191 protein-coding genes, 5 tRNA genes and 5 pseudogenes (2 of these 201 running past the window's edge) are annotated in these 230,686 nt (G+C 70.6%); 80 read left to right on the top strand and 121 right to left on the bottom strand.

The window, feature by feature from the left end; genetic code table 11:
• From ACZ5CR_RS07595 to ACZ5CR_RS07560, 8 genes and pseudogenes are all read left to right on the top strand, one after another.
• Positions 1–674 carry the 3' portion of a class I SAM-dependent methyltransferase gene (locus ACZ5CR_RS07595; protein ID WP_468854561.1) on the top strand. The gene continues 46 nt to the left of window position 1, outside the view, so 674 of the gene's 720 nt are visible here — the last part of the coding sequence; the start codon falls outside the window, past its left edge; the stop codon is at positions 672–674.
• Positions 671–5,245, top strand: a complete 4,575-nt coding sequence (locus ACZ5CR_RS07590; protein ID WP_468854831.1) for an alpha-(1->3)-arabinofuranosyltransferase — start codon at positions 671–673, stop codon at positions 5,243–5,245. Before ACZ5CR_RS07595 ends, ACZ5CR_RS07590 begins: the two co-directional genes overlap by 4 nt.
• Positions 5,242–6,990, top strand: coding sequence for a condensation protein (locus ACZ5CR_RS07585; RefSeq protein WP_468854560.1), 1,749 nt, complete (start codon positions 5,242–5,244; stop codon positions 6,988–6,990). The genes ACZ5CR_RS07590 and ACZ5CR_RS07585 overlap by 4 nt, the downstream gene beginning before the upstream one ends.
• Positions 6,987–7,742 carry a class I SAM-dependent methyltransferase gene (locus tag ACZ5CR_RS07580; RefSeq protein WP_468854557.1) on the top strand — a complete coding sequence of 252 codons (756 nt, stop codon included), beginning with the start codon at positions 6,987–6,989 and terminating at the stop codon, positions 7,740–7,742. The genes ACZ5CR_RS07585 and ACZ5CR_RS07580 overlap by 4 nt, the downstream gene beginning before the upstream one ends.
• Before the next feature lie 16 nt (positions 7,743–7,758).
• On the top strand, positions 7,759–8,664 hold the full coding sequence (locus ACZ5CR_RS07575; protein ID WP_468854829.1) for a hypothetical protein: 906 nt from the start codon (positions 7,759–7,761) through the stop codon (positions 8,662–8,664).
• On the top strand, positions 8,664–8,891 hold the full coding sequence (locus ACZ5CR_RS07570) for a Trm112 family protein (RefSeq protein ID WP_468854555.1): 228 nt from the start codon (positions 8,664–8,666) through the stop codon (positions 8,889–8,891). Before ACZ5CR_RS07575 ends, ACZ5CR_RS07570 begins: the two co-directional genes overlap by 1 nt.
• On the top strand, positions 8,888–9,727 hold the full coding sequence (locus ACZ5CR_RS07565; protein WP_468854551.1) for an FkbM family methyltransferase: 840 nt from the start codon (positions 8,888–8,890) through the stop codon (positions 9,725–9,727). Before ACZ5CR_RS07570 ends, ACZ5CR_RS07565 begins: the two co-directional genes overlap by 4 nt.
• Positions 9,708–10,310: pseudogene (locus tag ACZ5CR_RS07560) on the top strand (hypothetical protein); the annotation flags it as partial. The gene ACZ5CR_RS07565 and the pseudogene ACZ5CR_RS07560, both read left to right, overlap by 20 nt.
• Here ACZ5CR_RS07560 and ACZ5CR_RS07555 read toward each other — a convergent pair.
• The 3 genes from ACZ5CR_RS07555 to ACZ5CR_RS07545 form a co-directional block, all read right to left on the bottom strand.
• Positions 10,253–11,509: a Cmx/CmrA family chloramphenicol efflux MFS transporter gene (locus ACZ5CR_RS07555; RefSeq protein WP_468854550.1), complete on the bottom strand. Its 1,257-nt coding sequence runs from the start codon at positions 11,507–11,509 to the stop codon at positions 10,253–10,255. The pseudogene ACZ5CR_RS07560 and the gene ACZ5CR_RS07555 sit on opposite strands and share 58 nt — an antisense overlap.
• Positions 11,510–11,726: 217 nt before the next feature.
• Complete coding sequence (locus ACZ5CR_RS07550) at positions 11,727–12,611, bottom strand: ATP-grasp domain-containing protein (protein ID WP_468854549.1); 885 nt, start codon at positions 12,609–12,611, stop codon at positions 11,727–11,729.
• Positions 12,612–12,797: 186 nt separating this feature from the next.
• A complete protein-coding gene (locus ACZ5CR_RS07545; protein ID WP_468854547.1) occupies positions 12,798–13,094 on the bottom strand; it encodes a hypothetical protein in 297 nt (98 codons plus the stop codon).
• Between the two features lie 261 nt (positions 13,095–13,355).
• Here ACZ5CR_RS07545 and ACZ5CR_RS07540 point away from each other — a divergent pair, with 261 nt between their 5' ends.
• Positions 13,356–15,053, top strand: a complete 1,698-nt coding sequence (locus ACZ5CR_RS07540) for a serine/threonine-protein kinase (RefSeq protein WP_468854544.1) — start codon at positions 13,356–13,358, stop codon at positions 15,051–15,053.
• A gap of 462 nt (positions 15,054–15,515) precedes the next feature.
• Here ACZ5CR_RS07540 and ACZ5CR_RS07535 read toward each other — a convergent pair whose 3' ends face one another.
• The 3 genes from ACZ5CR_RS07535 to ACZ5CR_RS07525 form a co-directional block, all read right to left on the bottom strand.
• The gene (locus tag ACZ5CR_RS07535) at positions 15,516–16,742 is read right to left on the bottom strand and encodes an acyltransferase family protein (protein WP_468854542.1); all 1,227 of its coding nucleotides are present in this window, start codon (positions 16,740–16,742) and stop codon (positions 15,516–15,518) included.
• The gene (locus ACZ5CR_RS07530; protein WP_468854539.1) at positions 16,739–19,159 is read right to left on the bottom strand and encodes a glycosyltransferase; all 2,421 of its coding nucleotides are present in this window, start codon (positions 19,157–19,159) and stop codon (positions 16,739–16,741) included. The genes ACZ5CR_RS07535 and ACZ5CR_RS07530 overlap by 4 nt, the downstream gene beginning before the upstream one ends.
• A gap of 285 nt (positions 19,160–19,444) precedes the next feature.
• Positions 19,445–23,233, bottom strand: coding sequence for a S8 family serine peptidase (locus ACZ5CR_RS07525; protein WP_468854536.1), 3,789 nt, complete (start codon positions 23,231–23,233; stop codon positions 19,445–19,447).
• Between the two features lie 301 nt (positions 23,234–23,534).
• Between ACZ5CR_RS07525 and ACZ5CR_RS07520 the strand changes: the two genes are divergently transcribed.
• A complete protein-coding gene (locus tag ACZ5CR_RS07520; RefSeq protein WP_468854535.1) occupies positions 23,535–23,942 on the top strand; it encodes a CU044_2847 family protein in 408 nt (135 codons plus the stop codon).
• 282 nt (positions 23,943–24,224) lie between these two features.
• Here ACZ5CR_RS07520 and ACZ5CR_RS07515 read toward each other — a convergent pair whose 3' ends face one another.
• Complete coding sequence (locus ACZ5CR_RS07515) at positions 24,225–25,502, bottom strand: MFS transporter (protein ID WP_468854827.1); 1,278 nt, start codon at positions 25,500–25,502, stop codon at positions 24,225–24,227.
• A gap of 235 nt (positions 25,503–25,737) precedes the next feature.
• On the opposite strand from ACZ5CR_RS07515, the gene mreB reads away from it, so the two are divergent.
• The 3 genes from mreB (at position 25,738) to ACZ5CR_RS07500 (ending at position 28,737) form a co-directional block, all read left to right on the top strand.
• Positions 25,738–26,775 carry a rod shape-determining protein gene (gene mreB / locus ACZ5CR_RS07510; protein ID WP_389914091.1) on the top strand — a complete coding sequence of 346 codons (1,038 nt, stop codon included), beginning with the start codon at positions 25,738–25,740 and terminating at the stop codon, positions 26,773–26,775.
• An 85-nt stretch (positions 26,776–26,860) separates the two neighbouring features.
• Positions 26,861–27,133 carry a CBU_0592 family membrane protein gene (locus ACZ5CR_RS07505; protein WP_468854532.1) on the top strand — a complete coding sequence of 91 codons (273 nt, stop codon included), beginning with the start codon at positions 26,861–26,863 and terminating at the stop codon, positions 27,131–27,133.
• Positions 27,130–28,737 (top strand): GAF domain-containing protein, encoded by a 1,608-nt coding sequence (locus ACZ5CR_RS07500; protein ID WP_468854530.1) that lies wholly within the window; start codon positions 27,130–27,132, stop codon positions 28,735–28,737. The genes ACZ5CR_RS07505 and ACZ5CR_RS07500 overlap by 4 nt, the downstream gene beginning before the upstream one ends.
• A 12-nt stretch (positions 28,738–28,749) precedes the next feature.
• On the opposite strand, the gene ACZ5CR_RS07495 is transcribed toward ACZ5CR_RS07500, so the two are convergent.
• A complete protein-coding gene (locus tag ACZ5CR_RS07495; protein WP_468854825.1) occupies positions 28,750–28,962 on the bottom strand; it encodes a hypothetical protein in 213 nt (70 codons plus the stop codon).
• Positions 28,963–29,205: 243 nt separating this feature from the next.
• Here ACZ5CR_RS07495 and ACZ5CR_RS07490 point away from each other — a divergent pair, with 243 nt between their 5' ends.
• Positions 29,206–29,607 carry a nitroreductase family deazaflavin-dependent oxidoreductase gene (locus ACZ5CR_RS07490; RefSeq protein ID WP_468854528.1) on the top strand — a complete coding sequence of 134 codons (402 nt, stop codon included), beginning with the start codon at positions 29,206–29,208 and terminating at the stop codon, positions 29,605–29,607.
• Positions 29,608–29,876: 269 nt separating this feature from the next.
• On the opposite strand, the gene ACZ5CR_RS07485 is transcribed toward ACZ5CR_RS07490, so the two are convergent.
• The 5 genes from ACZ5CR_RS07485 to ACZ5CR_RS07465 all read right to left on the bottom strand — a co-directional run bounded on the left by ACZ5CR_RS07485 (position 29,877) and on the right by ACZ5CR_RS07465 (position 32,781).
• Complete coding sequence (locus ACZ5CR_RS07485) at positions 29,877–30,317, bottom strand: hypothetical protein (RefSeq protein ID WP_468854527.1); 441 nt, start codon at positions 30,315–30,317, stop codon at positions 29,877–29,879.
• Positions 30,318–30,783: 466 nt separating this feature from the next.
• Complete coding sequence (locus ACZ5CR_RS07480; RefSeq protein WP_468854524.1) at positions 30,784–31,056, bottom strand: hypothetical protein; 273 nt, start codon at positions 31,054–31,056, stop codon at positions 30,784–30,786.
• An 18-nt stretch (positions 31,057–31,074) separates the two neighbouring features.
• Positions 31,075–31,701: an SMI1/KNR4 family protein gene (locus ACZ5CR_RS07475; RefSeq protein WP_468854522.1), complete on the bottom strand. Its 627-nt coding sequence runs from the start codon at positions 31,699–31,701 to the stop codon at positions 31,075–31,077.
• Between the two features lie 106 nt (positions 31,702–31,807).
• Entirely contained in the window at positions 31,808–32,050 is a 243-nt protein-coding gene (locus ACZ5CR_RS07470; protein WP_468854520.1) for a hypothetical protein, read from the bottom strand.
• Between the two features lie 113 nt (positions 32,051–32,163).
• A complete protein-coding gene (locus ACZ5CR_RS07465; protein ID WP_468854823.1) occupies positions 32,164–32,781 on the bottom strand; it encodes a TetR/AcrR family transcriptional regulator C-terminal domain-containing protein in 618 nt (205 codons plus the stop codon).
• A 78-nt stretch (positions 32,782–32,859) separates the two neighbouring features.
• On the opposite strand from ACZ5CR_RS07465, the gene ACZ5CR_RS07460 reads away from it, so the two are divergent.
• A complete protein-coding gene (locus ACZ5CR_RS07460; protein WP_468854518.1) occupies positions 32,860–34,110 on the top strand; it encodes an FAD-dependent monooxygenase in 1,251 nt (416 codons plus the stop codon).
• Between the two features lie 174 nt (positions 34,111–34,284).
• Here the strand turns inward: ACZ5CR_RS07460 and ACZ5CR_RS07455 are convergent.
• From ACZ5CR_RS07455 to ACZ5CR_RS07440, 4 genes and pseudogenes are all read right to left on the bottom strand, one after another.
• Positions 34,285–34,620 (bottom strand): annotated as a pseudogene (locus tag ACZ5CR_RS07455) (PIN domain-containing protein); the annotation flags it as partial.
• 324 nt (positions 34,621–34,944) lie between these two features.
• Positions 34,945–35,018 (bottom strand) — tRNA-Ile (locus ACZ5CR_RS07450).
• A 176-nt stretch (positions 35,019–35,194) separates the two neighbouring features.
• Positions 35,195–35,267, bottom strand: a tRNA-Asn gene (locus ACZ5CR_RS07445).
• A gap of 5 nt (positions 35,268–35,272) precedes the next feature.
• Positions 35,273–35,345, bottom strand: a tRNA-Asn gene (locus ACZ5CR_RS07440).
• A 180-nt stretch (positions 35,346–35,525) separates the two neighbouring features.
• On the opposite strand from ACZ5CR_RS07440, the gene ACZ5CR_RS07435 reads away from it, so the two are divergent.
• The 4 genes from ACZ5CR_RS07435 to ACZ5CR_RS07420 all read left to right on the top strand — a co-directional run bounded on the left by ACZ5CR_RS07435 (position 35,526) and on the right by ACZ5CR_RS07420 (position 41,158).
• Positions 35,526–35,828 carry a YtxH domain-containing protein gene (locus ACZ5CR_RS07435; RefSeq protein WP_468854516.1) on the top strand — a complete coding sequence of 101 codons (303 nt, stop codon included), beginning with the start codon at positions 35,526–35,528 and terminating at the stop codon, positions 35,826–35,828.
• 90 nt (positions 35,829–35,918) lie between these two features.
• Positions 35,919–37,349: a xylulokinase gene (locus ACZ5CR_RS07430; protein WP_468854514.1), complete on the top strand. Its 1,431-nt coding sequence runs from the start codon at positions 35,919–35,921 to the stop codon at positions 37,347–37,349.
• Positions 37,350–37,499: 150 nt separating this feature from the next.
• A complete protein-coding gene (locus tag ACZ5CR_RS07425) occupies positions 37,500–39,233 on the top strand; it encodes an ABC transporter ATP-binding protein (RefSeq protein WP_468854513.1) in 1,734 nt (577 codons plus the stop codon).
• 14 nt (positions 39,234–39,247) lie between these two features.
• On the top strand, positions 39,248–41,158 hold the full coding sequence (locus tag ACZ5CR_RS07420) for an ABC transporter ATP-binding protein (RefSeq protein ID WP_468854511.1): 1,911 nt from the start codon (positions 39,248–39,250) through the stop codon (positions 41,156–41,158).
• A gap of 100 nt (positions 41,159–41,258) precedes the next feature.
• Here ACZ5CR_RS07420 and ACZ5CR_RS07415 read toward each other — a convergent pair whose 3' ends face one another.
• From ACZ5CR_RS07415 to ACZ5CR_RS07395, 5 genes are all read right to left on the bottom strand, one after another.
• Positions 41,259–42,596, bottom strand: a complete 1,338-nt coding sequence (locus tag ACZ5CR_RS07415) for an RNA polymerase sigma factor (protein WP_468854508.1) — start codon at positions 42,594–42,596, stop codon at positions 41,259–41,261.
• Positions 42,597–42,714: 118 nt separating this feature from the next.
• Entirely contained in the window at positions 42,715–44,622 is a 1,908-nt protein-coding gene (dnaG, locus tag ACZ5CR_RS07410; protein WP_468854506.1) for a DNA primase, read from the bottom strand.
• Between the two features lie 44 nt (positions 44,623–44,666).
• A complete protein-coding gene (locus ACZ5CR_RS07405; RefSeq protein ID WP_468854505.1) occupies positions 44,667–45,929 on the bottom strand; it encodes an NAD(P)/FAD-dependent oxidoreductase in 1,263 nt (420 codons plus the stop codon).
• A gap of 128 nt (positions 45,930–46,057) precedes the next feature.
• A complete protein-coding gene (locus ACZ5CR_RS07400) occupies positions 46,058–47,371 on the bottom strand; it encodes a deoxyguanosinetriphosphate triphosphohydrolase (RefSeq protein ID WP_468854502.1) in 1,314 nt (437 codons plus the stop codon).
• A 23-nt stretch (positions 47,372–47,394) separates the two neighbouring features.
• Positions 47,395–48,372: a sirohydrochlorin chelatase gene (locus tag ACZ5CR_RS07395; protein WP_468854501.1), complete on the bottom strand. Its 978-nt coding sequence runs from the start codon at positions 48,370–48,372 to the stop codon at positions 47,395–47,397.
• Positions 48,373–48,552: 180 nt separating this feature from the next.
• Between ACZ5CR_RS07395 and ACZ5CR_RS07390 the strand changes: the two genes are divergently transcribed.
• Positions 48,553–49,317, top strand: coding sequence for a SanA/YdcF family protein (locus tag ACZ5CR_RS07390; protein WP_468854499.1), 765 nt, complete (start codon positions 48,553–48,555; stop codon positions 49,315–49,317).
• 171 nt (positions 49,318–49,488) lie between these two features.
• Complete coding sequence (locus ACZ5CR_RS07385; RefSeq protein ID WP_468854497.1) at positions 49,489–51,585, top strand: molybdopterin oxidoreductase family protein; 2,097 nt, start codon at positions 49,489–49,491, stop codon at positions 51,583–51,585.
• Between the two features lie 59 nt (positions 51,586–51,644).
• Here the strand turns inward: ACZ5CR_RS07385 and ACZ5CR_RS07380 are convergent, their stop codons facing one another.
• From ACZ5CR_RS07380 to ACZ5CR_RS07370, 3 genes are all read right to left on the bottom strand, one after another.
• Positions 51,645–51,941, bottom strand: coding sequence for a DUF6355 family natural product biosynthesis protein (locus tag ACZ5CR_RS07380; protein WP_468854495.1), 297 nt, complete (start codon positions 51,939–51,941; stop codon positions 51,645–51,647).
• Between the two features lie 168 nt (positions 51,942–52,109).
• Entirely contained in the window at positions 52,110–52,550 is a 441-nt protein-coding gene (locus tag ACZ5CR_RS07375; RefSeq protein WP_468854492.1) for a gamma-glutamylcyclotransferase family protein, read from the bottom strand.
• Between the two features lie 85 nt (positions 52,551–52,635).
• Entirely contained in the window at positions 52,636–53,268 is a 633-nt protein-coding gene (locus ACZ5CR_RS07370; RefSeq protein ID WP_468854489.1) for an NADPH-dependent FMN reductase, read from the bottom strand.
• A gap of 233 nt (positions 53,269–53,501) precedes the next feature.
• On the opposite strand from ACZ5CR_RS07370, the gene ACZ5CR_RS07365 reads away from it, so the two are divergent.
• The 3 genes from ACZ5CR_RS07365 to ACZ5CR_RS07355 all read left to right on the top strand — a co-directional run bounded on the left by ACZ5CR_RS07365 (position 53,502) and on the right by ACZ5CR_RS07355 (position 55,935).
• The gene (locus ACZ5CR_RS07365) at positions 53,502–54,287 is read left to right on the top strand and encodes an aminotransferase class IV family protein (RefSeq protein WP_468854487.1); all 786 of its coding nucleotides are present in this window, start codon (positions 53,502–53,504) and stop codon (positions 54,285–54,287) included.
• A 340-nt stretch (positions 54,288–54,627) separates the two neighbouring features.
• Entirely contained in the window at positions 54,628–55,179 is a 552-nt protein-coding gene (locus ACZ5CR_RS07360; RefSeq protein WP_468854485.1) for a hypothetical protein, read from the top strand.
• A gap of 126 nt (positions 55,180–55,305) precedes the next feature.
• Entirely contained in the window at positions 55,306–55,935 is a 630-nt protein-coding gene (locus ACZ5CR_RS07355; protein ID WP_468854482.1) for a class F sortase, read from the top strand.
• 24 nt (positions 55,936–55,959) lie between these two features.
• Here ACZ5CR_RS07355 and ACZ5CR_RS07350 read toward each other — a convergent pair whose 3' ends face one another.
• The 3 genes from ACZ5CR_RS07350 to ACZ5CR_RS07340 all read right to left on the bottom strand — a co-directional run bounded on the left by ACZ5CR_RS07350 (position 55,960) and on the right by ACZ5CR_RS07340 (position 58,508).
• Positions 55,960–56,742 (bottom strand): sulfite exporter TauE/SafE family protein, encoded by a 783-nt coding sequence (locus ACZ5CR_RS07350; protein ID WP_468854480.1) that lies wholly within the window; start codon positions 56,740–56,742, stop codon positions 55,960–55,962.
• 121 nt (positions 56,743–56,863) lie between these two features.
• Positions 56,864–57,055: a hypothetical protein gene (locus ACZ5CR_RS07345; protein ID WP_453526126.1), complete on the bottom strand. Its 192-nt coding sequence runs from the start codon at positions 57,053–57,055 to the stop codon at positions 56,864–56,866.
• 16 nt (positions 57,056–57,071) lie between these two features.
• Positions 57,072–58,508, bottom strand: a complete 1,437-nt coding sequence (locus tag ACZ5CR_RS07340; RefSeq protein ID WP_468854478.1) for a ferredoxin reductase family protein — start codon at positions 58,506–58,508, stop codon at positions 57,072–57,074.
• Between the two features lie 304 nt (positions 58,509–58,812).
• Between ACZ5CR_RS07340 and ACZ5CR_RS07335 the strand changes: the two genes are divergently transcribed.
• The 10 genes from ACZ5CR_RS07335 to ACZ5CR_RS07290 all read left to right on the top strand — a co-directional run bounded on the left by ACZ5CR_RS07335 (position 58,813) and on the right by ACZ5CR_RS07290 (position 70,156).
• Positions 58,813–60,111: an NAD(P)/FAD-dependent oxidoreductase gene (locus ACZ5CR_RS07335; protein WP_468854475.1), complete on the top strand. Its 1,299-nt coding sequence runs from the start codon at positions 58,813–58,815 to the stop codon at positions 60,109–60,111.
• A gap of 1 nt (position 60,112) precedes the next feature.
• Positions 60,113–62,722, top strand: coding sequence for a nitrite reductase large subunit NirB (gene nirB / locus ACZ5CR_RS07330; protein ID WP_468854472.1), 2,610 nt, complete (start codon positions 60,113–60,115; stop codon positions 62,720–62,722).
• A complete protein-coding gene (gene nirD, locus ACZ5CR_RS07325) occupies positions 62,719–63,042 on the top strand; it encodes a nitrite reductase small subunit NirD (RefSeq protein WP_468854470.1) in 324 nt (107 codons plus the stop codon). Before nirB ends, nirD begins: the two co-directional genes overlap by 4 nt.
• A gap of 124 nt (positions 63,043–63,166) precedes the next feature.
• Positions 63,167–63,751 carry a TetR/AcrR family transcriptional regulator gene (locus ACZ5CR_RS07320; RefSeq protein ID WP_468854468.1) on the top strand — a complete coding sequence of 195 codons (585 nt, stop codon included), beginning with the start codon at positions 63,167–63,169 and terminating at the stop codon, positions 63,749–63,751.
• 144 nt (positions 63,752–63,895) lie between these two features.
• Positions 63,896–64,690, top strand: coding sequence for an SDR family NAD(P)-dependent oxidoreductase (locus ACZ5CR_RS07315; protein WP_468854466.1), 795 nt, complete (start codon positions 63,896–63,898; stop codon positions 64,688–64,690).
• A gap of 76 nt (positions 64,691–64,766) precedes the next feature.
• Entirely contained in the window at positions 64,767–65,720 is a 954-nt protein-coding gene (locus ACZ5CR_RS07310) for an oxidoreductase (protein ID WP_468854463.1), read from the top strand.
• Between the two features lie 585 nt (positions 65,721–66,305).
• On the top strand, positions 66,306–68,192 hold the full coding sequence (locus tag ACZ5CR_RS07305) for an APC family permease (protein WP_468854461.1): 1,887 nt from the start codon (positions 66,306–66,308) through the stop codon (positions 68,190–68,192).
• Between the two features lie 95 nt (positions 68,193–68,287).
• Positions 68,288–68,503: a hypothetical protein gene (locus ACZ5CR_RS07300; protein ID WP_468854460.1), complete on the top strand. Its 216-nt coding sequence runs from the start codon at positions 68,288–68,290 to the stop codon at positions 68,501–68,503.
• Between the two features lie 174 nt (positions 68,504–68,677).
• The gene (locus ACZ5CR_RS07295; protein ID WP_468854458.1) at positions 68,678–69,523 is read left to right on the top strand and encodes an endonuclease/exonuclease/phosphatase family protein; all 846 of its coding nucleotides are present in this window, start codon (positions 68,678–68,680) and stop codon (positions 69,521–69,523) included.
• A 75-nt stretch (positions 69,524–69,598) separates the two neighbouring features.
• A complete protein-coding gene (locus tag ACZ5CR_RS07290; protein ID WP_468854456.1) occupies positions 69,599–70,156 on the top strand; it encodes a hypothetical protein in 558 nt (185 codons plus the stop codon).
• A 203-nt stretch (positions 70,157–70,359) separates the two neighbouring features.
• On the opposite strand, the gene ppdK is transcribed toward ACZ5CR_RS07290, so the two are convergent.
• Both ppdK and ACZ5CR_RS07280 read right to left on the bottom strand, forming a co-directional pair.
• Positions 70,360–73,146, bottom strand: coding sequence for a pyruvate, phosphate dikinase (gene ppdK, locus ACZ5CR_RS07285; RefSeq protein WP_468854454.1), 2,787 nt, complete (start codon positions 73,144–73,146; stop codon positions 70,360–70,362).
• Positions 73,147–73,552: 406 nt separating this feature from the next.
• Complete coding sequence (locus tag ACZ5CR_RS07280) at positions 73,553–74,878, bottom strand: ROK family protein (RefSeq protein WP_468854821.1); 1,326 nt, start codon at positions 74,876–74,878, stop codon at positions 73,553–73,555.
• A 185-nt stretch (positions 74,879–75,063) separates the two neighbouring features.
• Here ACZ5CR_RS07280 and ACZ5CR_RS07275 point away from each other — a divergent pair, with 185 nt between their 5' ends.
• Complete coding sequence (locus ACZ5CR_RS07275; RefSeq protein WP_468854451.1) at positions 75,064–76,584, top strand: MGH1-like glycoside hydrolase domain-containing protein; 1,521 nt, start codon at positions 75,064–75,066, stop codon at positions 76,582–76,584.
• On the top strand, positions 76,577–78,541 hold the full coding sequence (locus tag ACZ5CR_RS07270; RefSeq protein ID WP_468854449.1) for an amylo-alpha-1,6-glucosidase: 1,965 nt from the start codon (positions 76,577–76,579) through the stop codon (positions 78,539–78,541). Before ACZ5CR_RS07275 ends, ACZ5CR_RS07270 begins: the two co-directional genes overlap by 8 nt.
• 179 nt (positions 78,542–78,720) lie before the next feature.
• On the opposite strand, the gene ACZ5CR_RS07265 is transcribed toward ACZ5CR_RS07270, so the two are convergent.
• The 5 genes from ACZ5CR_RS07265 to ACZ5CR_RS07245 form a co-directional block, all read right to left on the bottom strand.
• The gene (locus ACZ5CR_RS07265; RefSeq protein WP_468854818.1) at positions 78,721–79,947 is read right to left on the bottom strand and encodes an NAD(P)/FAD-dependent oxidoreductase; all 1,227 of its coding nucleotides are present in this window, start codon (positions 79,945–79,947) and stop codon (positions 78,721–78,723) included.
• 84 nt (positions 79,948–80,031) lie between these two features.
• On the bottom strand, positions 80,032–80,223 hold the full coding sequence (locus ACZ5CR_RS07260; RefSeq protein WP_468854447.1) for a ferredoxin: 192 nt from the start codon (positions 80,221–80,223) through the stop codon (positions 80,032–80,034).
• Between the two features lie 26 nt (positions 80,224–80,249).
• Positions 80,250–81,104 (bottom strand): fumarylacetoacetate hydrolase family protein, encoded by an 855-nt coding sequence (locus ACZ5CR_RS07255; RefSeq protein WP_468854445.1) that lies wholly within the window; start codon positions 81,102–81,104, stop codon positions 80,250–80,252.
• The gene (locus ACZ5CR_RS07250; RefSeq protein WP_468854442.1) at positions 81,101–82,072 is read right to left on the bottom strand and encodes a 3,4-dihydroxyphenylacetate 2,3-dioxygenase; all 972 of its coding nucleotides are present in this window, start codon (positions 82,070–82,072) and stop codon (positions 81,101–81,103) included. The genes ACZ5CR_RS07255 and ACZ5CR_RS07250 overlap by 4 nt, the downstream gene beginning before the upstream one ends.
• Positions 82,065–83,747: an aldehyde dehydrogenase gene (locus ACZ5CR_RS07245; RefSeq protein ID WP_468854439.1), complete on the bottom strand. Its 1,683-nt coding sequence runs from the start codon at positions 83,745–83,747 to the stop codon at positions 82,065–82,067. Before ACZ5CR_RS07245 ends, ACZ5CR_RS07250 begins: the two co-directional genes overlap by 8 nt.
• 126 nt (positions 83,748–83,873) lie before the next feature.
• Here ACZ5CR_RS07245 and ACZ5CR_RS07240 point away from each other — a divergent pair, with 126 nt between their 5' ends.
• The 3 genes from ACZ5CR_RS07240 to ACZ5CR_RS07230 all read left to right on the top strand — a co-directional run bounded on the left by ACZ5CR_RS07240 (position 83,874) and on the right by ACZ5CR_RS07230 (position 87,707).
• Entirely contained in the window at positions 83,874–85,379 is a 1,506-nt protein-coding gene (locus ACZ5CR_RS07240) for an aldehyde dehydrogenase (protein WP_468854437.1), read from the top strand.
• On the top strand, positions 85,376–86,263 hold the full coding sequence (locus tag ACZ5CR_RS07235) for a gamma-glutamyl-gamma-aminobutyrate hydrolase family protein (protein ID WP_468854434.1): 888 nt from the start codon (positions 85,376–85,378) through the stop codon (positions 86,261–86,263). The genes ACZ5CR_RS07240 and ACZ5CR_RS07235 overlap by 4 nt, the downstream gene beginning before the upstream one ends.
• A gap of 103 nt (positions 86,264–86,366) precedes the next feature.
• Complete coding sequence (locus tag ACZ5CR_RS07230) at positions 86,367–87,707, top strand: hypothetical protein (RefSeq protein WP_468854432.1); 1,341 nt, start codon at positions 86,367–86,369, stop codon at positions 87,705–87,707.
• Positions 87,708–87,916: 209 nt separating this feature from the next.
• Here the strand turns inward: ACZ5CR_RS07230 and ACZ5CR_RS07225 are convergent, their stop codons facing one another.
• Positions 87,917–88,489: a MarR family winged helix-turn-helix transcriptional regulator gene (locus ACZ5CR_RS07225; RefSeq protein WP_468854429.1), complete on the bottom strand. Its 573-nt coding sequence runs from the start codon at positions 88,487–88,489 to the stop codon at positions 87,917–87,919.
• A gap of 184 nt (positions 88,490–88,673) precedes the next feature.
• On the opposite strand from ACZ5CR_RS07225, the gene ACZ5CR_RS07220 reads away from it, so the two are divergent.
• On the top strand, positions 88,674–90,149 hold the full coding sequence (locus ACZ5CR_RS07220) for an APC family permease (RefSeq protein ID WP_468854426.1): 1,476 nt from the start codon (positions 88,674–88,676) through the stop codon (positions 90,147–90,149).
• Positions 90,150–90,188: 39 nt separating this feature from the next.
• Here ACZ5CR_RS07220 and ACZ5CR_RS07215 read toward each other — a convergent pair whose 3' ends face one another.
• A complete protein-coding gene (locus ACZ5CR_RS07215; protein WP_468854425.1) occupies positions 90,189–90,980 on the bottom strand; it encodes an acetoacetate decarboxylase family protein in 792 nt (263 codons plus the stop codon).
• A gap of 362 nt (positions 90,981–91,342) precedes the next feature.
• Between ACZ5CR_RS07215 and ACZ5CR_RS07210 the strand changes: the two genes are divergently transcribed.
• Both ACZ5CR_RS07210 and ACZ5CR_RS07205 read left to right on the top strand, forming a co-directional pair.
• Positions 91,343–92,671: a glutamine synthetase family protein gene (locus ACZ5CR_RS07210; protein ID WP_468854423.1), complete on the top strand. Its 1,329-nt coding sequence runs from the start codon at positions 91,343–91,345 to the stop codon at positions 92,669–92,671.
• A gap of 34 nt (positions 92,672–92,705) precedes the next feature.
• On the top strand, positions 92,706–93,980 hold the full coding sequence (locus tag ACZ5CR_RS07205; RefSeq protein ID WP_468854420.1) for a cytochrome P450: 1,275 nt from the start codon (positions 92,706–92,708) through the stop codon (positions 93,978–93,980).
• 75 nt (positions 93,981–94,055) lie between these two features.
• On the opposite strand, the gene dusB is transcribed toward ACZ5CR_RS07205, so the two are convergent.
• Both dusB and ACZ5CR_RS07195 read right to left on the bottom strand, forming a co-directional pair.
• A complete protein-coding gene (gene dusB, locus ACZ5CR_RS07200; RefSeq protein ID WP_468854418.1) occupies positions 94,056–95,186 on the bottom strand; it encodes a tRNA dihydrouridine synthase DusB in 1,131 nt (376 codons plus the stop codon).
• A gap of 48 nt (positions 95,187–95,234) precedes the next feature.
• Entirely contained in the window at positions 95,235–96,197 is a 963-nt protein-coding gene (locus ACZ5CR_RS07195) for a helix-turn-helix transcriptional regulator (protein WP_468854416.1), read from the bottom strand.
• A 101-nt stretch (positions 96,198–96,298) separates the two neighbouring features.
• Between ACZ5CR_RS07195 and ACZ5CR_RS07190 the strand changes: the two genes are divergently transcribed.
• From ACZ5CR_RS07190 to ACZ5CR_RS07175, 4 genes are all read left to right on the top strand, one after another.
• Positions 96,299–97,795: an MFS transporter gene (locus tag ACZ5CR_RS07190; RefSeq protein ID WP_468854415.1), complete on the top strand. Its 1,497-nt coding sequence runs from the start codon at positions 96,299–96,301 to the stop codon at positions 97,793–97,795.
• A gap of 110 nt (positions 97,796–97,905) precedes the next feature.
• The gene (locus ACZ5CR_RS07185; protein ID WP_468854412.1) at positions 97,906–99,387 is read left to right on the top strand and encodes an MFS transporter; all 1,482 of its coding nucleotides are present in this window, start codon (positions 97,906–97,908) and stop codon (positions 99,385–99,387) included.
• 26 nt (positions 99,388–99,413) lie between these two features.
• Positions 99,414–99,866, top strand: a complete 453-nt coding sequence (locus ACZ5CR_RS07180) for a protein-tyrosine phosphatase family protein (RefSeq protein ID WP_468854411.1) — start codon at positions 99,414–99,416, stop codon at positions 99,864–99,866.
• Positions 99,867–99,948: 82 nt separating this feature from the next.
• Positions 99,949–100,554: an AAA family ATPase gene (locus tag ACZ5CR_RS07175; protein WP_468854410.1), complete on the top strand. Its 606-nt coding sequence runs from the start codon at positions 99,949–99,951 to the stop codon at positions 100,552–100,554.
• On the opposite strand, the gene ACZ5CR_RS07170 is transcribed toward ACZ5CR_RS07175, so the two are convergent.
• Positions 100,493–100,699, bottom strand: a complete 207-nt coding sequence (locus ACZ5CR_RS07170; RefSeq protein ID WP_468854409.1) for a hypothetical protein — start codon at positions 100,697–100,699, stop codon at positions 100,493–100,495. The genes ACZ5CR_RS07175 and ACZ5CR_RS07170 overlap by 62 nt on opposite strands.
• 105 nt (positions 100,700–100,804) lie before the next feature.
• Positions 100,805–102,184, bottom strand: coding sequence for a glycine--tRNA ligase (locus tag ACZ5CR_RS07165; RefSeq protein WP_389907347.1), 1,380 nt, complete (start codon positions 102,182–102,184; stop codon positions 100,805–100,807).
• Between the two features lie 219 nt (positions 102,185–102,403).
• Between ACZ5CR_RS07165 and ACZ5CR_RS07160 the strand changes: the two genes are divergently transcribed.
• Genes ACZ5CR_RS07160 through ACZ5CR_RS07145 form a run of 4 tightly spaced genes read left to right on the top strand, consistent with a single transcriptional unit; the run spans position 102,404 to position 105,671 of the window.
• The gene (locus tag ACZ5CR_RS07160; RefSeq protein WP_468854406.1) at positions 102,404–103,399 is read left to right on the top strand and encodes a metal ABC transporter substrate-binding protein; all 996 of its coding nucleotides are present in this window, start codon (positions 102,404–102,406) and stop codon (positions 103,397–103,399) included.
• Positions 103,400–103,445: 46 nt separating this feature from the next.
• Positions 103,446–104,255: a metal ABC transporter ATP-binding protein gene (locus ACZ5CR_RS07155; protein ID WP_468854403.1), complete on the top strand. Its 810-nt coding sequence runs from the start codon at positions 103,446–103,448 to the stop codon at positions 104,253–104,255.
• Between the two features lie 2 nt (positions 104,256–104,257).
• A complete protein-coding gene (locus ACZ5CR_RS07150) occupies positions 104,258–105,163 on the top strand; it encodes a metal ABC transporter permease (protein ID WP_468854816.1) in 906 nt (301 codons plus the stop codon).
• A gap of 37 nt (positions 105,164–105,200) precedes the next feature.
• Positions 105,201–105,671, top strand: coding sequence for a Fur family transcriptional regulator (locus tag ACZ5CR_RS07145; protein WP_468854400.1), 471 nt, complete (start codon positions 105,201–105,203; stop codon positions 105,669–105,671).
• A 56-nt stretch (positions 105,672–105,727) separates the two neighbouring features.
• Here the strand turns inward: ACZ5CR_RS07145 and ACZ5CR_RS07140 are convergent, their stop codons facing one another.
• Positions 105,728–106,549 carry an isoprenyl transferase gene (locus ACZ5CR_RS07140; RefSeq protein WP_389907337.1) on the bottom strand — a complete coding sequence of 274 codons (822 nt, stop codon included), beginning with the start codon at positions 106,547–106,549 and terminating at the stop codon, positions 105,728–105,730.
• Positions 106,550–106,592: 43 nt separating this feature from the next.
• On the bottom strand, positions 106,593–107,345 hold the full coding sequence (recO, locus tag ACZ5CR_RS07135; RefSeq protein ID WP_389907335.1) for a DNA repair protein RecO: 753 nt from the start codon (positions 107,343–107,345) through the stop codon (positions 106,593–106,595).
• A 178-nt stretch (positions 107,346–107,523) separates the two neighbouring features.
• On the opposite strand from recO, the gene ACZ5CR_RS07130 reads away from it, so the two are divergent.
• Positions 107,524–108,201, top strand: a complete 678-nt coding sequence (locus ACZ5CR_RS07130) for an AIM24 family protein (protein WP_468854396.1) — start codon at positions 107,524–107,526, stop codon at positions 108,199–108,201.
• 9 nt (positions 108,202–108,210) lie between these two features.
• On the opposite strand, the gene ACZ5CR_RS07125 is transcribed toward ACZ5CR_RS07130, so the two are convergent.
• Genes ACZ5CR_RS07125 through ACZ5CR_RS07115 form a run of 3 tightly spaced genes read right to left on the bottom strand, consistent with a single transcriptional unit; the run spans position 108,211 to position 109,349 of the window.
• Positions 108,211–108,834, bottom strand: a complete 624-nt coding sequence (locus tag ACZ5CR_RS07125) for a DUF1266 domain-containing protein (RefSeq protein ID WP_468854393.1) — start codon at positions 108,832–108,834, stop codon at positions 108,211–108,213.
• Between the two features lie 36 nt (positions 108,835–108,870).
• Positions 108,871–109,107: a hypothetical protein gene (locus ACZ5CR_RS07120; protein WP_468854391.1), complete on the bottom strand. Its 237-nt coding sequence runs from the start codon at positions 109,105–109,107 to the stop codon at positions 108,871–108,873.
• Complete coding sequence (locus ACZ5CR_RS07115) at positions 109,107–109,349, bottom strand: hypothetical protein (RefSeq protein WP_468854389.1); 243 nt, start codon at positions 109,347–109,349, stop codon at positions 109,107–109,109. Before ACZ5CR_RS07115 ends, ACZ5CR_RS07120 begins: the two co-directional genes overlap by 1 nt.
• Before the next feature lie 118 nt (positions 109,350–109,467).
• Between ACZ5CR_RS07115 and ACZ5CR_RS07110 the strand changes: the two are divergent.
• Positions 109,468–109,779: pseudogene (locus tag ACZ5CR_RS07110) on the top strand (transcriptional regulator); the annotation flags it as partial.
• A gap of 44 nt (positions 109,780–109,823) precedes the next feature.
• Here ACZ5CR_RS07110 and ACZ5CR_RS07105 read toward each other — a convergent pair.
• A pseudogene (locus ACZ5CR_RS07105) lies at positions 109,824–110,003 on the bottom strand (MmyB family transcriptional regulator); the annotation flags it as partial.
• Positions 110,004–110,071: 68 nt separating this feature from the next.
• Here ACZ5CR_RS07105 and ACZ5CR_RS07100 point away from each other — a divergent pair.
• Entirely contained in the window at positions 110,072–110,275 is a 204-nt protein-coding gene (locus tag ACZ5CR_RS07100; RefSeq protein WP_468854388.1) for a hypothetical protein, read from the top strand.
• A 32-nt stretch (positions 110,276–110,307) separates the two neighbouring features.
• On the opposite strand, the gene ACZ5CR_RS07095 is transcribed toward ACZ5CR_RS07100, so the two are convergent.
• The 7 genes and pseudogenes from ACZ5CR_RS07095 to ACZ5CR_RS07065 all read right to left on the bottom strand — a co-directional run bounded on the left by ACZ5CR_RS07095 (position 110,308) and on the right by ACZ5CR_RS07065 (position 116,847).
• Complete coding sequence (locus tag ACZ5CR_RS07095) at positions 110,308–111,363, bottom strand: cobalamin-dependent protein (RefSeq protein WP_468854386.1); 1,056 nt, start codon at positions 111,361–111,363, stop codon at positions 110,308–110,310.
• Positions 111,364–111,397: 34 nt separating this feature from the next.
• Positions 111,398–112,942 (bottom strand): PP2C family protein-serine/threonine phosphatase, encoded by a 1,545-nt coding sequence (locus tag ACZ5CR_RS07090; RefSeq protein ID WP_468854385.1) that lies wholly within the window; start codon positions 112,940–112,942, stop codon positions 111,398–111,400.
• A gap of 340 nt (positions 112,943–113,282) precedes the next feature.
• Positions 113,283–113,765: a GNAT family N-acetyltransferase gene (locus ACZ5CR_RS07085; protein WP_468854814.1), complete on the bottom strand. Its 483-nt coding sequence runs from the start codon at positions 113,763–113,765 to the stop codon at positions 113,283–113,285.
• 15 nt (positions 113,766–113,780) lie between these two features.
• Entirely contained in the window at positions 113,781–113,951 is a 171-nt protein-coding gene (locus ACZ5CR_RS07080; protein WP_468854383.1) for a helix-turn-helix domain-containing protein, read from the bottom strand.
• A gap of 8 nt (positions 113,952–113,959) precedes the next feature.
• Positions 113,960–114,070 (bottom strand): annotated as a pseudogene (locus ACZ5CR_RS07075) (type II toxin-antitoxin system RelE/ParE family toxin); the annotation flags it as partial.
• A gap of 40 nt (positions 114,071–114,110) precedes the next feature.
• A complete protein-coding gene (locus ACZ5CR_RS07070; RefSeq protein ID WP_468854381.1) occupies positions 114,111–116,108 on the bottom strand; it encodes a beta-galactosidase in 1,998 nt (665 codons plus the stop codon).
• A gap of 10 nt (positions 116,109–116,118) precedes the next feature.
• Positions 116,119–116,847 carry a FadR/GntR family transcriptional regulator gene (locus ACZ5CR_RS07065; RefSeq protein ID WP_468854812.1) on the bottom strand — a complete coding sequence of 243 codons (729 nt, stop codon included), beginning with the start codon at positions 116,845–116,847 and terminating at the stop codon, positions 116,119–116,121.
• A 217-nt stretch (positions 116,848–117,064) separates the two neighbouring features.
• On the opposite strand from ACZ5CR_RS07065, the gene ACZ5CR_RS07060 reads away from it, so the two are divergent.
• From ACZ5CR_RS07060 to ACZ5CR_RS07040, 5 genes are all read left to right on the top strand, one after another.
• Positions 117,065–118,723 (top strand): ABC transporter substrate-binding protein, encoded by a 1,659-nt coding sequence (locus ACZ5CR_RS07060; RefSeq protein ID WP_468854810.1) that lies wholly within the window; start codon positions 117,065–117,067, stop codon positions 118,721–118,723.
• An 87-nt stretch (positions 118,724–118,810) separates the two neighbouring features.
• Positions 118,811–119,773: an ABC transporter permease gene (locus ACZ5CR_RS07055; RefSeq protein ID WP_468854379.1), complete on the top strand. Its 963-nt coding sequence runs from the start codon at positions 118,811–118,813 to the stop codon at positions 119,771–119,773.
• Positions 119,770–121,770 carry a dipeptide/oligopeptide/nickel ABC transporter permease/ATP-binding protein gene (locus tag ACZ5CR_RS07050; RefSeq protein ID WP_468854376.1) on the top strand — a complete coding sequence of 667 codons (2,001 nt, stop codon included), beginning with the start codon at positions 119,770–119,772 and terminating at the stop codon, positions 121,768–121,770. Before ACZ5CR_RS07055 ends, ACZ5CR_RS07050 begins: the two co-directional genes overlap by 4 nt.
• A gap of 5 nt (positions 121,771–121,775) precedes the next feature.
• Positions 121,776–122,825 (top strand): oligopeptide/dipeptide ABC transporter ATP-binding protein, encoded by a 1,050-nt coding sequence (locus ACZ5CR_RS07045; RefSeq protein ID WP_468854374.1) that lies wholly within the window; start codon positions 121,776–121,778, stop codon positions 122,823–122,825.
• Positions 122,822–123,757 (top strand): dihydrodipicolinate synthase family protein, encoded by a 936-nt coding sequence (locus ACZ5CR_RS07040; RefSeq protein WP_468854371.1) that lies wholly within the window; start codon positions 122,822–122,824, stop codon positions 123,755–123,757. Before ACZ5CR_RS07045 ends, ACZ5CR_RS07040 begins: the two co-directional genes overlap by 4 nt.
• Before the next feature lie 222 nt (positions 123,758–123,979).
• On the opposite strand, the gene ACZ5CR_RS07035 is transcribed toward ACZ5CR_RS07040, so the two are convergent.
• Complete coding sequence (locus ACZ5CR_RS07035) at positions 123,980–124,714, bottom strand: TerB family tellurite resistance protein (protein WP_468854807.1); 735 nt, start codon at positions 124,712–124,714, stop codon at positions 123,980–123,982.
• A gap of 196 nt (positions 124,715–124,910) precedes the next feature.
• On the bottom strand, positions 124,911–126,638 hold the full coding sequence (gene leuA, locus ACZ5CR_RS07030) for a 2-isopropylmalate synthase (protein ID WP_468854369.1): 1,728 nt from the start codon (positions 126,636–126,638) through the stop codon (positions 124,911–124,913).
• Between the two features lie 293 nt (positions 126,639–126,931).
• Here leuA and ACZ5CR_RS07025 point away from each other — a divergent pair, with 293 nt between their 5' ends.
• From ACZ5CR_RS07025 to ACZ5CR_RS07010, 4 genes are all read left to right on the top strand, one after another.
• Positions 126,932–128,002 (top strand): M4 family metallopeptidase, encoded by a 1,071-nt coding sequence (locus ACZ5CR_RS07025; RefSeq protein WP_468854366.1) that lies wholly within the window; start codon positions 126,932–126,934, stop codon positions 128,000–128,002.
• Between the two features lie 55 nt (positions 128,003–128,057).
• Positions 128,058–128,324: a protealysin inhibitor emfourin gene (locus tag ACZ5CR_RS07020; RefSeq protein WP_468854363.1), complete on the top strand. Its 267-nt coding sequence runs from the start codon at positions 128,058–128,060 to the stop codon at positions 128,322–128,324.
• A gap of 130 nt (positions 128,325–128,454) precedes the next feature.
• On the top strand, positions 128,455–129,876 hold the full coding sequence (locus ACZ5CR_RS07015; RefSeq protein ID WP_468854362.1) for a GH1 family beta-glucosidase: 1,422 nt from the start codon (positions 128,455–128,457) through the stop codon (positions 129,874–129,876).
• Entirely contained in the window at positions 129,873–131,126 is a 1,254-nt protein-coding gene (locus ACZ5CR_RS07010) for an MFS transporter (protein WP_468854359.1), read from the top strand. The genes ACZ5CR_RS07015 and ACZ5CR_RS07010 overlap by 4 nt, the downstream gene beginning before the upstream one ends.
• A 39-nt stretch (positions 131,127–131,165) precedes the next feature.
• On the opposite strand, the gene era is transcribed toward ACZ5CR_RS07010, so the two are convergent.
• A complete protein-coding gene (gene era, locus ACZ5CR_RS07005) occupies positions 131,166–132,125 on the bottom strand; it encodes a GTPase Era (RefSeq protein WP_389907297.1) in 960 nt (319 codons plus the stop codon).
• A gap of 275 nt (positions 132,126–132,400) precedes the next feature.
• Between era and ACZ5CR_RS07000 the strand changes: the two genes are divergently transcribed.
• Entirely contained in the window at positions 132,401–133,705 is a 1,305-nt protein-coding gene (locus ACZ5CR_RS07000; RefSeq protein ID WP_468854805.1) for an ammonium transporter, read from the top strand.
• Complete coding sequence (locus tag ACZ5CR_RS06995) at positions 133,702–134,040, top strand: P-II family nitrogen regulator (protein ID WP_389907295.1); 339 nt, start codon at positions 133,702–133,704, stop codon at positions 134,038–134,040. Before ACZ5CR_RS07000 ends, ACZ5CR_RS06995 begins: the two co-directional genes overlap by 4 nt.
• A gap of 138 nt (positions 134,041–134,178) precedes the next feature.
• Here the strand turns inward: ACZ5CR_RS06995 and ACZ5CR_RS06990 are convergent, their stop codons facing one another.
• On the bottom strand, positions 134,179–134,532 hold the full coding sequence (locus ACZ5CR_RS06990; RefSeq protein WP_468854356.1) for a cytidine deaminase: 354 nt from the start codon (positions 134,530–134,532) through the stop codon (positions 134,179–134,181).
• A 26-nt stretch (positions 134,533–134,558) separates the two neighbouring features.
• Positions 134,559–135,467: a helix-turn-helix transcriptional regulator gene (locus tag ACZ5CR_RS06985; RefSeq protein WP_468854354.1), complete on the bottom strand. Its 909-nt coding sequence runs from the start codon at positions 135,465–135,467 to the stop codon at positions 134,559–134,561.
• Between the two features lie 85 nt (positions 135,468–135,552).
• Here ACZ5CR_RS06985 and ACZ5CR_RS06980 point away from each other — a divergent pair, with 85 nt between their 5' ends.
• On the top strand, positions 135,553–136,989 hold the full coding sequence (locus ACZ5CR_RS06980; RefSeq protein ID WP_468854351.1) for an MFS transporter: 1,437 nt from the start codon (positions 135,553–135,555) through the stop codon (positions 136,987–136,989).
• Between the two features lie 10 nt (positions 136,990–136,999).
• On the opposite strand, the gene ACZ5CR_RS06975 is transcribed toward ACZ5CR_RS06980, so the two are convergent.
• The 11 genes from ACZ5CR_RS06975 to ACZ5CR_RS06925 all read right to left on the bottom strand — a co-directional run bounded on the left by ACZ5CR_RS06975 (position 137,000) and on the right by ACZ5CR_RS06925 (position 150,815).
• The gene (locus tag ACZ5CR_RS06975; RefSeq protein ID WP_468854349.1) at positions 137,000–137,356 is read right to left on the bottom strand and encodes an MmcQ/YjbR family DNA-binding protein; all 357 of its coding nucleotides are present in this window, start codon (positions 137,354–137,356) and stop codon (positions 137,000–137,002) included.
• Positions 137,353–138,654 carry a hemolysin family protein gene (locus ACZ5CR_RS06970; RefSeq protein WP_468854347.1) on the bottom strand — a complete coding sequence of 434 codons (1,302 nt, stop codon included), beginning with the start codon at positions 138,652–138,654 and terminating at the stop codon, positions 137,353–137,355. Before ACZ5CR_RS06970 ends, ACZ5CR_RS06975 begins: the two co-directional genes overlap by 4 nt.
• A gap of 4 nt (positions 138,655–138,658) precedes the next feature.
• Positions 138,659–139,156 carry an rRNA maturation RNase YbeY gene (ybeY, locus tag ACZ5CR_RS06965; RefSeq protein ID WP_453525924.1) on the bottom strand — a complete coding sequence of 166 codons (498 nt, stop codon included), beginning with the start codon at positions 139,154–139,156 and terminating at the stop codon, positions 138,659–138,661.
• Positions 139,157–139,169: 13 nt separating this feature from the next.
• A complete protein-coding gene (locus ACZ5CR_RS06960) occupies positions 139,170–141,275 on the bottom strand; it encodes a PhoH family protein (protein ID WP_468854346.1) in 2,106 nt (701 codons plus the stop codon).
• 216 nt (positions 141,276–141,491) lie between these two features.
• Complete coding sequence (locus ACZ5CR_RS06955) at positions 141,492–142,595, bottom strand: carbohydrate kinase family protein (protein ID WP_468854343.1); 1,104 nt, start codon at positions 142,593–142,595, stop codon at positions 141,492–141,494.
• A 91-nt stretch (positions 142,596–142,686) separates the two neighbouring features.
• Complete coding sequence (locus tag ACZ5CR_RS06950) at positions 142,687–143,889, bottom strand: macrolide family glycosyltransferase (RefSeq protein ID WP_468854341.1); 1,203 nt, start codon at positions 143,887–143,889, stop codon at positions 142,687–142,689.
• Between the two features lie 156 nt (positions 143,890–144,045).
• A complete protein-coding gene (locus ACZ5CR_RS06945) occupies positions 144,046–145,047 on the bottom strand; it encodes an adenosine deaminase (RefSeq protein WP_468854339.1) in 1,002 nt (333 codons plus the stop codon).
• Positions 145,048–145,060: 13 nt separating this feature from the next.
• Positions 145,061–145,969, bottom strand: coding sequence for a ribonuclease Z (locus tag ACZ5CR_RS06940; protein WP_468854336.1), 909 nt, complete (start codon positions 145,967–145,969; stop codon positions 145,061–145,063).
• 6 nt (positions 145,970–145,975) lie between these two features.
• Positions 145,976–146,329, bottom strand: a complete 354-nt coding sequence (locus ACZ5CR_RS06935) for a histidine triad nucleotide-binding protein (RefSeq protein ID WP_468854334.1) — start codon at positions 146,327–146,329, stop codon at positions 145,976–145,978.
• A gap of 484 nt (positions 146,330–146,813) precedes the next feature.
• Positions 146,814–150,038 (bottom strand): S41 family peptidase, encoded by a 3,225-nt coding sequence (locus ACZ5CR_RS06930; RefSeq protein WP_468854802.1) that lies wholly within the window; start codon positions 150,036–150,038, stop codon positions 146,814–146,816.
• Positions 150,039–150,134: 96 nt separating this feature from the next.
• The gene (locus ACZ5CR_RS06925) at positions 150,135–150,815 is read right to left on the bottom strand and encodes a hypothetical protein (protein ID WP_468854332.1); all 681 of its coding nucleotides are present in this window, start codon (positions 150,813–150,815) and stop codon (positions 150,135–150,137) included.
• Between the two features lie 128 nt (positions 150,816–150,943).
• Between ACZ5CR_RS06925 and ACZ5CR_RS06920 the strand changes: the two genes are divergently transcribed.
• Positions 150,944–151,387 (top strand): hypothetical protein, encoded by a 444-nt coding sequence (locus ACZ5CR_RS06920; protein ID WP_468854330.1) that lies wholly within the window; start codon positions 150,944–150,946, stop codon positions 151,385–151,387.
• On the opposite strand, the gene ACZ5CR_RS06915 is transcribed toward ACZ5CR_RS06920, so the two are convergent.
• The 5 genes from ACZ5CR_RS06915 to hrcA all read right to left on the bottom strand — a co-directional run bounded on the left by ACZ5CR_RS06915 (position 151,329) and on the right by hrcA (position 155,929).
• Complete coding sequence (locus ACZ5CR_RS06915; RefSeq protein ID WP_468854328.1) at positions 151,329–151,721, bottom strand: VOC family protein; 393 nt, start codon at positions 151,719–151,721, stop codon at positions 151,329–151,331. The two genes, ACZ5CR_RS06920 and ACZ5CR_RS06915, sit on opposite strands and share 59 nt — an antisense overlap.
• Before the next feature lie 27 nt (positions 151,722–151,748).
• Entirely contained in the window at positions 151,749–152,498 is a 750-nt protein-coding gene (locus ACZ5CR_RS06910; RefSeq protein ID WP_468854327.1) for a 16S rRNA (uracil(1498)-N(3))-methyltransferase, read from the bottom strand.
• The gene (locus ACZ5CR_RS06905; protein WP_468854325.1) at positions 152,495–153,592 is read right to left on the bottom strand and encodes a nitronate monooxygenase; all 1,098 of its coding nucleotides are present in this window, start codon (positions 153,590–153,592) and stop codon (positions 152,495–152,497) included. Before ACZ5CR_RS06905 ends, ACZ5CR_RS06910 begins: the two co-directional genes overlap by 4 nt.
• Positions 153,593–153,775: 183 nt before the next feature.
• Positions 153,776–154,912 (bottom strand): molecular chaperone DnaJ, encoded by a 1,137-nt coding sequence (gene dnaJ / locus ACZ5CR_RS06900; RefSeq protein ID WP_389907261.1) that lies wholly within the window; start codon positions 154,910–154,912, stop codon positions 153,776–153,778.
• A complete protein-coding gene (gene hrcA / locus ACZ5CR_RS06895) occupies positions 154,913–155,929 on the bottom strand; it encodes a heat-inducible transcriptional repressor HrcA (RefSeq protein WP_249589973.1) in 1,017 nt (338 codons plus the stop codon).
• Positions 155,930–156,130: 201 nt separating this feature from the next.
• Here hrcA and ACZ5CR_RS06890 point away from each other — a divergent pair, with 201 nt between their 5' ends.
• Positions 156,131–156,874, top strand: a complete 744-nt coding sequence (locus ACZ5CR_RS06890) for an MBL fold metallo-hydrolase (RefSeq protein ID WP_468854324.1) — start codon at positions 156,131–156,133, stop codon at positions 156,872–156,874.
• Between the two features lie 34 nt (positions 156,875–156,908).
• On the top strand, positions 156,909–157,790 hold the full coding sequence (locus tag ACZ5CR_RS06885; protein ID WP_468854321.1) for a DUF3097 domain-containing protein: 882 nt from the start codon (positions 156,909–156,911) through the stop codon (positions 157,788–157,790).
• A 204-nt stretch (positions 157,791–157,994) separates the two neighbouring features.
• Here the strand turns inward: ACZ5CR_RS06885 and hemW are convergent, their stop codons facing one another.
• Both hemW and ACZ5CR_RS06875 read right to left on the bottom strand, forming a co-directional pair.
• Positions 157,995–159,227 (bottom strand): radical SAM family heme chaperone HemW, encoded by a 1,233-nt coding sequence (gene hemW / locus ACZ5CR_RS06880; protein ID WP_468854319.1) that lies wholly within the window; start codon positions 159,225–159,227, stop codon positions 157,995–157,997.
• 223 nt (positions 159,228–159,450) lie between these two features.
• Complete coding sequence (locus tag ACZ5CR_RS06875; RefSeq protein WP_468854316.1) at positions 159,451–161,388, bottom strand: SpoIIE family protein phosphatase; 1,938 nt, start codon at positions 161,386–161,388, stop codon at positions 159,451–159,453.
• A 261-nt stretch (positions 161,389–161,649) separates the two neighbouring features.
• Here ACZ5CR_RS06875 and ACZ5CR_RS06870 point away from each other — a divergent pair, with 261 nt between their 5' ends.
• Together ACZ5CR_RS06870 and ACZ5CR_RS06865 are read left to right on the top strand one after the other, a co-directional pair.
• On the top strand, positions 161,650–165,741 hold the full coding sequence (locus ACZ5CR_RS06870; protein WP_468854800.1) for a HAMP domain-containing protein: 4,092 nt from the start codon (positions 161,650–161,652) through the stop codon (positions 165,739–165,741).
• A gap of 12 nt (positions 165,742–165,753) precedes the next feature.
• Positions 165,754–166,338, top strand: a complete 585-nt coding sequence (locus tag ACZ5CR_RS06865) for a response regulator (RefSeq protein ID WP_468854314.1) — start codon at positions 165,754–165,756, stop codon at positions 166,336–166,338.
• A 50-nt stretch (positions 166,339–166,388) separates the two neighbouring features.
• Here the strand turns inward: ACZ5CR_RS06865 and ACZ5CR_RS06860 are convergent, their stop codons facing one another.
• Complete coding sequence (locus ACZ5CR_RS06860) at positions 166,389–168,278, bottom strand: AMP-dependent synthetase/ligase (RefSeq protein ID WP_468854312.1); 1,890 nt, start codon at positions 168,276–168,278, stop codon at positions 166,389–166,391.
• Positions 168,279–168,496: 218 nt separating this feature from the next.
• Positions 168,497–170,368 carry a translation elongation factor 4 gene (gene lepA, locus ACZ5CR_RS06855; RefSeq protein ID WP_468854310.1) on the bottom strand — a complete coding sequence of 624 codons (1,872 nt, stop codon included), beginning with the start codon at positions 170,366–170,368 and terminating at the stop codon, positions 168,497–168,499.
• 348 nt (positions 170,369–170,716) lie between these two features.
• Here lepA and rpsT point away from each other — a divergent pair, with 348 nt between their 5' ends.
• The gene (gene rpsT / locus ACZ5CR_RS06850; protein WP_389907245.1) at positions 170,717–170,983 is read left to right on the top strand and encodes a 30S ribosomal protein S20; all 267 of its coding nucleotides are present in this window, start codon (positions 170,717–170,719) and stop codon (positions 170,981–170,983) included.
• A 345-nt stretch (positions 170,984–171,328) separates the two neighbouring features.
• Here the strand turns inward: rpsT and holA are convergent, their stop codons facing one another.
• On the bottom strand, positions 171,329–172,312 hold the full coding sequence (holA, locus tag ACZ5CR_RS06845; protein WP_468854307.1) for a DNA polymerase III subunit delta: 984 nt from the start codon (positions 172,310–172,312) through the stop codon (positions 171,329–171,331).
• Between the two features lie 116 nt (positions 172,313–172,428).
• Here holA and ACZ5CR_RS06840 point away from each other — a divergent pair, with 116 nt between their 5' ends.
• A complete protein-coding gene (locus ACZ5CR_RS06840; RefSeq protein ID WP_453525868.1) occupies positions 172,429–172,674 on the top strand; it encodes a hypothetical protein in 246 nt (81 codons plus the stop codon).
• A gap of 54 nt (positions 172,675–172,728) precedes the next feature.
• On the opposite strand, the gene ACZ5CR_RS06835 is transcribed toward ACZ5CR_RS06840, so the two are convergent.
• From ACZ5CR_RS06835 to leuS, 6 genes are all read right to left on the bottom strand, one after another.
• Positions 172,729–173,676, bottom strand: coding sequence for a YceI family protein (locus tag ACZ5CR_RS06835; RefSeq protein WP_468854797.1), 948 nt, complete (start codon positions 173,674–173,676; stop codon positions 172,729–172,731).
• Positions 173,677–173,852: 176 nt separating this feature from the next.
• Positions 173,853–176,519 (bottom strand): ComEC/Rec2 family competence protein, encoded by a 2,667-nt coding sequence (locus ACZ5CR_RS06830; RefSeq protein ID WP_468854304.1) that lies wholly within the window; start codon positions 176,517–176,519, stop codon positions 173,853–173,855.
• A gap of 44 nt (positions 176,520–176,563) precedes the next feature.
• Positions 176,564–177,451, bottom strand: coding sequence for a ComEA family DNA-binding protein (locus ACZ5CR_RS06825; RefSeq protein WP_468854795.1), 888 nt, complete (start codon positions 177,449–177,451; stop codon positions 176,564–176,566).
• A gap of 877 nt (positions 177,452–178,328) precedes the next feature.
• Positions 178,329–179,174 (bottom strand): DegV family protein, encoded by an 846-nt coding sequence (locus tag ACZ5CR_RS06820; RefSeq protein WP_468854302.1) that lies wholly within the window; start codon positions 179,172–179,174, stop codon positions 178,329–178,331.
• Positions 179,175–179,273: 99 nt separating this feature from the next.
• Positions 179,274–180,035: a hypothetical protein gene (locus ACZ5CR_RS06815; protein ID WP_468854299.1), complete on the bottom strand. Its 762-nt coding sequence runs from the start codon at positions 180,033–180,035 to the stop codon at positions 179,274–179,276.
• Positions 180,036–180,174: 139 nt separating this feature from the next.
• Positions 180,175–183,075, bottom strand: coding sequence for a leucine--tRNA ligase (leuS, locus tag ACZ5CR_RS06810; RefSeq protein ID WP_468854296.1), 2,901 nt, complete (start codon positions 183,073–183,075; stop codon positions 180,175–180,177).
• Positions 183,076–183,489: 414 nt separating this feature from the next.
• Here leuS and ACZ5CR_RS06805 point away from each other — a divergent pair, with 414 nt between their 5' ends.
• Positions 183,490–184,707: a cytochrome b/b6 domain-containing protein gene (locus tag ACZ5CR_RS06805; protein WP_468854294.1), complete on the top strand. Its 1,218-nt coding sequence runs from the start codon at positions 183,490–183,492 to the stop codon at positions 184,705–184,707.
• Positions 184,704–186,299, top strand: a complete 1,596-nt coding sequence (locus ACZ5CR_RS06800) for a ferredoxin (protein ID WP_468854292.1) — start codon at positions 184,704–184,706, stop codon at positions 186,297–186,299. Before ACZ5CR_RS06805 ends, ACZ5CR_RS06800 begins: the two co-directional genes overlap by 4 nt.
• A gap of 90 nt (positions 186,300–186,389) precedes the next feature.
• On the opposite strand, the gene ACZ5CR_RS06795 is transcribed toward ACZ5CR_RS06800, so the two are convergent.
• Positions 186,390–186,462 (bottom strand) — tRNA-Ala (locus ACZ5CR_RS06795).
• Positions 186,463–186,573: 111 nt separating this feature from the next.
• Here ACZ5CR_RS06795 and ACZ5CR_RS06790 point away from each other — a divergent pair.
• Entirely contained in the window at positions 186,574–187,821 is a 1,248-nt protein-coding gene (locus ACZ5CR_RS06790; RefSeq protein WP_468854289.1) for a glycosyltransferase 87 family protein, read from the top strand.
• On the opposite strand, the gene ACZ5CR_RS06785 is transcribed toward ACZ5CR_RS06790, so the two are convergent.
• From ACZ5CR_RS06785 to ACZ5CR_RS06775, 3 genes are all read right to left on the bottom strand, one after another.
• A complete protein-coding gene (locus ACZ5CR_RS06785; protein ID WP_016643127.1) occupies positions 187,800–188,033 on the bottom strand; it encodes a hypothetical protein in 234 nt (77 codons plus the stop codon). The genes ACZ5CR_RS06790 and ACZ5CR_RS06785 overlap by 22 nt on opposite strands.
• 3 nt (positions 188,034–188,036) lie before the next feature.
• Positions 188,037–188,231 (bottom strand): hypothetical protein, encoded by a 195-nt coding sequence (locus tag ACZ5CR_RS06780; RefSeq protein ID WP_468854286.1) that lies wholly within the window; start codon positions 188,229–188,231, stop codon positions 188,037–188,039.
• Between the two features lie 86 nt (positions 188,232–188,317).
• Positions 188,318–189,721 (bottom strand): MFS transporter, encoded by a 1,404-nt coding sequence (locus ACZ5CR_RS06775; protein ID WP_468854792.1) that lies wholly within the window; start codon positions 189,719–189,721, stop codon positions 188,318–188,320.
• Between the two features lie 259 nt (positions 189,722–189,980).
• Here ACZ5CR_RS06775 and ACZ5CR_RS06770 point away from each other — a divergent pair, with 259 nt between their 5' ends.
• Complete coding sequence (locus ACZ5CR_RS06770; protein ID WP_468854284.1) at positions 189,981–190,892, top strand: helix-turn-helix transcriptional regulator; 912 nt, start codon at positions 189,981–189,983, stop codon at positions 190,890–190,892.
• On the opposite strand, the gene ACZ5CR_RS06765 is transcribed toward ACZ5CR_RS06770, so the two are convergent.
• The 7 genes from ACZ5CR_RS06765 to ACZ5CR_RS06735 form a co-directional block, all read right to left on the bottom strand.
• Positions 190,884–190,956 (bottom strand) — tRNA-Ala (locus ACZ5CR_RS06765). The two genes, ACZ5CR_RS06770 and ACZ5CR_RS06765, sit on opposite strands and share 9 nt — an antisense overlap.
• 188 nt (positions 190,957–191,144) lie before the next feature.
• Complete coding sequence (locus tag ACZ5CR_RS06760; RefSeq protein ID WP_468854281.1) at positions 191,145–191,786, bottom strand: histidine phosphatase family protein; 642 nt, start codon at positions 191,784–191,786, stop codon at positions 191,145–191,147.
• Positions 191,783–192,229 (bottom strand): ribosome silencing factor, encoded by a 447-nt coding sequence (gene rsfS, locus ACZ5CR_RS06755; RefSeq protein WP_468854278.1) that lies wholly within the window; start codon positions 192,227–192,229, stop codon positions 191,783–191,785. Before rsfS ends, ACZ5CR_RS06760 begins: the two co-directional genes overlap by 4 nt.
• A gap of 137 nt (positions 192,230–192,366) precedes the next feature.
• Positions 192,367–194,148, bottom strand: coding sequence for an LCP family protein (locus ACZ5CR_RS06750; protein ID WP_468854275.1), 1,782 nt, complete (start codon positions 194,146–194,148; stop codon positions 192,367–192,369).
• 16 nt (positions 194,149–194,164) lie between these two features.
• Positions 194,165–194,803: a nicotinate-nucleotide adenylyltransferase gene (gene nadD / locus ACZ5CR_RS06745; protein WP_383281987.1), complete on the bottom strand. Its 639-nt coding sequence runs from the start codon at positions 194,801–194,803 to the stop codon at positions 194,165–194,167.
• A 63-nt stretch (positions 194,804–194,866) separates the two neighbouring features.
• Positions 194,867–195,028 carry a hypothetical protein gene (locus ACZ5CR_RS06740; RefSeq protein ID WP_468854271.1) on the bottom strand — a complete coding sequence of 54 codons (162 nt, stop codon included), beginning with the start codon at positions 195,026–195,028 and terminating at the stop codon, positions 194,867–194,869.
• 84 nt (positions 195,029–195,112) lie between these two features.
• Positions 195,113–195,400 carry a hypothetical protein gene (locus ACZ5CR_RS06735; protein WP_468854852.1) on the bottom strand — a complete coding sequence of 96 codons (288 nt, stop codon included), beginning with the start codon at positions 195,398–195,400 and terminating at the stop codon, positions 195,113–195,115.
• A 99-nt stretch (positions 195,401–195,499) separates the two neighbouring features.
• On the opposite strand from ACZ5CR_RS06735, the gene ACZ5CR_RS06730 reads away from it, so the two are divergent.
• Complete coding sequence (locus ACZ5CR_RS06730; protein WP_468854268.1) at positions 195,500–196,588, top strand: M48 family metallopeptidase; 1,089 nt, start codon at positions 195,500–195,502, stop codon at positions 196,586–196,588.
• 3 nt (positions 196,589–196,591) lie between these two features.
• Here ACZ5CR_RS06730 and ACZ5CR_RS06725 read toward each other — a convergent pair whose 3' ends face one another.
• The 5 genes from ACZ5CR_RS06725 to proB form a co-directional block, all read right to left on the bottom strand.
• On the bottom strand, positions 196,592–197,659 hold the full coding sequence (locus ACZ5CR_RS06725; protein WP_468854265.1) for an SCO2583 family membrane protein: 1,068 nt from the start codon (positions 197,657–197,659) through the stop codon (positions 196,592–196,594).
• A gap of 66 nt (positions 197,660–197,725) precedes the next feature.
• Positions 197,726–198,307 carry an SCO2584 family spore wall biosynthesis protein gene (locus tag ACZ5CR_RS06720; RefSeq protein ID WP_468854262.1) on the bottom strand — a complete coding sequence of 194 codons (582 nt, stop codon included), beginning with the start codon at positions 198,305–198,307 and terminating at the stop codon, positions 197,726–197,728.
• A 66-nt stretch (positions 198,308–198,373) separates the two neighbouring features.
• Positions 198,374–199,675, bottom strand: coding sequence for a glutamate-5-semialdehyde dehydrogenase (locus tag ACZ5CR_RS06715; RefSeq protein ID WP_468854261.1), 1,302 nt, complete (start codon positions 199,673–199,675; stop codon positions 198,374–198,376).
• 95 nt (positions 199,676–199,770) lie between these two features.
• Positions 199,771–200,253 carry a hypothetical protein gene (locus tag ACZ5CR_RS06710; protein ID WP_468854258.1) on the bottom strand — a complete coding sequence of 161 codons (483 nt, stop codon included), beginning with the start codon at positions 200,251–200,253 and terminating at the stop codon, positions 199,771–199,773.
• A 217-nt stretch (positions 200,254–200,470) separates the two neighbouring features.
• Complete coding sequence (gene proB, locus ACZ5CR_RS06705) at positions 200,471–201,598, bottom strand: glutamate 5-kinase (protein WP_468854255.1); 1,128 nt, start codon at positions 201,596–201,598, stop codon at positions 200,471–200,473.
• 274 nt (positions 201,599–201,872) lie between these two features.
• Between proB and ACZ5CR_RS06700 the strand changes: the two genes are divergently transcribed.
• Entirely contained in the window at positions 201,873–203,963 is a 2,091-nt protein-coding gene (locus ACZ5CR_RS06700; protein ID WP_468854252.1) for a hypothetical protein, read from the top strand.
• Between the two features lie 143 nt (positions 203,964–204,106).
• Here ACZ5CR_RS06700 and obgE read toward each other — a convergent pair whose 3' ends face one another.
• The 18 genes from obgE to folC all read right to left on the bottom strand — a co-directional run bounded on the left by obgE (position 204,107) and on the right by folC (position 227,878).
• Positions 204,107–205,546, bottom strand: coding sequence for a GTPase ObgE (gene obgE, locus ACZ5CR_RS06695; protein WP_468854250.1), 1,440 nt, complete (start codon positions 205,544–205,546; stop codon positions 204,107–204,109).
• A 119-nt stretch (positions 205,547–205,665) separates the two neighbouring features.
• On the bottom strand, positions 205,666–205,920 hold the full coding sequence (gene rpmA / locus ACZ5CR_RS06690; RefSeq protein ID WP_160505003.1) for a 50S ribosomal protein L27: 255 nt from the start codon (positions 205,918–205,920) through the stop codon (positions 205,666–205,668).
• Between the two features lie 11 nt (positions 205,921–205,931).
• Complete coding sequence (gene rplU, locus ACZ5CR_RS06685) at positions 205,932–206,252, bottom strand: 50S ribosomal protein L21 (RefSeq protein WP_160505004.1); 321 nt, start codon at positions 206,250–206,252, stop codon at positions 205,932–205,934.
• Between the two features lie 163 nt (positions 206,253–206,415).
• A complete protein-coding gene (locus ACZ5CR_RS06680) occupies positions 206,416–207,768 on the bottom strand; it encodes a phospholipase D-like domain-containing protein (protein WP_468854247.1) in 1,353 nt (450 codons plus the stop codon).
• Between the two features lie 189 nt (positions 207,769–207,957).
• Entirely contained in the window at positions 207,958–211,863 is a 3,906-nt protein-coding gene (locus ACZ5CR_RS06675; protein WP_468854245.1) for an Rne/Rng family ribonuclease, read from the bottom strand.
• A 236-nt stretch (positions 211,864–212,099) separates the two neighbouring features.
• Positions 212,100–212,903: a TIGR03936 family radical SAM-associated protein gene (locus tag ACZ5CR_RS06670; RefSeq protein ID WP_468854242.1), complete on the bottom strand. Its 804-nt coding sequence runs from the start codon at positions 212,901–212,903 to the stop codon at positions 212,100–212,102.
• A 46-nt stretch (positions 212,904–212,949) separates the two neighbouring features.
• On the bottom strand, positions 212,950–214,404 hold the full coding sequence (locus ACZ5CR_RS06665) for a hypothetical protein (protein ID WP_468854240.1): 1,455 nt from the start codon (positions 214,402–214,404) through the stop codon (positions 212,950–212,952).
• A gap of 36 nt (positions 214,405–214,440) precedes the next feature.
• Positions 214,441–215,010, bottom strand: coding sequence for a GNAT family N-acetyltransferase (locus ACZ5CR_RS06660; RefSeq protein WP_468854238.1), 570 nt, complete (start codon positions 215,008–215,010; stop codon positions 214,441–214,443).
• Positions 215,011–216,933 carry a TIGR03960 family B12-binding radical SAM protein gene (locus tag ACZ5CR_RS06655; RefSeq protein WP_468854235.1) on the bottom strand — a complete coding sequence of 641 codons (1,923 nt, stop codon included), beginning with the start codon at positions 216,931–216,933 and terminating at the stop codon, positions 215,011–215,013.
• 64 nt (positions 216,934–216,997) lie between these two features.
• Positions 216,998–218,632: a CYTH and CHAD domain-containing protein gene (locus ACZ5CR_RS06650; protein ID WP_468854232.1), complete on the bottom strand. Its 1,635-nt coding sequence runs from the start codon at positions 218,630–218,632 to the stop codon at positions 216,998–217,000.
• Between the two features lie 49 nt (positions 218,633–218,681).
• Positions 218,682–219,884, bottom strand: coding sequence for a rod shape-determining protein RodA (gene rodA / locus ACZ5CR_RS06645; protein ID WP_468854230.1), 1,203 nt, complete (start codon positions 219,882–219,884; stop codon positions 218,682–218,684).
• Positions 219,884–222,058: a penicillin-binding protein 2 gene (gene mrdA / locus ACZ5CR_RS06640; RefSeq protein ID WP_468854228.1), complete on the bottom strand. Its 2,175-nt coding sequence runs from the start codon at positions 222,056–222,058 to the stop codon at positions 219,884–219,886. Before mrdA ends, rodA begins: the two co-directional genes overlap by 1 nt.
• Positions 222,059–222,212: 154 nt before the next feature.
• Positions 222,213–222,884 (bottom strand): rod shape-determining protein MreD, encoded by a 672-nt coding sequence (mreD, locus tag ACZ5CR_RS06635; RefSeq protein ID WP_468854226.1) that lies wholly within the window; start codon positions 222,882–222,884, stop codon positions 222,213–222,215.
• Between the two features lie 13 nt (positions 222,885–222,897).
• Positions 222,898–223,851: a rod shape-determining protein MreC gene (mreC, locus tag ACZ5CR_RS06630; protein ID WP_468854223.1), complete on the bottom strand. Its 954-nt coding sequence runs from the start codon at positions 223,849–223,851 to the stop codon at positions 222,898–222,900.
• A gap of 159 nt (positions 223,852–224,010) precedes the next feature.
• Positions 224,011–225,030: a rod shape-determining protein gene (locus ACZ5CR_RS06625; RefSeq protein ID WP_160505014.1), complete on the bottom strand. Its 1,020-nt coding sequence runs from the start codon at positions 225,028–225,030 to the stop codon at positions 224,011–224,013.
• 365 nt (positions 225,031–225,395) lie between these two features.
• Positions 225,396–225,809, bottom strand: a complete 414-nt coding sequence (ndk, locus tag ACZ5CR_RS06620; protein WP_468854221.1) for a nucleoside-diphosphate kinase — start codon at positions 225,807–225,809, stop codon at positions 225,396–225,398.
• 174 nt (positions 225,810–225,983) lie between these two features.
• Positions 225,984–226,346, bottom strand: a complete 363-nt coding sequence (locus ACZ5CR_RS06615; protein WP_389907166.1) for a DUF4233 domain-containing protein — start codon at positions 226,344–226,346, stop codon at positions 225,984–225,986.
• A 5-nt stretch (positions 226,347–226,351) separates the two neighbouring features.
• Positions 226,352–227,878, bottom strand: a complete 1,527-nt coding sequence (gene folC, locus ACZ5CR_RS06610) for a bifunctional tetrahydrofolate synthase/dihydrofolate synthase (RefSeq protein WP_468854218.1) — start codon at positions 227,876–227,878, stop codon at positions 226,352–226,354.
• Positions 227,879–227,999: 121 nt separating this feature from the next.
• On the opposite strand from folC, the gene ACZ5CR_RS06605 reads away from it, so the two are divergent.
• Positions 228,000–229,007, top strand: a complete 1,008-nt coding sequence (locus ACZ5CR_RS06605; RefSeq protein ID WP_468854216.1) for a rod shape-determining protein — start codon at positions 228,000–228,002, stop codon at positions 229,005–229,007.
• Between the two features lie 78 nt (positions 229,008–229,085).
• Here the strand turns inward: ACZ5CR_RS06605 and ACZ5CR_RS06600 are convergent, their stop codons facing one another.
• Positions 229,086–230,246, bottom strand: coding sequence for a sensor histidine kinase (locus ACZ5CR_RS06600; RefSeq protein WP_468854215.1), 1,161 nt, complete (start codon positions 230,244–230,246; stop codon positions 229,086–229,088).
• A 130-nt stretch (positions 230,247–230,376) separates the two neighbouring features.
• Here ACZ5CR_RS06600 and ACZ5CR_RS06595 point away from each other — a divergent pair, with 130 nt between their 5' ends.
• Positions 230,377–230,686 carry the 5' portion of a hypothetical protein gene (locus tag ACZ5CR_RS06595; protein ID WP_468854213.1) on the top strand. Its footprint extends 374 nt past the window's final position, so 310 of the gene's 684 nt are visible here — the first part of the coding sequence; its start codon is at positions 230,377–230,379; its stop codon lies beyond the right edge, outside the window.

The raw sequence follows: 230,686 nt of genomic DNA, 5'->3' as shown, positions 1-230,686 counted from the left end.
TCCTGCGCGAGCAGCAAGAGCCCGAGCGGTGTTACACCCTGCTCGCCCGTGACGCCGCCGACCAGGTCGAGGCCTATGGACCGGTCAGGGACCGCGTCGTCGTCGATGTCGGCGGCGGCGGCGGTTACTTCACCGAGGAGTTCCGGCGGCGCGGCGCCCAGAGTTTCCTCTTCGAGCCGGACCCGGCCGAGCTGGGCGCCAAGCCCCCGGAGGGCGCCGTCGTCGCCGACGGATACCTGCTCCCCTTGGGGGACGGCGTCGCCGACGTCACCTTCTCCTCCAACGTCCTTGAACACGTGGACGATCCGCAGACGTTCCTCAGCGAGATGGTGCGGGTGACGCGGCCCGGTGGTCTGATCTACGTCTCCTTCACCAACTGGTACTCGCCGTGGGGCGGCCACGAGTGGGCGCCCTGGCACTACTTGGGCGGCGCCCGCGCGCGGGCCCGCTATGAACGGCGTACCGGCAAGGCAGCCAAGCACACCCTCGGCGAGAACCTCTTCGCCCACCACATCGGACCGACCCTGCGCCAAGTCCGGGCCAGGGACGACGTGTCCGTCGTGTCCGCGCGGTCCCGCTACTGGCCGTTCCTGGCCGGTGGCATCACCAAAGTGCCGGGTGTACGCGAGTTCGCCACCTGGAATCTCCTCCTCATCCTCAGGCGGTGTCCATGACCACGGTCCAGGCCCCACCCCCGGCGGCAGTCCGGCCCACGGCTGACGCCCCCGAACCCGGCGGAGGCCCGCGCTCGCGGCGCTGGCTGCTCGGGTTCTGGGCCGTGGTGTTCGTCCTCCTCCTGACCGTGAAGCCGGGGCGGATGACGTTCGACACCAAGCTGGGTGTGGCCGTCGACCCCTGGCAGTTCCTCTCCGACCTGGGCCAGCTCTGGCACGACCGGGGCGGGTTCGGCGGGATCCAGGACCAGTACGTCGGATACGCGTGGCCGATGCTGCCGTTCTACGGCCTGGCCAAGCTCGTCCACCTCCCGGTGTGGCTCGCGGAGCGGCTCTGGATCTCGCTGATCGTGGCCGCCGCGTTCTGGGGCGTCCTCCGGCTCGCCGAGAGGATGCGGATCGGCAGCGGCGCGAGCAGGCTGCTCGGCGCGGTGGCGTTCGCCCTGTGGCCGACGTTCACGATCGTCGTCGGCTCGACCTCGGCGGCGGCGCTGCCCGGCGCCCTGCTGCCGTGGGTGCTGCTCCCGCTGACGAACGACCGGATCAGCGCGCGCTCCGCCGCTCTGCGGTCCGCGCTCGTCATCCCCTTCATGGGCGGTGTGAACGCGGCGGCGACGCTGGCGTCCTTGCTGCCGGTGGGTCTGTATCTCCTTTCGAGACCGAACGGTCCGCGCAAGCGGAAGCTGATCACCTGGTGGGTGCCCGGCGTCATCCTCGCCACCGCCTGGTGGGTGGTGCCGTTGTTGATGCTGGGCATCTACGGCGAGAACTTCCTTCCCTACGTGGAGACTTCGGCCACGACCACCGGCACGATGTCGGCCACGGAGGCGCTGCGCGGCGCGGGCAACTGGGTCGCGTATCTGCACTTCGGCGAGGCGTGGCTGCCCGCCGGGTGGTCGGTCGCGACGTCCGTGCTCGTCGTGGTCTGCTCGGCGCTCGCCGCCGCCCTCGGCCTGGCCGGGCTCGCGCGGCGCGACATGCCCGAGCGGCGCTGGCTGGTCCTGACCGTGCTCTCGGTCGTCCTGGTCACGCTGGCCGGGTACGGCGGCGCGTTCGGGGCGCCCTTCCACGAGACCATGCAGTCGTGGCTGAACGGCTGGCTCGTGCCCTTCCGCAACATCTACAAGTTCCAGACGGGCCTCGCGCTCGCCCTCGTCCTCGGCCTGACGCATCTCGTGGGCGTGGCCGCGCAGACGCGCGGGGCGCGGCCGGTGCGCGGGCGGCGCTACGCCCCGCTGATCGCCGCCGTGCTGGTCCTTCCGGGGCTCGCCCTCCCCTACCTGAGCGGCTCGATCCTTCAGCCCGGTTCGTTCAAGAAGCTGCCGACCTACTGGCAGACGACGTCCGACTGGCTGAAGAAGTACTCCCCCGACTCGCGCGCGCTCGTGGTGCCCGCCACCGCGCACGGCATCTACACCTGGGGCTCCCCCATCGACCAGCCCCTCGACGTGCTCGCCGACTCCCGCTGGGCGCAGCGGGACTACGTGCCGTTCGGCACGCCCGGCAACCGGCGCGCGATGGACGCGGTGGAGCAGGCGCTCGCGACGGGCGGCGACGTCCCGGGCCTGCGCGACTACTTGTCGCGCGCGGGCATGTACTACGTCGTCGTACGCAATGACCTCGACCCCGACCAGATCGGCAACGTACCGACCGCGACCGTCAAGCGGACGCTGGAGGAGTCGGGATACAAGCGGGTCACCGGCTTCGGTCCGACGGAGACCGGCGGCATCATCCCGAACGACACGCCCCTCCAGGTCGAGGGCCTCTACCCGCGCCAGCGCGCGGTGGAGATCTACGCCCCGGGAGCGGGCGGTCAGCGGCCGGGACAGGCCGGGATCAAGCCGGTCTCGAACACGGCCGTGGTGAGCGGCGGCCCCGAGTCGCTGCTCCAGCTGTCCGCCGACCCCTCGATGCGGGACCGTCCCTCTGTCCTGACGGGCGACAACCACCCGGGCGTCGGAACTCCCGCCCTGCAGGCGGTCGGTGACGGTCTGCGCCGCGCCGACACACGCTTCGGCCTGGTCAACTCCAACACCTCCTATACGTACACACCCGGCGAACGCAACGCGAGCGGGGCCCTCCAGGACGCGGGCAAGAAGCCGCACCAGATCCTGCCCACCGAGGGGATCGAGCACCAGACGACGGCCGAGCTGCGCGGCGCGAAGTCCGTGACGGCGTCGAGCTACGGCAACTGGCTCTTCCACCTGCCGCAGTACGACCCCGTGAACGCCTTCGACGGCAACCCGGACACCGCGTGGGCCGAGGGCAGTCCCGGAAAGCCGAAGGGCGCCTGGATCAAGGCGGAGTTCCGCTCCAAGGAGTCGATCCCCTCCTCGATCCGGGTCACTCCGCTGCCGCAGGACGGCGTACGGGCCGCGCCCACGCGGGTGCGGGTGGAGACGGAGCAGGGCAGCCGCACGAGTCCGCTGCAGCCCAACGGCATGCGGCAGCGCATCAAGGCGCCCGCAGGTGAGTCGAGTTGGCTGAAGGTCACCGTCCTGGACGCGCAGATCGGCCGCGAGGGCCTGACGGGCGCCGGGTTCTCGGAGATCACCGTTCCGGGTGTACGGGTGACGAAGCTGCTGCGGCTGCCCCAGGACACCGGGTCCTCCGCCAGGGTGCCCGCCGAGGGCGCCGAAGCGACGACGTACTCGATGCACCGTTCCTCGGACCCGAGCGCGCTGTCGCCGGTGAACGCCGAGTCGGGCCTGCACCGCCGCTTCTCGACTCCGGCCGAGGCCGAGTACGAGGTGAAGGCGAGCGCGGTCGCCGTGCAGGGGGACGAGCTCGACAAGCTGCTCTACAAGGTGGCGCCGGAGCAGAAGGACCAGATCATCGCGAGCGCGAAGTCCACGTCGAAGCTCGGCGGCAGTCTATCTCCGCGCAATCTCACGGACGGCGACCTGACGACGGCCTGGATCGCGGGCGACAATCCGGAGATCAAGCTGAAGTGGAAGGGCAAGCAGGAGATCGACGAGATCGTCCTGCCTGCGGCGGGCGGACTCTCGACCCGCCCCGAGAAGATCGAGATCAGCTCGCCGGACGGCGCGGCGGTCGCCGGTGTCGACGAGAACGGCAACGCGCGGTTCGCCCCGATCACCACGGACGAGCTGACCATCACCATCACGCAGACCGCGCCGCTGACGGTCCACAACCCGGTGGCAGACGCCCAGTTGCAGCTTCCGGTCGGGCTCACCGAGGTCTACGTCCCGGCTCTGGACAAGTACCGCACGGAGCAACCCCCGGCCTCGGACACCTTCGAACTCGCCTGCGGTGAGGGGCCGATGCTCGCCGTCGACGGCAAGCTGCACGCGACGAGCGCGAAGGGTTCGGTACGGGATCTGGTCGAGCGGCGGCCCATCGAGGTGACGCTCTGCTCGCGGGGCTCGGAGAACACGACCGTGTCACTCGGCTCCGGCGAGCACACCGTCGAGGCCGGGGACGCGGGCCCGCTCGCCCTCATGGACGTCTCGCTGACGCAGGGGACGCCGGGTGAGGTCGACAAGGAGTCCCGCTCCCTGAACATCAAGGACTGGCTCGGCGACCGCCGCGAGCTGTCGGTGGGCGCGGGCGCGTCCTCGTACCTCTCGACGTACGAGAACATCAACGACGGCTGGAAGGCCACGCTGAACGGCAAGGAGCTGTCGTCCGTACGCCTCGACGGCTGGCAGCAGGGCTTCCTGATCCCGAAGGGTGAGGGCGGCACGGTCAAGCTGTCGTACGAGCCGTCGCGGATCTACGAGATCGGCCTGATCGGCGGCGGTGTCGGCATCCTCGCCCTGATCGCCCTGGTCCTGATCCGGCGCCGCGAGCCGAACCCGGACGGGCCTGACGTGGCACCGCCCGCGCCGGGGCTGATTCTCGGCACGGTGGCGCTGACCCTGGTGGCCGTGGTCGTCGCGGGCTGGTTCGCGCTGCTCGTGCCCGCGCTCGCCCTGCTCGCGTGGCGCCGTCACGGGCTGCTCGTCCCGCTCGCGTTCGCGGCCATGGCCGGGGCGGGGATCGTGGCGGCGGTGGGGGCGGGTGAGCCGACCACGTCGGACGCGGGTGCGTTCAGCCCGGCCGCTCAACTCCTCGCTCTCATCGCCCTGTTCGCGGCGCTGGTGAGTGTGCGGGGGGCTGCCGCGGGGGCGTCGGCGGCATCCGGGGACGCCGGTGGCGAAGGGGGCGAGGCCGCTGTGTGGGGGCCGCCGCCCCATACTCCCCCGGCGACGCCGAACCCGGAGAGCGGCCGCACTCCACCGCTGGGGTCGCCGCTTGGGCCCGACCCGGACCTGGGCACGAGGCCGCTGCCGCGCCGGAAGCGCGGGGCGAGCGGGCCGGGTGCGGGCGGCGACGGCGGCAGCGGGGACGGGAGCGGCGGCCAGGACGCCGGTGGCGCGCCGCAGGCCACCAGCTCGACCATCTCCGCGCGGGGCCCCGCGTCCGCACAGGCGGAGCTTCCGCCGCCGGGCGCGCGCACCCCGCGGACCGCGCGGACCACGCGCTTCAGGCGGCACAGGCCAAGGCCGTCGGACGGGCTCACGGGAGCCACGGCACCGACCGCCTCCCAGGAGGAAACGGACCGATGACCGCACTCGATCACCCGGCACGTCACGCGGACGGACCCGAACGGCCCCCGGAGCGCGTGCCGTTCCCCGTCGTCGACGAGGTCTCGCGGCACTGCCTCCAGGAGGAGGAGCCGGAGACGGTACACATCGAGGTCCACCTGCCCGGCAGCCCGGACCCGGCCCGCCTGAAGGCCGCGTTCACGGAGGCCCTGCGCCGCCACCCGCGCATCCTGATGCGGGAGGCGCGGGGGCCTTGGTACCGGCGCCGCTACGAGTGGGAACTGACGCCGGGTCCCGACGTGGAGGTGGTGACGTTCCCCGCGCCGGAACGGGACGCCCTGAAGAAGGCCCGCACCCGCTCCCTCTCCCAGGCCCCACCCTTGTCGGCGTCTCCGCCGATCCGCCTGGAGGTGATCGCCTCGGACAGGGAGGGCGACACGGTTGCCTCCGGCAGGGGCGGCGGTTCGAGTGGCGCCCCTGCCTCTGCCCCTGCCCCGGGCGGGGCGCGGGGCGCCGCGGGCGGAGAAGGCGTCGGGGCGAACGGCGTGGCCGCCGCGAGTGGCGAGGCGGGTGCGAACGGCCCCGGAGATGCGGCTCACGCCACCGGCACCGAGACCCCCGGCACGGGCGGCGCGCCGGTCGGCCCCGCCCGTACCGGCACCCCCGGCGCTCCGGGAAGCACCCATCCCGGAGCCGCTCCTTCCGCCCCGTCCGCCCCGTCCGCCCCGTCCGCCCCGGGCGACGTCAGCACCCCCGGCACGGGCGGCGCGCCCACCAGCCAGGGGCGCCCCGCCGGTGAGAAGCGACCCGCAGGCAAAGGCAGCGTCCTCTTCCTCACCATCAATCACACCGCCCTCGACGGCCCCGCCTGCCTCCGCGTTCTCGCCACAGCCGCCGAGCTGTACGGCGGGCAGGACAACTCCCCCGCCGCGCCTCCCCTGCGCGCGGCACCCTCCTCCGCCGCCGTGCCCGAGAGCGCGGAGGCGGTCGGTGACGCGGGATCCGGCTGGGCTCCCCCCGCCCGTGTCTCCCGTGGCACCCCCGAGCCCTCGCCCGGCAACGGCATGCTCGTCGTCGAGTTGCCCGTGCCGCGGCGACCCAAGGGGGCGCCGTTCACCGTGAACGATCAGCTCATGGTGGCGACCGCGCTGATGATCGCGCACTGGAACCGGGAGCACGGGGCACGGCCCAGGCCCTTCCGGATCACCATGCCCGTCGACGACCGGCCCCGCAGTATGGAGATGCCCATCGGCAACGGCACCCGGCTCGTCGAAGTGCCGTTCACCGCAGCCGAGTTGACCTCCGAGGACTGGGGCCCGCAGGACATCGGGGCACTGCTGCGGCGCACCGCCGACCGCACCCGGGCCCTCAAGGCGCTCCCCCGGCCCCAACTCGGCCGCGGCGCCGCTCTCCTGACCTCGCCCGTCCTGCCCGTCACCCTCAGAGCCGCCGTCACGCGGGGCCTGCGCAGGGCCGCCGCGCCCTGGACCTCCACCACGCTGCTCAGCAACATCGGGCGCGTTCCGTACTCCCTCGACTTCGGTGACGCCGGACGCGCGCACGCCGTCTGGTTCTCCGCGCCCGCACGCCTGCCCCGCGGCCTGACCGTGACCACGGCGTCCACCGCGGGCCGTCTGCACGTCGCCCTGCGCTGGTCGAAGGCCCTGCTCAGCAGCGGCGACGGCACCCATCTGCGCGACCTCTTCGAGCACTACCTCCACGCCACGGAGCACACGGAGTACACGCAGGAGGGGACGACACCATGACGACGAGTACGAGTACGAGCACTGGCACCCGCACCGCCCCCCGCGACCTGAGGGACTTCTACGAGGACCCCTCCGTCCCCGTCGCGTCCGGCGACGCCCGCAGCCTCCGCCAGGCCCGGATGCTCGCCGACGCCATCGGCCCCGCCACCGCACGTACCGCCGTCGTCCTGGACATCGGCTGCGGCGACGGCACCGCGGCGGCGACCGCGGCACCGCTCCTCGCGGGGCATCGCGTGATCGGCGTCGACTGGTCGCAGGACGCCCTCAAGCGGGCGCACGCGCATCTGCCGTACGTCGTACGCGGTGAACTCACCGACGGTGGCCTTCCGTTCGCCGACGGAGCCGCCGACGCCGTCCTCTTCAGCGAGGTCATCGAGCATCTCGTCGACCCCGACAGCGCGCTCGACGAGCTGCGGAGAGTGCTCAGGCCAGGAGGGCATCTGATGCTGTCCACACCCAACCTCGCCGCCTGGTACAACCGCGGGCTCCTGCTCGCGGGGGTGCAGCCCGTCTTCTCGGAGGTCAGCCTGCGCGGCATCCACGGACGCCCGGGGAGCGAGGTCGTCGGGCATCTGCGGCTCTACACCGCCCGCGCGCTGCGGGAGTTCGTCGCCGCGTCCGGCTTCGACGTCGTACGTGTCGCCGGTGCGCCCTTCCACGGCGTACCGCGTCCGCTGCGCGCCCTGGACCGACTCGCCTGCGCCGTGCCGAGCGCCTCGTCGATCCTGCTGCTGCACGCCCGAAGGAAGTAGCGCCATGTGGTGGGGTGTGACCGCCGCCCTGCTGGCGAACGTCCTCTACAGCACCGGGTTCGTCCTGGAGAAACGTGCCCTCACCGCCATGCCGTCCGTCAGCGTGCGCAGCCCGGCACGGCTGCTCCGGCAGGTGATATCGAGCCCCCTGTGGATCGGCGGATCACTGGCGCTCGCCGCCGGGTTCGGCGCGCAGCTCGCCGTCTACCGGACGCTGCCCATCGCCGCGGCGCAGGGCATCTTCGTCTCCGGGCTCGTGCTCCTGCTGCTGCTCTCCTCCGTGCTGCTCGGGGAGCAGACGTCGGGGCGCGAGCGGTACGCCGTCGGGGCCATCCTCCTCGCGCTGCTCATGGTCGTCCTCTCGCTCAGCGAGGAGTCGGACACCGTGAGCCGCAGCGCGCCCGTGCCGCTCGTCCTCACGGTCTGCCTGCCCTCGCTCGCCGCGGGCGTCCTGCTCTACGGATCCGCCGAGCGCCGCTCGAAGCACCGGCACCGTCTTCCGACGACGGGTGTCGAGTACGGGGTCGCCGTCGGGCTCCTCTACGGAGTCAGCTCACTCGCCATCAAGGGCGTGTCCAGCTATCTGACCACGCAGGGCCTGGGCTCGGCGCTGCTCCACCTGCTCGCGTCGCCGTACCCGTATCTCCTGCTGTTCACCGGCGCGTTCGGCCTGGTCATGTCCCAGGCGGCCCTGCAGCGCTGCCGGGCCTCGCTCATCGTTCCCGTGTGCACGACGGTTACCGCGCTCTTCACCGCGGTACTCGGGACGCTGGCGTTCGGCGAGCCGCTGCCCGACGAACCGCTGCGGCTCGCCCTGCGGATCGCGGGCACGGCACTGGCGGTGTCCGTGCTCCTCGCCATGCCCAAGCACGACGCGCCGCCACCTCAACCAACGCCCCCCACCAAGGAGTTGACGAGCTGATGAACCCCGATGATCCCTTGCTGAAGATCCTCGCCTGCCCGCTGGACAAGGGGCCGCTGCATCTCCTGGAATCCACGGACCCGCTCGTACCGCAGGAGGTCCTCTACAACCCGCGCCTGCGCCGCCGCTACCCCGTCATCGACGGCATACCGCAGCTCCTGCCCTCCTCCGGCGAGCAGTTGTCGGAGGACGAGCACGAGCAGCTCCTGAAGCGGATATCCACGTGACGGGCCCCCATGAGACCGAGGCGGGCCCCCACAAGACCGTGGCCGCCCGCCTCGCCCCGCACCTCCCCGTCCGCCTGGTCGGCGCCCTGGCCCGGCTCGTCTATCCCCGCTTCGAGCCGGAGCTCGCCCGCCTCGCCGACCTCTGCCCGCCCGGCTGCGGCACGGCGGTGGACGTCGGCGGCTGGTACGGCCCCTGGTCGCGCCGCCTTGCCTCGCGTGCGCGCCGTGTGGTGGCCGTGGAGCCCGTCCCGCATCTGGCACGGCTCCTGGAGACCTCCACGCCCGGCAACGTCCGGGTGATCCAGGCCGCGGCCACGGACCGTCCGGGCACGGCACGGCTCTGGCTGCCGCAGGGCGACCGCGGTGACCGCGGGGTCTCCTCGCTCATCCGCAGGGACATCCACGCCGAGGCGGTCGACGTGCCCTGCCTCACCCTGGACGGGCTCGGCCTGCGCGACGTCGACTTCATCAAGATCGACGTGGACGGCAACGAACTGCCGGTCCTGCACGGCGCCCACGAGCTGCTCACCCGTGACCGGCCCGCGCTCTTCATCGAGCTGGAGTCCCGCATCCAGCCGATCGAGCCGATCATCGAGCTGCTCACCCGTCACCACGGCTACCAGGGCTGGGTCCTGCCCCACCGCACCTGGCTGCCGCTCGCGGACTTCGACCTGGAGGCGCACCAGAACGACACGTCGTACGTCGTGTCGCAGGGGCTGCTGCGCAGAGTGCTGACACCGCGCAGGCCCCGGTACGTCAATTCGGTCCTCTTCCTTCCCGGCGGGCGCCGCCCGGGAGCGGCGGCGATGCGCGACCATGGAGCACATGTCCGCTAGCTCCGCCCCCGGCCCCAAGCCTTCCGGGCCTTTCACCCCGCTGGACTTCCAGCTGGTCCTGCTGCGCCGCATGGCCGACCACAACCCGGACCTGGTGGAGGCGGCCCGCCACGAGCTCGGCGTCTCCATCGCGGACATGCGCGAGGCCAACCGCCGCTGGCAGGCGATGACCCGTTCCGCCCGCTCGCGCGGCGCGGTCTCCCGTTACCGCTCGGTGCTCGGCGCGCCCGAAGCCACCGTGGCCCGGCAGATCGGCGACCTGGAGTGCGAGGCCCTGCTGTGGCCGGTGCCGCTCTGGCCGACCCTGCGCTTCGAGGTCCTGCGCGCGCCGAACGGCGCGGTGTGGAACGAGTGGCTGATCCGCACGCCCGGCGCCCCGGGCCCCGCGCTCCATACGCTGGACGACCTCACACCCTGGTCGTGCACGGTCGACGAGGCCGCCCGCGCGTTCGCCCCGGCCCGCCCCATGGAGGGCACGGCGCCCACGCGCTGGCGGCTCGCCTTCACGGCACCGGACGGGGCGGGTCAGCCGCGGCGCTGCGTCGCGGAGTTCACCTGGGGGCTGCTCCAGAGACTGTCGTTGCCGGACTCCCCCAGCTCGCCCGGCTCTCCCGGCTCCCCCGGCTCCCCCGGCTCCCCCGGCTGACGCCGGCACAGTGCCACGGCCCCGACCACCAGGGCCAGCGCCACGAGCAGCGCGCTGACCCACAGGGGCGAGCGGTGGCCGAGACCCGCTGAGAGGGCGAGGCCACCGCCCACGGGTCCGATCGCGGCGCCCACGTTCAGCGCGGCCGTGGCGAAGCCGCCCGCGAGCGTGGGGGCGCCGGTCGCCGCGTACAGCGCCTGGGTGATCAGCGCGGAGCCGACGCCGAAGGACAGCGCGCCCTGGACGAGGACGAGCACGACCGCCGCCACCGGATTCCCCACGGTCAGCGCGGAGAGCACCCACCCGGCGAGCAGCGCCACCGCCCCCGCGAGGAGGAACGGCACGGGCCGCGCGTCCGCGTACCGCCCGGCGACCGTGACCCCGATGAACGATCCCGCGCCGAAGAGCGCGAGCAGCGCGGGCACCCAGCTCTCCGAGAAGCCGGTGACCTCGGTGATCACCGGGGAGAGGTAGGTGAACGTACAGAAGGTCGCGCCGTTCACCAGCGATCCGAGGAGCAGCGTCACGAGGAGCCGCGGGGCGCGCAGCGACCGCAGCTCACGGCGCGCGCCCATCCCCTTCCCGGCGGGCGCACCGGCGGGCACGGACCGCAGAATCGCGAGGACGGCGGGCACCGAGACCAGCGCCACCGCCCAGAACGCGGACCGCCACCCCCAGAACTGCCCGAGCAGCGCGCCGCCGGGAACGCCCGCGACACAGGCGAGGGTGACACCGCCGAGCAGCACCGACGTGGCCCGCCCCTTAGCGTTCGGCTCGACCATGCCGACGGCGGCGACCAGGGCCACCGCGAGGAACCCGGCGTTGGCGAGCGCACCGACGACGCGGGTCGCGAGCAGCACGGCGAAGCTGCTGGTCAGCGCGCCGACGACATGGACGAGCAGGAAGGTGACAAGGAAGGCGAGCAGCGCGGTCCTGCGCGGCCAGCGACGGCTGAGGAGGGCCATCACCGGGGCACCGATGATCATCCCCACGGCGAAGGCCGAGGTCAGCGTGCCCGCTGTCGAGAGGGATACGTCGAGGTCGGCGGCGATGTCGGGGCCGAGACCGGAGAGCATGAACTCGGAGGTGCCTTGCGCGAAAACGGCAAGTCCGAGCATGTAGAGGGAAAAGGGCATGAGGGAACTCCGCAAAGGAAAAGTCAGTCCGCACGACAGCGCCCGAAGGGGCGCGGGGAACTGCGCGACCAGCCACGACGCACCCGCGGTCGTGGCACGCTGCAATTCCGCATACCTGCTTGGCCACCGGACATGCCGGGCCGGTGACTAAGGTCTGTCGGACTCGGGACTGGACATGGCGGCAGAGTATTCAGGCCCCTGGCGCCACGTCCACCCCTTACCCGGCGGCGGCGAGGATCTCCTCGGTCACCGCGGGCAGCGAGTCGGGGTGCAGGGCGAGGAAGAGATTCGGTTCGACGAGTTCGAGCTCCATGACGCAGGGCGCGCCGCCCTCCGCTCCGTCGACGAGGTCGACCCGCGCGTACAGCAGCTCGGGCGATCCCGGCACGGCTGCCAATGCCCGCTCGGCGAGGCCGAGTTCGGTGGAGGTCGGCTGCCAGGACCGGAGGTCGGGGTGCGGCATCTTCTCGTCGTCGTACGCCGCCCCCGGCGCAAGCACCGCGCCCTTCTGTATGGCGTGCAGGAACCGACCGCCGACGTAGACGAGCGCGCGCTCCCCGGTCTCCTCGATGCACGGCACATACGGCTGCACCATCGCGGTCAGCCCCTCGCCGTGCATCCGCTCGATGTGCCGTACGGCGTCGTCGTACGCACCCTTCTCGTACCGCGCCGCGAAGCGCGCGCCCGCACCGGACGCGGGCTTGACGACGAACTCGCCGTCGTCCGGGATCTCAAGCGCGTCACCGGGCGCCAGATAGCGGGTCGGTACGACGGGCACTCCCGCCGCGGCCAGTTCCTCCAGATACCGCTTGTCGGTGTTCCACCGCACCACGGACGCGGGATTGGCCAGGACGGTGAGCCGCGCGACGCGCCCCGCCCAGGCCACGAACTCGGCGACGCGCTCGCTGTAGTCCCAGGCAGAACGGATGACGACGAGGTCGAACCGCTCCCAGTCGACCCTCGGGTCGTCCCAGGACACGGTGGCGACTTCGGCACCCGCCGCGCCGAGCGAGCGTGCCAGCTCGGGGAGGTCGCGGTCGAGGCCGGTCGCCAGCTGAGGCCTGCTGGTGACCAGGGCGATCGTGGGGCTGTCTGGTGACACTGAGGCCTCCTGGGTTCGGTGATCCGCCCCGCAGGCTAACAACTTGTTCGACGTGTCCCCGACAAGGCCCTCGCCCCGGATCCCCGCACCCGCGGAGGGGCGCGCGGCTCTGCGCACACGGCGCCTCGGGGGAGCGAGGCGCCGGTGCCGCGTCCGCCCGGAACAACTCCCGGGACGGCGGCGGACTCAGAGGATGAAGACGCTCTGAGCCGTCTCCGTGTAGTACGTCTCGCCCGGGTACACGAGCCACTCGACCGGGCCGCCGCAGCCGGGCCCCGAGTGGACCTCGGCGATGGCGTCGGTGTCGTTGGTCACCGAGGACGGGTACCGGTCGACGGCGTAGCAACCGCTCGGGTCGACATGCTCGTTGCCGTTGACGGTCAGGACACCTTCCGCCGCGTACGCCGATCCCGGCACCGCGACCGTCAGGGTCGCGGCGGCCGCGAGCACCCCCAGGGTCACGGCAATGCGTCGTCGCATCATGATGAGATCCCCTCCACCCTGCGGACCGCTCCCGGCGCGACCCGCCCTGAAGTCACCCACCGTAGGCGATCAGGCACGCCACGTATCCGGCGCACGGAGGCGCTTGCCGCCAGCATGTGCGCCGTTCACTTCCCCTCACTTCCCCTCGCTTCCCCCGACTCGCCTTCACGTCCGTTCACCGCTCGGTCACGCCACTCACGCACCACGGTCACCAATCACCTCAACTGCGCCTTTTGCAACGTGAGTTCGTATGATGCGGCCATGGCGAGCAACGGGGATCACATAGCGGGGCGCTACCGCATCACGACGCCGCTCGGGCGCGGCGGCATGGGCACGGTCTGGCGGGCACAGGACGATCTCCTGGGCCGGGCCGTCGCGGTGAAGGAGCTGCATGTCGACGCGGGACAGTCGGCCGCCGACGCCGCGGGCCGACGCGAACGCACGCTGCGCGAGGCACGCACGGTCGCGCAGGTGAAGCACCCCGGCATCCTGGTCCTGCACGACGTCGTCCAGCACGACGGGCAGCCCTGGCTCGTGATGGAGCTGATCGACGGCCGCTCGCTCGCCGACCGGATGGCCCTGGAGGGACCGGTCCCGCCCGCCGAAGCGGCCCGGATCGGCCTCTCCCTGCTCGCCGCGCTGCGCGCCGCGCACACGGCCGGGGTCCTGCACCGTGACCTCAAGCCCGCGAACGTGCTCCTGGAGGCGGGTACGGAGCGCGTGGTGCTCTCCGACTTCGGGATCGCGCAGGTAGACGGCCAGACGACGCTCACGGAGACGGGCGCGTTCGTCGGCTCTCCCGAGTACACCGCCCCGGAGCGCATGTCGGGCAAGCGCACGGGCCCGGAGTCCGATCTGTGGTCGCTCGGGGTGCTGCTCTGCGCCGCCGTCGAGGGCGAGTCGCCGTTCCGCCGCGACTCGGTGGCGGGGGTCCTGCACGCCGTGGTCATGGACGAGATCAGGATCCCGGATTCGGCAGGGCAGCTGACTCCCGTGCTGCGCGGCCTTCTTGAGCGGGATCCCGAGCGGCGGCTCGGCGCGGACGAGGCCGAGCAGGCGCTGCGCGGCTTCCTGGTGGAGGAGCGAATGCCGACCGTGCCCCGCACGCCGGTGCCCTCCAACCCCGCGCAGCCGCCACCCCCGTCCGACGACGCGATCGTGCTCGGCTCCGCCCCGGCGCCGGCCGCGCGGCCCCGGATCCGTACGGCACTCCTGGCGGGCGCCCTGGTGGCCGCCCTCGCGGCGGGTGGCACCGGCGCCTGGCTGATGACGCGGGAGGACTCCGGTACGAAGTCGGAGGCGACGGGCAGCGGCGGCCCCGCTAACGAGGTGCGCGAGAAGCGGGAGCCGACCGAGGAACCGTCCAAGTCCCCGTCCAAGAGCGCCGACAAGCCGAAGAATCCCGGCAAGAAGATCCCCGACGCCCCCAAGCCGTCACCCGAAGGCACCGGCGAAAAGACCCCGGCCGGGACGAAGGCCCCCGACAAACCCGGCGACGGGTCCGCCGACGACCCGGCCCCCGCGGGTTACCGCACGGTCTCCGACCCGACCGGCTTCACGATGGCGACGCCCACCGGCTTCGTCCGCTCGTCCGAACCGCCCCGCGTCTTCTACAACTCGGCGGACAACCGCTTCCGCATCGGCGTCCACCCTCAGCCACTGGACCCCGACGGCCCCCTCGCGGTGATGCGGCAGGCGCACAAGGACGGCCCCTCGGACTACCCGGGCTACCGAGACGGGTCGGTGCGTCGGACCACGCACAACGGCCACCCCGCCGCGGTCTGGGAGTTCACCTGGGACGGCGGCTCCGGCGACGGCGGGCCGCGCCGCACCTTCGACCTGAGCTGGGACGAGGGCGGCAAGATGTACGACCTGTGGGTCTCCGCCCCCGCCGGTCAGGCCGCCGCGGGCGAACGCCACTTCATCGAGGCCCACCGCTCCTTCACGCGGGCGGGCTGACGGCAGGGCTGACGGCAGAGGGATGCGCGGAACCAGGCGCGCGGCTCCCTGGAGGGCGTGCCCCGCCAGACCCAACCCCTTGACCAAAGCCATAGGGCCCCCGCATCTCGAAAATACGAACACGGGAGCAGGTGTTCCCTGGAACAGGTGATCGTTACGCCAGGGATTGCATGTGACGCATGTGATTGACGATGATTACGGAACGCAAGCAACGGGCTGCAGACCGTAGTTGCCGCGTTCCCGGTCCATGTCCCATACGAGGGCCGGGAGTTGGAAGAGATCCTGAGTAGTCCCACAAGGAGAAGCACCACGATGAACATCATCACTGACGTCGTCGCCGGTATCGCCCACTTCCTCGGCTGGCTGATCTGACGTCACCCGGCAGTTCTCGCAGCGACGCCGCCTCCCCGTCCCACGGGAGGCGGCGTCGCCGCGTCTGTGCAGGCCACAGGGGGCGGGGCGTCAGCGTGTCGGGTCCGGATAGAAGTCCCGCGCCGCGCCCTTGGCGTCCTTCGCCCTGCCGAGCAGGCTCGCCGGATACTCCACGAGCCAGTAGCTCGCCGTCCCGACCGCGAGGGCGACCGCGAAGACGACCAGCGCGGCGAACGGGAACCCCGCCTGACCGGTCGGCACGAGACCGGACTTGATGAGTTGCAGCATCACCGGCTCGTGCCAGATGTAGACGCTGTAACTGATCAGCCCCACCGCCGTCACCCATCGCGCCCTCAACAGGCCGTGCCAGCCCACCTGTTCACGCGGGCGGACGTGCAGCGTCGCGTAGAGCAGCGCGCACCAGAGCAGGGCCGCGAGCGGGTGGTAGAAGGTGTGGGCGAAGTTCTCCGCCTCGGAGAGGTACGACAGGGCGTAGAGCCCCGCGAGCGCCGCCACCGAGAGCGGAACCGTCGCCCGCGCACTCATCCTGCCCCGCTCGCCGAGCGCCACGAGCAGCACCGCGAGCGCCATCCCCGCGGCGAAGCCCCCGAAGCGGGCCTGCGGGCCGAAGTACACCGGCCAGTTGGTGTGCGGCACCCCGACGGCGTAGTGCGCGACGGAGATCCAGACCAGCGGCAGCGCGAAGAGCACCGCGCACCCCGACAGGCACACGGCGACCCGCGCCCGCCGCGTCTCCAGCCCCCGGCAGACCCGTACCGCGAGCGGTCCCAGTGCCACGAGGGCCAGGTAGAAGGCGATCTCCAGGGACAGCGACCAGGTGGGCCCCAAGGTGTAGAAGATCCGCTCCTGGTCGAAGACGTGCGTGAACGTGAGGTGCCCGACCAGGTCGCGCCAGTCCCCCGGCAGCGTCGGATTGCGGCCGGCCCAGACGACGAGCACCGCCAGGAAGTACAGCGGCAGAATGCGGATCGCCCGCCGGAAGAGGAAGGTCCGCCCCGTACGGATCGCGCCTCCGTCGATGGCGGCGCGCGCGTACGACAGCGTGAGCAGGTACGCGGACATCACGAAGAAGAGGTCGATCACCTCCAGCGAGATCAGCGCGCCGAGCCAGGGGCTCTCGACCGGCGGGTGCGAACCGGCCGCGTCGTACGTGTAGTACTCCTGCCACACGTGGAAGAGGATCGTGCTCAGGGCGGCGAGGCCGCGGTAGCCCTGGAGTTCGATGGCGCGCCCTCGGGAGGCGGGAGGAGCGGGGGCCGACGCCTCGGTGGGCCGCGGGGCGGTCAGCGTGCTCATGTACGCACCGCCGGTTCCGCGACCGCCGTCGCAGTCGCAGCCGCCTCAGGAACAGCCACCTCGGGAACGGCCGCACGCGGCGTGACCCGCCACTGCCGGTCGCCGAGCGCCTCCTTCAGATGTGCCTGGCGCGCCACCATGTTCTTGAAGTGGGTGTAGAAGAACGTCGACACGAACAGGTAGTGCCAGAACCACGCCTTGCGGCGCCGCAGTTCGGGCACCGCGAGCCGCCACGCGAAGGCCGCCTGCACCACCCCGGCCGACATGGTGAACGCCGCCGCCATCAGGCAGACGGGCACCGCCCAGTCGAGGCGGTCGGCGCCGCCCGCGCGCCAGGCCGCGTGCAGCAGGATCGGCAGGATCTGGAGCGTCAGCCACGGCTGGACCTCACGCCAGCCGAGCAGCACGAACAGGCCCGCCTTCTGCCGCCGCGCGTACGCCGGTGAACGCAGCGCGCCCCACAGGTGCCGCAGCGAGACCTGGAGCCAGCCCTGCGCCCAGCGCGAGCGCTGGTTCCACAGCGGGCGCAGCATCGTGGGCGCGAGCTCGCGCGAGATGAGCGTCCGGTCCATGGCGATGCGCGCGCCCTCGTTCAGGGCGCGCAGCGTGGAGTCGATGTCCTCGGTCAGCATCGAGCCGTGCATCCGGGTCCTGGCGAGCAGATCCGTACGCCAGAAGCCGTTCGAACCGCCGAAGACCCCGAAGCCGTACATCCTGGTCCGTCCGGGATGGCTGACCGCGTAGATCGTCTCGAACTCGACGCCGACCGTCCTCGCGACCCAGGAGCTGTCGCCGTTACGGACCACGCAGTGGCCCTGGACGACGTCGTATCCGTTGGACAGCCAGTCCCACGCGTGCCGGAAGGCGTTCGGGGCGGGGTGGTGGTCGGCGTCGAAGATGCCGACGAACTCGCCGTGCACCCGCGTCACCGCCGCGTTGATGTTCTGCGCCTTGGACGTGCTCCCGGCCACCGCGAGCAGCACGAGGCGCGGATCGCGGGCCGCCATCTCGCGCAGGGTGTCCTCGACGGGCAGCGGGTGCGGGGTGTTGTACGCGAGGACGATCTCCAGGTCGCCGGGGTAGTCGAGGCGCAGGAACGACTCGACGGTGTCGACGATGGTCGCGGCCTCGTTCGGCAGGTATGCGGCGATGACGGCGCTCGCGTACGGGTAGGGCTGGCCGGGGCGTTCGGGCCGGGACGTCGCGTCGAGCGAGAACAGGCACTCCAGCATGATGAGCAGGGCGGAGAGCACGAGCCCGGCCACCACCACCCAGTACGCGACCCCGGCCGCGTCCCAGCCCAGTCCGTACGCCTGCTGGTAGAGCAGGAACGGCACGCCCACGCCGAGTATCAGCGGAAGCACCGGGGACAGCAGCCTGGTGGCCCAGGTGAGCAGCAGCCGGAGTCCGGCGCGGGCCCGGCGGTGCGGGTGCGGGGCGCTCGTCCGCATCCAGGGTTCGTAGCGGACCGGGCGCAGGTCCCGGTGGCGTACGGCCTCGGACACGGCGTCCCGCGCGTGCTCGGCCGCCCCGGTGTGGGAGGCGTGATCGGCGAGCGGGGTCCAGCCGACGGCCGGGGTGAGCCGGACGTTCTCGTCGGCGACGACGAAGCGCGTCCCGGCCACGGAGACGGCGAACTCGCGCAGGCTCCGTGTCGCCGTCTCCTCGTCGACCCCGGGCATGAGCACGAGAAGCTGCCCGTCCTCGTCCCAGCCGAGCCGGTCGCAGACACCGCCGAGGCGTTCCGCCACACCGGCGAGCCGCTCGGCGACCTCCCGCCGTACGCGCGGTCCGAGGCGTGTCTCCAGGGCCGCCATCTCGGCGACCCCGACCACGGCGAGAACGCCGCCGCGTCGGGCGGCGGACGGGCGGCTGAGCTCCCGGTCGAGCTCGTCCATGAAGTGCGGCCCCGAGTAGAGGCCGGTGCGCGGATCGCGCAGCAGGTTCTCGACCGGGACCGGGACGCGGTGCAGCTTGGCCGCTATCCGCGCCGAGAGCTCGCGCGGGTCACAGGCCTCCGGCAGGCAGTCGTCGGCGCCGTGCCGCAGCAGGTCGACGACGGTGGCGGGGGCGTGGGTCCGGGCCGTGGTGACCATGAGCAGCGGGAGCGCCTGCCCGGCGGGGTCGGCCCGGACCTCGCGTATGACGTCGAGGCCCTGGCGCCGTCCGTCGGGGCCGTCGTCGAGGGCCACGATCGCGTCCGGTGGCGCCTGCCTGACCTGGCGGTGTACGTCGCCGGGGACGGCGTGGGTGACTTCGTACCCGGTGAGTCGCAGGGTCCGGGTGAGCAGTTCACGGCTCGGGCCCGGTGCGCCGACGGCCAGGATGTGGCCTCCGGCGGCGTGAGCGGGCGCGGGCAGGGGGGAATGACTTTTCGGGCGCGCGCGAACACGCCCGGCGGGCGGTGAAAGAGACATCTGTGCGGTCCCATCCTGTTCGGATTGTGGGGGGAGGACCCTTGGTTGTCGTCAAGCCGCCAACTGGCCTTGAAATCGGGCCAATCGGCCCCACCAGCCTCAACGATCACTGTGACACCGCACCTGCGGTGACGTAACGCTCGCATTACGTCCCTGTGCAGGGAGTAGGCAGACTTCGTTCCTGTGCGGGGAGCGGGCAGGCCCCGTCCCTGCGCGGGAAGCAGGCAGGCCGGGCTGGATGTCCAGCCCGGCCTGCGTCTCAGGTGAGTGCCCTCTATCGCACCCCTACTTCACCCCCACCGCCCGCACGATCTCCTGCGTCACGGAACCGCCCCGGTCGTCCTTGGCCGAAGCCCGCAGCGATATGAACTCCGCGGAGCCGGGCACCTTCAGCTTCCCCTCCCACGCGGCCTTGCTGCCGTCCCGGTCCAGGTCGACGCCCTTCCAGTTCTTCCCGTCGTCATAGGAAACCTCCAGCTTTCCGCCCCCGATGGCGCCGGTGTCCACAGCCCCCTTCACGTACTCGGAGGAGATCCCGACCTCCACGGAGCGCCCGCCCCGGACGTTCCCCGAGAGATCCGTGTCCACGTCGAAGCCGAGGTTCAGCAGGGGCAGGAAGCTCCTCCGGTCACCCGCCGCCTCCTTCGACTTGAAGGTCCACTCCGAGTGGCCCTTCGTGGCAAGCCGCCACTTCTCGGGGTCCAGCGTCGTGTCCGTCACGACTCTGTACGTCGTCAGCGCCGGATTCGCGTCCCACACGTACACACCCGAGCTCCGGCGCCGGTCGACCAGCTCCCCGTCCGCGTAGACCTCGCTGGTCTGCGTCATCGAGTCGTCGTTCCACACGTCACCGAATCCCGTGTGATCGGGACCGGAATCACCCCACCCGGGCACATTGAACTCCAGCGTGTTCCCGTACCGCTGCTGCCCCCAGCCCAGGCCGGTGCCCAGCCACGGGTGCCACACGGGCTTGAACCAGTTCAGCTCGCCGTGCTTGCCGCCCCGGTAGCCGACCAGGCCGCTCCGCTCCTCCAGCGCGCCGGGCCCGACCGACACCGACTCGTGCCACAGCTGCCCTGCCCCCGTGGACGCGTAGTCCGTCCGCTCGACCGGATAGTCGATCTTCTCCTGGAAGCCGATCCCGACGGCGAAGGTGTCCGTGAGCGAGTACCGGAACTCTCCGCCCGCCACCGGCTTCACCGCGTGGAACTTCGTGTCCAGGACCGCCAGTTCACGCTTGGACGGCTCGTACGTCAGATCCCGGGGCACCGCCCCCTTGTGGCCCTCCGACACGTCGTAGACATAGGGCGTGCGGGACGTCGCCGTCGTCTCCACGGTCCGGCCCGCCTTCGCCGCCGCGACCAGCCGCGCCCCGTCCGCCGCGTCGACCGTGCCGATCTGCAACGGCCGGTCCGCGTTGTCGTCCGTACCGAACCACGCGTTGAGCCGCCCGGGTACGTCGTCCGTCACGAACAGCGCGTTCACGCCCGCTTCCTGGGCGACCTGCGCGATCTGAGCAGGCGTCACATCCGAACCGGCGTCGCGCCGCACGATGACGGCCTTGCCCTTCACGTTCTTGCCCGCGTAATCGGCGGCCGCACCGCCGCCCACATCCACGATCCGCAGCTTGCTCCGGCCGTCGGTCACCGTGCCGCCGGGCTGCGCGACCACCTGGCCGAGGCCCTTCACGTCCAGGGTCGGCTTGCCCAGGCGCCAGACGGTGCGGTACTCGAAGCTGCCGTCGGCGACCTTGGCGGTGGGCGCCGCGAAGATGCTGTCGTACATGACCGGCACCTGGACCGCACCCTGCAGCGCGGCGCCGTTCGCCCGGCGGTCGTACTCCATCAGGAGCTGACGCGTCTCGGTCCGCTTGCCGACGCCCACGCCGATCTCGCGCAACTTCCGTCCGTCGAGGGTGACTTCACGGTCCTTGTCGAGGACGATCTCGGGCGCCGCGAGGAAGCCGAGGCCGAGGGAGTCCTTGCCCTTGCTGCCGCGTACGTCGAGGAACGAGGAGAGGGCGTACGTTCCCGGCTTCAGACGCAGTTCGAGGGTGCCGGAGTCGCCGACCTCCGTCTGGACGGGGTCGACCTGCTCGACGAGCTGCTGGAGCACCAGACCCGCGCCGGTCGCGGCGCCGTCACGGTCCTTGACGTGGACGGTGAGCGTGTACCGCTCCTCCTCCTTGACCAGGCCGAACGCGGTGTTCGCGACCGGCTTCCCGGCGGCGCTCGCGACGATGCGGCCACTGGTTTTTCCGACGGGTGCCTTCGTGCCGTCGCCGGTCACCGTGGTCGACGCCGTGCCGTGCGCGGGGACGGTGAGCTTCTTGTCGGCGAGGGTCGCGACGCCCTCCGCCGCACCCTCGGCGGTGAGGGTCAACTCGACCGCCGCATCGGACGAGTTGGTGTACGTCACTGTCTTCGTGACGGGCTTGTTGCCCCCGTACGGCCAGGAGTAGAAGCCGAGATCGGCGCTCCCGCTCGCGGTGATCTGCGCGTCGACGGCGTGGGGCACGCTGACGCGACCTGCCCCCAACTCATAGACGGACGCGTCGAGTTGCGTGGACGTCGACATCAGCGCGTCCTTGAGGCGCGCGCCGCTCCAGTCCGGGTGCTTCTCGGCGAGCAGGGCGGCCACGCCCGCGATGTGCGGGGTCGCCATCGACGTACCGCTCATCTCGGTGTAGTAACCCTCACCGCTGGTGAGTTGCGAGCGGGCGGCGAGGATGTCGACGCCCGGTGCCGACAGATCGGGCTTGAGGGCGTTGTCGCCGTAGCGGGGGCCCTGGCTCGTGAAGTACGCGGCCTTGTCCGCGGAGTCGACCGCGCCGATGGTCAGCGCGGAGTCGGCGGCGCCGGGCGAACCGATCGAGGAGGGAGCGCCGGTGTTGCCCGCGGCGATGACGAAGAGGGCTCCGGTGTCCTTGGAGAGGGTGTTGACGGCGGCGGCCATCGGGTCGGTGCCGTCGCTCGCCTCCTGCGAACCCAGGCTCATCGAGACGACCTTGGCGCCGACGTCCTTGGCCGCCCACTCCATTCCGGCGATGATCTGCGACTCGCTGCCCGAGCCCTCGTCACTGAGCACCTTGCCGACGGAGAGGTCGGCGCCCGGCGCCACGCCCTTCTCCTTGTTGCCGTCGGACTCGGCTCCGCTGCCGCCGACGGTCGAGGTCACATGGGTGCCGTGGCCGTTGCGGTCGGCGACCTCCTCGCCCGGGATGAAGCTCTTGGTGGCGTCCACGCGGTCCTTGAGACCGGGGTGGCCGACGTCGACACCCGTGTCGAGTACGGCAACCTTCACACCCTTGCCGGTGAGCCCGGCCTCCCAGGCCTTGGGGGTGCCGATCTGCTCGTTGCTCTGCGCCATGTCGGCCTCGACCCGGCCGTCGAGCCAGATCTTGTCGATGCCGTCGGCGAATGCGCCATCTTCTGAACCGGCCTTCTCGTGGGCCGACTTGGTGCCCTTGGCCGTCTTGACGTCCTTGGTCGCCTTGGTGTCCTTGGTCGCCTTGGTGTCCTTGGGCACGACGTCCCGCCAGAACGTGCCGGGCTTGTCCGCCTTCACCGCCATGCCGCCCACGCTCGGCAGCGCGCGCACCTTGTCGGCGCCCCGCGGTGTCGCCGGGCCCGCGTCGCGGTGCGCGCTCTTCTCCTGCGCGTCGTACGTGACGATGAGCGGCAGCGCGCCGCCCTTCTCGTCCCCGAGCCCCTGCCGTATCAGCTCCGTCACGTCGAAGAGCCGCTCGTCGAGGGTGCCCGCGCGCAGATAGGGCCGCGCCTCGTCCGGTACGACGGTGATGCGGTCGCCCGCTATCTCGCTCCGGACGGCGCCGGTGGCCCCGGCGGGCCGGTCGACGGTGACGGTCTTCTTGCCGCCGCCGAGCTCCGTGACGGTGACCTTGTCGCCGGTCACCAGGGTGACCGTGTGGGCGGCGCGGGCGGCGGAGGTGGCCCGTGTCTGCGGCGCGTCCGCGGGGGCGGCGGTGGCGCTCTGCCCTGCCGGGAGCAGCGCGAACGCCAGGCCGACGGCCGGCAGCAGCCTCGCTCTTCGCCGGGCGGGTGATCGGGTCATGGGTGCCCTCTCTTCGTCGGACCCGGGCGGGGGTGGTTCCCGGGTGCTGCGACGAGTGTCAGGGGGCTTGTGTTGCGGGGGTGTTGACCGAGGCTGGCGGGAAGCCGCCAGGGCACCTTCCCGCCAGCCTCGCCCGTGTGCGGCAGACGGCCATGCCTGTCCGGATACGTCGCTCGTGACGTATCCGGTGAGGTTGCTCGTGACATGTCCCGCGACATGGCCCATGACGTGGGTGGCAGCCGCAACCGCCTTCCGCGACAATGCAGTTGGCAGGTGCGTCGAGGTTCCGGCGGGGGCGTTGATGGACGATCTGGTGGAGTTCGCGACCGCCGACGGCACGCCCGTCGTCATGGCCGACGTGGACGACATGCACGGCTCGCACCTCGTCTCCCGTGGCGACGGTCCTTCCCGCGCGGTCCACACCTTCGAGCAGTCGCTCGCCGGGGCACGCGCGGCGGCGGAGTCCGCGCTGCGGGTGTTCCGTGACGGCACGTTGCGCCCGGACTCGGTGGAGATCGAGTTCGGGGTGCGGATGTCTGCGGAGGCGGGCGCGGTCATCGTGAAGGGCACGGCGGAGGGCCACCTGGTGGTTCGCCTCGCGTGGACACCGGAAGGGCCCGCTGCGACGCGGAGTGCGGTGACGACTCCGGAAGCAGCCGCGGCCCCGGCCGTACCCGCGAACCCCCCGGAGGCCACCCCCGCCCCATGAGCAGCGCATCGTGGCATGCCCGCATCGTGCGCGGGGGCGAGATCGGGTCCGGCTTCCCCGTGTCCGAGCGGCACGTACTGACCTGCGCGCACGCCGTCCGAAGCAGCGGCGACAAGCCCGTCCCCGTCCCTCTCCCCCGCACCCCGATTGGGCGGCACACATCTTCCGCACGGCGGAACCGCACACTGCGCCACTGGGCGGCCCAGCTGCCGACGGCGGTGATTCAGCCACTCCCGGAACGCCTCTGGCACACCACGGCTCTGCCCACGACCCGCCTCCGCCTCACGCCTCCGGCGCCCGCGCGTCGTACCGGGCGAACCCCCGCCACTTGAGCCCCAGCAACCCCACGGCGACCACGCACGCGATCCCCCCTCCCACCAGCGCCACCCCGGGCGCCGCCACATCCCCCACCGACCCCGCGACGAAGTCACCGAGGCGGGGCCCGCCCGCGACCACCACGATGAAGACCCCCTGCAACCGCCCCCGCATCTCGTCCGGCACGGCCGCCTGGAGCATCGTGTTCCTGAGCACCATCGAGATGGTGTCCGTACAGCCCGCCACCGCGAGGAAGAACAGTCCGAGCCACAGATTGCGCGTGAGGCCGAAGACGGCGATCGCCGTGCCCCACCCGGCCACCGCGAGCAGAATCGCCAGACCATGCCGCCGGACCCGCCCGAGCCACCCGGAGAACACCCCGCCGAGCAGCGCTCCCACCGCGGGCGCCGCGATCAGCAGGCCCACCGTCTTCGCGTCGCCCCCGAACCACACCACCGCCACCGCGGGGAACAGGGCCCGTGGATGCGCGAGCACCATGGCGCACATGTCCGTGAAGAAGGTCATCCGCAGGTTCGGCCGCGTGGCGAGGAACCGCAGCCCTTGGAGCACCGACGCCCGCTTCCTGGGCACCCCCTCCTCAGCTCCCTGTGGCCGCATCGCGGGCAGCCGCCACATCGCGTACAGCGCCGCGCTGAACGCCACCGCGTCGATCGCGTACGCCGCCTGATAGCCCCACAGGCCGACGATGAGCCCGCCCAGCATGGGGCCGAGCATCGTGCCCGACGTCACCGTCATCGACGAGAGCGCGTTCGCCGCGGGCAACTGCTCGGGCGGCAGGAGACGCGGAATCATCGACGAGCGCGCCGGAGAGTTCAGCGCCGCGCAGACCGCCTGCAGCGCGACCACGGCGTACAGGAACCACACGTGGTGGAAGCCCACGAAGGCGCCCGCCGCCAGGGCGACCGAGAGGCCGCACGAGCCGAGCGAGGAGTAGAGGCCCAGCTTCCGCCGGTCCACCGTGTCCGCGATCGCGCCCCCGTACAGGCCGAACACCACGAGGGGGACGAGCGAGAAGAGGCCCACGAGGCCGACCGAGAAGCTGGAGTGCGTGATGTCGTAGACCTGGAGGGAGACCGCGAGGGCGGTCATCGCCTGGCCGATCCAGGAGATCGTGTTGCCGACCCAGAGACGGCGGTAGTCGACGGACGTACGCAAAGGCGTCAGATCGGCGAGTATCCGCCTTTTCGTGACGGGCCCGTGGGGCTCCACTGGTAGCGGGGACAGCGGGGGGTTGTGGTCGGCTCCGGATATGGGGGAGCCGTCGGCTTCGTCTTCTTCCGGAGGCGTATGCGTCACACGGGATGCTAACTGTGCCGCCCGCGACGCGATCAAGACCACCCGTGCGGCGGCACCCCGCCCGGCTCAGCCCAACGCGCGCGCCGCCCGCGGCCATCGCACGATGCGAGACAGGACCGCCGTCCGACGGTCCGTACGGTCTGCGCTCTCGGGAGGATCTGCCATGACCGTCAGTCTGGAGCAGTTGCGCCGCTGCCACATCGCCGTCGACCTGGGTGCCGCGAGGACCCGGGTGTTCGTGAAGGGCGCGGGTCTCGTCGTGGACGAACCGAGCGCCGCCGCCGTGAACACACGGACGGGCGCGCTCATCGCGGTCGGCCGGTTCGCCGAGCAGATGACGGGACGTACGCCGGGGTACATCCGGGTCGTACGGCCGGTCTCCGGCGGCACCGTCGTCGACATCGAGATGGCCCAGCGCATGCTGCGGCACCTCATCGGCGAGAAGCTCCGGCGCGCCCTGCGCCGCAAGCCGCGGCTGCGCGCCGCCGCCTGCACACCCCACGACGCGGACCCGCTCGCGCGGCGCGCCGCCGTGGAGACCATGGTCGGGCTCGGGGCACGCAGGGTCGAGCTCGTGGACACGCTCATCGCTGCCGCGGTCGGCTGCGGGCTGCCCGTCGAGCGGCCGGAAGCGACCATGATCCTGGTCTGCGGGGCCGCGACCACGCAGGTCGCGGTGTTGTCGATGGGTTCGATCGTCACCGCGCAGCGGATCCCCGTCGGTGGTGAGGTGATCGACGAGGCGATCGTCCAGCACCTGCGCCACCACCACGAGTTGATGCTGCCCAGTCAGTCGGTACGTCCCTTGCAACTCGCCCTGCGCGGCAACGGCCTCACCTCGCAGGGGCCCGAGTCGACCGAGATCCACGGCCGCGACGTCGCCACGGGGCTCGCCCGCTCGGTGCACGTCGACACCGCGGCCGTACGCAACGCGATCCACGCCCCGCTCACCGCCGTGCTCGACGGCATCGGCAAGGTGCTGCGGGACTGCCCGCCGGACCTGGTGGCCGACCTGGCCGATCGCGGGATCATGATGGTCGGCGGCAGCGCGCTGCTCCCGGGGCTCGACCAGATGCTGCGGGACGCGACGGGGATGCCGGTGGCGATCGCCGAGCGGCCCGACGTGTGTGCCGTGATGGGGCTCGGGGCGATGCTGGAGGGCAAGATCCAGCCGCTGGTCCTCAGCCCGCTCTCCGGCTGATCCCGGAGACTCCCCGGCTGGTCCCGGCGCCCCCGCTGATCTCGGCACCCCAGCTGACCTCGGCACCCCGCGGAAGAGTGCTCGTATGCCGATTTCGATGACCGTGCAGCTGATCGGCTCCGCGCTGATCCTGCTCGCCTTCGTCCTGGCCCAGGCGGGCAGGCTCGGCACGGGCACCTGGTCCTACCTCTGGCTGAACTTCGTCGGATCGGGGCTCACGGCGGGCGACGCTCTCTACGAACGTCAGTGGGGATTTCTGCTTCTGGAGGGTGCGTGGATGGTGGTCTCGTCGCTGAGCCTGGTCAAGAAGGCGCGGGGCGGCGAGACCGGCGGGGACTCAGCGGGCGCCGCGCGATGAGCGGCGACGACCTGCCCCTGCCCCTGGTGCCCCTCCTGGACGCGGTGCTCGGCGTCGGCACGGACCTCGAACTGCACACCACCCTCCAGCGCATCGTGGAGAGCGCGGCCGAGCTCACCGGCGCCAGGTACGGCGCGCTCGGCGTCATCGACCCCGGGCACGGCAAGCTGACCGAGCTGTTCACGGCGGGCCTGACCTCGGCCGAGCGGGACCGTATCGGCCACCTCCCCGACGGTCACTCGGGCCTCATCGGCACCCTGCTCCGCGAGCCGCGGCCGCTGCTCATCGACGACCTGACGGCGGACCCGCGCTCGTGCGGCGTACCGCCGGGGCATCCGGAGATGCACAGCTTCCTGGGCGTTCCCGTGCACGTCCACGACGAGGCGTTCGGCAATCTCTACCTCACCGAGAAGCACGAGAAGCACGGCGGCCGCTTCACGGACGAGGACCTGCAACTGCTCCGCGTCCTCGCGAGCCAGGCGGGCATCGCGATCGGCAACGCACGCCTGTACGAGGCGGCCAGGCAGCGCGAGCGGTGGATCGACGGGGCGGCCGCGGTCACCACGGCGCTGCTCACCGGCGAACCGGCGGCCGACGCCCTGATGACGGTCGCCGAGCGGGCCAGGATCCTCGCGAACGCCTCCGCGGGGGTGATCCTGCAGCCCACGGACCAGGGCGGCATGCGGATCGTCGCGGCGGCGACGGCACAGGACGCCACCGAGCCCCCGAACGAGGCCCGGGCCCACCCCCACGACCTCCAGAACGACCTCATCGGCACGACCATCGAGCCGGGCAGCGCGGTCCTCGAACAACTGCTCGGGGGTGAGCCGGTGTTCATCGAGGACTCCGCGACCGACCCCCGGATGACCACCCACGTGCGGACGAACTTCGGGCCCAGCCTGATGCTGCCGCTCCAGGCGGGCGGGCGGCTCATCGGGACGCTCGCGCTGCCCCGCCGCAGGGGCGAGCGCGCCTACACCTCCGTGGAGCGGCTCCTTGCCACCCAGTTCGCCTCCCAGGCCGCCCTTGCCCTAGTCCTGGCGGACGCCCAGCAGAGCCGGCAGCGCCTCGCGGTGTTCGAGGACCGCGACCGTATCGCCCGCGACCTGCACGACCTCGTCGTCCAGCGGCTCTTCGCGACGGGAATGATGCTGGAGTCGACCCGCCGCAGGGACACGTCCCCGCAGGTCGAGTCCACCCTCGACCAGGCCGTGGACGAGCTGGAGTCCACCATCCAGGAGGTCCGTACGGCGATCTTCGCGCTCCAGCAGCCGCCCGCCGACGCCCCGACCACGTTCCGCGGCAAGGTGCTCCGCGAGACGGCGGGCGCGGCAGCGGTCGTCGGCGTACAGCCGTCCGTGCACTTCACCGGCGCCGTCGACACCCGCATCACGGACCCGGCGGCGGGCCACCTCCTCGCCGCCCTGCGCCGCGCCCTGGCCACCGCGTCACGCCGCCCCGACGTCACCCGTATCGAGGTGGCGGTGGATGCCCGGGCGACGCTGGCGGACGGGCGGACGGGGGTGCGCCTGACGGTGCATGACGACGGCACGACGGACGACATGGGCCCGGGCACGACGGTCACGTGGCAGGCGCCTCTGTGAGCGGCGCCCGGCTCATGCCGCTTCGTAGTGGTGCGCGCTCCCGCCGCGCCATTTCACCCAGGCCAGATCGTCGAGCAGCGCCTCAGCGTCCGAGAGACCGGCCTGCCGCAGGAACTCGACGACGTCGGCGTCCGAGTGCGCGAGGCCGAGGATCTCCCCGCGCACCGTCACCCGTCGGCCGCCCGTGCCGAGCGGCGGATGCACGACCACCGGCGCTGTGTCCATGCCACCGTCGCGGGCGCTCACGGGCGCTTCCGCGATTGCAGGTACCAGGCCGCGGCAAGGCCGATCACCACCAGGACGATCAATATCTTCATGAAGCCCTGCTGCCCCGGATCCCGGGGCTGAAGCTCACTCCACGATCGGGCGCGTCGATTCGGCGCCGGGCAGGGAGGAAGACGCAGGGTGGCCATGACATCGGGTCGGCACGTCGCGCGAACGCGCGAGGACACGAAGGAGAGACGGCAGATGCTGTTCGGCAAAGAGCATGTGAAGCGTTACGTGGAGACGGACGGCGAGGAGGGCCACGACTGGCAGGGCACCACGGTGTTGATCCTCACCACGACCGGCCGCAAGAGCGGTGAGCAGCGCAGCACCCCGCTGATCTACCGGCCGCACGGTGACGCGGTGCTCGTGGTGGCCTCGAACGGCGGCGCCGACACGCCGCCCCTCTGGTTCCGCAACCTGGAGGCGGACCCCGAGGTCCAGGTACAGGTGAAGGGCGATCGCTACACCGCCCGCGCGCGCGTCGCGACCGCGGAGGAGAAGCCGGGCATGTGGCGGACGATGGCCGCGACGTGGCCCGCGTACGACGAGTACCAGCAGAAGACCGACCGGGCGATCCCGGTCGTGGTGCTGGAGCGCGTCTGAGGTCCGGAGAAGGAACCGCTCGCCGGGGCGCACCTTCCGTACGGCGTCGAGTCGCCGGTGGCGCGGTGGACTCGCCGTGACGTCGAGCGGCGAACCCCGCCGCCGCGTGATGTGGAAGGCCCTGACCGGGGCCGGTTGAAGGGTGAGGTCCATCGGCCCGCGCCGGTGTGACGGTGCCGGGCCGGGCGGTTCGTCCCGCCCGGCAATCCCGCCCGGCCCGGCAATCCCGTCAGGCCGTCCCGTCGTCCCGCCGTCAGGCCGTCCCGCCGTCAGGCCGTACGAGGCACCGACGCGCCAGGGGCCAGCGGCTTGGCCCGTACGGCGATGCCCGCGGTACGCACCAGGAGCATCACCCCGAAGGAGATCACCAGATACCCGAAGCTGGTCGGGGCGTCGAAGTGGTGACCGGCCTTCTCGAACACGGTCCTGGTGGCGATCAGCAGGAGCCACACGGGCACCGCGATCCAGCCCGCCTTGAACAGGACGGCTCCTGCGGAGTCGCAATGTACGGAGATCTGCGCCCCGTACGCCGCGCCGAGCACGACACCCGCCGCCACCACGCCGAGACCGAGGCCGATCGAGACGCCCGGCTCGTCCCGGTCGCGCAGAACCAGCTGAAGGACACCGACGACCACAGGGAGAACGGGAAGCAGCCAGGTGGCGACGCTCAACCTCTTCTCACGGAACTGCCGGACAAGTACCAGCGCCATGACCACGAATGTCAACGCTTGGATCTTTTGGCTGTCGTTCATCGGGGCTCCGATTTCACATGCGGTTCCGTACGGCAGACCGACTGAGCGGTGCCGGATTCTACCGGTATCCGTTTCGTCATACACCCACTTCTCGGCGCAGCCCCGTCGGCGTGCGTGGCGCAACTGATGCTTGCCTGGCTGGACTTCATCCGGTCCACCCCAAAGGACCGAGGCCGCGGCGCCCGCGTCGAAGCGGAGGTGCCCCGGGCAGCGAGGGAGGCGAACGCGAGGAGCAGGAGCAGGAGGGCGAGTGTCAACGTCAGCGGTCGCTCGAGCTCTCCTGCGGCGGCGGCCGTGCAGGTCCACCAGGAAGTAGGAGATAGCGCCCGCGACCTGAGCCGGGTACCCCCGCTCAGGCCCAGCAGCTCCAGGGCGCGGGCCCATACCGGCACGTTCCCCCCCGGGCGGGCGCGTCCGATGAGCTTCAGAGGCGCTTCAGCGGCTCGCCGGCTTCCGCGCGCCGCTCGGGCTGGATGCGTCGAACACGCCACCAGTTCCACACCGTATGCCCCACGAGAACCATGGCGACCACCACCGAGATGACGCGAATCACATTCCAGGTCACTTCGACAACCAGGCCTTCCGAGTCCGCCTCGGTGCCCAGCCGTTGAGATGTCTCGAAGAACGCGATCAGCCGGAGCAGTGGCCGATTTCTAACGCTCGACTCAGGAGGAGAGATGACTCCTGATGTGGGCATGAAGGCTGACGAACCAACTCAGTCCTCGTCCTCCTCCATGCTCTCGTACCCGGAGCGGATCAACGCGGAGAAGCTGGGGTACTTCGTCGGGTTGCCGTACTTCGGTGCGAACTCGTAGGCGGCCCACTCGCCGTCCGGCCCGACGTCGGTCGGATCGAGCAACCAGAAGTCCTCTCCCTGGGCGACCTCGATGGACCGGCGAAACAACTGAACATCGTCCTCGTTGCCGGGTATCGAGTCGTAGGTATCGGTCACACGTCTGCCGGCCTCGCTGTCCCGCATCCACAAGACGCGGCCGCAGGAATGGACACCGTCCACGTAGTCATCGAGGTGCGTCCACCCGTCGCTTGCCAGGAAGAATCCCCGCAGGCTGGGTGGGAGCCGCACTCCGAGCCGCTCCTCGGATGCCGCCAGAGCTTCCTCCCGAGCAGGGGCTTCACCCAACCACAGCTCAACCCGCCCCCCTCGATCCAGAACCTCCAGCTGATCGTCATCCAGCAGATCGACCAACTCTTCGTCGTCGGCACGGACCTTCACGTACAGCTCGCCGTAGCGCTTCAAAAAGACACGCCACTCTTCCGGCGTGGTCAGAACACCGGCAACTTCATTCTCTTCAGGCTCAGTTGTCTCACTCATGCCGATCATGGTGCCAGGTGGCTATGACAATGCCGCTGGCTGCCGGCCGTAACGCGTGCGAGGACCAGCTCGCAGTTGCTGCCTCTGATGCGGACGTGGCATTTGACGACACCACCTAGGTCGAGCGTGGCGCGCTCGGCGGACGCCAGGTCGGCGGTGCGGAGGAAGTCGGCGACCTGGCCCGGCCTGTCGAGGACGACCCGCAGTTCCGGGGTCGGGCGTCGGGGTCGGCGGCCGTGTACTCGGGCAGGAGGTCCGCGACGACGGTACGGATGGCGCCGCAGCTGACACCGTGGTCGCGGGCGATGACGGCGATGGAGCGGCCTTCCAGGTCGCGCTTGTAGACCAGGTTCGCCACCGAGGGCCCCTTCCGTACGGAGGATCGGACCCAATCCGTCGCCAAACCCTGCCAGCAATCACTATCGGATCTGATGGGATTCGAGCCGCCGCGAACCCCCGGATTCCACGGGTTCATTGGACGCGTCGGCTGCTTGTCGGCAAACGATCGTTTGCCGACAGAGAGGCCCCGCGCCCCTGTGCGGTGCGTTGCTCCAGGCCGTCCAGGATGAGGGCTAGGCCCGCCTCGAATGCGGACTCATGATCGATCGCCGGCACATCGGCCGGTAGCGCGGTGGTGCCGGGGCTCGGTTCCGCCTGTTCCTCCAGGACGCTGCCGACCGTGAAGCGGCCAGCAGCCAGCATCGCCATCTGGGCGTCACGCTCGGGCACACCGGAGGTGACGAGGAAGTCCATCTTGCGGCGGATCCGGTCGAGGTCGCTGGTGGGTGTGGTGCCGGCGTGGAGGCGTGCGCCGTCCCGGCGCATCAGCAGGGTGTGCCTGAAGCTGCGCGTGTTCTCCCGGAGCCAGTCACGCCAGTCGTCGCCGGGTGTCGGCAGTGGTTGCGCCGCGTGGGGTGCCATCGCCGCTTCCGCCATGGCGGCCAAGAGGTCTTTCTTGGTGCGGAAGTACCAGTAGAGCGACGGCTGCTCGACGCCCAGGCGCTTCGCCAGCCGCCTCGTGCTGACGGCGTCCAGTCCGACTTCGTCGAGCAGGCCGAGCGCCTCGGTGATGACGGTCTCGCGGTTCATCTTGGTCACGTTGACAATCTATCGCTGATAGATGACGCTGGAAAGGAATCACTCACTGATAGATTCTGGAGTGGGGTCATGATCACGCGATCAGGAACACAATCCTTGCGGGTCCTCGTCGCCGGCGGCGGGGTCGCAGGTCAGGCCCTGGCGTTCTGGCTCACCCGGGGCGGCCACCGGGTGACCGTCGCTGAACGCTTCCCGGCACTGCGGGCCACCGGCGCTCAGGTCGACCTGCGGGGGCAGGGGATCGAGGCCGTCAACCGGATGGGCCTCCTCGACGCCGTTCGCGACGCGCTCGTGGACGAGGCGGGTGTCGCCTTCGTAGACGCCCGTGGCAAAGCCAAGGCGACGATCATGGCCAATACGTCTGGAAAGGGCCGGCAGACCCTCACCTCCGAGTACGAGATCATGCGCGGCGACCTGGTGCGCATCCTGCACGACGCGACGAAGAACGACACCGAGTACGTCTTCGGCAAGAGTGTGGACGGCTTCGAGCAGGACGAGCACAAGGTCATCGCGCACTTCTCCGACAGCTCATCCGGAGAATTCGACCTTCTGATCGGCTCGGACGGGCAGGGGTCACGCATCCGGCGGGCGCTCCTGCCGCAGGGCTTCGACCCGTACTGGCGCGTCGGCATTCACATGGCCTACTGGTTCGTCCCGCGCATCGCCTCCGACAGCAACATCCGGGACACCTACATGGTCCCGAAAGGCCGCCAGGTCATGCGCCGCAGCCACAACCCGACTGAGACCCAGGTGTACTTCGTCATGCGGGAGGAATCTAAGGAAGCCTCCGCGATCCACCGCGCGCCCGTCGAGCGCCAGCAGTCATTCTGGGCCGACCGGTTCCGCGACGCCGGCTGGCAGACCGAGCGCTTCATTGAGGGCATGAGGACCAGCCCGTTCTTCTACTCCCAGGAGATCGCCCAGGTGCGCACCGACACCTGGTCCAAGGGCCGCGTGGTCCTGGCCGGCGACGCCGCGCACTGTGCCTCCCCCTACAGCGGCATGGGCATTTCCGGCGGCCTGGTCGGCGCCCATGTCTTGGCCGGCGAGATCAACCGCCACCCCGGCGACCTGCCGACCGCCCTGGCGAACTACGACAGAACGCTGCGACCCTTCGTCGACGAGATCCAGGGCGAAGTCAACCCGCGCCTGCTGCGCTTGGGCATGCCGATGACTCAGCGCGCGATCGACGTCTTCCAGGCCACCACCGCACTTGCCTGCTTCCTCCGCGTCCCGGAACTCACCGCACGCTTTTCCAGGGAAGACCGCGGCGGCGACTGGCAGCTTCCCGCCAATCCGGCACCGAGCAGCACCGCGTAGAAACCCTCAGGGGCAGCAGGAACCCGGCGGAGTCACGACCAGGACGCAGAACTGGCCGCCCAGACGAAACGGGCAGGTCACCGCGACATCGACCGCGGCAACTGGGGTGCTCCTGGCGAGGTCTGCCAGATGTCCACCTCACGCGGCTCCAAGAAGCAGCCCACATGGGCACCATCAAGCGCGTACGTCCCGCTGCTGCACTTCCTTGAGTACCGCTGACACCGTGGCGAAGTCGTTGTCCACGTGCAGCACCGTGTGACCGTGATGGGCCGCCGCCGCACACACCAGGAGATCGATGGCTCCGGCGGCTCGGTGCCGCCCTTGCTGGGTGAGCTTGTACTGCGCCGTATCGACCCAGCTCCACGCGTTCTTGGGAACCGGAGAGAACTGGCAGAGAGCATCCAGCTCGTCAGCCAACTCATCCCGGTGGGCCGGACTGGTGGCCGAGTAGAGGAACTGCGCCCTGGTGAGCTCGCAGACATGGAACACACCTGCGGCGATATGCCCCTCTCAGGGCCGCAACGCCCCCGACATAACCACGGGCCATCACACCCCTGACCCGACGCCCGCAACCCGAAGAGGCGGGACTGCTTCGCCAAAGAGCCAAGGGGACGGATGCTCGATGCAGGGGCCCGACTGGAGGGGTCGCGGAAGCATTCCTCGACGCTCCCACGGACGCTTCACCGCAAAAGCCCAGGTCACAGCCGTTCACAGCTCGGCTTCGATGCGCGAAGGCTCACGTCGCCGCACCCCGCGAGGCGTCCGCTGCACGCAAAACACCCCGGGAAAAGAGCGTTTCCCCAGGTCAGAACGATTCTGCCTGGGCCAGCTCGGTGGGGCGGGTGGGACTCGAACCCACGGCCGACGGATTATGAGTCCGCTGCTCTAACCGGCTGAGCTACCGCCCCTAACGGCGCGTCGCGCACATTTGTGCGCGCCGTCTGCCGCAGCATAGCCGCTCATACGATCTCCTGCTTCGGATGGTCGGCATCGCTCGACCATGAGGACCGCAGGGCTGCCCACATGGTTCCACCAGGCATGAAAATGGACCCCTGAGTGGAATCTCAAGGGTCCTTCTCACTTGCTCTCCCGACTGGACTCGAACCAGTAACCTGCCGGTTAACAGCCGGCTGCTCTGCCAATTGAGCTACAGGAGACCGAGCTCCCCCGACTGGACTCGAACCAGTAACCTGCCGGTTAACAGCCGGCTGCTCTGCCAATTGAGCTACAGGGGATCGTCTCGTTGCATCGAACGCACGGAGCTGGGAACTCTCCAGGCGGCGGGCGGTCGCTGCGACACATACATTAGCGCAAGCAGGGGGGTGCTCCGCCAATCGGTATCCCCCCACCGCCGACACAGAGCAGCAGACGAGCGAACACACGCTCGACGCCGACGCAAGGGAAGGGTGGCAGTCATGCGCTACCGGCTCACATTCGTGGCGGGACTGGCTCTCGGGTACGTGCTCGGTACCCGGGCCGGTCGCGAGCGCTACGAGAAGCTGAAGAAGTCAGCCCGCGAGTTCTCGCAGAACCCGGCCGTGCGCAACACGGTCGAGTCCGCGACGCAGCAGGGCCGCGAGGTGGCGGGCAAGGCCTTCCACTCCGTGTCCGAGAAGGTCGGGGACCGGGTCCCCGACTCGGTGACCGACCGCGTCCGGTCGCTGCGCGATCGCGGGCAGGGCGGCGGCGAGGACGACTGGGGCACCACCAATACGTGACCAGCGCTGATAGGTGACCAGTACGTGACGGTGGCTGTTCCTGGGAGCTGAGGTACGGGACACGTCGCGCGGTGCGGCAGAATTCCAGGCATGGGGATAGTCGCAGGGTTGGACAGTTCGCCCGATTTCACGCGCATCGTGGTCTGTGACGCGGACACGGGCGCCGTACTCAAGCAGGGCTATGCCCCGCATCCGACGGAGAGCCCCGATGGAGGCGGCCGTCCCTCGGACGTGGATCCGCAGGCCTGGCTGCTCTCGCTCGGCGAGGCGGCGGGCGGTGGGCTGCTCGAAGGCGTGCAGGCCATCGGCGTCTCCGCGCAGCAGAACGCGCTCGTCCCCCTGGACCAGCACGGCAACACCGTGCGGCCCGCGCTCGTCGGCAACGACCGGCGGGCGCAGGTCGCCGCCGCCGACCTGACCGACGGACTCGGCAGCCGCGAGGCCTGGGCGCAGGCCGTGGGCTGCGTCCCGCAGGCGGCCCACCCCGTGACGAAGCTGCGCTGGCTGGCCAAGACCGAGCCGGAGGCCGCCCAGCGCGTCGCCTCCCTCATGCAGGCCCACGACTGGCTGGTGTGGCAGCTGCTCGGGCGGCCCGCGCGGCGCACGACGGACCGCGGCGGCGCCTCGGGTACCGGCTACTGGTCGGCGGCGACGGGTACGTACCGCCCCGATCTCGTGGAACTCGCGCTCGGGCACCAGGCGATGCTGCCCGAGGTGATCGGTCCCGCCGAGGCCGCGGGGACGACGCCCGAGGGGCTGCTGATCTCGGCGGGTACCGGTGAGACGATGGCGGCGGCGTTCGGGCTCGGGGTCCAACAGGGCGACGCGGTCGTCTCGTTGGGGGCTTCGGGGTCCGTGATGGCCGTCCACCACGAGGCGCTCGTCGATCCGAGCGGGACGATCACTTCGCTGGCGGACGCCACCGGCCTGCATCTGCCGGTGGTGCACACGCTGAACGCGGTGCGCGTGTTGCGCGGCGCCGCCGAGATGCTCGGGGTGTCCGACCTCGACGCGCTCTCCGATCTGGCCATGAAGTCGACGCCGGGTGCGCACGGGCTGGTACTCCTGCCGTATCTGGAGGGTGAGAAGACGCCGAATCTGCCGCACGCGGCGGGCACCCTGACGGGGCTGCGGCGGGAGTCGATGCGGCCCGAGCACCTGGCGCGGGCGGCCTTCGAGGGCATGCTGTGCGGGCTCGGGGACGCGCTCGACGTGCTGCGCTCGCGAGGTGTGGAGGTGCGCCGGATCTTCCTGCTCGGCGGGGCCGCCGAGCTGCCGGCCGTGCAGGCCGCGGCGCCGATGCTGTTCGGCACGCAGGTCGTGGTGCCGCAGCCCGCGGACTACGCGGCGATCGGTGCGGCGCGGCAGGCGGCCTGGGCGCTGAACGGGCAACTGCCGTACTGGCAGGGGGCGTCGGCGCAGGTCTTCGAGCCGGGCGACGAGCTCCCCGTGGGTCAGGCGGTGCGTCAGCAGTACCGGACCGTACGGGAACAGACGCACCCCGGGGCACTTGACGGCTGACCTTCGGTGTGGCGACTTATGTACCCAGGCTAATGTTTTACCGGGTCATGGGTTAATCGGTTGCGCGCGGGTGGGTGCGGTGTCGGAGTATGGGGGCGACCTCGCCACGATCGCCGACCCCCGCCGCCACTTCCTCCCGAGAGACCGAGCGTGCTCATACGACTCCTACGGGCCCATCTTGGTCCGTACAAGAAACCCATCGCCCTGCTGGTGCTCCTGCAGCTCCTGCAGACCTGCGCCTCGCTCTATCTGCCCACGCTCAACGCCGACATCATCGACGAGGGTGTCGTGAAGGGCGACACGGGCTACATCCTCTCGTTCGGCGGCGTCATGATCGCCGTCACCGTCGCCCAGGTGATCTGCAACGTGGGGGCCGTCTACTACGGCGCCCGCACCGCGTCCGCCCTCGGCCGCGACGTCCGGGCCGCCGTCTTCGACCGCGTGCAGTCTTTCTCCGCACGGGAGTTGGGGCAGTTCGGCGCGCCGTCCCTGATCACCAGGACCACGAACGACGTCCAGCAGGTCCAGATGCTGGTCCTGATGACGTTCACCCTGATGGTCTCGGCACCGATCATGTGCGTCGGCGGCATCATCATGGCCCTCGGCCTCGACGTACCGCTCTCGGGCGTCCTGATCGCCGTCGTGCCCGTCCTCGCGATCTGCGTGAGCCTGATCGTGAAGCGCCTTCGCCCGCTCTTCCGCAGCATGCAGGTGCGCCTGGACACCGTGAACCGCGTGCTGCGCGAGCAGATCACCGGCAACCGCGTCATCCGCGCCTTCGTCCGCGACGAGTACGAGAAGGACCGCTTCCGGCAGGCCAACAGCGAGCTGACCGAGGTGTCGCTCGGCACCGGCAAGCTGCTCGCACTGATGTTCCCGATCGTCATGACCGTCGTGAACATCTCGTCGATCGCCGTGGTGTGGTTCGGCGCCCACCGCATCGACAGCGGCGGCATGCAGATCGGGGCGCTCACCGCGTTCCTGGCGTATCTGATGCAGATCGTGATGTCGGTGATGATGGCCACCTTCATGTTCATGATGGTGCCGCGCGCCGAGGTCTGCGCCGAGCGCATCGAGGAGGTCCTGGACACCGAGAGCAGCGTGGTGCCCCCGTCCTCCCCCGTGACCGAGCTGCGGCGCCACGGCCACCTGGAGATCCGCGAGGCGGGCTTCCGCTACCCCGGCGCCGAGGAGCCCGTCATCAAGGCCGTCGACCTGGTCGCACGGCCCGGTGAGACGACCGCCGTGATCGGGTCGACCGGCAGCGGCAAGTCGACGCTGCTCAGCCTCGTGCCGCGGCTCATCGACAGCACCGAGGGCGAGGTCCTGGTGGACGGCGTGCCCGTGCACACCATCGAGCCCGGGCTGCTGGCGAGGACGGTGGGCCTCGTACCGCAGAAGCCGTACCTCTTCGCCGGCACGGTCGCCACCAATCTCCGCTACGGAAACCCGGACGCGACGGACGAGGAGCTCTGGCACGCCCTGGAGGTCGCCCAGGCCAAGGGCTTCGTCGAGAGCCTGGAGGAGGGCCTGAACGCGCCCATCTCGCAGGGCGGCACCAACGTCTCCGGCGGTCAGCGCCAGCGGCTCGCGATCGCGCGGACCCTGGTGCAGCGGCCCGAGATCTACCTCTTCGACGATTCCTTCTCGGCCCTGGACTACGCGACCGACGCCGCCCTGCGCGCCGCGCTCGGCCGCGAGACCGCCGAGGCGACCGTCGTGATCGTCGCCCAGCGCGTGGCGACGATCCGGGACGCCGACCGCATCATCGTCCTCGACGAGGGCCGGGTCGTGGGGACGGGGAGCCACCGCGAGCTCATGGCCGGCAATGAGACCTACCGGGAGATCGTGCTCTCCCAGCTGACGGAAGCGGAGGCCGCGTAATGCCCCCTGGTGGCATGGGTGGACCGATGATGGGGCCGGACTCCAAGTCCATGGACTTCAAGGGGTCCGGCAGACGGCTCCTCTCGCAGTTCAAGCCGGAACGCACCACGATGTACGGGATGATCGGCGCCGGAGTGCTCAGCGTGGCGCTCAGCGTGCTCGGCCCCAAGATCCTCGGCAAGGCGACCGACCTGCTCTTCGCGGGCATCGTCGGCCGTGACATGCCGGACGGCGTCACCAAGGACCAGGCCATCGAGGGTCTGCGCGACAAGGGCGACGGCGGCATGGCCGACATGCTCTCGGGGGTCGACTTCACGCCGGGCAAGGGCATCGACTTCGGCGCCGTGGGCGAGGTGCTCCTGCTCGCTCTCGGCGTGTTCCTGATCGCGGGACTGCTGATGATGATCTCGACGCGGCTCTCGAACCGCGCCATCAACAAGACCGTCTTCAACATGCGCGGCGACGTGCAGGAGAAGCTGTCGCGGCTTCCGCTGTCGTACTTCGACAAGCGGCAGCGCGGTGAGGTGCTCAGCCGCGCGACGAACGACCTCGACAACATCGGCCAGACCCTCCAGCAGACCATGGGCCAGCTGGTGAACTCACTGCTCACCATCGTCGGCGTACTGGTGATGATGTTCTACGTCTCGCCGCTGCTCGCCCTGGTGGCCCTGGTCACCGTGCCGCTGTCGTTCCTCGTGGCGACGAAGGTCGGCAAGCGGTCGCAGCCGCAGTTCGTGCAGCAGTGGAAGACCACCGGCAAGCTCAACGCGCACATCGAGGAGATGTACACCGGGCACAACCTGGTGAAGGTCTTCGGGCGCCAGGAGGAGTCGGCGAAGGCCTTCGCCGAGCAGAACGACGCACTGTACGAGGCCGGGTTCAAGGCGCAGTTCAACAGCGGGGCCATGCAGCCGCTGATGTTCTTCATGTCGAACCTGAACTACGTGCTCGTGGCCGTGGTCGGTGGCCTGCGGGTCGCGTCGGGCGCACTGTCGATCGGTGACGTACAGGCCTTCATCCAGTACTCGCGGCAGTTCTCGATGCCGCTCACGCAGGTCGCGTCGATGGCGAACCTGGTGCAGTCCGGTGTCGCGTCCGCCGAGCGGATCTTCGAGCTGCTCGACGCCGAGGAGCAGCAGGCCGACCCGGTGCCTGGCGAGCGCCCCGACCAGCTGCGCGGCCGGGTCGAGATGGACAAGGTGTCCTTCCGCTACGAGAAGGACAAGCCCCTCATCGAGGACCTGTCCCTCAAGGTCGATCCCGGTCACACGGTGGCGATCGTCGGACCGACCGGCGCGGGCAAGACCACGCTGGTCAACCTGCTGATGCGGTTCTACGAAGTCACCGGCGGGCGCATCACTCTCGACGGGGTCGACATCGCGAAGATGTCGCGCGACGAGCTGCGCTCCGGCATCGGCATGGTCCTCCAGGACACCTGGCTGTTCGGCGGCACCATCGCGGAGAACATCGCGTACGGAGCGGCCAAGGACGTCACCCGCGAGGAGATCGAGGAGGCGGCGCGGGCGGCCCACGCCGACCGTTTCTGCCGCACGCTGCCCGACGGCTACGACACGGTGATCGACGACGACGGCACGGGGGTGAGCGCGGGCGAGAAGCAGCTGATCACGATCGCGCGGGCGTTCCTGTCCGACCCGGTGATCCTGGTCCTCGACGAGGCGACGAGCTCGGTCGACACCCGTACCGAAGTGCTGATCCAGAAGGCGATGGCGCGGCTCGCCCACGGGCGGACCTCGTTCGTCATCGCCCACCGGCTCTCCACGATCCGGGACGCGGACACGATCCTGGTGATGGAGAACGGGGCGATCGTGGAGCAGGGCACGCATGACGCGTTGCTGGCGCAGGACGGGGCTTATGCCCGTCTGTATGCCGCTCAGTTCGCGCAGGCCGTGGCCGAGGTCGACTAGGGCCTCTCGTTTGGATCAGGCCGGATCAGGGAGCGGGGTTCCGCGCGTGCCCGTCGAGTGTGGCTGAGCGCGCGGTTCCCCGCGCCCCTTCGGGCGCTCCTCAGTCCAGATAGCCCCGCAGCTGGTCCGCGAAGGCGTGGTCCCGCAGTTTGTTGAGGGTCTTGGACTCGATCTGGCGGATGCGTTCGCGTGTCACGCCGAAGATCCGGCCTATCTCCTCCAGAGTGCGGGGCCTGCCGTCCGCGAGGCCGTAGCGCAGCTGGACCACCTTGCGTTCGCGCTCGCCGAGCGTGGAGAGCACCGCCTCCAGGTGTTCGCGCAGGAGCAGGAAGGCCGCCGATTCGACGGGGCTCGTCGCGTCGCCGTCCTCGATGAGGTCGCCGAGCGCGACGTCGTCCTCCTCGCCCACGGGCGCGTGCAGCGACACCGGCTCCTGGGCCAGGCGCAGGACTTCGCTGACCCGCTCGTGCGGCAGGTCCAGTTGGGCCCCCACTTCTTCGGGGGTCGGTTCGTAGCCCCGCTCCTGGAGCATGCGGCGCTGGACGCGGACGACGCGGTTGATCAGCTCCACGACGTGCACGGGTACGCGGATGGTGCGGGCCTGGTCGGCGAGGGCCCGCGACATCGCCTGGCGGATCCACCAGGTCGCGTACGTGGAGAATTTGTAGCCGCGCGCGTAGTCGAACTTCTCGACTGCCCTGATCAGGCCCAGGTTCCCCTCCTGGACGAGGTCGAGCATGGTCAGCCCGCGCCCTACGTACCGCTTCGCGACGGAGACGACCAGGCGGAGGTTGGCCTCGATCAGGCGGCGCTTGGCCATCCGGCCCACGACGACCAGCTTGTCCAGGTCGAGGGCGAGTTGCGAGTCCAGGTCGGTGGCCAGGCGCAGCTTCTCCTCGGCGAAGAGACCGGCCTCGACACCGCGTGCGAGCTCCACTTCGTCCGCCGCCGTGAGCAGGGGGATCCGGCCGATCTCGCGCAGATACTGGCGGAACAGGTCGGACGACGGGCCGCCGGTGTCGGCGCGGCTGCGGGGAACGGGCGGCTGGGGCAGGTCGGCGCTGTCCGGTTCGAGGGCCTCCGGGGCCTCCCCGGGGTCGGGGGGCTCCTCCGCTTCGGGGCCTTCGGGTCCTGCTTCCGGGCTCTCGGGTCCCGCTTCCGGGTGCCGTGCGGCTCGGCTCTGCGACGGCACACTCGCGATGACGTCCGTATCCGCCTCCGCCTCCGCTTCCGCGGCAACGGCGGTCTCGGTCTGGGTGAGGGTCTGGGTCTGCACGGGGGCGACCTCCATGATGATCGCTGCTGAGGCGTGCGGCAGCGGTACAGCGGGATCGGCTTCCACGGCCTCGCCGCTGTCCGTCCCGAACACGATGTGTGGAATCGCGGGTATGTCGGATCCGCTGTGTGCGGGCCGGCCGCGCTCCGAGGACTCAGGCACCGCAACCCAGTGTGGGGTACGACACACGGCCGCCACGAGGGGCGTGCGGTGACTTTCTGAGTCCGGTCCGTAACCGCGTGGTTACCCGACGGGTAACCAGCCTCGTGCTACCTGAACCTCAGAGCGCGTCCGCGCCGCGCTCGCGCAGCGCCCTGCCGTACTGCTGGAGGACCCACAACTCGTTCTGTACGGCTGCGAGTTGGGCGGGGTCGCCCTGGCCGCTCAGGCGGGTCAGACTGCCCTGGACATCGCGGATGCGGCGGTCGACGGCGCGCAGCCGGACCTGGACGAGCTGATCGCCCGCATAGATCTCGTCCACCGATCTGCGCAGGATCGCCTCGACGGCCAGCTCGGTGACCATGGCGCGGACCGTGTCGTCCGGCGCGGCGTCCAGGACGCGGGCGAGGTAGGACTGCGACTCGGGGATGCCCGCCTCGGCGCCGCCGGCCTCCTCGACGCACTGGCGCACCGCGGCGTACGGCGGGGCCGTGAACTCGTCCACGCCGTACGCGTCGAAGGCCGGGGAGACCAACTCGGGTCGTTGCAGAGCCAGTTTGAGCAGCTCGCGCTCGGTGCGGTGAGCGGGGCTGCGGAGCGTGAGCGCCGGTCCGGAGGGCGCGGAGGGCGCGGATTCCTCGTACTGCCGGCCCTGCTGCGTGCGCTGCTGCTGCGGGGCCGGGCCCCTGCCTCCCCGGTCGCGGGCCCAACGCGCCAGCTGGGCCACGCGCTTGACCACGAACTGGGTGTCCATGATGCCGAGCATCCCGGCGAGCTGGACGGCCACTTCGTGCTGTGCGCCGCTGTTCTTGATGCGGGCCACCACCGGCGCCGACTCGTCGAGGGCGGCGGCGCGGCCCGCGGGGGTCTCCAGGTCGTACCGCCCGACGATCTGGCGCAGCGCGAACTCGAAGAGCGGCGTGCGGGGTTCGACGAGGTCGGCGACCGCCGCGTCCCCCTTGGCCAGGCGCAGCTCGCAGGGGTCCATGCCGTCGGGGGCGATGGCGATGTACGTCTCGGCGGCGAACTTCTGGTCGTCCTCGAAGGCGCGCAGGGCGGCCTTCTGGCCTGCCGCGTCGCCGTCGAAGGTGAAGATCACCCGAGCCGAGCCGTTGTCCATCAGGAGGCGGCGCAGGATCTTGATGTGGTCGCCGCCGAAGGCGGTGCCACAGGTCGCGATGGCGGTGGTGACACCGGCGAGGTGGCAGGCCATGACGTCCGTGTACCCCTCGACGACGACCGCGCGGGAGGTCTTGGCGATCTCCTTCTTGGCCAGGTCCACGCCGTAGAGCACCTGGCCCTTCTTGTAGATCGGCGTCTCGGGGGTGTTGAGGTACTTCGGGCCGTTGTCGTCGTCGCGCAGCTTGCGGGCGCCGAAGCCGACGACCTCGCCGCTGATGTCGCGGATGGGCCACATCAGACGGCCGCGGAAGCGGTCGATGGGGCCGCGGCGGCCGTCCTGGGAGATGCCGGAGAGGATGAGCTCCTTGTCGGTGAAGCCCTTGCCGCGCAGGAACCGGGTGAGGTGGTCCCAGCCCGCCGGGCTGTAACCGACACCGAAGTGCGCGGCGGCGGCCTGGTCGAAGCCGCGCTCGGCGAGGAACTTGCGGCCGATCTCGGCCTCGGGGCTCTCCAGCTGGTCGATGTAGAACTGCGCGGCGATCTTGTGGGCCTCGACGAGGCGGATGCGCTCGCCGCGCTGGTTGGTGGGGTTGTACCCACCTTCCTCGTACCGCAGGGTGATGCCCGCCTGGGCGGCGAGACGCTCGACCGTCTCCGAGAAGGTGAGGTGGTCGATCTTCATCACGAAGGCGATCGTGTCGCCGCCTTCCTGGCAGCCGAAGCAGTGGAAGAGACCCTTGCTGGGGCTGACCTGGAAGGACGGTGACTTCTCGTCGTGGAAGGGGCACAGGCCCTTGAGGTTGCCTCCGCCCGCGCTCCGGAGCTGGAGGTAGTCGGAGACCACGGCGTCGATCGGGACCGCGTCCCGAACCGCCTTCACGTCCTCGTCATTGATCCTGCCAGCCACGTAGGAATACTACGGCCCACGTGTGACACTCCCGCCAGGACCCGTCACCCGAGCAGCGACTCCAGGGGGACGGACGGGTCGGAGAGGGATTCGGCGGGCGGTCGCGCACCCGTGCGGATCAGCTTCTGGATGGTGTCCGTGACGTCCCACACATTGACGTTCATCCCGGCGAGGACGCGTCCCTCGCTCAGCCAGAAGGCGACGAACTCCCGCTTGCCGGCGTCACCTCTGACCACGACCTGGTCGTACGACCCCGGGGGCGCCCATCCCGAGTACTCCAGGCCCACGTCGTACTGGTCGGAGAAGAAGTAGGGCACGCGGTCGTACGTCACGTCCTTGCCGAGCATCGCGCGCGCCGCGGCCGGGCCGCCGTTCAGCGCGTTCGCCCAGTGCTCCACGCGCAGCCTCGTACCGAAGAGCGGGTGGTGGACGGCGGCCACGTCGCCCGCCGCGAAGATGTCCGGGTCCGAGGTCCGCAGGGAGGCGTCGACCACGACACCGCCGCCGTGCGCGCGGTCGGCGATTTCAAGCCCTGCCGACTCGGCGAGCGCGGTGCGCGGGGCGGCGCCGATCGCGGCGAGCACGTCGTGCGCCGGGTGCTCCTCGCCGTCGTCCGTGCGGGCGGCCAGGACCATGCCGTCCTGGCCCGCGATCTCGGTGAGTCTGGCGCCGAAGTGGAAGCGGACGCCGTGCTCGGCGTGCAGGTCGGCGAACATCTGGCCGAGCTCGGGGCCGAGGACCGCGTGCAACGGTGTGGGCTCGGACTCGACGACGGTGACCTCCGCGCCGTACGTCCGCGCGGCGGCCGCGACCTCAAGACCGATCCAGCCCGCTCCGGCGATCACCAGATGGCCGTTGTCCCGGCCGAGACTGGCCAGAACCTGACGCAGCCGGTCGGCGTGCGCGAGGCGGCGCAGGTGGTGCACGCCCACCAGACCGGTGCCGGGGACGTCCAGGCGGCGCGGCTCGGCACCGGTGGCGAGGAGGAGTCTGTCGTAGTGGATGACGGCGCGGTCGCCGAGGTGGACGGTCTTGGTCGTGCGGTCGATGGAGACGACGGTCTGGCCTAGATGCAGCTCGACGTCCGACTGTGCGTACCAGGAGGGTTCGTGGACGTAGACGCTGTCGCGCTCCTCCTTGCCCAGGAGGTACCCCTTCGACAAGGGTGGGCGCTCGTACGGGTGGTCGCGTTCGTCGCCGATGAGGATCACCCGGCCGGTGAAGCCCTCGGACCGGAGTGTCTCGGCCGCTTTCGCGCCCGCGAGACCTCCTCCGACAATGACGAACGTCTGATCCGCGTCGACCACTTGATGCCTCCTCAAAGCCTTGCCGTCAGGGGGAGCGTCCCGCACGGAGCGTGATGGGGGAAGGGGTTGCGACCCGATCCGGCCAGTTTTCGTCACGCCCCGTGGTCGATCGGCTCATTTCGCATATGTCAGGGGTGTTTTGCGGTGAGCCGAGCGTGCAGGGAACGCGCGGCGGCGTCCGTGAGCGACGCGATTTGGTCGATGACCACGCGCAGCGCCGCGCGGTCGTCGGGCGCCGTGTCGTACAGCGCGCGGAACTGCGGGTCGAGTCCTTCGGGGGCGCGGGCCGTGAGCGCGTCGGCCAGCTCGGCGACGACGATCCGCTGATCGGCGCGGAGCCGCTCCTGGGCGGGGCGCTGCATCACGTAACGGTCGGCGACGGCCTTGAGGACCGCGCACTCGTGGCGGGCCTCGCGCGGGACGACGAGCTCGGCGGCGTACCGGGTGAGGGGGCCCTTGCCGTACCGCGCGCGGGTGGCGCTCTCCGCGGCGAGGCAGAAGTGGCCGATGAGCTGGCTCGTGGCGTCCTTCAGACGGCCCTGGGCGATGGCGGAGCCGTCGTACCCGTGCGGCCACCACTCCTGCTCCAGGAGGCGGTCGAGGGCCTCGGAGAGCTCTTCGGGGTCGGTGTCCGCGGGTACGTAGCGGCCGATGGCGACAGCGAAGACGTCCTGGCGCTCGGGCTCGGCGTGCAGCAGGTTCGGGTCGAGGTGTCCGGCGTGCAGGCCGTCCTCCACGTCGTGCACCGAGTACGCGACGTCGTCCGACCAGTCCATGACCTGGGCCTCGAAGCAGGTGCGGCGGCCCGGTGCCTCCTTGCGGACCCAGTCGAAGACCGGCCGGTCGTCCTCGTAGACCCCGAACTTGGGGGACGCCGGGTCGGTGGGGTGGGCGCCGCGCGGCCAGGGGTACTTGGTGGCGGCGTCCAGGGCGGCCCGGGTCAGGTTGAGCCCCACGCTGACGAGGTCGCCCGTCTCGTCGTTCGTGACGAAGCGCTTCGGTTCGATGCGGGTGAGGAGCCGCAGGGACTGGGCGTTGCCCTCGAAACCGCCGCAGCTCTCGGCGACTTCGTTCAGCGCCTGCTCGCCGTTGTGCCCGAAGGGCGGGTGCCCCAGGTCGTGGGAGAGGCAGGCGGTCTCCACCAGGTCCGGGTCGCAGCCGAGGGCGGCGCCGAGCTCGCGGCCGACCTGGGCGCACTCCAGGGAGTGCGTCAGGCGGGTCCGTGCGCTGGCGTCCCACGCCTCGTTGCTGCGCGTACCAGGGGTGACCACCTGGGTCTTTCCGGCGAGGCGGCGCAGCGCGGAGGAGTGCAGAACGCGCGCGCGGTCCCGCTGGAAGGCGGTGCGCCCCGGCCGTTTGTCCGGCTCGGTGGCCCATCGCTCGACTGCGGCCTTGTCATAGGCCGCCTCAGCGTCGTACACGTTCGGTGCGGTGCCTTCCATGCACCGACAGTAAACGAAGGTGTTCAGGCGGGGGTCAGCTGACGGGGCGGCACCTGCCCGGCGGCCGGGGCCGCCGTGGCGCCCGTACGGGCCTGGTCGTAGCGGTGCAGGAGGAGGCGGGCCATCGCCCGGTGGGCGCCGAGCGGGGCCGACGCGATCCAGGGGGCGGCATCGGCGCACTGCGTGGCGAAGCGGCCGGGCGCAGTGAAGTACGAGGCCACGGCGGTGTGGTGGCGGCCACGTGCGGCGAGGGCCCGCACCGCGGCGGGCACGCTGAGCGCACAGGCCGCGGTGGGCGACGCGTACGCGGGCACCACCGGTACGCCGATCCGCTCGGCGAGGAGGTCCGCCGTGCGCCGGGTGTCCGTGGCCGATTCCGGGTCGCGCGAGCCTGCGGCGGCGAGGATCACTCCGCCGGTGCGCCGCCCCGCCTTGCCGAACCGGGCCGGCAGGCCCGCGTCGACGAGCCGGTCGTGGAGCGCGTCGACGAGCAGCGGGTGCGGGCCGAGCGGCGCGGCGACCCGTGTGGTGAGGTGCGTCGCGCCCGCGGCGACCTCGGGGATGTCGTGCTTGACGTGGTGGCCGCGGCCGAGAAGCAGCGGTACGAGGACGGCGGATCCTGTCGCCGCGGCGAGGGTGTCGGTGAGCAGCGGCTCGTTCAGCTCGATGTGGCCCAGGCGCACGGTGAGCCCTGGCCGCAGCTCACGGATCCGTTCCATGAGCGCCGTGACGGTGGCCAGGGCACGGGGATCACGGCTGCCGTGGCCGACCACGACGAGGGCGGGCGCCGGTGCGGTGCGGGATGCCGTGCCAGGTGCGGCGCGATCTGCCGTGCCGGGCGCGGTGCGATCTGCCTGGCCAGGCGCGGTGCGGCGCGTGCCGTCGAGCGACACGCGGTTGAGCTGGCTGCCGAGCTGGCTGGTGATCCGGTCCATGAGTTGCGCCGTACTTTCGAGAGGGGTGCTGCCGGACTCGTCGCGAAGAGGGTTCGACGGCGTCATGGACCGAGGATGGACGGGCCGTATTGCCGTCGCGTTGCGCGCCGGTGACGGGTCCTTTCGGCCTGGCTCACCGATGGTGCCGCGGCATTGTCAGTGCGGTCGCTTACCGTTGTCCACAGTGATCGGATCGGGGGATCCGGCTTCGGGGCACGGGGGATCGGGATGAAACGGCCGGGATGGATGCGGCGATCGGGACCGCCAGGGGCGACGGGACCGCCGGGGGCGTCGGGGGCGTCCGCGGTGCGGGGCTGGGCCCGTGGACGCGTGGCCCGGCTGCGCCGCCTGCGGCTGCCGCGGACGCGGCGGGGACAGCGGCGGGCCGTGCAGGCCTTCATGGCCGTCTGCGTGGTGGCGCTGCTGCCCGCGACCTGGCTCTTCGTGACGGCGGACGGGCGGCTGCGCACGACGGCCGACGTGCCGCGCACACGGGTCGCGGTCGTCTTCGGCGCCGGGCTGTGGAAGGGCGAGCCCTCGCCCTATCTCGCGCACCGCCTCGACGCGGCGGCCGAGCTGTACGAGGCGGGACGGATAGAGGTCGTGCTCGTCACGGGCGACAACAGCCGCGAGGAGTACGACGAACCGGACGCCATGCGCACCTATCTGACCGAACGCGGCGTGCCGAGCCGCCGGATCGTCAGCGACTACGCGGGCTTCGACACCTGGGACTCCTGTGTGCGCGCCAAGAAGGTGTTCGGCGTCGACCGGGCGGTGCTGATCAGCCAGGGCTTCCACATACGCAGGGCCGTCGCGCTCTGCCGCGCGGCGGGCGTCTCGTCGTACGGCGTCGGGGTCGACGCCAAACACGACGTGACCTGGTACTACGGCGGCGCGCGGGAGGTATTCGCGGCCGGCAAGGCGGCGCTCGACGCGACGCTGCGGCCCGATCCGCACTTCCTGGGTCCCAAGGAGCCGGGCGTGCGCAACGCTCTCGCGGCGCGGCGCTGAGGGACGCCGCAGTACAGGCCATCGGGCTCTCGGGGCCTCAGGCCCACAAGACCTCAGGTCCTCAGGTCCTCAAGGCCTCACAACGGGGCGGGGCGTCGGCTGAGGGGGGCGTACCGGCGGCGTAACGCGGCGGGGCGGGCCGTGTAACACGGGCGTCGGACTCTGGTCGCCATGCACACCGACGCGACACCGACCCACTGTCCGTACTGCGCGCTGCAATGCGGAATGGGCCTGGCCACCGGCCCCGGTGGCGGGGTGGAGGTCGTGGAGCGTCCCGGGTTCCCCGTGAACAGGGGCGCACTGTGCGGCAAGGGCCGTACGGCGCCCGCGGTGCTCTCCTCCCGGGTGCGCCTGACCGAGCCACTCATCCGATCCCACGCCACGGGCCGGCTCGAACCGGCCACCTGGGAGGAGGCGATCGGCCGCGTCGCCGAAGGTCTTGCCCGTACGCGCGATGACCACGGCGCGGACGCGTGCGGGGTGTTCGGCGGCGGGGGTCTGACCAACGAGAAGGCGTACTCCCTGGGGAAGTTCGCGCGGGTGGCGCTCGGCACGTCGCAGATCGACTACAACGGCCGGTTCTGCATGTCGTCGGCGGCAGCGGCGGGGCAGCGGGCCTTCGGGCTCGACCGCGGCCTGCCGTTCCCGCTGGAGGACATCCCGCGCACCGGCTGTGTGATCCTCGTCGGCTCGAACCTCGCCGAGACGATGCCGCCCGCGCTGCGGTATCTGACGGAGCTGAGGGCGAACGGCGGAAAGCTGATCGTCATCGACCCGCGCAGGACCCGCACCGCCGAGCAGGCCGACCTCCATCTGGCGCCGCGTCCCGGCACCGACCTCGCTCTCGCGCTCGGCCTGCTGCACCTGGTGGTGGCCGAAGGGCGGACGGACGAGGCATTCATCGAGGAGCGCACCAGCGGCTGGCAGGAGGCACGGGCGGCGGCGATGGCGCACTGGCCGGAGTACGTGGAGCGGATCAGCGGCGTTTCCGTGCCCGAGCTCCGGGACGCGGCGGCGATGTTCTGCGACGCCGATGCCGCGATGGTGCTCACCGCACGCGGGCCCGAGCAGCAGTCCAAGGGCACGGACACGGTGGGCGCGTGGATCAACCTCTGCCTCGCGACGGGCAACGCGGGCCGCCCGCTCGCCGGGTACGGCTGCCTGACCGGGCAGGGCAACGGGCAGGGCGGGCGCGAACACGGCCAGAAGGCCGACCAGTTGCCCGGCTACCGCAAGCTGACGGATCCGGCGGCGCGGGCGCACGTCGCGGAGGTGTGGGGCGTCGACCCCGACTCGCTCCCGGGCCCGGGACGGTCCGCGTACGAGCTGCTCGACGCGCTCGGCGGGGACATCAAGTCCCTGCTCCTGATGGGTTCCAACCCGGTCGTATCGGCGCCGCGCGCCGCGCACGTGGAGGAGCGGCTGCGATCGCTCGACTTCCTCGCGGTGGCCGATGTCGTGCTCTCCGAGACGGCCCAACTGGCGGACGTCGTCCTGCCGGTGACGCAGTGGGCCGAGGAGACGGGGACGGTGACGAACCTGGAGGGGCGGGTGCTGCTGCGGCGCCGGGCGGTGAGCGCGCCCGACGGCGTACGGAGCGACCTGGACGTCCTCCACGGTCTCGCCGCCCTCCTCGGCCATGAGAAGGGCTTCCCGACGGACCCGGAGGAGGTCTTCGAGGAACTGCGCAGGGCGAGCGCGGGCGGCGTCGCGGACTACTCGGGGATCTCGTACGCGCGACTGAAGGAGGGGGACGGGGAGGGGGTGTTCTGGCCCTGCCCCGAGGTGGGGGGCGAGAGCGATGACGGGCACCCCGGAACCCCCCGTCTCTTCCTCGACCGGTTCGCCACCGAGGACGGGCGGGCGCGCTTCGTGCCGGTGGCGCATCGGAGCGCCGCCGAGGAGACGGACACGGAGTATCCGGTGCTCCTGACCACCGGGCGGGTCCTCGCCCAGTACCAGTCGGGGGCCCAGACGCGCCGCGTCGACGAGCTCAACTCCGCCGCTCCCGGCCCCTTCGTGGAACTGCATCCGCGACTCGCCGCGCGCCTTGAGGTCGGCGACGGCGAACCGGTGACGGTCGTGTCGCGGCGGGGGCGGGCCGTGGCCCCGGCGCGGATCACGAGCGCGATCCGCTCCGACACCGTCTTCATGCCCTTCCACTGGCCGGGCGAGGGCCGCGCCAACTCCCTGACGAATCCGGCGCTCGACCCGGTGTCGCGGATGCCGGAGTTCAAGGTGTGCGCGGTGCGGATCGAGCGGGCGTAGCGGCGGGCCGGGGCCGCGCGCTCGCGCCACCCCGGCCCGCGGTCATCCGCGTACGGGAGTCAGCAGGTGCGCCCGGTGTAGTGCGCGCCCTGGATCTTGCTCGCCGAGCCCAGCCAGCTCCTGCCCGGGCCCACACAGCGCTCGTAGTCGGGGGCCATCGACACCTCCACCTTGATGACCACGTTCGAGCCGTCGCCCGTGCAGTGGTTGTAGAACGCGTCGCTGCCGGTCTCGTAGAACCCGCAGGGGTCCATGACGGCCGTCGGGGCGTGAGCTGTCGCGGAGGCCGCCACGGGGAGGCCGAGGGTGAGGGCTACGGCGCCGACGAGGGCCGGCAGCGAACGGCGAAGGCTCATGGGGCAACTCCTGCTTGAGGACGTGGTGCTCACGCACCGACTCGCGCACCGACTGGTGCACACGGAGAGTGCCACAGTGGCGACCCTCCGCGATCACGTGGTTCGAGTGCGTCGCCCGCACGAGTGACGGAGTCCACCGGATCGCCCCACCAGCCCGGCCCCGCCCCCTCAACGCCGCGCCCGGAACGACGCCCAGTCCCCTCCCCCGATCACCGCCCCCGAGGCACGCAGCCTCGCCGCCACCGACGGCGCCGCGACATACACCCACGCGCGCACCGCGGTCCCGTCCAGGAGGGTCACCTCGCGCTCCACGCGCTCGTACAGGTTGCGGGAGTCTCCCGGCGCGTACTGCTCCAGTACGTCGAGACCGGCGAGGAGCCGTTCGTACGCCGACGGGTGCGCGGCGATCAACTCGCCCCGCACCGCGCCGCCTTCGGGCTCCTCCACCAGGTACGGATAGCCGGGCCCTTCGTAGAGGAGTGCGCCCGCGAGCCTGGCGGGCACCTCGGTCGTGACGCTGCCGCGCAGGTGGACGTCGTGGTTCGGCTCCCCCGGCCGCAGCGTCCCGTACACGAAGAACGGCAGCCGGGTCTCGTACGTCGGCGTCATGCACACGATTGTCGCCGGGCCGGGGTGGGGTGGGACTCCGGACGGGCCTGACGGGCGACGGGCGACGGGCAGGCCGTGGTGGTGATCAACTGCCGTACGGACGGACCTCCTTGGCACTGCGCAGCGCCCACGCCCACCAGTGGAGCTGGTCGAGCATCGACTTGGCGGCGGCGTTCGCGCTCGCCGGGTCCTTGTGGGTGCCGTCGTCGGCGAAGAGCGCGCCCGCGTTGTGGAAGGAGACGGTGTCGCGAATCGTCATGGTGTGCAGCTCGGCGAAGACCGGACGCAGGTGCTCGACCGCGCGCAGGCCGCCGGAGAGCCCTCCGTAGGAGACGAAGCCGAGGGGCTTGGCCTGCCATTCGGCGTTGTGCCAGTCGATGAGGGCCTTGAGGGACGCGGGGTAGGAGTGGTTGTACTCGGGGGTGAGGACGACGAAGGCGTCGGCGGCGGCGAGCTTCGGGGTGACCTTGCCGAGTTCGGCGACCACTTCGGGCGACGGGTTGAAGGAGAGCGAGGTCGGCAGCTGAGATTCGGCCAGGTCGACGACGTCCACCTCGAAGTCCGCGTGCTCGCGGATCCGGGCCAGGAGCCAGTCGGCGACGATCGGCCCGAAGCGGCCCTCGCGGTTGCTGCCGATGATGACGGCGACGCGAAGGGGCGCGGGGCTTTCGGGGGTGGTGGTGGACGTGGAATCAGGAGCAGTCGTGTTCTGAGTCATGAGAAGAGCCTCGTTGCTGAACCTTGGTTGAGGTCAAGCGATTCCTGCGGCGAGTCCGGCGGCGAGTCCGGCGAACAGCTGCGGACCGCTGCGGACGGCTGCGGACGGCTGCGGACGGCTGCGAACGGCTGCGAACGGCTGCGAACGGCTGCGGTCGATTGCGGGCCTGCCGCGGTCGGCTGCTGAATCAGTACCTCGTCAGGGCCTCTCCCCCACGTCGTACCGTGTGGCCCATGACAACTCCCCCGCCTCTTCAGCGCCTTGAGATCGACGGTCGGGCCGCCACCGCCGACCGACTGCTGTGGCCCGCTCTCGGCGGCACAGGGCACTTCACCGCGATGCAGGTCAGGGGCGGTGCGACGCGCGGGCTCGGGCTGCACCTGGCCCGGCTCGACGCGGCCACCCGCGAGCTCTTCGACCGGGAGCTCGACGGCGAGTACATCCGCGAGCTCATCCGGAGCGTGCTCCGCGACGACATCGCCGACGCTTCCGTACGCGTCCACGTCCACGCGCCGGAGGGCGAGCCCTCCGTGACGGTCACCGTACGGGCGCCGGGCGCGATGTCCGAGAGCGCGCAGGCCCTGCAGTCCGTTCCGTACCAGCGGCCCTTTCCGCACATCAAGCACCTGGGCGGCTTCGGACAGGCCCGCTACGGGGACCTCGCCCGGCGCGCGGGCTTCGACGACGCACTGCTCACCGCGCCCGACGGGACGATCAGCGAGGGCGCCGTCACGAACATCGCCTTCTACGACGGCTCGGAGATCGTCTGGCCCGACGCCCCCTGCCTGGTCGGCATCACCATGCGGCTGCTCGAACCGAGGCTCGCGGCCGCCGGTCTTCCCACCCGCCGGGCCCCGGTCACGCTCGCGGACCTCTCCTCGTACGGGGCCGCCTTCGTCACGAACGCGCGGGGCATCGCACCTGTGCGGCGGATCGACGGCACGGAGTTCGAGGTCGACGAGAAGCTGATGGGGACTCTGGCGGGGATCTACGCCGACGTTCCCTGGGACACCGTCTGAGGCGAGATCAGGTCTTTGAAGGTGCTCCGACGGGGTCGCGACGAGGTCGATACGGGGCCGCGGCGAGGTCGCGGCGGGGTCGCGGCGGGCCCCTGGGTCACCCATTCACAGGCGCCGCGCACCCCCTTCGGTCTCTTCTCCGCGACACGCCGGGTGACCTGCTGGAATGTTCCCGTCGAAGTGTCAGAAGCCGCTCCACCACAGAGTTTCTGACCGGCCTTCAGGAGGCGTGCGCCGCCGAGTGCCACTTACCTCGGTAGAGCGGGGTTCGACCGACGCAGCGGCACTTGGAGGTGCCGCGGGCCGTGCCCTCTGAAGGCCCCTCGGAGGAGCAAGCACGATGCGCAAAGCCCGCCTGCTGACCACCGCCGCGCTCGCCGTCGCATCGGCGGGGCTGCTGGCACCCCCCGCGGCCGCGACCGCGTTCGCCGCCGGGGGAGGCCTTGAGGTCCATCCCGCCACGGTCACGCCCGGCTCCACGGTCACCGTGAACACCACCGCCTGCGGCAGCGGCGGGAGCGCTTCGGGCGATGCCAGCGCGGTGGGCGCGGGTACGTTCACGCTCGCGCCCGGCACGCACAAGGAGAACGCGGTCGGGCAGTTCAAGGTGCCGCCGTCGGCTCAGCCGGGCACCTACGAGATCGCCGCCCAGTGCTCCGGTTCCGGCGCGGACGGCAAGCAGGTGGTGGGCGATCTGGTCGTGACGATCACCTCGACCGCTGCTGCCCGCGAGGAGCAGCAGGTGGCTCCGAGGGGACACGTGAAGACGGGGGTCGGCGGCGCTCTCGGCCCCGACCCCGTACAGACCGCGGCGGGTGTGGCGGCGCTTGCCGTCGCCGCCGCGGGCGGTACCTGGCTCCTGCATCGCCGGGCGAGAGGCGACAGGATCTGACGGACACCCTCCGCTGTCCACCGGTACCGCCAGCCCCCTCCCTCTCCGGATCCGCCTGTCCCTCGCGGCCCCGGAGAGGGATGCGGGGACCGGCCTCCCCGAACCCTGAGGGGGACGAGTCGAGTGATGCGCAGAAAGTTCGTCAACTCCGCCATAGGCGCGGTCACCGTCCTGGCGCTCTGCTCCGGTACGTGGCTGCTGCGCAACGGCACCGAGTCCCGTCCGCCGCCCCAGCCGTCCGCCGCGCAGGCCGCATCGGCCCATCCCCGCCCCGACCGCGCACCGGCCGCCGCGGCGCTCCCGCCGTCCCCGCCCGACCGGATCCGGATCCCGGCGATCCGGGTCGACGCGCCCCTCATGGGGCTCGAACTCACGCGGCAGGGCAGCCTCGACGTACCGCCTCCGAAGAAGACGAACCTCGCGGGCTGGTACGAGTCGGGGACGACACCCGGCGAGACGGGCACGGCCATCGTGGCGGGGCACGTCGACAACGCCGACGGACCGTCCGTCTTCTACGACCTGGGCGGCCTGACCAGGGGCCACACCATCGAGGTCGAGCGCAGGGACGGCAGCGTCGCGGTGTTCACGGTCGACGCGAACGAGGTCTACGACGCGAAGAGGTTCCCGGACGACAAGGTGTACGGGCGGGCGGACCGCCCGGAGCTGCGGGTCATCACGTGCGGCGGCAGCTATTCGAGGAAGACGGGCTACCAGGGCAATGTGGTGGTGTTCGCGCACCTGACGAGCGTGCGCTGACGACTCACGGGGCGCTGCCGCTCTCTAGGCGAGCCACTGCTCGTACGCCATCTTGGCCACGAGCCCGAACACCGTGGTGAGCAGCACGATCCGTACGAAGCCACTGCCCTTCTTGAGCGCGGTGCGTGCGCCGAACATGCCGCCCGCGAGGTTGAAGACGGCCATCAGGGCGGCCAGTTGCCACAGGACCGCGCCCTGCCAGGCGAACATCGCCAGGGCGCCTCCGTTGGTGCAGCAGTTGACGATCTTGGCGGTGGCGGAGGCGGACACCAGGTCGAGGTGGAGTACGGCGGTCAGCGCGAGCACCAGGAAGGTGCCGGTGCCGGGCCCGATGAGACCGTCGTAGAACCCGATGCCGAGGCCCGCGAGGCCGATGGCGGCGAGGATGCGCTTGGGTGAGGCGGGCCGGGCGGGGGGCGCGGTGCCGAAGGCGGGCCGGAAGATGACGAAGGCCCCGACGCCGAGCAGCACCACCATGATCACGGGCTTGAGCACCTCGGTGCTCATACCGGCGGCGAAGAAGGCGCCGCCCATGGACCCGGCGAGCGCGGCGAGCCCGATCCGTACGGCGGTGGACACGTCGACGGGCGTCTTCCTGACGTACGTCACCGCGGCGCCGGCCGTCCCCACGATGGCGACGGCCTTGTTCGTCCCGAGGGCGTGCGCCGCCGGGGTCGACCCCGGCAGGCCGAGCAGCAGCGCGGGCAGCAGCAGGAGACCGCCTCCGCCGACCACGGCGTCGATCCAGCCGGCCGCGAGTGCGGCGACGCACAGGACGACGACGGCGGTCAGAGATATGTCGGGCATGGTCTAGACCCTATGGAGGGGCTGATCACGCCGTCCACGAATCCAGGGAGAGTTGAGGGTCTTCAGAGGTTTCCCCGGGGCTTCTACTCTCCGGGGCTTCCATTCCCCGGTGAGAGAGGCCCTAGGGCGCCGCCTGAGGTGCCGGGACCCCCGCCGGTGCGCGATCGGGGGCCGGTGGCGCCGCCGGGTCGACCGTGAACGCGAGGACCGTGGCGACCAGCGCGCTCGCTCCGGCGAGGCCCGTCGCCAGCTTGCGGCGGCCCCGCAGGGTCGGGCCCTGGGCCGGGCCTACGGGTTTGCGATGCCGTCCCATGTCGGCTCGGCCCCTCTCAGAAGGTGAAGCACTCGGCGTGGATGCGTTCCTCCGACACTCCGGCCCGTACGAGGGCGGCGGAGGCGGAGGCGGTCATTCCGGGCGGCCCGCACAGATAGACGTCGTGCTCGGCGAGGTCCGGGATCAGGTTGCGCAGGGCCTGCGGGGCGAGGGGGTCGAAGGAGGCGTCGGAGCGGCCAAGGAGGTAGTGCAGCCCCGCTCCCCTGCTCCGGGCGATCGCCTCCAGCTCCTCCCGCAGTACGAGCTGCTCGGCGCTGCCCGCCCGGTAGAGGAGGGTGACGTCGCCAGGACCGCCGGGCAAGGTCTCGAACAGCGCCCGCATCGGGGTGATCCCCACGCCTCCAGCGAGCAGCAGCACTTTCCTCCTCGTACGCCGATGAGCGGTCAGCGCCCCGAAGGGACCCGTGGCGAGCACCCGTGTCCCCGGCCTCAGGCGCCGCATCCTGCGCGTGTGATCCCCGAGGGCCTTCACCGTGATCCGGAGGGTGTCGTCGCGCACGGGCGCGGAGAGCGAGAACGGCAGCGCGGTGCGCCAGAGCCTGCGCCGCAGGAAGCGCCACCGGAAGAACTGTCCGGGTTCGGCCCGCAGTCCGTCGAGCCCGATGCCCTGCATCACGACCGACACGACGCCGGGCCCTTCGTCGCGTACGTCGATGACGCGCAGGCTGTGCTTCAACGCCTGCCGCACGGGTACGACGACGCGGTACCAGACCAGCAGGACCGCCACCGTGGCGTGCAGCATCGACCACAGCCACACCGTCAGGATGCTGCCCGCCACGTCCGGCCCGGCGAGCTGGTGCGCGAAGGCGAGCGCCGCGCCGAGATAGGTCAGCAGATGCACGGCCCGCCATGTCTCGTGCGGGACGCGGCGCCGCATCGCACGCGCCGAGGTGATGCCGACGGCCATGAGCAGGGCGGTCCCGACCGCGGCGAGGGCGAGTCCTGGATAACCGAGCAGGTCGAGGCCGGCGCTGAGCAGGTCGGTGTCGGCGTGGGCCGCGTATCCGCACAGGGCGAGCAGAGCGTGCCCCAGGCACAAGGTCAGTACGTAGCGGCCGCCGAGGGCGTGCAGCCGCGCGAGCCGGTCGGCACCGACGCCGTGTTCGACCGCGGGCACACGGGCCATCAGGAACAGCATGACGAGAACGCCGTACCCGGCGAGCAGCCCGCTGAGGTGGGCGCCGGTCGCGAAGAGCACGTCGAGCCGGGCCGATGGCTCGGCCTGTACGGCCCAGAGCGCGGTGACCACGAGGCCGGTGGCGAGGATTCCGTTGCGCAGGGCGGTGGGGGTGACACGGATCGGGGGGACGGGGGGACGCGGGGGCGTCTTCGGCATCGGGGGAATCTGCACCTGCGGCCCCTCCGTCTGCCGCAGGTACGCGGACAGCGCGGGGTACGCGGCGAGTCGGGAATCGGCTACCTCGGTGGTCACCGCCGCAGACTAGGCGCGGGGTGGGGGTGAAAGTGGCTGGTCAGGGCGTTATCGCTGATCCTTAAGGCGGGCTTGAGGATTGGCTCAACGGGGGTTAAGTCCCAGTGCCGGGGGGAGGCTGGGAAAGCCGTTTCGCCCAGGGCTGGATGCGGGGCCATCGTGCGGGTGAGTGGGAGAGGCTCGTTCGGCCGGAGGGACGCGGGGTGGCCCTCACATCCCGCCCCGGCGCCCGCTGAGGGCAGCGTTCCCCCCGGGAAACAGTCAGGATGCGGTCGGGTAACACCGCCCCCGCACTCTGCCGTACATGACCTCTTCTCCCCCGGGCTCCCCGAGCCTCCCGAGCTCGCCCTCCCGCGTGGTGGTGATCGGCGCCGGACTCGCCGGCGTCCGCCTCGCGCAGCGGCTGGGGGAGAGCACCGGCACCGGGGCCGTCCTCATCGGCGACGAGCCGCACGCACCGTACAACCGCGTGCTCCTGGCCGACGTCCTCGCGGGCCGCTACGGACCGGAGGTCATCGAGCTGCCCCACGCTCCCGGCGAGTTCCTGCGCACCCGCGCCGTCCGCGTGGACCGCGCGGACCGGATCGTGCACTGCGCGGACGGCAGCGTCGTCCCGTACGGCACTCTCGTCCTCGCGACCGGCTCGAACCCCGTGCTCCCACCCCTCCGCGGCCTCTTCGAACCAGGCGCCACCGAACTGCCCCGCGGCGTACACGCCTTCAGGACGATGGACGACTGCCTCGCCCTGTCCGAGGCCGTGCGGCCAGGCACAGGCACAGGCCAAGGCACAAGCAGCACCCGCGTAGTAGTCATCGGCGGCGGCCTCCTCGGCGTCTCCGCCGCCCGCGCGCTCGCGGCCCGCGGCGCCCAGGTCGTCCTCACCCAGCAGGGCGACCGCCTCATGGAGCGCCAGCTCGACCCGGCCGCGAGCGAGCTCGTCCACCGGCATCTCACCGACCTCGGGGTGGAAGTGCACACCGAGTGCCGGGTACGCGGCGTACGACAGGCCGAAGGAGCCGTGCGATCGGTGGAACTCGCCGACGGGTACGTACTCGGCACCGACCTCACCGTCCTGGCCTGCGGCGTCCGCCCCCGTACGGGACTCGCGCAGGCCGCCGGACTCGACGTACGCCGCGGCATCGTCGTGGATGACGAGCTGCGCACCTCCGACCCGCACATCCGCGCCATAGGCGACTGCGCCGAGCACTCCGGCGAGGCCCGCTGTCTCGCGGCCCCCGCGCTCGAACAGGCCGACGCCCTCGCCGACTCCCTGATCTCCCCACGGGCCGCACGTCCCTACTCCGGCACCCGCGCTCTCACCCGTCTCACCCTGCACACCGGGCGCCCCGGCTCCGCTCCGCTGGACCTGGCGGCCTTCGGCGACCCCGAGCACCGGCCCGACGACGACGTGGTCCAGCTCGCGGACGCGACGCGCGGCACGTACCGCAAGGTCGTCGTGCGCGGTGACCGGCTCGTCGGCGGCGTACTGCTCGGCGAGCTCACCGCCGTCGGCGCGCTCGCCCGCGCCTGGGAGGCCGACGACCCGCTGCCCGACGACGGCAGCCCCCTGCTCCACCTGCTCACCCACGACGGAGGCCTCTGAGATGCCCACGGACACCCCCCGCCACAGCGCGCACGACAACACCATCGTGCTGGTCGGGCACGGCATGGTCGGCCAGCGCTTCCTCGAAGCCATCGCCGCGCGCGGCCTCACCGCCACGCACCGCGTGGTCGTCCTGTGCGAGGAGCCGCGTCCCGCCTACGACCGCGTCCAGCTGACCTCGTACTTCGCGGGCCGCACGCCCGATGAACTCTCCCTCACGGACCCGGAGTTCATCGAGAAGCACGGCATCGAGCTGTACGTCGGGAATCCGGCGGAGAGCGTCGACCGCGACGCGAGGACCGTCACCGCACGCTCCGGGCAGACCTTCGCCTACGACACCCTGGTCCTCGCGACCGGCTCCTTCCCGTTCGTGCCACCGGTGCCCGGCAAGGACACCACCGGCTGTTTCGTCTACCGCACCATCGAGGACCTGCTCGCCATCGAGGAGTACGCGAAGACGTACGCCACGACCGGCGCCGTCGTCGGCGGCGGACTGCTCGGCCTGGAGGCGGCGGGCGCGCTGCGCGGGCTCGGACTCGCCACGCACGTCGTGGAGTTCGCGCCGCGCCTGATGCCGGTGCAGGTCGACGAGGGCGGCGGCGCGGCGCTCCTGCGCACCATCACCGGCATGGGCCTGAGCGTGCACACGGGCGTCGGCACCCAGGAGATCGTCGGCACGGACGGCGCCGTCAGCGGGATGAAGCTGTCGGACGGAAGTGAACTCGCCACCGATCTGGTGGTGTTCTCCGCCGGTGTCCGGCCCCGCGATCAACTCGCCCGTGAGAGCGGCCTTCTGGTGGGCGAGCGCGGCGGCATCACCGTCGACGAGCAGTGCCGCACCAGCGACCCGGACGTGTACGCGATCGGCGAGTGCGCCCAGGCGTCGGACGGCCGGGTCTACGGGCTCGTCGCGCCCGGATACGAGATGGCCGAGACCGTAGCCGCCTCCATCGCCGCCGAGGAGTCGAGCTTCACCGGCGCCGATCTGTCGACCAAGCTGAAGCTCCTCGGCGTGGACGTCGCCTCCTTCGGCGACGCGCACGGCGCGACTCCGGACTGCCTCGACGTCGTCTACTCCGACTCGCGCTCGGGAACGTACAAGAAGCTGGTCATCGGCGCGGGCGGCGAGTTGCTCGGCGGCGTTCTGGTCGGCGACGCGGAGGCGTACGGCGTGCTGCGTCCGCTGACCGGGAGCGTGCCGCCGGTCTCGCCGGAGCAGCTGGTCCTTCCCGCGGGCGCGGGTGGCCCGGTGGCGCTCGGCCCGTCCGCCCTTCCGGACTCCGCGGTCATCTGCTCCTGCCACAACGTCACCAAGGGCGCGATCCGCGGCGCCGTCACCGAGCACAGCTGCACCACCGTGCCCGAGGTCAAGAAGTGCACCAAGGCCGGTACGGGCTGCGGCAGTTGTGTGAAGGTGCTCGGCCAGCTGGTCAACGACGAGCTGGAGGCGTCGGGCGTCGAGGTCGACAAGGGCCTGTGCGGCTGCTTCAGCCAGACCCGCCAGGAGCTGTACGAGATCGTCCGCACCCTGGGCATCACCTCCTACCGGCGGCTCCTCGACACCCACGGCCGCGAGTCCGCGCGCGGCACCGAGGGCTGCGAGACCTGCAAGCCGACGGTCGGCTCGATCATCGCCTCGCTCGCCCCGACGATCGGCGCCGACGGCTACGTACTCGACGGCGAGCAGGCGTCCCTCCAGGACACCAACGACCACTTCCTCGCCAACCTCCAGAAGAACGGCTCCTATTCGGTGGTGCCGCGCATCCCGGGAGGCGAGATCACTCCGGACAAGCTGATCGTGATCGGCGAGGTGGCACGGGACTTCGGGCTCTACACGAAGATCACCGGCGGTCAGCGCATCGACATGTTCGGGGCGCGGGTCGATCAACTGCCGCTGATCTGGACCCGGTTGGTGGACGCGGGATTCGAGTCGGGACACGCGTACGGGAAGTCGCTGCGGACGGTGAAGTCGTGCGTGGGGCAGACCTGGTGCCGCTACGGCGTGCAGGACTCGGTCCGGATGGCGATCGACCTGGAGCTGCGCTACCGGGGCCTGCGCTCCCCGCACAAGCTGAAGTCGGCGGTCTCCGGTTGCGCCCGCGAGTGCGCCGAGGCCCAGTCCAAGGACTTCGGCGTGATCGCCACATCGAGCGGCTGGAACCTGTACGTGGGCGGCAACGGCGGCGCGACCCCGCGCCACGCCGATCTGCTCGCGCAGGACCTGTCCGACGCCGAACTGGTGCGCCTCATCGACCGGTTCCTGATGTTCTACATCCGCACGGCGGACCGCCTTGAGCGCACATCGACCTGGCTGGAGCGGATCGAGGGCGGCCTCGACCATGTGCGTGACGTGGTCGTCCACGACTCGCTCGGCCTGTGCGCCGAGCTGGAGGCCCTGATGGCCGACCATGTCGCGCACTACCGCGACGAGTGGTCCGAGACCATCAGCGACCCCGAGCGTCTGGCGCGGTTCGTGTCCTTCGTCAACGCGCCGGACGTCCCGGACCCGACCGTGAGCTTCGTCCCGGAACGGGACCAGATCAAGCCGGACCTGCCCCTCCTCACCATCGGCTCCCGCCCCCGCGACCTGGAAGGTGCTGCATCCCGATGAGCATTCAACTCCGCCTGAAGGACGACTGGTTCGAGGTCTGCGACCGCGCGCACCTCCAGCCGGGACGCGGCATCGCCGCACTGCTCCCCGACGGCCGCCAGGCCGCACTCTTCATCGACCGTACGGGCCGCGCGTACGCGATCGACAACCGCGACCCGTTCACAGGTGCGGCGGTGCTCTCGCGCGGCCTGCTCGGCGCGGCTGCCGGACGGCCGTTCGTCGCGTCACCGCTCCTGAAGCAGCGGTTCGACCTGGAGACGGGGCGGTGCCTGGACGACGATTCGGTGACGGTGGAGACGCATGCCGTCCGCCTCGCTTGATCGCCTCGCCTGATCGCCTCGCCTGATCGCCTCGCCTGGGCGACTCGCCTGATCGCCTCAACTGAGCGACTCACCTGATCGGGTCTACTTGACCGACCGTTCCAGTATTGCTTACTATTCCTTCGTGGCCAGGACCAAGGAATTCGATCCGGACGCCGCGCTCCAGTCAGCCCTAGAGCTGTTCTGGCGGCGCGGCTACGAGGCGACGTCGATGGCGGACCTCGTGGAGGAACTCGGCATCGGCCGCGCCAGTATCTACGCGACATTCGGCAACAAGCACGAGCTGTACCTGAAGGCGCTGGAGCGGTACGCCGAACTCCAGAACCCGCTCCTGCTCGCCGAGCTCTCACAGCCGGGCCCGGCGCTGCCCGCCGTCCGCTCGGTGGTGCGCCGCTTCGGGGGCGAGTCATCCTCCGAGGAAGGGCGCCTGAACGGCTGTTTCGTCACCAACACCGCAGCCGAGCTGGGCCCGCACGACGAACCGGCCGCCCGTTGCGTCGAGCGCAGCTGGGAGTACATGGAGACGCTGCTGCACTCCGCGCTCGTCCGCGCCCAGGCGCAGGGCGAGCTCCCGGAAGACCGTGACCCGCTCGCCCTCGCGCGCATGCTGCTGACCTTGATGCAGGGGCTGCGCGTGATCGGCAAGGCATCGAAGGACGGCGCGCGACTGCGGGACGCGACGGAGCAGGCACTGAGCCTGCTCGACTGAGCCCGCTCGGCTGACCGGACTCGACCGACCCTGCTCTACTGACCGAACTCGACCGACCCTGCTCGACCGACCTCCACCCCCTGCACCCTTGACCCTTTTTCACGCCCTCATACTGAACCGATCGTTCAAGAAAAGAGCCCTGCCATGACTTCAGCAGCTTCAGCAGTCTCAGTACCGCGCACCCGTTTCGCCGGCCGCACGGCCCTCGTCACCGGCGGTGGCTCCGGTCTCGGCCGCGCCATAGCGCTCGCCTTCGCCGCCGAGGGGGCGAACGTCGTGGTCGCCGGGCGCACGGAAGGCACACTCAAGGAGACCGTGGGGCTCATCGAGGAGGCGGGCGGCACGGCGGTCGCCGTCACGGCCGACGTCGCGCGCTCCGCCGAGCTCGCGATGCTGGTCGAGGCCGCCGTCGAGCGGTTCGGCTCCCTGGACGTGGCCGTCAACAACGCGGGCGTCCTGCGCGCCGGGCAGCCGGTCGCGGAGCTGCCCGAGGAGGACTGGCGGACGATGCTCGACATCAACGTCACCGGGGTACTGCTCGCCCTTCAGGCCGAGGTGAAGCAGATGCGTACGCAGCCGGGCGGCGGGGCGATCGTCAACATCTCCTCCACGCTGGGTGCCCACATGAGCGTTCCGGGCACCATCGGCTACGGCGCCACCAAGGCAGCCGTCTCCGCGCTGACCAAGGGCGCCGCCGCCGAGCACATGGGGGACGGGGTGCGGATCAACGCCGTGAGCCCCGGCTCCTCCGACACCAGCATGTCGCTGCGCCAGGGCGAGAGCCTGGCCCAGCGTACGGAGCGCATGAAGACCTCGACTCCGCTCGGCCGCGTCTCGTCGACCGCCGAGGTCGCGGCCGCCGTGCTCTACCTCGCGTCGGACGAGTCGGCGTCGGTGGTCGGCGCGGATCTGGTGATCGACGGGGGCGCCGCGGCCTGACACCCCGCTCATGCGCCCTACTCTCGGGTAGTGACGAGAGTCAGCAGACGGGCGCCGAAGCCGAGGGAGCTGTGTCATGACGACGGGCTGGAACGCGAGCGACATCCCCGACCAGAGCGGCCGCACAGCCGTGGTCACCGGCGCCAACAGCGGCATCGGCTACGTCACCGCGCGCGAGCTCGCCCGTCGTGGCGCGCGCGTGGTGCTCGCCTGCCGCAGCGAGGAACGGGGGACGCGAGCGCTGGAGCGGCTGCGGTGCGAAGTCCCTTCCGCCGAGGTGGAGTTCAGACGCCTCGACCTCGGCGACCTCAGCTCGGTGCGGGACTTCGCGGCATCGTACGACGATGACGGCGGCGGCGGCGGCCGGGGTGACGGTCTCAACCTCCTCGTCAACAACGCGGGCGTGATGGCGCTGCCCTACCGGCGGACGGCGGACGGTTTCGAGACGCAGTTCGGCGTCAACCACCTGGGCCACTTCGCGCTCACCGGGCTGCTGCTGCCCCGGATCCTGCGGACGCCGGGAGCGCGGATCATCACGGTGTCGAGCGGGTTCCACGCCCTGTCGAACATCGACATCGACGACCTCAACAGCGAGCGCGGTTACCGTCGTTGGATCGCCTACGGCCGCTCCAAGACGGCGAACCTGCTCTTCACCCACGAGCTGGCGCGGCGCCTGGCGGCAAGCGGCTCCGACGTCGTGGCCGCGGCGGCACACCCCGGCTACGCGGAGACGAATCTCCAAGGTGCCGCGCCCAAGATGGAGGGCCGCAAGGTCACCGAACGCGTGATGTGGCTGGGCAACCGCGTCCTGGCCCAGCCCGCCGCTGCGGGCGCACTGCCGTCGCTGTACGCGGCCACGGCGCCGGGTGTCCGCCCGGACTCCTTCACCGGGCCGCGTGTTCTGGGGTGGCAGGGGGCGCCGGGGAAGTCCTGGCGGGCGAAGTGGACCCTCAACGATGCTGCGGGGGAACGACTTTGGGCGGCTTCGGAGGGGTTGACGGGGGGACCTTTCAGCTCGTCCGGCGTTTGAGGCCATCGCGTCGGGGGTCCAGGGGGCGGAGCCCCGCCCACAGCCCGCCCCGCGGCGCGGCGCGGCGCGGCGCGGCGCGGCGCGGCGCGGCGCGGCGCGGCGCGGCGCGGCGCGGCGCGGCCAACGCGCCATGCGCCCAGTCGACGAGGACGATCAGCACGAAGAACGCGAAGAGCGCGAAGAGCGCAGGACGCGGCGGCCCGCACATCGGTCACTCGGCACCGGTCGGAAACAACGCCTGCGCCGCACCGCACATCCCCCCATGCCCCACCCATGCCCCACCCATGCCCCACCCATGCCGCCACCCATGCCGCCACCACTGCCCTATCCCATGTGCTGCACCGTAGGACGGACTTCCCGCCGAGTCAGCGGCGTTGGCGGCCCGCATACCCCTCCCCCGCCCTCCTTGACGTACCGCTGAAGCTCACTGGCTCACTGGCCCCCGCCGCCCCCACCCCCGTCAAAGAGGCGTGAAGATCCACCCCGCACGCGCCAAGGAGCCGACAAAAGGGCGCGCGGTCAGCCCGGGCCCCACCCACGCTGGGCATCGCTCAAGCGAACGCACCCGCCTGGAGGGGCCCGCCCATGACCACCGTCTCCGCCGTCTCCGAGACCCCGGACAACCCCGCGGACGTCGACGATCCCCCCGATATCGAAGGTGCGGCGCCCCCCGAGGACCGCCACCGCCTCACCGCCCTCCAGGGCCTCGCCGCCCTCTCCCTGGACGCGATGGCATCGGTCGCCTACGGGCCCGAGGCCATCGTCCTGGTCCTCGCGGCGGCGGGCGGCCACGGGCTCGGCTTCACCCTCCCCGTGACCCTGGCGATCGCCGCGCTGCTCGCCGTGCTCGTCGCCTCCTACCGGCAGGTGATCGCCGCCTTCCCCGACGGTGGCGGCAGTTACGCCGCCGCGAAGACCCACCTGGGCCGCAGGGCGGGCCTGGTCGCCGCGGCCTCGCTGGTCCTCGACTACGTCCTGAACGTCGCCGTCGCCGTCACCGCGGGCGTCGCGGCGCTCACCTCCGCCTTCCCGGAGCTGTACGGCGACCGGGTAGGGATATGCCTGGCCGTCCTGGTCGTCGTCACGGCCGTCAACCTGCGCGGCATCGTCGACTCGGCGCGTGTCTTCATCGCCCCGACCGCCGTGTTCGTCGGAGCGATCCTGACGATGATCACGGTCGGCCTGTTCCGCGAAGGGCCGGTCAGCACGGCAGCCGCCGACGGGCAGGCCTCGGCCCTCGCCGACAACGCCACGTCCGTGGGAGCCCTGCTCCTCCTGAAGGCGTTCGCGTCGGGCTGCTCCGCCCTCACCGGCGTGGAGGCCATCGCCAACGCCGTGCCGTCCTTCCGCACCCCGCGCGTCAAACGCGCCCAGCACGCGGAGGTCGCGCTCGGCGCACTGCTCGGGGTGATGCTGATCGGCCTGTCCGTGCTGATCTCCCGCTTCGGGCTCCAGCCGGTCGAGGGCGTCACGGTCCTCGCGCAGCTCGCGGACGCGTCACTCGGCCACAACTGGGCTTTCTACGTGGTGCAGTTCGCGACGATGATCCTGCTCGCCCTCTCCGCCAACACGTCCTTCGGCGGCCTGCCGGTCCTGATGAGCCTGCTCGCCCGGGACAACTACCTCCCGCACGTCTTCGCCCTGAAGGCCGACCGCCAGGTGCACCGGCACGGCGTCCTCGCCCTGGCCGCCGTATCGGCGGGGCTGCTCGTCTTCTCCGGCGGCGACACCAACACGCTCGTGCCGCTCTTCGCGATCGGCGTCTTCGTCGGCTTCACGCTCTGCCAGACCGGGATGGTGCTCCACTGGCGCGCGGCGGGCAAGCCCGCGAAGGCCCTGCTCAACGGCTTGGGCGCGGTCCTGACCGGCATCAGTGCGGTGGTCGTCACGGCCACCAAGTTCACGGAGGGCGCCTGGCTGATCGTCCTCGCGCTGCCCGCGATCGTGCTCTGCTTCGAGGCCGTGCACCGCGCCTACCGCCGGATCGGCGAGGATCTGGGCCTGGGCCGTGTCCCGGAGCCCCCGCACCGCGACCACTCCTTGATCATCGTCCCCGTGTCGAACCTGTCCCGCCTCACCGGCGAGGCCCTGAACGCCGCGGTGTCGCTAGGCGACGAGGTGCGCGCGGTCACGGTCACCCATCCCGACGCCGAGGACCGGCGCGCGTCGGAGGCGCTGCGCCGCGACTGGGAGCTGTGGAACCCGGGCGTCGATCTGGTGGAGCTGCCGTCCCTGACGCGTACGGTCGGGCGTCCGGTGTCGGCGTACGTACGGAAGATCTACACGTACCACCCCACCACCCGCGTCACGGTCCTGATCCCCGAGGTGGAACCGGCCCATGTCTGGCAGCGCCTGCTCCAGAACCAGCGCGGTTCGGTCCTCGCACGCGCCGTCCGCCGGGACACGGACGCGGTCATCTGCCGCCTGCGGTTCCGCGTCGCGGCGGGGCGGAGCCGGTCCGACGCGTACTGACCTCGCCCTCGTACGCCGAAGGTCGCCCTGCCCGCTCAGCTGTCCTGCGCGGCCAGTGCCGCGACCGCGGGGATCGCCGCGAAGGCTGTGCGCATGTGCCGGACGAGTGCCGCGCGGTCCTGCCGTACGGCGTCCGATGCGATTCCGTGGACCTGGGCGCCGATCTCACCTGGCTCGCCGCACTCACCGCCCGCGGCGAACTGGACCCGCAAGTCGCCCTGCGCACCGACTGGACGCAGGTCGCACGGGCAGCCGCCGAACTGGCAGGCCGCCGCGTGCCGGGCAAGGCGGTCATCGACGTCGTGCGCTGAGCGGACGGAACGAGCGTACGGAACCAGCGGACCGAACGAGCGGACCGAACGAGGGGATCGACCGAGGGGCCTGGCGAGATCCAGGGCCCTCACGTGCCCCAGACGGCCCGTCCCATAACCTCGTGCGGGGAGACCTCATCCGATGCCGCCGTGTGTCTCCACTTCGAGGAGGCGATGGTGACCGGAACAGGCGTGCGATGGCTCGCGGGCGCCATGATCGTGGCCTGCGTGGCGCTCGTCGGCCCCAGCGCACCGGACGGCGTCCCCGTCGCCAAACCACTGCCTGCCGACGCCCCCGAAGAGGTCGTGCCGAACCGGGTCATGACGTGGAACATCTGCAACCCCTGCAACGCGAGCGGGTTCAACGCCGGCCGGGCGGCGGACATCGCCACGTACGCCCCTCAGGTCATCGGCCTGCAAGAGGCGTGCGTGCGTGACGTCGAGGAGATCCGGGATCATCTGGAGTACCTGTACGGGCTCGTCTACCACGTCGAGTACGGCTCGGTTCTGCACAATTGGGGCCGCTGCGGGGGCGTGCCGTGGAGCCCGGGTGGCTTTGGGCAGGCGGTCCTCTCGGCGGCACCGATGACGAACCACGTGAACGTGGAGTACCCCGACGGCGGGTCCGAGGACCGCGGGTACATGGCGGTCAGCACGCTCGTGGACGGCCGACCGGTCCGGGTCTTCAACACACACCTGGCTCAACGGCAGCAGGAAGACGTCCGGGCGAAGCAGACCCGCGTACTCGCGACGGAGATCGCCAAGCACGACCGCACGATCGTCCTCGGCGACTTCAACGCGACGCCGGACGCCTCCGAACTCACCGGGATGTGGGGCCTGGCGGCGGACGCGGACCCCGGGTGCGGCCCGGCGGCCACCGGCACCTGCGAGCCGACGACCGACTGGCAGAGCAAGTTCGACTACATCTTCCTGCGAGGCTTCGTCTCGCTCGAACACGGCGTGCGTCCCTCCGAGTACTCGGACCACAGCCCGGTGCATGCGGATCTACGACTGACGTAGCGCACATGGCGGAGGAGCGGGCTGCACGGGAGCGGCGTGAGGCCGCCAAGAAGCCCTGCGGGAAGGGACGAAGCGATGACATTGCATTCCGATGTGGCCGAGTTGCTGGCGGAGGTCGGCATCATCGACGTGGACGTCGACGAAGCCGTCGCGGACGAGCACGTCCGATCGTCCGCCTACCAACGCGTCGTCTCGGTGATCGCTTCCTCGCAAAGCCGCGACCGGGACCGTGCGGTCGTGGCCACGATCCTGCGCGACCCCCACGAGATGGGGTCCAAGACGGCCGTGGTCGCCCTCGTGGACAAGATCGCGATGAAGGTGACCGGTCCTGCCGAGTTCCGGCAGTGGTCGGCCGAACTACTGCCGGAGATCGACCAGCTCCCGGCGGAGGGGTACCGCGAGTTCATCCGCCGCCGCATCCACGACTGGCTGTTCTACCTGTCCATCGAGGACGGTCGCGTGCCGACACCGGCCGAGTTGGCGGAGGTCACAGACTGGATGCAGCGCTTCCTCGCCGAGTTGTCGACGTCGCCGGCGGTACTCGCCGTGGTCGCCGAGTCAGCCAACACCAGGAAGACACGGAACATCGCGAAGAACCGAGCCGGTAGCCGAGAGCTGAGAGCTGAGAGCTGAGAACGAAATGATGCGGTAGTGGCGATGGGGGTCGAATTCCACCGGGCCCTGAACGGGGCGACAGTCTCCGCGGAGAATGCCGAAGGGGCAGTTCCCCCGCACAGGGAGCTGCCCCTTCGTGGTGAACCGGAGCCGCCGTCGCATCGGTGAGGGTCGGGGACACGGCGACGGCTCCGGAGTTCTACCGGTGGTCCTGGAGAGACCTACCGGTGGTCGCTGCCCGCCGACTCCGACGCCGCGCGCCCCGCCTCCAGGCGGGCCACCGGGATGCGGAACGGGGAGCAGGAGACGTAGTCCAGGCCCACCTCGTGGAAGAAGTGCACGGACTCCGGGTCGCCGCCGTGCTCGCCGCAGACTCCGAGCTTCAGGTCGGGGCGGGTGGCTCGGCCAGCCTTGACCGCGTCCTTCACCAGCTTGCCTACGCCGTCCTTGTCGATGGTCTCGAAGGGGGAGACCCCGAAGATGCCCTTCTCCAGGTACGCCGTGAAGAAGCTCGCCTCCACGTCGTCGCGCGAGAAGCCCCAGACCGTCTGCGTGAGGTCGTTCGTGCCGAAGGAGAAGAACTCGGCGGCCTCCGCGATCTGGTCCGCCGTGAGCGCGGCACGCGGCAGCTCGATCATGGTGCCGAGCGCCAGCTTCAGCGCCACGCCGGTCGTCGCCTCGACCTCCGCGATGACCTGCTCGGCCTCCTCGCGGACGATCTCCAGCTCCTGGACCGTGCCGACGAGCGGGATCATGATCTCCGCGCGCGGGTCGCCCTTGGCGTTCTTGCGCTCGGCCGCGGCCTCGGCGATCGCCCGCACCTGCATGGTGAACAGACCGGGGATCACGAGTCCCAGGCGTACGCCTCGCAGGCCCAGCATCGGGTTCTGCTCGTGCAGACGGTGCACCGCCTGGAGCAGGCGCAGGTCGTTCTCGTTGGAGTCCTTGCGGGACTCGGCGAGGGCCACCCGGACGGAGAGCTCGGTGATGTCCGGCAGGAACTCGTGCAGCGGCGGGTCGAGGAGACGGACCGTCACCGGGAGGCCGTCCATCGCCTCGAACAGCTCGACGAAGTCCCGCTTCTGCAGGGGCAGGAGCTCCTTGAGGGCCTCCTCGCGCTCCACGTCCGCGTCGGCGAGGATCAGCCGCTCGACCATCTCGCGGCGCTCACCGAGGAACATGTGCTCGGTGCGGCACAGGCCGATGCCCTGGGCGCCGAAGCGGCGGGCACGCAGTGCGTCCTCGGCGTTGTCGGCGTTGGCGCGGACCCGCAGGCGGCGTACTCGGTCCGCGTACGCCATGATCCGGTGCACGGCGCCGACCAGCTCGTCGGCGTCGTCGGCACCCGCGTGCATCCGGCCCTCGAAGTACTCGACGACCGGCGAGGGGACCACGGGCACCTCGCCCAGGTACACCTTGCCCGTCGAGCCGTCGATGGAGACGACGTCGCCCTCCTCGACGATCGCACCGTTCGCGGAGGTCAGGCGCCGCCGCTTGGTGTCGACCTCGATCTCCTCGGCGCCGCAGACGCACGTCTTGCCCATGCCGCGGGCGACGACGGCGGCGTGCGAGGTCTTGCCGCCGCGCGAGGTGAGGATGCCCTCGGCCGCGATCATGCCGTCGAGGTCGTCGGGGTTGGTCTCACGGCGGATGAGGATGACCTTCTCGCCCGAACGCGACCACTTGATGGCCGTGTACGAGTCGAAGACCGCCTTGCCGACCGCGGCACCGGGTGACGCGGCGATGCCCCGGCCGAGCTGCGTCACCTTGCCGCCCTCGGTTCCCTCCGCGTCGAAGCGGGGAAACATGAGCTGCGCGAGCTGAGCGCCGTTGACGCGCTGCAGCGCCTCGGCCTCGTCGATCAGGCCCTGGTCGACGAGCTGCGTCGCGATGCGGAAGGCGGCACCGGCGGTGCGCTTGCCGACACGCGTCTGCAGCATCCACAGCTGGCCGCGCTCGATCGTGAACTCGATGTCGCACAGGTCCTTGTAGTGCGTTTCGAGGGTTTCCATGATCTGCATGAGCTGGTCGTACGACTTCTTGTCGATCTGCTCGAGCTCGGCGAGCGGGACGGTGTTGCGGATGCCCGCCACCACGTCCTCGCCCTGCGCGTTCTGCAGGTAGTCGCCGTACACGCCCTGGTGGCCGCTGGCCGGGTCGCGGGTGAACGCGACGCCCGTGCCGGAGTCGGGGCCGAGGTTGCCGAAGACCATCGAGCAGATGTTGACCGCGGTGCCCAGGTCGCCGGGGATGCGCTCCTGACGGCGGTAGAGCTTGGCGCGGTCGGTGTTCCACGACTCGAAGACCGAGCGGATCGCGAGGTCCATCTGCTCGCGCGGGTCCTGCGGGAAGTCGCGCCCGGCCTCGGTCTTGACGATCTTCTTGAACTTCGTGACCAGCTTCTTGAGGTCGGCTGCCTCGAGGTCGGTGTCGATCGTGACCTTCTTGGCCGCCTTGGCCGCCTCGAGGGCGTCCTCGAAGAGCTCGCCGTCGACGTCCATGACGGTCTTGCCGAACATCTGGATGAGGCGGCGGTAGGAGTCCCACGCGAAACGGTCGTCGCCGGACTGCTTGGCGAGGCCCGTCACCGACTTGTCGGAGAGCCCGATGTTCAGGACGGTGTCCATCATCCCGGGCATCGAGAACTTGGCGCCCGAGCGGACCGAGACGAGCAGCGGGTCATTGGCCTGACCGAGCTTCTTGCTCATCTTCTTCTCGAGGGCTTCGAGGTGCGCACTCACCTCGTCGCGCAGCTCGACCGGCTCCTCGCCACTGGCGAGGTAGGTCTTGCAGGCCTCTGTGGTGATCGTGAAGCCCGGAGGGACGGGCAGCCCGAGGTTGGTCATCTCGGCGAGGTTCGCGCCCTTCCCGCCGAGAAGGTCCTTCAGGTTCCTGTTGCCCTCGGTGAAGTCATAAACGAACTTCACGGCCGCATCGCCTGCATCGCTCGCATCGCTCTTCGCTACGTGCGCCACGTGCGCTACGTGGGGATCTTTGTTTTCCGACACGGGTCTCGACTCCTCGAGGACTCGGTGGCTGCCCTGACGGCGAGGAACATACCCAGATCGAAGGCACCTGGGTACGTCCACTTGTGCGTCATACGGCTGTAACCACCCGTCCGCCAGTAGATCGAAAGTGACTCGGCGGTAGCCCAGCTGCGGTTTATTCGTTCAACTCTTGAACGAGGCGACCTCCCAGATGCGGCGATTTGCTCAGATGAGCGGGAGATACTCAGATGTGAGTTCACCTCATGAATGATCGAGCAGTGGCACTGAGTGCCACCCCTTGGAGAAGTGCAATCGCCATGGAATCGCTCATCTGAGCGCAAGCCCTATCAGGGGTGGCGAGAATCACGCCGTTTGAAGCGGCCGGATGTCAGCATCCGGACTCCGGAGCGAGACGGACACACGGCCGTCATACGCCGAGCGCGGCCAGTCGCTCCTCCACCCGCTGCGGGGCGTACAAGTGCTCCACCACCAGCGTTCCCGCACCCACGAGGGCCGCGCGCTCACCGAGGCGCGAGGTGACGACCTCCAGATGAGCGGTCGAGCGGGGCAGGGCCCGCTGGTAGAGCAGTTCGCGCACCCCGGTGAGGAACGGTGTTCCGGCCAGATCTCCGGCGATCATCAGAACGCCGGGGTTCAGGAGCGTGACAACGGTGGCCAGGACCTCCCCGACGTGCCGCCCCGCCTCCCGCGCGAAGCCCACCGCCTCGGGGTTGCCCGCCTCAAGGAGCGCCCGCACATCCGCCCCCGAGGCCGCGGGAACGCCCGCCTCCCTCAGCCGGCGGGCCACCGCACGGCCACTGGCCACGGCGGCCAGGCAGCCGTAGGAACCGCACTTGCACAGGGCGGTCGCCTGCCGTGCGCCTTGTGCGCCCTGTGCCCCCTGTGCTCTCTGTATGTCCTGTGCTCCCTGTATGCCCTCCGCGCTCCCGGCCCGCTCCAGCACCCTGATGTGGCCGATGTCCCCCGCGCCGCCGTCGATCCCCCGGTAGACCGCGCCGTCGACGACGACGCCCGCGCCGATGCCGGTGGAGACCTTGACCAGGGCGAAGGCCGAGCACTCCGGGTACGAGGCGCGCTGTTCGCCGTACGCCATGAGGTTCGCGTCGTTGTCGACAAGGACCGGGATGTCTGCGGGCCCGCCCGTCTGTTCGGCGAAGGCGCGGCGCAGGCGGCCCCTTATGTCGTAGCCGTCCCAGCCCGGCATGATCGGCGGCTGGACGACGCGGCCCGTCTCGCTGTCCACGGGGCCCGGCACGGCGAGCCCGATGCCGCAGACCGACGCGGGGGCGCGGTCGGCCTTGCGCAGCAGCTCGGCGAAGCGGACACCCAGTTCGGCGAGGACCGTCTCAGGGCCGTCCTCGATCGAGAGAGGTCCCGCCTGCTCGGCGATGATCTCGCCGGTGAGGCCGAGCAGGGCGGTGCGGGCGTGCCGGGTCTCCAGGTCGGCGGCGAGGACGACCGCGTGGGAATCGTCGAACTCCAGACGGATGGACGGGCGTCCGCCGAGCGGTGAGCCCGCCTTGTCGGGGGCGCCTCCGGCGCCCTCCCGCAGCCAGCCCGCTCGGAAGAGGCGGTCGAGGCGCTGGCCGACCGTGGCCCGGGAGAGTCCGGTGGCCTGCTGCAGGGCGCCGCGCGTGGTGGCCTGTCCGCTGCGGACCAGGTGGAGCAGGTCCCCGGCACCGGCGTGCTGCCCGCCCACGCGTCCCCCCGTCGCCCGCGCTTCCGCGGGCATCGCCGCCTGCGACCCCGCCCGCACCGCTGTCCGCGTCTCCGCCTGCATTTCACTGTCCGGCATCCACTCTCCCCTTGCGCTCATCAACTCCACGTTACATATTGAGTTTTGCGTGTTAAGTAGACGTAACTCTATGGTGGGCCAGACCAAACTGACAGAGCGTCGAACCCCTCGGGGAGATCTGTGTGGACCGCACGAACGTGGGCGGCACAGCCCAGCTGACCACCGCCACCCGCCGTGCCCCGACGTCGCTGCGCGCGCGTGCCGCCGAGGTCCTGTGGGCCAACTGGACGGGTACGTCGACGGTGCCCTCGCGCCGGCTCTATCCACACCAGTGGTCCTGGGACTCCGCGTTCATCGCGATCGGCCTGCGTCATCTCTCCCCCTTGCGGGCACAGTTGGAGCTGGAGACGCTGCTCTTCGCCCAGTGGGGCGACGGCCGCGTACCGCACATCGTGTTCAACCCGTCCGTCCCCCTGGACGCCTACTTTCCCAGCCCCGACTTCTGGCGCTCCACGACGGCGGGGCGCGCGGCCGGGGCGCCCGGGGACGTGCAGACCTCCGGCATCGTGCAGCCACCGGTCCACGCGCTCGCCGCCTGGCTCGTCCACCGCGCCGACCCGGGTCTCTCCCGCGCCCGCTCCTTCCTGGCCCGCGCCCACCCGCGGCTCGCCGCCTGGCACCACTATCTGCTGCACCGCAGGAACGTGGGCGGCGCGGGGCTCGCCTCCGTCGTCCACCCTTGGGAGCAGGGCATGGACAACAGCCCTTGCTGGGATGCCCCCTTGAGCCGCGTGACCCCGGCGGACCCGGCCGCGTACCGCCGCGCCGACCTGGACCACGGCGCCGCGGAGGACCGGCCGACCGATCTCGACTACGGCAGGTACGTGCGGCTCGCCGCGGACTACCGCGACCGTCGGTACGCCGATGGAGCGGGCGAACTCACCCGCGGCGCGGGCGAATTCACCGGCAGCGAGGACGGATTCATCAGCGACGCGGGCCAGTTCGCCGTCGAAGACCCCTCGTTCAACGCACTCCTGATCGCCTCCGAGCACGCACTGGCCCGTATCGAGGCCGAGCTGGGCCTGCACGACGCGTCCGGCGCGCGGGAATCCCGGGCGGAGGCGCTCACCGGGACCCTCGTGGAGCGGCTGTGGGATCCGGCGGACGGCCTCTTCCTCTGCCGCGACCTGCGGTCCGCTGGAGCTGACGGGAACGGTGAGCTGGTGCCGGAGCGCGGGGTCGGCGGCCTCGTGCCGCTGATCCTGCCCGCGCTGCCGCGCCGCGTCTCCACCGCCCTCGTACGGACCGCGTGCGGACCGCACTTCGGCCTCGGCGGTCCCGCGCGGCTCGTGCCGAGCTACGACCTCACCGCGAGCGCGTTCGACCCGCGGCGGTACTGGCGCGGACCCGCGTGGTTCAACACCAACTGGCTGATCGAGCGGGGACTTCGGCTGCACGGCGAGCGCGCGCGGGCGGACGGCCTGCGGCGCGCGCTGCTCGATGTGGCCGGGGAGTCCGGGTTCGCGGAGTACGTGGACCCGTACACGGGGCGTGGCTGCGGTGCGCGCGGCTTCGGCTGGAGCGCCGCGCTCGCCCTGGATCTGCTGCTCGACGATCCCGCCGGGCGTGACGAGGAGCCGCACGGGAGGCCCGCCGACGGGCCCGGCGCGGCGGTGACGAGTGAGGGGTTAAGGGATGACTGATCAGCGTCAACCGCTCGTGCGGGGCGGTACGTTCGCGGCGCTCGGCCCGGGCGGCGACATCAGCGGGGTGCGGGACGGCACGGCCCCGGGCGGTCTGTTCGTGCGCGACGCACGGCACCTGAGCCGCTGGCAGCTGACGGTCGACGGGGTCGTCCCGGAGATCCTCGCGCCGGTGTCGGACGCCGACGCGGACGCGGGTGTCGCGCGCTGTGTGCTCGTCCCGCGCGGCGGCAGGCAGGAGCCCGCGTCCTGCACGCTCTTCCGTGAACAGGCGGTCACGGACGGCGCGTTCGTGGAGTCGCTGCGCGTCACGTGCAACCGCCCAGTGCCGACGACCGTACGTCTCGCGCTGACCGTGGACGCCGACTTCGCCGACCAGTTCGAGCTGCGGTCCGACCACCGTACGTACGCGAAGACGGGCGCCGTCCGGTCGCGCAAGGTCATCGGCGGTGACGAGGGCGAGGCGATCCAGGGCATCGAGTTCGCCTACCGGCGCCGTGAGTGGTGTTCCCGTACGACCGTGACGGCGGACCCGGCGCCGGACGCGGTCGAGGAGACGGGGACCGGTGCGCGACGGCTCGTCTGGACCCTCGGCCTCGACGCGCACGGCACGGCGGAGGTGGCACTGCGTGTCGCGGCGCATCCGCATGACGCGCCGACGCCCCGGGTCCCGGCGGGACCGGCGGAGGCTTCCGCTCAGCTCACCTCCCTGGAAGCCGATTTCGCGAAGGGCATCGAGATCCCCGGCGGCTGGCCGGAGCTGGCGGCGGCGTGCGAGCGGGGCCTCGCGGACCTCGCCGTACTCCAGGTGCCCGCGTCAGGACCGGACGGCGAGGCGCTGAGCGTCCCGGCGGCGGGAGTCCCCTGGTTCGTGACGCTCCTGGGCCGTGACGCCCTCCTGACCTCGCTCTTCGCGCTCCCCTATCTGCCGCGCCTGGCCGCGGCGACACTCCCCGCGCTCGCCGCCGCCCAGGCCACGGAGGCCACCGAGGGGGCGGTCGCCCAGCCCGGCAAGATCGTCCACGAGGTGCGGCACGGGGAGCTGGCGCACTTCGGGCAGGTGCCGTACGGGCGCTACTACGGCTCGGTCGACGCGACCCCGCTCTTCCTCGTCCTGCTCGGCGCGTACACGGAACGGACCGGCGACACGACCCTGGCCCGCCGCCTGGAGCCGCACGCGCGGGCCGCCGTCGGCTGGATCCTCGACCACGGCGGGCTCACCTCGCGCGGCTACCTCGTCTACCGCGCGGACGAGGGCGGCCTCGCCAACCAGAACTGGAAGGACTCCCCCGGCGCGATCTGTTCCGCCGACGGCAGCCGCGCCACGGGCCCGGTGATGGCGGCGGGCGCGCAGGGCTACGCGTACGACGCCCTCGGCCGTACGGCGTGGCTCGCGCGCACCGTCTGGGACGACGCGGTGTACGCGGACCTGCTCACGCAGGCGGCGGCCGACCTGCGGGACCGCTTCCAGCGGGACTTCTGGATGCCGGCGAAGGGCTTCCCCGCGCTCGCCCTCGACGGCACGGGACAGCAGGTCGACGCGCTCGCGTCGGACGCCGGGCATCTGCTGTGGTCAGGGCTCCTGGACAAGGAGTACGGAGAGGCGGTCGGCCGCCGTCTCCTGGAACCGGACTTCTTCTCGGGCTGGGGAGTCCGCACCCTGGCCGCCGGTCAGCCGGCGTACCACCCGCTCTCCTACCACCGGGGTTCGGTGTGGCCGCACGACAACGCCCTCATCACCCTGGGGCTCGCGCGCTACGGCCTCCATGACGAGGCGCGGGCCGTGGCACGCGGCCTGGTGGCGGCGGCGTCGCGGGGCGGCGACCGGCTGCCGGAGGTGATCGCCGGGTACGGGCGGGAGTGCTATCCCGGGCCGGTTCCCTACCCGCACGCGTGCGTACGGGAGTCGCGGTCGGCGGCGGCGCCGCTGGCTCTGCTGAGTGCGGTGGGGGGATAGATCGGCCTGCGTTTTGCGTCCCGTTGATCACCGGCTCCGCCGAATTCGTCCTCAATCGCCGGACGGGCTGAATGCTGTCAGCCCGTCCGGCGATTGAGGACATCTTGTCGGGGGTCCAGGGGGCGCAGCCCCATGGTTCGGGAAGGGGCGGGATGGGGAAAGCCCCGCACGGCCCGCCCCTACGGCACCTTCTCCCCCTCCGGCAACTCCATCAGCTCCCCCCGATAGCGCCCGGCCAAGCCCACAGCCTTCGGCCCACCAAGCGCGACCACCCCCACCAACCGCTCCCGCACGAAATACCCGTGAACCACATCCCCCTCCAGCGAGCCCGCATCCCCCGCCAGCAGCTCGACCCGCTCCCCCGCCCCCGGCAGCCCGAACGACTGCACCCGCACATCGAACTGGTCGCTCCAGAACGACGGCAGCGGCGCGAACGGCGCCAGGCCGTGCTCCCCGCCCCCGAGCCCGGCCACCAGCACCCGCGCCCCGTGCCGCGCGCAGTCCGCCGCCATCGACCAGTGCTCGACCCGCCTCGCGAGCGCCCCGTAGCGAGGGTTCGGGAAGCGCGCCACGTCCCCCACGGCCACCGCGTACGGAAGCCCCCCAATCCGCAGATGCGCGTCACACAGGATGCCGTCCGTCAGATCGAGGCCGCCCCCTCCGTCCCCCTCACTCGGCCTCAGCCACTCCACATTGGGCACCGAGCCGACCGCCTCGACGACGACGTCGGCCGCGTACGCGCTCCCGTCGTCAAGGACCACGCACCCGTCGCCGCCCCCTCCGCCCCCGCCGCCCAGTTCAGCGACGAGCCGCCCCATCCGGAACCGCACCCCCCGCGCCTCGTGCCGCCGCCGCAGCGCACGCCCGAGCTCCTCGCCCACCGCGAGCATCATGGGCTCGGCCTCCGGGGCGACGACCATCACCTCGCACCCCGCCTTGCGGGCCGTGGCCGCCACCTCGCAGCCGATGAAGCCCGAACCGATCACCAACACCCGTACGCCATGGCCCAGTTCGCCACGCAGCGCCGCCGAGTCCTCCAGCGTCCGTACGACGTGTCGTGGCGGACCCCCGGTGAAGGGAAGCCTGCGTGGCCGCACCCCTGTAGCGGCCACCAGGCCCTCGTACCCATGAACCGAACCGTCGGCCAGGGTGAGCGTGCGCGCGGACAGATCGGCGGACCGGACCGCCGAACCGAGCCGCCATTCCACGTCGTCGACGCTCGGGCGCCGACGCAGCGCCGTGACCGTGGCCGAGGCCTCGCCCGCGAGGACCTCCTTGGACAACGGGGGCCGGTTGTACGGGAGATGGGGCTCGTCCCCGTACACCGTGATCGCCCCTTCCCACCCCGCGGCCCGCAGCTGTTCGGCCGCCCGCAGCCCGCCGAGCGACGCGCCGACGACGGCGATTCCCGTCGGTCCGGCCCGTCCGGCCTGCCCCGCCGATCCCGCCGATCCCGCCGATCCCGCCGATCCCGTCAAGGCCACGGCGGGTCAGCCCTCGACCTGGATGGCCTGGAGCGGACAGACGTCGGCGGCGTCCTCCACGTCGGCGCGCAGGGCCTCGTCGGGCGTTTCGGCGTACGCGAGACGGCCGTCCTCGTCGAGCGTGAAGACGTCCGGCGCGGCGAAGACGCACTGCCCGTGGTTCTGGCAGACGTCGAGGTCGACGGTCACCTTGAGCATGTGAACTCCCTTAGGGATGAGGGGATCTAGCGGCGTGGGGGTCGCCTGCCGCGGAACTCCCAGTCGCCTCCGAAGGCCGTCGACACGACCTCCTCGGACTCCGTGGGCTGGGCACCGACGTCGGAGCGGATGGCCGTCGGACCGGTGACGATGTGGTTCGTGAGGCGGCCAAGGCCCTCGGCCTCGACCTCGACGACGTCTCCCGGCCGGACGGGCCGGGAATGGGCGGGGGTGCCGGACAGCAGCACGTCGCCCGGCTCCAGCGTGATCGTGCGGGCGATGTCGGCGACGAGATAGTGCATGTCCCACTCCATCTCGTCCGTCGAACCGTCCTGCACAAGGACCCCGTTGACGTACGTCCGCAGGTACTTGGAGTGGAAGTCCCACCCCGTGACGAGGCCCGGGCCCAGCGGGCAGAGCGTGTCGGAGCCCTTGACCCGGAGCATCGAACCGGCGTCGGTGTCACGGAAGTCGTGCAGGCCGTAGTCGTTGGCGACGGTGTAGCCCGCGATGTACGCGCCCGCGTCGGCGGGGGCGATATTGCGGCAGGTGCGGCCGATGACGATGCCGATCTCGCCCTCGTAGTTGAGGTACTTGCAGCCCTCGGGGCGGACGACCGCGCCGCCGTGCGCGTTCAGCGCCGAGACCGGCTTGTGGAAGTAGGTGGGCGCCGACGGCAGGCTGACGCCGAACTCCTGGACTCTGCTGCGGTGGTTGAGGTGGACGGCGATCACCTTGGAGGGGTGTACGGGAGGGAGGTGGTGCGCCTCGGACGCCTTCACCCGGCGGCCGTCGGCCGCGACCAGTTCGTCACCCTCGCGCACGACCTGGGCCGCGGCGCCTTCGAGGAGGATGCGGCGGTACTCGACGGTGGCCGTCATAGGAGTGAGGCCTCACTCTCGGCGTGGGCGGTGTGCTCGGTGTGTTCGGTGCGCTCGGTGTGCTCGGTGTGCTCGGCGGGGGTGACGGTCCAGCCTTCGGCGGGGCGGTCGAACCACAGGTGCATCTGGCCGGTGCCCACCGAGTTCTCGTAGTCGCTGAAGGCGCGCCCGGGCGCGGAGCACCGCTCTTCTCCGAGAGCACCGATCATCATCAGGTAGTGGCCGAAGCGCGCCTCGGGCTTGTGGGTGAGGAACTCCGGCATGGTGCGCAGGACCGTGGCATGGTCGCCGCGCTCGAACCACTCGATGCGCCGCTCGTCGGCGGCGCGCGCCTCGGGCGTACGGATGTGGGAAGGCTCGCTCGACTCGTGCGCGCGCAGCTGCCGCAGCGGCCAGAAGGTGTGCGAAAGGGCGCCGGACGCGATGAGGATGACTTTGCGGTCGGGCAGCGCCGCGATCCCGTCGGCGAGCGCGCGGCCGAGGCGCAGGTGGTCCTCGGTGTCGCCGGTCTGGCAGACCCCGATCGAGAGCCACTTCTTGTCCGGGAGGCCCTCGCCCAGGTACTTCCAGAGGTTGATCGTGGCGTAATGGACCGGCAGGTACGGGTCGTCGACCGGAGTGACCCAGGTCCCGTGGCGGTCGGCGAACTCCGTGATGGAGGACGCCAGTTCGGGGTCGCCCGGATAGTCGTACGGCATCCTGCACATGCCGCGCGGCAGCTCCTCCGAGGTGAAGAGACCGGCGCGGCGCGCATGCGCGGAGACGACGAACTCGACCGTGGTGGCCCAGTGCGAGTCCAGGACGACGACGGTGTCGTGGTCGAGGGTCTCGAACACCTCTTCGCGCAGGCGACGCAGTCCGGGGACGAGGCTGATCTCGCGGCCTTCGTTGAGCTCTTTGCGGGTCTCTTCGGGCAGCACGATGGTGGGCACGTGGGCGAGGAGCCCGGCCCCGACGATCTCACCCATGGCGGGCCCGTCCTTCCGTACGCTCTCGGCTCCGCTCGGGCAGGGGAGGCCCCCCTGGCGCCGTCACGGTGTTCTTCAGGTCGCAGTAGAAGTCGAAGGACCAGTCGCCGCCCTCGCGCCCGATCCCCGAATCGCGGGAGCCGCCGAAGGGCGCGGACAGGTCGCGTACGAAGAAGCAGTTGACCCACACCGTGCCGGCGACGAGCCGTGCGGCGACCCGGGCGGCGCGCTCGCGGTCGCCGGTGGCGAGCGTCGCGGCGAGGCCGAAGCGGGTGCCGTTGGCGAGGCGCACGGCCTCGCCCTCGTCGCCGTCGGGGAACGTCTGGAGGGTGAGGACGGGCCCGAAGACCTCTTCCTGCACGATCTCGGAGTCCTGGGCGACGTCGGTGAGGAGGGTGGGGAGGTAGTAGTTGCCGCCGAGCTCGGTGTTGCGCCCGCCGCCGATGACGGCCTTCGCGCCCGCGTCCAGGGCGCGCCTCACGAATCCGTCGACGCGCTCGACGTGCCGGGGGTGGATGTTGGGCCCGATGTCGGTGGCCTCGTCGCGCGGATCTCCCTGGGTCAGCTTTGTTACTCGGTCAAGAACGTGCCCGAGGAAGGCATCCCGCGCGGACTCCTCGACCAGGATGCGCGTGGCGGCCAGGCAGACCTGCCCCGCGTTGTCGAACTGCTCGACGGCGAGGTCGGCCGCGAGCTCCGGATCGGCGTCGGCGAAGACGAGCAGCGGGGACTTGCCGCCCAGTTCGAAGCTGCACGGCACGAGGTGCGCGCCCGCGGTCGCGGCGATCCGCCGCGCGGTGGGCACGGACCCGGTGAAGCTGATCCGGCGCACATCGGGGTCGGCGACCAGGACCTCGCCCACCTCCGCGCCGTACCCCTGCACCACGTTGAAGACCCCGGCAGGAAGCCCCGCCTCGTGCGCGATGTCCGCGAAGAGCGAGGCGGTCAGCGGGGTCCACTCGGCGGGCTTGAGGACGACGGTGCTCCCGGCGGCGAGCGCGGGCCCGATCTTCCAACTGGCCAGCATCAGCGGCGCGTTCCACGGCGTGATGAGGACGGCAGGGCCCGCCGGGTCCCAGCTCACGTGGTTCGTGTGGCCCCTGGTCTCGAAGTCGTCGTGGGCGAGGGCGAGGAGGCGGTCGGCGAAGTAGCGGAGGTTGTGGGCGACTCGGGGCATGACGCCGCGGCGGTGGGAGCGCAGGAGTGCGCCGTTGTCGGCGGTCTCGACGGCGGCGAGGTCTTCGATACGGGCCTCGACCCCGTCGGCGACCGCGTGCAGGAGCCGGGCGCGCTCGGCGGGCGGGGTGGCGGCCCAGCCGGGAAAGGCCTCGCGGGCGGCGGCGACGGCTGCCCGCGCTTCTGCCGCGCCACCGCGGGCGATCTCGGCGAGCGGGGTGCCGTCGAGGGGCGAGTGGTCGGTGAAGGTGGCGGAAGCCGCCGCACCCTCGGAGGCAGCCGCCCCCTCAGAGGCAGCCGCACCCTCGGAGGCAGAGGCAGAGGCAGAGGCAGAGACGGAGGCGACGCGCTCTCCGCCGATCCAGTGCCGGGTGTCGACGCGGACACCCGCGACGGTCGCCGCGTGCGCGGGATTCGCCGTGTGCACGGGATTCGCCGCCCGCGAGGGATGCGCCGCGTGCGGGTGGTTCGCCGGGTGCGCGGGGTTGGGGGGAGCCATGACTTCCTCCAGTTCGTTTGAACCCAAACAACATTAGGAGTGGCGGGGGGACGGGGTCAACCCCTCGATCGGACCGCACGGTTCGGCTACCGTTTGAATTCAAACGAAATACCTCAGGAGGAATCCATGCCGGACGACGCCCTGGCCACCAGCGGCCATCAGGACTGGATACGCCGGGCGGAAGCGCTCGCACTCCCCACCCGGCACCGCATCGCGGGCGCCGACGCGGACGGCTCGGGGAGTACGTTCCCCGTCGTCTCGCCACGCGACGGCCGCACGCTCGCGCTGGTCGCTGACGCGGGCGAGAAGGAGGTGGACCTGGCGGTCGCCGCCGCCCGCCGCGCCTTCGACTCGGGCCCCTGGCCGCGCCTCTCCCCCGCCGACCGGGGCCGGACCCTGCTGCGGATCGCCGCTCTCGTCGAAGAGCACCGCTCCACTCTCGCCCTCACGGTCACTCTGGAGAACGGCAAACCGATCACGGAGTCGTACGCCGTCGAGCTGCGCGCCCTGGCCAACACCTTCCGCTGGTACGGCCAGCTCGCCGACAAGCTGACCGACACCGCTCCGCACACCGACCCCGAAGCCCTCGCCCTCGTCACACGCGAGCCGTCCGGCGTCGTCGGCGCGGTGGTCCCGTGGAACTTCCCCCTGACGCTCGCGGCCTGGAAGCTGGCCCCGGCCCTCGCGGCAGGCTGCACGGTGGTCCTGAAACCCTCCGAACTGACGCCTTTGTCAGCCCTGTTGCTCGGCAGGGTCGCCGACGATGCGGGGCTTCCGCCCGGCGCCCTGAACGTCGTCGCGGGCGACGGCCCGACCGCGGGCCGCGCGCTCGGCCGCCACCCGGACGTGGACGTACTCGCCTTCACGGGGTCCACCGCGGTGGGCCGCCAGTTCCTCCACTACGCGGCCGACTCCAACCTCAAGCGCGTCTGGCTCGAACTCGGCGGCAAGTCCCCCAACATCATCCTGCCCGACGCCCCCGACCTCGCCGCGGCGGCATCCACCGCCGCCTGGGGCATCTTCTTCAACCAGGGCGAGATGTGCACCGCGCCCTCGCGGCTCCTCGTCCACGAGTCGGTGGCGGAGGAGGTGACGGCGGCGGTCGCCGAGCGGGCCGGGACCCTGCGGGTGGGCGATCCGCTGGACCCCGCGACGGAGATGGGCGCCCTGGCGGGCGCCGCACGCGTGGCGTCCGTCCAGGAGCACGTGCGGCGGGGTGCGGAGAGCGGCGCGCGGCTGCGGGCAGGGGGCGTACGACGTGAAGTCGTCCCCGGAGGCAGCTACTTCGCGCCCACCGTCTTCGACCGGGTCACCCCCGACATGCCGATCGCCCGCGAGGAGATCTTCGGTCCCGTCCTCTCCGTCCTCACCTTCGGCTCGCTCGACGAGGCGGTCACGCTCGCCAACGACACGGAGTACGGGCTCGCGGCCGGTCTCTGGACCTCGGACCTGTCGACCGCGCACACGGTGGCGCGCCGCCTGCGCGCCGGGACGGTGTGGGTCAACTGCTACGAGGAGGGTGACGTGACGGTGCCGTTCGGCGGCTACAAGCAATCGGGGAACGGGCGGGACAAGTCGGTGCACGCGGTGGAGAAGTACACGGAGCTGAAGACGACGTGGATCCAACTGTGAGTCTCCGCCGCCCCCGCCCGCTGATCGCCCTGCCCCAGCGATATGCGGCGTCGACTTCGGCTCTTCGGTACGAGGCTGTGGTGACGGCGCGGGCGTTGGCGGAGGCGGTGTTCCGTGCGGGCGGTGAGCCGTTCATGATGCTGCCGGGTCCGGCCGGGGAGGCGGCGGCACGGCTGGCCCGGTGCGACGGGCTGCTGCTGCCCGGGGGTGGGGACTTGGCGCCGTGGCGGTACGCGGGGAACGGCTCCGATGGGCAGGTCCAGACGCAGGTCCAGGCGCAAGCGCAGGCGCAGCTCCAGGTCCAGGTCCAGGTCCACGGGTCCGTGTACGACGTGGATGACGCCCAGGACGCGTTCGACCTCGCCCTCGCGCGGTGCGCCCTGGCCTGCGGCCTGCCTCTGCTCGCTGTCTGCCGGGGGCTGCAAGTGGTGAACGTCGCGCTGGGGGGATCGCTTCGGCAGGACATGCAGGACGTGCAGGACATGGATGGGGCGGAGGGAGTGGGGGCGGAGGGAGCGGGGGCGGAGTCGCGGGCGGGAGCGGGGTTGGGAGTGAGGCCGCATAGGCATGTGGTGCATCCCGTACGCGTGGCGTCCGGTTCGGCGCTGGCTCGCACGCTGGGGGCGGAGCTGGGGGCAGAGTCGTTGTCCGTCTCCTGCTTCCACCATCAGTGCGTGGAGGTGATCGGTCGGGGGCTTGTGGCCACCGCCTGGGCGGCCGACGAGACCGTCGAGGCACTTGAACTCACCGATGGGAAAGGGTGGTTCATGGCGGTCCAGTGGCACCCGGAGGACACGGCCGCGGCGGATGCGGCACAGCAAGGGCTGTTCGGAGCACTGGTTCAAGCGGCGTCCCTTACCGACAGATCCTTGGCGCATCAGTGATGCGCGTGACTGAGGCGCCCGGCAGCCGTGGTGCGCCGCGCTCCCGCCTTCCCCGTACCCTCAGGCCTCGTTGGCCTGAGGGCCGGTACTACAGTCGTTGCGCATGAACGCTTCCCCGCCCACCCGGCGCACGCTCATCGGCGTGGCCGCTGTCGCCGGGGCCTCAGTGCTGACCGGCTGCGCCAAGGACGACAAGTCGGGCGGGAAGGGGAAGGAACAGCCTTCACCCAGCCCGTCCACCACTGACACGGCCCGGCTCGGCGAGGCCCCGCCCGCCGCCGACACCGCTTCGGCCAAATCGACGGGCGGGGCTTGGCGCTATACGCACCTCTCGCCCGAGCACGGCGCCTCCTACCTCGCCCTCGCCGTCACGTCGCGGGACGACGTGTGGCTGCTGGGGGCGCGGGAGACGCAGTCCTCCACCCCGTTCCTGGAGCACTGGGACGGGAAGCGATGGAGCGAGCCCGCACCGCCCGACGAGCTGATCGCGGGTGGCCGCCGCTCCTCCTGGGCACTGGCCGCGGGCGCGCCCGGCGAGATCTGGCTCGCACAGCACACGGGGCAGGACGGCCAACTCGCCGTGTTCCACCGGAAAAGCGGGTCGTGGCAGCGGCTACCCGATCCCCCGGCCACCACGGGCAGCCGATGGCCGGGCGGGGCGACGGAAGGCTCCTGGTGCGTGGCCTCGGGGGCGCAGCTGTGGGCCAGCCCCTACGGCAAGGTCGTGCACTGGGACGGAGAACGCTGGAATGTCCCCTCTCTCCCCTTCCCCGCCGCCGCTCTCGCCGCCGCGTCCGCCGAGGACGGCACCCCCCGCGTCTGGGTGGCCGGTTCGGTGGACACCGAGTGCGGTCAGGGGGAGTGCTACGCACAGCCCGCCACCGCCCGGTGGGCGGACGGCGCCTGGCAGCAGCTCGACACGCCCTCGTTCCACTTCCCCGACCCCGTACCGCCCGAGCCGTCCGCCTCACTCGAAACCATCGTCCACGACCCTGTGCGCGACCGTCTGTGGGCGCTCGGCCGCCACGACTTCAACCACGGCGAGGTGGACAAGGAGCCCGACTCCGAGAGCATCGTGCTGACCGGTGACGGCACTACGTGGAGGAAAGTGCGCGCTCCCGATCTCGGCCGGGCCTTCACGACCGTCACGACCGTCCCCGACGGAACCGGCGGGCTGCTCCTGGACTCGCGGACCCGCCGCACCGAGGGCGGGAAGGTGCACAGACTGCGCGACCCGGGCCGACTGCCCGAGCCGTCCGAAGTGCCGAAGCCGAAGCGGAAGTACGACTTCAAGCAGCCGTTCGACGTCACCACGACGCGACTGATCCCCGGCACCCGGACCGTCCTGGCGGCGGGAGTGGCGATCTTCAACAACTCCACGAGCACGGGGAACCCGCCACGGCGTCCCGTACTGGCCCGCTACGACGCGGACGGTGAGGGCTGACCCGGCTGTCCGCGACACAGGCGGGGAAGTCCCAGGGCAGGGCGCCGGATTCCGTCTCCCTCGTCCGAAACCTCATCTCCGGGAGGCGCGGAGCGACCGGTCGGCAGGTCGGCCAGTCGGCAGGTGGCTGGTCAGTCGGTCAGTCGGTCGGTCGGCCGACTGACCAGCCAGCCAGCCAGCCAGCCAGCCAGCCAGCCACCAGATGAGACCTACTCCTTGGCCCGCCTGCCACTCCGGCGAGGAGCGGGCTCAGCCCCGTCCAGGAGTTCCAGCCGGCGCTCGTCCCCCTTCTCCTCCGTCTGCACCACGATCTTCCGCAGCAGATCGGCCAGCGTCCGGCACTCCTCGTCCGTCAATCCGTCGGCGACGAACGCCTCCTCCGCGTTGAACGCGGGGAACACCTTCTCCATCAGCCGCTCGCCCTCCTCCGTGAGCCGCAGCAGCGCGAGCCGTCCGTCGTCCGGGTGGCCCCGGCGTTCCAGCAGGCCCCGGCCCGCGAGCGTGCGGGCCACTCCGGTCAGCGTGCCCTTGGAGATGGCCGCCTCCTCGGCGACGTACCGCGTCTCCATCTCTCCCCAGATCCAGACCACGTAGAGGACCACGAACGACGTCCACGTCAGCTCGGCCCCGCGCAGCACGGAGTTCTCGAAGTGCTGCCGGACGGCCGACGCCGCGCGGTAGATGTTCGAGACGGCGGCCATCTGCTCGTACTTGACGGGGGTGCCGCCGAGCTTGGCCCTGACCGCCTTCTCGGTCTCGCGGATGGTGCGGTAGCCCGTCACGTCCGTATCTCCTCGTCCCTGTGCCTCGCGCGTCCGCCGTGGTTCCGGCCGGACGTCCACAGTCTGCCAAGACCCCTTGCCGGGGCGCATACGCGTCCGTACCATCAGCGCCACTCGAATTCGTACGGGCTCAAACGATAACGCGTTTCCTGTGGATACGCCCTCCCCTCCCCGGAGTCCCGGTATGGCCATCGATCACCACGGCACACCCACGCCCGCGCCGCCCCTCTCCGCCACCGCCGCACCCGAGCGCCGTATCGGCGTCACCGGCATCGTCTTCTTCGTCGTCGCGGCATCGGCCCCGCTCACCGTGGCCGCGGGTGGCATACCGCAGTCCCTCGGCGTCACGGGGATCCTCGGCATACCCCTCCTCTACCTCCTCATCGGCGTCGTCCTCGCCCTCTTCAGCGCGGGGTACGCGGCGATGAGCCGGCACATCACGGGCGCAGGGGCGTTCTACGCGTACACCGCCCAGGGTCTCGGCCGTACCGCTGGTGTCGGCGCCGCCTTCGTCGCGCTGCTCGCGTACAACGCCATGCAGATCGGTATCGCGGGGCTCTTCGGGGCGACGACCGCGCAGTTCATCGACTCCAAGACCGGCGTCGACATCCCCTGGTGGGCGCTCGTCCTCGCGTGCATCGCCGTGGTGGGGGCGCTCGGGTACCGGCGCGTGGACCTTGGCGTGAAGGTGCTCGCCGTGCTGCTCGTGCTCGAGTTCGGCACCGTACTCGTCTTCGACATCGGGCAGTTCGCCGACGCGCCCGAGGGCATCTCCGCCACCCCGCTCACCTGGGGCGCCGCCACCGACGGCTCGCTCGGGGTCGCGCTGTGCTGCGTGTTCGCCGCGTACATGGGCTTCGAGTCCGCGGCGCTCTACAGCGAGGAGTGCCGTGATCCGCGCCGGACCGTGGCACGCGCGACGTACATCGCGGTCGGGCTCATCGGTGTCTTCTACGCGGCCACCGCGTGGGCGATGATCAGCGGCGCCGGTACCGGGCAGGCCACGAAGGTCGCGGCCGAGCAGGGGCCGGAGATGCTGTTCTTCCTCAGCGACCGGAGCAGCGGCCTGGGCTCGGCCTTCGCCGACTTCGCGCAGCTCTTCCTCATCACCAGCCTGCTCGCCGCGCTGCTTTCGTTCCACAACGCCGTTGCGCGGTACGCCCGTTCACTCGGGCGGGAGGGTGTGCTGCCGCGCGGGCTCGGGGTGATCCACTCGCGGCACGGGTCTCCACACCGGGGCTCCCTGCTCCAGACCGCGCTCAGTCTCGCCGTCATCGGCGTCTTCGCGCTCGCCGGACGCGACCCGGTGATGGACGTCTTCACGTGGCTGACCAACCTCGGCGCCCTCGGCGTCATCCTGCTCCTGCTCACTACGTCGGCCTCGGTCGTCGCCTACTTCGCGCGCCGCCGCGAGCTGGGCGAGCCCCGATGGAACCGGCTTGTCGCCCCGCTCCTGTCGGGCGTCGCGCTCGCGGTCTTCTTCTGGCTCGCCCTGACCAACTTCAGCGTCCAGCTGGGGGTTTCGTCCGGCAACCCGCTGCGGTGGATCCTGCCGTCCCTGATGCTCATCGCCGCGGCGGCGGGGGTCGTGTGGGGGCTCTGGTTGCGCAGGGCCCGGCCGGAGACGTATGCGGGGATCGGGTCGGCGGCGGGACAGTAGGTAGCTGTTGGGGGGCTGCGCTCGCGTCCCGCGCCCCCCCTACAGACCGCTCTCCAGCAGCGTTCCACCGTTCCACGTCACGCCCACTTGGCGGTAGTACGCGCCGATCGGCTCCTCGACCGTCAGCGCGGCCAGCTCCTCCGTGGGCGCGTCGAAGAGGTCGAGCTCGGCCTCGCCCGACCAGGGCCGCCCGCCCTCGAAGGAAGCGGCACCGGACGCGATGAGTTCGTCCAGGGCCAGCCCCTTCCCCTCGATGGCGGGGAGTTGGCGGTGGTGGGCCATGGGGTGGGCGTTGACGAAGCCGTTCGTCTCGGAGGGTTCACGCAGGACCACCACGGCCTGGGCGAGGCGGCGGTCGGCGGCGGCGAGGGTGGCACCGAAGGTGGCGCCCGCCTCGATGCGGGGCGCGGGGCCGAAGGGGTGCGGGCGGGTCAGGTGGATCGAGCCGAGCTTCTTCGGGTAGCCCTGGTGGTAGCCGCGGGCGACGGCGAAATCCTTGTCGACCCAGATGTAGACGCAGCGGGAGTAGGTACGGCCGCGGTAGCCGCAGCGCACGACGGCGAAGCACTCCTTGTACTGGGCCCGCACCGGGTCGAGCAGCTCCTCCTTGGAGCCCCCGCAGGACTGCCAGTCGGCCCAGATGAGGGCTACGGCGCCGGGGTCGTCGGCCGCCAGGTCGAGCGGCGCGGGGAGGAGTTCGCGGACCCTGGCCGGGTCGGTGCGGTACTCGACGGTGAGCAGGTCGCCCGAGTAGTGCCAGGGCGGGGCCGGAATGAGCGAGGAGCGCCCTGTCGCGGTCTTGGGCGGGAAGAATCCGTGAACTCCGGGCATGGGATGGCTCCTTGGGTGGTCGCCGCTACTGCCGCCTATTCGTTTGGGTCCGTACGATATGCCCACGGCGACGAGGACGCCATGGGCACGGCGCCGGTCGAGGCGGGGCAATCGGGTGGGTGGGCGGGAGAGCCCGTTCGTACACAGGTGGACGCGGGGCAATCGGGCGGGCGGGTGGGGAGACCCCCTACGGCACCGAAGCCCACACAGAGCAAGCCCACTCCCCGCCCAACCCGCCCAACCCGCCCGAAGGGCTTGCGCAGAACCCCGAGGATTCCTATCGTTTGGTCTCAAACGATACCCCCGATCCACCTCGCAGAAAGGCTGGAGTCCGGGTGAGTGAAGCGACAGTCGCAGAGACAGTGAAAGCGTTACGCGCCCAAGGCACGGACATCGTCCGCGTCATCTACCCCGACCTCATAGGCGCCGACCGCGGCCGGGACATCCTCGTCGGACACCTGCCGAGCGCCTGCGGCCACGGACTCTCCTTCTGCCGCGCCGTCTACCACACCACCCCCCGGGGTGACGTCGTTCCCGTCGCGGGCGGGCTCGATGCAGGGCTCCCGGACGTCTCCGTACGGCCCGATCTGTCCACACTCCAGGCGCTGCCCTGGGAACCCGGCGTCGCCTGGTGTCTCGGGGACACCTTCGATCCCGCGACCGGCGAACTCGCCCCGGAGTCCCCACGCACCCTGCTGCGGCGCGTACTTGAGAGCGCCGAAGAGTACGCCGACGGCGCCGTCACCCCCGTCGTCGGGCCCGAGCTTGAGTACTTCCTGTGCGACGCCGACCCGTCCACCCCCTCCGGGTGGTCCGTCTACGGCGGCGCCACCGGCAACGTATACAGCGCGGGTCGGCGCGGTGACCCGGACGGACATCTCCTGCGTACCCTGCGCACCCTGGCCGACCTCGGCATCGGCGTCATCGCGGGCAACCACGAGTTCGACGGCGGGCAGTTCGAGATCAATCTCGGCCACTCCGCCGCCATGGACGCCGCAGACCGCGCCTTCCGCTTCAAGGCCGCCGTCAAGGAGAGCGCCCGCCGAGAGGGGCGGCTCGCGACCTTCATGGCGAAGCCGTTCAACGGGCTCGGCGGCTCCGGCTTCCATCTGCACGTCTCGCTCGTCGATGCCGCAGGACACAACGTGTTCGAGGACGCGGGAACCCCCGACGGCCTCTCCGCGACCGCCCGGCACGCCATCGCCGGACTTCTGCGCCACGCGCCCGCGCTCAGCGCCCTGCTCAACCCGACCATCAACTCCTACAAACGCTTCGGCCCCGACACTCTCGCCCCCTGGCTGATCGACTGGGGCCTCGACAACCGCAGCGCCATGCTCCGGATACCGCCCGAGAGGGGCGCGGGCACCAGGCTCGAACTGCGGCTCGGCGACGCCTCCGCCAACGCCTATCTCGCCATAGCCGCCACCGTCGCCGCCCTGCTCCTCGGCATCCGCGACAAGGCGGAGCCGCCCGCGCCCCTGGAGGGCTACGGCTACCAGGAGGACTCCGCGCCCCGCCTCCCCGGCACGCTCGGCGCCGCGCTCGACGCCCTGGAGGCCGACGAGGCACTGACCGGGCTCCTGGGCGCGGAGTTCACCGACGCGTTCCTCACGTACAAGCGCAACGAGATCGAACGCTTCCGGCAGCACGTCACCGAGTGGGAGTTCACGGAGTACGCCTTCCTCATCTGACCGCTGCCTCCCCTTCCCCTGAAGGAGTACGTCCATGAGTACGGTCACGGGGCCCGCGCCCCTCGCGCTGTCCGACGTCGACCTCGCCGACAACGACAAGTTCACCGACGGCGCGCTCCCCTGGCGGATGTTCGACGTGCTGCGCCGCGAGGACCCCGTCCACTGGCAGCCCGAGCCCGCGCCCAACTCCGGCTTCTGGGCGGTCACCCGGCACGCGGACATCGTGCGCGTGGACCGCGACCCGGAGACCTTCACCTCGACGCGGTTCACGAACCTCGAAGAGGTCGACGAGGATCAGATCGCCCTGCGCCGCTCCCTCCTGGAGACCGACGGCATGCGCCACCGGGCGATGCGGCTGATCCTGCAGAAGCAGTTCACGCCGCGCGCGGTGGCGACGTACGAGACGTTCCTGCGCGGGCTCACCGCCCGTACGCTCGACGCCGCGCTCCCCAAGGGGACCTTCGACTTCGTGCGGGAGGTCTCGGCCGACTTCCCCATCAATGTGCTCGCCCGGATGCTCGACGTCCCCGGGGAGGACACCCAGCAGCTCATCGACTGGGGCAACCGCATCATCGGCAACACCGACCCCGACTACGCCGACGTACTCCTGGAGAGTGCGGAGAGCGAGCAGTACCGCGACCTGCCCTTCCGCTCCCCCGCAGCGCTCGAAGTCTTCGAGTACGGGCGGAAGTTGGCCGCCAAGCGGCGTGGCGGTGACGGCAGGGACCTGGTGAGCGCGCTGGTCAACAACTCGCCCAGGGACGGCATCCCGCTCTCCGCCACCGACTTCGACAACTACTTCCTGCTGCTCGTCGTCGCGGGCAACGAGACGACCCGGCACGCCATTTCGCACTCCATGCTCGCGCTGATCAACCACCCTCAGGAGCGTGCCAGGCTCACCGCCGACCCCTCGCTCATCCCGGGCGGCGTCGAGGAGTGCCTGCGCTGGGCCTCGCCCGTCTACCACTTCCGGCGGACGGCGACCCGTGACGTGGAGTTGGGAGGAAAGCTGATCAAGGAAGGCGACAAGGTCGTGCTGTGGTTCGCCTCGGGCAACCGTGACGCGGACGTCTTCCCGGACCCGTACCGCTTCGACGTCACCCGCGAGAACATCGACCACGTCACCTTCGGCAAGGGCAGCCCGCACTTCTGCCTGGGCAACTCCCTGGCCCGCCTGGAGATGCGGATCATGTTCGAGGAGCTGCTGCCGCGGCTCGCGGACATCCGGGTGACCGGTGAGGTGCGCCGGGTGCGGTCGAACTTCGTGAACGGGATCAAGGAGCTGCCGGTCACGGTGACGCCGACATAGCCGATCACCGGGACGCCGACATGGCCGATCACGGTGACGCCGCCACAACTGGTCACGGTGACGCCGCCATGAGGATCAGCCGCCGGACGTGTCCAGCTCCGCGTCCTCGCTGATCCCCGCGCAGTCGTAGGGGTCCTTCAGCCAGCCGTCCGGCAGGACCACGCGGTTGTTGCCCGACGTGCGGCCACGCGGTCCGTCGGCGCCCGTCGGCCATGCCTGGTCGAGGTCCAACTCGCCGAGCCCGTCCTCCAGTTCGGCCAGGGACGAGGTGATCGCGAGGCGCTTGCGCATCTCCGAGCCGACCGCGAAGCCCTTCAGGTACCAGGCGACGTGCTTGCGGAAGTCGATGACACCGCGCGCCTCGTCACCGATCCACTCGCCGAGCAGCGTCGCGTGCCGCAGCATGACGGCGGCGACCTCGCGCAGGTCCGGGGCCTTGGGCGCGCCCGTGCCCTCGAAGGCGGCCACCAGGTCACCGAAGAGCCAGGGGCGCCCGAGGCAGCCGCGGCCCACGACCACGCCGTCGCAGCCGGTCTCCTTCATCATCCGCTGCGCGTCGGCGGCGGACCAGATGTCGCCGTTGCCGAGGACGGGGATCTCGGGGACGTGCTCCTTGAGGCGGGCGATGGCGTCCCAGTCGGCGGTGCCGCCGTAGTGCTGGGCGGCGGTGCGGCCGTGCAGGGCGATCGCCGTGACGCCCTCCTCGACGGCGATACGGCCCGCGTCGAGGAAGGTGATGTGCTCGTCGTTGATGCCCTTGCGCATCTTCATGGTGACGGGCAGGTCCCCGGCACCGCTGACGGCCTCACGCAGGATCGCGCGCAGCAGGGGGCGCTTGTACGGGAGTGCGGAGCCGCCGCCCTTGCGGGTGACCTTGGGGACGGGGCAGCCGAAGTTCAGGTCGATGTGGTCGGCGAGGTTCTCCTCGGCGATCATGCGGACCGCCTTGCCGACGGTCGCCGGGTCGACGCCGTACAGCTGGATCGAGCGCGGCTTCTCGGTCTCGTCGAAGTGGATCAGCTGCATGGTCTTCTCGTTGCGCTCGACCAGGGCGCGCGTCGTGATCATCTCGCTGACGAAGAGGCCCTTGCCCCCGCTGAACTCCCGGCACAGCGTCCGGAACGGCGCGTTCGTGATGCCCGCCATGGGTGCGAGCACGACGGGCGGCCGCACGGCGTGCGGGCCGATCTGAAGCTGGGGCTCCATGGCGCGAGTTCCTCCGGGGGCGAGCTGTACGTAGCTGGGGCAGACCTCTTATTGTCCCTCATCCGCAGGACTGCCCGCGCGACCGCCTGTGGGACCGCCCGCGCGACCGCCCACACCACTGCCCGCACCGCCGCCCGCGCGACTGCCCACACGCCCGGCCCTCACCAGACGGTGCAGCTCCTCCGTGGCCGCCTGCGAGCGCGCGTCGGCCGGGACGTACGTCCCCAGGCGCGGGCCCTCGGCCGGGCCGAGCCACAGCCCGTGGTACGTGAAGTGCAGCGGACCCACGACCGGGTTGTTGAACCGTTTCGTCTTGTCCACGGCCTGCATCACCTCATGCCGCTCCCACAGTTCGCGGAACTCCGGCGAAGCACCGCGCATCCGCCTGAGCAGCGTCTTCCACGCCGGGTCCGCGAGATGCACGGCCATCCGCGCCCGGAACCTCGCGACCATCCGGCGCATCGTCTCGGCACGGTCGTCCATGGCGGCCTGCCAGGCGGGGTGCGTGAAGGTCAGCCACATGCAGTTGCGGTCCTCGGGCGGCAGCGCGTCGAGGTCGGTGAGGAGATTTCCGTACGTGGTGTTGTGGGCGAGGATGTCGTAGCGGGCGTTCTGCACGCACGCCGGGTACGGCTCGAGCTGGGTGACGATCCGCAGCAGCCCCTGCGGCACCGAGGCGATCTCGGCCTCCGGTGAGGGGTCGGCGGTGCCCGCGAGCTGGAACAGGTGCGCGCGCTCACCGGAATCCAGCATCAGGGCGCGGCAGAGCGCGTCGAGCACCTGGGCCGAGACATGGATGGCGCGGCCCTGCTCCAACCACGTGTACCAGGTGACGCCCACCGTGGAGAGGTGCGCGACCTCCTCGCGGCGCAGGCCCGGCGTACGGCGGCGGGGGCCGCGCGGCAGGCCCGCCTGCTCGGGCGTGATGCGCTCGCGGCGGCTGCGCAGGAAGTCGGCGAGCTCACTGCGGCGGATGCGGTCGCCCGGCTGCGTCGGCGCTGCGGTGTCCATGGGGACAGTCTGCCCGCACGCCGATCCGGTTTCCAGGTAGTGCAGGTACCAGGATAAAGAGACTCTGGTACCAGGCTGAAGGTTCGACGACCGTCGTACTCGTGAACCTGACGAACTCCACGGCCCACGTCCTACAGCCCGCTCCAGCCGCTCCTCACGCCTCCCCGACCGCCCCAGCCGATCCTCACGCCTCTCCAGCCGATCCTCACACCTCCCCCGCCCTGACCCCGCTCGGTCTCGTCACCATCCTGCTCGGCGCCGCGCTCCCGGTGATCGACTTCTTCATCGTCAACGTCGCCCTGCCCAGCATCGAGCACGACCTGCACGCGTCCCCCGCCACCCTGGAGATGGTCGTCGCGGGCTACGCCGTCGCGTACGCCGTGCTGCTCGTACTCGGCGGTCGGCTCGGCGACACCTACGGGCGCCGCAGGCTCTTCCTCTGGGGCGTCGCCGCCTTCGGCGTGACCTCGCTGGCCTGCGGGCTCGCGCCCGGCGCCTGGTGGCTGGTGGGGGCGCGCGTCGCCCAGGGCGCCGCGGCCGCGCTGATGCTGCCGCAGGTGCTCGCCACCATCCACGCGACGACGCGGGGAGAGCGGCGGACGAAGGCGGTCGCTCTGTACGGCTCGGTGAGCGGCATCTCCATCGTCCTTGGCCAGGTGCTCGGCGGCGTCCTGGTCTCCGCAGACCTGGCGGGCACCGGCTGGCGCGCGGTGTTCCTGGTCAACGCCCCCGTCGCGGTCGCCGCCCTGCTCTGCGCGGTACGTTCCGTGCCGGACAGCCGCGCCGAGCAGCCCACCCGCAGCGACATCGGCGGCACGCTCCTGCTCGCCGCGTCCCTGATCGCGCTGCTGCTGCCCCTGACCGAGGGACGGGCCGCGGGCTGGCCCCTGTGGTCGGTGCTGCTCCTGGCCGCCTCACCGTTCCTCGCCCTGGCCTTCGCCCGCGTCGAGCTGCGCGCCGAACGCACCGGCGGCAGCCCGCTGCTGCCCCCGTCGCTCCTTCGCGAGCCCGGCGTACGCAGAGGCCTGGCCCTGGGCCTGCCCATCTTCACCGGCTTCGCCGGCTGGATGTTCGTCAGCGCGGTGACCCTTCAGCAGTGGCTGGGGTTCAGCCCCCTGAAGGCCGGTCTGGCCCTGATCCCCATGGGTGTCGCCCAGTTCGCGGCGTCGATGCTCGCCCCGCGCCTGGCGACGCGGCTCGGCAGCCGCGCGCTGACGCTGTGCGCCCTGGTGCACGGCTCCGGTCTCGCGTTCCTCGCCCTGACGGTGCTGTGGACGCCGATGTCGGCACTGAGCCCGCTCGCCCTCGCCCCCGGCCTCGCCCTGTGCGGGATCGGCCAGGGTGTGCAGCTCGCCCTCTACTACCGCATCGTGCTCGCCGCGGTACCGGCCGCGAAGGCGGGCGCGGGCAGCGGTCTCGCGGCGACGGTCCAGCAGTCCTGCCTGGCCGTCGGCGTCGCCACGCTCGGCTCGCTCTTCCTGGCCCTGGTGCCGGGCCTGGGGATGCGGAACGCGTTCGCGATCGTCCTCGCGGCGCAACTGGCCGGGCTCATCGGCCTCGCGCTGCTGAGCCTGCGGCTGCCGCGCAGGCTCGGCTGAGGGCGGAGGGGGTAGGGGCGGGGGTGGGTGGGCGGTGCGACCCGGGCGCACGACATACGGCGTACAGCCCACACACGCGGCACCCGCCCGGCCGGGATACCGTCGAACACATGCCCCCGCAAGAGCTGACGCACCGCCGACGCATGCTCGTCCTCGCCATCTGCTGCATGAGCCTGCTCATCGTCAGTCTCGACAACACCGTCCTGAACGTCGCCCTGCCCACCATGGCGCGGGAGTTCGACACCAGCATCTCGGGCATGCAGTGGACGATCGACGCCTACACCCTCGTACTCGCCGCGCTCCTCATGCTCGCGGGCTCGACGGCCGACCGCGTGGGGCGCCAGAAGATCTTCAAGGTCGGCCTGGTGATCTTCACGGTCGCTTCGGTCGCCTGTTCCCTCGCGCCCAACCTGGAATCCCTCGTGGCCTTCCGCATGGCCCAGGCGGTCGGCGGCTCCATGCTCAACCCGGTCGCGATGTCGATCATCACCAACACCTTCACCGACCCCCGCGAACGGGCCCGCGCCATCGGCGTCTGGGGCGGCGTCGTCGGCATCTCCATGGCGGCGGGACCGATCGTGGGCGGACTCCTGGTGGACTCCGTCGGCTGGCGCTCCATCTTCTGGATCAACCTGCCGGTCGGCCTCGCGGCGCTCCTCCTCACCATCCGGTACGTCCCCGAGTCCCGCGCCCCCAAGCCGCGCCGCCCCGACCCCGTAGGCCAGCTCCTGGTCATCGTGCTGCTCGGCGCCCTGACGTACGCGATCATCGAGGCCCCGACGGCGGGCTGGACGTCGCCGCTGATCATCGTGTTCGCGGGCGCGGCGCTCCTGGCCCTCCTCGGGCTGCTTGCCTACGAGCCGCGCCGCGTCGACCCCCTCATCGACCTGCGCTTCTTCCGCTCGGCGCCGTTCAGCGGGGCGACGGTGATCGCGGTCAGCGCCTTCGCCGCGCTCGGCGGCTTCCTCTTCCTCTCCACGCTCTACCTCCAGAACGTGCGCGGCCTGAACGCCCTGCACGCGGGCGTGTGGATGCTGCCGATGGCCGCGATGACGCTGGTCTGCGCCCCGCTGTCGGGCCGCCTGGTCGGCAGCCGGGGCCCGCGCGTCCCGCTCCTGATCGCGGGGGTCGCGATGACGGTCTCGGGGGTCCTGTTCGCCGCGTTCGACGCGGAGACCACGAACGGGACGCTCTTCCTCGGATACGCACTCTTCGGCCTCGGCTTCGGCTTCGTGAACGCCCCCATCACCAACACGGCCGTCTCCGGAATGCCCCGCTCCCAGGCGGGCGTCGCCGCCGCCGTCGCCTCCACGAGCCGCCAGATCGGCCAGACCCTCGGCGTCGCGGTCATCGGCGCGGTCCTGGCCTCCGGGGTGGGATCCTCGTCGTACGCGGCCGCCTTCACCGAGGCGAGCCGCCCCGCCTGGTGGATCATCGTGGGCTGCGGGCTCGCGGTCCTGGTCCTCGGCGCGCTGACGAGCGGCCGGTGGGCGAGGGAGACGGCACGGCGGACGGCGGAACGCCTGGAGAGCGTGCCGCGGGGACCGCGTACGGATACGGCACACCCTGATCGGCGTTCGGCCCAGTCCTGAGCGAACGCTCGAACTACGCTCGTGCCGTGACTGAGAATGTGACTGGGGCTGGGACCGGGACTTGGGACCCCACGGCATCGGGCGTACTACGGCTTCCCTCGGGCCGACTCGTCCGTGGCCGGGGCCTGCGGCATCCGCTCCCCGATGGCCCGACGCCCGCCTTCGCGCTGTACCTACTGGGCAAGGAGCCGCCCACCGTCGCCTGGGAGGCCCGTTGGCTGCGCTGGCCCGACTTCCGGCTGCCCACCGACCGCGCGGAGACAGCCGCCGCCCTGCGCGAGGCGTTGGAGCGGTCGGGGACCGAACGGGTCGAGGTCGCGTGCGGCGGCGGACAGGGGCGTACGGGGACGGCGCTGGCGTGCATGGCGGTACTGGACGGAGTGCCGGGCGGCGAGGCGGTCGCGTATGTGCGGGAGCACTATGCGCCGCGGGCGGTGGAGACGCCGTGGCAGCGGAGGTTCGTGAAGCGGTTCGGCTGACGCCGAGGGCAGGCGTGACGGGCGGGAGAGCGGTGAACGTGAGGGGCGGGAGAGCGGTGAGCAGGAGAGCGAGGAGCACGGCATGGCGGATCTGCGGCTGATCACCGGGGCGCCGGGGGCGGGCAAGTCGACGCTTCTGGCGCGTCTGCGCCAGCACTTGCGCCAGGACCTGCGCCAGGGCCTGCGTCAACACTCACGCCAAGGCCCCTTCACCGTCGTCGACTTCGACGAGCTGCCTGATCCCGACGGCCGTCTGCTCGGCATCGAGATCACCTCACCCGACGCCGGCGCCGTCTGGCCGGACTACAACCGCCTGTGGGTGCGCGTCGCGGGCATGCTGACGCGGGGGAACCAGCCGGTCCTGGTGACCTGCCCGCTCACTCCTGCCGAATGGGAGGCCGCCGCAGCCGGTGTGGCCGATGCGCCCGAGCCCCAGTGGGCGCTCCTGGACTGCGACGACCGGGACCGGCGCGCACGTCTGACGGCCCGCGGATGGGACGACGCGGAGATCGAGGAGGCGCTCCAGGACGCGCGGGAACTGCGCGACCTCATCGGCACGGGGTTCTCCACCTCCGGCCGCGCCCCCTCCGACACGGCAACGGCGGTCGCGGCGTGGCTCGGAGAGGTCAGGGTACCGAAGGGTCCACCGTCGCCTGATGCTCCTCGGCGAGATGCTCCTCCGCCTTGAGCCACGGCAGGAACTGGGCGCGTTTCTCCCAGCCGCACGTGTCGCAGTTCAACTGCCGTTGGACACCGGACTTTCGCACGTGCACGACATGCTCGCGCCCGTGCTGGTCCCATCTGCTGACCTTGCTCGTGGTCATCGAAGGCATGGCGAACAGTGTGCAGCAGAAACCCCCGGATCCGTATGCGGATCCGGGGGCTTCTTTCAACCTTCATTCAACGAACGCCAGGCGTCAGGCGCCAGGCGTCAGGCGTCAGCAGCCCACCAGGCGCGAGGCGAGGTAGCCCTCGATCTGGTCGAGGGAGACCCGCTCCTGCTTCATCGAGTCGCGCTCGCGCACCGTGACCGCGTTGTCGTCCAGGGTGTCGAAGTCGACCGTCACGCAGTACGGCGTGCCGATCTCGTCCTGGCGGCGGTAGCGGCGGCCGATGGCGCCCGCGTCGTCGAAGTCGATGTTCCAGTTCTGACGCAGGGCCGTGGCCAGGCCCTTGGCCTTCGGCGACAGCTCCGGGTTGCGGGAGAGCGGGAGCACCGCGACCTTCACCGGGGCGATGCGGTGGTCGAAGCGCATGACCGTCCGCTTCTCCAGCTTGCCCTTGGCGTTGGGCGCCTCGTCCTCGATGTAGGAGTCGAGGAGGAAGGCGAGCATGGTGCGGCCGACACCGGCCGCGGGCTCGATGACGTACGGAGTCCAGCGCTCGCCGGCCTCCTGGTCGAAGTACGACAGGTCCTGGCCCGAGGCCTTGGAGTGCGCGGAGAGGTCGTAGTCCGTGCGGTTGGCGACGCCCTCGAGCTCGCCCCACTCGCTGCCGCCGAAGCGGAAGCGGTACTCGATGTCAGCGGTGCGCTTCGAGTAGTGGGAGAGCTTCTCCTTCGGGTGCTCGAACCACCGCATGTTCTCCTCGCGCAGGCCGAGACCGGTGTACCAGTTCCAGCGCTGCTCCATCCAGTACTCCTGCCACTTCTCGTCCTCGCCCGGCTTGACGAAGAACTCCATCTCCATCTGCTCGAACTCGCGGGTCCGGAAGATGAAGTTGCCGGGCGTGATCTCGTTGCGGAAGGACTTGCCCATCTGCGCGATGCCGAACGGCGGCTTCTTGCGCGAAGTCTGCTGGACCTGGCCGAAGTTGGTGAAGATGCCCTGCGCGGTCTCGGGGCGCAGGTAGGCGACGGAGCCGCTGTCCTGCGTCGGGCCCAGGTGCGTGGAGAGCATGCCGGAGAACTGCTTGGGCTCGGTGAACTGGCCCTTGGTGCCACAGTTCGGGCAGTTGACCTCGGCCAGGCTCTCGGGCGGACGGCCGTGCTTGGCCTCGTACGCCTCTTCCAGGTGGTCGGCGCGGTGGCGCTTGTGGCAGGAGAGGCACTCGGTCAACGGGTCGGAGAACGTCGCGACGTGACCCGAGGCCTGCCAGACCTCCGTGGCCAGGATCACCGACGAGTCGATACCGACGACGTCCTCACGCGAAGTGACCATGTAGCGCCACCACTGGCGCTTGAGGTTCTCCTTGAGCTCGACGCCGAGGGGCCCGTAATCCCAGGCGGCACGCTGGCCGCCGTAGATCTCACTGCACGGGTAAACAAAGCCACGGCGCTTGCTCAGGCTGACGATGCTGTCGATCTTGTCGGCGGCCACGGTGCTCTCTTCATTACGACGGTGGAATGTGGATGGGCGGCGCGAAGCGCCTCGTTGAGGGGCGGAGGTCAGGAGACGGGCGGGCGAATGCTTCAGGTTACCGGCGGCCTTACCCCCCTAATCAAATCGGTTCACGGTCGGCCGCACATCCACGGCACATCCACGGCACATCGGACAGCTAGTTGACAATCGTTTCCACATTTGTTGAAAATGAGTGTCATGAACGTACGTCGCCTCATACCCACCGCCGCCGTCGCCTCCGCCACGGTCCTCGGCCTCACGGCCCTGTCCGCCTGCTCGTCCTCCAGCGCCGCGGACAAGAACGGTGACGGCAAGCTGAACGTGACGGCGTCGTTCTACCCCATGCAGTACCTGGCCCAGGAGATAGGCGGCGACCACGTCTCCGTCGACACCCTGACCAAGCCGGGCGTCGAGCCGCACGACCTGGAGCTCAGCCCGAAGCAGACCGCCTACCTCGGCGAATCGGACGTCATTCTGTACCTCAAGGGCATCCAGCCCGCCGTCGACGACGCCATCGGCCAGTCCGGCGTGAAGAACACCGTGGATGCCGCGAAGCTCACCACGCTGGAGAAGCACGGCACGGGGGTCGGCCACGACCACGGCCACGAGGGCGAAGAGCACTCCGAGGACGAGCACTCCGACGAGGAAGAGCACGGCCACGAGGACGAAGCGGGCGCCGACCCGCACATCTGGCTCGACCCGGTGAAGTACGCCGAGGTCGCCAAGGGCGTCGGCAAGGCCATGGAGAAGGCCGACCCAGACCACGCGGCGGCGTACAAGAAGAACACCGAAGCCCTGGTCAAGAAGCTGGACGGCCTGAACACCGAGTTCGAGAGCGGCCTGAAGAACACCAAGACCAAGACCTTCATCACCACGCACTCCGCCTTCGGCTACCTCGCCGAGCGCTACGGCCTGGAGCAGGAGAGCATCGCGGGCATCGACCCCGAGTCGGACCCGAGCCCCGCCCGCATCAAGGAGCTCCAGGACATCGCCAAGGAGGACAAGGTCTCCACGGTGTTCTTCGAGACCCTCGCCAGCGACAAGACCGCCAAGACGCTCGCCACCGACGCGAGCCTCAAGACGGACGTCCTCGATCCCCTCGAGGGAATTACGGACAAGTCCAAGGGCGATGACTACATCGGGGTCATGGAGTCCAACCTCGCCGCGCTCCAGAAGGCCCTCGGCGCGAAGTGAAAGACGTGAAGTGAACGAACAGCCAGCAGCATCGGAGGCGCACGCCATGGGAGCCACGGAAGGCACGACCGAAACCGGGTCCGCCCCGCCCGTCATATCCGTGCGGGCGGCCACGGCCACCCTCGGCGCGCGCCCCGTGCTGCGCGGCATCGACCTCACCGTCAAGCGCGGTGAGGTCGTCGCGCTGCTCGGCGCGAACGGCTCGGGCAAGTCCACCGCCGTCCGCTCCGTGATCGGCCAAGTCCCGCTCACCGGCGGCGACATAAGCCTCTTCGGCACCCCCCTGAAGCGCTTCCGCCAGTGGGCCCGCATCGGCTACGTACCGCAGCGCACCACGGCCGCCAGCGGCGTCCCCGCCACGATCCGCGAGGTCGTCTCGGCCGGACGCCTCTCGCGTACGAAGTCGGCGAGGCTGGGCTGGACGACGAAGGCCGACCGTGCGGCGGTCGACCGGGCCATCGGGCTCGTCGGCCTCGCCGACCGCGCCAAGGACTCCGTGAGCGCCCTCTCCGGCGGCCAGCACCAGCGCGTGCTCATCGCCCGCGCGCTCGCCTCCGAGCCCGAGCTGCTGATCATGGACGAGCCCATGGCGGGCGTCGACCTGGCGAGCCAGGAGATCCTCGCCCAGACCCTGCGCGAGCAGGTCGCCGCCGGTGCGACGGTCCTGCTCGTGCTGCACGAGCTCGGCGCCCTCGAACCGCTGATCGACCGGGCGGTCGTCCTGCGCGACGGCTGCGTGACGCACGACGGCCCGCCGCCCAAGGCCACGGGACAGCACGCGCTGCCCGGCCACGACCACGTACATCCGCACTCGGCCGACGAGCACGAGCCGATCCGCACGGGACTGCTGACCTGATGATGGAAATCTTCCAGACCGAATTCATGCAGCGGGCGCTGATCGCCGCCGTCCTCGTCGGCATCACGGCCCCCGCCATCGGCATCTACCTCGTCCAGCGCCGCCAGGCCCTGATGGGCGACGGCATCGGCCACATCGCCATGACGGGCGTCGGCCTCGGCTTCCTGCTCAACTCCAGCCCCGTGTGGATGGCGACGCTGATCGCCGTGGTCGGCGCGGTGACCATGGAGCTGATCAGGGCGTACGGCAAGACGCGCGGCGACATCGCCCTCGCGATGCTCTTCTACGGCGGCATGGCGGGCGGTGTCCTGCTGATCAATCTCTCGGACACCGGATCCAACGCGAACCTCTCCTCGTACCTCTTCGGCTCGCTCTCGACGGTCTCGGACTCCGACGTCACGGCGATCTGCCTGCTCGCGGCCTTCGTGGTCCTGGTCACGGTCGGCCTGCGCAAGCAGTTGTTCGCGGTGAGCCAGGACGAGGAGTTCGCGCGGGTGACGGGCCTGCCCGTGCGCGCCCTCAACCTGCTCATCGCGGTCACGGCGGCGGTGACGGTGACCGTCGCGATGCGCGTCGTGGGGCTGCTCCTGGTGAGCGCGCTCATGGTGGTGCCGGTCGCCGCGGCCCAGCAGATCACCCGCTCGTTCAAGGTGACGTTCATCCTGTCGGTGGTCATCGGCACCGCGGTGACCCTCTCCGGCACGGTCACGTCGTACTACCAGGACGTGCCGCCCGGCGCGACGATCGTCCTGATGGCGATCGGCGTCTTCGTCGTCCTGACGGCGCTCGCGACCCCCTTGGCCAGGCGCCGGGCACGGGCCGTGGCCACCGCGGACGCGACCTGCACGGCGGACGTCCCCAAGGACGTGCCCGAGGCGCGGCGCCCGGCGGACGAGGTCACCGTCTGAGAGCGAGCTGGCACAATGGCCCCACGGGATATGACAGATGTGCGGGCGATCGTGCGATTTTTCAGTTGAGGAGGCACCTGTGACAACGGCTGCGGGACCCCCGGTACGAGGCCGATCCACCCGGCAGCGCGCCGCGGTGGCGGCGGCCCTGGGCGAGGTGGACGAGTTCCGCAGTGCGCAGGACCTGCACGACATGCTCAAGCACAAAGGTGATTCGGTCGGCCTGACCACGGTCTACCGGACGCTCCAGTCCCTCGCCGACGCAGGCGAGGTCGACGTGCTCCGCACCGACGAGGGCGAGTCGGTCTACCGCCGCTGCTCCACCGGCGACCACCACCATCACCTGGTCTGCCGGGTGTGCGGCAAGGCCGTCGAGGTCGAGGGCCCCGCGGTGGAGAAGTGGGCGGAGGCGATCGCCTCCGAGCACGGGTACGCGAACGTGGCGCACACGGTCGAGATCTTCGGCACGTGCGCCGAGTGCGCGCAGGCCGCCGCGCAGCAGAAGTAGCCTGAACGCACTGTGGGCCCGCGCCGAAGCCGGTGCGGGCCCACAGTGCGTTTGCGTCAGCTGTTCGCGATCTCTTCCTCGTTCGGGATCGCCCCGCCGAAGCGGCGGTCGCGCCCGGCGTACTCCAGGCAGGCGCGCCACAGGTCACGCCGGTCGAAGTCGGGCCACAGGACGTCCTGGAAGACCATCTCGGCGTAACTGGACTGCCAGATCAGGTAGTTGGAGGTGCGCTGCTCGCCGCTCGGGCGCAGGAACAGGTCCACGTCCGGCATGTCCGGGTAGTACATGTACTTGGCGAAGGTCTTCTCGTTCACCTTCGACGGGTCGAGCCTGCCCGCCGCGACGTCGCGCGCGATGGCCTGCGCGGCGTCCGCGATCTCGGCACGGCCGCCGTAATTGACGCAGAAGTACAGCGTCATCGCGTCGTTGTCGACGGTCTGCTCCTGGGCGACCTGGAGCTCCTGGACGACGGACTTCCACATCTTGGGCATGCGGCCCACCCAGCGGATCCTGATGCCCAGCTCGTTCATCTCGTCCCGCCGCCGCCGGATGACGTCGCGGTTGAAGTTCATCAGGAAGCGGACCTCGTCGGGCGAGCGCTTCCAGTTCTCGGTGGAGAAGGCGTACAGCGAGAGGTTCTTGACGCCCATCTCCAGGCAGCCCTTGAGCACGTCGAGGACGACGCCCTCGCCGACCTTGTGCCCCTCGGTGCGCGGCAGCCCCCGCTCCTTGGCCCAGCGTCCGTTGCCGTCCATGACGCACGCCACATGCTGCGGCACCAGCTCGCCGGGGATCTTCGGCGGCCGGGCGCCCGAGGGATGCGGCTCGGGGACCTTGTACTCACGGCGGGACCGTCCGAGGATTCCGCGTCGTGCCATGGGGGGCTCTCTCCTACCTAGCTGTTCTCTGTGACGTCTGTCATCACGTGGTCTTCTCTACGTACCGCAATGAGCGGAGCCCGCGCTCCAAGTGCCAGTGCAGATAGGCGGAAACAAGCCCGCTGCCCTCCCTGACATGCCGTGCCTCGCACGCGTCCGCCGTCTCCCAGTCTCCGGTGAGCAGCGCGCCGAGCAGGCCGAGGGCTTCCAACGAGGGTACGACGCTGCCGGGCACCCGGCAGTCGACGCAGACGGAGCCACCGGCGGCCACGGAGAAGAACCGGTTCGGACCGGGCATTCCGCACTTCGCGCAGGAGCTGAAGCTGGGCGCGTACCCGTTCACGGCGAGGGAGCGAAGAAGAAACGCGTCGAGGATGAGGTGCGGCTCGTGCTCGCCGTTGGCGAGGGTCCGAAGGCCGCCCACCAGCAGGAGGTACTGCTGCACGGCGGGCTCGCCCTCATGGTCCGTGAAGCGCTCGGCGGTCTCCAGCATGGCCGTACCGGCGGTGTAGCGCGCGTAGTCGGTCACGATTCCGCCACCGTACGGAGCGATGGTCTCGCTCTGCGTGCACAGAGGCAGTCCCCTGCCGATCAGTTCGCTGCCGCGCGAGAAGAACTGCACGTCGACGTGGGAGAAGGGTTCGAGCCGTGCCCCGAACTTGGACTTGGTGCGCCGCACGCCGCGGGCGACGGCGCGCACCCGGCCGTGGCCGCGGGTGAGCAGCGTGATGATGCGGTCCGCCTCACCCAGCTTCTGGGTGCGCAGCACGACGCCGTCATCACGGAACAGACTCATGGGCCCATTCTCGCGTACGGGACCGACAGCCGTGGCAGGGGTGGGCCAACGGCCGTGACGGAGTGCTCCACCCCTGATCGCCAGCCCCTGATCGCCACCCCTCGATCTCCAACCCCTGACCGCCAACCCCGGCCCGCCAACCCCTACCCGTTTGACTCACACCTGACAAAATGCCCGCATGAAGAGTGATCTGTTCTCCACGGAGCACATGGCGCAGCAGTCCGTCGCCCCCGGGATGACGCTGCAGAACGCCAAGTCCATCAAGTACGCGGTCAACGGCGAGATGCACGCGCGGCAGGGCGCGATGATCGCCTACCGCGGCGACCTGCAGTTCGAGCGCAAGGGCCAGGGCGTGGGCGGCATGCTCAAGCGGGCGATGACCGGCGAGGGCCTGCCGCTCATGGCGGTGCGCGGCCAGGGAGAGGCCTGGTTCGCGAACGAGGCGCAGAACTGCTTCATCGTCGACATGGAGCCGGGTGACGTCCTCACTGTCAACGGCCGCAACGTCCTGTGCTTCGACGCGACGCTCTCGTACGAGATCAAGACGGTGAAGGGCGCGGGTGTCACGGGCGGCGGCCTGTTCAACAGTGTCTTCACGGGCGCCGGGCGGCTCGGCCTCGTCTGCGACGGCAGCCCCCTGGTGATCCCGGTGTCGCCGCAGCAGCCGGTGTACGTCGACACGGACGCGGTGGTCGGCTGGACCGCGAACCTGGACACCACGCTGCACCGCTCGCAGTCCATCGGCTCCATGATCAGGGGCGGTTCCGGCGAGGCGGTGCAGCTGATGCTGCGGGGCGAGGGGTACGTCATCGTGCGCCCGAGCGAGGCGACTCCGCAGAAGCCGCAGCAGCACTGACGAGAGGCCCTAGCGGGCGGGGCGGGCCCGGTCGGGGTGGCTGATCGCTTCCCAGGGGGCGAGGTTCCACGGGCTCGTCCGGTTCGCCGGGTCCAGGAGGGCCCTCAGGTGGGCGTCGGAGGCGGCCTGGGGTGCGGGGAAGCTCTCGTCCTCGGTGCCCTGGAGGCTGTCCCGCCAGACCTGCCTGCCGAGGAGGTAGTGGTCGGCGTACTCCTTCCAGGAGGAGTACGTCCCCGCCACCGTCGGCACGACGTTCTTGAGTCGGGCCCAGGTGTCCGCCTCGCTCAGCATCCCGCAGGCGAAGCCGCGCCGTGAGATGTCCACGTAGAGCCCGATGTCCCAGGCCAGCGGTGCGACGCCGAGGCGCCGCTGGGCCATGGTGCGGTAGCCGGTGCTCGCGAGCCCGCTCAGGCGCCCGAGCAGTTGCTCGGGCGCGGTGATCTCCCACTGGTCGGCGAGCCACTTCTCGGCCTTGCCGTCGTCGATGCGGGTGAACGGATAGAGGGTCGTCCGGGACGCGTCCTTGTCCCGGCTCACCGGTGCCCCCAGTGACACCATCCAGAGCTGGTGCATGGTGAGCGGCGTCGGATACTTCGACTCGACCCTCGGCTTGCTCCACTTCCATATGGCCATGCGCCCGCACCTTACGTCACGGGACTTCACCCCACGTCACGGGACTTCACCCCGACTTCGTGCGTTCGCGTAGGCGGTGGCGGCGCTGATCCGCTCGGAGTCCGTGGCGGTCCTGAGCAAGGCAGGCTCACAGTCCCACTCCCGTCCGCCGCCGACGGGACGGAGCTGGACGTAGGGCCCTTCATGCCCCATGACCCTGCCGACCTGGCCGGTACGGGTGTCCACGGCGTAGGCACCGATGGGCAGGTTGCCGATGGGGAGGTCCAGGTTCATCACCGGCCCTCGCCTTCGACGCGGGCGGCGCGTGGCAGGGCGACGGCGAGGCGCAGTGCCGTATCGACGGAACACCCGCCCAATTCGATGGGGGGACAGGGGGCTTCGCGGGCCCAGGATGTGGGGTCGATCCGCAATGACGGAAGAATAATTCCGGTCCCCGCGAGTGCGGAACGCAATTCCTGCACGGTCTCCTCCGCTTCTTCGGCGCATAGCGCCGAGTGCGCCTTGCTTTCAGTCATGACGTGGCTCCCCTTTCCCATCGGATTTCACGCTTCGCGTCTCGATGGCGGCCGGTCCGACCTACACTCGGCAGCAGTCTGCGCTCTACAACTGCGACGCAGCGGAGGGTGGTTGGCCATGGCCAATGGTTCACGTCAGGCGGCGTGGGAGTTCTCCGGGGCGGATTCGGGGCAGATTCGGGGCGGAGCTGAAGAGGCGCTAGAGGATGCCGGTTTCACCCGGTCGGCACTGGGGGTGCAGGTATTTGCTTCCGGTGGACACATCGGCTAATTCGAACAGGCCATTCGGAGACCGCAGTTGGATGTCGCGCAGCGGATTGATGAGACGCTGCAAACCGGCGGCATTTCCGAGCGGTTGTGCCGCAGGCTGATCGATGACAAGCGGTTTGCCGATTACTTCGCACCCGTGGCAGAGCTGGAAGCTCCGGCGGAACAGGACGGGGCGGGGGCGCGAATTCGCAGATCTTCGGGGAGTCAAGGGCGTGCGGTAGCGGTCCGGCCCCCTGTGACGCGCAAGAGGTCGAGCTTTCCCTCGTCGCTGCTGCCGGACGCCGCCGTATAGGTGACCATGGGCAGGTCCGCGCCCGGGACGATCAGGACGTCGCAGTCGAGCAGGATGTCGCCGACCTCCGGACGCCGGATCGTCTTGCGTTCGGCGGTGTGCTGAGCGGCGGCCGTCTGCGTGGCCCAGTGACGGGCAAAGGCGTCGGATCCTGCCGGTCATGGCCCTCACCCCGTTCGCGACCGGCCGCGAGGCCGCCGGGCGCTACCTCGCCGACGTCGTCCTCGGCACGACCGAGGCGCCGACCGGGTCCTACGTGGACCGCGCCCGTGCGGCCCGATCGTCCGAGGAGTCCTACGACCCTCGGCGCGAAGGCGAACTGTGGGAACACGCCGAGCGGTTCACCGCGGCGTACGCAGCCTGAACTCCCCGATCGCGGACCCGCCTGTCGGGCGGCTACCGCAGGAGATCGCGGGCGCCGGTGAGGATGCCGACCACGCGGGGGAAGTCCTTGAGCTGGTCCAGGAGCGAGTCGAGCGCGGGGAGCAGGCACCGCGGCGGGACCCCACGAGCTGCCAGGATGTCCGCGGTCCACGTGATGAACCGGGTGAACAGGGCCGGGTCGTCGACGTAGACGGCCGTGGCGAGGTAGCTGACGATGAAGTCGATGTCCTCGATGGTGCGTTCACGCTGGTACTCGTTGTACCGGCTCATCTCGGGAAAGCCGTTCTCGACGGCGGCGAGGGTCTGCTTGACCAGCTGCAGCTTGGTCCGGCGGATCATCGTGTACTCCTGGTCGCCCAGGTGGGGCAGGTCCAGGTCCGGCAGGCGGGCCGCGTGCGCGCCGGGTTCCATCAGGTTCCGGCCGAGCAGGGTGGCCGCGCCAGGTGCGTCCTGGGCCCACTCCGCCCGCATCAGCCGCGCGTAGCGGCCCTGCGGACCGAACGCGGCTCCTCCGGCGAGTACCGGAACGCCGACGCTCTGGCAGGAGGCGATCGCGTTGTGGGCGCCGGGCAGAAGTGTCGGGATGGACGAGGACAGCAGCACCGCCTGCGCACGGGTGCGGTGCACGTGCGCGACCAGATGCTCGGTGGGGACCTGCGCCCCGAGATAGTCGACGCGCCAGCCCCGCAGTCGCAGCACCTCGCTGACCAGACGCGCGGGCAGGGCGTGCCACTCGCCGTCGACACACGCCACCAGGACCCTGCCCACGAACGTGCCGTCGAGAACGGAGGCGGTGGCGTCGGCGACCACCGCGATGCACCGCTCGCTGATCGCGGTGGCGGCGTGTTCCTGCGCCACCGTGATGTCGTTGGCCGCCCAGGCCAGACCGATCCGCTCCTGAGCCGGTGCGATCAGTTCGAGCAGAATCCGCTCACCCGCGGCACGATCCGCTGTGCCGAGCGCGCGCCGCACGATGGCGACGGCCTGGGTCTCGTCGCACTCGCCGAGCGCCTGCCACAGCTGATCACGCGGCTCGGCGAGGGAGTTGGTGTTCTTGTCACCGCTCACGCGGCTCACCTTCTTGGGTCGGTTCGTTCATAGGTCAGACGGTTGTCGCTCGGCCGGGGGCGCCGATCGCCAGAACCGCCATGTCGTCGTGCCGGCCCTCGCCCACCCACTGGGCGGCGACCATCTGCACGCGTTCGGTGACTACTTCGGCCGGCATCCCGGCGCACTGGGACAGCACGGTGCGCAGCCTGTCCTCGCTGAACATCACGTCCCCCAGCGGCCCACCGCGCGCCTCGGTGATCCCGTCGGTGTACAGCAGGCAGGTCTCACCCGGTTGCAGGGCGACTTCGGCGGTCGTGAACTCGACGTCGGCGAACGCGCCGATCAGTGTGCCGCTGGTACGGGTCTCCTCGACTTGGCCGGTGGAGCGCACGATGAGCGGGGCGGGATGGCCCGCGCTGGATATGCGCAGCCGTACCCGTGTGTCCTGCCGTACGGCGGTGGCCAGGACCAGCGTCACGAAGGGGGTCTGGTTCGAGGCCAGGAGCGCGTTGTTGAGGAGGGTCAGCAAGCGGGTGTGGTCGGCGGCGAACGGCACCAGCGCCTGGAGTACGTTGCGAATCCTGCCTGCTGTGATCGCGGCCTCAAGTCCCTTGCCGCACACGTCACCCAGCACGGCGAGAGTCTCGCCCTCCGGTGTGGCGGCGGGGTGCAGGTCGTAGAAGTCGCCGCCGATGCGTTCGCCTTCCGCAGACGCGCGGTAGCGGCCGGAGAAGCAGATGCCGTGCACCCGGCCGAGGGTGGGCGGCAGCAGGTCACGCATCAGCAGTTCGTTGATGTGCGCCTGGCGGGTGTGACTGCGGGCCACGGACAGGCCGGCACCGGCGCGTGCAGCGAAGAGCTGGGCGAAGGCCTCCTCTCCGGAGGTGAACGTCGCTTCCTCGCGACGGCGCAGCAGAACAAGGCACCCGGCAGGCACACCGTGCCCGGGCAACGGCACCACGACCACCGAACCGATATCGGCGGCATCCTCCACGAAACCGTCGGGCACGGCCCAGGGCGGCACCTGATGGGGGTCGATCCAGCGGGAGGACACAGCGGGAAGCCCCGACAACGCCTCGGCCACGCCGGGCAGTTGACCGGGCTCCAAGGCAACCCGCTCCTGCACCACGGGCCCGCCCATGGCGCACCGCGTCACAGGGAACAGGTATCCGTCCCCCATCCCGACGATGACCGCCGCGTCCGCCAGATGCTGCGCCGCCCGTTGCACGGTCACCGCCATACAGTGATCGAGGTTCAGCGAGGCGAGCAGCTCGGAAGAGAGCTCCTGCAGCAACCCGGATCTGGCCCGCTCGCGCGCCAACTCCAGCGCCGCACCGTCCGGAACACTGTCGCCGACGACCAGCCACCAGGTGACCGCACCATCCACACCCGCCCCGGCAAGCGCCTTCACCCGGCGCCCGCCGATCCGGCCACCCGCCCATGCCGACGCCCCCTCGCCCGCACCACCGACATGCCGCACATGGGCCTCGACCAGCCAAGCGGGCGCGACATCACCCCACGCCACACCGACACCGACGCGCGCCAGCAGAACACCGGCCTGCTCGTTATGAGCCACCACGACGCCGTCCGCGTCCACGGTCACCACCGGATACGGATCACGGTGCTGCGTGGCAGGTCCGACACCCCAAGGGCTCGTCTGATCCGAAAAGGAGACCATCGACCTGGAACCCACTGGCGGGGATCCCCACCCCCCATCTACTCGAAGGCAGGTAACCACCAAATTACCGACGGCATATGTCTATAGCCTGCACTTCACAGAACGCCCACCACCCACCCCCCAACTACTGAATAATCCGCCCAGCACAAACGCCCAAGAGGCCGAATCACAAAAAAGTCCCACCCCGGACCCGCCCCAGGGCCCTCCCGGTGGGACTTTCCTGCAATCCCCCCCAACCCCCGACGGCCACGCCGACCCACTACAGCCCCCGGAAGTACCGCACCTCCGTCCGCCCCTCGCCCACCAGCGTGAACCCCGCACGCTCAAGCACCACCCGTGACCCGGCGTTCCCCACGTCCGTCGCGGCCCGCAGCGAGGTCAGCCCGTACTCGGTGGCGGCCAGCTCGCAAAGCCGGCGTACGGCACCGGTGGCGAGGCCACGGCCCGCCGCACGCTCGGCAATGCGATAGCCGAGCTCGGCCTCACCATCGGCCACGTCGACGAGGTTGACCCGCCCCAACACCGCGCCCCCGGCACCGGCGGCGTCGACGTCGACGAGTACGTGGAAGTAACAGGTCCCGGCGTCCTGTTCGGCGAGCAGCGCCGCATGCCGTGCATCGAACTCAACGAAGTAGGCATCCCCACGATCACGGACGGACTTCGCGAAGTACTCCCGGTTCTCACGCTCGAAGGCGAGCAGAGCGGGAGCGTGATCGGCGCGCAGGCACTGGAGTTCGGGCACGGACATACCCGCACGCTAGCCCCGCCCCGCCCCCTCCCGCACCGGAAAATACTGCCGCGGGGTCAGCCCCACGATGCGGTGGAACGCGGGGACGAACGAGCTGGCGGAGGCGTAGCCGACCCGCGCGGCCACCGCCTCGGTCGTCATGCCCTCGGCGAGCATGCGTTCGGCACCTTCGAGGAACACCTCCCGGCCCCGGCGGAACCCGGTCGCGGCTCTTTGAGATCGTGCAGGGCCGAGCCCTTGATCCGGTCGACCAGAGGGCGCCCCTCCGCAGGACCGTGGCAGGCGAGGAGTGTGACCGCGGCGCCGAACCCACCCCCCCCCTCACCCGAACGAGGGAGATCAGCCGCGGATCACCGCCACCGAGGAGTCCCGCGGATCCATCCGCACATGCACCCGCTCCCCCGCCCCCGTCACCCGCGTCCGCACCTGCACCCCCTCCGGGAGGTCCGGCAGGACCGGAGTCACTCCGCACTCCGCTCGCACCCTGTCCAGGAGTTCCCGCATCTCCTTCGGGGTCGGGCGCGTGCCCAGGTACCAGGCCGTGCCCTCGCCGTACGTGTGGCGGGTCACCGCCGGGGAGCCGGAGGCGAAGGTGGTGATCGCCTCCGCTCCCTCCAGGTGGATCTCCTCCGACCAGGAGCCGTCCGGGCGGGGGTCGAACTCCTCCACGCGGAGGCCCAGGAGCTCGCGGAAGGGAGCCGGGTAGCCGCCGAGATGGACGCGGTCGTGTTCGTCCGTGATTCCGGAGAAGTAGGACATGACCAGGGTGCCTCCCCGCCTTACGTACGAGGAGATTCGTGCCGCGGTCTCCTTCGAGACCGAGTAAAGATTGGGGACCAGGAGCAAGCGGTACCCGGTCAAGTCGTCAGGCAGCCCCGTCGGCCCTCCGTCCACCGGCACCACATCGCACGCCACCGACGCGTCGTACAGCGGCTTGTGGTGGGCCAGGGCCGCGTCGAGGAATGTGACGTCCGTGCTGGGGTGCGCGTCCAGTTCCAGGGCCCACCAGCTGGGCCAGTCCAGGAGCAGGGCCGCGTCCGCACGCTCGGGGCGGGAGCCAAGGAGCTCCGGGTAGCGGGCCAGTTCCGCGCCCAGCTCCCGCACCTCCCGGAAGATCCGCGTCTCCCGGCCCCCGTGCGGCACCATCGCCGAGTGGAACTTCTCCGCTCCCCCGCGCGACTGCCGCCACTGGAAGAACAGCACCGAGTCCGCGCCGTGCGCCACCGCCTGCCAGCTGTCCAGGCGCATCCGGCCCGGCGGCTTCCTGCCGTTGCGCTCGCGCCAGTTCACCGCGCCCGGGGCCTGTTCGAGGAGCAGCCACGGCTGGCCGCCCTTCAGGCCGCGCATGACGTCGTACGAGAAAGCCGTCCGGTGGAGCGAATCCGGATCGTGCGGGTCCGGGTACGAGTCGTACGCCACCACGTCCAGGTGCGGGGCCCACTCGAACAGGTCCAGCGTCTTCGCGATCGGGACGAAGTTCGTCGTCACCGGTACGTCCGGTGTGACGCGGGCCAGGGTCTCCTTCTCCGCCAGGTAGCACGCGAGGAGTTCGTCGGACGAGAAGCGCCAGTAGTCCAGCTGCTGGGCCGAGTTGCGGAACGACGGGGCCTCGCGTGGGGTGTGAATCTCCTCGAACGTGCCGTACCGCTGCGACCAGAAGTCCGTCGACCACGCGTCGTTGAGGGCCGCCACCGTCCCGTACCGCCCCCGCAGCCACGTGCGGAACGCCGCCGTCGACACCTCGCAGTGGCAGTGGCGTGAGATGTGACAGCCGTATTCGTTGCCGATGTGCCAGAGCGCCAGGGCGGGGTGCGTGCCGTAGCGCGTGGCCAGGCGTTCCGCGAGGCGTACGGCATGGCGGCGGTAGATCGCGCTCGACGGGCACCAGTGCTGGCGCGAGCCGGGGTACAGGCGCGTGCCGTCCGCCAGGACCGGCAACGTCTCCGGGTGCAGGCGGGTCAGCCAGGGCGGCGGGGACGCCGTCATCGTGGCGAGGCTGACCGCGACGCCCGCCTCCGCCAGGCGGTCCATGTGGCCATCGAGCCAGGTGAAGTCGTACGTGCCGGGGGCGGGCTCCGTCTTCGCCCAGGAGAAGATGCCGAGCGTCACGAGGTTCACGCCCGCCTCGCGCATCAACACGATGTCCTCCGCGTGGACTTCGGGGCCCCACTGCTCGGGGTTGTAGTCACCCCCGAACCCCAGCGACGTGACCCGGTCATAGAAGTGACCCAGTCTCACCCCAGGCAACTCACTCGCCCCAGGTAGCTCGCCCACCTCGCTCACCTCACCCGCCTCGCCCACCTCGCTCGTCTCGCCCAGCTCACGACCCACCCTCATCCCACGCCCCTCATCCCACACCCCTCGCCCCCTGCTGAGACCTCGCCGCGATCCCCCGGAAGTGATCCGCCATCGCCCGCTGCGCCCGCTCCACGTCCCGTGCCCGCAGCGCCGTCACGATGTCCCGGTGCCTGCGCACCGTCACGTCAGGCGCCGGGTCGCGGACCCACCCCCGCACGCCCGCCACCCGGTTGAACACGTTCCAGAACGCGCCGAGCAGCTGCGGCACCAGCTCGTTGCCCAGCGGGCGGTAGAGCGTCTCGTGGAACTCGCGGTCCAGCTCCGGGAAGGCGGCTCCGCCATCCGCCGACTCCTCCATCTTCCGCACCAGCGCCTCAAGTTGGCGCAGCTCCTCGTCCGTGAGCAGCACCGCGACCCGGCGCACCAGGCCCTCCTCGAGCACCTCCCGCACCTGGAGAATCTCCGCCAAGGCGTGCGTGTCGTCGCCGAGTTGCACCAGTGCGCGGAACGTCAGACCGTCCGCGAGCGGCGTCAGCGACGCCTGCCCCACATACGTCCCGTAGCCGTGTCTGATCTCCACTATGTCCAGGGCCTGGAGGGCCTTCAGCGCCTCGCGCACCGAGTTCCTGCTGACCCCCAGCTCCTCCATCAGCTCGGCCTCGGTGGGCAGCAGTGCGCCCGGCCGAAGCCGTCTGTCGAGGATCAACTGCATGACCGAGCGCCGGACTTGACTGCCCACACGCCGTTCGCGGGCTGGCTCCTGAGGCATGCGGCACATCGTAGGCACGGATGACATCCCACGTCCCACCTCCGGACCGACATCGTTCCGAACGGACCCGGCGACCACCCCAAATCGGATACGTGCGCGATCTCTTGACCGGCCATCGCGGCGCTCTTATGGTCACCACGCCACCATGACGTAGGACGTGGGATCTCTCAAGGGAGACATAGTGAGCGACCATGTGAGCGACCAGGCGAGCGGCCGCAAGGCCCGCATCGGCTCCCCCGACCCCGCCCCCAGTCCCGGCCTCGGCCCCGCACCCGCACCCGGCCGCCGGTCCTTCCTCAAGTACACCGGTGCGCTGGGCGCGGCCGCCGCCATCACCACCACGCTCTCCGCCTGCTCGTCGGGGCCCGAGTCCACGAACGACGCCGGAGGGGGCGGCGGCAAGGGCGGCGACTCCACCCTCACCGCCGTCATCGGCTATGGGAACGACGGCAGTTGGGACCCGACGCAGACCGCGTCCGCCTTCGCGATGGCAGGCAACGAGCACATCTACGAGGGTCTCCTCAACACCGACCCCATCACCCGCGAGCCGTATGCCGCCCTCGCCACGGAGATCCCCGCCGACGACAAGGCGACCACCTGGAAGTTCACGTTGCGGCCCGGCGCCAAGTGGCACGACGGGAAGCCCGTCACCGCCGACGACGTGGTGTTCGTCTTCGACCGCATCCTGGACCCGAAGACGCAGACCCTGGCCAAGGGCTTCTTCGAGAGCTGGCTGAAGGAGGTCAAGAAGGTCGACGCGACCTCGGTCGAACTCGTCCTGAAGTTCCCGTTCCCGGACGGCCTCGCCCGCCTCTCCCTCGCCAAGATCATGCCGAAGCACGTCTTCTCCGAGCCCGGGGCCTGGGACGACGCGACCAAGGGCAAGGCGGTGGGCTCGGGACCGTACAAGCAGGCCTCGCACCACCCGAAGTCCAACACCACCTTCGAGGCGTTCGAGGACTACAACGGCCCGCGCGAGGCCGCCTTCAAGAAGATGAACTGGCTGACCATCGTGGACGCGGCCCCCCGCGTCGCGAAGATCTCCGGCGGCAGCGCGGACTCGGAGATCTCGGACAACATCCCGTACGCCAACATCGAACAGCTCAAGAAGGACGGGCTCAGCGTCGAGGGCGGGGCGGGGATGAACAACCTGTTCCTGATGTTCAACACCGCGCACAAGCCCTTCGACGACGTACGCGTGCGGCAGGCACTGCACTACGCCATCGACACCGAGAAGATGATCGAGGTCGCCCTCAAGGGGCACGGCAAGGCGTCGACGTCGTTCCTCAACGAGTCCAACCCCGCCTACCGCCCCGCGAAGTCCGTCTACGCGTACGACCCGAAGAAGGCGAAGAAGCTCCTGAAGGAGGCCGGGGTCACGGATCTTTCGGTCAACCTCATGGCGGTGAACGTGAGTTGGATCGTCGACTGTCTGCCGACCATCAAGGCCTCATGGGACGCGATCGGCGTCAAGACGACCCTCGACCCGCAGGAGACCACCGCCGTCTTCACCAAGATGGACCAGAAGAAGGACTACCAGATCGTCGCGGCCGCATCGAACCCCAACCAGTTCGGCATCGACCCCGACCTGATCATGCACTACAACTACGGCCCCGAGAACCTGTGGATGGGCTACGCGCGCTGGGCGTCCGACTCCGTCGCCAAGAAGCTCTTCAAGGACATGGACCAGGCGACGCGCGAGCCGGACGCGGCCAGGAAGAAAGCCATGGTCCAGGACTACATCGACACCGTCGCCGAGCAGGCGGTGATCTACCCGGTCGTCCACAACGAGCTGATGACCGCCTGGGACCCGAAGAAGCTCACCGGCATCAAGGCCCAGCCCTACCCCGGCATCAACCTCCTCCAGGCCAAGTGGGCCGACTAGCACCACCAGCTGTATCGGAAAGGCCGTGAAGGCCGTGAAGGCCGTCAAGACCGTGAACACCGTAAGGCCGTTGGGAGTCATCCGCACGTGACCGCCATCGTCAGAATCCTGGCCCGCCGCCTCGTCCTCCTCGTCCCGCTCCTTCTCGGCATCGTCCTGTTCGTCTTCCTCGTGATGCGGTTCTCGGACATCGATCCGGCGTCGGCGTTCTTCCAGGGCGCCAATCCGACCCCGGAGCAACTGCACCAGTTCCGCGAGGAGAACGGCCTGCTCGATCCGCTGCCGGTGCGCTACCTCGCCTTCGTCGGCGATCTGCTCCAGGGCGACATGGGCATCAGCGTGCTCACCCGCTCACCGGTGGTGGAGCAGGTCACCACCGCGCTGCCGCTCACCCTCCAGCTGACCTTCCTGGGTCTGGGCGTCGCGGTGGTCATCTCGCTGCTGCTCGGCGTGACCGCCGCGATCTACCGCGACCGGCTCCCCGACCAGCTCATCCGCGTCATCTCGCTGACCGGTGTGGCGGCGCCCGGCTTCTGGCTGGCACTGCTCATGATCCAGTATCTGGCGGTGGAGGCGGGCTGGTTCCCGACCGGCGGATACATCAACCCCGCCGACTCCTTCACCGGCTGGCTGAAGTCGATGACGCTCCCGGCCCTCGCGCTCTCCCTGCCCGTGGCCGCCGGGCTCACCCGCATCATCCGTACGGCGGTGGTCGAGGAGCTCGACAAGGACTACGTACGGACGGCGATCGGCAGCGGCCTGCCCCCGGTCGTGGTCGTCGGGCGCAACGTCCTGCGCAACGCCCTCATCAACCCGCTGACCGTGCTCGGCCTGCGCGTCGGCTATCTGCTCGGCGGCGCGGTCGTCATCGAGACGATCTTCTCGCTGCCCGGCATGGGGAAGCTGATGATCGACGCCGTGAAGAACGGCGACCCGGCCGTCGTACAGGGGGTCGTCATCACGACGGCCGTCGGGTTCGTGGTCGTGAACCTGGTCCTCGACATCCTCTATCTGCTGGTCAATCCGCGCCTGAGGGAGGCCGCCCGATGATCACGTCGCGCAAGGCTCTGACCGAGCGGCTCTCGCGGCCCGGCATCCGGCTCCGGTCACTGAGCCGCCTCCCCGTCCTCTCGCGCGTCGCGGTGGGCGTCGTGGGCGTCGTCGTCCTCGTGGCGCTCTTCGCGCCGCTGATCGCCCCGCACGACCCGCTCGACCAGCAGCCGCAGGTGGACGGCACGGGACACCCGTCGGGCGACCACTGGATGGGCCAGGACAGCCTCGGCAGGGACATCCTGAGCCGGCTGATGTACGGGGCACGCTGGTCCCTGGCGATCGGGCTCGGGGCGACGCTGCTCGCCCTGATCGTCGGCGCGGTGCTCGGCGCGATCGCGGCGACCTCGCGCAAGGCCGTCGACGAGACCCTGATGCGGTGCCTGGACATCGTCATGGCGTTCCCCGGGATCGCCCTCGCGGCCGTCCTCGTGGCGGTCTTCGGCGGCGGCATCACCGTGCTGATCTGCGCCATCGCCTTCCTGTTCACCCCGCCGATCGCACGGGTCGTACGCGCGAACGTGATGGATCAGTACGGCGAGGACTATGTCGTCGCCGAACGCATCGTCGGCGCCCGCACCCCGCACATCCTCATCAAGCACGTGGCCATCAACTGCGCCGCGCCGATCCTCGTCTTCTGTACGGTGCAGGTCGCCGAGGCCATCGTCTTCGAAGCCTCGCTGTCCTTCATCGGCGCGGGCGTACGCCCCCCGGACCCGTCCTGGGGCAGCGTCATCGCCGACGGCAAGAACATGGTGCTGCTCGGCGGCTGGTGGGCGACGGTCTTCCCCGGCCTCCTGATGCTGGTCACGGTCCTGGCCCTGAACATCCTCTCCGAGGGCGTCTCGGACGCGTGTGCGGCGCCCGCGACCCGGGACGTGCCGGGTGCGGCCCGCAAGGAGGACCGTCTCGAAGCCCCGGAACCGGGCAGCGGCAAAGTACTTGAGCTGCCGGGCCTGACAGCGGCGGCCCAGCGCCTGCGCTCACGCGCACGCCCTCTCCCCCAAGGCGCGCCGATCCTGACCGTCTCCGATCTCGCGATCGGCTTCGACGCCCGGCACGGCGGGGTGGACATCGTGGACGGCATCAGCTTCCACGTGCGGCCGGGTGAAGTACTCGGCCTGGTGGGCGAGTCGGGCTGCGGCAAGTCGCTCACGGCGCTGACCGTGATGGGCCTGGAGCCGAAGGGCGCACGTGTCAGCGGTGAAGTGACCTTCGACGGGCAGCAGTTGATCGGGACGCCGATGCGGACGCGCAGGCGGCTGCTCGGCCACGACATGGCGATGATCTACCAGGACGCGCTTTCGTCACTCAACCCGGCGATGACGGTCCGCGCCCAGCTCAAACAGGTCGTACGTAGAGGTGGGCGCCGCACATCGGTCGAACTTCTCGAACTGGTCGGCCTGGACCCGGACCGCACCCTGCGCAGCTACCCGCACGAGCTCTCCGGCGGCCAGCGCCAGCGCGTCCTGATCGCGATGGCGCTCTCCCGCGACCCGAAGCTGATCGTCGCGGACGAGCCGACGACGGCCCTGGACGTCACCGTCCAGGCCCAAGTCATCCAGCTCCTCCTGCGCCTGCGCGAGGAGCTGGGCTTCGCCCTGATCCTCGTCTCGCACGACCTGGCCCTCGTCGCGGACGTCACCGACCGGGTGGTGGTGATGTACGGGGGCCAGATCGTCGAGACGGGCGTGACGGCGGATCTGGTCGAGGCCCCGTCGCACCACTACACGCGCGGCCTGCTCGGCTCGGTGCTCTCCCTCGAATCGGCGGCGGAACGCCTGACCCAGATCAAGGGTGTCGTCCCTTCCCCCGCCGACTTCCCCGCGGGCTGCCGGTTCGCGGACCGCTGCCCGCTGGCGAGCGAGGTCTGCCGGACGACCGCGCCCGAACTCGTCCCGCTCGCCGCCGGGGAGCGGCATTCCATCGCCTGCCACCACCCGGCGAAGCAGCCGCCGAGAGTACCGGAGCCCAGGGGAAACGAGGCCCTCAAATGACCCAAGTGAGCGCCGAAAAGCCCGAAGACCTGATCACTCTCGCGGACGCGCACGTCGTTCACCGGGCACGCTCGGGCGGGCTGTTCTCGCGGGATCAGGTGTACGCCCTCACCGGCGCCGACCTGACCATCGCGCCCGGCGAGACCGTGGGAGTCGTGGGCGAGTCGGGGTGCGGCAAGTCGACGCTCGCGAAGGTACTGGTGGGGGTGCAGCGGCCGACGGCCGGCACGGTGTCCTTCCGGGGGCGGGACCTGTGGACGATGCGGCCCGCCGAGCGGCGTGCCGCGATCGGCAGGAACACCGGCATGATCTTCCAGGATCCCTCGACCGCGCTGAACCGCAGGCTGACGGTACGGCAGATACTCCGTGACCCCTTGGACGTACACAGGCTGGGGACGCCCGCCCGACGCGACGACCGCGTCCGCGAGTTGATGTCGCTCGTGGGCCTGCCCAAGGTCCTGGCCGACGGGCTGCCCGGACAGCTCTCGGGCGGGCAGCGGCAGCGCGTGGCGATCGCGCGTGCGCTCGCGCTCGAACCGGAGCTCGTGGTGGCGGACGAGCCGACGAGCGCGCTCGACGTCTCCGTGCGCGCCCAGATCCTCAACCTCCTGCTGGATCTCAAGGAGCGGCTCGGCCTCGCCCTGGTCTTCGTGTCGCACGACATCCAGACGGTGCGGCGCATGAGCGACCGGGTCATCACGATGTACCTGGGCAGGATCGTGGAGGAGTCGCCCGCCCAGGAGATCCTGGACAGGGCGCGCCATCCGTATACGCGCGCGCTGTTCTCCGCGACGCCCGGCCTCCTCGACCCCATCGACCCGATCCCGCTCGTCGGCCCGGTGCCGTCGGCCACGCGACCGCCGAGCGGGTGCCCGTTCCGTACGAGGTGCTGGAAGGCGGACGAGGTCTGCGCCTCCGCCATGCCGGACTTCGCATCGACGGAGGGGTCCGGGCACCGCTACCGCTGCCACCACCCCGTGCGGGACGGCCAGTCCACGCACGAGCTAGTGATCCAGTCCGCCGCCACGGACGCGAGCCCCAGGGAGATCCCATGACCATGCCCACCCCGCTGACCGGTGTCGTCCCGCCCGTCTGTACGCCCCTGACACCGGAGCGCGAGGTGGATACGGCGTCGCTCGTCAGGCTGGTCGACCACCTTGTGGAGGGCGGAGTGGACGGCCTGTTCGTGCTCGGCTCGTCGTCGGAGGCGGCGTACCTGACGGACGGGCAGCGGAGGGTCGTGATCGAGACGGTGGCGGGGCATGTAGGGGGTCAACTGCCCGTCCTCGCCGGGGCGATCGACATGACGACGCCACGGGTCCTCGACCACGTGCACGCGGTGACGGGGGCGGGGGCCGACGGGGTGGTGGTGACGGCCCCCTTCTACACGCGCACGCATCCGGTGGAGGTGGCCCGTCACTTCCGTCTGGTGGCGGCGGGGTCTTCGGTACCGGTCTTCGCGTACGACCTTCCGATGGCCGTCCACTCGAAACTGGACACGGAGCTGGCCCTGGAGCTTGCCTCGGAGGGGGTCCTTGCCGGGGTGAAGGACTCCAGCGGGGACGAGGGGAACTTCCGGGAGCTGGTGCTCGGAGCGCGGGGGCGGACGGACGTCTCGGGCTTCAGCGTGCTCACGGGGTCGGAGACGACGGTGGACTCGGCGTTGGCCATGGGGGCGGACGGGGTGGTGCCGGGTCTCGGGAACGTGGATCCGGAGGGGTACGCGCGGCTGTACCGCTACTGCCGGGAGGAGGACTGGGTGCGGGCCCGGGCCGAGCAGGAGCGGTTGTGCGGGCTCTTCGGGATGGTGCGGGTCGGGGACGGCGGGCGGATGGGGGGCAGTTCGTCGGCGTTGGGGGCGTTCAAGGCGGCGCTGCATCTGCGGGGAGTCATCGCCTGTCCGGCTACTGCTGAGCCGCAGGTGCCGTTGTCCTCAGGGGAGGTTGAGCGGGTGGGGAAGTTCTTGGCGGGGGCGGGGTTGTTGTAGGCGGTTGCTTTTCTCTACCCCGCCCCCTGAGCCGACCGGGCTATGTCCAGCCCGTCCGGCGTTTGAGGACGAACTCGGCGAAGCCGGTGATGACGGTACGGACGAGGCAAGGCACAGGGCTCCCGCGCCGAGCGGGTTTTCGGGAAGGGGCGGGGTCGGGGAATGCCCCGCGGGGTCCGCCCCTTCGCCGCCCCGTCGTCCCCGCCCCGGACCCGCCAACGGTCAGAAGTGCGTCGTCCGCGCCGCCACCATCAGCCGCGTCACCTCGTCCGCCCCGATGGTCAGCGCGCCGCCCGCCGTGGTGAGCACCTCGCGCTCGGCCGGGGTGTACGGGCCGTCGGCGAGCGCGATCCGCGCGCCCTGGAGCAGCAGCGCCTCACGCCCGGCCGGGGCGAGGTGCGGGGCCAGCGGGCCGAGCGCCTCGTGGAGCTCTATGGCCAGACCGGGCCCGCAGTCCGGCGCGGTCGCCCGGCCGGTGTCCGCGGCGAGCGCCTCGACGAGCGCGACGAGCTGCTCCTCGCAGGCGTCGTCGAACCCGGCGCCGCGCAGCGCGCCGACGGCCGCGTCCAGCGTCGTGCGCGACGAGGTGCCGCCCGCGGCGAGGACCGCGAGGACGACGGTGTGCACGGCGTCGCGCACCATGGCCGAGAGCCGGGTGGTCGTGGGGTGGTCGAGCACGTCCGTGCCGAAGTGGTCGCCGCAGGCGGCGCACTCGACGATGGGGCCCGCGGCGCCGCGCGGCAGGACCGGGACGCCGAGCAGGACGAAGCGTCGACGGCCGGTGCGCCGCTGGTAATTGCGGTCACCGCCGCAGGCCGGACAGAAGAACTCGCCGTCCCCGACGGTGGTCCAGGCCGTATGCACGCCGATCACGCGCCTGCGCAGGACCCGCCCGCGTGAAACGGGCGTGGCGACCATGCGGGATTCCCGGCCGTTTCGTTCCCGATCTGGCAGCACCACGCACCTCCGTAACGCCCCGGCGACGTTGCCGTGTTGGGCGTGATGTTAGCCACATTGTTGATGTGGCGTCAGCACCCTGCACGAGAGATGGCCTGTAGACGACCTGGACACGGTCCCACGCAAAAGCGCCGAACGGGCCCATTCGAACCCGTCCGGCGCTTGCCTGCCGCGTGGTGGAGCCGCGAGGCGCTGGTCAGCGAGCCGCGCGGTTCACCGCGGAAACCGCGGCCTTCAGCGAGGCGCGTGTCGTATTCGCATCGATGCCGATGCCCCACAGAACCTTGTCGCCGATCGCGCACTCGATGTACGACGCGGCCTGCGCGGAGGCTCCTTCACTCATCGTGTGCTCCTGGTAGTCCAGGAGACGTACGTCGATGCCGATGCCCTGCAGCGCGTCGAAGAAGGCCGAGATCGGGCCGTTTCCGGTGCCGCTCAGGACCGTGTCGGCGCCGTCGACCGTCGCCTCGACGGTGAGCGTGTCGGTGCCGTCCTTGTCCGTGGTGGTCTGGCCGTTCTTGACCTGGATGCGGCCCCACGGGTTCTCGGGGTTGGGCAGGTACTCGTCCTGGAAGATGCTCCAGATCGCGTCCGGCGTGACCTCGCCGCCCTCGGTGTCGGTCTTCAGCTGGATGGCCTTCGAGAACTCGACCTGCATGCGGCGCGGCAGGTCCAGCTTGTGGTCGTTCTGCAGGACGTAGGCGATGCCGCCCTTGCCGGACTGCGAGTTGACGCGGATCACGGCCTCGTACGAGCGTCCGACGTCCTTCGGGTCGATGGGCAGGTACGGGACGGCCCACTCGATCTCGTCGATCGTCTTGCCCTGCTGCTCGGCGCGGACACCCATCGCCTCGAAGCCCTTCTTGATGGCGTCCTGGTGGGAGCCGGAGAAGGCGGTGTAGACGAGGTCGCCCGCGTACGGGTGGCGCGGGTGGACCTCCATCTGGTTGCAGTACTCGGCGGTGCGGCGCAGCTCGTCGATGTCGGAGAAGTCGATCTGCGGGTCCACGCCCTGCGAGAACAGGTTCATGCCCAGCGTGACCAGGTCGACGTTGCCGGTGCGCTCGCCCTGTCCGAACAGGCAGCCCTCGATGCGGTCGGCGCCGGCCATGATGGCCAGCTCGGCGGCGGCGACGGCGGTGCCTCGGTCGTTGTGCGGGTGGACGGACAGGCAGACGTGCTCGCGCCGGGTCAGGTTGCGGGACATCCACTCGAAGCGGTCCGCGTGGGTGGAGGGCGTCGAACGCTCCACGGTGGCGGGCAGGTTGAGGATGATCTCGCGGCCCTCCGCGGGCTGCCACACGTCGCAGACGGCCTCGCAGACCTCCAGGGCGAAGTCCAGCTCGGTGTCCGTGAAGATCTCGGGGCTGTACTGGTAGCCGAAGATCGTCTCGGGGCCCAGCAGCTTCTCGGCGTACTCCATGACGAGGCGGGTGCCGTCGACGGCGATCTGCTTGACCGCGTCCTTCGAGCCGCGGAAGACGACCTCGCGCCAGACGGGCGCGGTCGCGTTGTACAGGTGGACGGTGGCGCGCTTGGCGCCGATCAGCGACTCGACCGTGCGCGCGATCAGCTCTTCGCGGGCCTGCGTCAGTACGGAGATCGTCACGTCGTCCGGGATCGCGCCGTCCTCGATGATCGACCGTACGAAATCGAAGTCCGTCTGGCCCGACGAGGGGAAGCCGACCTCGATCTCCTTGTAGCCCATGCGGACCAGGAGGTCGAACATCTCGCGCTTGCGCGCCGGGGACATCGGGTCGATCAGCGCCTGGTTGCCGTCACGCAGGTCCGTGGAGAGCCAGCGGGGTGCGACGGTGATCCGGTTGTCGGGCCACGTGCGGTCGGGGATGTCGACCTGGTCGTACCGGCCGTACTTGTGGATCGGCATGGACGTGGCACGCTGCAGATTGGGCTTGATCGCCATGATGCGGGGGCTCCTCGGGAGTGTCCTTAAGGACGGCCGACGGTCGCTTCGCGAGCAACACCGAACTCCGCGGGGAGGGGGTCGGCCTCGACTACAGGCCCTCGCCGCGGCAGCTAAGGAGAAGCAGCCCGTAACGCATGATGCTCCGCAGCCTAACCGAGCCGCGCCGGGTGCGCGGATCCATATCAGTATGCGGGACCGACGCTACCGGTAAGAGGTGATCAATACCTCTATTTCACTAATCATGGTGGCAGGTAGTGACAGCGGCATGACCCAGTGCCACATTTGCGGCCATGACCGCCAATCCAGGCTTCGAGCCTGTCTTCTGCACGATCATTCCGCCGCACGTGCTCGACACTCTGGCCCAGAGTGACGACGCCGCACTCGCAGGGCCTGCCCGCCGCACCCTGGAGCGGGACTCCATCGAGCGCACCCACCGCCGTCTGACCACGGTCATCGGCGCCCCGGCCGTCTCACTGCCCAAGGAAGCGGCAGAGGGAAAGGCGCACCGCACGCTCTACGACGCCAAGCACAAGACCGACCTGCCGGGCCGCAAGGTCCGCGGTGAGGGCGAGCGGCCCGGCAAGGACGCGACCGTCAACCGCGCGTACGCGGGCCTCGGCGCGACCTTCGAGCTGTACCTGAAGACGTACCAGCGCAACTCCATCGACGGCAGCGGCCTGCCGCTGAACGCGACCGTGCACTACTCCGAGGACTACAACAACGCCTTCTGGAACGGCGAGCAGATGGTGTTCGGCGACGGTGACGGCGAGATCTTCCTCGACTTCACCATCCCGGTCGACGTCATCGGCCACGAGCTGACCCACGGCGTCACGCAGTACACGGCCAACCTCACGTACTTCGGCCAGCCCGGCGCCCTGAACGAGTCGATGTCGGACGTCTTCGGCTCGCTGATCAAGCAGTACACACTCGGCCAGACCGCCGCCGACGCCGACTGGCTGATCGGCGCGGGACTGCTCGCCCCCCGCGTCACGGGCAAGGCGCTGCGCTCCATGAAGGCCCCTGGGACGGCCTACGACGACGACGTGCTCGGCAAGGACCCGCAGCCCGCCGACATGGACCACTACGTCCGCACGGGCCGCGACAACGGAGGCGTGCACATCAACTCCGGCATCCCCAACCACGCCTTCTACCTGCTCGCCGAGGCGCTCGGCGGCAACGCGTGGGAGCGGGCGGGGCAGATCTGGTACGCCGTCCTGACCGGCGGGCAGCTGGCGCAGGACGCGTCCTTCGCGGACTTCGCGAAGCTGACGGTGGCCGCGGCGCGCGACAAGTACGGCGAGGGCGAGGAGCACGGAGCGGTCCTGAAGGCGTGGTCCCAGGTCGGGGTGCCCACCAACTGACCCGCCGACCGACCTCCCCATGGAGCAGCCGGAGTAGATGGAGTAGACAGGATCCATGCGTATCCAGGTGAAGCGCACGGGAGGTTTCGCGGGCATCGAGCGGCATTCCGAGGTCGACACCTCGGGCCTGCCCGATGCCCACGAGTGGCAGGTCCTGGCCGAGGAGGCCGTGACCGACGGGCGGAGCACGCCGCCGATAGGAGTGCCGGACGGCTTCAGCTACCAGCTCACCGTCGACGGGCACACGGTGTACTGCGCGGATCCGCGCCTGACCGATCCACAGCGGAAGCTGATCACGCGCGTACTGAAGGAAGGGGCCTGAGAGATTCCGGCAGAAATTCAGGCAGGGGTTCCGGCAGAGGTTCCGAGAGGCTCCAAGACATGAGAACTGTTCACCTTTTCTGAGGTACGCCCATTGACTTCCGTACGCGGCCGTACGGAAGATCGCGCCCATGGCAGCGAGCGATGCGCGCGATCCACTACCTCAGTTCCCCCGCGACTTCCTGTGGGGGGTGTCCACATCGGCTCACCAGATCGAGGGCGCCGTCGACGAGCGCGGCCCCTCGGTCTGGGACGCGTTCACCGCGGTGCCGGGCAGGGTGAAGGACGGCACGACGGCCGCCGTCGCCTGCGACCACTACCACCGCTACCGCGAAGATGTCTCGCTCATAAGGGAGTTGGGGGCGGGCGCGTACCGCTTCTCGGTGTCGTGGCCGCGCGTGCTGCCGAGCGGTTGTGGGGAGGTGAGCGCCGCGGGCCTCGACTTCTACGACCGTCTGGTCGACGAGCTGTGCGCGGCGGGGGTGAGCCCCGTCCCCACGCTCTTCCACTGGGACACCCCGCTCGCGCTCGCCGACGAGGGCGGCTGGCTGCGGCGGGACACGGCCGAGCGCTTCGCCGAGTACGCGGCCGTGGTGGCGGACCGCATCGGCGACCGCGCCAAGAAGTGGATCACCCTCAACGAACCCGCCGAGCACACCCTCCTCGGTCACGCGCTCGGCCAGCACGCGCCGGGCCAACAGCTCATGTTCGACGCGCTGCCGGTGGCCCACCACCAGCTCCTGGCCCACGGACTGGCCGTACGGGCCCTGCGCGCGGCCGGTGTCACGGACATCGGCATCGCCAACTCGCACGGCCCCACCTGGCCGGCGTCCCCCTCGGCCGAGGACACGCGGGCGGCGGACTTCTACGACGTACTCCTCAACCGCCTGTTCGCGGACCCGCTGATCCTGGGCCGGTACCCGGACGGCATCGAGGAGCTGCTGCGGTCAGGCGGCATCGACGACGTCGGCGACATCGAGGCGGACCTCAAGGTCATCGCGGAGCCGATCGACTGGTACGGCATCAACTTCTACCAGCCGACGAAGGTGGGCGCGCCGCTCCCGCCGACGTCGACAGGGGCACCGACGTCCACGGAGTTCTCCGGGCTCACCCTCCCGCCCGAACTCCCCTTCTCGCCCAGGGAGATCGAGGGCCGCCCGGTGACGGACTTCGGCTGGCCGGTGGTCCCCGAGTCGCTCACCGAGCTCCTCACCGGCTTCCGCGACCGGTACGGCGACCGCCTGCCGCCGCTGGTGATCACCGAGAACGGCTGCTCGTACGAGGGGCTCGACGACCAGCGTCGGATCGAGTACCTCGACGGCCATCTCCGTTCACTGCACCGGGCGTTGGCGCAGGGCGTCGACGTACGCGGCTACTTCGTCTGGTCCCTGATGGACAACTTCGAGTGGGCGGAGGGCTACCGCCAGCGCTTCGGCCTCGTCCACGTCGACCGCACCACCCTCGAACGCACCCCGAAGGCGTCGTACGCGTGGCTGCGCGAGACGCTGCGGGCCCAGCGGACCCAGCGGACCCAGCGGGCCCGGCGGGCATGACCGCGGCGCCGCCGGTCGACGACGCGCTGAAGGAGCCGACCGAGCGGGTCGGGCGGAGCTGGACGTCCGCGCTCTCGCTCGCCAACGGCGCGATCTGGGTGGGCTGGTACGGCCCGCTGCAGATCCTCCTTGCCCTACAGGCGGAGGACCTCGCCCCGGACGGTACGTCGAAGGAGACGGTCCTCGCGTGGGTGGCCGGTGTCGGGGCCGTGGTGTCCCTCGCGTCGAACCCGCTCTTCGGCGCGCTCTCGGACCGTACGGTCTCGCGCTTCGGGCGGCGCACGCCGTGGATCGTGGCGGGCACGGCGGGCGGTGCGGCGGCGCTCCTGCTGCTCTCGGCCGCGGGGTCGGTGTGGTGGATGGCGGCGGGCTGGTGCCTGGTCCAGCTCACGCTGAACGCCGCGTTCGCCGCGGTCACGGCGGCCGTGCCGGACCGGGTGCCGCGGCTCCAGCGGGGCGCGGTGGGCGGCTGGCTCGGGGCGGCGCAGATCCTGGGCGTGGTGGTGGGGACGGGCCTGGCGACGGTGGCCGGGGGTGTGGGGGCGGGGTACGCGGCCTGCGCGGTGTTCACGGTGGCGGGGGTCCTGCCGTACGTCCTGCGCCATCGGGACCCGCGCCTCGCGCCACGGGACAGGCCGCCGTTCGCCTGGCGCTCGTTCGCCGCCGCGTTCTGGCTGAGCCCGCGCCGCCATCCGGACCTGGGATGGGCCTGGCTGACCCGCTTCCTGATCAACCTCAGCAACGCCCTGGTGCTGCTCTATCTCCTCTACTACCTGCGCGACCGCCTGGACCACCCGGACCCCGACGAGGGCGTACTGATCCTCACGGCGGTGAACGGCCTGACGCTGCTCGCGACGGTGGTCGTGGGCGGCGTCTGGTCGGACCGCGTGGGCCGCCGCAAACCGTTCGTGCTCTGGTCGGGCGTCCTGATGGCCCTCGCGACCGCCATGCTGTCCGGCTGGCAGACATGGCCGGGCGCGATCGTCGCGGCGGCGGTGCTCGGGTTGGGCTTCGGCGTCTTCACGTCGGTGGACTTCGCGCTGATGACGGACGTACTCCCCACGGCCATGGACCGCGGCAAGGACATGGGCGTCATCAACATCGCCAACTCGCTCCCCCAGGTGGCCGCCCCCGCCCTCGCGGCCCCGATCGTGACGCACCTGGGCGGCTACCGGGTCCTGTACCTGGTGGCGGCGGGAGTGGGTCTCGCGGGGGCGCTGCTCGTGACACGGATCAGGGGCGTGGAGTAGCCCTCAGGCGTGCGGCGGCCCTCAGGCGTGCGGCGGCTCTCAGAAGCCGAGCTTGCGCAGCTGCTTGGGGTCGCGCTGCCAGTCCTTGGCGACCTTGACGTGCAGGTCCAGGAAGACCGGCGTACCGAGCAGGGCCTCGATCTGCTGGCGGGACTTGATCCCGACCTCCTTGAGCCGCTTGCCCTTCGGGCCGATGATGATGCCCTTCTGGCTGGGCCGCTCGATGTAGACGTTCGCGTGGATGTCGAGCATCGGCTTGTCCGCGGGGCGGTCCTGGCGCGGCAGCATCTCCTCCACCACGACGGCGATGGAGTGCGGCAGCTCGTCCCGTACGCCCTCGAGCGCGGCCTCGCGGATCAGCTCGGCGACCATGACCTGCTCGGGCTCGTCCGTGAGGTCGCCCTCGGGGTAGAGCGGCGGGCTCTCGGGCAGCATCGGGACGATCAGGTCCGCGAGCAGCTGCACCTGCTTGTCGCCGACCGCCGACACCGGCACGATCTGCGCCCACTCGAAGCCGAGCTCCTTGCCGAGCTGGTCGATGGCGATGAGCTGCTCGGCGAGCGTCTTGCTGTCGACGAGGTCGGTCTTCGTCACGACCGCGATCTTCGGCGTCTTCTTGATGGTGGCCAGTTCCTTGGCGATGAACCGGTCGCCGGGACCGAGCTTCTCGTTCGCGGGCAGGCAGAACCCGATGACGTCGACCTCGGCCCAGGTGGTCCGCACGACGTCGTTGAGCCGCTCACCGAGCAGCGTGCGCGGCTTGTGGAGCCCGGGGGTGTCCACCAGGATCAGCTGCGCGTCCTGTCGGTGCACGATGCCGCGCACCGTGTGCCGCGTGGTCTGCGGCTGGTTGGCGGTGATCGCCACCTTCTGGCCGACCAGAGCATTCGTAAGGGTGGACTTGCCCGCGTTGGGGCGGCCCACGAAGCAGGCGAAGCCGGCGCGGTGGATGGCCTCGGACGGCTCGGATGACTCGGTACGAACGCTCATGGCGCCCATTCTCCCTGATCGACGGAGGGCCGCAGCACGCCGAGGCACCGATCGGGCACCAATGAGGCGCCGACGCGGCATCAGTGAGCTCCACGAAACTCTCACGCAACACGAAACACGGCGGAAACGCCGGGGTGTCCTTTCCGAAATGCTGGGCGGTGACGCTTCCCCTCTGCCCCCACCCGGAGGAGAGATTCCCCGTGCAGCCCGCCCAGTCCGTGATCTCGTCGTACTCGTCGTACTCGTCGTACTCGTCGTACTCGTCGCACCCGCTCACGACAACCCTGGCCGCCGCCGATGGGCCCGACACCGGAGACACGGCCTGGCTGCTCGCGGCCACCGCCCTGGTCCTCCTGATGACGCCCGGCCTCGCGCTCTTCTACGGCGGCATGGTCCGCACGAAGAACGTCCTCAACATGCTCCTCATGAGTTTCGTGTCGATCGCCCTTGTCACCGTGGTGTGGCTGCTCGCGGGCTACTCGCTCGCGTTCGGCGACGACACGTTCGCGGGCCTGATCGGCGGCGTCGACCACTTCGGCATGGCGGGCATCGGCCCGAGCACGCTCACCGGGACGGTCCCCACCCTCCTCTTCACCACCTTCCAGCTGACCTTCGCGATCCTCACCACGGCGCTGATCAGCGGCGCGATCGCGGACCGCACGAAGTTCGCGGCCTGGCTCGTCTTCGTGCCGATCTGGGCGCTGCTCGTATACGTTCCCGTGGCGCACTGGGTCTGGGGCCCGGACGGCTGGATCTCCTCGTCCCTGGGCGCCCTGGACTTCGCGGGCGGCCTGGTCGTCGAGATCGCGTCCGGCGCGTCCGGCCTCGCGCTCGTCCTGGTCATCGGCCCGCGTATCGGCTTCAAGAAGGACGCGATGCGCCCGCACAACCTGCCGATGGTCCTGATGGGCGCGGGTCTGCTCTGGTTCGGCTGGCTCGGCTTCAACGGCGGCTCGGCCCTCGGCGCGAACGGCCTCGCGGCGGCCTCCGTCATGAACACCCTGCTCGCCGGGTGCACGGGCCTGCTCGGCTGGCTCTTCGTGGAGCAGAAGCGCGACGGCCACCCCACGACGTTCGGCGCGGCATCGGGCGCGGTGGCGGGCCTGGTGGCGATCACCCCCGCGTGCGGGGTCGTCGGGGTGCTCGGCGCCGCGGTGGTCGGCCTCGCGGCGGGCGTGGTCTGCTCGTACGCCGTGGGATGGAAGTTCCGCTTCGACTACGACGACTCGCTGGACGTCGTGGGCGTCCACCTGGTCGGCGGCGTGATCGGCACACTCCTGATCGGCCTGTTCGCGACGGCCACGATGACGGACGGCGCGGAGGGCCTCTTCTACGGGGGCGGGCTCGCGCAGCTGGGCAAGCAGACGGTGGCGGTGCTCGTCGTGGCGGCGTACACGTTCACCGTGACGTTCGCCATCGGCAAGGCGATCGACAAACTGATGGGCTTCCGTGCGCACGCCGATGACGAGATGACGGGCCTCGACCAGACGCACCACGCGGAGACGGCCTACGATCACGGCGTCCTGGTCGGCGGCCCCCTGAAGGGCAGCACCACCTCGCACCACCCGAAGGGGAGCACCCACGCATGAAGCTCGTGACCGCGGTCATCAAGCCGTTCCGCCTCGACGAGGTGAAGACGGCACTGCAGGAACTGGGCGTACTGGGCCTCACCGTCACCGAGGCGAGCGGGTACGGGCGCCAGCGGGGGCACACGGAGGTGTACCGGGGGGCGGAGTACCAGGTGGACCTGGTGCCGAAGGTGCGCATCGAGGTCGTGGTCGAGGACCCCGACCTCGACCCGGTGATCGACGCGATCGTCCGCGCGGCGGCCACGGGGAAGATCGGCGACGGGAAGGTGTGGGCGGTCCCGGTGGAGACGGTGGTGCGGGTGCGGACGGGGGAACGGGGTCCGGACGCGGTGTAGATGTCCTCAATCGCCGGACGGGCTGACCTTTCAGCCCGGCCGGCGATTGAGGCCATCTTGTACGGGGTCTGGGGCGGAGCCCCAGGTAGGTCCGGGGCGCAGGCACGGTTTTCGGGAAGGGGCGGGGTCGGGGAGAATTCAGTTCGCCTGAGCCCGCACCCGAACCTCCCCATCAGGCCCCGCCAGGAAGACCGGCGTCCCGGCCCCGCCGAGGTCCCGCACAGCGGCAAGATCCTCCGCGGAGAGCGACTCCTCGGCGGAGACGACCGCCGCCGCTTCCAGGGACTCGGCGCCGGAGGCGACCGCCATGGCGACAGCGGTCCGCAGGGCGGAAAGCTTCAGGGAGTCGAGCGAAACCGTCCCGGCGACATACGTCCGCCCCGTCTCGTCCCGCACAGCGGCCCCCTCGGCCACCCCGTTCCGCGCCCGCGCCGAACGAGCCAGCGTAACGATCTTCCGGTCCTCAGCGTCAAGCGCAGCACTCTCGGTCATGAGCCGAGCATACGGAGCGAAGAGAGCTACATGGCCACCGGGTACATGGACCCCCGCCGCCCCTCCGGCGACGCGAGCCACTCCAGTTTCGCCGCCGTATCCGCCTCCGGCAGCGGCGTGTGCAGCACGATCGTCAGGTCGGGCCGCGCCGGCACCCGCAACGCCGTCGACTCGACGTGCAACGCCCCCACCAGCGGATGGATGAGCTCCTTGTGGACCTGCCCCGCGGGCCGCACGTCCCGCCGCTCCCACAGCTCGGTGAACTCCTCGCCCGCCACGTCCCGCAGCTCGGCGAGCACCGCCTGGAACCCCTCGTCGTCCGGCGCCTCCGAGCACGACGCACGGAACTGCGCGACGACCGACTCCGCATTGGTCCGCCAACTCGCGCTCCGGGCGCGGTAGATGGGGTCGGTGAAGAAGTCCACGAGACAGTTCTGGGTGATCTCGGGACGCATCCCGAAGACCATCCCGGCGGCGTCGTTGTAGAGGACGCAGTTGTAGTAGCGGTCCATGATGTGCGCCGGGTACGGCATCCACGTGTCGATCAGGCGCCGCAGCCCCTCGCACATGTCCCGGTCCGCCTGCTCGACCTCGGGAGCCGGCGGGTTGAGACCGGCGAGCACATACAGATGCCGCCGCTCGGCGCTCGACAGCTTCAGGACGCGCCCCACGGAGTCCAGGACCTGCGGCGACACCGAGATGTCGCGGCCCTGCTCCAACCACTGGTACCAGGACGCGCCGACCCCGGCGAGCACGGCGACCTCCTCGCGACGGAGACCCGGCGTACGCCGCCGCGCCCCGCCGTCCGGGAGCCCCGCCTGGGCCGGGCTGATCCGGGCGCGGCGGCTCATCAGGAACTCGCGCAGTTCACCGAGCCTCCGTGCCTTGGACGCGTCCTGCGGCACCCTCGCCACGGCCTCACTCGTCCCCGCCATATGCGCAGTCCCCCTGCCTGGTGTTCCGACCACCAGCATAAGTTCTGGCTCCCCACGGCTATTCCTGCCGCCCGAACCTCATCTCATGGCGATCGACACCACCACTCCCCCGTCCACCACGGCCGCGGCCCCCAAGACGCGCCCACAGCCGGAGCAGGCCCCCAAGCTCTCCTCCCGCGACAAGCTCGTCCTCTTCGTGCTCTGCGCCGCCCAGTTCATGGTCGCGCTCGACTTCTCCGTACTGAACGTGGCGCTGCCCGTGCTCGGCGCCGACCTGGGCATGAGCCAGTCCGCGCTGCAGTGGGCGGTGACCGCGTTCGCCCTTCCCTCCGGTGGCTTCCTGCTGCTCTTCGGCCGCACCGGCGACCTGTTCGGGCGGCGCAAGCTGTTCATCGGCGGCCTGGCGCTGTTCGGCCTCGCCTCGCTCCTTGCGACCTTCGCCTGGGACCCGGCGTCGTTCCTCGCCGGGCGCGCGCTGCAGGGCGTCGGCGCGGCGGCCATCGTGCCGACCGGCATGTCCCTGCTCACCACCACCTTCCCCGAAGGCCCGCAGCGGGACCGGGCGCTCGGGATATCCGGCACGCTGCTCTCGCTCGGCTTCACGGTCGGCATGGTGCTCGGCGGCGTACTGACCGACACGCTCGGCTGGCGCTCCACGATGGGCCTGCTGACCCTCTTCGTGCTGATCGTCCTGCCGCTCGCGCCGGGCCTCCTTCCCGAGTCCCGCACGCCGGACCGCCCCCGCCTCGACATCCCCGGCGCGGTCACGGTCACCGGGGGACTGCTCGCCCTGATCTACGCGCTCTCCACGGCCGCCGAACGCGGCTTCGGCGGCACGGACGTCATCGTCACGCTGATCACCGGCGTCCTGCTGCTCGCGGCCTTCGCACGTATCGAGTCGCGCGCCGTGTCCCCGCTCGTCTCGCTGCCGATGCTGCGGCGGCGGACGGTCGCGTGGGGCAACCTGGGCGGTCTCGTCACCTTCTCGATGATGTCGGCGGTCGTCTTCGTCCTCACCCTCTACCTTCAGGAAGTCCTGAAGCTCTCCGCCTTCCGGACGGGTCTCGTCTTCGGCGTGCAGGGCGTGCTCTCGATCGTCTCCGGGATCTACGCGCCCAAGGTCATCAGCCGCTTCGGAGCGCGCCGCACCCTCGTCGTCTCGCTCCTGGGCCAGGGCCTGCTCATCGCGACGCTGCTCGGCATCGGCGACGGCACGGGGTCGGTCTGGCTCGCCACGGCGGGCGTATCGGTGGCGAGCATGTTCCACCTGGGCGCGATCATCTCGTACGGCGTCACCGTCACGTCGGGTGTCCCGGACGAGGAGCAGGGCCTGGCCACGGGCCTGGTGACATCGACCCAGCAGGTGGGCATCACGATCGGCATCCCGCTCCTGGGCGTGCTCGCGACCACGAGCACGGACCTCCTGGCGGGAACGCGGACCGTGCTCCTGATCGACGCGGCGGTGCTGCTCGTGGCGGCGGCCCTGGTCGCGCTGGGCCTGCGCACCCGCCGTAACGCCTAGGGCCTGACGTCTAGGGGCGGTCGAGCCGCAGGCGTCGCGCCTTCGGAAGCCCGGCCACCACCAGGTCGTACGAGTCCTCGACGAGCTCCCGGACCTGCTGGTCCGGGAGTTTCGCGTCGACCGTCACGGTGTTCCAGTGCCGCTTGTTCATGTGCCACCCCGGCGCGATCTCCGGGTGCGCGGCCCGCAGCTGGACCGCGATCTCGGGATCGCACTTCAGGTTCACGGTCAACGGCGTCGCGTCCAGCGAACTCAACGCGAACATCTTCCCCGCGACCTTGAACACCGAGGCGTCAGGACCGAACGGAAACTCCTCGACCACGTCGTTGAAGGACAAGCAGAACGCGCGCAGCTCCTGCGGTTTCACGCCGACGCCTCCTTCTCCGCGCCCGCGGGCGCGACCGGCTCCACGAGCACCGTCACGATCTTGTTCCGGCGCCCGGCGGCGGACTCCGCGGTGAGCCGCAGCTGTCGGCCGTCCGGCAGCGGCACAAGGGCCGACGCGTCGGCGATCGGCACCCTGCCGAGCGCCTTGGCGAGCAGGCCGCCCACGGTCTCCACGTCCTCGTCGTCGAACTCGTCGAGCCCGAAGAGCTCGCCGAGGTCACCGATGTCCAGGCGCGCGGTGACGCGGTAGCAGCCGTCGTCGAGCTCCTCGACGGGCGGCAGTTCACGGTCGTACTCGTCGGTGATCTCGCCGACGATCTCTTCGAGGATGTCCTCGATGGTGACGATGCCGGCCGTGCCGCCGTACTCGTCGATGACGACGGCGACGTGATTGCGCTGCTGCTGCATCTCGCGCAGCAGGTCACCCGCGTTCTTCGTGTCGGGCACGAAGGTCGCCGGGCGCATCGCCGTCGACACCAGGTCCGACTCGCTCTCGCGGTTGATGTGCGTCTTGCGGGCCAGGTCCTTGAGATAGACCATGCCCACGATGTCGTCCTCGCTCTCCCCGGTCACGGGGATGCGGGAGAAGCCGGAGCGCAGGGCGAGGGTGAGCGCCTGGCGGATGGTCTTGAAGCGCTCGATGGCGACCAAGTCCGTCCGGGGCACCATGACTTCGCGTACGAGGGTGTCGCCGAGCTCGAAGACGGAGTGCACCATGCGGCGCTCGTCGTCCTCGATGAGGGACTCCTTCTCGGCGAGGTCGACCATCGCGCGCAGCTCGGCCTCGGAGGCGAACGGGCCGCGCCTGAAGCCCTTGCCGGGCGTGAGCGCGTTGCCGATGAGGATCAGGAGCGGCGGGATCGGGCCCATCACGCGGGCCAGCGGCAGCAGGACGTACGCGGCGGCCGTGGCCGTGTTGAGCGGGTGCTGGCGCCCGATGGTGCGCGGCGAGACGCCCACGGCCACGTACGACACGAGGACCATCACCGCGATGGCGACGGTGAGCGCCTGCCAGGTCTCGTCGAACTCCTTCAGGCAGGCGTACGTCACCAGGGACGCCGCCGCCATCTCGCACGCGACGCGCACGAGCAGCGCCACGTTCAGATAGCGGGTGGGGTCGGCGGCGACCTGCGCGAGTTTCGCGCTGCCGCGCCGCCCGGAGCGGACCGACTCCTCCGCCCGGAAGCTGGAGGTACGGGCGATGCCCGCCTCGGCACAGGCCGCGAGCCAGGCGACGACGACAAGGGCGACGGCGCCCGCGATCAGCTGGAAGCTCATGGGGTTACGAGACGGTGGGCGCCGGAGACGGCCCGGTCAGGCCGTTCTCACCGCGCCAGCCGTCGACGATGGCCGCCTGGAGGCCGAACATCTCGGCCTTCTCGTCCGGCTCCTCATGGTCGTACCCGAGCAGGTGAAGGACCCCGTGGACGGTGAGCAGCTGGAGCTCCTCGTCCATGGAGTGCTCGGTGGGCGCTTCCTTGCCCTGCCTGAGGGCGACCTCGGGGCAGAGCACGATGTCGCCGAGGAGGCCCTGCGGGGCCTCCTCCTCGTCCTTGGCGGGCGGGCGCAGCTCGTCCATCGGGAACGACATGACATCTGTCGGCCCCGGCAGGTCCATCCACTGGATGTGGAGCTGCTCCATGGCGTCGGTGTCCACGACGATCACCGAGAGCTCGGAGAGCGGGTGGATGCGCATCCGCGCGAGGGCGTAGCGGGCGATGTCGAGGATCGCCTGCTCGTCGACCTCGGTCCCGGATTCGTTGTTGACGTCGATCGACATGGTGCGGCTTCCGCTACTTCCCGTTTTTCTTGTTCTGCTGACTGTCGTCGTACTTCTCGTACGCGTCGACGATACGGCCGACCAGCTTGTGCCGTACGACATCGCTGGACGTGAGCCGCGAGAAGTGCACGTCGTCGATGCCCTCCAGGATGTCCTGGACCTGCCGCAGACCCGACTTGGTGCCGTTCGGCAGGTCGACCTGGGTGACATCGCCCGTGATCACGATCTTCGACTCGAAGCCGAGGCGGGTGAGGAACATCTTCATCTGCTCGACGCTGGTGTTCTGCGCCTCGTCCAGGATGATGAAGGCGTCATTGAGGGTGTTGTGCGTGAGCAGGTAGTCCTGCGTGACGTAGAGGGAGTCCTCCGCCGCCACCTGGATGCAGACCGTGTCCTCGCGGCCCGCCGGCTCGATGCTGTCGATGAAGCGCATCGGGCGTCCGCCGCCTCCGGCCGCCAGGTACTTGTCACGCTTGCGGGCGAGGCGGAAGGGCTCGATGCCTTCGGGGAGACGGATGTCGACGACGTGGGCGTCGTACTTGTGTGCCGCAAGCGCCGTGCCCTGCCGACGGCCCTCTGCCTGACGACGCCGCGTGTAGGCGACACCACCGAGGGACTGGACCAGCGCGATCACATCGTCCCGCAGGACGATCGACGCCGTCGAGTACTGAATACGGCAGGTGCGGTCGTCCTGGGTGACGGGGCCGCCATCGGAGTCGAGCAGGCCCTGGAGCACGGCAAGGCGGACCTCCGCCGTGTTGAACAGGTAGTCGTCCGGAACGAACTTGGAGTGCGAACGGCTGCCCACCAGGTCAAGCTCGCGCAGGGCGCCGGTGACCGGGTTCTCCAGGGTGACCACGTCACCGGGCGACTTCACCCGGTTCAGCACATAGTCGGGTCCACCCTTGTGCCGCACGCTGACGCCGGGGAGCGCCGCCTCAAGTGCCTGGGCGAGTTCGACGTCTTCGGTGGAGAACGACGGCGTGGTGGAACCGGTGAGGCAGCCGTCGCCGAGGAGCAGCCCCAGCGCGTACGGGTCCATGCGGACCTCGCGCTCCGGGAACTCGACGGGTGCGGTGAGCGTAGGCAGCTCATACCGGCGGGCGTGCGCTGCCCGCAGGTTGCCGATCATGTCCTGGGTCTCCAGGACCCGCCAGGGCTTGTCACGCCGCTTGTCCGAGGCGGTGCGGACCGTCCACAGGTGCTCACCGCAGCAAAGGGTCCAGGAGCCGTCCTGCGCGGTGACCCGGTAGATGTCCCTCTCGCCCTGCGGGTACACGCCGAGGACCGGGGTGGGCTCGCCGTTCGACCCGATGACCAGATCGCCCACCTGAAGGTCACCGATGGGGCGCCAGCCGTCCGGGGTCAGGACGTTCGTGAAGAGCGGCTGACTCCGGCCCCGCATGTAGGCCAGCGGGGCGACCTCGATGGTTCCCGCTGCCATCAACCGCGGAATGGAGTCCGGGTCGAGCATGTCGTGCAGCGCGTCGTACAGCGGCCGCAGATACGGGTCGATCTTCTCGTAGAGCGTGCCCGGCAGGAAGCCGAGCCGCTCGCCGGCCTCGACGGCGGGGCGGGTCAGGATGATGCGGTTGACCTGCTTGGCCTGGAGCGCCTGCACGGCCTTGGCCATGGCGAGGTACGTCTTGCCGGTACCGGCGGGGCCGATGCCGAACACGATGGTGTTCTTGTCGATGGCGTCGACGTAGCGCTTCTGGTTGAGCGTCTTGGGGCGGATCGTGCGGCCGCGGGACGAGAGGATGTTCTGCGTGAGGACCTCGGCCGGGGTCTCCGGACCGTCGCCCTCTCCCGCCTCGTCCGCCCTGAGCATGGCGATCGAGCGTTCCACTGCGTCCTCCGTCATCGGCTGACCGGTGCGGAGCACCAGCATCATCTCGTCGAACAGACGCTGGATGAGGGCGACTTCATGGGCGTCACCGACAGCGCTGATCTCATTGCCCCGGACATGGATGTCGGCCGCCGGGAAGGCCTTCTCGATCACGCGCAACAGGGCGTCTCCGGAGCCGAGCACCGTCACCATCGGGTGGGTCGCCGGGACGGTGAAGTGTGCTCGCGACTGGCCCTGGGCAGGGGTACGAGCTGTGGGTGTCTGAGTCATGGGCCGGCACTATGGCCTGCTCAACCCTCCTCTGCGCCTCATCCGGCGCCGCTCTCGCGGGACCTGCTAGCCCGCCGTGGTGGTTACTCGATCAGTGGTCGCGGTGCCTTGGGGTACCGCAACGCCTGGTAGCCCTCCGCACTGCCAAGGGTACGACGCCCCACTGTCACCGCCGAAGGGCTTTTCCACTCCGGTGACGCACAGCTGTACGACCTGTTACGCCGACCTGAACCCGATCGTGGGCACGGCCCGGCGCAGCGGCCACGGACGCGTGGCCTCCGGAAGCAGGCCCTCCAGGAACCCGTACCGCCGCAGCGCCACCGGGTCCTGGTCGTCGACCTCGCGCACGGTCCGCCACCACGCGGCGACCTCCGCCCAGCCCGGCGCCGACAGGGAACCGCCGAACTCCTGCACCGAGAGCGCCGCCGTGAGCCCCGCGAAGGCGAGCCGGTCCGCGAGGGGCCAGTCGGCGAGGGTGCCGGTCACGAAGCCCGCCACGAAGACGTCACCGGCCCCCGTGGGATCGAGCGCCTCCACCTCGATGGCCGGAACCTCGGCGGTCTCGCCGGTCCTGCCGTCCACCGCGTACGCCCCTTCCGCACCCAGCGTCACCACCGCGAGCGGTACGTGCTCGGTCAGCGCCCGTGCGGCGGCGCGGGGGCACTGGGTCCGCGTGTACCGCATGGCCTCCTCCGCGTTCGGCAGGAACGCCTCGCAGTGCTCCAGGTCCGCGAGCCCCGCCAGATCCCAGCGCCCGGTGTCGTCCCATCCGACGTCGGCGAAGATCCGCGTGCCGGTGCGCGCGGCCCGGGCGATCCACGGCGCGCGTGTGCCGGGCGTCAGGGAGGCGACGGCGGCACGCGCGCGTGGCGGGCACTCCGGGGCGCCGCCGTCCGGGGAATCGACGTCGGGCGGCGGCTCGTGGCCGTGGCTGACCATGGTCCGCTCGCCCTCGTACGCCATGGAGACGGTCACCGGGGAGTGCCAGCCGGGCACGGTGCGCGACGTCTGGAGGTCGATGCCCTCGCCCTGTTCGAGTGCGTCCCAGCAGTACTCGCCGTAGTGGTCGTCCCCGAAGGCCGCCGCGAGCGAGGTGCGCAGGCCGAGCCGCGCGAGCGCGGTCGCCATGTTGGCCACGCCGCCGGGGCTCGACCCCATCCCGCGCGCCCAGGACTCGGTGCCGCGTACGGGCGCCGAGTCGAGGCCGGTGAAGATGATGTCGAGGAAGACCGTCCCGGTGAGGAAGACGTCACAGGGCGGATCGCCTGCTCTGCGGCTTGCCTTGAGCGGGTCGATGCTGGGTTTGAGAGGTACGACCATGCAGGCAACGTAACGGAAGAAGCCCATCGGGGCTCGAATGCCGGACGAGCCGGGTTCCGGCCCGGCTCGTCCGGCGCTCGATGACGGAGCCCTACCTCGCCCGCTGCCCGCCGAGCTCCGCCTCGATGAGATCGGCGGCCCGGACCGTGCCGCCCTCGGCCCGCACCTCCGCCTTGAGCCGGGCGGACCGGAGCGCGACGTCGGGGTCGGACGTCAGCTCGAACAACGCGGACCGCAGCGCGTCCGCCGTCGCGTCGGCGGTGTCGATCCGCCGCGCGACCCCCAGCTCCACGAGCCGGTCCGCGTTGAGCGGCTGCTCGGCCCCCTGGGGAACGGCGATCATCGGCACCCCGCTGAACAGCCCCTCGCTGCTGCTGCCCATGCCCGCGTGTGTGACGAACGCGTCGGCCTGCTCCAGGATCGCCAACTGCGGTACCCACGAGCTCACTTCGACGTTCCCCGGCACGTCGCCGAGCTCCGCGGGATCGATGTGCTTGCCGATCTGCAGCACCACGTGCCACCCCGCGAGCCCGCCGAACGCGGCCACGCAGTTCCGGTAGAACTCGGGCTGCTGGGTGAACGAGGAGCCGAGGGAGACGAGCAGCACCTTCTCGGCGCCGTCGGGCCGCTGCCAGCTGCCCTGCCCCGAGCGGTCCCCGAAGCAGGGCCCGACGAAGTCGACCCGCTTCGGATCGACCCGGTCGGCGGACAGCTGCATGGCCCGGGGGATCATCGCGACGGCGCGGTCGGGCGTCCCCGAGAAGGCGCCGACGTCCAGGGTGGTGGCACCGTTCCCCGCGAGCCACTTCCCGAACCGCGCCTCCAGTTCGGCGGCCCCGGGCAGCTGCCGGAACTGCGCCCCGACCTCCTCCTGGTAGCCGTCCCAGGCCACGAAGGTGGGCGAGAGCTGGATGAACGGCCGCCGCTGTCCTTCGGCAAGGGCACGGGCGACGTACGCGCCGATGTCGTACAGATACAGGTCGGCGGGGTCGTCGTCGTAGAACGAGCGCAGGCGCGGAAGCACCGCCATCGCGTCGTCGAGGAAGAGACCGCTCGCGGCGATCGGGTCCTCGGGCCAGATGTTGTCCTTGAACGGCAAGGTCGAGACGCACGGGACGAGTTCGGCGCCGGTGGGCTCGATCAGCTCGCGGGTCGCCGGGTCGTTCGCGTACGTCACCCGGTGGCCGCGCGCCACGAGCTCGCGGATGATCTCCAGACCGGGCAGCACGTGGCTGACCATCGGCACGCCGATCATGGCGATATGGGCACGGCGACGGGACGGTCGAGGATGCATGAGACGGATTCCTTCGTGTGGTTCGACTGCTACGGAAGAGGACACGACGGCCCGGCGCAGCCGCTGATCAGCGGGGCGCTCGGGCCTTCGGGGGCGTGTCAGCCGTAGAGCTGAACCATGGAATCCATGGGCGGACCTTAACTCCGCCCGCGATGCTCAGTCGAACGAATATTCCGCGACCTCGGCGAGGTACCGGGCCCGCAGCGCCTCGTCCTCCGCGCTCCCGTCGAGGAAGGAGGCCTCGAAGGAGTTGCGGGCGAGCTCGCGCAGCCGCTCCTGGTCGAGCGCGAGGGCTTCCCGTACGGCGTGGAAGGTGTCGTCGACATAGCCGCCGAAGTAGGCCGGGTCGTCGGAGTTGACCGTGCACAGCAGCCCGGCGTCCATCATCCGCGCCAGCGGATGCTCTTCGAGTACGTCGATGGCGCGCAGCCGGACATTGGACAGCGGGCAGAGCGTGAGCGGGATCCGCTCGCGCACGAGGCGCTCCACAAGCTCCGGGTCCTCCATGCAGCGCAGCCCGTGGTCGATGCGCTCGACGCCGAGGACGTCCAGGGCCTCCGTGATGTAGGCGGGCGGACCTTCCTCGCCCGCGTGGGCGACCCGGCGCAGGCCGAGCACGGCGGCCGCCTCGTACACCTCGCGGAACTTGGCGGGCGGGTGCCCGACCTCGGCGGAGTCAAGGCCGACGCCCACGATCCGGTCCAGGTGCGGCTTCGCGGCCTCCAGGGTCTCCAGGGCCGATTCGGCGGACTGGTCGCGCAGGAAGCACATGATCAGCCGGGTGGAGATCCCGTGGCGCTCCTCGCTGCGCTCCAGGGCGCGCCCGAGCCCCTCCATCACGGTGCCGATGTCGACGCCGCGCGCCATGTGCGCCTGCGGATCGAAGAAGATCTCGGCGTGCCGCACGCCCTGCTGAGCGGCGCGCGCCAGATAGGCGTCGGCGAGCTCTTCGAAGTCCTCCTCGGTGAGCAGGACGGCCATCAACCCGTAGTACAGATCAAGGAAGGACTGCAGGTCGTCGAAGAGGTAGGCCTTGCGCAGCTCTTCGGTGTCCGCGTACGGCAGGGTGACGCCGTTGCGGGCGGCGAGGGCGAAGGCCAGCTCGGGTTCGAGGGTCCCCTCGATGTGGAGGTGGAGTTCGGCTTTGGGAAGGGGCATGACGGCGGCTCACTCAGGTGGTTCGTTTGGGCAGAGGTACACGCAACAGGTCTTGTGCGACGGTGAGTTCACCGTCGAATCCCGCATCCCGGGCCTGCTGCTCGAAAACGCCGGGGTCGGGGTAGCGCTGGCTGAAGTGGGTCAGTACGAGATGCCGCACGCCGGAGTCCACCGCGACCCTGGCGGCCTGCCCGGCGGTCAAGTGCCCATGGTCGAGTGCGAGTTGCTCGTCCTCGTCCAGGAAGGTGGACTCGATGACGAGCATGTCGCAGCCGTCGGCGAGGGCGTGGACGCCGTCGCAGAGCCGGGTGTCCATCACGAAGGCGAACCGCTGTCCGCGCCGGACCACGCTCACCTCGTCGAGCGTGACGCCCCGCAGTACGCCGTCGCGCTGGAGGCGGCCCACGTCGGGTCCCGCGATGCCGCGCTCGGCGAGCAGCTCCGGGAGCATCCGCCGCCCGTCGGGCTCGGTGACCCGATAGCCGAAGGACTCGACGGGGTGCGAGAGCTTGACGGCGTCGAGGGCGTAGGCGGGAGCGCGGGCCAACTGCCCGTCGTCCGCCACCGGTTCGACGACGAGCTGGACGGTCTCGCGGTAGGCGGTGGAGTACCGCAGCCGGTCGAAGAAGTGCTGACCGGAGCGCGGGAAGTGGACGGTCACGTCGTGCGGGACCCGGTCCAGGTTGATCCGCTGGATGACGCCGGGCAGCCCGAGCGAGTGGTCGCCGTGGAAGTGCGTGACGCAGATCCGGTGCAGGTCGTGCGCGGCGACCCCGGCACGCAGCATCTGCCGCTGCGTGCCCTCGCCGGGGTCGAAGAGGATGCCCTGGCCGTCCCAGAGCAGGACGTACCCGTTGTGGTTGCGGTGCCGGGTGGGGACCTGGCTGGCTGTGCCCAGGACCACCAGTTCACGTACGGACAAGGCGAGTTATCCCGGGGGCCACTGCAGGCCGCGTCCGCCGAGGACGTGGGCGTGCGCGTGGAAGACGGTCTGGCCCGCGCCGGCGCCGGTGTTGAAGACGATGCGGTAGCTCTCGGCCTTCTCTTCGGCGGCGACCTCGCCGGCCTCGCGCAGGACGTCGGCGGCGATGGTGGGTTCGGCGGCGGCGAGGGTGGCGGCGTCCGGGTAGTGGGCCTTGGGGATGACCAGTACGTGGGTGGGGGCCTGCGGGTTGATGTCGCGGAAGGCGACGGTCGTGTCCGTCTCCTTCACGAGGGTCGCGGGTACGTCACCTGCGACGATCTTGCAGAACAGGCAGTCCGCCTGCGGTTCTCCCGCCATTGTTGCGCCTCCGCTTCTCACTGCTTCTCTGTTCCCCCGCATGCTATCCGGGCTGCGCCCACGCCCGGCCCCTCCCCTCAGCCCCTGCACCCTCACGTTCCCGAACAAGCCTCTCCCACCCACCCGCCCGATTGCCCCGCGTCGCGGGGGCGGGGGTCTGCGCCGATGAGACACAGACGGGGTGGGCGGGGGCCACGCCCAGAGGGTGGGGACGTGCAGACGGGCGGCTTGGGTGGGAGGCGACGCGCCTCAGCGACGGGAGACCGGGCCCCACGCACCCGCACCCGGCAGCGCACGCGAGGGGGCGTGTCGGTATTTCCGCCCGGAGCACGGTTCGCGGCACTCCAGGACCGGAGCAGACAGGCGCCCAGAAGCGGATGGCGAGGACGGACATACCGGCGCGGCCCCGCACCCCAAGACGGAGCGCCCCCGCACCCAGACGCACCCGCACCCGGCAACCAGACCCACACCCACACCCGCCCCCTCAGCCCCCCGGCAGCTCCGGTGCTGTCTTGGGTGGCGCAGCCTCCAGTGCCGCCAGCGCCAGGCGGATCGCCTCGTCCAGTTGGGGGTCGCGGCCCGACGCGTAGTCCTCCGGGGTCGTCACCACCTCCACGTCCGGGTCCACGCCGTAGTTCTCGACGCCCCACCCATACCCCTCCAGCCAGAACGCGTACTTCGGCTGCGTCACCAGCGTCCCGTCCACCAGGCGGTACCGGCTGTCGATCCCGATCACCCCGCCCCACGTCCGCGTCCCCACCACGGGCCCGATCCCCAGCGCCTTGATCGCCGCGTTCACGATGTCCCCGTCGGAACCGGAGAACTCGTTGGCGACAGCGACGACAGGGCCCCGAGGCGCGTCCGCCGGGTAGCTGAAGGGCTGCGAGCCCCTCGGCAGGTCCCAGCCCACGATCTTCCGGGCGAGTTTCTCCACCACCAGCTGTGACGCGTGCCCGCCGCGGTTCTCGCGCACGTCCACCACGAGCCCGTCCCGCGCCACCTCCACCCGCAGGTCCCGGTGGATCTGCGCCCACCCGGGCGCCTGCATGTCCGGCACGTGCAGATACCCGAGCCGTCCGCCGGACCGTTCGTGGACGTACGCACGCCGGTCCACCACCCAGGCGTGGTAGCGCAGCGGCTCCTCGTCATCCACCGGGATCACCACCGCGTGGCGCGGATCGCCGCCGCCCGCGGGCGACACCGTCAACTCCACCGGCTTCCCCGCCGTACCCACCAGCAACGGCCCCGGCCCCGTCACCGGATCGACCGGCCGTCCCGCGACCGCCAGCAACGCGTCCCCGGCCCGCACGGCGACCCCGGGCGCGGCGAGGGGCGAGCGGGCGGACGGGTCCGACGTCTCGGAGGGCAGGACCCGGTCGATCCGCCACGCCCCGTCCGCGCCCCGCGAGATGTCCGCGCCGAGCAGACCCTGCCGTACGGACGAGCTTGCCCAGGCCCCGCCCCCGATCACGTACGCGTGCGATGTCCCCAGCTCTCCGGCGACCTCCCACAGCAGGTCCACGAGGTCGTCGTGCGTGGCCAGCCGGTCGAGCACCGGACGGTAGCGGTCGAGTACGCCGTCCCAGTCGACCCCGCCCAGGTCGGGCCGCCAGAAGTTGTCCCGCATCAACCGCCCGGCCTCGTCGTACATCTGGCGCCACTCCGCGGCCGGATCGACCGTCTGTCTGACCCGTGTGAGGTCCACGGTGATGTTGGAGTCGGAGCTCTCGTCACCGGACGCGCGCCGGTCGCTCGGTACGACCTTCAGTTTCCCGTCGGCCCAGAGCAGCACCCGCTTGCCGTCACCGCTGACGGCGAAGTGGTCGACGTCCGAGGACAGTTCCTCGATGCGCTGCTGGACGAGGTCGTAGCGTTCGAGCTCGGTCTGCGGGTCGGGGTCCGACGGGGTCGCGCGGGAGGCGCCCAGGACGCCCCGCACGGGGTGCCGCAGCCACAGGACGCCGTCCTTGGCGGCCCGCAGGGTCGAGTAGCGGGCGGCCTCGACCGGGAACGGCACGATGCGGTCCGCGAGCCCGTCCAGGTCGATGCGCGTGACGGGCGAGCCCTCGCTGTCCGGGGTCTCGTCCTTGTCGGGTGCCTCGAAGGGGCGTCCGTGCCGCTGCGGCCCGAAGGGCGACGGTGTGGTCGCCGCCAACGTGATCAGGTACGGCCGCGATCCGCCGACGAAGGCCAGGTCGAAGACGTGCTCGTCGTAGACGGGGTCGAAGGCCCGCGCGGACAGGAACGCCAGGTGCTTGCCGTCGAGGGTGAACGCGGGCGCGTAGTCGCGGAACCGCAGCGGCGTCGCCTCGGAGACGGAGAGGTCAGCCGTGTTCGCCAGTTTCAGCTGCCGCAGCGGCCGTGGCCCCGGATGCGACCACGCGAGCCAGGCCGAGTCCGGCGAGAAGACGAGCCCGGTGGCATCGCCGTGCTCCCCACGGTCGACCTCGCGCACCTCCCCGCTCTCCCGCTCCACGAGCAGCACCCGCCCGTCGTGCGAGGCGACGGCGGCCCTGCTGCCGTCGGGCGCCATGGCGAGCCCGAGCACCCTGCCCAGCTGTCCGGCGGCGATCCTGCGCGGCGTCGCCCCCGGCGAGAGCCCCGTGGCGGGCGCGAACTGGAGCGCGTCGTCGCCCTCCGCGTCCGTCACCCAGACGACGTGTTCCTCACCGTCGACGCGGAACGTCCGCGGCAGCCGCGCACGCACCCCGTGCTCGACGGCGAGCGCGCGGGCGGGCCCCTCCCGGTGGGTCACCCAGTGCACGCCGCCGCGCACGGAGACGGCGCTGCCCCGCCCCGTGTGGTCGGGGGCCGCGGCACCGAACCAGCGCGCCGCGCTCACGGGGAACGGCTGGAGGTCGGTGCGCTGGCCGCCGAGGCGGATGTCGACGCGGCGCGGCTCGGCGTCCGTCAGGTCGTCGATGAGCCAGAGCTCACCCGCCGACATGTACACGACCCGCGTGCCGTCGGTCGCGGCGTGCCGGGCGTAGAAGCCGTCGACAGCGGTGTGCCGACGCAGGTCGGAGCCGTCGGGCAGTGAGGAGTAGACGGCGCCGACGCCTTCGTGGTCGGAGAGGAAGGCGATCCGCTCCCCCACCCACAGCGGGTACTCGATGTTCCCGTCGAGCTCTTCATGGACGCGCACGAAGCGGGCCTCGCCACCGACGCCCGACGCCTCGCGCCGGATCCAGAGCTTGCCCGCCGTACCGCCCCGGTACCGCTTCCACCAGGCTGCCTCGCGGCCCATCGGCGCGGAGAGCAGCAGGACCTGGCCGTCCTCGGGGCCGTGCGCGACGTCGCCCACGATGCCGTACGGCAGGGTGTCCGCGGGACCGCCGTCCAGCGGCACGGCCCGCGCCCAGCTGCGGCGCAGCGAGGCCTTGCCGTACGTGCTGACCGCGAGGACCTGTCCGGCCGGGGTCCAGCCCCGCACCGACGTACGCGAACTCCCCCAGTAGGTGAGGCGCCTGGAGGAACCGCCGTCGACCGGCGCGACATGCACCTCGGGGGCGCCGTCACGGGTGGACGTCCAGGCGACGGTCGTCCCGTCCGGGGAGATGCGGGGGTGGTTCACGGGCATGTTGTCGGCGCTGACGCGCCACGCCCGACCGCCGTCGAGGGGCGCGACCCAGACGTCGTCCTCAGCCGTGAAGGCGACCAACTCGCCGCGCAGATGCGGAAACCGGAGATACGCAGAGTGCCCAGTCAGTGTCACAATGCCAGCCTAGGCAGCCGCGGCGGAGCCGGTCAGCGTTTTGGATCACTTGCCTGTTCACGCGGTCGAGCGGGGTCGAGCCGGCACGGTTCATTTGCCCTTGAAGCACGAGCACGTCGGATCGGGCTCCCGCGCCGGCGGATCGGGCGTGGCGGTCACCGTGACGGTCGCCGTGGACGGCTGATCCGGCTGGTCCGGCTTGTCACTGCCTTGATCGCCGTTGTGGTCGCCGCCGTCGTCCCAACCGCCGTTGCCTCCTCCGTTGTCGCCGTTGTCGCCGTTGTCGCTCCCGTCGTCGCCTCCGGAGCAGTCGCCGAGCACGTCGACGCGGAACCACACCTTGTCCTCGACCTTGGCGGTCAGGCTCCCGCGCACGCAGTGTCCGTCGACGACGGACCACACCGTTCCCTTGACGGTGATGCTGCTGGTGTCGCTGGAACCTTTCCCGTCCCTGGCCTGCCCCTGGCAGTCGACGGTGATGTCGGCATTCTTGTCCGACTCGCCGCTGGACGGTGTGACCCTGTCCTTGTAGCGGGCGGTGCAGCTGATCCACAGCACGTCGAGATGCTGCCGCTCCAGCTCCTGCGTCGCCATCTGGTCGGTGGTGACCGCGACGGCAGCGGTGTTCGTGCCCCCGTCGGCGGGCTCGCACGCGGCGACCCCGATCGCCGCCGCCCCGGCGAACCCGACGGCGTACAGCACCCGTCGGCGCCGTCGGCGTGGTCCTCGTACGTCCACCGCACGATCACGTATGCGCCTCAATGCCCCCATAGGCGGCAGAGTGCCAGGGCGAGCGGCCTGACGATAGTCGCCTTTGCGTCCACTCCGGACGCCGTGGAACGCGTGCCGCCGGGGAAAAGAACGCGCCGGACGCCTGCCCCCGCCCGTACCCTCCCCGCATGAGAAACGACCGCAGGCTCCGGCGTCTTGTCGTCGACGACCGCACCGCCTACCTGTGGTCGTTCCGGCACCGCCACGACAGCGCCGCAGGCCCGGGCGGCGCGGACTGCCGTCACATCCTGACCCTGTACCGCGAGGGCAGCCGCTTCCGTACGGCGATCGTCTTCAGGGAAGGGCCCGGGCGCGTCATCTCCGAGGGCCACTGGGTGCACGGCTCGCTCGTGGACATGCGCGCGAATGGCGTCGACCAGAAGTGGCTCAACCTGTACGAGCCCGGGGCCGTGCGCCTCCTCATCGACGAGGTGGTGGCGCGCGGACCGCTGCCGCGAGGCGCCGACGGATCGACGCACGAGCTTGACGGGTGGGCCCTGTTCGACGGCGCCCTCAGCCGCGAAGCAGCAGCCACTCCTGCAACTCCACCAAGTTCCCTTCCGGGTCCTTGAGATGGGCCACCCGCATGCGGTCCGTCAGCGGCGCGGGGCCCTGGGCGATGGTTCCGCCGCGTTCGACGATCCCCGCGCAGTACGCGTCGAGGTCGTCGACCCGCAGCACCACGAGTGAGCGGTGGCCGGTCGCCGACTCCTCCAGCTCGTCGAGGAGGCGGGCCATCATCGAGCGGTCCTGGAGCGCGATCCCCGCGGAGCCGGTCGACGGGCTGAATTTCTCGTACGGTCCCTCCACCGCCCCGGACTGCGGCTTGAGGCCGAGGATGTCGGCGTAGAAGTGATAGCAGGCACTGAAGTCCGTGACGAGCAGACGCACTTGGGCCAGTTCCACGACAACTCCCTTGTTGGGGCCGGGGTTTCAGGACCAGCGGCCCGTGCGCCCCAGGAGCAGTGCGGACGCCGCCGTCCCCGCGGTCGACGTACGCAACACGCTACGCCCCAGGCGGTACGGCTTCGCGCCCGCTTCCGCGAACGCCGCGAGCTCGTCCGGGGACACGCCGCCCTCGGGGCCGACCACCAGGACGATGTGTCCGGCCGCCGGAAGATCCGCAGTGGCGAGGGGCTCGCTGCCCTCCTCGTGCAGGACCGCGGCGAAGTCGGCCGCGGCGAGCAGCGCCGCCACCTGCTTGGTCGACGCGGCCTGAGCGACCTCGGGGAAGCGCACGCGGCGGGACTGCTTGCCCGCCTCACGTGCCGTCGCGCGCCACTTGCCGAGCGCCTTGAGCCCGCGCTCGCCCTTCCACTGCGTGATGCAGCGGGACGCGGACCAGGGCACGATCCGGTCGACGCCGGTCTCCGTCATGGTCTCGACGGCGAGTTCGCCGCGGTCGCCCTTGGGCAGCGCCTGCACGACGGTGATCCGGGGCTCCTGGGGCGCCTCCTCCCGCACGGGGGCCATCCGCAGGATCAGCCGGTCCTTGCCCTCGGTGTCGACGACCACGCAGTCCGCCCAGCGTCCCGCCCCGTCGGTCAGGACGACGTCCTCACCGGCGTGCAGCCGCTTCACCGACACGGCGTGACGCCCTTCGGGACCATCGAGTACGTAGCGACCGTCGCCGCCCGCGGCAGTGTTCTCGAAGGTCTCGACGACGAAGACGGGCGCGGTCACGCCTGGCCCCCGGACTGAGTTCCCTGCTGCCCTCCGGACGCCAACGCGGCCTTCGCCTCGTCCAGTTCGGCCGCGAGGACCTCCACGAGCTGCCCGGCTTCGAGCTCTCGCGCCATGCGGTGTCCCTGCCCGGCCCACAGCGCCATGCCCTGTGCGTCACCGGCCTTGGCAGCGGCCTTGCGCAGGCCGCTGGTGAGGTGGTGGATCTGCGGGTAGGCGGCGGGGGCGTACCGGCCGTGCTCGCGCATGAAGCGGTTGACCAGGCCGCGTGCGGGGCGGCCGGAGAAGGCGCGGGTCAGTTCGGTCCGGGTGAACAGCGGGTTGGTCATGGCCTGCTTGTGCAGGACGTTCGCGCCCGACTCGGGGCAGACCAGGAAGGCCGTGCCGAGCTGCGCCGCGTCGGCGCCCGCCGCGAGCACCGCGGCGATCTGCGAGCCGCGCATCAGGCCACCGGCCGCGACGATCGGGATCTGCACGGTGTCACACACCTGCGCGATGAGCGAGAGGAGGCCGAGCCCGGCGCCGTCCGTCTCGGGGTTGTCGCGGTGCGTGCCCTGGTGGCCGCCCGCCTCGATGCCCTGCACGCACACGGCGTCGGCGCCGGACCACTGGGCGGTCTGTGCCTCTTCGGGCGTGGTGACGGTGGCGACGGTGATCGTGCCGACCCGCGCGAAGGAGTCGAAGACGTCGCGGGTGGGGCACCCGAAGGTGAACGACACCAGCGGCACCGGGTCCTCGATGAGGATCGCGAGCTTGGCGTCGTAGTTGTCGTCACGGCCGCTGTCCGGATCGCCGAGCTGCGTCTCGTACCAGGTGGCCTCACCGGCGAGCTGGTTGCGGTAGACGTCGACGGCGGCGGCATCGGCGTACTCGGGCTGCGGCATGAAGAGGTTCACGCCGAAGGGCCTGCTCGTGAGCCCGCGCAACTGTTTGATCTCCTGGTACATCCCGTCGGCGGTTTTGTACCCGGCGGCGAGATAACCGAGCCCCCCGGCCTCGGATACGGCCGCGGCGAGCTGGGGGCACGAAGCGCCGCCCGCCATAGGGGCCTGCACGATCGGATGGCGGCAGAGATCGGTCAGCGCGGAGGACATGAACGCATCGTGCCATGCCCCGGGCAACCGTCCGAATCGCGCCTTGCACCGGGCCCCGGGGCGCCCTGTGAGGGGCGCGGGGAACTGCGCGAGCAACCCAAGACGGCCCGCGGACGAAAACGGCAAGTGCCCCCGGCGCGAACATCCGCGACCGGGGGCACAGAAAAGACACCGCTCCAGGCGCTACCGCCCGTTGAACGCATCCTTCAAGCGCGAGAACAACCCCTGCTGCCCCGGCTGGAACTGCCCCGTGGGCCGCTCCTCGCCCCGCAGCACGGCAAGCTCCCGAAGGACCCGCTCCTGCTCCGCGTCCAGCTTGCTCGGCGTGAGGACCTCGACGTGCACGATGAGGTCACCTCGCCCGCCGCCCCGCAGGTGCGTGATGCCCCTGCCGTGCAGCGGCACCGACTGGCCGGACTGCGTGCCCGGCCGGATGTCGACCTCCTCCATGCCGTCCAGCGTCTCCAGGGGCACCTTGGTGCCCAGAGCCGCGGCCGTCATGGGGATGGTGACCGTGCAGTGCAGGTCGTCCCCGCGCCGCTGGAACACGGCGTGCGGCAGCTCGTGGATCTCCACGTACAGGTCACCGGCGGGGCCGCCGCCGGGGCCGACCTCACCCTCACCCGCGAGCTGGATCCGCGTGCCGTTGTCGACACCGGCGGGGATCTTCACGGTGAGCGTCCGCCGCGACCGGATGCGGCCGTCGCCGGCGCACTCCGGGCACGGGGTGGGCACGACCGTGCCGAAGCCCTGACACTGCGGGCACGGCCGCGACGTCATGACCTGACCGAGGAAGGACCGCGTGACCTGCGACACCTCACCGCGACCGCGGCACATGTCACACGTCTGAGCGGACGTTCCCGGTGCGGCGCCTTCACCGCTGCAGGTCGTACAGACGACCGCCGTGTCGACCTGTATGTCCTTGGTGGTCCCGAAGGCCGCCTCGTCCAGGTCGATCTCGAGCCGGATCATGGCGTCCTGGCCACGGCGCGTGCGCGACCGGGGGCCACGCTGCGACGCCGTCCCGAAGAACGCGTCCATGATGTCCGAGAAGTTGCCGAAGCCACCGGCTCCGAAACCGCCCGCACCGCCGCCGCCCGCCTGGGACAGCGGGTCACCGCCGAGGTCGTAGACCTGCTTCTTCTGCGGGTCCGACAACACCTCGTACGCGGCGTTGATCTCCTTGAAGCGCTCCTGAGTCTTCGGATCCGGATTCACATCCGGGTGAAGCTCACGCGCCAGCCTCCGGAAGGCCTTCTTGATCTCGTCCTGGGAAGCGTCGCGGCGCACGCCTAGTACGGCGTAGTAGTCCGTGGCCACTTACGACTCCGCCAGGATCTGTCCGACGTAACGTGCCACTGCGCGTACTGCTCCCATCGTTCCCGGATAGTCCATGCGGGTCGGGCCGACCACGCCGAGTTTGGCTACTGCCTCGCTGCCCGAACCGTAGCCGACGGAGACCACGGACGTAGAGCTGAGTCCCTCATGGGCGTTCTCATGACCGATCCGTACGGTCATGCCCGAATCTGTGGCCTCGCCAAGCAACTTGAGCAGAACGACCTGCTCCTCAAGGGCCTCAAGCACTGGCCTGATGGTGAGGGGAAAATCATGTCCGAAGCGGGTGAGATTGGCCGTTCCGCCGATCATCAGCCGTTCCTCGGTCTCCTCGACGAGGGTTTCGAGGAGCGTGGAGAGCACCGTCGCCACCGTGCCCCTGTCCTCCGCGTCGAAGGACTCCGTCATGTCCTGCACCAGCTGCGGCACGTCCGCGAAGCGACGGCCCGCGACCCTGCTGTTGAGCCGCGCCCGCAGATCCGCGAGCGAGGTCTCGCCGAACGGGGCGGGACAGTCGATCATGCGCTGCTCGACCCGGCCCGTGTCCGTGATCAGGACGAGCATCAGGCGGGCGGGAGCCAGTGAGAGCAGCTCCACGTGCCGCACCGTCGACCGCGTGAGCGACGGGTACTGCACGACCGCGACCTGCCGGGTCAGCTGCGCGAGCAGCCGCACCGTGCGCGCCACGACGTCGTCGAGGTCGACGGCGCCGTCGAGGAAGTTCTGGATGGCCCTGCGCTCCGGCGCCGCCATCGGCTTGACGCCCGCGAGCCGGTCGACGAAGAGGCGGTACCCCTTGTCGGTCGGGATGCGCCCCGCACTCGTATGAGGCTGGGCGATGAACCCTTCCTCCTCCAGTGCCGCCATGTCGTTGCGGACGGTGGCCGGGGAGACCCCGAGGCTGTGCCGCTCGGTGAGCGCCTTAGAGCCGACGGGCTCCTCGGTACCGACATAGTCGTGGACGATGGCGCGCAGCACTTCGAGCCTGCGTTCATTGAGCATCCGCGCACACCTCCACCTTTTTGCCCTGGAACCTCTACTGCCCTGTGACCCGCCTGGCACTCCCCTCGGGTGAGTGCCAGCCATTGTCGGGCCCAGTGTACGGCCGCGAGGTACGACCCCGGCAAGGGCCGGACCCCCTATGTCGGTTCAACCGGCAAGGCAGCGGCTGCCAAGGCGCCCGTACGGGGCTAGCGTCGGCTTATGAACGTGGCACTGGCATGGGACGAGGCGGGCTGGGAGCGGCTCGCGCCGCACGTGGGGCGGCGGCGCCTGCCGATCTGGGACTGCACGGCGGGTCTCGTGGTCGGCGGCGAATCGGCGCTGATGATCGAGGCGGGGGCGACCCTGCGCGAGGGGGCGGAGCTGCGCACGCAGGCGCGCGGCATTCTCGGCGGGGGACGCCGGGTCACCCACCTCGCCCTGACGCACCCGCACTTCGACCACGTGCTCGGCGCGGCGGCGTTCGCGGGCGTGGAGGTGTACGGCGCGGTCGGCATCGACACGGTCCTCGCGGGCGGCCGCGACGAGCTGCGTGCGTCGGCGGTCCGGCACGGGGTCCCCCCGGACGCCGCCGCGGAGGCCGCCGACCTGCTCGTCCGGCCGCACCACTCGGTGTGCGGGGAGTGGACGCTCGACCTGGGCGGCGGGGTGCGGGTGCTGCTCGCGAACGTCGGCCCGGGTCACACGGGCCACGACCTGGCGGTCCTGGTCACCGGCGCGGACGGCTCTGAGGAGATCGTCTTCTGCGGCGACCTGGTCGAGGAGTCGGGCGAACCGCAGGCGGGCGACGACGCGGTGCCGCAGCGGTGGCCGGCGGCGCTCGACCGGCTGCTCGACCTGGGCGGCGATGACGCCCTGTACGTGCCGGGGCACGGTGCGGTGGTCGATGCGGCTTTTGTCCGCGCGCAACGCGCCACACTGGCGGCCCGCTTCGGCGTGTCGTAGCCAGCCCCACGCCCTTTCTCTTATCGTCGTGCGAATGCTCCCACCCGTCTCCCGCCAGCACCCTTCCAGCGAGGGCCCTGCGGGCCCGCAGCGCCGTCTGTACTCCCCTGACCTCACGCCGCCATGGAAGAAGCCGAAGCCCGTGCCGGAGGTCGCCGCGGAGGCGGACCTCGTGGTGGAGGAGCTGAGCACCGGCTTCTGCGGAGCGGTGATCCGCTGCGAGAAGACGGCGGAGGGTCCGACGGTGACCCTGGAGGACCGCTTCGGCAAGCAGCGGGTCTTCCCGATGACTCCCGGGGGCTTCGACCTGGAGGGCCGGACGGTCACGCTCGTCCGCCCGTCGGCGACCGCTCCTCCCGTACGTCCCACACGCACCGCGTCCGGTTCGGTGGCCGTACCGGGAGCGCGGGCCCGGGTCGCCCGTGCCGGTCGGATCTACGTCGAGGGGCGGCACGACGCGGAACTCGTCGAGCGGGTGTGGGGCGACGACCTGCGCATCGAGGGCGTGGTCGTCGAGTACCTGGAAGGCATCGACGACCTCCCCGCGATCGTCACGGAGTTCTCCCCCGGCCCCGACGCGCGCCTCGGCGTCCTGGTGGACCACCTGGTACCCGGCTCCAAGGAGTCGAGGATCGCGGCGGAGGTGAGTTCTTCCTCGGCCCTTGTGGTGGGGCACCCCTATATCGACGTGTGGGAGGCGGTGAAGCCGTCGTCGGTGGGGATCGAGGCGTGGCCCCGGGTCCCGCGCGGCCAGGACTGGAAGACGGGCGTCTGCGAGGCGCTCGGGTGGCCGCTGAACACGGGGGCGGCGTGGCAGCGGATCCTGGGCTCGGTGCGCAGCTACCGGGATCTTGAGCCTGCGCTCCTGGGCCGCGTGGAGGAACTGATCGACTTCGTCACCGGGGCAGAGGCCTAGCCTGCCGCTGCGCGGCAGATCCTTTACCGGCCGCCCACTCGATTGCCTCGCACTTACCCACCGGCCCGCCGAGGGTCTTTCAGCCCGTCCGGCGTTTGAGGACGAACTCGGCGGAGCCGGTGATGACGGTGCGCCCGAGGCGGCGGAGCCGGAATTTTCGGGAAGGGGCGGGATCGGGGAAAGCCCCGCAGGGACGCCCTGACCTCAGTCCACCAGGTCCCGCACCACCGCATCCGCCAGCAACCGCCCCCGCAGCGTCAACACCGCACGCCCCTCCTCGTAGGGCCCGGCCTGCAAGAGGCCGTCCGAAAGGGCCCGCCCCGCAGCCGCGAGCCCCGCAGGCCGCAGCAGACCCAAAGGACACCCCTCCAGCAGCCGCAGCTCCAGCAGGATCCGCTCCACCCGCCGATCCTCATCGGCGAGAATCTCCCGCCCGGCCCCGGGCGACCGCCCCGAGGCAAGCGCCCCGGCGTAGGCCCCGGGATGCTTCACGTTCCACCACCGCACACCCCCCACATGGCTGTGGGCCCCCGGCCCGGCGCCCCACCAGTCGGCGCCCCGCCAGTACAACTCGTTGTGCAGGCAGCGCCCGGCCTCGGAGGTGGCCCAGTTGGACACCTCGTACCAGGAGAATCCCGCGCCCCCGAGCACCTCCTCGGCGATCAGATACCGGTCCGCGTGGACGTCGTCGTCCGTCATCGGCACCTCCCCGCGCCGGATCCGCCGCGCCAGCTGCGTGCCCTCCTCGACGATCAGGGCGTAGGCGCTGACGTGGTCGGGTCCGGCGCCGATCGCGGCGTCGAGGGTGGCCCGCCAGTCGTCGTCCGTCTCGCCCGGTGTGCCGTAGATGAGGTCCAGGTTGACGTGCTCGAATCCCGCCGCCCGCGCCTCCGCCACGCATTCCTCGGGCCGCCCGGGCGTGTGCGTACGGTCGAGCACCTTCAGTACGTGCTGCTTCGCGCTCTGCATCCCGAAGGAGACGCGGTTGAATCCCCCGGCCCGCAGCTCGCTCAGGTACGCCGGGTCGACGGACTCGGGGTTCGCCTCGGTGGTGATCTCCGCGTCGTCCGCGAGCCCGAACTCATCCCGCACCGCACCCAGCATGCGGACCAGGTCGGCTGCGGCGAGGAGCGTCGGCGTACCGCCTCCGACGAAGACCGTCTGCACCGGGCGCGGGTCGTCGCCCAGGGTCTTGCGCGCGAGCCGCACCTCGTCGATCAGGGTGTCCGCGTAGTTGTCGCGTGAGGCGAGCACGCCGCCGGAGCCGCGCAGCTCGGTCGCCGTGTACGTGTTGAAGTCGCAGTAGCCGCAGCGCGTGGCGCAGTACGGGACGTGGAGGTAGAAGCCGAGCGGACGGGCCCCCGCTCCCTGCAGGGCGGACGCGGGCAGCGCGCCGTCCTCGGGCATGGGCTCACCATCGGGCAGTGCGGAAGGCATACCTTCGATTGTCCCGCACCGCCGGGCAACCCGACGCCGCGCACGGAACCACGGGTGCCGGAGCCACCAGAGCCGCTACTGCGCGCCTGCGACCCCAGCACGGACACCAGCACAGTCGTGGTGTCGTCCAACGGCTTCTCGGAGGCTGCGTTCCCCGGGGGACGCCACCGGGGAACGCAGCCGTACAGGACAGCTCGCCCGTCCCCTGCGCCGAGCGGCGAGATCACTGCGCCTGCAACACAAGGACCGCCATATCGTCGTCCAGCGGCCTCTCCGAGAACTCGTACACCATCCTCTTGATCCGTTCCGCCACCAGAACCGCGTCCAGGCCCGCGCAGCCCGCGAGCGCCGTGGTCAGGCCGTCGCCGTCGTCGAACATCTCCCGGCCGGCCCGGCGCTCCGTCACCCCGTCCGTGACGCAGAGCATTGTGTCGCCCGCCCAGAGCTCGAACGTTTCGCTGGTGTACCTCGCGTCGTCGACGACCCCGAGCAGCAGCTGGGGCGTGGCAGCGGCCTGGACCGTGCCGTCCGGGGAGAGGAGGAGCGGCAGCGGATGTCCGGCGCTCGCCACCGTGCAGCGGACGCCGCCGCCGTCCATGGGCACGAGCTCGCCGTAGAGCAGGGAGAGGAAGCGGGATGTGGGCCCGTCGGCCGGCGGGCTCTGGCCGCCCGCGACCGCGATCACCGCAGCCGCCGCGTCCGCCGCCTCCGTCGCGTCGTCGAGGAGGAGCTGGTTGAGGCGGTCGAGGACGTCCGCGACCTCGTATCCCTCGCGGGCGAGCAGCCGCAGCCACGGCCGGGCGAGGCCGATCACGACGGCCGCTTCGACGCCCTTGCCCTGTACGTCGCCGAGCGCGAAGCACCAGCGGTTCTTGCCCGCCTGGAACACGTCGTAGAAGTCGCCGCCGGGACCGCCCTTGTCGCGCGGCTCGTACACCACGGCGCTGTGCATCCCGGGGATGTCCGCGACGGAGCTGGGCAGCAGGCCGCGTTGCAGGACCTGACTGATGGTGGCCTGCCGCTGGTAGCGGCGGGCCGCGCTGATGGCGAGCGCGACGCGGCGGCTGAAGTCCTCGACGAGGCCCGTGACTTCGTCGGCGAAGCGCATCTCCCCGGCCCGCCCGATGACGAGCGTGCCCAGCGAACCTCCGCCCGCCATGAGCCGGTAGGCCAGGGCCGTGCCGGGCGCCTCGGCGGCCGGTACCTCATCGGCCATCGCCCCGCCGGGCCACGGCACGGGGACGGCGCCGGTTCCTGCCGATTCGGGCAGCCGGGGCGGATCCTTCTCCAGGCTGCGGCGCAGTTCCTCCATGCGCTGCTCGCTGGCGTGCCAGACGCGGGCGAGCCGTGCCGACGTACCGCCGCCCTCGGCGCCGCGCGGCGCGGCCTCCGATTCGTCGTCGAGCCACACCGCGCACCAGTCCGCGAGCCGCGGCACGAGGAGCTGCCCGACGAGAGCGGCCACCAGTTCCTCGTCGAACTGCCCGGCGAGCAGGTCGGACGCCTCGGCGAGGAAGGTGAGCGCGCCGCGGTTGACCCACTCCGTCTCGTGCGCGATCCGCTTCGGCAGCGGCGCGAGGATCTCCATGCCGCGCAGCCCGCGCTGTATGGCCTGTTCGGTCGCGTACGACTCGATCTCCTGTATGGCCTGCGCACCCCCGACCGGAAGGCGGGCCCAGACGGCCTTGGTGCCGGTGCGGTAGGTGATGCCCCAGGAGTCGGAGAGGGCCGCGACGAGCTGAAGGCCCCTGCCGTACTCGGGTGTTTCCGGCAGCTGGTGCTTGGGGTCGCTGCGGACCGCGCGGGCGGGGTGGTGGTCGGAGACCTCGATGACCAGGGTGTCGGTCTCCTCCCCCAGGCCCGCCTCGTCGAGCCGGCACAGCAGCTCGACCGTCGTGCCCGCGTGCACGACGGCGTTCGTGACGAGTTCGCTGACCAGCAGCACGGCGTCGTCCGTGACACGCTCCGTTATGCCCGCCGCCGCGGGGACGGACAGCTCGGTCCAGTCCGCGAGCGCCGCGCGCACGAACTTGCGTGCGGTGGCGGGCGCCGACGGGTTTCCGGGCAGTGATGTGCACACCACGGCGGGCGGGCCGGGCTCGCGCCCCGGCTGGACGGACACACGGAAAGTGGTCTCCGGTTGCATCGGAATGGACCCCACGTTTCGGCTCCTGAGCAGTTCGGTCGAATACGCCTCAGCCGACACCGACAGAGTGACAGACTGGCCATGCCCATAAGCACCGAGTTACCGAAGTGGGCCGCTATGAGTGAGAACAGTGCTATGCCCGCGCCCGATTCCGGTCGGATTCCGGCACAGAAACCCATACTTTCGCCGACTCCCGGTCTCCCTCCGGACGAGGCCTCAGCATCCCCGGAGCATGCCCCGGAAGTGATCTCCGACCTGCGCCCGCTCCTGGCCGCCATGCGGGCGGCGCGGGACGGCGACTTCACGAAAGTCGCGGTGACCGGCCACGGCCTGACGGCCGAGCTGCACACCGTGTTCAACGAAATGCTGGACCGCTCCCTCCACTTCGACGTCGAACTCGCCCGCGTGCGCCGGGAGATCATCCGTCTCGGCCATCTCGACGAGCGGTTCTCCGCGAGCCCGGGGCAGGGCAGCTGGGCCACGCGCGTCCAGGACATCAACTCCCTGCTCAACTCGCTTGTCGCCCCCGCGGCCAACGCCACCCGCGTCCTGAACGCGGTCGCGGGCGGCGACCTCACCCAGCGCGTGGACCTGCACGACGGCTCCCGCGAGCTGCGGGGCGATCTGCGGCGCCTGGGCCGTGCGGTGAACACGATGGTCGACCAGCTCTCGCTCTTCACGGGCGAGGTCACCCGCGTCGCCCGTGAGGTCGGCACGGAGGGGCGGCTCGGCGGGCGGGCCAAGGTGCGCGGTCTCTCGGGCAGTTGGCGTGACGTGACGGAGGCCGTGAACACGATGGCCTCCCGGCTCACCGCACAGGTGCGCGATATCGCCTTGGTGACGACGGCGGTCGCGCAGGGTGACCTGACACGGACAGTGACCGTCGAGGCGACGGGAGAGCTGCTCGAACTGAAGTTGACCGTCAACACGATGGTCGAACAGCTCTCGGCGTTCGCGGCCGAAGTGACGCGTGTCGCCCGAGAGGTCGGCACCGAGGGCCAGTTGGGCGGCCGGGCGCAGGCCCGTGGGGTGTCGGGGGTCTGGAAGGACCTCACCGACAACGTCAACTTCATGGCGTCGAACCTCACCTCTCAGGTGCGCAACATCGCCCAGGTCACCACGGCCGTCGCCAACGGCGACCTGAGCCAGAAGATCACCGTCGACGCCCGGGGCGAGATCCTGGAGCTGAAGTCGACGGTGAACACGATGGTGGACCAGCTCTCGGCCTTCGCGGACGAGGTCACCCGCGTGGCCCGCGAGGTCGGCACCGAAGGCAATCTGGGCGGCCGTGCTCAGGTGCGGGGTGTGTCCGGGGTCTGGAAGGACCTCACGGACAACGTCAACTTCATGGCCGACAACCTCACCTCTCAGGTGCGCAACATCGCCCTCGTGTCGACGGCCGTCGCCCAGGGAGACCTCGGCAAGAAGATCACGGTCGAGGCGAAGGGCGAGATCCTCGAACTGAAGTCGACCATCAACACGATGGTGGACCAGCTCTCCGCCTTCGCCGACGAGGTCACCCGCGTGGCCCGCGAGGTCGGCACCGAAGGCAACCTCGGCGGTCAGGCCCAGGTGCGCGGCGTCTCCGGCGTGTGGAAGGACCTCACCGACAACGTCAACTTCATGGCGCTGAACCTCACCTCTCAGGTGCGCAACATCGCCCAGGTCACCACGGCCGTCGCCAACGGCGACCTGTCCAAGATGATCACGGTGACGGCGCGCGGCGAGATCCTGGAGCTGAAGGACACCGTCAACACGATGGTGGAGCAGCTGCGTGCCTTCGCGGACGAGGTGACCCGCGTGGCCCGCGAGGTGGGCACCGACGGGCGGCTCGGCGGGCGGGCCCAGGTGCTCGGTGTGTCGGGCGTGTGGAAGGACCTCACCGACAACGTCAACTACATGGCCGACAACCTCACGGGACAGGTCCGCAACATCGCGCAGGTCGCGACGGCGGTGGCCCAGGGCGACCTCTCCAAGAAGATCGACGTGGACGCGCGCGGCGAGATCCTGGAGCTGAAGACCACCATCAACACCATGGTGGACACGCTCTCCTCCTTCTCCTCCGAGGTCACCCGAGTGGCCCGCGAGGTCGGTTCCGAGGGTCAACTGGGCGGCCAGGCAAGGGTCGAGGGCGTCTACGGCACGTGGAAGCGCCTGACGACGAACGTGAACGAGCTCGCCCTGAACCTCACCACGCAGGTCCGCGCGATCGCCGAGGTCGCGTCCGCCGTGGCCCAGGGCGACATGACCCGCTCCATCACCGTCGAGACCCGCGGCGAGGTCTCCGAACTCAAGAACAACATCAACGTCATGGTCTCCAACCTCCGCGAGACCACCCGCGCCAAGGACTGGCTGGAGTCAAACCTCGCCCGTCTCGCGGGTCTGATGCAGGGCCACCGTGACCTGATGGAGGTCGCGGACCTGATCCTGCGCGAGCTGACCCCGCTGGTGAACGCGCAGTACGGCGCCTTCTTCCTGGCCGACCCGGACGCGGGAGAGACCGCGACGCTGCAGGCTCCCCCCGTCAAGGGGCTCGCCTTCATCGCCGGGTACGGCTCCGCGCAGGGCTCGGTCGTCGACACGGGCGCGATGCCCGCGCACGGCCTGGTGCGGCAGGCCGCCCTGGAGAAGAAGCGGATCCTCGTGGACGAGGTGCCGCCCGACTACATCAAGATCATTTCGGGACTCGGGGACGCGGCACCGGCCAGCCTGGTGATCATCCCCATCCTCTTCGAGGACAAGCTGCTCGGCGTGATCGAGCTGGCCACGTTCTCCCGCTTCTCGGACGTGCACCTCGCGTTCTTCGACCAGTTCGTGAGCACGATCGGCGTCGCGATCAACACGATCATCGCCAACTCCCGTACGGAATCACTGCTCAGCGAGTCCCAGCGGCTCGCCACCCAGCTCCAGGACCGCTCAGACGAACTCCAGCTCCAGCAGGCGGAGTTGCAGCGCTCGAACGCCGAGCTTGAGGAGAAGGCGGCCCTGCTCGCCACGTCCTCCCAGTACAAGTCGGAGTTCCTGGCGAACATGTCGCACGAGCTGCGCACACCGCTGAACTCCCTGCTCATCCTTGCCCGACTGCTCTCCGACAATCCCGACAGCCATCTCTCCGACCAGGAAGTGCAGTTCGCGACCACGATCCACCGCTCGGGCTCCGACCTCCTCCAACTCATCAACGACATCCTGGACTTGTCGAAGATCGAGGCGGGCCGGATGGACGTACGCCCCAAGAAGCTCCCCCTGATCAAGGTCCTCGACTACGTCCACGCGACGTTCCGTCCGCTCACCCTCGACCGCGGGCTCGCCTTCGAGGTGTCGGTCGGCGAGGACGTACCGCGCGAGATGTTCTCGGACGAGCAGCGGCTCCAGCAGATCCTGCGCAACCTCCTGTCGAACGCGGTCAAGTTCACCGCGACCGGCCGCGTCGAGCTGCGCGTGAGCCGGGTCAAGCACACGAGTGACCGGCTCCACGAGGGCGACCGGCTCTGTTTCGCCGTCAAGGACACCGGCATCGGCATCCCGGTCGACCAGCTCCCGGCCATCTTCGAGGCGTTCCAGCAGGCCGACGGCACCACCAACCGGAAGTACGGCGGCACCGGTCTCGGCCTCTCCATCAGCCGCGAGATCGCCGGACTCCTCGGCGGCCGCATCACCGCGGAGAGCAGCCCGGGCCAGGGCTCCACCTTCTCGCTGTACGTCCCCGTGGTGCACCCCGGACACGGGCCCGCGGCGGCGGCGTACGCGGCGACCAGGGAACTGACGACGCCGGAGCCGCACGACGAGCGGGTCACCATGTCCCCGCACACCTTCCACGAACAGAACGACAGCTGGCCGACACCCACCAAGCTGGAGGAGTACAGGGAAGGCGCGGCCGGCCGCATATTGCGTGGGCGCCGCGTCCTGATCGTGGACGACGACATCCGCAACGTCTTCGCGCTCACCCATGTACTGAGCCGCGTCGGCATGCCCGTCCTCTACGCGGAGAACGGCCGCGAAGGAATCGAGACCCTGGAGCGCAACCCCGACACCGACCTGATCCTGATGGACATCATGATGCCGGAGATGGACGGGTACGAAACCATCACCGCGATCCGCCGCACCCCACGCTGGACCGGCCTTCCCATCATCGCGCTGACCGCCAAGGCAATGCCCGGCGACCGCGAGAAGGCCATCGAACAAGGCGCCAGCGACTACGTACCCAAACCTGTGGATGTGGACCAGCTGCTCACCGTCGCCTGTGCACTCCTTGCCCCCGAGAGCAATGACACGGACGAGCTGGACACACCCACCGCTGAAGAGAAACCCGTTGTTCCGGAACCAGCAGACGCTCTCGGGGAGGCTGCTGTTCCGCCGACGATCGAATGAGGCACCATCACCATGAGCTCTGAGGTCATGACCGACAACCGCGCGAGCATCCTTCTTGTCGATGACATGGAGGACAACCTGATGGCGCTCGAGGCTGTCCTGGGTTCACTCAACGAACCACTGGTGCGCGCACGTTCGGGCGAGGAGGCGATGAAGGCCCTCCTGCGGCAGCGATTCGCCGTGATCCTCCTGGACGTACGCATGCCGGGGATGGACGGCTTCGAGACCGCGTCGAACATCAAGCGGCTCGACCAGACCAAGGACGTGCCCATCATCTTCCTGACGGGCACCGACAACGACGCGGGCTACGCCTTTCGGGGCTACGCGACGGGCGCCGCGGACTACCTCACCAAACCGTTCGACCCCTGGGTACTGCGCTCCAAGGTCACCGTCTTCCTCGAACTGCACCGCAAGAACCAGCAGTTGGAGAAGATCCTGGCCCGCGAGCAGCAGCAGTTCGCCGAGCTGGCGGCTCGTCTCTCGGCGATCGAGGCGCACATGGCCGCGAGCAGCCTGGGCGACGTACTCGAACTGCGCCACCACGTGACACACATGGAGGACCTGGTGAACGAGATGTGGCGCGGGCGGGGCGCCTGACCCGTCTGGCCTGGGGGTCGGACACCGCGCCCGCGTACAGGGGTTGAGGCTCAGGCCTCGCGGGAGCCCGCGTACATCTCGTCGATCAGGTGCTGGTACTCCCGCTCGACGACCGGGCGCTTCAGCTTCAGGCTGGGCGTCAGTTCGCCGTGCTCGATGTCCAGGTCGCGGGGCAGCAGCTTGAACTTCTTGACGGTCTGCCAGCGCTGCAGGCCTTCGTTGAGCTGCTTCACATAGCCCTCGATGAGCTCGACCGTCACCGGCGCGGAGACCACGTCGGCGTAGCTCTTGCCGTCCAGGCCGTTCTCCTTGGCCCAGGCCAGGATGGCCGGCTCGTCGAGCGCGATCAGAGCGGTGCAGAAGTTCCGGTCGGCGCCGTGCACCAGGATGTTGGAGACGTACGGGCAGACGGCCTTGAACTGGCCCTCGACCTCGGCGGGCGCGATGTACTTGCCGCCGGACGTCTTGATCAGGTCCTTCTTGCGGTCGGTGATCCTCAGGTAGCCGTCCTCGGACAGCTCACCGATGTCCCCGGTGTGGAACCACCCGTCGGACTCGAGGACCTCGGCCGTCTTCTCGTCGAGGCCGTGGTAGCCCTCCATGATGCCGGGGCCGCGCAGCAGGATCTCGCCGTCGTCCGCGATCCGGACCTCCGTGCCGGGCAGCGGCTTGCCGACGGTGCCGGTGCGGTAGGCCTCACCGGGGTTGACGAAGGACGCGGCGGAGGACTCGGTGAGTCCGTAGCCCTCCAGAATGTGGATGCCCGCGCCGGCGAAGAAGTAGCCGATGTCGGGTGCGAGCGCGGCCGACCCGGAGACGGCGGCGCGCAGACGTCCGCCGAAGGCCTCCCGCAGCTTGGAGTAGACGAGCGCGTCGGCGACCTTGTGCTTGGCGCCGAGCCCGAAGGGCACGGACGCGGAGCCGGTCCTGCGGAAGTTGTCCTGGCTGACCTTCGCGTACTCGCGGGAGACGTCGGCCGCCCACAGGAAGATCTTGTACTTGGCGCCGCCACCGGCCCGCGCCTTGGCCGCGACCCCGTTGTAGACCTTCTCGAAGATGCGCGGCACCGCGGCCATGTACGTCGGCTGCACCACCGGAAGGTTCTCGATGATCTTGTCGACGCGGCCGTCGACCGCGGTGACGTGCCCCAGCTCGATCTGCCCCGAGGTCAGCACCTTGCCGAAGACGTGTGCGAGCGGCAGCCACAGGTACTGCACGTCGTCCGGGCCGAGCAGACCGGTCGACGCGATGGCCTTGGCCATGTACGACCAGTTGTCCTGCGGCAGGCGCACGCCCTTGGGGCGGCCCGTGGTGCCGGAGGTGTAGATGATCGTGGCGAGCTGGTCCTTGGTGATCGCCGCGATCCGCTCCTTGACGGCCTCGGGGTTCTTCTCCAGATGGGCGGCGCCGCGCGCCTCCAGATCGGCGAGCGTCAGCACCCAGCCTTCGGGGTCGCCGTCGGCGGGCCCCGCGCCCTCGGTGTCGATCACCACGACGTGCCGAAGATCGGGCAGCTCGGCGCGCTTCTCGCGCGCCTTGGCGAGCTGCGCGGCGTTCTCCGCGATGAGGACCCGGCTGCCGGAGTCCGCCAGGATGTAGGTGGACTCCTCGGCGTTGGTCTGCGGATACACCGTGGTGGTGGCCGCGCCCGCGCAGAGGATGCCGAGGTCGGCGAGGATCCACTCGACCCGCGTGGACGAGGCGAGCGCCACCCGGTCCTCGGGGGCGAGGCCGAGCTCGATCAGGCCCGCGGCGATGGCGTAGACGCGCTCGGCGGCCTGCGCCCAGCTGAGTGACTTCCATTCGTCGGGGCCCTCGCCCGAGGCCGCCGGCACTGGGTAGCGGTAGGCCTCTGCATCGGGCGTGGCCGCCACGCGCTCAAGGAAGAGATGCGCCACGGACGGCGGACGGTTCTCGATCAAGGTCTGTGTGTCGCTCACGACATCCTCCGGACCCGCGACATGGCGGCGACTGGCTGGCGGCTGCTGGTCTTGTTTAACTTGCGAGTAACCTACGAGCAGTGATCAGAGTAGAGCGCTGAAGCCCAGCGCGTAAGGGGCTTCTGCCTGTCACTTCATACAAGAACGGGTCCGCCGCGCAAGAGCGCGACGGACCCACTGAGATGCCTCTGTGCCGCCCGTGCCGGACGGGGCCAGAGTTACTTCTTCGCCTTGCCCGGACCACTGTCGTCGCTGGAGAGCACCGCGATGAAGGCTTCCTGCGGCACCTCGACGGAGCCGACCATCTTCATGCGCTTCTTGCCCTCCTTCTGCTTCTCGAGCAGCTTGCGCTTACGGGAGATGTCACCGCCGTAGCACTTGGCGAGCACGTCCTTGCGGATGGCGCGGATGGTCTCGCGGGAGATGACCCGGGAGCCGATGGCGGCCTGGACGGGGATTTCGAAGGCCTGCCGCGGGATGAGCTCCCGCAGCTTGGCCACCAGGCGCACGCCGTACGCGTACGCGGCGTCCTTGTGCGTGACGGCGGAGAACGCGTCGACGCGGTCGCCGTGCAGCAGGATGTCGACCTTCACCAGGTCGGCGGACTGCTCGCCGGTGGGCTCGTAGTCCAGGGACGCGTAACCACGGGTCTTGGACTTCAGCTGGTCGAAGAAGTCGAAGACGATCTCGGCGAGGGGGAGGGTGTAGCGGATCTCCACCCGGTCCTCGGAGAGGTAGTCCATGCCGAGGAGGGTGCCGCGGCGGGTCTGGCAGAGCTCCATGATCGAGCCGATGAACTCGCTGGGCGCGAGGAGAGTGGCGCGTACGACAGGCTCGTAGACCTTGTCGATCTTGCCCTCGGGGAACTCGCTCGGGTTGGTGACCGTGTGCTCGGTCCCGTCCTCCATGTCCACGCGGTAGACCACGTTGGGGGCGGTGGCGATCAGGTCGAGCCCGAACTCGCGCTCGAGGCGCTCACGGATCACGTCGAGGTGCAGAAGCCCCAGGAAGCCGACGCGGAAGCCGAAGCCGAGCGCGGCCGATGTCTCCGGCTCGTAGACAAGGGCGGCGTCGTTGAGCTGCAGCTTGTCGAGGGCCTCGCGCAGGTCCGGGTACTCCGAGCCGTCCAGCGGATAGAGACCCGAGAAGACCATCGGCTTCGGGTCCTTGTAACCGCCGAGGGCCTCGGTCGCGCCCTTGTTCAGGGAGGTGATCGTGTCACCGACCTTGGACTGACGTACGTCCTTCACGCCGGTGATGATGTAGCCCACCTCACCGACGCCGATGCCGTCGGCCGGGGTCATCTCGGGGGACGACACACCGATCTCGAGCAGCTCGTGCGTGGCGCCGGTGGACATCATCCGGATCCGCTCACGCTTGTTGAGCTGGCCGTCGACGACTCGTACGTACGTCACGACGCCCCGGTAGGAGTCGTACACCGAGTCGAAGATCATCGCGCGGGCGGGCGCGTCGGCGACGCCGACCGGCGGCGGAACCTCAGCGACGACCTTGTCGAGCAGCGCCTCGACGCCCATGCCGGTCTTCGCGGAGACCTTCAGCACGTCTTCGGGGTCGCAGCCGATGAGGTTGGCGAGCTCCTCCGAGAACTTCTCCGGCTGGGCGGCCGGCAGGTCGATCTTGTTGAGCACCGGAACGATCTTGAGGTCGTTCTCCATCGCCAGGTAGAGGTTGGCGAGAGTCTGCGCCTCGATGCCCTGCGCCGCGTCGACGAGGAGGATCGTGCCCTCGCACGCCGCGAGCGAGCGCGACACCTCGTACGTGAAGTCCACGTGCCCCGGGGTGTCGATCATGTTGAGGATGTGGGTCGTGCCCTTCTCGGGGCCCTCCGAGGGGGCCCAGGGCAGACGGACCGCCTGGGACTTGATCGTGATGCCGCGCTCACGCTCGATGTCCATGCGGTCGAGGTACTGGGCGCGCATCTGCCGCTGGTCGACCACACCGGTCAGCTGGAGCATGCGGTCGGCGAGCGTGGACTTGCCGTGGTCGATGTGCGCGATGATGCAGAAATTACGGATCAGAGCCGGGTCGGTACGGCTCGGCGCGGGCACATTTTTAGGGGTCGCGGGCACGCAGGGTCCTGTCTCTTGAGGCGCCTGTCGCCTCGGGTCGGATCTATACGTAGATTCCATGGTCCCACGGGTGGGGCACTGGGCCCGGATCGGGCAGGTCAGGGTGGGGGACGTGCCCGGGACGAGCCCAGGACAAGCCCAGGAGGAGACCGGGGCAAGCCCAGGACCGGACCGGGACGAGACCGGATTGGGTCGGTCGTGGAGCGACTGGTAATCTGGGCAGCTGTGTCTCCTGGACTTACTGGGCTCATGGGTCTCTCGACCTATGGGTCTCGCGGTCCTGAGGCACATGTCAAAGAAACTCAGCTGCAGTACCTCTGCAGTACCTGAACCTGAAAAGGCTCTTTCGTGGCGAACATCAAGTCCCAGATCAAGCGGATCAAGACCAACGAGAAGGCGCGTCAGCGCAACAAGGCGGTCAAGTCTTCGCTGAAGACCGCGATCCGCAAGGCCCGCGAGGCCGTTGCCGCGGGTGACACCCAGAAGGCCGTCGAGGCGACGCGCGTTGCTTCGCGTGAGCTCGACAAGGCCGTCTCCAAGGGCGTCATCCACAAGAACCAGGCCGCCAACAAGAAGTCGGCGCTTGCTTCGAAGGTCGCGACCCTCCAGGGCTGAAGCTCTTGCCCCGGCTCGCCGGGGCGCTGATCAATCCTCCCGCGAGGGTAATTCGAGCCCTCTACCTCGAATCGCGGACAGACCACGCAGTACGCCACGCTGCGACGATGCCCCCGGCCCACTCCGGGGGCATTGCTGTGTCCGGGGTCATTGCTGTGTCCGGGGTGGCTTCCAGGGGGCGCGGGCTCCGTGACGTGGGCTCCGTGAGGGGCGTGGGGAGCTGCGTGGCCTAAGGGGCGTGGGAACTGCGCGATCTAAGGGGCGCGGGGAACTGCGCGACCAGCCACGGACTACCCGCAGATTCCGAACGGCGGCCTTCCGGGGAAGGCTGAGCGGGCAGCGGGTTCAGCGACGGGGCCTGGCCGCGCGGGCGATGGCGACGACGGCCTTCTCCAGCGCGTACTCCGGATCGTCCCCGCCCCCCTTGACCCCCGCATCGGCCGCCGCGACAGCGGTCAGCGCGGCGGCCACCCCGTCCGGCGTCCAGCCCCTCATCTGCTGCCGGACTCGGTCGATCTTCCAGGGAGGCATACCCAGCTCACGGGCGAGGTCGGCGGGCCGCCCACCCCGCGCGGAGGAGAGCTTCCCGATGGCCCGCACGGCCTGGGCGAGCGCGCTGGTGATCAGGACGGGGGCGACGCCGGTCGACAGGGACCAGCGCAACGCTTCGAGCGCTTCGGCCGCCCGGCCCTCCACGGCGCGGTCGGCCACGGTGAAGCTGGAGGCCTCGGCGCGGCCCGTGTAATAGCGGCCGACGATCGCCTCGTCGATCGTGCCCTCGACATCCGCCACCAGCTGGGACACCGCCGACGCGAGCTCCCGCAGATCGCTGCCGATCGAGTCGACCAGGGCCTGGCACGCCTCCGGCGTCGCCGAACGGCCCAGGGCACGGAACTCGCTCCGTACGAACGAGAGCCGGTCCGCGGCCTTGGTCATCTTGGGGCAGGCGACCTCACGGGCCCCCGCCTTGCGGGCGGCGTCGAGCAGCGCCTTGCCCTTGGCGCCGCCCGCGTGCAGCAGGACGAGGGTGATCTCCTCGACCGGTGACCCGAGATACGCCTTCACGTCCTTGACCGTGTCGGCCGACAGATCCTGCGCGTTACGGACGATCACGACCTTGCGCTCGGCGAAGAGCGAGGGGCTTGTCAGCTCGTCGAGCGTGCCGGGCTGCAACTGGTCGGAGGTGAGGTCGCGCACGTCCGTGTCCGCGTCGGCGGCACGGGCGGCCGCGACCACCTGCTGCACGGCGCGGTCGAGGAGGAGGTCCTCCTGGCCCACGGCGAGCGTGAGAGGAGCGAGCGGGTCGGCGGTATCTGTCTTCCTGGCCATCGCGGTAAAGCATCCCACGCGGCACTGACAGCCCGTCCCGCGCAGCCGGGTCCCGTGCAGCCGGGTCCCGTGCAACCCGTTCTCGGAAGGCTCGCCCCGTACCGGAGAATGGGGCGGTGACTGACGTACGACATGTCCTGGTGCTGCCCGACCGCGATGCCGCGGAAGAAGTGGCGGAAGAACTCCCCGACCGTTTCGGCGTGCGCGAGCAGCCTCAACTGGTCCGCGACGCCCTGGCCGGTGAGGACGACGCCGAGGACGCCCAGTGGCTCGTCGTGATCGAGGACCCCGAGCGGCGCCTCGACCGCTCGGCGCTCGACGAACTGGCGGCGGAGCACGAGGGCTGGCTCGAAGCTCCCTAGGCCGGGCTTCCCAGGCCCGGCTTCCCGAGCTGGGCTTCCCGACGGGGCCCGTCGTCAGCCCTTGGGCAGGACCTGTATGTCGAGGTCGATCGTGATGCTGGGGCCGACCGCCGCGATGCCGCGGGCGAGCATGGTCTGCCAGTTGATCGTGAAGTCGTCGCGGTGCAGCTCGGTGGAGGCGCGGCAGGCGACGCGGGTCTCCCCCTCCAGGCCGTGGCCCACGCCGAGGTACTCCGTCTCGAGCGTGACCGTACGCGTCACGCCGTGCAGCGTCAGGCCGCCCGTGATCGCCCAGCGGCTGCCGCCCTTGTGCACGAAGCGGTCGCTGTAGAACTCCATCGTCGGGAAGCGCTCCACGTCGAGGAAGTCACCGGACCGCAGGTGGTCGTCCCGCATCTTCACCGCGGTGTCGATGGAGGCGGCATCGATGACGACGTGCATCGCGGAGTCCTCCATACGCTCCCCCAGCCGTATGACACCCGCGAAGCTGTTGAACCGGCCGTGGATGCGGGCAAGCCCGATGTGCCGCGCGGTGAAGGCGATCGAGGTGTGCTGGGGGTCGATCTCCCAGTCGCCGGGCTCGGGCAGCGCCGGGGGCTGAGCTATCTGAAGCATGACGTCACCGAGGGAGGCGTGCGCGCTCTCCCCGACCGTGGCGTTCGCCCGGTACGGAGTGAACCCTTCCGCCGAGACCGCCAAGCGGTACTCCCCGGCCGGAACAGTGGCGACGAACGAACCGAACGGGTCAAGCCCTCCGCCGACGACCTTGCGCCCCATGGCATCGCTGACCGAGAACTCCGCGTGCCGCACGGGCTCATTGACGGGATCGAGCACCCGGCAGCTGAGCACGCCCGCGTTGGGCGGAATCGCCACGGCGGACAAGGGCCCTCCGGCCCGTCCTGCCCGGCCTGTCAGCCCGGCGCCACCGGCTCCTCCTGCTCCACCGGCCCGATCGGTCCGACCGGCTCGGTTCCTACGGTCTCCCAGCCAACGGCCGAACATATGCGACACACCCCCGCGCACCTTGACAACTCCTGTCCCGAAGGGGCATTCGATCACCGTTGCGGCATTCGATGCAACACGAACCCACTTCGCTGCAATTCGGTTAAGGCCGACGGACTGGACCCGGCGGCTCGGACCCGGCTGCTCGGACCCGGCTGCTCCGACCCGGCTGCTCGCTAGGGCGCTCGCGTGGCCACCTCCAGCCTCGGAGCCGCTCCGCCCGCCGATGGAGCCGCCGATCTGCCGGTCGGCCCGATGACCGCGATCGAGCCGTTCGTATCCGTCCGCAGTACCTCCGCTCCCCCGGCCCGCAACGCCACGACCGTGCGGGGCGCCGGATGCCCGTACGAGTTGTCCCTGCCACAAGAAATGAGCGCGAGGCGCGGCGCGGTCCGCCGCATGAGTCCGGGGTCCTGATAGGCCGAGCCGTGGTGCGCGACCTTGAGCACGTCCACGGGAGGCAGCGCCACCACGGCCGGCGTGCGCGAGAGGGCTCGCTGGGCGGGTGGCTCCAGATCACCGAGCAGGAGCAGGGTCACCCCCTTGGCGCGGACGAGCAGGGTGACGCTGGCGTCGTTCGGGCCATCGGGGGTGGGCGCCGGGCCCGGGCCCTCCGCCGCGGGCCAGAGGACCTGCCAGTCGAGGGCGCCGCCGCCCGCACTGCGCCGCTCCCCCGCCACGGCACGGGTCACCGGGATCTGATGAGCCGCCGCCTGATCCGTTACGAACTTCGCCTGTTCAGGTGGCTCTTGATACCCCGTCGTCTGGATCGCCCCGACCGAACGCCCCCGCAGCACGCCCGGCAGGCCCGCCACGTGGTCCGCGTGAAAGTGGGTCAACACGACGAGCGGCACACGGGTCACGCCGAGCAGACGCAGACAGCGGTCCACGAGCACCGGGTCAGGACCCGCGTCGACGACCACTCCCGCCCCGTCACCGGCGGCGAGCACGGTGGCATCCCCCTGGCCCACATCGCACATCGCGAACCGCCAACCCGGCGGCGGCCAGCCCGCGATCACCCGGACGAGGGGCGGGGGTTGCACGATCGCGAGGAGGAGCAGCAGGACGCAGGCCGCGCTGAGCCAGGGGTACCTGACGAGCCTGCGACCGGCCAGCACCACGCCGACCGTGGCCAGAGCGAGCAGCAGACCACCACACCAGCCACCGGGCCAGTCGACTCCGCTCCCCGGCAGAGCCGCACCCGTGCGCGCGATGTCCGCGATCCACGCGACCGGCCAACTCGCCCACCATGCGACAAACCTGGCGACCGGCATGGCCAACGGAGCCGTCGCGAGCGTGGCGAAGCCGAGGACCGTGGCGGGCGCGACGGCCACTTCCGCGAGGAGATTGCAGGGGATCGCCACCAGGCTCACCCGTGCCGCGATGACGGCGACGACCGGCGCGCACACCGCCTGCGCGGCACCCGCGGCGGCCAACGCCTCGGCCAGGCGCGGGGGAACCCCGCGTCTTTGAAGCGCGGCGCTCCACCTCGGGGCGAGGGTGAGCAGGGCACCGGTGGCCAGGACGGAGAGCAGGAAGCCGGGGCTGCGGGCCAGCCACGGGTCGTACAGGACGAGCAGCAGTACGGCTGCGGCCAGGGCCGGGATCAGCGACCGACGCCGTCCGGTACCGATGGCGAGCAGCGCGATCACCCCGCAGGCCGCGGCCCGCAGCACGCTCGGGTCCGGTCGGCAGACGATGACGAAGCCGAGAGTGAGGGCGCCGCCGATCAGCGCGGTCGCCCGCAGCGGGATCCCGAGCCGTGGCGCGATACCCCGTCGCTCGGCGCGCTGAGCAAGACCCGGCGGGCCGATGAGCAGCGCGAGGACGATCGTGAGATTGGCCCCGCTCACGGCGAGGAGGTGCGTCAGGTCGGTTGCCCTGAAGGCCTCTTCCAGCTCGGGCGGCACGCGGGAGGTGTCCCCGACCACAAGACCGGGCAACAGTGCCCGCGCATCGGGCGGCAACCCATCGGTGGCCTCACGCAGCCCGCCCCGCAACCGCCCCGCCAGGCGCTGCGGCCCTGACGGCGCCTCGATCACCCGCGGCGTCTGCTCTCCGGACACCCGGACCACCGCCGCGACGCGGTCACTCTGCGGCAAGGGAGGCGACAGGCTCGCCCGGACGCGCAGCCGGGTGGAAGGGAGGAGCGCGAGCCAGCGCGACCTGGGCCAGGGACCTGCGACATCCGCACCGCCGACCGCGCCCCCAGGGCCTTGCCCGCCCCCGTCCCCGTCTCCGTCCCCGTCCCCATTCTCATCCCCTCCCCCATCCCCGTCCCTGTCCTCCGCGAAGACCAGGGCCGGGGTTCGGGTCACGGATGTCTTGCCGTCATGCGTCGTGACCCGGACGATCTCCGCGTCCAGCATCACGGAGGGCGGCGCGGCCTGGGCTCCCGGGACGCGGGGCCGGGTGATCCGGGGATCGGATGTGACCTCCACATCGACCTCCGCCTCGGCATATTGGCCAGCCAGCGCCGGGACCGGGCCCCGGTGCAGGTCGGCCCCGTGCAAGGCCGCGGAGGCAGCGCCCGCCGCAGCGCAGAGGAGGACAGCCGCCACCGAGACCCGCCGCCAGGGTTGGCGCCCCGCACCCGTCGGCCGCCCCCGCACCGTCCACACCACCAGCAGGGCGCCCGCCACCCCCACGCAGACCGCCACAGCCGCGATCACCCACCGGGGCGGTGCGTCAAGCGCCAGGGCCGCCGTTCCCCAGGCCGCTAGGGCGGGTGGCACGAGACGCAGGTCCGGTGGGCCCTCCTGGCGAGGGTGCGCGTCCCCGAGCCGACGCCCGGGACGGGCGTCAGCGGTGGGGGCGGCCGGGGCTGTTGAGGCTCCGGGCATCGCGGCGGCCCGGCTCCTCGACTCAGCCGTCCTGCTCCTCGGCCTCATGGCCGCACGAGGTTCTGCAGGTCGGCGTAGCGCCTGTCGCCGATTCCGTTGACCTCGCGCAGTTCGTCCACCGAGCGGAAACCGCCGTGTTCCGTGCGGTAGTCGATGATGTGCTGGGCCAACACGGGTCCCACGCCGGGCAGTTCGTCGAGCTGCTCGGCTGTGGCCGTGTTGAGGCCGACCGGCGCGGCGGGGCTCGCTCCCGTCGGCCCGGCGCCCGCCTCCGCGCCAGGCACCGCCGGAGCCGCCGGAGCCGCCGTCGGAGCGCCCACAGCCAGCTGTTCGCCGTCGATGAGCAGGCGGGCGCGGTTGAGGCCGTCCGTGTCCGCGCCGGGGCGAACCCCGCCCGCGGCCTTCAGCGCGTCGGCGACCCGGGAACCCGCGGGCAGCCGCAGAATCCCGGGGCTGCGGACCTTGCCGCTGACGTCCACGACGACCCTGCCGCCGCCCGCACCGGGCATGCCGCCTGCGCCACCCCCCTCCGGAGGGGCTGGAGCTCCCGGTGACGGAGACGGCTCCGCACCCCGATCGGGCGCCGCACCGACCACGTCCGGCGCCCGCACCGGCTGCGGACGCCCTGACCAGAAGTGCTGGGCGGCGAAGACCGCGGCAAGGGCGAGGACCACCGAGAGGGCGACCAGGCTCCGCCGCTCAAGACCGCACCGCAGTTGCAGCCACAACGGCAACCGCTCCCGCACGGCAAGCCCCACCCGCCCCCACAACGGCGCCACGAACTCGCCACCGGCTGCGGGCGGCGCCGATCGTTGCTGAGCCTGGTCTCGGGACTGCGGTTGGTCTCGGGGCTGAGCCTGGTCTCGGGGCTGCGCCTGAGCCCGGGCCTGCGACACCGACTGAGCTTGCGACACGGTCTTGGCGGGCCGCACGGCCTGCGGCTGAGTCGACGGCACCGTCGCAGCCGCCGGTTGCACCGAGGCCCGCTGCCACGTCTGCGCCACTGCGGCGTCCTGCACCTGCGGCACAGCCCGACGCCGCCGCACGGTCCGCGCCGGAGAGGGCGCCACCGCCTCAGCCTCGGTCCACGGCACAGCCCATGAGGGCCGCACGGCCTGCGGCTGTGACTGCGGCTGCGGCTGCGGCTGCGGCTGCGGCTGCGGCTGCGGCTGCGGAACAGTCTCCGCCTGCTGCGCCGCCGACCGATACGGCCGCACGTCCCGCGCCACCGGCCGGGCCTGCGGCTGCCCCGCCTCCTCCAGCACCGGCTGACGCCATCGCATACCCTGCCGCTCCGGATGCGGCACCGTCACGGCCTCCGGCTGCCGCAGGGCCCGCGGATGCGACACCGGCCCACCCTGCGCCAGCCCCACGGGCTCCAAGCCCTCTCCGCCACCCGCCCGTTCAGGCTCGCTGAAGAGTGACTCCGCGCGCTGCCGTAACGCCAGCGCCCGCGCCCGCGACTCCCCTGAAACGTGTCTGCGCCTTGCCGCCCGTCTGCGGGCCTGGCCGTATCGGTCGGCGCCGCCGGACGCGGGAACGCGGCCGTCGGATGCGGGGCCGCGCCCCGGTCCGCTCGTGGCGGCAGATGTCCGTGAAAGTGATCGAAGTGCCATGCCGACGACGCTAGGCACCGCGGCGGAATCTTGTTGATCTTGGTCAATTCCCGTGGATTACCCGGCAGTTGTGGATAACCCCGCCACCCGCAAGAGCGACCCAGGACGATCTAGGGAGCCTTAGGGCAACACTCAGGCAGATCTAGAGCGACATGGGCCTGCCCCCCTCGACCCCGCGCAGCCCCGCTCCCCCTCACCAGGGCGAAACCACAGCCCCCAACAACCCGGGCCCCGTATGCGCCCCGATCACCGCCCCGACCTCGCTGACGTGCAGCTCCGCAAGGCCGGGCACCCGGTCCCTGAGCCGGTCCGCGAGGGTCGAGGCCCGTTCGGGCGCCGCCAGATGATGCACCGCGATGTCGACGCGGTCCGCACCGGCCCGCTCGATCACGATCTCCTCGAGGCGGGCGATCGCCTTGGACGCCGTCCGCACCTTCTCCAGCATCTCGATGCGCCCGCCGTCCAGCTGAAGCAGCGGCTTCACGGCCAGCGCCGAGCCCAACAGCGCCTGCGCGGCGCCGATCCGGCCGCCCCGGCGGAGATAGTCCAGGGTGTCGACGTAGAAGTACGCGGACGTGTTCGCGGCCCGCTTCTCCGCCGCGGTCACCGCCTCGTCCACCGAGCCGCCGGACTCGGCCGCCTCCGCAGCCGCCAGCGCGCAGAAGCCCAGGGCCATCGCGACCATGCCGGTGTCCACCACCCGAACCGCCACCGGCGCGTCCTTCGCCGCGAGGGCCGCCGCGTCGTACGTGCCCGAGAACTCGGCGGACAGATGCAGCGAGACGATGTCCGTCGCGCCCGACTCGGCGACCTTGCGGTAGGTCTGGGCGAAGACCTCCGGGCTCGGCCGCGAAGTGGTCACAGAGCGGCGCTTCTGCAGCGCCAGAGCCAGGGAGCGCGCGGAGATCTCGGTGCCCTCTTCTAGCGCCTGGTCGCCGAGGACCACCGTCAGGGGTACCGACGTGATGCCGTGCCGCTCCATCGTCCGCTGCGGCAGATAGGCCGTTGAATCCGTGACGATCGCGACATGACGGGACATGCGGTGGAGGTTACCTGCCTGGGCCCGGCGGCGGCAGCCCGACCCCTTGCGGTCCAGTCTGCCAGTCGCCCTCCGGGCCCTGCCGGATCACCCCCGCGGTCACGTCGTGCTCTCGGGCCTGGCCTGCTTCTCCCAGGGATAGGAGGGCCGCGGCGTCGGCGGCGTGATGGCGGGCCGCGCCTGCTCCTCCGACGCGGACGGCTTCGGCTGCTCCGACGGCTCCGAGGGCTCCGTCCACGTCTGCTCCGCGCCCTTGCCCGCGTCCGCCGCCTGCTCGGGCTCGGGCCACGCGGCGGGGGTCTGCGCGGGCGCCGGTTCCTTCGTCCAGTGCCGCAGCGCGCCCGTCTCCAGGTCGATCTGCGAGCTCAGCGAGTCCAGATCGTCGTCCGCGAAACGGTGGGCCCGGTCGCGCACCACCCACCGCAGCGAGTCCGCCGACTTCGTGATCTGCGCCGTACGCTCCCGCAGGGCGGGGAGCCGCTGGGTCAGGGCCGCCTTGTCCGGGTCCCGCTCCAGGCGCCTGAGCTCTTCGTCCAGCTCGTGGCCGTGCGCGCTGAGCCGCTCGAAGAGCCCCAGGGACTCCTTCAGCGAGACGTCTTCGACGGCACCCGCCTGCAGGGCGTCCTGCGTGGCCCGCATCGACGTACGCAACGAGAGCCTCAGCTGGGCCAGTTCGGCGGCCGGGCCCACCTGCGCGAAGCTTCTCGCGCGCAGTGTCGTGTCCTCCACCGACCGGCGCGCCTGCGAGATCGTGCGGTCCACACCGCGCTTGGCGGCACCGACCGCCTTCACCGTCATGTACACACCAAAGACCAGAAACAGCACTACGAGCAGCGCCACGATCACGCCCACGGCCTCCATGACGCTCCTCCCGGGTCCTGCGGCGAGTTCCGCACCGACCCTTCCACGGTAAACGCAAAGGGCAGGCCGAGGGTTCCAGTGGAACCCCCAACCTGCCCGTAGGGGACTACCCTCATGCCCCCTCGCGTACCGCGTGCCTCTAGGCCGGGACGATGTTCACCAGCTTCGGCGCCCGCACGATGACCTTGCGGATCCCGGCACCGTCCAGTGCCGCCAGAACCCTCTCGTCACCCAGGGCCACCTTCTCCAGCTCCTCGTCCGAGATCGAAGGGGAGACCTCCAGGCGCGCCCTGACCTTGCCCTTGATCTGCACGACGCAGGTCACGGTCTCGTCCACGACGTACGCCGGGTCGGCCACGGGGAAGTCCTGGTGGACGACCGAGTCGGTGTGGCCCAGCTTGCGCCACAGCTCCTCGCCGACGTGCGGGGCCAGCGGAGCGATCAGCAGCACCAGGCGCTCGGCGACCGGGCGCGGCAGCGTGCCGCCCTCCTTGGTCAGGTAGTTGTTCAGCTCGGTGATCTTGGCGATGGCGGTGTTGAACCGCATGCCGTCCAGGTCCTGGCGCACGCCGTCGATCGCCTTGTGCAGGGCGCGCAACGTGCCCTCGGCGACGTCGGACTCCGCGACGTCCGCGACCGTGACCTCACCGGTCGACTCGTCGACGATCAGACGCCACATGCGCTGCAGCAGTCGGTACTGGCCGACCACCGCGCGCGTGTCCCACGGGCGCGAGACGTCCAGCGGGCCCATCGCCATCTCGTACAGACGCAGGGTGTCCGCGCCGTACTCCTCGCAGATCTCGTCCGGGGTGACCGCGTTCTTCAGGGACTTGCCCATCTTGCCCAGCTCGCGCTTGACCGGCTCGCCCTCGAAGAAGTACTGGCCGTCGCGCTCCTCGACCTCGGTGGCCTGGACCGGGAAGCCACGGCTGTCGCGGTACACGTAGGCCTGGATCATGCCCTGGTTGAACAGCTTGTGGAACGGCTCGCAGGACGAGATGTGCCCCAGGTCGAACAGCACCTTCGACCAGAAGCGGGCGTACAGCAGGTGCAGCACCGCGTGCTCGGCGCCGCCCACGTACAGGTCGACGCCGCCGGTCGGCTGCCCCTCGCGCGGGCCCATCCAGTACTGCTCGATGGCCGGGTCGACCAGCTTCTGGTCGTTGTGCGGGTCCAGGTAACGCAGCTCGTACCAGCAGGAACCGGCCCAGTTGGGCATCGTGTTCGTCTCGCGGCGGTACTTCTTGGGGCCGTCGCCCAGGTCCAGGGTGACGTTGACCCAGTCCTCGTTGCGGGACAGCGGCGTCTCCGGAGAGGTGTCCGCGTCGCCCGGTTCGAAGGTGCGCGGGGAGTAGTCGTCCACCTCCGGCAGCTCCAGGGGCAGCATCGACTCGGGCAGCGAGTGGGCGATGCCGTCCTCGTCGTAGACGATCGGGAAGGGCTCGCCCCAGTAACGCTGACGGCTGAACAGCCAGTCGCGCAGGCGGAAGTTGACGGTGCCCTCGCCGATGCCGCGGGTGGCCAGCCAGCCGGTGATGCGCGCCTTGGCGCCGACGACGTCCATGCCGTCGAGCGACACCTCCGCGTTGGCGGAGTTGATCAGCTTCGCCTCGTAGGAGGAGAAGGCGTCGTCCCACATCGACGTGTCGGTGCCGCGGTCGTCGGACGGCTCGACCACGCAGCGCATCGGCAGGTGGAAGGCGCGCGCGAAGGCGAAGTCGCGGCTGTCGTGCGCCGGGACGGCCATGATCGCGCCGGTGCCGTAGCCCATCAGGACGTAGTCGGCGATGAAGACCGGGACCTGCTCGCCGCTGACCGGGTTGGTGGCGTAGACGCCGGTGAAGACGCCGGTCTTCTCCTTGGCGTCGGCCTGGCGCTCCACGTCGGACTTGGAGGCGGCGAACGCGCGGTACTTGGCGACGGCTTCGGCCGGGGTGGCGTGCCCGCCCGTCCACGTCTCGTGGGTGCCCTCGGGCCAGGCGTCGGGGACGACCTTGTCGACCAGGTCGTGTTCGGGCGCCAGGACCATGTAGGTCGCGCCGAACAGGGTGTCCTGGCGGGTGGTGAAGACGGTGATGGCCTCGTCCCCGGCGCCGACCGGGAAGTCGACACGGGCGCCTTCGGAGCGGCCGATCCAGTTGCGCTGCTGCAGCTTGATGGCCTCGGGCCAGTCCAGGCCGTCCAGGTCGTCGAGCAGGCGGTCCGCGTACGCCGTGATGCGCATGTTCCACTGGCGCAGCTTGGCCTTGAAGACGGGGAAGTTGCCGCGCTCGGACCGGCCGTCGGCGGTGACTTCCTCGTTGGCCAGGACGGTGCCCAGGCCGGGACACCAGTTGACGGGGGCGTCGGAGGCGTACGCCAGGCGGTACCCGCTCAGCACGTCGGCGCGCTCGTTGGCGGTCAGCTCGCTCCACGCGCGCGTGGAGCCCGGTACCGCCCGCTCACCGCTGTCGAACTGCGCGACCAGGTCGGCGATCGGGCGGGCCTTCTTCGCCTCCCCGTCGTACCAGGAGTTGAAGATCTGCACGAAGATCCACTGGGTCCACTTGTAGTAGTCCGGGTCGATCGTCGCGAAGGAGCGGCGCTTGTCGTGGCCCAGGCCCAGACCGCGCAGCTGCGTCTTCATGTTCTCCATGTTGGCCTCGGTGGAGGCCCGGGGGTGCGTGCCCGTCTGCACGGCGTACTGCTCGGCGGGCAGGCCGAAGGCGTCGAAGCCCAGGGTGTGCAGGACGTTGTGGCCCGTCATGCGCTGGAAGCGCGCGTAGACGTCCGTGGCGATGTATCCCAGCGGGTGGCCGACGTGCAGGCCCGCTCCGGAGGGGTACGGGAACATGTCCATGATGAACTTCTTGGGCTTGGCGACCAGCGCGGCCTGCGCGTCGCCGTCCGCCGCCAGGTCACCGCTCGGATTCGGCGCCTCGTACGTGCCGTCGGCGTCCCAGAAGTCCTGCCAGCGTGCCTCGATCTCGGCGGCCAGAGCAGCCGTGTAGCGGTGCGGCGCGGCCACCTCGGTGGCGGCAGCGGAATTCGTCTCGCTCATGATTGTCAAAGCTCCATCGATCGTCTCTGCCTGCGGAAATGACCGTCCTGGCCAAATGAAAAAGCCCCTCACACAGGAGGGGACGCCGCGCCGATGCCGACCGCGATTTTCCGGCGGTCGGGACTGATCAGCGCGGCCCGCTAAGCAGAAGGCGTACGGCACGCATGGCGTCAGGGTACCGCAGCGCTCGCGCGGCCCGCGACGAGGTTCCACCGCACCGCCCCATGCCGCCCCCTGGCCCGTCGAAGGTCCGGAACTCGACCTTTGGCCAGAGGTTACCCCGCGTACCGACCGCTATCGGGGCAACACCAAGATCGCGTCGCGTTTAGATAACAACGCAATAACTCAAACCCCGTACTCACTGGTATGCGGCCACTTAGCATGCGGCGATCGAGCCATTTCGGAGTCGCCCCCATGAACCCTCTGAATCCTCCTCGCACGAGCCGCACCAACCGCTCCACCCGCAAGAGCCGTTCGTTCGCAGCCTTCCCCGAACCGAGCAGAACCACGCGCGGAGTCCTGACCACCGCCGCACTGCTGCTCATACCCCTGCTCGTCATGATCGGCAGCGACGCCTTCCGCGCCGCCCTCGACTTCACCACCGGCGTCCTGTCCCTGGTCTCCCTGACCGCCGCCGTCGTCTGGGGCCTGGTCGCCACCGACCGGCTCTTCCTGCACTCCCGTCAGCGACTGCTCGCCCAGGCCGTGCACCGGGCCACCGCCGTCGCCTCCATCGGGTTCCTCCTGCTGCACGTCAGCGTCAAACTCGCGCTCGACCACGTCTCGCCGGTCGGCGCCCTCATCCCCTTCGGGCTCGGCTTCTCCGGCAGCGACGGCCTCATCGGCCTCGGTTCGCTCGCCGGGCTCCTCATGGTCGTCACCGGCGTCACCGGGGCCCTGCGCAGCGCCTTCGCCTCGCCCGCCCAGGTCGCGTCGCGCTGGCGGGCGCTGCACATGCTCGCCTACCCCGCCTGGTGCTCGGCCCTTGTCCACGGCCTGTACGCGGGACGCGCGCCCAAGCCGTGGGTGATCGCCCTGTACTGCCTCTGCCTGGTCGCCGTCGCGGGCGCGGTCGCCTTGCGCGCGGCCCCGCTCCCGGTCAAGCGGAAGGTGGCCGCCCGGATCCTGGCCCTCCTCGAACCGGAGGGCAGGGCGCGCATCAGGGAGCCCGTACGCCGGGACACCACCGAGTCCCCGCTCCCCGGTACGGCGGCCGATCCCGGCCGCGCCCCCGAACCCGTACCCGACCCCCCGGTGGTCGGCATCGCGGCGGCCTACCGCGTCCTCGCCTCCACCAGCCGGCCGACAGAGGTCATTCCCCGCACCGATCTCCCGATGGATCCCCCGCCACGCTGGCCGTCCCCGTCCCCGCCTCCCCCGGCCGAGGCGCCGCGCATTCCGTACGACACCTCGCACGACACCCACACCACGGCGTACGACCCCCCGGACGCCGCATACCGCTCCCACGACACCGCGTACGACCCGCAGTACGACGCGGCCCACAACCCTCCGTACGAGGCCCCGTACCAAGCCCCGTACGACAGCGGTCCCGCCACCGAACCGCTGCCCCACACCTTCCAGGCGCCGAGCTCGGGCGAGCCCTGGAACGCCGCCACCGGAGGACCCAAGTGAACGCGTCGCTGCCCGACGTCCCCGAAGTCCGCGTCGTCGGGCTTCCGCTCCTGACCTCGGGCTTCGATCTGGTCGAGCGCCTTGATCTGGCGATGCACCTGAAGGTGCACGGCCCGCTCGAACCCATGGCGGGCGAGTCCCTCGCCGGTCTCTCCGAGGCCATCTCGCTGCGCGGCAGAGGCGGCGCGGGCTTCCCCTTCGCCAAGAAGCTGCGCGCGGTCGCCGACGCGGCGATACGTCGCGGCGTACGGCCCGTGGTCGTGGTCAACGGCAGCGAGGACGAACCCGCCTGCCGCAAGGACACCGTCCTGATCAACCGCGCCCCGCACCTCATCCTCGACGGCGCTCTCCTTGCCGCCGAAGCCCTGGGCGCCCGCACGCTCGTCGTGGGCGTGACCCGGGACTCCACCGAGTCCTCGATGCTCGCGGCGCTCGCCGAGCGCGGCCTCACCAACCGGCGCGGATCGACCATCCGCGCGCGCGTGCAGCGCAATCCGGTGCGCATGGTGACCGGAGAGTCCTCGGCCCTGGTGCGCTCGGCGGACGGCGGGCCGCCACTGCCGCCGGGGCGCAAGGTGCGCACCTCCGACTCCGGAGTGGGCGGCGCGCCCACGCTGCTGTCCAACGCGGAGACCTTCGCGCAGCTCGCGGTCGCCGCCCGCATAGGCGCCGACCGCTACTGCCGCACCGGCCTGCGGGAGGAGCCCGGCACGGTGCTGCTCACCGTCTCCGGAGCCGTCGCGAGGCCCATGGTGGTCGAGGTTCCCACCGGAGTGCCCCTGCGGTACGTACTGCAACTCGCCGGTGCCCCGCCGCTCCCCCAGGGCGTCCTGACGGGCGGCTATCACGGCAAGTGGCTCGACGCGGTCACCGCACACGACGCGGTCGTCTCACGCGCCTCCCTGGAGGCCTGCGGCGGCGCGCTCGGCGCGGGCGCGATCCTGCCGATCGGACCCGGCACCTGCCCGCTCGGGGAGTCGCTGCACGTGGCGAACTGGCTGGCCGGCGAGAGCGCGGGCCAGTGCGGCCCCTGCTATCTGGGGCTTCCCGCGGCGGCCCGCGGTCTCGCGGACGTCCTGGACGGCGGCGGCCCCACCGCCCTGGAGGCGCTGCGCGAGGTGACACGGGCCGTGAAGCGGCGCGGCGCCTGCAAGCACCCCGACGGCACGGCGGCCTTCATCGACTCCAGCATCTCGGCGTTCACGGACGACCTCGCCGCGCACGTCCTGGGCGGCGGCTGCGGCCGCCCCGTGGAGGGCGTCCTGCCGCTCCAGGAGGAGGCCCCGCAGGCCGAGGCCCCCAGCGGCCGCAGGCTCGCCGTCGACTGGACCCTCTGCCAGGGCCACGGGCTGTGCGCGGACATCGTCCCCGAGCTGATCCAGCTGGGCCCCGACGGCTTCCCCTCGGTGGCGGAAGCGTCCGTACCGCGCTACTCCGAAGCGCGCGCCGCACGTGCCGTACGCCGCTGCCCCGCACTCGCGCTGCGCGTCGAGGAGGACCCGTCCGTGCCCTCACCGCGCACGGCACTGCCGCTCGCACTCCCGCCGGGCCGTGGCCGTGGCCGCAGGGCGCTCGGCAGCGGACGGCAATGACCCTTTAGGAGACGCCTCCAGTTAGGAGACACCTCCAGGCGACACACGAAAGCGGGCCACCCGATCCGGGTGGCCCGCTCTCATCTGCTGTGGAGCTAAGGAGAATTGAACTCCTGACCTCCTGCATGCCATGCAGGCGCTCTACCAACTGAGCTATAGCCCCTTGCTTGTCCGCCCGGTTCCCCCGGCGACCTCGCCAACATTACACGGTCCTCCCCGTGCTCCACCAAATCGTTTCCGGTCTGTACGGATAAGGCCGGTACTGTCAGCCTTCGTGACCGTGATCGCGCTAGTCGGCGCCCGCCGCCGCGTGCCCCTCGCCGCCGGGATGTGCCTGCTCTCCTTCACGGCCTTCTGGCTCGCGCAGCGCGCCGCGGACGTCTCGATGATCGACCTGATGGTCTACCGGGCCGAGGGCGAGACCGCGCGCGCGGGCGGCGACCTCTACGCGCTGCGCACCACCGAGGCCCACCTGCCCACCACGTACCCGCCGTTCGCGGCCCTGCTGTTCACCCCGCTGACGCTCCTGGACACGGCGGACATGCGCACTCTGGCGACCCTGGGGAACCTGCTCCTCCTGGTGGCCTTCGCCCACCTCTCCCTGCGCCTCATCGGACCCACCCGGAGCGCCGAGACCGCCCTGTGGGCGTCCGCGCTCGCCGTCTGGGCGGAGCCGGTGTGGACGACCCTGCGGTACGGCCAGATCAATCTGCTGCTCGCCGTCCTGGTCCTGTGGGACCTGTCACGCCGCCCCGGCCACCGCTGGGCGGGCCTGGGCATCGGCATCGCGGCGGCGATCAAACTCACGCCCGCGCTCTTCGTGGTCTTCCTGCTGCTCACCGGCGCCGCCGAGGCCGTACGGCGCGGGCACTGGCGCGCTCCCGTGCGCCACGCGTGCGTGGCGGGTGTCTCGTTCGCCGGGGCGACGCTGCTCGCGGCCGCCGTCCTGCCTGATGACTCCTGGCGCTTCTGGACCCGGATGGTCTTCGAGGCGGGCCGGGTCGGGCTCGCCGAGGACACCGCGAACCAGTCGCTGCGCGGCGTCCTGGCGCGGCTCCTGCACACCGACGAGCCCGGCGCCCGGTGGGCGGTGGCCGCGGCGGTGGCCTGCGTGCTCGGTCTCGCCGTGGCGGTGCGCGCGGCGCTGCGCGGGGAGCGCGCCCGGGCGGCGGTGGCCTGCGCGGCGACGGCGCTTCTGGTCAGCCCGGTGTCGTGGTCGCACCACTGGGTGTGGTGCGTGCCGATGGCGCTGCTCCTGTGGACGGAGGCGGTGCGCCGGGGCGGCCGGGCCCGGTGGGCGGCCACCGGCGCCGTGGTCCTCGTCTTCTGTTCGTACGCCCTGTGGTGGGTTCCCCATGGCGTGGGACGGCTTGAACTCGACCAGAATTATGGCGAGATGACGCTGTCCGCCCTCTACGTAGGGACCGCTTTCGCGTTCCTGCTGCAAGAACCACAAGGAATCGGAGGCCGGATCCGATCAGGGATCAAGCCAGTCAGGGATCAAGCCGTGGCGAAGGAGTAGAAGCGCTTGAGCGTGCAGTGTTCGTCGAGCAGCCGTCCATAGATCGGCTCCCCTTCGAGCTCGCGGTACGTCTCGATGGGGTCGCCCTTTATGATCAGCGCCCGCGCGCACTCCTCGCACCAGTACTGGTAGTCCGGGTTGACCGGTTCCATGTCGCGGACGATGGGCGTACCACTGCCGCACCAGTCGCACTTCCGCCTGTGTGCACCCATCGATCAGCTCCAGCTGCGGCCGCAGGCCGTGCACACGTACGAGACACCGCCGTTGTCGCCGAGCACTTGGGCGACATGGGACGAACCGCAGGACGGACAGGTGAGATGGGGGGCGATCGCCGCGAAGGGAGCGGCAGCGCGGCGTGGCGCGGCCACTGCGATGGGGCCGACAGCCTCATCGCGGATGCTCGCAGGCATCGCTCTCCCTCCCGTCGGGTCACATTCGGTGGTCTGGCGCGGTCCCCTTCCGGTTGTCCGATTCTGCCATGGCCTGAGCGACCCGGTCAGCGACGCAGTCGTACCAGTCCGGACACGGCACCCAGCGCCGCCGCTCCGGCCAGGGCATATGCGCACACCTGGAGCGCGTCCGCGGATGAATACGCACCCGGAGCCCCCTGCGACTCAAGCCGGTTGAGGAAAAGCGCGCCAAAACACGCGACGCCGATCAATTGGCCGATCTGAGTGACCGTCGCGAGGAGTCCGCTGGCATCCGCGGCGTCTTCCGGCCGTACCGTGGAGAGTGCCCGGGTGAGCGTCGGGCTGAACCCCAGGGAGAGCCCCACACCGATGCCCACGAAGGCCGCGTACAGCCACAGTCCGCCCTGACCGCCGTCCCGCAGCAGCAGACCCACCGCGACCGTCGACACCGCGGTGAGCGCGAACCCACTGGGGATCAGTGCCCGTTGGGCCGCCGCCGGCCATCGCCGCCAGGTCAGGCCGACCGCGCCGAAGACCACGGCGGTGGGCGCGAACGTCAGACCGGCGCGCAGCGCGCTGTAGCCGAGGCCGCCCTGGAAGTGCAGCGTGAGCACGAACAGGAAGCCCGCGTTGACCGCCATCACGGTGCCTATCCGGAAGACCGCGAGGCCCATACCGGGGATGCGCAGGACCCGCGGCGCGATCAGCGGCGCGCCTCCACCGCGGGCGAGCCGGGACTCGTATCCGCAGAAGAGCGCGAAGAGAACCAGTGCCGAGCCCATCGAGAGCCAGGACCACAGCGGCCAGCCCTCCTGCTGGCCGAGCACCAGCGGCACGGTGAGCAGCGAGACGGTGGCGCCGAGCAGCACGAGCCCCGGCAGATCGAGCCCGCGCGCCCGCTGCCCCTGCGCCCGCCGCTGCCCCTCCCCCGGCTTCGGGGAGGCGTCACGCGGCAGCACACGCCTGGCCATGATCAGCAGGACCACGCCGACCGGCACGTTCACCAGGAACACCGGGCGCCATCCCGTGCCGAACAGGTCGGCGCTGACCAGGATTCCGCCGAGCACCTGCCCCGCCGCCGCCCCGACGGCGAGCACGGCCGAGTACGCGCCGAGCGCCTTCGTCCGCGCCTCGCCGGTGAAGTTGCGCTGGATCAGGCTGAGGACCTGCGGGATGAGCAATGCCGAGCCCGCGCCCTGCAGCAGCCTGAAGGCGATCAACTCGCCCGTGCCCTGGCTGAGTCCGCAGGCGAGCGAGGCGGCGGTGAAGACCGCGAGGCCCACGAGGTAGACGCGACGGTGGCCGATGCGGTCGCCGAGCCGCGCGCCGGTGATCAGGAGCACGGCGTACGTGATGGTGTATCCGGCGATCACCAGCTGCAACCCGGCGCCCGACGCGCCCAGTTCGGCGCGGATGGTGGGCGCGGCGACATTGACGATGAAGGCGTCGAGCAGTGCCATGAACTGCGCGGCGATGACGACCGCGAGCAGCCGCCCGGGGCGATTGTCAGTGCCGGGGGCTTTACTGAATGCGGGACTTGAATCCGCGAAATCCACGGAATCAGCGGAATCGACTGAATCGACGGAATCGACTGAACCAGCAGGATCACCGGGATCGCCGGGATCCGCCGCGGTGGATGGGGCGCTCGTTGTCATGACACCGAGCGTGACGGCGAGTTGGTACGGGTAACGAGAGCCCGTTGATGCTGGTACTGGCAGCACCTGGCAGAGCCCGGGGCGTGGACCGACGATGGGGGACGTGACGACGATGGGGACGACTCAGCGACGAAGGCCCGAGCTCGCCGCCTTCCTGCGGAGCCGCAGAGCCAGGGTGACACCGGCCGACGTGGGCATGCCGCCGGGCCTGCGCCGCCGTACGCCCGGCCTGCGCCGCGAGGAGGTCGCCCAGCTCTCCGGAGTCGGCGTCACCTGGTACACGTGGTTGGAGCAGGGCCGCCCGATCAACGCGTCGGCGCAGGTCCTGGATGCCGTGGCGCGCACGCTCCGCCTCGACAAGCCGGAGCGCGAGCATCTGTACCACCTGGCCGAGGTGCCGTTCGAGCCGGACCGTGGGACCGCGTCCCCCGAGGCGGTCGGCCCCGAGATCCAGGGCATCATCGACGCCCTCGACCCGCATCCGGCCGTGGTCTACAACGCGCGCTACGACATCCTCGCCACCAACCCCGCCTACCGCGATCTCTTCTTCGTTCCGCAGGTGACGGTCCTGCGCGTACCGAACGTGCTGTGGACGCTGTTCATCGTGCCCGACCCCGTCTGCCCGCTGGTCTTCCGCGAATCGGAGCTGCCGGTGATGGTCGCGACGCTGCGCAGTGCGTACGGACGCCATGTGGGAGAGCCCGCCTGGGAGGACTTCATACGCCGCCTGTCCGCCGCGAGCGCGCACTTCGCCGAGCTGTGGGAGAGCGGGGACGTGGCGCCGCCGGGACCGCGCGTGAAGACGTTTCGGCACGCGGCGGTCGGAGAGCTGCGGATGACGTCGGTCTCGCTGTCCATCAACGGCATGCCGGAGTGCCGGATCGTCGCGTACACACCGGACGACGAGGTGAGCCGACTGCGGGCGGCGGAGCTTCGCGCGCTCAGGCCAGCGGAAACGGAAGGATCCCGCCCTCTGATGAGGACGGGATCCGAATTGTGGAGCTAAGGAGAATTGAACTCCTGACCTCCTGCATGCCATGCAGGCGCTCTACCAACTGAGCTATAGCCCCGTGTGCCATGCGGCGGAGCCACATGATGTCCGGCCCCGCTCGGCGGGCGAACAAGAAGAACTTTAGCCTGCGCCGAGCCGGAATGTGAAATCCGGGTGACGGGCCCTCTCAGGCCCTCCGACCAGCGGCTCTGACACCCGGTCCGGCGCCCGCCCCCGTACCCGCTCCCACACCCGCCCGGCCCAGGGTCAATCGTCGTCGCCGAGCACCGGCTCCGGCAGCGTGCCGGCGTTGTGCTCGAGGAGGCGCCAGCCGCGCGCGCCCTGTCCGAGCACGGACCAGCAGCAGTTGGAGAGCCCGCCGAGGCCCTCCCAGTGGTGGGACTCCAGGCCGAGGAGACGGCCGATGGTGGTGCGGATCGTGCCGCCGTGGCTGACCACGACGAGCGTGCCGTTCTCCGGCAGCTTCTCGGCATGGCGAAGCACGATCGGCGCGGCCCGGTCGGCGACCTCGGTCTCGAGCTCGCCGCCGCCGCGGCGCACCGATTCGCCGCGCTTCCACGCGGCGTACTGGTCGCCAAAGCGCGTGATGATCTCGTCGTGCGTCAGGCCCTGCCACTCACCGGCGTACGTCTCCTGGAGGCCCGATTCGTACGTGACCTCCAGGCCGGTCAGGGTGGCGAGCTCAGCCGCGGTGGCCGCCGCCCGCTTGAGGTCGGACGCCACGATGGCGTCCGGCTTCAGCGAGGCGAGCAGCCGGGCGGCGCGCTTGGCCTGCGAGACACCGGTGTCGGTCAGCTCGATGTCCGTGGAGCCCTGGAAGCGGCGCTCCAGGTTCCACGCCGTCTGGCCGTGCCGCCACAGGATGATCCGGCAGCCGCGGCTGGTCACCGAAGCTCACCGTCCAGGTCGGCTGCTTCCTCCTCGGCGCGCTGCTCGGCGTGCTCGGCGGCCTTGCCGCGGGTCGCGACGGCGTCGGCGGGCAGCTCGATCTCGGGGCAGTCCTTCCACAGGCGCTCGAGGGCGTAGAAGACACGCTCCTCGCTGTGCTGGACGTGCACCACGATGTCCACGTAGTCCAGGAGGACCCAGCGGGCTTCGCGGTCGCCCTCGCGGCGCACCGGCTTGGCGCCGAGCTCCTTGCTGAGCCGCTCCTCGATCTCGTCGACGATCGACTTGACCTGGCGGTCGTTGGGCGCGGAGGCGAGCAGGAACGCGTCCGTGATCGACAGCACGTCGCTGACGTCGTACGCGATGATGTCGTGCGCGAGCTTGTCGGCAGCCGACTGTGCGGCGGCCTTGATGAGCTCGATGGAGCGGTCCGTGGCGGTCACTGGTGAGCTTTCCTTCGGGTGGTCAAGACACCCCAAGGGTCTCACGGACCGCCGACAGCATCCCCGACGATCGCTCGATCACCCTGTCTGCTGCGTCACCCGGCCGGGAAAACCCCCGGCCGGGTGGCATGGCACCGTCATCCCGCCTTGTAGTCCTGGCCGAGGACGACCGACACATCCGCGTTCGTCGCGGTCTTGCCCTTGCGGACCGCGCTCTCCGGCAGGCCGAGCGTCTTGGCGACCTCGGTGGCCTGCGTCTTCTTGTCCGCTTCGGCGTACGTGACCTGCGACGACGTCTGGGCCGTCGAGCCCGCGCCGCTGTCGACGAAGGTGTACCCGCCGTTGACCAGCGAGATCCGCGCCTCCTGCCCGGCACCCTTGGTACCGGAGGCGTTCTTGACGCCGACCCGCACGGCCGCGCCCTTGTCCGGGTTCTTGACCGCGCCGCCCAGGACGTTCTTGACCACGCTCTCGCCGGCCTTCTCCGAGAGCGTCCCGTCCTGCTGCACCGGGAGCGTCTGCGTGGAGTAGTCGCCGCCCTTCGCGCGGTCGGCGAGCTTGGCGAGGAAGGCGCCGAGGTCCTTCTCCTTGAGCGACGGGTCCAGGATCTGGGCGAGCGACTGGACCGTGGTCGTCGCGGCCTGCGGGTCGGACGACAGCTTCCGCAGGACAGCCTGCATGACCTGCCCGAACCGGCTCAGCTGCGCGGTCTCGGTCTCTCCCGACGCGTGGTACGTGGCGTACGCGACGGCCATCGGGCCGCTCAGGGTCTGCTGCTCGCCCTTCTTCACGAGGGGCCCCTGGCCCTTCTTGGCCTTGGGGTCCGGCACGTCGGCGTCCGTGTCGACGTCGATGTTGCCGACCAGCTCGACGAGGTTGTTCAGGTACGGGGTGTCGAGCCGCCACGTGCCCTCGACCTGGGTGCCGAGCAGGCTGTCGATCGACTCGCGGGTACCGGTCGAGCCGTCGTCGTCGACCGATTTGCCGAGTGTCGTGCCCGCGCCGTCGTCGTCCGTCACGGAGAGGGAGTTGGGCAGCAGGACGGTGGTGCCGCGCTTGGTCGTGGTGTTGTTCACCAGGAGCGCCGTGGAGGTGCCGCCCCCCTTGGTGTTGTGCAGGTGGACGACGATCACGTCGCGGTTCTGCGGTCCGGCCGCCGCCGCGGCGTCGCCGGACGCGTCGTCCGAAAGGCCGGGCAGCTTGCCCGCGTACCAGAGGTAGCCGACGCCGCCCGCGATCACGAGCGCGAGCACCACGACGAGGGCGACGACCCGGGAACGCCCGCGCCGCTTGGCCTCCTCACGCCGTTCGGTGCGGCTCTCGGTGAACTTCAGCCAGTCGATGACGTCTTCGGACTCTTCGTCCGGCTCCTCGATGAAGGAGAACTGCTGGGTCTCGTACGCGGGATCGCGGCGCTCGGACTCGGACTCGGGCTCAGGCTCACGCCGGGGTTCGGGCTCCGCCTCAGGCTCCGGCTCCGGCTCCGGCTGCCGCGACTGCTGCGGGATCCAGCCGGTCTGCGTCTGCTGGGCGGCCTGCTGCTGGGGCTGCTGGTGCTGCTGGACCTGCTGCTGGTCGTACGTGCCGTAAGAACCGGAGTCGTACGAAGAGCCGTAAGAGGAGTCGTAGGACGGGACAGGGGGCTGCTGCCCGGTCGCGTACGGGTCGTAGCCGTAACCCTGCGGCTGCTGAGGCTGCTGTTGCTGCCGCTGATGCGGTTGCTGCTGTTGCTGTTGCTGGGCCTGGGCCCCGTACTGGTCGTACGAAGCCGAGGGCTGTACCTGCTGGTACACCGGCTGCCCGTACTCGTCGTACCCGACGATCTGGTACTCACCCGCATACGGGTCACCGGACGCATACGGGTCACCGCCCGCGTACGGGTCGCCGCCCGCATACGGGTCGTACTGTCGGTCGTTCACCGGTGCCCCTCTCGGCTCAATCGCCGCGGTACAGCTCGCGCTTGTCGATATAACGCACCACACCGTCCGGCACCAGGTACCAGACGGGGTCCCCCTTGGCGACCCGTGCACGGCAGTCCGTGGACGAGATGGCGAGGGCCGGGACCTCCACCAGCGAGACGCCGCCCTCCGGCAGGCCCGGGTCGGTCAGCGTATGGCCGGGACGGGTGACCCCGATGAAGTGCGCCAGGGAGAACAGTTCTTCGGTGTAGCGCCAGGTGAGGATCTGACCGAGGGCGTCGGCGCCCGTGATGAAGAAGAGGTCCGTGTCGGGATTGAGCGTGCGCAGATCGCGCAGCGTGTCCGTCGTGTAGGTCGGTCCGCCGCGGTCGATGTCGATGCGGCTCACCGAGAACTGTGGGTTCTCGGCCGTCGCGATGACCGTCATCAGATAGCGGTCCTCGGCCGGGGACACCACCTTGTCGCTCTTCTGCCACGGCTGCCCGGTCGGCACGAACACCACCTCGTCGAGGTGGAACTGCGCGGCGACCTCCTGGGCCGCCACCAGGTGTCCGTGGTGGATCGGGTCAAACGTTCCGCCCATGACGCCCAGGCGGCGTTTGCCCTTGCTGGCCGGGCCGGTACCGGGACCGGTAGGCATGTCCTGCTCTCCCATGCGTGCAGACCCTACCGGCCCGGTCGACGGGCTCTGTTGCAGCCGTCCGTTCCGTGAGACCGCTCAGCGGTCGCGGTTGAAGCGCGTGGTGATCCACAGGAGCAGCAGGAGCAGGACGAACGCGCCACCGCCGACAACAAGAGGATTGAGGCTTTCGTGGTTGCCCGCGTGCTCACCTTCGGAGGCGAGAGTGACCAGCTGGGAGGCGGTGCTGTGGAGGCTCATCGTCGGCAGGACCTATCCGGTGGTGGGCGGGACAAAGACTTCGGGGCCATCGTATGCGGGGGCACCGGCCAAGCTCACGTCGACTCAGCTGTTGCGGTCGGCGTGGTCGTCCCCGTCGCCACCGGCGGAACCGCTCCCGCCGCGCTCGGCGTCTCCGCTCGGACGCTCGGCGTCGGCTCCCCCGGCCTCTCGATCGGCGTCGGCGCCCTGGCGGTAGCCCCGCAACAGGAACCACGCGACGAGCACGCAGCCGACGACCATGACGATCAGCACGACGCGCAGCAGATTGCCCGCACCCTGCTCCTTGGCGGCAAGGGAGGCCGCCTCCGTGACCCAGTGGTGGGCGGCGGCGCTGTGCTCCATGACGGCCATGACGGGCGACTCCATTCGCTGTGCTGCCCTGTCACGGTATCTCCGCCTAGGCTGGACCCCACCTCGGGGGCATGACTGGACGAGCATGGGGGATGGGGCATGACCGACGACAACGACCACGGCCGGCACAGCGAAGGCGGGCGGGGCGAAGGCCACGAGCACGTGCCGAGCAGGCAGCGCAGGCGCTTTCCCGGAATCTCGTCACGGGCGTACGAACATCCGGCGGACCGTTCGGCCCTGGTGGCCCTGCGCAAGCTCAGCGGGTTCGACACCGTCTTCAAGGCGCTCAGCGGGCTGCTCCCCGAGCGGAGCCTGCGGCTCCTGTTCCTCTCGGACTCCGTACGGGTCTCCGACGCGCAGTTCGCGCACCTCAACACCATGCTGCGGGACGCCTGTTACATCCTGGACCTGGAGAAGGTCCCGCCGATGTACGTGACCATGGACCCGAAACCGAACGCGATGTGCATCGGACTCGACGAGCCGATCATCGTGGTGACCACCGGGCTCGTCGAGCTGCTCGACGAGGAGGAGATGCGCGCGGTCGTCGGCCACGAGGTGGGCCACGCCCTCTCCGGCCACTCGGTGTACCGGACGATACTGCTCTTCCTCACCAGCCTCGCGGTCAAGGTGGCCTGGATCCCCCTCGGCAACCTGGCGATCATGACGATCGTGACCGCCCTGCGCGAGTGGTTCCGCAAGTCCGAGCTGTCGGCGGACCGCGCCGGGCTCCTGGTGGGCCAGGACCTCAAGGCGTCGATGCGCGGCCTGATGAAGATCGCGGGCGGTAATCACCTGCACGAGATGAACGTGGACGCGTTCCTCGACCAGGCCAAGGAGTACGAGGCCGGGGGCGACCTGCGTGACTCGGTCCTGAAGATCCTGAACGTGCTGCCGCGCACGCACCCCTTCACCACCGTGCGCGCCGCCGAGCTGAAGAAGTGGGCCGAGACCCGCGACTACCAGCGGATCATGGACGGCCACTACCCCCGCCGCGACGAGGACAAGGACACCTCGGTGTCGGACTCCTTCCGCCAGTCGGCCTCCAGCTACGCCGAGGACGTACGCACCAGCAAGGACCCGCTGATGAAGCTGGTCAACGACCTGGCGGGCGGCGCGGGCGACCTGGGCGGCAAGCTGCGCGGGAAGTTCACCGGACAGAACGGCACTCCGCCCTCAGAGGACAAGTAACTCTCAGAACGAAGGCTGGGCGCCCTCGGCCAGCGAGCCGCACAGCGCCGTGGCGGCCCCCGTCGCGTACGGGTCGGTGCCCGCGGGGCCGCCCGCCTTCGCCTTCTGTCCGGCGAGCAGCGGCCGCAGCTGGTTCGCCGCGTCGGCGGAGCAGGTCAGCGGTCCCGCCTGCGTGTACGACACGAGCAGCTCGGCCTGGTGCATCCGCAGGTCGTCGCGGTCGAAGCGGAACTGCAGCTCGCGGCGGACGGTGAACAGCGAGGCCTTGGCGTGATCGCCCTTGCCGGCCGGACGCAGCGCGTAGACGAAGGTGTGGTCCGAGGTCACTTCGAGGGTGTTCTTGTCCGTCTCGGTGGCGCGCAGCGTGCCGTTGACCCGGATGCCGGGCGTGGCCAGGGCCGTCTTCGTCGGGTCGAAGCGCACCAGCCAGCCGGTGGGCGCGTGCCGTCCGTCCGCCGCCGGGTGCGCGAAGCTCTTGTCGAACTGGTCGAGCTGCTGCGGGTCGAGCAGGATCCGCGCGGAGCGCACGGTGCCGCCGGTGAGGACGTCCGGGTCGAGCGAGGACTCGACGAGGTAGTCCTTGGCGGTGGTCAGCGCGGACATCACCTGCCCGTCCGAGAAGTGCGGGGTGCGGTGCGCCGACGGGAGGTTGATGCCCTTCGCGCCCACCCGGAACTGCGCGGCCGGGCTGTGCGCGTACAGCTCGGCCGCTTTCTCCGCGCCGGGCACGGGTCCGGGCGGGGCGAGCGGGATGACCGTCATCCGCAGCGGCTCGGGGCGCCGCGCGACCGGGTTCTGGTACGGGTGGCGTACGCCCATGTAGATCGCCGTGCCGAAGGCGACGGCTATCAGCAGGACGAGGATCACGGCCTGTTTCGAGAGGTACCGGTGGCGCACGGCACGGCGGCGCACCGCGTGCGCGTGGTCGCCCATGCGTTCCTGCGCGGAGTACTCCTGGAGCCGCGCGGCACGGACGAACGACTCGTCGAACACGACGGATCGGTACTCGTCCTCACCACCGGCGGGAGCACTCTCGGGTGTCCCCTCGGGTGGTTCTCCTTGCCCGCCCATACCTTCAGGGTAGGTCTCCGCACGGTCTGGTAAACGCCCTGGTACACGACAAGTTCTGACAACTTCTCACGGCGTGCGCGGCGACGCGGACACCGGCGGCGGGTCGTACTTCGCGGAGGTGGACGGCTCTGTGGACACGGGCGGCGGGATCGGGTCCTGGCGGCTCGTCGACGCGCCGCGGTAGACAGCGGTGAAGGCGAGCGCGACCATGCCGACGCCCATCAGGATGGCGAGCATCCAGGCGACGGGGCGGTGCCAGCGGTTGTGGCTTCCGTAGCGGCCCTGGCGGCCGTACCCGTCCTCGGTGAACTCCCGTTCGTACACGTCGTCGAGGTCGGGGTCGTGGCCGAACTCACTGCCGCCGTCGGGACCGAAGCCTTCGTCGTAGAGGTCGTCCTCCGGCGAGTCACGGCCAGGGCCCCGGGTGCGGGCGGCCCGGCGGTTCTCGGCCTCGCCGGCCTCGGCGCGCGCCTGGGCTGCGGCCAACAGCCGCTCCACGGCGGTGGGTTCATGGACCTTGGCGGCCTTGATGAAGTGCTCGTCGAAGACCACGGAGGCGAACTCTTCGTCCGCACCCCCGCGGTCGTGGTCGTCGTCGGGCTCCCAGCCGTCAGCGGACGACGGCGTGCCCCCCACGTCCTCCGGCACCTCTCCAGGGTAGCCCGGAAGGGGCAATCTGGGCAGACGGTACGGGAATTGGGACCGGGCGGGAATTCAGCGGGTATGGCCGTCGCCGGTGACGATGTACTTCGTCGACGTCAGCTCGGGCAGACCCATCGGTCCCCGGGCGTGCAGCTTCTGCGTGGAGATGCCGATCTCGGCGCCGAAGCCGAACTGGCTGCCGTCCGTGAAGCGCGTGGAGGCGTTCACGGCGACCGTCGTGGAGTCCACGAGCTGGGTGAAGCGGCGCGCGGCCTGCTGCGAGGTGGTGACGATCGCCTCGGTGTGCCCGGAGGTCCACAGGCGGATGTGCTCGACGGCCTGCTCCAGGGAGTCGACGATGCCCGCCGCGATGTCGTACGAGAGGTACTCGGTCTCCCAGTCCTCCGTGGTCGCGGGCACGACGGTGGCCTTCGAGCCATCGGCGTACGCGATGAGGCGCTCGTCGGCGTGCACCGTCACCCCGGCATCGGCCAGGGCGTCCAGGGCGCGCGGCAGGAAGGCGTCGGCGATGTCCGCGTGCACCAGGAGCGTCTCGGCGGCGTTGCAGACGCTGGGGCGCTGGGCCTTGGAGTTGATGAGGATGTCGACGGCCATGTCGAGATCGGCGTGGGCGTCCACGTACACGTGGCAGTTGCCGGTGCCTGTCTCGATGACCGGGACGGTGGACTCCTCGACGACGGTCTTGATCAGCGAGGCGCCGCCGCGCGGGATGAGGACGTCGACGAGACCGCGGGCCCGCATCAGCTCGCGCACGGAGTCGCGGTTCTCGCCGGGGACGAGCTGGACGGCGTCGGCGGGCAGCCCGGCTCCGTGGACGGCGTCGCGCAGCACGCGGACGAGCGCCGTGTTCGAGTCGTACGCCGATGACGAGCCCCGCAGGAGGACCGCGTTGCCGGACTTCAGGCAGAGGGCGGCGGCGTCCACGGTGACGTTCGGGCGGGCCTCGTAGATGATCCCGACGACGCCGAGCGGCACGCGGACCTGGCGCAGGTCGATGCCGTTGGGCAGGGTCGAGCCGCGGACGACCTCGCCGACGGGGTCGGGCAGGGCGGCCACGTCGCGCACGTCGGCGGCGATGGCGCGGACCCGCTCCGGGGTGAGCGTCAGACGGTCGACGATGGACTCGCTCGTCCCGGCCTCGCGGGCGCGTTCGGTGTCCTTGCCGTTGGCCTCGATGATCTCGGCGGTGCGCACCTCGAGGGCGTCGGCGATCGCGAGGAGCGCGTCGTCCTTGGCGGCTCGCGGCAGCGGCGCGAGCGTCGCGGCGGCGCCGCGGGCGCGGTAGGCGGCCTGGGCGACGGGCGAGAGGTTGTCGTACGGCAAGCCGGAGAACGAAGGCGTGAGGGACGTCATGACCGCAGCGTAATGGGGAGCGGGCGGGGCCCACCCGGCGTTTCAGCAGCCGAGACCAGAGCGCCGTCAGCCGGGACGACCGCGCTCACGACGACTCAAAAGGGGTGCACGCCCACCGGGGTCGCCGGAAGCGGACCGTACCCCTCGGCGATCCGGTGGTGGTACGTGTCGCGATCGATGACTTCGAGCCCCACGATCTCCCACGGCGGGAGCTGCGCGCTCTGCCGGTGCTCGCCCCAGAGCCGGAGCGCGACCGCTGCCGCGTCGTGCAGGTCGCGGGCCTCTTCCCAGTACCGGATCTCCGCGTGATCGGGTGCGTACCTGCTGGTCAGCAGGAAGGGGTGGTCGTGGGCGAGCTGTTCGAGGCCGCGCCTGACCTCTTTCAGCGGGGCCTCGCCGCCCGAGACGCTCAGGGTGACGTGCCACAGACGGGGCACGTCCACCGTCCCGCCCTCCTGACTCTCGTCCGTCTCGCCTGCCGCTCGCACGTCACCGGTGTACGTCGCCCCCGCGGCGACACTGGTCAGGGAACGCTCAGCCGACGTGCGGGACGACGTTCCCGAACGCACTCGTCTCACGACGGCCTCCTCTACGCAATGGTGGTGCGGATACGCAATGGTCGTGCGGAAGTGTCTGGAACAAAGTTGAGCAGGCCAAGCGCCCCCGCGGGGCGGTTTTGGGGAGTTTCACCTCGCAGGGGCCGGTCGGCGCCCGGCGTTCGCGCTTGTTTTCGGCCGGGGACGGATGAGGCTGCTGTGACAGGTGTTGCGAAGGATCAGTTCTGCGGACCAAGGACTAATCGCGCAGGAGAGCCAGGTCGTCGCGGTGCACCACTTCCCGCTCGTACGCCGGTCCGAGCTCCCGGGCGAGCTCCCGCGTGGACCGGCCGAGGAGCTGCGGAAGCTCCTTGGCGTCGAAGTTCACCAGGCCGCGGGCCACGGCACGCCCCGCGGTGTCACGCAGCTCGACCGGGTCGCCCGCGGCGAAGTCTCCCTCGACCGCCGCGATGCCTGCCGGAAGGAGCGATTTGCGCCCCTCGACGACCGCGCGCACCGCACCGTCGTCGAGCGTCAGGGCGCCCTGCGGCTCCGAGGCGTGCTGGAGCCACAGGAGCCGGTCGGCGGTCCGGCGGCCCGTGCGGTGGAAGTACGTCCCGGTGTCACGGCCCGCGAGGGCGTCGGCGGCCTGGCTCGCGGAGGTCAGGACGACCGGGATCCCGGCAGCCGCCGCGATCCGTGCGGCCTCGACCTTGGTGACCATGCCGCCGGTGCCGACGCCCGCCTTGCCCGCGCTGCCGATCTGGACGTGCTCCATGTCGGCGGGGCCCGTCACCTCGGAGAGCCGGGAGCTGCCGGGCTTGGCCGGGTCGCCGTCGTAGAGGCCGTCCACGTCGGAGAGCAGGACGAGGAGGTCGGCGTGGACGAGGTGGGCGACGAGGGCGGCGAGCCGGTCGTTGTCGCCGAAGCGGATCTCGTCCGTCGCCACGGTGTCGTTCTCGTTCACGACGGGCAGCGCGCCCATCGCCAGGAGCTGGTCGAGGGTGCGCGATGCGTTGCGGTGGTGGGCGCGGCGGGCCATGTCGTCGGAGGTGAGGAGCACCTGCCCGACGCGGACGCCGTAGCGGGCGAAGGAGGCCGTGTAGCGGGCCACGAGAAGCCCCTGGCCGACGCTGGCGGCCGCCTGCTGCCTGGCCAGGTCCTTGGGGCGCCTGCGCAGGCCCAGGGGCGAGAGCCCGGCGGCGATGGCACCGGACGAGACGAGCACGACCTCGCGCTCGCCTCCGCTGCGGCTCTTGGCGAGCACGTCGACGAGGGCGTCAACACGATCGGCGTCCAGACCTCCCGACGCGGTGGTCAGGGACGAGGACCCGACCTTGACGACGATCCTGTGGGCCTCTGCAATGCCCTGCCTTGCCCCAGCCACGCATTTCCCCAATGATCCTGAAGGTCCCATTCCCTGCCGGACCAGCCAATCTACGCGAGTGCCCAGGTGGGGTGCCCCCGCATTTCGAGGGGCGGACCCACGACCCCCCTGATGCGAAAAACGGCCCAATGGTTCAGTACCTTTGCCCCTTTATCCGGTGATTGTCGTCACGGAAGATTGCTACCGGGCCACCGCACGTCATACGGTCAGTGGTCGACTTCCCCGCTTTCCCTCGACTCCCCCCCATCCGATCCCCCGCCAGGAGCCCAAGCCCGTGCCCTCTGCCGGACTCGCACCCCGCCGCATCGTGCAGCTCACCGCGCTGTTCGCGATGTTCGCGCTCTTCACGGCCCAGCTCGTCAGCGCGCTGGTCCCGTACGTACCGGTGTTCATCGCCGCGTCGGCGGCGAACCTCGCGCTCGACGTCTATCTGCAGTACAAGCAGCCGGGGCTCCTCTCCCTCCTTGGCAAGATCCGTTTCGATGTCACCGTCAGGCAGCTCCTGCGCGACATGCTGATCATGGTCGGCCTGCTGCGCATCGACGGCATCGAGCCGCTCGCCGAGCAGTCGCCGCTGACCATCTCGGTGCTGGCCTTCTACTTCCTGCACTTCGGCTGCCAGGCCACCGCCATACTGGTCCGCCGCACCCGCCAGCTGCCGATCGTCACGCGCAACATCGACGCGTCCGACCTGCACCTGACCGCGGCCCCGCCGCGGATCCTCTCCCGCCGCCAGGCCCACCGCCTCCTCACCTTCGCGATCCCCGGCACGGCAGGACTGCTGGCCACCGCGGGCACCACGGACGCGTACTGGGGCGGCATCGGCCTCGGGATCTCCATCGCCCTGATGGGTGCCGGCGCGATCTACCTCGCCACGTGGCTGCTCCCCAAGAAGCGCGCGAAGAACGACCAGAAGGTCATGGAGTGGCTGGACAACTGGCTGGCCGACTACCAGCCGTCCGTCGCCATGTACTTCTCGGGCGGTGCCACCTCCGCGTACCAGGCGAACATGTGGCTCTCCACGCTCTCTCAGCTCGACGGCAAGCCGCTGATCGTGCTGCGTGAGCGGTTCATGGTGCAGAAGATCGACGCGACGGACGTCCCGATCATCTGCTTCCCGAAGGTCGCGACGATGTTCTCCCTGGAGACGTCGACGCTGAAGATGATGCTGCACCCGGCGAATGCCGCGAAGACCTCGCAGGTCCTTCGGATCCCCACGATCAAGCACGCCTTCATCAACCACGGAGAGAGCGACAAGCTGTCCTCCTGCAACCCGTACGCGAAGGCGTACGACGAGGTGTGGGTGGCGGGCCCCGCCGCCCGCGACCGCTACCAGGCCGCGGACGTCGGTGTCGACGACAAGGACGTGGTCGAGGTCGGCCGCCCCCAGCTGTCCCCGATCCTGCGGTCGACGGGCGCCCCCACGGGCCCGTTCACGACCGTCCTGTACGCCCCCACCTGGGAGGGCTGGGACGGCAACCCCGGCAATACGTCGGTGACCCTCGCGGGCGAGAACATCGTCAGGCACCTCCTGGCCGACCCCGGCGTACGGCTCGTCTACAAGCCGCACCCGATGACCGGCTCGCAGGACCCGCGCGCCGGCGCCGCCAACGAGCGCATCAAGGCGATGATCCGCGAGGCCGCCGCCAAGCGTTCGGGCGAGCGTCCGGGACCGGAGGCCGTCGCCGAACTGGCGCGCCGCACCGCCGACCTGGACCAGCTCACCTCGACCGCGTTCCGCAAGAGCGTGGACGAGATGGAGCGGATGATGCTCCAGGGCACGCCCGACGGCGATCAGCAGACCGCCATCACCAAGGCGACGGCCGCGTGGGAGGCGGCCTACTGGGCGTCGCTCCCCGAGTGGGAGCACCAGATCATCACCACCGCGCGCCCGGCGATCTTCTCCTGCTTCAACCAGGCGGACCTGCTGATCAGCGATGTCTCCTCGGTCGTCTCCGACTGGCTGACGAGTGAGAAGCCGTACGCCGTCGCCAACACGTCCGGCATGACCGAGGCGGACTTCCGCGCGGGCTTCCCGACGGTGAGCGCGGCGGCGATCCTCTCCCCGACCGCCGAGAGCGTCCCGGCCCTCCTGGAGGCCGTCCGCTCCCCGGAGAAGGACACCCACGCCGAGGCCCGTGCGGCCCTCAAGGAGCACCTCCTCGGCCCCTCGGACCCGCCGTCCCTGGTCCGCTTCAACGAGGCGGCCCTGGCACTCTCGGCCAAGGCGGACGAGCGCCGCATCCGCATGGCCACCCGCATCGACGCGGAGATCCCCGCTCAGCGGGCCGCGGAGGACGCGGCGGAGGAAGTGGAGTCCGACCCGACCGAACAGAACGGGGCGGAGGACGCGGTCACCGCGTAGAGCCCCGTCAGGGGCCAAGGGGCGCGGGGAACTGCGCGCCAAGCCCCCACGCACCCGCACGGTGAACGAACAAGAGAAGGGCCCCCGGAGCAGAAGCTCCGGGGGCCCTTCTCACTGTCCAGGGCGCCCCCGCCAGAACCCGCTTAGAACGGCTCGAAGTCGTCGTACGCCTTCTCCGCCTCGTCCCGCTCGGTGTCGCGGTCCCTGCGGCGCTGGGCCGCGGGGCGGGGCTCCTCCAGGCGGTGGTCCTCGCCGCGGCGGCCGAGCATCTCCGCACCGGCCATCACCGTCGGCTCCCAGTCGAAGACGACCGCGTTCTCCTCGGGGCCGATGGCGACGCCGTCGCCGGTGCGTGCGCCCGCCTTCATCAGCGCTTCCTCGACGCCGAGGCGGTTCAGCCGGTCCGCGAGGTAGCCGACGGCCTCGTCGTTGTTGAAGTCGGTCTGGCGCACCCAGCGCTCCGGCTTCTCGCCGCGCACGCGGTAGATGCCGTCGTCGCCGAGCTTGACGGTGAAGCCCGCGTCGTCCACGGCCTTGGGCCGGATGACGATACGGGTCGCCTCCTCCTTCGGCTTCGCGGCACGCGCCGCGCCCACGACCTCGGCGAGCGCGAAGGAGAGCTCCTTGAGCCCCTTGTGCGCCACGGCCGACACCTCGAAGACGCGGTAGCCGCGCGCCTCCAGGTCGGGCCGGACGAGGTCCGCGAGGTCCTGGCCGTCCGGTACGTCGATCTTGTTGAGGACGACGACACGCGGGCGGTTCTCCAGGCCGGCGCCGTACTCCCGCAGCTCGGCCTCGATGATGTCGAGGTCGGAGACGGGGTCACGGTCGGACTCGAGGGTGGCCGTGTCCAGGACGTGCACCAGGACGCTGCACCGCTCGACGTGCCGCAGGAACTCCAGGCCGAGGCCCTTGCCCTGGCTGGCGCCCGGGATCAGACCGGGGACGTCGGCGATCGTGTAGACGGTCGAACCGGCCGTCACCACACCCAGGTTGGGGACGAGCGTCGTGAAGGGGTAGTCCGCGATCTTCGGCTTGGCGGCGCTCAGGACCGAGATCAGCGAGGACTTGCCCGCGCTGGGGTAGCCCACGAGCGCGACGTCCGCGACCGTCTTGAGTTCGAGGACGACGTCGCCCTCCTGCCCCGGCTCGCCGAGGAGGGCGAAGCCGGGCGCCTTGCGGCGGGCCGAGGCGAGTGCCGCGTTGCCGAGGCCGCCGCGGCCGCCCTGCGAGGCGACGAAGGTCGTGCCCTGGCCGACCAGGTCGGCGAGGACGTTGCCGTCCTTGTCGAGGATGACGGTGCCGTCCGGCACGGGCAGGACCAGGTCCTGGCCGTCCTTGCCGGAGCGGTTGTCACCGGCTCCGGGGGCGCCGTTGGTGGCCTTGCGGTGCGGGGAGTGGTGGTAGTCGAGCAGGGTCGTGACCGACTGGTCGACGACCAGGATCACGTCACCGCCACGGCCGCCGTTGCCACCGTCAGGGCCGCCGAGCGGCTTGAACTTCTCACGGTGGACGGAGGCACAGCCGTGGCCCCCGCTACCCGCGGCGACGTGCAGCTCGACGCGGTCCACGAAGGTGGTCATGGGATGTGCCTCCAGAAACGTACGGAATGTCTATCTACTAACACGCGAAGGGCGGACCCGCTTCCCGACAGGGAAGTGAGGTCCGCCCTCGCGAAGAACCTGTTCTACGGAAGCCTGATTCAGGCGACCGGAACGATGTTCACGACCTTACGGCCACGGTGGGTGCCGAACTCGACCGCACCGGCGGCCAGCGCGAACAGCGTGTCGTCCTTGCCACGGCCGACGCTGGAGCCGGGGTGGAAGTGGGTGCCACGCTGGCGGACCAGGATCTCACCGGCGTTGACGGTCTGACCGCCGAAGCGCTTCACGCCGAGCCGCTGAGCATTGGAATCGCGCCCGTTCCGAGTGGACGATGCGCCCTTCTTGTGTGCCATGTCTCAGTCCCTTACTTCGCAGCCGTGGGGATACCGGTGACCTTGATCGCCGTGTACTGCTGGCGGTGACCCTGGCGACGGCGGTAGCCGGTCTTGTTCTTGTAACGAAGGATGTCGATCTTGGCACCCTTGTGGTGGTCCACGACCTCGGCCGTGACCTTGATACCGGCAAGCACCCACGGGTCGCTCGTCACGGCATCGCCGTCGACAACGAGCAGCGTAGAGAGCTCTACGGTGTCGCCAACCTTGGCGGTGGGAAGCTTGTCAACCTCAACGATGTCGTCGACAGCAACCTTGTGCTGGCGACCACCGCTGCGCACGATGGCGTACACGGATCTCTCTCTCGCTCGGAACGGGACCCCCGAAGTCCAGCCGTCCGCATGACGCGGTCGGCCTCTCCCGGACGCCAGGCGCCGGAAGGAAAACAGGTTTACAGGGGTAGGGCGTACCTACTGACACGCCGACGGTCAAGATTACGGGGCTCGGCCGGAAGGGTCAAACCGGCTTCTCACCGTCCGGCGGCAGCGGCTTGACGCCCTTGCACAAGTCGGTCTTGTCGGCCGTTCCGGGCCAGGCCACGGCCCGTACGTGGTCGAAGTGGGCGCGGTACGCGTCGTGCACGGAGTCGTCGTCGACCTTCACGATCGCCTCGTCGTTCTCGCGCAGGGCGGGCGCCGTGTAGTTCTGCGAGCCGGTGAAGGAGACCTTGTTCTGCTTGCCGTCGTACTTGCCGTCGATGAGCAGGTACTTCGAGTGGATGATGAAGGGCGTCACCAGCTTGGTGCCGGGGTGCAGCGGGTCACGGTCGTCGTTGAAACAGCGGATCGTGGGCCCTCCGGACTTGTGCAGCGCCTCCCAGGTGCCGGGGGTGCCGCCCTGGCTCTTGGCGCTGTCGGTCTCGGCGTAGACGATGCTCACCGTGCAGCCCGCCTTCTTGAGCGAGACGAGCTTGTCGGCGATCTGCTCCCGGGTGATCTTGAAGATCGAGGCGCGGATGTTGGTGTGCCGTGCGACGCCGGCCGCGTCCTTGTAGTTGCACTGCACGTTGTTCAGGACCGAGTACATCGTGTCGGTCTCGTTGACCGTGCCGGAGCGCGGGAAGAAGTACGCCTTGTAGAGGCCGTCGCTGACCGTGCGGTAGTCCCAGTTCCGCCAGTCCTTGCCGATCATGTCCGTGAAGTAGTCGGCGTACGCCTCGTACATCGTCGGGTTGTTCGGGAGCTGTAGCGCGTCGTTGAAGAACCGCGTGTGCGCGGAGGGCGTCGAGTTCGACGTGGTCTGTACGACGACGTCTCTGGCGCCCTCGACCTGCGAGAACAGCCAGAACTTGTTGTGCATGATCGACTTGCCGTACCGGGGATCGCCCAGGCAGGACTTGTCCGCGGGGCAGAGCCGCACGAAGGACGACTTGTTCTTGTCGGTACCGAGATTCGCCGCGAGCGTGTTGTACGAGGTGTTCGTGGGGCGGTCGCTCCTGCTGGTCTCGTCGAGCAGCATCTGTACGTGCACACCGCGCTTCTTGGCCGCCACGAGCGCGTCGACGACCGAGGCCTCCCACACGTGGTAGACCGCGACCTTGATGGTCGATCCCGGCACCGCGGCGTTCGTCAGCTCGATCAGACGGGTCCGAATCGCGTACTGCTGCTCGGGGGTGCCCAGCGGATCGTTGAAGATCGGCGCCTCGGCCAGTGGCGGTGCCTGATCGTCCGCGCCTGCCGTCCCCACGGCGCTCACCGTCTGGATGCCCGCCGCCGACAGGACCGTGGCAAGCGCGACGGCCTGGCGTCCGCCCTTGACCTGCTTCACGGCACGGTGACGTCCCGTGCCTCTCAGGCGACCGTGCGCCATCGTCCATCCCCTCCCCTTACGCGAACGGAACGTCTCCCCAGACGCCGCGCCCGCGTGTTCTCTCACCAACCGCATGAGTTTTACAGGTACTTCACTCTGTTCCAAGTGCCACCAACGAGATACCCCCGGCACGGCAAGATCACCATGCCGGGGGCACCCGGACATACATACGGACTAAGAAGGAGGGGGTCAGCCCTCGTCGGCCGCGGAGGACTTGACGCCGGCCGGCGCCTGCTCCGCCGCGGCGGTCTTCTTCGTCGTCTTCGACGCCTTCTTGGCCGTCGTCTTCTTGGCGGCCGTCTTCTTGGTGGCGGTCGCGGTCTTCTTGGCGGCGGCCTTCTTCGCGGGCGCCTTCTTGGCGGCGGTCTTACGCGCCGTCTTCTTGGCCGGAGCGGCTTCCTCGGCGGTGTCCGCCTCGGGCTTCTCCGGGGCCTCCGTGACCTTCTCGGCCGACGGGACGACCAGGACGGCAGCCTCATCGGACGACGCGGTCGGCGCGGTGGCCTTGCGGACGGCACGGCGGCGCGGACGGGCCGGGGCGGCGTCGGCGGGAGCCTCGGCCACCGGCTCGGCGGCGACCGGCTCCGCGACGGGCTCCGCCTTGGGCGCCTCGGTGACGATCACCTCGGCGGCCTGTGGCTCGGCGCTCCGCGCGCTCTTCGGCGAACCTGCGGGCGACGTCGCCTTGCGGGTCGCACGACGGCGCGTACGTCCCTTGGGAGCGGCATCGTCCACGGGCGCCTCGGGAGCGGCCTCGACGGCGGCGGCAGCAGGCTGCGGAGCGGCCTCCTCCTGCGCCGGTGCGACCGGAGCCTCGACGACCGGGTCCTCGGCGGCCGGAGCCTCGGCCGTGGCGGCCTGCCGGGACCTGGAGCGCTTCTTCTCCGACTTCGGAGTGCTCTCCGCGGGCCCGGTCTCCGCCTTCGGGGCGCCGGCCGGAGCCGAGGCCCGACGGGTCGCCCTGCGGCGCGAACGGCCACCGCGGGACGCGGCTGCCTCGGCCTCGGACGCGCTGCTGTAGAGCTCCTCGTCCGGCACGAAATCCGGCTCGGGAAGCGCCACCGGAGCAGCGGCCTCAGCGGCGACCTCGGCCTCGGACTCGACCTCGTCGGCGCTGTCGTAGGTCTCGTGGCTCTCGTGCTCGTGCGTGTGCTCCTGGCCCTGCTCGGAGCCGCCGCGCCCGCGCTTCTTGCGCTTGCCGCCGCCACCGGCGGCGGTCGGCTGCTCCATGTGCACGATCACGCCGCGGCCGTTGCAGTGGACGCAGGTCTCGGAGAAGGACTCCAGAAGACCCTGACCGACCCGCTTACGGGTCATCTGCACGAGACCGAGCGAGGTGACCTCGGCCACCTGGTGCTTCGTACGGTCACGGCCCAGGCATTCGAGCAGACGGCGCAGGACCAGGTCCCGGTTGGACTCGAGCACCATGTCGATGAAGTCGATGACGACGATGCCACCGAGGTCACGCAGGCGCAGCTGGCGCACGATCTCCTCGGCCGCTTCGAGGTTGTTCCTCGTCACGGTCTCTTCGAGGTTGCCGCCCTGACCGGTGAACTTGCCGGTGTTGACGTCGACGACGATCATCGCCTCGGTCTTGTCGATCACCAGCGAGCCGCCGCTGGGCAGCCAGACCTTGCGGTCCAGGGCCTTCATCAGCTGCTCGTCGATGCGGTACGTCGCGAAGACGTCGACCTCGGAGGTCCAGCGCTGCAGGCGGTCGGCCAGGTCGGGGGCGACGTGGGAGACGTATCCGTGGATGGTGTCCCAGGCCTCCTCTCCACTGACGATGACCTTCGAGAAGTCCTCGTTGAAGATGTCGCGGACGACACGGACGGTCATGTCCGGCTCGCCGTACAGCAGGCCAGGCGCGCTCGTGGAAGCCGCCTTCGCCTTCTTCTGGATGTCCTCCCACTGGCCCTGCAGACGCTCGACGTCACGGCGCAGCTCGTCCTCGCTCGCGCCCTCGGCGGCGGTGCGCACGATGACGCCCGCGTCCTCGGGGACGATCTTCTTGAGGATGGTCTTCAGACGCGCGCGCTCGGTGTCGGGCAGCTTGCGGCTGATGCCGGTCATCGAGCCCTCGGGCACGTAGACCAGGTAGCGACCGGGCAGCGAGACCTGGCTGGTGAGGCGGGCGCCCTTGTGGCCGATCGGGTCCTTCGTGACCTGCACGAGGACCGACTGGCCCGACTTGAGGGCCGACTCGATGCGGCGGGGGCCGTTGGCCATCCCGAGCGCCTCGAAGTTGACCTCACCGGCGTACAGGACCGCGTTGCGGCCCTTGCCGATGTCGATGAAGGCGGCCTCCATGGACGGCAGCACGTTCTGAACCTTGCCCAGGTAGACGTTGCCGACGTACGAGGTGGCCTGCTCCTTGTTGACGTAGTGCTCGACGAGCACGTTGTCCTCAAGGACGCCGATCTGGGTGCGCTCGCCGTTCTGGCGGACGACCATCACGCGCTCGACGGCCTCGCGGCGCGCCAGGAACTCGGCCTCGGTGATGATCGGCACACGACGGCGGCCCTGCTCGCGGCCTTCGCGGCGGCGCTGCTTCTTGGCCTCCAGGCGGGTCGAGCCCTTGATGGACGTGACCTCGTCGACGCCGGTGCCCAGCTCGCGCTCTTCCTTCTTGCGCGGCTCACGGACCTTGACGACCGTACGCTCCGGGTCGCCTGCGCCGTCGCCGGTGTCCGCGTCACCGGAGTCACCGGCGCGACGGCGACGGCGACGACGGCGACGGCTGCTGCTCGAACCGGAGCCCGAGCCGTTGTCGTCGGCGTCGTCGTCGGCCTGCTCGGCCGCGTCCCTGGCGTCCTCGGTCTCCTTGGCGTCCTCAGCGGCGTCCGCGTCGGAATCGGCGTCCGCGTCCTGCTGATCGCCGGAGTCGTCGGCGGACTCACCGCGGCGACGGCGACGGCCACCACGACGACGGCGGCGGCCGTGGCGCTCACCGGCGTCGTCGGACTCTTCGTTGTCGTTGTGGTCGTTGTGGTCGTTGTTGTCGCTGTCCTCGGCCTCTTCGGGCTCGGGGGCCTCGGCCTCGACGGCCTTCGCGGCGGGCTTGGCGGGCTCGCGCTCGGCGGCGGGCTGCTCCTCGGCGGCACGACGGCGGTTGCGGCGCCGGCGCCCTCCGGTCTCCTCCTCCACCACCGGTGCGGCGGCGACGGGCTCGGCCTCGACCTCTTCGGCGGGCTCGTCGGCCGCTTCGGCGGCGGCAGCGGCAGCGGCGCTCTCGGGGGTCTGGAACATCGGCGCGGCGAACACCGGCGCCTGGAAGACGGCGACGGCGGGGCGCGGCTTCCTTCCGGAACCCTCCTCGGTGTCACCGGCACGCGCCTTGCGGGCCCGCGTCGGGGCGGGCGCCGAGAACCCGGCGGCGGCCTTGCGGGTGGCACGGCGGGGACGGCGGCCACTGGGCGCGTCCTCTTCGGCGGGTTCTGCTGCTTCGGGGGCCTGCTTGCCCGCGGCGGGCGCGGCGTCGGCCTTCGGCTCGGCGGCAGGGGCCTGCTCGGCCTGCGTCTCCGCGGCGGGCGCGGACGAACCGCGGGTCGCGCGGCGGCGGGCACGGCGCGGGGCGGCGTCGCCGGACTCCGGCTGCGCCTCGGGCGCGGCGGCGGGCTCCTCGGCGGCGGGCTCGGCCGCCACGGGCGTCTCCGCTGCGGCCTCGGCGGCCTGCGGCGCACCGGCGGGCGCGGAGGCGCGGCGCGTGGCACGGCGGCGGCGCGGGGCGGGAGCGGTCTCTTCGGGCTCGGGCTCGACCTCGGCCGCGGCGGGCTCGGCGACGGGCGCTTCGGCGGCCGTCTCAGCGCCCTGCGGCGCACCGGCGGGAGCCGAGGCGCGGCGGGTGGCACGACGGCGCGTACGCGGGGCAGGAGCGGCTTCCTCGGCCTGTTCCGGCTCCGGAGCGGCGGCCTTGGCGGGCTCTTCGGCAGCGGGGGCGGCCGGTACGGCCGGAGCGGCGCCCTCGACGCCTTCGGTGGCACCCACGGGCGGCCCGGCGGGCCGCGACGCCGCACGGCGCCTGCGGCGCGGCGGCAGGGTGTCGCTGGGTGTGGTGTTGTCCGAGCCCTCAGTGGGTTCGTTCGGCTCAAGCATGCGGGCGGTTCTCCCGTCACGCTCCCGGGCGCCGCGCCTGGTCCGGTGATGTCCGCGGCTCTCGCTCACCTACGCGGGGCCGCCATCCGGGGGCGTGGGCGCCGCACGGGAGCTCTATGTGTCTGTCTCGCCGGTTCCGTACGCCCAAATGCGGACGGCCTGGCGAAAGTCTCGGTCAGTGCGCTGCCCGACCCAGGTGGCTCCCGAGTACAAGGACGGCGCTTCGACGCGCGTCCCTACGCGGGACCTTCCGTCACCGGCACCTTCGCGGTGGCTGCGGCGGCCCCTTGGTTCTCAAGTGGGGCCGTGGCTGCCTCGCGGTCGGGCGCGAGCGGGTCGGTCACCGTGCCGGTCTCGTCGTCAAGAAGCCCCTGCGCCAGCCTGGTCACCGCTGCGGCGACCGGCGGCGCCAGGTCAGCCACAGCTCGGAGACCGGACAAGACGTCGTCGGGTCGTACGGCAGGTGTCACGTGCCGAACAACCAGCCGCAGTATCGCACAGGGCTGGTCGGTCGGCCTATCGGTGTCGTGGCTGAGTGCCTCGTCAGAGGCGATTGCCTCAAGACTCACGACGGCCGCACGGGCATCGAACGTCCGCATGCCGTTCTTCGCGCGGCGCTGGACCTCGACGCTCTCCGCGGCCCGGAAGGCCTCGGCGGCACGCTCCGCGTCCGCGGGCTCCACGCCGTCCAGGCGCAGCTCCCACACGGACCCGGTGAGCCGGTCGGCGAGCCCCGACGTACGGGACTCGACGGCGTCGATGATGTCGAGCCCGTTCGGCATCGACTCGTCGAGCAGCTCGCGCAGCTTGTCGGGGTCACGCGCCTCGATGAGCGCGATCTCCAGGTACTCGGCCTCACTGCCCGTGCCGGTGGGTGCGGCATTGGCGTACGACACCTTCGGGTGCGGTGTGAACCCCGCCGAGTACGCCATGGGCACCTCGGCGCGGCGCAGCGCCCGCTCGAAGGCGCGCTGGAAGTCACGGTGGCTGGTGAACCGGAGGCGGCCGCGCTTGGTGTAGCGCAGTCGGATGCGCTGCACCGCGGGAGCGGGCGGCGGGCCTTCGGGCTGTCGCTTGCCCAGTGTTCTAGTCCTTCGTGAGTGCGGTCGTACTGCTACCTAGAGTACGTGCCGCGGGCGTGTCCGGTTCCCGCCGGGCCACGGGCACCGGCGCGGGCTCCGCCGGAACCGCCCCCACGGGGGCCTGTCCCTTCGGCGCCCCGAACAGCATGCGCCGTACGTCGGCACGGGCTTCCCGCACGCTCTGGCGGGCGGCGGCAAGCGCCTGCCGGGTGGCGCGGCGCGCGTCCTTGACCGCCTGGGCGGCAGGGCGCCAGACCCCGTCGCGCAGGGCGTGCCCGACGGGAGCGAGGACCGAGCGGTACACCCAGCGCACCGGGTCCACGAAGAGCCACCGCAGGAGCCGGCCCAGGAAGCGCCCCACGGCGAGCGAGATGTACCCGGCGATCCGCCAGGCGTGTCCGAGCGCGTCGACGATCTCGCGTGCGACGACGGCGATGCCCCGCCCGACGGGTGCGAGCACCCAGCGCCACAGGGCGACGGCGGGCACCACGAAGATCCAGCGGCCCAGGGCGCCGAGCACCGTCCCGATCCCCCGAATCAACCAGCCGACCCCGGCCCCGATCCCCCATGCCGTCCACGCGATGCCCGCCCCAATCCCCTTGGCGAGCCAGGCGATCGCGTGCCCGACCGGCGTCAGCACGGACGCGTACAGCCACACGGCCGGGACCACGACGAGCACCCGCCCCAGCCACGCGAGACCCTTGCCGACGGGCACGACCACATACCGCCACAGCCCCACCCACGGCCACACGAACACCGCCTTGAGCAGCCACACCAGAGCGACGCCGATGCCGCGTCCGGCGACGGCTGCACCCGCCGCGACGGCCCGCGCGAGCCAGGTGACCGCGTGCCCGATCGGCGTCAGCACGGACGCGTACAACCAGACGGCCGGGACCACGACGAGCACCCGCCCCAGCCACCCGACGCCGTGGCCAACTCCCCTGCACAGAAAGGCGATTGAGGACCCGATTGCCCTGCACAGCCAGGCGATCGCGTGCCCGACCGGCGTGAGCACGGACGCGTACAGCCACACGGCGGGCACCACGACGAGCACCCGCCCGAGCCACGCGAGCCCCATGCCGACAGGCACGACCACATACCGCCACAGCCCCACCCACGGCCACACGAACACGGCCTTGAGCAGCCACACCAGAGCGACGCCGATGCCGCGCGCGACCGGTGTGAAGACGTACTCGTTCAGCCAGCCCAGCGGCGTCACGATCAGCGTCCGGCCGAGCCAGGCGAACGCGCGCCCCACGGGCCGCAGCGCCCTGAAGTACAGAAAGCGGCCGCACACGGCGAGCGCGTCCCACAGCAGGCGTACCGGCACGACGAGCACGAGCACCACGATCCGCACCGGGATGCGGATCGCGACGGCGAGACACCCCTCGGCCTGCGGTCGCGGGGTGTCGAGCGGCTGCTGCGGCTCGTACGGCGAGGGCCGCTTTTCCAGGTCCATGCTGTCCTAGACGCTTCGGTGGATGCTGCTGGTTCGTCAGGCGGCGGTCGGGACCCAGTAACGCAGCTTTCCGCCGCGTTCGTCCTCGAACGTGCCGCCCGCGGCCTCGATCACCTTGCGCGAACCGGTGTTGTCGGTGTCGCAGGTGACCAGAACCGATGCGAGACCGAGCTCGCGGGCGTACGGCAGGCTGTCGATCAGCATCGCCGTGGCGTGGCCGCGGCGGCGGGCCGTGGGGCGTACGTCGTAGCCGACGTGGCCGCCGTACTCGCGCAGGAAGCGCGTGTTGACGTTGTGCCGGATGGCCAGACGGCCGAAGTAGTCGGCGCCGTCCGCGTACCAGAGGGTCGTCACGGGGACGGAGAACGGCTCCGCGGGGTGCACGGCGGCGCGGACCTCGGCCACATAGCGCTCGAAGACCACCGGGTCGTGCCACTTGTCGCCGTAGTCGCGCAGGGTGCGGCCGAGCGTCGAGTCGTCGTCATCGCCGCCGCGCCCCTCGGCACGGAACTCCTCCATCGCGGCGATGAAGGAGAGATGCACGAGGCCGGAGGGCGGGGCGAGTCGCGGAACACCCGCCCCGTCCACCGGCTCGTGCCGCGTCACTTACTTCACTACCGACAGCGGAAGGAGCTTCTTGCCGGTCGGGCCGATCTGGATCTCGGTCTGCATCTGCGGGCACACGCCGCAGTCGAAGCACGGGGTCCAGCGGCAGTCCTCGACCTCGGTCTCGTCGAGCGAGTCCTGCCAGTCGTCCCAGAGCCAGTCCTTGTCGAGACCGGAGTCGAGGTGGTCCCAGGGCAGGACCTCCTCGTACGTGCGCTCACGCGTGGTGTACCAGTCGACGTCCACGCCGAAGTCGGGCAGCGTCTTCTCGGCGCAGGCCATCCAGCGGTCGTAGCTGAAGTGCTCGCGCCAGCCGTCGAAGCGGCCGCCGTCCTCGTACACGGCGCGGATGACGGAGCCGATGCGGCGATCCCCGCGCGAGAGCAGGCCTTCGACGATGCCGGGCTTGCCGTCGTGGTAGCGGAAGCCGATCGAGCGGCCGTACTTCTTGTCGCCGCGGATCTTGTCGCGCAGCTTCGTGAGACGGGAGTCCGTCTCCTGTGCCGACAGCTGCGGGGCCCACTGGAAGGGCGTGTGCGGCTTGGGCACGAAGCCGCCGATGGAGACCGTGCAGCGGATGTCGTTGCCCGCGACCTCGCGGCCCTTGGCGATGACGTTCGCCGCCATGTCCGCGATCTGCAGGACGTCCTCGTCGGTCTCGGTGGGCAGGCCGACCATGAAGTACAGCTTCACCTGGCGCCAGCCGTTGCCGTACGCGGTCGCGACGGTGCGGATCAGGTCTTCTTCGGAGACCATCTTGTTGATGACCTTCCGCATCCGCTCGCTGCCGCCCTCGGGGGCGAACGTCAGACCCGAGCGGCGGCCGTTCCTCGTCAGCTCGTTCGCGAGGTCGATGTTGAAGGCGTCGACGCGGGTCGAGGGCAGGGAGAGGCCGATCTTGTCTTCCTCGTACCGGTCCGCGAGGCCCTTGGCGACGTCCGCGATCTCCGTGTGGTCGGCGGAGGACAGGGAGAGCAGGCCGACCTCTTCGAAGCCGGTCGCCTTCAGGCCCTTCTCCACCATGTCGCCGATGCCGGTGATGCTTCGCTCCCGCACGGGGCGCGTGATCATGCCGGCCTGGCAGAAGCGGCAACCGCGGGTGCAGCCGCGGAAGATCTCCACGGACATGCGCTCGTGGACGGTCTCCGCGAGCGGCACGAGGGGCTGCTTCGGGTAGGGCCACTCGTCCAGGTCCATGACGGTGTGCTTGGACACGCGCCACGGGACACCGGACTTGTTCGGTACGACGCGGCCGATCCGCCCGTCCGGGAGGTACTCGACGTCGTAGAACCCGGGGACGTAGACGCTGCCGGTCCTCGCGAGGCGGAACAGAACTTCCTCGCGGCCACCGGGGCGGCCCTCGGACTTCCACTCGCGGATGATCGCCGTCATGTCGAGCACGGCCTGCTCGCCGTCGCCGATGACCGCGCAGTCGATGAACTCCGCGATCGGCTCGGGGTTGAAGGCGGCGTGGCCTCCGGCGAGGACGATCGGGTCGTCGACCGTGCGGTCCTTGGACTCGAGCGGGATGCCCGCGAGGTCCAGGGCCGTGAGCATGTTCGTGTAGCCGAGCTCGGTGGAGAAGCTGAGCCCGAACACGTCGAAGGCGCCGACGGGGCGGTGGCTGTCCACGGTGAACTGCGGGACCTTGTGCTCCCGCATCAGCTCTTCGAGGTCCGGCCAGACGCTGTACGTGCGCTCGGCGAGGACGCCCTCGCGTTCGTTCAGTACCTCGTAGAGGATCATGACGCCCTGGTTGGGCAGCCCGACCTCGTACGCGTCGGGGTACATGAGCGCCCAGCGGACGTCACATGCGTCCCAGTCCTTGACGGTGGAATTGAGCTCTCCGCCGACGTACTGAATGGGCTTCTGGACGTGCGGGAGAAGCGCTTCCAGTCGTGGGAAGACGGACTCGACAGGCATCACAGCGTCTTTCGGCAGGGTTCTCATGATCTGGCAGGGGTGACCATCCAGCGTACCCCGGCGGTCAGCTGCTCAATGCCGCCCTCAGTTTGGGCCGGGACGCCCGGTGCCACACCCCCGGCAGCTCGTTCTCGCGCTCGGCGGCCGTGGCCTCCTCATGGCCGTACAGAAGTCCCCAGGTGAAGGCGGTCTCGTCCGCCGCATGGGCCTGGATCGCCAGCTGCCGCAGCGTTTCACGGGCCACGACGCTGTCCTGGTGGTCGCCGAGGACCTTCTGGACGGACTTCATCCGTTTCGCGAACCGCTTGGCGGGCTTGCCGAGCGCGGGCCTGGCCGCCTCGCCCGCGTACCGGGCACGCTTGGCGGCCTTGCGGGCGCCGTGCATCGCCACGTCCCGCTCCTCCCCCGGCTCAAGGGCGAGCGCGTGCTCGATGCGGGCCTCCAGGCGGGCGTAGTCCTTCCGTACGGCCTTGGGGAGGGCCTTGGCCGGGGACGCGGCGGCGGCCTTGCGCAGCGGTGGGTCGGCGAGCAGGGCGTCGACAGAGTTCAGGAGCTGCACGTACCGCTCTCCTTCGAGAGCGGCGACGGTCCTGCTCCGGGCGTCGTCGGCGCCTGCGACACCCCAGATCTGCAGGCGGGCCCGCACCGGCCCGAGGAGCAGGGTCCCCGGCACGGCGTCGACGCGGTGCGTGAGCCGCTCGGCGAGGACCTCCTGGTCGCGGTCGACCCCGAGTTCGCCCGCGAGCCACTTCAGCTCGTCGCCGATCGGGTCGGTGACGGTACGGTCGAGGATCTTCCTGTACGAGCGGAACGCGCTGCGCATCCGCCGGGTGGCGACCCGCATCTGGTGCACGGAGTCCGGCACGTCGCGGCGGACGTCGGGGTCGAGGGCGACGAGGGCGTCGCGCTGGGTGCGGACGTAGGCGAGGACGTGGTCGGCAGCGGTGACGGGGTCAGGTCGCACGGCGGAGTCCTTCAGATGGATGACGATGTACTGCTCATCCGCCTCCTTCCCCTTCTTGGCCTTGGCAGGCTTCAGCCTGCCCGCCGCGGGCCGCTGCCGGGTCTCCACGGACCGCTGCCGGGTCTCGCTCAGAGCCGTCGCCGCCTGTGCCTTGGCCAGTTTCGACGCGGACGTCGAGCGCTCGATGCCCAGCTTCCTCAGCTTCTTCTCGATCCGGTCGAGCAGCGCGGGATCCGCGTCGTCCGCCAGCTCCACCTCGATCTCGGCCCACTCGGCGGTGCCGCCGCCCTCCGTGAGCCGCTCGGCCCGCACCCGGTCGACGCTCAGCTCGGCAAGGAGCGCGCCCTTGCCGTCGACGAGGTGACGCAGGTCCCGCGCGGTCAACAGGCGCATGACGGGCACGAGTGCGGCATCGCGCACCCGGGAGCGCACGAGCCCGGACAGCTCGGGCGGCACCGACTCCGAGAGCGGGGCCTGAATCTCGTCCCGCACGCCCTGCGCGAGGGACACCGGCAGCTTGAGGTGCCATCCCTCGTCGTCGCCGCCCGTGCGGCGGCGCAGCGTGATCGAGTCGGAGAGCAGGAGTTGGTCGGTCGTGTCGTGATAGACGGCGTCCAGTTCGACGACGCCCTTGTCGACGACGTCGGCCACCCCGGCGACCCCGGTCAGGTCAGGCAGCTCCGCGTCCGCCCCGACGTCGTACTTCCGCTCGATCTCGCGCTTCGTCTCCGCCATGAACCGAATCTAGACGCGATCGCAGGCCAAGGGCAGACCTGCAACCGGCCTACGCCGACATCGGCCGCTGCACCTTGATCGACTGAAGCAGGCCCACGGCCACCCAGACCGCGAACATCGATGATCCTCCGTAGGAGACGAAGGGCAGGGGCAGACCCGCCACCGGCATGATGCCGAGCGTCATGCCGATGTTCTCGAAGGCCTGGAAGGCGAACCAGGCGATGATCCCGGCGGCGACGATCGTGCCGTACAGCTCGGTCGTCTCGCGCGCGATGCGGCAGGCCCGCCAGAGCAGGACGCCGAGCAGGACGAGGATGAGGCCCGCGCCCACGAAGCCGAGCTCCTCGCCCGCGACGGTGAAGACGAAGTCCGTCTGCTGCTCGGGCACGAACTGCCCCGTGGTCTGCGAGCCCTTGAAGAGGCCGGTGCCCGACAGGCCGCCGGAGCCGATCGCGATGCGCGCCTGGTTGGTGTTGTAGCCGACGCCCGCCGGGTCGAGCGCCGGGTTGGCGAAGGCCGCGAAGCGAGCGATCTGGTAGTCGTCGAGGACGCCGAGCTGCCAGATGGCGATCGCGCCGGCCGCGCCCGTGCCGAGGAGTCCGAAGACCCAGCGGTTGGAGGCGCCCGACGCGAGCAGCACGCCGAGCACGATCATCGCCATCACCATGACCGACCCGAGGTCGGGCATGAGGAGCACGATCATTATCGGTACGGCGGCCAGGCCCAGGGCCTGCAGGACCGTGCGGTGGTCGGGGTGGTCCCGGTCGCCCGCGTCCACCCGCGCCGCGAGCAGCATCGCCATGCCCAGGATGATCGTGATCTTCACGAACTCGGAGGGCTGGAGCGAGAAGCCGCCGCCGACCACGATCCACGCGTGCGCGCCGTTGATCGTCGCGCCGAGCGGGGTGAGGACGAGCAGGACGAGGAAGACGGAGATGCCGTAGAGGATCGGCACGGCCGTCCGCAGCGTCCGGTGGCCGAGCCAGATCGTGCCCGCCATCAGGGCGATGCCGATGCCGGTGTTCAGGACGTGCTTGAACAGGAAGGCGTACGGGTCGTCGCCGACCAGCTCGGTGCGGTTGCGCGTCGCCGAGAAGACGAGCGCGGAGCCGATCGCGGAGAGCGCGATCGCGGAGAGCAGTATCGGCCAGTCGAGCCTGCGCACCAGCGAGTCGCGGGCGAGCACGCGGGAGGTCATCGACGAGCGCCCGGGCCCGTATCCGGAGACGGAGAAGCCATTGTTTCCGGCCACTAGTCGCGCCTCCCGTTCGCGGGCGCGCCCGCCAGTTCCTGCTGCTCCTGCGGCGGCTTGGGGGCCTCCGGCTTGTACGGCTTGAGCTTCGGGGAGTCGATCGAACCGTCGGTCTCGATCTTCGGCAGGTTCTTCTGCGGCTGGGGCAGCAGGGCCTTCTTGAGGTTCTGCTTGCCGCTGTCGTCCAGGCCGTAGATGCCGTCGTAGATCTTGCGGACGGCGGGGCCCGACGCACCGGAACCCGTACCACCCTGGGAGATCGTCATCACGATCGAGTAGTCCTTGGTGTACGTCGCGAACCACGAGGTGGTCTGCTTGCCGTAGACCTCCGCCGTACCCGTCTTGGCGTGCATCGGGATCTTGTCCTGCGGCCAGCCGCCGAACCGCCAGGCCGCCGTTCCCTTGGTGGCGACGTCGGCGAGAGCACCGTCTATGTCGTTCCGGGTCTTGTGCGTCATGGGCAGCTTGCCGTGCGACTTCGGCTTGATCTCCTGGGTCTGCTTGCCGTCGGCGCTGATGATCGCCTTGCCGACCGTGGGGTCGTACAGGGTGCCGCCGTTGGCGATCGCGGAGTAGATCGTCGCCATCTGTATCGGCGTGACGAGGGTGTCGCCCTGTCCGATGGAGTAGTTGACGGAGTCACCGGCGCGCATCTTCATGCCTTCGAGGCAGTTCTCGTACGCGATCCGCTCGGCGTAGTCACCGCCCTTCTTGCCCTGCTTGCACCAGCCGTCCTTGTTGGCCTTCCAGAAGTCCTTCTTCCACTGGCGGTCCGGGACGCGGCCTGTGACCTCGTTCGGCAGGTCGATGCCGGTCTCCTTGCCGAGGCCGAACTGGTGGGCCGTCTTGTAGAACCAGTCCTTGGTGTCCTTCTTCGGCTTGTTGCCGCCGTCCTTGTTCCACTGGTCGTGCGAGAGCTTGTAGAAGACGGTGTCGCAGGAGACCTCCAGGGCCTGGCCGAGAGTGATGCTGCCGTGGCCCTGGGACTCGAAGTTCTTGAACGTCTGGCCGCCGATGGAGTACGAGCTGGGGCAGGGGTAGCGCCCGTTGAAGTCGTAGCCCGCGTTGACCGCCGCCGCCGTCGGGATGACCTTGAAGATCGAGCCGGGGGCCGCCTGGCCCTGGATGGCGCGGTTCAGGAGCGGGTAGTTGGACTTCTTGCCGGTGAGCTGCGCGTAGTCCTTGCCGGAGATGCCGCCGACCCAGGCGTTCGGGTCGTAGGTCGGGTTGGACGCCATGGAGACGATGCGTCCGGTCTTGTTCTCCATGACGACGACGGCGCCCGCGTCGGCCTTGTAGTTCTCGTTGGTGTTCTTGTCGAACTCCTGGCGGGCCTTCTTCATCGCGTCGTTCAGCCAGTACTCGGACAGCGCCTGCACGCGCGCGTCGATGCTGGTGACGACGTTCGCGCCGGGCTCGGCCGGGTCGTCCTTGGCCTTGCCGATGACGCGGCCGAGGTTGTCGACCTCGTAGCGCGTGACGCCCGCCTTGCCGCGCAGCTGAGCGTCGTACGTCCGCTCAAGTCCGGAGCGGCCGACCTGGTCGGAGCGGAGGAACGGCGATTCGGTGTTCTCGGCCTTCTTGATCTCGTCGTCGGTGACGGGCGAGAGGTAGCCGAGCACCTGGGCGGTGTTGGACTTGCCGGGCGCGGCATAGCGGCGTACGGCGGTGGGCTCCGCGGTGATGCCGGGGAAGTCCTCGGCGCGCTCGCGGATCTGGAGGGCCTGCTTGGGCGAGGCCTCGTCCGTGATCGGGATCGGCTGGTAGGGCGAGCCGTTCCAGCAGGGCTGCGGGGTCTTGGAGTCGCAGAGGCGGACCTTGTCGCCGACTTCCTTGGCGCTCATGCCAAGCACGTCCGCGAGCTTGGCGAGGGCCGCCTTGCCGTCGTCCTTCATCTTCATCAGCTCGGTGCGGGACGCGGAGACGACGAGCCGGGTCTCGTTGTCGGCGATCGGCACACCGCGGGCGTCGAGGATCGAGCCGCGTACGGCGGGGTCGACGACCTGCTGGACGTGGTTGCCGGAGGCTTCCTCGGCGTACTCCTCGCCGTTGCGGATCTGGAGGTACCAGAGCCGGCCGCCGAGGGTGAGGAGGAGGGAGAGCACGAGGATCTGGATGACGATGAGACGGATCTGGACCCTTGGGGTCCGTCCGGTCTCGGGGATGTTGGTCATGGGCGCAGCCCATTCGTCGAAAGGGTGGTGGTGGGAGACGGGTGGGCCTTGATCACTGCTGTTCGTCCCCCCTCTCAGTGTGTGTACGGGTAGTACGTGTACACGACCGACCTGTGTGCGCGGCCGGTCGGGTACGGAGCCAACTGCGCTGCGGTCACAGGCGCTTGACCCCCTTGATGCGCCCGGCGCGCGCGACGCGGGCCTTGGCCGCCTTCATCCGCAGGCCGCCGCGCTGGTTGCCGATGCGCAGGCCGGTGCCCGAGGAGAGCCAGCCGTTGGAGACGTCCGCGGCCTTGCTCGTGGGGGAGGTCTCCCCCAGTGGGTCGTTCTCGGCTCTCCGGGCGAGCGCGATGATCAGCGGCACGGTGAACGGCGCGAGCAGCAGGTCGTACAGGGCGGCGGTGAAGAGGAGTCCGCCCAGGCCCACGTGGCGGGCGGCGGTGTCCCCGACGAGGGCGCCCACGCCCGCGTACAGCAGGGTCGATCCGATGGCGGCGCCGACGACCACGACGAGCGGCCCGGTGGCCGACCTGAGCCGACCGGTCTCGGGCTTGGCCAGGCCCGCGAGGTAGCCGATGACGCAGAGCACCAGGGCGTACCGCCCGGCCGCGTGGTCGGCGGGCGGGGCCAGGTCGGCGAGCAGTCCGGCGCCGAAGCCGATGAGGGCGCCGCCCACATGGCCGTAGACCAGGGCGAGGCCGAGCACGGTGAGCAGCACCAGGTCCGGGACCGCGCCGGGCAGTTGCAGCCGGGCGAGGACGCTGACCTGGATGACCAGGGCGACGACCACCAGGGTGATGGAGAGCAGGATTCGGTTGAAGCGCATGGGTCCGGGGCTCCTACTGCTCGTTGCCGTTGTCGGCGCCGTCGGCCTGGGCCTGTCCTGACGGCGGGGCCGTCACGGTCACCGTCGGGGTCGGCTTCGGCTTGGCGGGCTTCTTCGGCAGGACCGTGTCGCGCGGGTCCTCGCGGGGCGCTTCGACGACGACACCGACGATGTCCAGCTTGGTGAAGCCGACGTACGGCTTGATGTAGATGTTGCGCGTCAGGTCACCGCCCGACGGGTCGACCCGGACGACCTGGCCGACCGGCACACCGGGCACGAACGGCTTGTCGGCCTGCGAGCCGAAGGTGACCAGGCGGTCGCCCTTCTTGACCTTGGCCTTGCCGTTGAGCATCTGTACCGAGAGCGGGCGGTCGCCCTGTCCGGTGGCGAAGCCGAGCTCGTCGGTCTTCTCCATGCGGGTGCCGACGGTGAAGTCGGGGTCGTTGGCGAGCAGGACGGTCGCGGTGCTCGGGCCGACCGTGGTGACGCGGCCGACCAGGCCGTCGCCGTTCAGGACGGTCATGTCGCGCTTGAGTCCGTCGTTCGCGCCCGCGTCGATGGTCACGGTCCAGGAGAAGCCCTGGGCCGCTCCTATGCCGATGACTTCGGCGCCCTTGATGCCGTACTGACCCGCGCCGGCGCTCTTGAGCATGCTGTCGAGCTGTCTGACCCTGCTGCGGTTGCGGTCGTCGCTGCCGAGCTTCGCCTTCAACGCGGCGTTCTGCCGCGTGAGTTCGGCGATCCGGTCATGCCGGTCGCCGGAGTCCCGTACCGCGCCGATGGCGTTGCCGATCGGGTCGACCGCGGACGACACTCCGTCCTCGACCGGGCCGAAGACCGTGGCGGCGGCCTGGCGGGCACCGTCGACCGGCGAGTCCTCGCCACCGCGGATGTCCACCGTGATCAAAGCGAACGCGATGGCGATCAGCAGCACCAGGAGCAGCCGGCTCTCTCGTGTGTCCCTCACGTGCGGCGGCCGTGCCTTCCTCAGTTGGAAATCTCTTGGAAATCTCTGGAATTCCGAGCACCTGTGCGTGCCCTTTAAAGGCCTCTATATCAACGATCCGCCGCACGAGGTGACAGGCACTCGTACGGCGGACACCCGTTCAGCGGGTTCGCGCCACTCTCAGCGGCGCGGCGACGCGTCAAGGACCTGCTGAAGCGCCTCGAACTCCTCGACGCACTTGCCGGAGCCGAGCGCCACGCTGTCCAGCGGGTCCTCTGCGATGTGGATCGGCATGCCCGTCTCGCGGCGCAGACGCTCGTCGAGGCCGCGCAGCAGGGCGCCGCCTCCGGTGAGAACGATGCCGCGGTCCATCACGTCACCGGAAAGTTCCGGCGGGCACTTGTCGAGGGTCGTCTTGACCGCGTCGACGATCGCGTTGACCGGCTCCTCGATCGCCTTGCGCACCTCGGCCGCGGAGATGACGACGGTCTTGGGCAGCCCGGACACCAGGTCCCGGCCGCGGATCTCGGTGTGCTCGTCGGCGTCCATGTCGTACGCCGACCCGATGGTGATCTTGATCTGCTCGGCCGTGCGCTCGCCGAGGAGGAGGGAGTACTCCTTCTTGATGTGCTGAATGATCGCGTTGTCCAGCTCGTCGCCCGCGACGCGGATCGACTGTGCCGTGACGATTCCGCCGAGCGAAATCACGGCGACCTCGGTGGTGCCGCCGCCGATGTCGACCACCATGTTGCCCGTGGCCTCGTGGACCGGCAGGCCGGAACCGATGGCCGCGGCCATGGGCTCCTCGATGATGTGCACCTGGCGCGCACCGGCCTGCGATGAGGCCTCGATGACGGCGCGGCGCTCGACTCCGGTGATGCCGGAGGGCACGCAGACGACGACGCGCGGGCGGGCGAGGTAGCGCCGCTTGTGGATCTTCAGGATGAAGTAGCGGAGCATCCGCTCGGTGATCTCGAAGTCGGCGATGACGCCGTCCTTCAGCGGTCGCACGGCAACGATGTTGCCCGGCGTGCGACCGATCATCTTCTTGGCTTCGGCGCCGACAGCGAGGATGCCACCCGTGTTGGTGTTGATGGCGACGACGGACGGTTCGTTGAGAACGATCCCCCGACCCCTGACGTACACCAGCGTGTTGGCGGTCCCGAGGTCGACAGCCATGTCACGGCCGATGAACGACATGTGGTTCCCCATGAGGATGCGTCTGGCCTTCCCTGGAGCGTCTGATGGCTTTTTAGGTAGGCGAGGTGGGTGCTGTGTGGCGTGGAGGCTTACATCGTAGTCTCGCCTGCACGAACACGGCGCTAGGGTCTTCGCCATTGTCAGCAGATGATGCGCCGCCTCGCTCATGGAGACGTGCCATCGGAGGCACGGGTTCCCCCAATTGGGCCGCATATGCCAAGGGGCGGCCGGTTTTCTCGGCCACCCCTGGTCAGGGCGGTGCCCTGCTGACTAGGCGTCAGAAGTCTTTACGAAACTCTTTACGTGCGCCTGTCAGATTCCCGCGTCCGACCGCCGGACGACGGCCGTCGGACGGACGGCGTCCCTCAGACGACACCCGGGAAGAAGATCTTCAGCTCGCGCTCGGCGGACTCCTCGGAGTCCGACGCGTGGATCAGGTTCTCCCGGACGATGCTGCCGAAGTCGCCCCTGATGGAGCCGGGCGCCGCGGCGATCGGGTCGGTCGGACCGGCGAGGGCGCGCACGCCCTCGATGACGCGCTCACCCTCGACGACGAGCGCGACGACCGGACCGGAGGCCATGAAGGCGACCAGCGGCTCGTAGAAGGGCTTGCCCTTGTGCTCGCCGTAGTGCTGCTCCAGCGTCTCCTGGTCGAGCGAGCGCAGTTCGAGGGCGGAGATCGTCCAGCCCGCCTTGCGCTCGATACGGCCGATGATCTCGCCGATCAGGCCACGACGGACGGTGTCGGGCTTGAGCAGGACGAGAGTGCGCTGGGTCATGTGCGGCTCCAAGCATTTTTTCTACGAGCGTGTGGGTTGCCCGGCAGAATACCGGCACCCACTACACCGCGTTACCTCCGGCCCCGGAAGCCCGCTCAGCCGGGCCGACAGGGGCTGGGTCGGCAGGGGCTGGGCCAGCGGGAGCTGGGTCGGCAGGGGCTGGGTCGGCAGGGGCTAAGCCCCGGCCTCGGCCCCTGCCCCGGACTCGGCCTGCGCCGCGAACCTGGCCTTCGCCTCGTCGATCTTCTGGCCGAAGTGCAGCGAGGCCCACCACAGCACGGCGAACAGCGCCCCCATGAAGAACATGATCGGCACGACGAACCCGCTCACGATGAGCGCGATCTGCAGCGCCCAGCCCAGCTGCACCCCGCCGGGCCGGGTGATCATTCCGCACAGCAGGACGCTGAACAGCATCGCGATGCCGCAGACCGTCCAGACCGTGCCCATCGACAGGTCCGGGTCCTTCATGGCGACCAGACCGGCGAAGCCGATGACGAAGAACTCGCCGATCAGCGTCGAAGCACAGAGCGTACGCACAGGAGTCAGCCCCTCCCCAGGAGCAGTCGGGCCTCGCCGACGGTGATGACGGAGCCGGTGACCAGGACACCACCGCCCGCGTACTCGCCTTCTTCCTCGGCGAGGGTGATCGCGGCCTCGATGGCGTCCGGCAGACGCGGCTCGACCTGGACGCGGTCGTCGCCGAAGACCTCGACGGCGAGCCCGGCCAGCGTGTCCGCGTCCATCGCGCGGTGGCTGGAGTTCTGCGTGATGACGACCTCGGCGAAGATCGGCTCGAAGGCTTCGAGCAGCCCCCTCATGTCCTTGCCCTCGCTCGCCGCGACCACGCCGATCAGATTGCTGAAGTCGAAGACCTCACTGATCGCCTCGGCGGTGGCGCGGGCGCCCGCCGGATTGTGCGCGGCGTCCAGGACGACGGTCGGCGATGTGCGCACGACCTCCAGGCGGCCCGGCGACGAGACCGAGGCGAAGGCCTTGCGGATGGTGTCGATGTCGAGCTGGCTCGCGTGCTGCGAGCCGATGCCGAAGAAGGCCTCCACCGCGGCGAGCGCGACGACGGCGTTGTGCGCCTGATAGGCGCCGTGGAGCGGCAGGAAGACCTCCTCGTACTCCCCGCCGAGACCGCGCAGGGTCAGGAGCTGACCGCCGACGGCCACCGTGCGGTTGACGATGCCGAACTCCAGGCCCTCGCGGGCCACCGTCGCGTCGACCTCGACGGCCTTCTTCAGGAGCACCTGAGCCGCGTCCACCGGCTGCTGGGCGAGGATCACGGTCGCGTCCGGCTTGACGATGCCTGCCTTCTCGCCCGCGATCTCGCCCGGCGTGCCGCCGAGGCGGTCGGTGTGGTCCAGGTCGATGGGCGTGACGACGGCCACCGAGCCGTCGATCACGTTCGTCGCGTCCCAGCTGCCGCCCATGCCGACCTCGACGACGGCGACGTCCACGGGGGCGTCCGCGAAGGCCGCGTACGCCATGCCCGTGAGCACCTCGAAGAAGGAGAGCCTGAACTCCTGCTTGGCGTCGACCATGTCGACGTACGGCTTGATGTCGTTGTACGTCTCCACGAAGCGCTCGGCCTCGATGGGGGCGCCGTCCAGGCTGATCCGCTCGGTGATCGACTGGACGTGCGGCGAGGTGTAACGCCCGGTGCGCAGCTCGAAGGCGGTGAACAGGGCCTCGATCATGCGGGCCGTGGACGTCTTGCCGTTCGTGCCGGTGATGTGGATCGAGGGGTACGCGCGCTGGGGCTCGCCCAGGACGTCCATCAGCGCGGAGATCCGGCTGACGGAGGGCTCCAGCTTGGTCTCTCCCCAGCGGCCCGCGAGCTCCGTCTCGACCTCGCGCAGGGCCTTGTCGATCTCCGGGTCGGTGGGGCGCGAGGGGATGTCCGCCTGGGGCGGGCCCGCCTGGGTGCGCAGGGTGCGGCTGCCCGCCTCGATCACGGCGAGGTCGGGGTCGCGGTCGGTCTCGGCTTCGACGATCTCGTCAAAACGGTCGGCGTGGTCGTCGCGGTCGGGGTGCTCGCTGTCAGGCGGGGGGAGGTCACTCACGCACGCCAGTCTACGGACGGGGTCCGACAGCCGCCGCCGGGACCTGTCAGGACTTTGGTCCCGGTCGATTCGGGACTTTGGTCCCGCCGATCCGGTCAATCGCCGGGCAAACTTGACGATCATGGACATAGGCATCGACCTCGGTACAGCGAACACCCTTCTCTACGTGCGCGGGCAGGGCATCGTGCTCAACGAACCGTCCGTGGTCGCCGTCAAGCAGGGGGCGCGCGCGGCCCTGGCCGTCGGTACGGAGGCCAAGGAGACGATCGGCCGTACGCCGGGGTCCATCACCGCGATCCGCCCCCTGCGGGGTGGCGTGATCAGCGACTACGAGGCCGCCGAGGAGATGATCCGGCACTTCGTGCGCAAGGCGGTGCCGGGGCGCCGTCCTCGTACGCGGATGGTGGTGTGCGTGCCCAGCGGCGTCACGCCGGTCGAGCGCCGGGCCATCGTGCACGCGGCACAGCGGGCCGGGGCCCGTGCCGTGCACCTGGTGGAGGAGCCGATGGCCGCGGCGATCGGGGCGGGACTTCCGGTGGCGGAGCCGCGGGGATCGATGGTGGTCGACATCGGGGGCGGAACGACCGAGGTCGCCGTCATCTCCCTGGGCGGGATCGTCACCTCGCAGTCGCTGCGGGTGGGCGGGGACCGCCTGGACGAGGCGATCACGAACTCCGTGCGCAAGGAGCACGGGCTGCTCATCGGTGAGCGGACCGCCGAGGACATCAAGGTCGCCATCGGCTCGGCGTGGCCGGTGCCCGGGGACGACGCGCTGGAGTCGCGGACGTTCACCGTGCGGGGGCGGGAGAAGGTGCGCGGCCTTCCGAAGACGGTCGAGCTGACGGTGCGCGAGGTGCGGGCGGCGCTCGACGAGCCGGTGGAGGCGATCATCGCCGCGGTGCGGACGACGCTTGAGGAGTGCCCGCCGGAGCTCTCGGGCGACATCATGGAGCACGGCATCATCCTGACGGGCGGCGGAGCACTGCTCCCCGCCCTGGACCTGCGCATGGCATCGGCCACCGGCATCCCGGTCTTCGTGGCCGACGACCCCTTGGACAGCGTGGCGATGGGCTGCGGAAAGTGCGTGGAGGACTTCGACGCGCTGGAGCGGGTGATGTCGGCGGCGTAGGCCCTGGCGGCGCGGCCTGCGGGCAAGTGTCGGCGGCACAGATCCTGGCGGCGCCGCCTGCGGGCAAGCGCCCGGCCCTCAGACCGATTCCCCCGCGGGCAGCACCGCCAGGACCTCGTACACCCCGCGCCGGGGCCCGGCGGAGAAGCTGCCGCCCACCGAGCGGACCCGCTCGGCCATACCGGCGGTACCGGTTCCGGCGGAGACGGGCGACGAGGCGGGCCCGGCCACGGACAGGGCATTGCGCACGCTCACACGCAGGTGGCCGTCGGCCACCCCCACCCGCACGTCCACCCGCTCCCCGGGCGCGTGCTTGGCCGCGTTCGTCAGACACTCCTGCACCACCCGGTGCACGGCCGCCTGCCGGATGGGCGAGAGCCGACAGGCCGCCCCGTCGATCAGGAGATCGACCGGCGTACCCGCAAGCTCACTGCGCTCGACAAGGCCGGGAAGCGCGTCGAGACCGGGCGTCGGCGCACCGTCCACACCCCGCCGCACGATGATCTCGTTCAGCATCCGGTGCGCCGAACGCGCCGTCTCCGAGAGCTCCTCGAAGCCGTCCTCGAAGTCCCCGCCGCCCGCCCGCCGGGCGAACACCTGCGAGCGCACGCTCAACAGCGTCAGCTCACGCCCGACGAAGTCGTGCACGTCCCGTGCGATACGGGACCGCTCCCGCTGGACCGCGTGCAACGCGTCCGTCTCGGCCCGCTGCGCCTGGAGCGCACGGACCAGGTCCTGTCGGTTGGCCGCGACGCCGACCCCCGTCGCGAGCACCCCGATCGGCACGACCAGGCTGAGGAAGGAGCTCAGGCTGTCACCGCGGTGCACCGGCCAGCCGGGGAGAGTGAACATCACGTACGAGAAAGCCACATAGCCGATCACACCGAGCGTGCCGGCGAGACGGCCGCGGTACCTGGCGAGCGAGTACAGCGCGAACTGGGCGAGGGTCAGCTCGTGCAGCCAGCCGATGAACGAGAGGGCCACCGCGTACGACACCCAGGGGGCCCCGCGGCGCAGCAGCAGGGGCGCGGCGCCGCAGGTGAGGACCAGGGCCGCGAGCGGGCCGTTGAGGGAGTTGTCCGCCTCGGCGAGGCCGGGGACGTCCAGGGCCATCAGGGCCAGGCAGCTCAGCGCGGTGAGGGCGTCCTGCGCCCGGGGCGCGCCCGCCCAATGCCCGGCCAGGCGTCGGCCCGCGGCCGCCGCCTCGCGGATCGCCTGGGCGACGGGCAGGTCGTGCATGCCCTCCATCATCCAAGGTCCTTCTGCCCGAATCATCGGACTTATGACCTTTATTTCGTGAAGTGTGACACGTAGGCAACCGTCGGCGTGGCTACCCCCGAAAGGCGGACTCCAGGGGTCAAATCAGACCATGTGGTATGCCCAGAACCCCGGCCGACGGACCCGCCAGCTGCTCGGCGACGGCGCGGTCCTGCTCTGGACCGCGCTGTGGACCGCAGCGGCCTTCGTCGCCTACCGGCTGGCCTGTCTGCTCACCCGCCCCACGCCTCAGACCCGTGCCCCGTCGCTCGGTGATCCCTCCCGTCTGCCCCTGGTCGGCGACCGCGTCGACTCCGCCCTGCGGGCCGCCGCCGACGCCGCCGGAGCCGGGGACCCGGTGACCGTCCGCGCGGCGGTGATCGTGGGCGCGGTCGTCGTCTTCCTCGTACCCGTCGGCCTCG

It is taken from the genome of Streptomyces sp. NPDC031274, assembly GCF_055570235.1.
This window is presented reverse-complemented; position numbering and strand designations above follow the sequence as displayed.

Excerpts from the sequence above, each read along its gene's own strand:
- ACZ5CR_RS07590 (WP_468854831.1), top strand. The coding sequence starts at position 671 with ATGACCACGGTCCAGGCCCCACCCCCGGCGGCAGTCCGGCCCACGGCT.
- ACZ5CR_RS07585 (WP_468854560.1), top strand. The coding sequence starts at position 5,242 with ATGACCGCACTCGATCACCCGGCACGTCACGCGGACGGACCCGAACGG.
- ACZ5CR_RS07580 (WP_468854557.1), top strand. The coding sequence starts at position 6,987 with ATGACGACGAGTACGAGTACGAGCACTGGCACCCGCACCGCCCCCCGC.
- ACZ5CR_RS07570 (WP_468854555.1), top strand. The coding sequence starts at position 8,664 with ATGAACCCCGATGATCCCTTGCTGAAGATCCTCGCCTGCCCGCTGGAC.
- ACZ5CR_RS07555 (WP_468854550.1), bottom strand. The coding sequence starts at position 11,509 with ATGCCCTTTTCCCTCTACATGCTCGGACTTGCCGTTTTCGCGCAAGGC.
- ACZ5CR_RS07545 (WP_468854547.1), bottom strand. The coding sequence starts at position 13,094 with ATGATGCGACGACGCATTGCCGTGACCCTGGGGGTGCTCGCGGCCGCC.
- ACZ5CR_RS07540 (WP_468854544.1), top strand. The coding sequence starts at position 13,356 with ATGGCGAGCAACGGGGATCACATAGCGGGGCGCTACCGCATCACGACG.
- ACZ5CR_RS07535 (WP_468854542.1), bottom strand. The coding sequence starts at position 16,742 with ATGAGCACGCTGACCGCCCCGCGGCCCACCGAGGCGTCGGCCCCCGCT.
- ACZ5CR_RS07530 (WP_468854539.1), bottom strand. The coding sequence starts at position 19,159 with ATGTCTCTTTCACCGCCCGCCGGGCGTGTTCGCGCGCGCCCGAAAAGT.
- ACZ5CR_RS07525 (WP_468854536.1), bottom strand. The coding sequence starts at position 23,233 with ATGACCCGATCACCCGCCCGGCGAAGAGCGAGGCTGCTGCCGGCCGTC.
- ACZ5CR_RS07520 (WP_468854535.1), top strand. The coding sequence starts at position 23,535 with ATGGACGATCTGGTGGAGTTCGCGACCGCCGACGGCACGCCCGTCGTC.
- mreB (WP_389914091.1), top strand. The coding sequence starts at position 25,738 with ATGACCGTCAGTCTGGAGCAGTTGCGCCGCTGCCACATCGCCGTCGAC.
- ACZ5CR_RS07505 (WP_468854532.1), top strand. The coding sequence starts at position 26,861 with ATGCCGATTTCGATGACCGTGCAGCTGATCGGCTCCGCGCTGATCCTG.
- ACZ5CR_RS07500 (WP_468854530.1), top strand. The coding sequence starts at position 27,130 with ATGAGCGGCGACGACCTGCCCCTGCCCCTGGTGCCCCTCCTGGACGCG.
- ACZ5CR_RS07495 (WP_468854825.1), bottom strand. The coding sequence starts at position 28,962 with ATGGACACAGCGCCGGTGGTCGTGCATCCGCCGCTCGGCACGGGCGGC.
- ACZ5CR_RS07490 (WP_468854528.1), top strand. The coding sequence starts at position 29,206 with ATGCTGTTCGGCAAAGAGCATGTGAAGCGTTACGTGGAGACGGACGGC.
- ACZ5CR_RS07485 (WP_468854527.1), bottom strand. The coding sequence starts at position 30,317 with ATGGCGCTGGTACTTGTCCGGCAGTTCCGTGAGAAGAGGTTGAGCGTC.
- ACZ5CR_RS07480 (WP_468854524.1), bottom strand. The coding sequence starts at position 31,056 with ATGCCCACATCAGGAGTCATCTCTCCTCCTGAGTCGAGCGTTAGAAAT.
- ACZ5CR_RS07475 (WP_468854522.1), bottom strand. The coding sequence starts at position 31,701 with ATGATCGGCATGAGTGAGACAACTGAGCCTGAAGAGAATGAAGTTGCC.
- ACZ5CR_RS07465 (WP_468854823.1), bottom strand. The coding sequence starts at position 32,781 with ATGAACCGCGAGACCGTCATCACCGAGGCGCTCGGCCTGCTCGACGAA.
- ACZ5CR_RS07460 (WP_468854518.1), top strand. The coding sequence starts at position 32,860 with ATGATCACGCGATCAGGAACACAATCCTTGCGGGTCCTCGTCGCCGGC.
- ACZ5CR_RS07435 (WP_468854516.1), top strand. The coding sequence starts at position 35,526 with ATGCGCTACCGGCTCACATTCGTGGCGGGACTGGCTCTCGGGTACGTG.
- ACZ5CR_RS07430 (WP_468854514.1), top strand. The coding sequence starts at position 35,919 with ATGGGGATAGTCGCAGGGTTGGACAGTTCGCCCGATTTCACGCGCATC.
- ACZ5CR_RS07420 (WP_468854511.1), top strand. The coding sequence starts at position 39,248 with ATGGGTGGACCGATGATGGGGCCGGACTCCAAGTCCATGGACTTCAAG.
- ACZ5CR_RS07400 (WP_468854502.1), bottom strand. The coding sequence starts at position 47,371 with ATGGAAGGCACCGCACCGAACGTGTACGACGCTGAGGCGGCCTATGAC.
- ACZ5CR_RS07395 (WP_468854501.1), bottom strand. The coding sequence starts at position 48,372 with ATGACGCCGTCGAACCCTCTTCGCGACGAGTCCGGCAGCACCCCTCTC.
- ACZ5CR_RS07390 (WP_468854499.1), top strand. The coding sequence starts at position 48,553 with ATGCGGCGATCGGGACCGCCAGGGGCGACGGGACCGCCGGGGGCGTCG.
- ACZ5CR_RS07385 (WP_468854497.1), top strand. The coding sequence starts at position 49,489 with ATGCACACCGACGCGACACCGACCCACTGTCCGTACTGCGCGCTGCAA.
- ACZ5CR_RS07380 (WP_468854495.1), bottom strand. The coding sequence starts at position 51,941 with ATGAGCCTTCGCCGTTCGCTGCCGGCCCTCGTCGGCGCCGTAGCCCTC.
- ACZ5CR_RS07375 (WP_468854492.1), bottom strand. The coding sequence starts at position 52,550 with ATGACGCCGACGTACGAGACCCGGCTGCCGTTCTTCGTGTACGGGACG.
- ACZ5CR_RS07370 (WP_468854489.1), bottom strand. The coding sequence starts at position 53,268 with ATGACTCAGAACACGACTGCTCCTGATTCCACGTCCACCACCACCCCC.
- ACZ5CR_RS07365 (WP_468854487.1), top strand. The coding sequence starts at position 53,502 with ATGACAACTCCCCCGCCTCTTCAGCGCCTTGAGATCGACGGTCGGGCC.
- ACZ5CR_RS07360 (WP_468854485.1), top strand. The coding sequence starts at position 54,628 with ATGCGCAAAGCCCGCCTGCTGACCACCGCCGCGCTCGCCGTCGCATCG.
- ACZ5CR_RS07355 (WP_468854482.1), top strand. The coding sequence starts at position 55,306 with ATGCGCAGAAAGTTCGTCAACTCCGCCATAGGCGCGGTCACCGTCCTG.
- ACZ5CR_RS07350 (WP_468854480.1), bottom strand. The coding sequence starts at position 56,742 with ATGCCCGACATATCTCTGACCGCCGTCGTCGTCCTGTGCGTCGCCGCA.
- ACZ5CR_RS07345 (WP_453526126.1), bottom strand. The coding sequence starts at position 57,055 with ATGGGACGGCATCGCAAACCCGTAGGCCCGGCCCAGGGCCCGACCCTG.
- ACZ5CR_RS07335 (WP_468854475.1), top strand. The coding sequence starts at position 58,813 with ATGACCTCTTCTCCCCCGGGCTCCCCGAGCCTCCCGAGCTCGCCCTCC.
- nirB (WP_468854472.1), top strand. The coding sequence starts at position 60,113 with ATGCCCACGGACACCCCCCGCCACAGCGCGCACGACAACACCATCGTG.
- nirD (WP_468854470.1), top strand. The coding sequence starts at position 62,719 with ATGAGCATTCAACTCCGCCTGAAGGACGACTGGTTCGAGGTCTGCGAC.
- ACZ5CR_RS07315 (WP_468854466.1), top strand. The coding sequence starts at position 63,896 with ATGACTTCAGCAGCTTCAGCAGTCTCAGTACCGCGCACCCGTTTCGCC.
- ACZ5CR_RS07310 (WP_468854463.1), top strand. The coding sequence starts at position 64,767 with ATGACGACGGGCTGGAACGCGAGCGACATCCCCGACCAGAGCGGCCGC.
- ACZ5CR_RS07305 (WP_468854461.1), top strand. The coding sequence starts at position 66,306 with ATGACCACCGTCTCCGCCGTCTCCGAGACCCCGGACAACCCCGCGGAC.
- ACZ5CR_RS07295 (WP_468854458.1), top strand. The coding sequence starts at position 68,678 with ATGGTGACCGGAACAGGCGTGCGATGGCTCGCGGGCGCCATGATCGTG.
- ACZ5CR_RS07290 (WP_468854456.1), top strand. The coding sequence starts at position 69,599 with ATGACATTGCATTCCGATGTGGCCGAGTTGCTGGCGGAGGTCGGCATC.
- ACZ5CR_RS07280 (WP_468854821.1), bottom strand. The coding sequence starts at position 74,878 with ATGCCCGCGGAAGCGCGGGCGACGGGGGGACGCGTGGGCGGGCAGCAC.
- ACZ5CR_RS07270 (WP_468854449.1), top strand. The coding sequence starts at position 76,577 with ATGACTGATCAGCGTCAACCGCTCGTGCGGGGCGGTACGTTCGCGGCG.
- ACZ5CR_RS07260 (WP_468854447.1), bottom strand. The coding sequence starts at position 80,223 with ATGCTCAAGGTGACCGTCGACCTCGACGTCTGCCAGAACCACGGGCAG.
- ACZ5CR_RS07255 (WP_468854445.1), bottom strand. The coding sequence starts at position 81,104 with ATGACGGCCACCGTCGAGTACCGCCGCATCCTCCTCGAAGGCGCCGCG.
- ACZ5CR_RS07250 (WP_468854442.1), bottom strand. The coding sequence starts at position 82,072 with ATGGGTGAGATCGTCGGGGCCGGGCTCCTCGCCCACGTGCCCACCATC.
- ACZ5CR_RS07245 (WP_468854439.1), bottom strand. The coding sequence starts at position 83,747 with ATGGCTCCCCCCAACCCCGCGCACCCGGCGAACCACCCGCACGCGGCG.
- ACZ5CR_RS07240 (WP_468854437.1), top strand. The coding sequence starts at position 83,874 with ATGCCGGACGACGCCCTGGCCACCAGCGGCCATCAGGACTGGATACGC.
- ACZ5CR_RS07230 (WP_468854432.1), top strand. The coding sequence starts at position 86,367 with ATGAACGCTTCCCCGCCCACCCGGCGCACGCTCATCGGCGTGGCCGCT.
- ACZ5CR_RS07220 (WP_468854426.1), top strand. The coding sequence starts at position 88,674 with ATGGCCATCGATCACCACGGCACACCCACGCCCGCGCCGCCCCTCTCC.
- ACZ5CR_RS07215 (WP_468854425.1), bottom strand. The coding sequence starts at position 90,980 with ATGCCCGGAGTTCACGGATTCTTCCCGCCCAAGACCGCGACAGGGCGC.
- ACZ5CR_RS07205 (WP_468854420.1), top strand. The coding sequence starts at position 92,706 with ATGAGTACGGTCACGGGGCCCGCGCCCCTCGCGCTGTCCGACGTCGAC.
- dusB (WP_468854418.1), bottom strand. The coding sequence starts at position 95,186 with ATGGAGCCCCAGCTTCAGATCGGCCCGCACGCCGTGCGGCCGCCCGTC.
- ACZ5CR_RS07195 (WP_468854416.1), bottom strand. The coding sequence starts at position 96,197 with ATGGACACCGCAGCGCCGACGCAGCCGGGCGACCGCATCCGCCGCAGT.
- ACZ5CR_RS07185 (WP_468854412.1), top strand. The coding sequence starts at position 97,906 with ATGCCCCCGCAAGAGCTGACGCACCGCCGACGCATGCTCGTCCTCGCC.
- ACZ5CR_RS07175 (WP_468854410.1), top strand. The coding sequence starts at position 99,949 with ATGGCGGATCTGCGGCTGATCACCGGGGCGCCGGGGGCGGGCAAGTCG.
- ACZ5CR_RS07170 (WP_468854409.1), bottom strand. The coding sequence starts at position 100,699 with ATGCCTTCGATGACCACGAGCAAGGTCAGCAGATGGGACCAGCACGGG.
- ACZ5CR_RS07160 (WP_468854406.1), top strand. The coding sequence starts at position 102,404 with ATGAACGTACGTCGCCTCATACCCACCGCCGCCGTCGCCTCCGCCACG.
- ACZ5CR_RS07155 (WP_468854403.1), top strand. The coding sequence starts at position 103,446 with ATGGGAGCCACGGAAGGCACGACCGAAACCGGGTCCGCCCCGCCCGTC.
- ACZ5CR_RS07150 (WP_468854816.1), top strand. The coding sequence starts at position 104,258 with ATGGAAATCTTCCAGACCGAATTCATGCAGCGGGCGCTGATCGCCGCC.
- ACZ5CR_RS07145 (WP_468854400.1), top strand. The coding sequence starts at position 105,201 with ATGTGCGGGCGATCGTGCGATTTTTCAGTTGAGGAGGCACCTGTGACA.
- ACZ5CR_RS07140 (WP_389907337.1), bottom strand. The coding sequence starts at position 106,549 with ATGGCACGACGCGGAATCCTCGGACGGTCCCGCCGTGAGTACAAGGTC.
- recO (WP_389907335.1), bottom strand. The coding sequence starts at position 107,345 with ATGAGTCTGTTCCGTGATGACGGCGTCGTGCTGCGCACCCAGAAGCTG.
- ACZ5CR_RS07130 (WP_468854396.1), top strand. The coding sequence starts at position 107,524 with ATGAAGAGTGATCTGTTCTCCACGGAGCACATGGCGCAGCAGTCCGTC.
- ACZ5CR_RS07125 (WP_468854393.1), bottom strand. The coding sequence starts at position 108,834 with ATGGCCATATGGAAGTGGAGCAAGCCGAGGGTCGAGTCGAAGTATCCG.
- ACZ5CR_RS07120 (WP_468854391.1), bottom strand. The coding sequence starts at position 109,107 with ATGAACCTGGACCTCCCCATCGGCAACCTGCCCATCGGTGCCTACGCC.
- ACZ5CR_RS07115 (WP_468854389.1), bottom strand. The coding sequence starts at position 109,349 with ATGACTGAAAGCAAGGCGCACTCGGCGCTATGCGCCGAAGAAGCGGAG.
- ACZ5CR_RS07100 (WP_468854388.1), top strand. The coding sequence starts at position 110,072 with ATGGCCCTCACCCCGTTCGCGACCGGCCGCGAGGCCGCCGGGCGCTAC.
- ACZ5CR_RS07070 (WP_468854381.1), bottom strand. The coding sequence starts at position 116,108 with ATGAGGGTGGGTCGTGAGCTGGGCGAGACGAGCGAGGTGGGCGAGGCG.
- ACZ5CR_RS07065 (WP_468854812.1), bottom strand. The coding sequence starts at position 116,847 with ATGTGCCGCATGCCTCAGGAGCCAGCCCGCGAACGGCGTGTGGGCAGT.
- ACZ5CR_RS07050 (WP_468854376.1), top strand. The coding sequence starts at position 119,770 with ATGATCACGTCGCGCAAGGCTCTGACCGAGCGGCTCTCGCGGCCCGGC.
- ACZ5CR_RS07040 (WP_468854371.1), top strand. The coding sequence starts at position 122,822 with ATGACCATGCCCACCCCGCTGACCGGTGTCGTCCCGCCCGTCTGTACG.
- leuA (WP_468854369.1), bottom strand. The coding sequence starts at position 126,638 with ATGGCGATCAAGCCCAATCTGCAGCGTGCCACGTCCATGCCGATCCAC.
- ACZ5CR_RS07025 (WP_468854366.1), top strand. The coding sequence starts at position 126,932 with ATGACCGCCAATCCAGGCTTCGAGCCTGTCTTCTGCACGATCATTCCG.
- ACZ5CR_RS07020 (WP_468854363.1), top strand. The coding sequence starts at position 128,058 with ATGCGTATCCAGGTGAAGCGCACGGGAGGTTTCGCGGGCATCGAGCGG.
- ACZ5CR_RS07015 (WP_468854362.1), top strand. The coding sequence starts at position 128,455 with ATGGCAGCGAGCGATGCGCGCGATCCACTACCTCAGTTCCCCCGCGAC.
- ACZ5CR_RS07010 (WP_468854359.1), top strand. The coding sequence starts at position 129,873 with ATGACCGCGGCGCCGCCGGTCGACGACGCGCTGAAGGAGCCGACCGAG.
- era (WP_389907297.1), bottom strand. The coding sequence starts at position 132,125 with ATGGGCGCCATGAGCGTTCGTACCGAGTCATCCGAGCCGTCCGAGGCC.
- ACZ5CR_RS06995 (WP_389907295.1), top strand. The coding sequence starts at position 133,702 with ATGAAGCTCGTGACCGCGGTCATCAAGCCGTTCCGCCTCGACGAGGTG.
- ACZ5CR_RS06990 (WP_468854356.1), bottom strand. The coding sequence starts at position 134,532 with ATGACCGAGAGTGCTGCGCTTGACGCTGAGGACCGGAAGATCGTTACG.
- ACZ5CR_RS06985 (WP_468854354.1), bottom strand. The coding sequence starts at position 135,467 with ATGGCGGGGACGAGTGAGGCCGTGGCGAGGGTGCCGCAGGACGCGTCC.
- ACZ5CR_RS06980 (WP_468854351.1), top strand. The coding sequence starts at position 135,553 with ATGGCGATCGACACCACCACTCCCCCGTCCACCACGGCCGCGGCCCCC.
- ACZ5CR_RS06970 (WP_468854347.1), bottom strand. The coding sequence starts at position 138,654 with ATGAGCTTCCAGCTGATCGCGGGCGCCGTCGCCCTTGTCGTCGTCGCC.
- ybeY (WP_453525924.1), bottom strand. The coding sequence starts at position 139,156 with ATGTCGATCGACGTCAACAACGAATCCGGGACCGAGGTCGACGAGCAG.
- ACZ5CR_RS06960 (WP_468854346.1), bottom strand. The coding sequence starts at position 141,275 with ATGACTCAGACACCCACAGCTCGTACCCCTGCCCAGGGCCAGTCGCGA.
- ACZ5CR_RS06955 (WP_468854343.1), bottom strand. The coding sequence starts at position 142,595 with ATGGTCGTACCTCTCAAACCCAGCATCGACCCGCTCAAGGCAAGCCGC.
- ACZ5CR_RS06950 (WP_468854341.1), bottom strand. The coding sequence starts at position 143,889 with ATGCATCCTCGACCGTCCCGTCGCCGTGCCCATATCGCCATGATCGGC.
- ACZ5CR_RS06945 (WP_468854339.1), bottom strand. The coding sequence starts at position 145,047 with ATGCCCCTTCCCAAAGCCGAACTCCACCTCCACATCGAGGGGACCCTC.
- ACZ5CR_RS06935 (WP_468854334.1), bottom strand. The coding sequence starts at position 146,329 with ATGGCGGGAGAACCGCAGGCGGACTGCCTGTTCTGCAAGATCGTCGCA.
- ACZ5CR_RS06925 (WP_468854332.1), bottom strand. The coding sequence starts at position 150,815 with ATGGGGGCATTGAGGCGCATACGTGATCGTGCGGTGGACGTACGAGGA.
- ACZ5CR_RS06920 (WP_468854330.1), top strand. The coding sequence starts at position 150,944 with ATGAGAAACGACCGCAGGCTCCGGCGTCTTGTCGTCGACGACCGCACC.
- ACZ5CR_RS06905 (WP_468854325.1), bottom strand. The coding sequence starts at position 153,592 with ATGTCCTCCGCGCTGACCGATCTCTGCCGCCATCCGATCGTGCAGGCC.
- hrcA (WP_249589973.1), bottom strand. The coding sequence starts at position 155,929 with ATGCTCAATGAACGCAGGCTCGAAGTGCTGCGCGCCATCGTCCACGAC.
- ACZ5CR_RS06890 (WP_468854324.1), top strand. The coding sequence starts at position 156,131 with ATGAACGTGGCACTGGCATGGGACGAGGCGGGCTGGGAGCGGCTCGCG.
- ACZ5CR_RS06885 (WP_468854321.1), top strand. The coding sequence starts at position 156,909 with ATGCTCCCACCCGTCTCCCGCCAGCACCCTTCCAGCGAGGGCCCTGCG.
- hemW (WP_468854319.1), bottom strand. The coding sequence starts at position 159,227 with ATGCCTTCCGCACTGCCCGATGGTGAGCCCATGCCCGAGGACGGCGCG.
- ACZ5CR_RS06870 (WP_468854800.1), top strand. The coding sequence starts at position 161,650 with ATGCGGGCGGCGCGGGACGGCGACTTCACGAAAGTCGCGGTGACCGGC.
- ACZ5CR_RS06865 (WP_468854314.1), top strand. The coding sequence starts at position 165,754 with ATGAGCTCTGAGGTCATGACCGACAACCGCGCGAGCATCCTTCTTGTC.
- holA (WP_468854307.1), bottom strand. The coding sequence starts at position 172,312 with ATGGCCAGGAAGACAGATACCGCCGACCCGCTCGCTCCTCTCACGCTC.
- ACZ5CR_RS06835 (WP_468854797.1), bottom strand. The coding sequence starts at position 173,676 with ATGTTCGGCCGTTGGCTGGGAGACCGTAGGAACCGAGCCGGTCGGACC.
- ACZ5CR_RS06830 (WP_468854304.1), bottom strand. The coding sequence starts at position 176,519 with ATGCCCGGAGCCTCAACAGCCCCGGCCGCCCCCACCGCTGACGCCCGT.
- ACZ5CR_RS06820 (WP_468854302.1), bottom strand. The coding sequence starts at position 179,174 with ATGTCCCGTCATGTCGCGATCGTCACGGATTCAACGGCCTATCTGCCG.
- ACZ5CR_RS06815 (WP_468854299.1), bottom strand. The coding sequence starts at position 180,035 with ATGGAGGCCGTGGGCGTGATCGTGGCGCTGCTCGTAGTGCTGTTTCTG.
- leuS (WP_468854296.1), bottom strand. The coding sequence starts at position 183,075 with ATGAGCGAGACGAATTCCGCTGCCGCCACCGAGGTGGCCGCGCCGCAC.
- ACZ5CR_RS06805 (WP_468854294.1), top strand. The coding sequence starts at position 183,490 with ATGAACCCTCTGAATCCTCCTCGCACGAGCCGCACCAACCGCTCCACC.
- ACZ5CR_RS06785 (WP_016643127.1), bottom strand. The coding sequence starts at position 188,033 with ATGGGTGCACACAGGCGGAAGTGCGACTGGTGCGGCAGTGGTACGCCC.
- ACZ5CR_RS06780 (WP_468854286.1), bottom strand. The coding sequence starts at position 188,231 with ATGCCTGCGAGCATCCGCGATGAGGCTGTCGGCCCCATCGCAGTGGCC.
- ACZ5CR_RS06770 (WP_468854284.1), top strand. The coding sequence starts at position 189,981 with ATGGGGGACGTGACGACGATGGGGACGACTCAGCGACGAAGGCCCGAG.
- nadD (WP_383281987.1), bottom strand. The coding sequence starts at position 194,803 with ATGGGAGAGCAGGACATGCCTACCGGTCCCGGTACCGGCCCGGCCAGC.
- ACZ5CR_RS06740 (WP_468854271.1), bottom strand. The coding sequence starts at position 195,028 with ATGAGCCTCCACAGCACCGCCTCCCAGCTGGTCACTCTCGCCTCCGAA.
- ACZ5CR_RS06735 (WP_468854852.1), bottom strand. The coding sequence starts at position 195,400 with ATGGCCGTCATGGAGCACAGCGCCGCCGCCCACCACTGGGTCACGGAG.
- ACZ5CR_RS06730 (WP_468854268.1), top strand. The coding sequence starts at position 195,500 with ATGACCGACGACAACGACCACGGCCGGCACAGCGAAGGCGGGCGGGGC.
- ACZ5CR_RS06725 (WP_468854265.1), bottom strand. The coding sequence starts at position 197,659 with ATGGGCGGGCAAGGAGAACCACCCGAGGGGACACCCGAGAGTGCTCCC.
- ACZ5CR_RS06715 (WP_468854261.1), bottom strand. The coding sequence starts at position 199,675 with ATGACGTCCCTCACGCCTTCGTTCTCCGGCTTGCCGTACGACAACCTC.
- obgE (WP_468854250.1), bottom strand. The coding sequence starts at position 205,546 with ATGACCACCTTCGTGGACCGCGTCGAGCTGCACGTCGCCGCGGGTAGC.
- rpmA (WP_160505003.1), bottom strand. The coding sequence starts at position 205,920 with ATGGCACACAAGAAGGGCGCATCGTCCACTCGGAACGGGCGCGATTCC.
- ACZ5CR_RS06680 (WP_468854247.1), bottom strand. The coding sequence starts at position 207,768 with ATGGCGCACGGTCGCCTGAGAGGCACGGGACGTCACCGTGCCGTGAAG.
- ACZ5CR_RS06675 (WP_468854245.1), bottom strand. The coding sequence starts at position 211,863 with ATGCTTGAGCCGAACGAACCCACTGAGGGCTCGGACAACACCACACCC.
- ACZ5CR_RS06665 (WP_468854240.1), bottom strand. The coding sequence starts at position 214,404 with ATGGACCTGGAAAAGCGGCCCTCGCCGTACGAGCCGCAGCAGCCGCTC.
- ACZ5CR_RS06655 (WP_468854235.1), bottom strand. The coding sequence starts at position 216,933 with ATGCCTGTCGAGTCCGTCTTCCCACGACTGGAAGCGCTTCTCCCGCAC.
- ACZ5CR_RS06650 (WP_468854232.1), bottom strand. The coding sequence starts at position 218,632 with ATGGCGGAGACGAAGCGCGAGATCGAGCGGAAGTACGACGTCGGGGCG.
- mrdA (WP_468854228.1), bottom strand. The coding sequence starts at position 222,058 with ATGACCAACATCCCCGAGACCGGACGGACCCCAAGGGTCCAGATCCGT.
- mreD (WP_468854226.1), bottom strand. The coding sequence starts at position 222,884 with ATGCGCTTCAACCGAATCCTGCTCTCCATCACCCTGGTGGTCGTCGCC.
- ACZ5CR_RS06625 (WP_160505014.1), bottom strand. The coding sequence starts at position 225,030 with ATGTCGTTCATCGGCCGTGACATGGCTGTCGACCTCGGGACCGCCAAC.
- ndk (WP_468854221.1), bottom strand. The coding sequence starts at position 225,809 with ATGACCCAGCGCACTCTCGTCCTGCTCAAGCCCGACACCGTCCGTCGT.
- ACZ5CR_RS06605 (WP_468854216.1), top strand. The coding sequence starts at position 228,000 with ATGGACATAGGCATCGACCTCGGTACAGCGAACACCCTTCTCTACGTG.
- ACZ5CR_RS06600 (WP_468854215.1), bottom strand. The coding sequence starts at position 230,246 with ATGCACGACCTGCCCGTCGCCCAGGCGATCCGCGAGGCGGCGGCCGCG.